The organism is Sphingobacterium tabacisoli (assembly GCF_017908035.1).
In the GTDB taxonomy this organism is placed as follows: domain Bacteria; phylum Bacteroidota; class Bacteroidia; order Sphingobacteriales; family Sphingobacteriaceae; genus Sphingobacterium; species Sphingobacterium tabacisoli.
The window spans coordinates 403700-634385 of sequence record NZ_JAEQMU010000002.1; the positions used below are offsets into that span (position 1 = coordinate 403700).

Below are 230686 nucleotides of genomic sequence, written 5' to 3' on the forward strand. Positions count from 1 at the left end.
TTATAAGTTGTTGTTAGCTCCTGTTGGCGCATTACTATTTGCTGTTTTTTTTGATTGGAAGGGAGTTTTCTTTCAGGTGTCAGTTTTTGAGATGGCGATGCCAAGCTTGGTCGCCTCTAGTATGGTTATTCAGAATTTTGGTCTTAATGCTAAGTTAGCAAATACCATTATTGGCCTGAGCATATTGTTGGGCTTAGCACTAGCTTTTTTATGGCATAGTGTAATTATTACACTTCTGTAACATAAATGTTATATACAATTGGGTCTATAATTTGATTTTACTTTTACCTTTATTAAAACATAAAAGGCAATTAGCTTATAAACCCGTTGTGAGATACATGAAGAGACTTTTTTTTGCGTTATTGATATTGAGCGTCAGTTCTATAAAAGCTCAGGATAAACCATTTAAAAAATACATTCAAGAAATTCAAGGTACTTCTTTGTCCTTTTCTATGGAAGCTATTCCTGGAGGAAAGTTCAGTATGGGAAGTAGCTCTGGTGAAGCGGATGAATCTCCGGTGCATGAAGTGAAATTAGCGCCGTACTGGATGAGTACGTTTGAGGTGACTTGGGATCTTTATGAACCTTTTTTGTACAAAGATTTTGAGCTTTCAAAGCAGAAAGAAGGTGCGGTTCCTGCGTTAGTTGATGCGGTTACGAGACCGACTAAGCCTTATTTAGATATGACGTTTGGAATGGGTAAAGAGGGACATCCTGCTTTAGCTATGACCCATTATAATGCGATTCAGTTTTGTAAGTGGTTATATGTCCGGACGGGCGTGTTTTATCGTCTACCTACCGAGGCCGAGTGGGAGTTTGCTTGCCGTGCTGGCTCAAATGATGCTTACTTCTTTGGAAATCAATCGGATTTATTAGGAGACTACGCTTGGTATGGCGCTAATAGTGATAAGCGGACCCATAAGGTAGGGGGAAAAAAGCCAAATGCATATGGCCTGTACGATATGCTTGGCAATGTGTCTGAATGGACCTATGATCAATATGTGCCTGATTTTTACAGTCAATTTAAAGGTAAAGTCGCGGAAAACCCTGTGGCTGAGCCAACTGAATTATATGCTCATGTCGTGCGTGGTGGTGCTTTTGATAGTGATGCAAAAGCTTTACGTTCATCGGCGAGATCGGCATCCGATCCTGTTTGGAAACAGTTGGATCCTCAGATGCCTAAATCGAACTGGTGGTTTCCGGAAGCCCCTTTCGTAGGTATGCGATTGGTGAGACCTGTAAAAACACCTTCGCATGAAGAGGCCATGGCGTATTATGATAAAGCACCGATAGAAGATTTTTAAACCATATACCAATTATATTATAAGTTATGAGCAGTTTTAATAGGAGAGATTTCTTAAAATCAACTTCGATTATGGCAGGAAGTACAATCATCGCAAGTTCCCCCTTGTCATCCGTTTTTGCCGCAGGCACAGACGTCATCCGTGTTGCCGTTATTGGCTGTGGAGGACGTGGTACAGGGGCAGCTGTAGACGCACTAGAGTCGGGACAGCAGATTAAAATAGTAGCGATGGCTGATGCGTTTAAGGACAACCTAGATTCAGCGTATACTAATCTTCAAAAGAAGTATGCCGATAAGATGGATGTTCCAGATAGTCGCAAATACGTTGGATTTGATGCTTATAAAGCAGCTATCAAGGATGCAGATGTTGTGATTCTGACTACTCCTCCAGGATTTCGCCCGATACATTTTGAGGAAGCAATTAAAGCCGGAAAGCATGTTTTTATGGAAAAACCTGTTGCCGTAGATATTCCTGGTATCCGTAAGGTTCTTGAAGTAGCTGCTGAAGCTAAGCGTAAGAAGTTGAATGTCGTAGTAGGGCTTCAGCGTCGTTATCAGACGAATTATCGGGAAGCTATAAAGCGTATTCAGGATGGTGCTATCGGTGATGTCGTGGCTGGTCAGGTCTATTGGAATAGTGGCGGTGTATGGGTGAGGCCTCGTAAACCAGAGCAGACAGAGATGGAGTATCAGATGCGCAATTGGTATTATTTTAATTGGCTCTGTGGTGATCATATCGTCGAACAGCATGTGCATAATATTGATGTTGCCAACTGGGTGAAAGGAAAATATCCTATTTCTATTGAAGGTACCGGATCACGCGCTCACCGTACGGGTAAGGATTATGGCGAAATCTATGATAATTTTGCGATAGAAATGACTTATGATGATGGTTCTGTAGTCTACAGTCAGTGCCGTCATTTTGAGGGTACGCATAATAGGGTGGAAGAAGCTTTTCAGGCCACAAAAGGTAGAGTCTATCTGTCTGCCGGTAATCAGGCTGTGTTATGGGATGCAAATGGTAAGGAGATTTATCGTCATGATGCAAAAGGTAATCCAAATCCTTATCGCCAAGAGCATGTCGAATTGTTTGCTGCAATCGCGAAAGGAGAGTACAAATTTGATAATGCAGAGTATGGAGCTTATAGTACATTGACTGGTATTATAGGTCGTTTGGCATGTTATACTGGTACAGTAGTGACTTGGGAGAAAGCGATTCAATCGAATGTTTCGATTATGCCTGAACATTACGCTTGGGATGCATTGCCACGTCCTTTGCCGGATGCTAACGGGTTATATCCTGTGGCGGTACCTGGTATTAACACGGCCTTATATATCTAATTATTGAATATGTTTGCTCGTGCTATTCAGCGGATGCTTTTTGGTTCCCCCACCTCTGTAGGGATGTTTCGATGTGGCTTTCTTTTCTGTTTTTTTCTGTTGACTGGTTTTCTTTATGGGCAAGAGTCTCATGTACTATCAGGGAGAGCACAGGGCACTACTTATCAAATTAAGTATTATGGCGAGGAACGGGTTTCGAAGCAAGAAATCGATAGTGTCTTAAAAGTAATAGACCAGTCGATGTCGCTTTACGATGCAAATTCTATTATTTGCCAATTTAATGATCCTAATGTGTCCGAGGTAACTATGGATGATCATATGGCGAAAGTTGTTCAAGCGAGTTGGAAGACCTATCAGGATACTCGTGGTTATTTCGATATTACGGTGTATCCGCTTGTTAAGATATGGGGATTTGGAGCGGATGGTGCGAAGAATGTTCCGAGCCAAGAGGTAATAGATAGTGTACGGCAGATTATCGGGATGAAGAAATTGGAAGTGAAGGGCAATAGGTTAGCCAAACGTGTGCGGAATGTTTCTATCGATTTAAATGGGATTGCGCAGGGATATTCTGTCGATGTATTGGCCAGTCATTTAACAAGTAGGGGAGTTAAAGATTTTTTGGTGGAGTTGGGAGGAGAGATCCGCTCATTTGGATCTAAGCCTGATGGACCTTTTGTGGTGGAGTTGTATAGACCAACACATATTGCTAAAGGAGAAATGCTGCGAGTGAAGTTGAACGATAACGCTATTACCAGTTCGGGAGTTTACGAACAGCAACGCAAAGTGAATGGGAAGATGATATCCCATCATATGAACCCATTGACGGGACAACCTTTGCAGAGCACTATCGTGAGTGCTACCGTAATTGCAAAGACAGCGATGGAAGCAGATGCGCTAGATAATTATTTTATGAGTTTAACTCCGAAGGAAGCTATTCGGTTTGCTAATAAGCGCCAGGACGTGGAGGTGTATATCGTTTGTTTTGAGGATAATACTTTCAAAGAGTTGCAAAGCTCAGGATTTAATAACTATATTTATTAAGTAATCAACGCATAAACCTTTTAATAAAATAATGAAGAGATCTGATTTTATAAAAAACTCAGGACTGCTATTCGGCAGTAGCTTACTGGCTCCAGCTGTGTCTCAGGCTGCTGTAAAGGAAAAGGATACGAAGTTGGGAGACCCTTTCCGACTTGACTATGGCCCGCACCAGGGTATGTTTAGCGCTAGTGCCGGTAAGAATTTTCTGGATGAGATAAAATACATACATGATTTAGGTTTTCGGAGTATTGAGGATAACGGTATGCCTGGGCGAACAGTCGACGAACAAAAGAAAATCGGGGAGCTATTGGCCAAGCTAGGGATGCGTATGGGGGTGTTTGTAGTGCCTAAAGGAGGTAATGGTGCCAATACACTTGCTGCTGGTAAACAGGAGCATATCGATATTTTTCTTAAAGGTTGCCGGGATTCTATTGAAGTTGCAAAGCGGGTGAACGCAAAATGGATTACAGTAGTTCCTGGAGATTATGACCGGCGTCTTCCAATCGGTGTGCAGACTGCCAATGTAATTGAGGGGTTGAAGCGTGGCGCTGAATTGCTGGAACCTCACGGTATTACCATGGTTTTGGAACCGTTAAGTGATACACCTGATCTGTTCCTGCGATTTACAGACCAAGCTTATGAAATATGTAAAGCGGTAGATAGTCCATCGTGTAAGATTTTGTACGATGCTTACCATCAGCAGAAGAATGAAGGTAATCTGATCAATTTTATGAATCAATGTTGGAGTGAGATTGCTTATGTCCAAGTCGGTGATAATCCTGGACGTAAAGAACCAACAACGGGAGAGATCAATTATAAAAACGTATTTAAATGGCTTCATAACAAAGGCTACAAAGGTATAGTGGGAATGGAGCATGGCATGTCCAAAGATGGAAAAGAAGGGGAAGCCGCTTTGGTCAAAGCATATAGAGAAGTCGATAATTTCTAATCAATTTAAACTTATGAATTCAACTACGAGAGTCAAACTATCGTTTATGATGTTCCTTGAATTTTTTATTTGGGGATCTTGGTTTGTTACCTTAGGAACATTCCTTATCAAAAACCTGAGCGCAGGCCAGTTCGAAATTGCGAATGTGTTTTCAACACAATCCCTTGGGGCTATCATTGCTCCATTTATCATCGGAATGATCGCGGATCGTTATTTTAACGCAGAACGTATATTGGGTGTTTTACATCTAGTAGGTGCTATTTTGATGTATCAAATGTATCAAGCAGCTGATGTAACGATATTCTACCCTTATGTATTGTCCTATATGATTTTATATATGCCTACTTTGTCTTTGGTGAATTCAGTTTCCTTTAGGCAGTTGTCTAATCCAGAGAAACAGTTTTCTGGAATTCGGATCTGGGGGACGATTGGTTGGATTGTCGCTGGATTATCAATAAGTTATTTATTTAAGTGGGATGGTGCTGAGGCTTCTGCGCAGGGAGCTTTGAAAAATACATTTTTGATGGCCGGTGTTGCTTCTTTAGTGCTCGGATTGTTTTCTTTTGTTCTGCCTAAAACACCTCCAGTTAAAGTATCTGCGGAGGAAAAGCCTTCATTTGCTTCAATTATCGGACTAGATGCAATTAAGTTGTTGAAAGATAAGAATTTCTTGATTTTCTTTGTCTCCTCAATCTTGATTTGTATCCCTCTTGCTTTCTATTATCAAAATGCGAATCCCTTTTTAGATCAAATCGGTTTGGAAAACCCAACAGGGAAGATGACTATTGGTCAAATCTCGGAGGTAGGATTTCTTTTGCTGTTGCCGTTGTTCTTTACCCGTTTTGGATTCAAAAAAACCATTTTGGTCGGAATGTTAGCGTGGGCGGTTCGCTACTTGCTTTTTGCCTATGGAAATGCCGGAGATCTTTCGTTTATGTTGATTCTAGGTATTGCATTGCACGGTATCTGTTATGATTTCTTTTTTGTTTCAGGACAGATCTATACGGATAGTAAGGCTGGAGAAAAATATAAAAGTGCTGCGCAAGGTTTGATTACCTTGGCTACTTATGGTGTAGGACAGCTAATCGGTTTTTGGGTCGCTGGATATGTTGGCGAAATGTATAAAGACCTACAAGAATCTAATGTTGCCGCATTTTGGCAACAAACCTGGATTATTCCTGCAGGAATCGCATTGGTGGTGATGGTTATTTTTATGCTGCTCTTTAAAGATGAGAAAGTTGGAACAGCAGCTAAAGTTTAGTTAAGTAAAAGAGAGAGTTTGTTAAATAAAAAATATTTAAAATCATGGTAGAAAACAATACATATGATGCAATTGTAATAGGTTCAGGCATAAGTGGGGGTTGGGCTGCAAAGGAATTGACAGAGAAAGGATTGAAGACAATTATGCTGGAACGTGGTCGTAATATCGAACACATCAAAGATTATACCTCGCCCAATAAACATCCTTGGGAGTTTCCGCATGCAGGAGGTAGAACGCAGGAGATGATTGCTGATTACCCCGTGTTAAAGCGTGATTATCCTTTGAATGAGAAGAATCTTGATTATTGGGTTAATGAAAAGGAGAGTCCTTATACCGAAATCAAGCGTTTTGACTGGTATAGAGGTTATCATGTAGGAGGACGTTCATTGATGTGGGGTAGGCAGTCTTACCGTCTTGGCGACTTGGATTTTGAGGCGAATTTGAAGGATGGACATGGTGTAGATTGGCCGATCCGTTATAAGGATATTGCTCCTTGGTATAGTTATGCAGAGAAGTTTGCTGGTATATCTGGAAATCGCGATGGGGTGGCCTCCCTTCCAGATGGTGATTATATGCCCGCGATGCCTTTCAATATTGTGGAGAAAGATTTAGCCGCTCGCCTACAAAAGGAATATGGTGGTAAGCGTCATTTTCTGATGGGACGTACAGCAAATATTACTGTCCCACATGAAGGGCGTGTCAATTGTCAATATCAAAACCAATGTTGGTTGGGATGTAACTTTGGCGCTTATTTTAGTACACAATCGGCTACTTTACCTGCAGCTGTTAAAACCGGGAATCTGACGTTAAGACCTTTTTCTATTGTTACTAAGATCATATACGATAAGGATACAAAAAAAGCTAAAGGGGTCGAAATATTAGATGCTGAAACAAATCAAACGTATGAATACTATGCGAAAATTGTTTTTGTATGTGCTTCTGCAATGAATTCTACTTGGGTATTGATGAACTCTGCGACAGATGTGTGGGAAGGTGGCCTTGGTAGCAGTAGTGGTGAATTGGGACACAATTTGATGGATCATCATTTCCGTTGCGGTGCTGGAGGAAAAGTAGAAGGTTACGAAGATAAATATATTTTTGGAAGACGCCCAACGGGTCTTTACGTACCTCGGTTTGTTAATGTGGATGGAGACAATAAACAGAGGGAATATGTTCGTGGCTTCGGTTATCAAGGCGCGGCTAGCCGCGGACGCTGGTCTGGGGAGATTGCAGAGATGAGTGTAGGAGGGGCATGGAAAGATGCTATCTGCGAGCCTGGAAATTGGTCTGTAGGTTTTGGTGCTTTCGGTGAGATGCTTCCTTATCACGAAAATCATATTAAACTGGATAAGGATAAGAAAGACAAGTGGGGATTACCTGTACTGGCTATTGATGCAGAGATCAAAGACAATGAGATCAAGATGCGGGGAGATATGCAGAATGAGATGAAGGAAATGTTGGAGAGCATTGGTGTGAAAGACGTGAATACTTATGACAATGTATACGGGCTCGGACAAGGGATTCATGAAATGGGAACTGCCCGTATGGGAAGGGATCCAAAGACATCCGTATTGAACGGGAATAATCAAGTGTGGGATGCGCAGAACGTATTTGTTACAGATGGTGCGGCTATGACATCTGCTGGCTGTGTGAATCCATCTTTGACTTATATGGCTTTGACAGCACGTGCAGTAGATTTTGCTGTGAGCGAACTTAAGAAAGGAAATTTATAATATTAATAGGACTCTGTTATGAACAACGAAAGTAGAAGAGATTTTATTAAAAAGGCAGCAATAGCAGCTGCCGGTGTTACTATTGTGCCCCGACATGTGCTTGGTGGACCTGGATTTCGTGCTCCTAGTGATATGTTGCAAGTTGCTTCTATTGGTGTAGGTGGTATGGGAGGTTCGGATGTAAACAAGATTTTTCAAAGTAATAAGGCGAATATTGCCTATCTCTGTGATGTAGATAAGGCAAGAGCGAAGGGATCTGTTGAAAAATTTCCTAATGCTAAGTTTTACACTGATTTCAGGGAAATGTTAGATAAAGAAGCACAGCATATTGATGCGGTATCTATATCTACACCAGATCACAATCATGCTATTCAGGCATTGGCAGCTATGGAATTGGGTAAGCATGTATATGTGCAAAAGCCTTTGGCACACGATGTGTGGGAGGCACGCGCACTAACTCATGCTGCGAAGCGCTATAAAGTAGTGACCCAAATGGGAAATCAAGGTGCTTCTGGAGATGGTGTACGTCAGATGCGGGAATGGATTGATGCAGGGCTGATTGGTGATTTGGTGGAGGTTTATGCTTGGACGGATAGACCAGTATGGCCTCAAGGTATTGCTTGGCCTGCTCAGAAAGCTGCGATACCATCGACTTTGGATTGGGACAAATGGTTAGGTACGGCTCCTTATACGGAATATTTTGATAAACTGGTACCCTTCAATTGGCGAGGCTGGTGGCCTTACGGTACAGGTGCGTTAGGAGACATGGGCTGTCATAACTTAGAAGCTCCCTTTAGCATCTATGGATTGCAATATGTGAAAGATGTGCAGGCCAGTGTAGGCTCTGTGTATGTGGACGAGTTCAAACGCGGATATTTTCCGGAATCTTGTCCTCCATCAAGTTCAGTAACGATGACTTTCCCAAAAACAGCAAAGACAAAAGGTGATGTTAAAGTACATTGGATGGATGGCGGTATACAGCCACCTCGTCCAGATGAATTAGGAGCGAATGAGAAATTTGGTGACGGTGGAAATGGTATTCTTATTATAGGTTCAAAGGGAAAGGTATTAGCAGATACCTATGCTGCAAATCCTCGTTTGCTCCCAACTACTAAGCAGTATAAAAAGGTTGCAGAAAAGTATAAGAGAGTACCGGGTGGCGCTAATGGACATTGGGCGCAGTGGGTGGAAGGTTGCTTGGCAGGCTACGGTAACATGGAAATGTCTTCGCCGTTTGAAATCGCCGGACCTCTAACAGAGGCTCTGTTGATGGCAAACTTAGCCATTCGTGGAGCTGATTTAAAAATTGATAATAAATATCCTGGTCGGAGCCTAAAATTACTTTGGGATAACGATAATATGCGTGTAACAAACTTTGAAGAAGCGAATCAGTTTGTCAAACGCACCTATAGACCAGGTTGGGAAGTAAACTATACATTTTAAATAGATAAAGATGAATAGAAGAGAAGCAATACAACGTGTGGCCATGATTTTGGGTGGTTCCGTAATTGGTGCTAACTTATTTTTGGAAGGTTGTACACGACCTGCGTCTAAAGACGTTGCAGGGTTATTTGAGAAAGATATTATTGAACGATTAGGTGATCTGGCGGATGCTATTTTACCTCCTACAGAAACTCCTGGTGCTAAGGAAGCCGGCGTTGGTAGTTTTATCCCGGTTATGGTAAGAGATTGCTACACGGAAAAACAGCAGAAGGTATTTTTGGAAGGTTTTGCTTCCCTGGATGCAAAAGCGAAAGAAGTAAAAGGTAAGCCTTTTGGTGAGCTTTCTATTGAAGACCGTACGGCAGTAGCCGCAGTACTCGATAAAGAAGCTGGCGAGTTCAATAAGAAACAGGCTGAAGAGCAAAAAGAAATCCGTGAGAAAAATAAAGTGAAACAAAATGAGCTTTATCATTCGGAAGAAAACGATCCTTCACATTGGTTTACGATGTTCAAGCAATTGACGCTTACTGGATTCTTTAATTCAGAATTAGGTTGTACGAAAGCACTTCGTTATGTGAAAGTGCCCGGTCGATATGATGGCGAGTTCCCATACAAAAAGGGGGATAAGGCATTTGCTTAACCGCATAGTATAGGTTAAAAAATCGGGTAGTGTAATTGAAGCGCTACCCGATTTTTTTATTATGTTAGTTGAGGCTAAATCCCTAACTTTAATTCAAAACTATATAAAGCTATCCATGAGTAATCGTAAGCAAATTGATGAAATCGTTGAGAAGAATAATGACAATATGCGTAAGCTTCATGACATCGTCAAACAGACTATGGAGGAGGAAGCGCTTATTGTAGATCGTTTAGTCCATCCACCTAAAGAGATTTTGAGTAGGGGGCAACGTATATCAGATAGGGTAGCACAGTTTGGTGGAAGTTGGCGTTTTATAATTATTTTTATCGTTATTCTACTGGTGTGGATTGCTTTTAATACGCTGGCACTGAAAAGCGAACAGTTTGATCCTTATCCCTTTATTTTGATGAATCTTGTACTTTCTTGTGTTGCCGCTTTGCAAGCACCAATTATTATGATGAGTCAGAATAGGCAAGAAGAAAAGGATCGAATGCGTGGCGAAAACGACTACTTGGTGAATCTAAAAGCTGAACTCGAAATAAGAAGTCTTCATCAAAAAATGGATATTTTGCTTGAAGAACAGATTAAAGGCCTGTATGAAACCCAACAGGAACAGTATAAGTTGATTAGAGAGCTGTACCATAAAATTGAAAAATTAGAGCGCAAACTGCCTGGTTAAGGACTATGATAACTGAACGACTTCGACATTTTAATGCCCTGTTTTGTTTGTTGTGGTTGATCATAACAACCGTAATCTGGACAGTCAGTGACTATCAGCAGCATGATCTGTTTTCGAAAACCATTTCTGTGATGGTACCACTTGGTGCGCTTATCCTATCCACATATATCCTCTGTAATCTGCTATTACCTCAAGCTGTTGGTAAAAATAGAGGATATTGGACGGTGCTTGTATTAGTGAGTATGGCCTTGGTACAAGGTGTTTTATTATACCTCTGTGAAGAACTGCTCTTTTTTTTAGGACAGAGCGGGGTTATCGTATTGGACACTGAACCTCGGGATACCTTTTGGGTTTCTATTATTAATGCAACTCCAATTGCGTTGTTATTGAACTTGGGTTTTGGGGGATTGCGTTTTTTCTATGAACATGCTAAGCTCTCTGAAAAGCACCATGTTTTACAGAAAAGTCTTTTGGAAAGTCAGGTTGCGGCATTACAGGCGCAGATTAATCCACATTTCATGTTTAATGTGTTGAATCATATTCATATATTAATGCAGCGTAATGTTGACAAATCTTCTACTTTGTTATTGAAATATGCTGACATGTTGAGGTATCAGCTTTATGAAGGAAATAAGGATTCGACCTATTTAAAAACTGAGATCGCATTTATAAATAATTTTATTGAGATAGAACAGATCCGTTGGGATAATCGATTGATTATTGATACATGCTGGAATATCGGAGATGCGCAGACCCGTATATCACCACTGTTGTTTTTTACACTATTGGAAAATGCTTTCAAATTTGTCTCGCGTCCGGAGGATGGTAAGGGATTTGTAAAGGTTAAAATGGATCAAGAAGAGGAATGTATTGTTTTTTTTGTGGAGAATTCGGTTTCGGGAAGTAATCTTGTCGATAAGAATGAAGGTAATTCTGGATTGGGTCTGTCAAACCTTCGTAAACGATTGGATCTTTTATATGCAGAGCGGTATAAGTTGGATATTGTGCATACCGCAGAGTGGTATAGTGCTACGTTGTTGATTTATGTGTAGTTTTGGTGATGATGGATTTACTTACTTGCCTCATAGTTGATGATGAGCCTCTAGCAGTGGAGGGGATGCGTTTTTACCTGGAGCAGATTGATGGAGTTACTGTTGTAGGTCATTGTTACTCGGCTCTGGAAGCTCGCAAAAAAATCAAGGAGACTTCTGTTGATTTGATTTTTTTAGATATCAACATGCCTGGTATTTCCGGGTTAGAGCTACTAGAATGTTTGGAAAATCCTCCTATGGCGATTTTAACAACAGCTTATTCAGAGTACGCTTTGGAAGGGTATCGCTTGGATATTGTTGATTATCTGCTCAAACCTATTGCTTTGCCCAGGCTGCTGCGTGCTATAGAGAAAGCTCAGGGCAAGAAATGTCAAATTGGCCCGCCGGAACAGACTATCAATGAGCTATATATCAAACATGAAGATTGTTATGTGCGTGTTGAACCTAAAGAGATCCTTTTTGTAGAGGCTATGCAAAATTATGTTCGGATACATACCACTAAAGGAACTTATGTGTCTCATCAGACTTTAAGTGCTATTAGTGAGAGGTTGGGAAACAAATCCTTCTACCAGATCCATAAATCTTTTCTAGTGAATACGGCATGTATTGATAGTGTCAAAGGTAATCGAGTGGTGGTTTATGGTCAAGAACTGCCATTGTCTAAACATCGAAAAGAAGATTTCTTTAAGAAGATTGTGAATATCTAAATCTTAGAAATGGATGGTTGCCTTTAGCATACTGCTATGATGAGATAGTTCTGGCGTGATGTTGATATGTCTACGCCCCTTAGATGGGTTTAATAAATTTTTTATTTTTGGAGTAAGTAAATAGCTTAATTCTGTTGATAGGATACCAAATCCTGCTCCCGCAACAACATCGCTGAACCAATGTTTATTGTTAATAATACGCAATGCACCAGTTCCAGCAGCGATAAGATACCCTGATGAAGCAATCCATATATTTTCGTCTTTATATTCCTTAAAAAGCATATGTGCACCTAGGAAGGCTGTCGCAGTATGACCGGATGGAAAGGATTTTGAATTAGAACCATCCGGACGTATAACTCCAACGCTACTTTTCAGGCTGTGTACGCTTAATAGTGTTAATAGTGCTGCCGTACTTAAGAACTGCGTGCGCTCGACGATATTATGTTTTGCCTGTAGTCCAGTGAAATCCAAAGCATATACGGCAAGTATTGGTGTGTACTGCATGAAATCATCAATACGGGTGCCTCTGGGGGATATTCTGTTGGCATATGCTTTCGTGTCTCTATCTAGGTGTTGCAGACTAGGAATGACCTGTCGGGCTACACCATAACCAATCAGGCCACCAGCTATTAAAAGAGGTTGATAGCGTGTTGGAGATGTTGCTTTTAGTTGAATAGGATTTACGGAATTTGTGGTGCTATCGGCCTTTAACTGGAATATAAACAGGCAAAACAATAGTATATAGAAGAGTATGAGCTGAATTAATTTGTACATTATCTTTGCTTTTTTTGCAAAGATGTATACCGTTAAGGCTGGTCTAAAAAAAGTTTGACCACTGTATCAGGCGTGTTGATAAGTGGTCAAATATGAAGGATGAACGGAAATAGATTTAACGCTCTATGTCCTTTAAACTGTTCATTTTTTTATATTCTAAGAATCCTTTTATATCTTCAAAGTGCTCACGGACACGTTTGTTTCCAAATTCAAATACTTTGGTTGCTAGTCCATCGAGGAAGTCTCTATCGTGGGATACCAAGATGAGGGTGCCATCAAAATCCTGAAGTGCGTCTTTGATAATATCCTTTGTCTTCATATCCAAATGGTTGGTAGGCTCATCGAGAATCAGTACGTTGACAGGCTCCAAAAGGAGTTTAATCATCGCTAGCCTGGTTTTTTCACCGCCTGATAGGACTTTTACTTTTTTAGTGGTATCATCGCCACTAAACATAAAAGCGCCCAACATATCTTTGATCTTGACACGAACATCACCTATAGCAATCTGATCAATGGTTTCGAATACCGTTAACTCTTCATCAAGTAGAGCTGCTTGGTTTTGTGCAAAATACCCTATTTTGGCGTTATGACCTACTTTTAGGCTTCCTTCAAAGTCTATTTCTCCCATGATAGCTTTGATCATGGTTGATTTTCCTTCCCCATTTTTACCGACGAAAGCAACTTTTTCTCCACGTTCTATTACCATAGCTGCTTTTTCAAATACGACATGATTGCCATACTTTTTAGTGAGCTCTTCTACCATCACAGGATATTGGCCTGAGCGGGGCGACGGTGGAAATTTTAATCGTAAAGCTGACGTATCGACTTCGTCTATCTCGATTATTTCTAGTTTTTCCAACATTTTGACACGAGACTGTACTTGTAAGGTTTTGGAATAAGTCCCTCTAAATCTGTCGATAAATTCTTGGTTGTCCGCTATAAACCTTTGCTGTTCTTCGTATGCTTTTAACTGATGCAAGCGACGATCTTTACGTAGCTCTAGGTAATGACTGTATTTTGCTTTGTAATCGTAGATACGTCCCATTGTTACTTCGATGGTACGGTTGGTGATATTATCTACGAACGCTCTATCGTGGGAGATAACAATGACGGCTTTAGCCGAATTGATTAAAAAATCTTCTAACCATTGGATACTCTCGATATCCATGTGGTTGGTCGGCTCATCGAGAAGGATTAAGTCTGGTTTTTTTAACAAAATTTTGGCTAATTCGATTCGCATGCGCCATCCTCCAGAGAACTCTGAGGTCTGACGTGTAAAATCTGTACGCTCGAAGCCTAATCCTTTGAGTACTTTTTCAACTTCAGCATCGTAATTGGTCTCTTCAATAGAGTAGAACTTTTCACTGAGTTCAGACACACGTTCGATTAGCTTCATGTAATCGTCCGTTTCATAATCGGTACGTACGTTTAGCTGTTCATTCAGTGCTTCTAATTCATCACGCATCTGATAGACTTCTTCAAAGGCTTTTGAGGTCTCCTCGAAGACGGTCATATTGTCCTGTGTTAACAAATGTTGTGGCAAGTAGGCGATGACAGCATCTTTCGGGCCTGATACGTTGCCATTTGTGGGTTTGCCAGCACCGGCAATGATTTTTAATAGAGTGGACTTGCCAGCACCATTCTTGCCCATAAGGGCTATTTTATCATTTTCATTGATAGAAAAAGATACATCGCTAAAAAGAGTTGTCCCTCCAAATGAGACGGAGACATTATTTACGTTGATCACGATACGCCTATGTTAAAATAAGTTGCAAAGATAGTATTTAGAAGTTAGATGTCGGATATCAGATTTAAGATATCCGGTTTGTAATTTAAAATGTTAAAAAACAACTACTGCTCGTATACTAACCCCACATTGTCAACCCAGAGTCGGCTATCCGTATTACCGATGTATGCCCCACCGTTGCTGGATGAGAACTGTACGATAAGGTGTGTGACAGTGTCATCTTTGGTTCCCCAGCCTTCTTCGCGGATGGGCACCATTTTGCCTTTGCTGTTCTTGGTGTAATAAGCTTCTGTATTATTCCTCAGTCTCATATCTGTGGTGTAATAGCTTTGTTTACTGATGTCTCCATAATTGACGGGGATGCGATATTTGTTTTGCCAGCTGTTAACGGTTTTATCCATCAATTTCCAGCCTGTACCTATGCGTTTTGCATATACATTGCCATCTTTGTCTTCCCATCTTTTCTGTAAGAGGATCTGTATTTCTGCTTTATCGGTTCTTTTTGCATCGGATCCATTTCCCATACCGTTGACATATCTAGAAGTACCTCCTGTGACGACTTTGTAGTCAAATTGTAAGGCTTTCGGTTTTTTTGTGAACGGAATACCTGTAATAAGTTTACTCTGTGGGTTTTTGGTACTGGTAATCGGTTCAATCATTTCGCCGAGGAATATGGTGCCGGAGGCGAGCACGTTGATGTTGATAACCCCTAGAACTTTTACACGTTCGATGCGTGTTTCTAAACGGGCAGCCTGTCCATTGCCACGTGCTTCAGGAAATACGGTAACACTACCTTTGGTGATGCCACTAACCGTAGCCAGCACTGATGAGGTGGCCCAAGGGGAGTTTTTATTTTGATAAGGTGTATTGACGGGAAGTGTTTCTTTTGCGTCTGTTATCTCATAAAGGTACTGTGTATTACCACCGATGACAAAGGATTCTTTTACTTCCCGTTTTAACCAATTGTCCATATGGCCTAAGGGGAGTAGTTCTACTTTATCCCGTTGAGCTGCTGCGAATAGGGGAAGCAAACTCGTTATTAAGGTCAGGATTTTAAACTTTGTATTCATTGTGTTTATTGTTAGTGGCCTACTGTATGCCATTAAATTTATTAGTCTTTGATTCCTCTTTTATCGAACATATCGAAGTCCTCTCGTTTCAAATTCATTTTACGATAGGGAACAGCGATGTCGTGGTCGTTCAGATAGAGACGGGGTTTGGGACGAAAGTTTTTACTTATTAAAGATAACTCCGTATTTAGATAGGGAGTCTGTACGTGCGCCATGTTGAGTACGGTATGAAATACGGTACTACTGGAAACGGGTTTTTTACTATTGGTGTTTACCGCTTGTATTGCTTGGCTATGATCAGCGATATAAGCATCCGAAAACCACATGACAAATGGAACTCTTAATTGATAGTATGTTGGAGTCGGTGAGGCGTGTAGAAACTTGTTTCTACCGTCGTCCATCAGGTCTTCACCATGATCTGAGGTATAGAGCAACGCGACCTGTGAATCGGTTTCTGTTAGGGCTTTTATCGTTTGTGCTAAAAAGTAATCCGTATATAAGATGGTATTGTCATAAGCATTGACCAAACGCTCTCGTTCGGATTTACTTACGTTGGTGATCTTGTCAGGAGTGTATTTTCTGAACTGCTCTGGATAGCGCTCCATATATTTGAAATGTGATCCGTAGGTGTGGAGGAGGATGAATAGATCTCCTGCATTTTCCTTAATCTGTTCCTGCATGAGGGCAATTAACTCTGCATCATAATGATTTTGCGTGACACCTGTCTTGCTGTTTGTCGTGCGCAGGGTTTTATAGATATCAGCGCTTTTGGTGAAGTACTCGATAAAAGAAGCGTTTTCGGCTTGATTTGATAAGGAAATGGTGGTGAAACCTGCTTCCTTAAAAGCTTCTATTATACCTTTTCTCTGATATATGCTGTTGTAGTCCTCTATGTTGACATCGGACAGGAGCATAGACACACTCTTATGTGTGGTGTTGGACTGCGTCAATGCATCTTGGAATACAACTAAGTTGTCTTGTTGTTGAAGCTGTGGGTTTGTTTCCCTCTCATAGCCGTACAAGGACCAGTTGTCGGCTCTACCGGTCTCTCCAATAATCAGGACATAGATTTGTCTTTTTGTATTGTCGACCTGCTCTCTTGTGGCTTGGAACTTAAAGTCTTTTGATGTCTTTGGGTAGTGTTTTACTTTGTCCCATTTGTCGAAGGCAAAAACTAGATTGTTTAGCGCGCTAATAGGATATATTTCTTTTTGAAAAACCAGTGTGTCGCTGTTTTTGGGGATACTGGAATAGGAAAGTAAGAATGCAACTATTAAGAATAAACTAGCGGGAACTATTATTTTTCGCCTAAAACTTTGGTTTAAATAGTTTTTCTGTCTCCACTGACGAATGGCTAGAATCAGAGCTGGTATATATAATATCAGGACTAAAGCGATAGAAGGTAATAAGCTTCCGAGTAGTTCGTTGATTTCGGATGTATTGGTGGAAGCCACATTGAGGAACATATCTACTGCAATTACGTCTTCACCATAGAGATAGAATAGTACAATCTGAAACGCATGTAAAAATAGGAGTGGAAAGGCAATTAAAAGACTTGCTCCTGTGTTTTTTACGATTGAAAATAGGACCATATACAATCCCAAGGGGAATGTTATAATAATGAACTTGCCTATACTGTCTATGGGGTGTGTTAACGCAAAATAGAAGCTTGGAGCCATATTGACGAAGATATAGTACCAAAACAGATAGATTGGGTTATTAGTTATTGCTTTCATTAAAATGATTCGTAAATGTTAAAATAGAAGCCGTTCTGTCCTTTGCCGAATCCGTAGTCAAGCCGAACGTTTACTCTATTTTTAAATTCCCACCTATAGCCTAATCCATAAGTCGGTAGTGTATGTGACCAATCCATCTTCTTTAGGGATGAAAATACATTACCAGCACCTCCCCATAGCGCTACACCGTGGCGTCCCGTTATTTTCTGACGAAGCTCAACTTGGCTATTCAGCTGACTCCGGTCGCGGTACTGTCCGATAAAATATCCTCTCATCTGTCTAGCTCCTCCCATTTTTGAAATCATCGTCCAAGGAGCTGCTTCACTGTTAAATTCGCTGTTGAAATCAAAAGCTATAAGTCCGTTGGTCCAGACATTTTGATAGGCCCGTGTGGTGAACTTTATTGTGTTGAAATAATCCTTGCTACCGAACGCGGAAGGAAAAAACGTTTGCTCATATTGAATAAATAAACCTTTGCTCGGGTTGGGTATGAAGTCCCTACTGTCGTAGGATAAGAGAAAACCAGCTCCTACAGCGGTATTATTTGTGCTTTCCTCGGGCTTAAAGCTGATGTCTTCAAAACTTTTACTGCGAATATTCTGCGCGGAGACTATTAATCCAAAGTACGTGTTAGGAAGTATTTTACGTTGGAGGTCAAATTTTAATCCTAATTGATATTCGTCATATTCTGAATATTTATCGGCTGCTCCTGCGTCGTAACCTATACCATAAAATCGGGTTGGCATATACTTGAAGTTCATATCGTAATTGATACGGTACTTGTTCTCTGGAAAGATTGTAGTGTTCTGCACGCCTATGGCAAAAAAACCGTTAGTGGTGATATTAGCGTATATAGCAACATCGGAAGGAGGCAGGCTCAAGTCTTGTTTGTCGATTCGGTAGAGACCTGATGCGATCAGCCCCAATCCCAGTTTGGTATCGACGGAGTAGCTAGGCCCTCCTATAAATGATATATCAAATTTGCTTTGTGTCTTATCTTTTTTTGCTTCCTCAAAATAATTAACGAAGCGTTTGAAGAATGTTCTTTTTATAGGTACACTGTCTTGTGTTGTTTGTGCGCTATCCTGAATTCCACTATCCATATGGACGGTTTCCTGAGCCCATAATGTCGTTGTTGTTATTAGAAGAATAACACATAAAGCCGTCCGTGTAAATATTTTTGTCATCGCTAGATATCTATGATCGAATATGTATGAAACTAAAACCAGGCTTAATCCTGTTGTGTAGATGATGTAATCTATTAAAATAGATGTGTCACATTAAAGACTATCTCAGATTGAGAAACAGTAGTAAGTGGCTTGTTTGAACACAAGGCAAAGATAAAATAATTCTTATTGACCTAAATGGTTACAAAGTCAAAATAAGGTAAAAAGCTTGTAAGAGTGACTATTCTTGGCCAGTATCTTATTAATAGGCTTTAGCTTGATGTTCCGGGCAGTCTATCCGAAGATCTGTGTTAGCTAATCTTTGATTTAGCAATCGGCAAAAATGAAGTGTTCCATTATCCGAAGATTGGTAATAGGAACAGCTGATACACATTCTCTGAACACTTATTATTCCGGATTGATTGAGATGAGTGACGATTTCTAGAAGACTGGATAATAGTGTTTCTTTGCTCGTATCGTTTAATTTATGGATAGGTGTTCTTATTTCTTCTGTAAATAAGGAGGTCTGTCGAGCAATTTCTCTTCCTTTGTCTGTTAGATGGATGGTGTAGCTTCTTGTATCCTGTTCCTCATATTCCTTGACAATAAGTTCTTTTTGTTCTAATGTTTTGACGGTCTCGCTGATCGTGGCCTTGGTCATGTTGAATTCTTCAGCGAGGTAACTTATTTTCCGATTTTCGGCATCGTGATGAAGTAGAAAAATCAAGAGCTGTATTTGAGTAGGCGTCAGAGGAAAATCTTTGCTCTGACGCCATAGTAGCACACGAAAAGACTGGGTTATTCTTTCCAATGAAGCTACAATTTTGCTTTCTATATTGCTGTTCTGTTGTTCCAGATCAAAATCGGATCTGTTCATGGTATATGCTATTTATTTACAGTTTTCCATTTCATAGATAAAAACTCCTTTTTCTTTTATTTCATTTTGCCATTCGGTTCTGACCTGTTCTACATGGCAGAATTGGCACTCGTGGGCTGTCAATGGCTGCCCCTCCTGGTTTTTACTTTTAAGGTAATCTCTTCCATAATTGTAAATTACATCAGCATCAGTTATTGCTGCTGGTACAATAATGTCAAAGTGCATAATCGTACCATCTTTTTTTGTTACGTAGGTATCCCAAACAGCTACTTGCATTTTTATTGATTTTAATAATTGTGTGATTCTATTTTAATACGAAAAAATGCCCCACAAAGATAGTTATCCTATCGAAGTGGGGCAAGCTTTTAACCTTTTACATCTGCAATCGATGCACCAAAGTTGATGTGTAACACATTGCCTTGTGGTGTTACTAAAGCGGGTACGGACTTCACGCCAGCCTTCTCTGCTTCTTCTATCCGTTCTCTGACTTCACCGATATGTACGACTTCTACGTTGTCGATTCCTACAAGGTTGACGATGTCGTGCTCTGCGCTAATGCATACAGGACATCCAGCATGGTAAAAAACTGATTTTGACATGTTCACTAAAATTTTAATCTGTTCCTGAGGCAATATTGCCTTATTCAAAAGTAGTTAGGATTCCTAACTATATCAAGAAACAGCGCTCTATTTGCTACTGGTCTACCCTTGTTTTTTAATTCTGTCCTATCTTGGTTGGGATTTTAGAAGCCGTATTTTACTTTAAGTATATTCTTCTTTGTGTTTACTTTTAAAACCCTTATTCCCTGAAGCTCTGCTGTATCGGTAACATGGGTGCCTCCACATGCGTAATTCAGGTAGTTGCCTATTTTTACAAGTCTAATGCTTGTATCAGCTTTTGGGGTGAAGTGAGAAGTTCTAAAGGAGTCTTTGTAATCGGAAGAGGCTGTTGAGACTATTTTGGAATGAATTGGGAGCTTTTGGGGGATAAGGGTATCTAAGATGCTGTTGATGTCTTCTATAGCAATGTTTTGGACTGTATTTGCTGTGTCAAACTCTATGGCGCTATTACTAGGATAGTGTGAACCTTTTATAGGGGTAAGATTGAGTTTAAGCTCTTCATATATTATCGAGGTGATAAGATGTCCAGCGGTGTGTAGTTGGGAGTTTACCGCTCTCTTGATGGGATCAATTCTAAGGGTAATAATTGCATTGTCTTCTATTTCCTGTCTATCGATGTAGATTTTTAGACTATTGGCGTGAAAAGCCCCTTTGATTATCGAGCTTGTTGTATTCCCAATGGTTATTTCTGCAGTGTCGCTTTCTTGTCCCCCTCCACCCGGAAAATAACAGGATTCCTGAGGTATGATAAAGAATCCATTATCATCCGTGCCATAATCAAGAATCTGTGTTTCGTTTAGAGCAGTCTCAGGACTGTGGTAGTATATCAAGTGCGTTTCCATATTTTGTTTTTTGTATTTGACAGGGGTAAAGGTGCTGCATTTAAAGTAAATAAAATAGAAGGCTCATAACATCTGGTAATTGGTTAACATCTATTTCCGTATAATCTGTAGCTTTTCATGTTTCGAAAAAAAATATCGGATCAATGTAAATAAAAGGTGATTTTTTTGACCATCCTTTCTTCACGGATTTCGGTACGTTTGACAAAGGAGATAGCTAGGTATTGTATCTTTCAACGGATCTGAAAAGTTGGGCATAAAGGAATTAAAGTAGGTTTTTATAGCGAGATACAATTTTTTGTAGAATACAATGGCGGACACTTGTTTTTGATTGTTTTCATGGTGCTTCAATAAATGTGACATGTACTAATATAAAGAATTGGCTGTTGGTGTACAATGAAAGGCTACGGAAGGTAGACAAATAGGAACATTTATCCAGATCATATTTTGTGATTGGACGGCTTTTTTTTATAGGTTTACCGTGTATTCACCGTATAGGACACGGTGAATACACGGTAAGCGGACGGCAGATGACTGTCTCAGGATAGAATAGATACTCAGTATGCTTCTTACTTAAGTAAAATCAGAAGGGAGGTTCCAATACCATTTTTTGAATTCTATAATCTCTGATTTGTTGAAATATCGGGTCCTGTTCTTGCCGATCTTTGCTATCTTAATCTTTCCGGCATCCTGATATCGGCGAAGACTGCTGTCGCTGAAGCCAACGAATTCTTCCACTTCTTTGGCATTTAGGTATATAATCTCTCTTTCTTTTGTATCACGGAGTAGGTTTTCTATTCTAACCAGTTGCTCTGTCAATGTGGATAGGTTTTCTGTTTGTATCGCTAAGGATCTTTTTATAAACAGCTGACAGTTGAAGATGAATTTCAAAATTTTTAACATGACGACGTATGTTGTAGAGTAGCTGCCGAAATCATGCAGAGGCTGACAATAAAGCATAAGTAACCTCTTCCAGTAATCTAGATTAATAATTGGGGATAAGCTTGGTCAGTATGGCAACCTCTTGCGACATCCCCATCATATCACAATAGTTGCGCTATCTTGAGTCAAAAAAATCCTTAGCACATTAGATTATTAGACAAGATGTCGAATTATAATCAATAAAACAATAGCTGTTCCATCGGGTACCTTCAATAGACTTTCAATATCACGGAATGGTTCCGTCAAAGTCCCTTCAATATCTTGTATAGGCTTGTATTCCGATCGGTATGGATAGTATGTTTGTCGCTGTAAGGCCTATATACCGGTATCAAAAATGCCTCACAATGGTTTAATTTTTAAATACAATAAAAAATGGGAACAATCAGAAATGGAGCCAATGGTGGCTTCAAAGGGAAAGCCGGATCGGTGATTGGGAGTAGTTGGAAAAATGTGGACTATATAAAAGGGCTTTATAAAAAACGTACTAAACCTTCGTCGCCCGAACAGCTAGAACAACAGGCACGGTTTAAATTGATAACGAGCTTTCTGAATCCAATCGTACCGATGTTACGGATTGGATTTGGACAGCTACAGGCGGATCGAAATACGCCTGCTAATGTGGCACTAGCCATGAATATCAATAGAGCTGTAGCCGGTTCCTACCCAGACTTTACGCTAGACTATCCTAATATCCGCATTAGTGAGGGCAATTATCTCGGTGGAGGAACCACGGCGGCGAGCGTGACTGGTGGACAATTGACAGTGACCTGGTCGACGCTATTGAATACGATGGCCGACACGCGGCCTGACGATACGGTGTATATATTACTGTATCAGCCAGATATTGAAGAGTTTTTCACTCCAGCACAGCTACCTACACGTCAGGATGGTCAGATAGAGGAAGAACTGCCGGCTCACTTCCTAGGTGGAAAGGGGCATGTCTGGTTGTTTTTCTCAGATCGCAAGGCAAAGAAAGTATCCCGTAGTTCGTATCTGGGCGAACTGGACCTGGTTTAATTTACAATCAAAGGGCGGTGTAGCGCCGCCCTTATAATTTAATCAATTAAAAATTAACGTGATGATTATATATAATGGAGCAAGTAGCTTATTGGATCCTCGGGTTGTTTCTAGGATGAGATTTGGGCATGCGGCGAAATTTTTGGCACCGCTGGCACCACTGATTAAAATAGGTCTGGCTACACGACGAAAGGGGAAGACAGCCATGGGGCGGGCAATGTCGCATGTGCTTTCTGTCGCTATGAACAAAGAATTTCCCAACTTAGAAATCGAACCTGCTAATGTACGGCTCAGCGAGGGAAATCTGCCAAATCCTACGCATATACGTATCGAACGGGAAGAGAATGTCATAAAGGTGTCGTGGGAAAAGACAGCTTTGGGAAGGGAGGTATATGCCGATGATGAAGTGATCATCTGCGCATATGATATCCCGGGGAAAGTTGCTTTTAGAAATACTGAACCAGCAGAGCGCAAGGATGGTTGCAGTAATATCGAGCTGTCGGACGATAAGACGGACGTCTCAGTACATCTCTACCTGATGTGTCATAACCGAGATAAAACGAAGTTTTCGCGGTCTATTTATTTAGGGTATTTATGAGAAAGGTGATATGAAAGTTGAAGTAAAACGTATCCGGCAGGGAAAGAATAGTACCCTGTCGGACATTTATATCGAAGATGATTTTTTTGGCTACGGACTAGAGGATCTGGTAAGAGATGTCAAGATAAAAGGTAAGACGGCAATTCCTGCCGGTACATATCGATTGGGAATCAATAAGCATGGTACCATGAATGAAAGGTATAAAGTGAAATTTCCAGAGATGCATCGTGGGATGATCGAAATTTTAGATATACCTAACTATTCGGCGGTGTATATCCATATCGGTAATTATCACAGCGAGACCAGCGGTTGTCTATTGGTCGGCGAATACTTTAAACGTTATGATGGCGACTATGCAGTATACGACTCTAGCAAGGCTTATATAAGGCTTTATCGGCTTTTGATCGATGCGGTATCAAAAGGGGAAGCAGAGTTGGTTATTGAGTGATAAGGTTATGAGGTTACAAGGTTATAAATTTTAAATAAAATAAAATGAACAAGATAATCAGGAAAATAAACAGCGCTGTACATATTGTGCTAATGGCACCGATCAAACTGCCTGTAAAGGTATTGAACATCGTAAAGTATACGGCGTTGGCATTGGGTGTATTAGAGACGATACTGGATAAAGAGGAAACAAGCGATGATAAGACAAAGAAAAAGGAGGTGGCTGATGAAGAGTCTAAATAATGTCACGGCGGGTACCTTAGGCGGTACTTTTTGTTCGATATATGCTTCGATATCCTTGGGAGAGGCGGGACAGACCATACTTCTTTCTGCTTTGGGATCCATAGTCAGCTATCTGGTTTCTTCCTGGCTGGGACGCAAAAAGAATAAGCAATAAATGAATGGGGAGATGATGTTTAATTGTCATCTCCTCTATACAGACACGCTAGCTCAATATCTGATTATCATTTATAATTAGTTTGACTTATTTATCTTTTTTATTATACCCTAATATATCCATCACCTGTTGTTCGTTCTGCTGATCTGAAAAGACGTCAACTTTGATTTCACCGAGTTCGTTACGGTCAATTAGAATATGTTTTGGATGTGGGATAAGGCAATGGTGAATTCCGCCGAAGCCTCCTATGCTTTCCTGATAGGCACCGGTATTGAAGAAGCCGATGTATAGTGGTTTTTCTTTATTGAATTTTGGAAGATATATGGCGTTAAGATGCTGTTCGGAATTGTAGTAATCTTCGCTGTCGCAGGTGACTCCCCCTAATAGTACACGCTCATAGTTCTCATTCCATCGGTTTAAGGCGAGAAGAATAAAGCGGCTATTGATAGCCCAGGAGTCGGGGAGGGTCGTGATGAAAGATGAGTCGATCATATTCCATCTTTCACGATCGTTCTGTTTCTTTTGATAAGCTACTTTATAAATTGCACCTGCACTTTCGCCTACTGTAAACGAACCGAACTCTGTAAATATTTGAGGTACGGGTATGTCAGCATCGTCACAGGCATTCTTTATCTGGCTGAGAATTTCCTCAACCATATACTCATAATCGTATTCGAATGCCAATGAGTTTTTGATGGGGAAGCCGCCTCCTATATCCAAACTGTCAAGACTGGGACATTCTTTTTTCAATTCAACGTATATCTTTATACACTTCAATAATTCATTCCAATAATAGGAGGTATCACGAATACCTGAATTAATAAAGAAATGAAGCATTTTTAACGCTACACGGTCATTCTTTTTTATCTCATTACGATAATATGTAAGAATATTTTTATAACCAATTCCTAGTCGTGAGGTATAGAATTCAAATTTTGGACTTTCTTCGGAAGCAATCCTTATGCCTACATTGATTTTTTTATCGGTCCTGGCCAATAATAGGTTAAGCTCTTCGTAATTGTCCAGGATTACCGTTACATTGCTTTTACCTGTATCGATCAACCTCGATATGTTATCGAGATATTGTGCATTTTTAAAGCCATTACATAGTATAGAAGTGCTGTCACTTATTTTATTCTCATAGACTAGCTTTTCTATAATGTTTATATCAAAAGCAGATGAAGTTTCGATATGTACGTTGTTCTTGAGGACTTCTTCTAATACAAAACTAAAATGGGAGCTTTTTGTGCAATAGCAATAATGGTATTGGCCCTCGTAGCCTATTCTTTTCATTGCTCTGTGGAACCATTCTTTTGAACGTTGGATATTCTGTGATATCCGGGGTAAATAAGTGAATTTAAGTGGAGTACCATGCTCCTCAACGAGCTTCATAAGGTCTATACCATGGAATAGTAATTGATTTTGCTGGTCTAGATTGAATTCGGGTTGTGGGAATACAAAAGTCTGGTCGATCAGATCAAAATACTTTGTTTTCATTGATGCTATTGGTTTAATTATAGTGAAACAAATATGTCAGTGGGGCTTTCTTGTAATCGACAAGCCTCATTAAACTTGGGAGCAAAAGTAAATTTTAATGAGTATGCTCAACTGATACAGATTCCTTATTATCGGGGATCCAGAATTATTGGATAATCCGTAAGAGTGTTACATATTATGAAGTGGTACTGCCAATACTGCTAAGAATAGGCGCTGGACTAGTGTTTATTATCGGTTTTGTATCATAAAGTAGATTTAAACCAAGACTATGTTTGCACTTTAGGGATCAAAAAGAACCCCAAAGTCGGGGTAAACTCCTATCTAGATGTCGGCGAACTTTCGGTCTTTTCCACTGTCATGGAGACACGTTACAATCTGTGTTGCTTTGAACAGTTCGAACACTCTAAAGATGAAACGGTGTTAACATTTAAACATAATATTTAAACAAATGGAATTTGTAATAAGGAACTGTATAAAATCGGATATTGACAATCTAGTCAAGCTTTGTGAAGAACATGCCGAATATGAAAAAATTCCATATGCTTTAGAAGAGAAAAATATACGGTTATGTCAGGCACTTTTTTCAGATAGCAAGCGTGTGTATTGTCTCGTTGTAGAAAGTGAAGGAACTCTGGTAGGATATGCTACTTATACATTCGATTATTCGACCTGGGACGCAGGGGAGTTTGTAAACCTTGATTGTCTTTATCTTCAACAGGAATATCGAAATCTTGGAATTGGGCAAATATTGTTTGATAAGATCAGATATGCTGGCAAAGAAAAGGGATGTGTTAGTATGCAATGGCATACGCCGAATTTTAATGAAGGCGCAATCAAATTCTATCAACGTAATGGGGCGTTGGGGCGACTAAAGATGAGGTTCTCCCTATTATATTAGCGGTAGCCAGTCAGTTCAGTTGTCCGGGTGGTCGTTCAGCGCTAAACTGGATTAAAAATGTAGTGGTACTCAGGGATAGAATTGCGGCGTGCATATCAATTTTAAGAAAGTATCTCCTGAAGGAAAGAGAGTAACTGTAAAGGATTAATAATAAAACAATATGATTACGTATCAAGTTGAAGAAAGAATAACAGTAGCCGAGTTTAAGAAAATATTGGTGGATTCTACTCTTGGTGAAAGAAGACCTATCAGCGAATCTACTAGGCTAGACGAAATGTTAAAACATGCCAATCTGATCGTTACAGCTAGAGACAATGGCAAACTCGTTGGTATTGCACGTTCGCTTACTGATTTTGTGTACTGCACTTATCTCTCCGACCTTGCTGTCAATATCAGTTATCAGAACCAAGGAATAGGAAGAGAACTGATAAAAATGACAAAGCAGCATTCAATCAAGGCTAAACTAATCTTATTATCGGCACCGAAATCGGTGAACTATTATTCAAAGATAGGCATGAAACAAAGGGAACACTGCTATGTGATGGATGATATAAATGACTTGGTTTAGATAAAACGAGCCAAAGACATCGAGTTCGAAAATCAGATTAGGGGAGTGAATGCTAATGGTCTGGATTAGTGTAAATAACCAAACTGAACCAGTCGGTTAACCCCATTTGATCGTATTTTTATGGCATCATTCACCAAGAGGTTAATTATTAAACATAAAAGGATAATATGAGCAATAATGAAATTTTATTCGAATTAGTTACTAGGGAAGCAAATAGACAACGTGGATGTCTAGAGTTGATTGCTTCAGAGAATTTCGTAAGTGAAGATGTCTTGAAATTGGCTGGATCAATATTGACAAACAAGTATGCTGAGGGCTACCCGAATCGACGCTATTATGGGGGCTGTGAGTTTGTGGATCTGGTCGAAAGCTTGGCAATAGCTCGCGTGAAAAGTCTTTTTGGTGCAGAGTATGCCAATGTTCAACCTCATTCGGGTTCTCAGGCTAATACGGCGGTATTATCCGCTTGTTTGAATCCTGGGGATAAGATTCTTGGCTTTGATCTAACGCATGGAGGGCACCTCACACATGGATCTTCAGTGAATTTTTCAGGTAAATTGTATACACCTACATTTTATGGGGTGGATAAAGACTCTTCAGTATTGGACTATGATAATATAGGACGTATAGCTGAGCAGGAAAAACCAAAAATGATAATAGCTGGAGGTAGTGCTTATTCTAGAAATATAGATTATAAGCGATTTCGAGAGATAGCTGATCGGGTTGGTGCTATTCTGTTGGCAGACATTGCTCATCCAGCCGGCCTAATAGCAAAAGGACTGTTGGACGATCCGATTCCGTATTGTCATATCGTAACTACAACTACCCATAAGACGTTGCGCGGGCCAAGAGGTGGAGTTATACTAATGGGCAAAGACTTTGAAAACCCATTTGGCAAGAAGGACAGTAAGGGGAACCTCAGAATGATGTCGAATATTTTGGATGCTGTTGTATTTCCAGGAATACAAGGGGGACCATTAATGCATATTATTGCTGCAAAGGCTGCTGCGTTTGGAGAAGCACTGACGGAGGGCTTTGGTAGATATACGCAGCAGGTTCAAAAAAACGCTAAAAAGATGGGAGAGGAGTTCATAACCCGTGGATATGATGTAGTATCGGGAGGGACAGATAACCACTTGATATTGATTAATCTTAGGAGTAAAAAGCTTTCTGGTAAAGTCGCTGAGACTATTCTGGACAATGCAGGTATCACCGTAAATAAAAATATGGTGCCGTATGATACATTGCCTACTTCGTTAACATCTGGTATACGTTTGGGAACTCCGGCTATAACGACTAGGGGACTAAAGGAAAAAGAAATAGTGGATATTGTGAGTCTGGTAGACAAGGTATTAACAAATCCAGAAGATACTATTCTTCATAGAAAAATTAAAAATAAGGTAAGTACGATGATGATGGATAGACCTATGTTTGATAGTTTTAATCTTAACTAGATTGCTAATGTACTGTCATAGATTTGATTATAAAAGGCTACCCTACTTAGAGTAGCCTTTTTTCTGGTAGGTACTGATATAATTATTTCATCAATTCCTCCAAAGCCATATCCAGATTGGCTCCTCGCATTCCATGTTTAATAATTCGCCCCGCTGAGTCAATAAGTAACGCGTAAGGGATTCCTTGAATGTTGTAACTTTGGGCAATTTGGCTTTTGAAGCCTTCCCGGGCATTGTACTGATGCCAATCCATATTCTCCTCCTTCATAGCCTTTTTCCAGTCGCTTTCTTTCTCGTCGAGTGAGATGCTTATGATATCAAACCCTTTGTCTTTCCAATGTGACATAGTGTGTACCAGATGGGGAATCTCACCTCGGCAGGGGCCGCACCAAGAGGCCCAGAACTCAAGGAGTATATACTTCTTGCCTTTTGGAAAGACAGAAGTAAGTTGTACTCTGTTACCTTCTCTATCTAAGATGGGGCCGTCTAGAATCTTTGATCCAATAGCTGTCGCTTTGGCTTGGGAAACAGTCTTTAAAAACTCGGTGTAGACAGTTTTATCTTTCCAGTACGGGGTTAGGATATCAACAAGTTCGTCCATCTGTGATTTGCTGAGGTCTTTTTCGCCATAGCCTTCCAACATGTACAAGGCATTATCCAGCGAAACTTTTGCGTTAGGGTTGTTCTTGATGAAAGCCCATTTCTTCTGAAAGATCCTTTCATTGTATGGAGTCATTTCTTTGAGTATGGTGATTCCTTTTTCGGTATTGAATTTTCCTTCCAATGTTGGAACATGATATTCTTTTAAATAGTCTTCATTTAGTTGACCAGTTACCTTCCGATCTGCTGCTATGCTCCGTTCGAGCTGATAGGCTAGATTCTGAGCCTGAGATCCTTCGATAATAGGGTTTACGGCTGGTAGATCAGGTCTATAATAATAAGAAGGAATACTATCAATATGCCCTGATAGGCTGATCTGGCCACCATCGAGATAAAAATTGCTTGCTTTCCATTTGTTCTCTTCCGCTTTTTTATCTGGTGCAAAGATTATTTTGATACGTTCGGCTTCACCGATGCTTCCCTTGATCTGGAATCTGTTATTCTTAATGACTGCTGTCCCTATAGTTGTCTGCCCATTATCCGCTAGTAGTTTTACGATCTGTCCATTGGCTGCCTTTCCTGCGATTTGTCCTTTCAGTAGGAAAGACTGTTGGGCCATGCCCATGGAGACTAGACTACTGAGCATTATTGTAAATAATGTGTTTCTCATTTTTTTATTTATTTATAAACTGTGTATTGTTACTGATAAAAATTGCTGTATTTTACAAAGGGTTTGGAGCTAGTTCCTTATTTCCGGCAAGGGCTACCTGTGGAATGGGAAGTACCAATTGTGATTCGGATTTTATGGTTGATTTAATATCTCCTAATCCTATATTTCCCGCTTTGTAGTATCGAACGAAATCAAACCAATCTTCACCATTCTCTGAGAACAACTCTAAAGTTTTATGTTTAAAGATGAAGGACAAGAGTTGATTGTCGCTCAATGTCGAAGCATAATCGTTGGCATAGCCAGCGCGGGAAGCGATAGATTGTAGACTCTCGCGGGCTGCTACATAGTTTTTGTTGTGTGCAGCGGCCTCTGCATGCACCAGATAGATTTCACCTAGACGAAGTATCATCTGTGTATTGTGTTTCCCGGCTCCGTTTGAAGCATAAGGGTATTTTCCATTGCCTAAAGGGCCTGCAGAATTAGGATTGAACATGAAGTAGAACCTAAAGTCATAGCCCTGACCGGTCGTTAGATCTCCGTCTGTCTCTCCATTGACAAGGTTATCAGCTAAACGTTTGGTGTATTCGCTATAAGTCGTACGGGAAACGAGGTCAGAAACAACTTCTAATGACCCATGCGTATACGTTGAAAATAGTGCCTCTGTCGACTCATAACCATTCTCAAATAACGATTTAAAGGTGTTTTCAAGTTTGTAACCGTAATTGTTCGCTTCCTCAATAACTTCTTTGGCTAATTGCTCCGCTTCAGCCATTTTGCCCATATGGAGCAACACTTTTGCTTTTAATGCTTTCGCGCTGGTCTGTGTAATATAGTAATGATGTGTACTATTTGTTGCAGCATTAGCGATCGCATAATCTAGATCCTCCAGGATAAAGGTATAGCTGTCTTGCACGCTGGCGCGGGTAGCAGTTTCTGTCCCTTCAAATGGCGTATTCCTTAATACAATGCCATAAGGGGAATTTAAATCGAAAAAATAACCGAAATGACGTAAGATCTGAAAATGTGCCAATGAACGATGAAATTTACACTCGGCAATTATTTCCTTAACCCTCTGTTCGGGCATACCTTTGGCATCACCTCGCTCCATCAGTTTAATCAGATTGTTTGCTGTATTAATAGTAAGGTATGTGCCTTGGTATATATTTGATAAAGCTATATTATCAGCTTGTATGCTATTTGTCACAAATTCCTGTCCGCCGGTAAGACCTCCGCCTTTACTAGCGGTAGTTCCAGACAAGATGGACATATAAGGTCTGAAAGTAGAGACATTAAAGGTGCGCCAGCTTTTGTATACACCCCGTAGCACAGACTCAGCAGATTCGCTGTTATAAACGACATTATCACTTTCCATTTTGTAATAAGGCTTGATATCATCAATATCGCCTACCATAGAGCAGGAGGAAAGGCCTAGTATACCTGCTAATAAAATTCCTATATATGTTGTTTTCATGTTTGGGTCTCGTTAAAATGTCGCTTTGATACCAAATGAATAAGTCTTAGACATCGGGTATGCATCATTGTTACTTGTATTAGTGGCGATGTAGGTACCTATAAATTCTGGGTCTAGCCCCGGCCATTTTGTGATGGTCCATAAGTTGGAGGCGGAGGCAAATACAGAGAGTTGACCTATCTTGCAGCTCTCTGTTAGCTTTTGAGGTAATGTATAGCTAAGATTGATGTTTTTGAGCCGTAAGAAGGAAGTCTCGTACACTAAACGGTCCGAAGTTCTGGAATTGGATGCTGGATCATAGTAGGTAATCTTGGCAAAATGGGCCTGTTGATTGCTCGGAGACCACATGTCATTGTACATCTCCTCGTTAAGACTCTCTCCGAGTGATCCGAAAAAACTTGTTCTAAAGTCATCCATTACAGCTCTAGCACCTTTAGAATACTGAAATACGAAAGAGAAATTCAGATTTTTATACTTTATACGGTTATATATACCGCCGAAATATTTTGGCTGTGCGGTAGCTATAACTTCGCGGTCGTCGATATTGATAACACCATCTCCATTGAGATCTTTATACTTGTAGTCACCTATACCTGTTGCCGAATTTTGATAGTATCCTGTCGGTGATGATTGGTTAAGCGCGTCGATTTCTTCTTGATAATCAAATATTTTTTCGACTAGGTAGCCTTTTCTTGTTCCCGCTGGATAGCCCTCTAAATAGCTGTCTACTGAGTATTGGTTGATATTGGCACCATTTAATTTTTCAATCTTATTTTTGTTTCTGGCAATATTGAATCCCAGATTCCAGGTGAAGTCTTGTTTCTTCAGGATGTCATAAGCTAGTTCAAGCTCAAAGCCTTTGTTGCTCATATCAATGATATTGGCGTAATATTGGGTAGTTCCTGCTTCAAGTGGTGCTGGTGCTGGTGCTAACGCCCCAGTAGTATATCGATCATATACATCGACGCTACCGGTAAAACGATTGTTGAAAAATGCAAAATCGAGGCCGGTGTTGTATTCACGAGTTTTCTCCCATTTAACGTCGCGGTTTGGTAGGTTATCATCCAGCACGATGGCAGGGCTGCCGCCCCACAGATCACTAGAGCCCCGTACAAAAAACTGTCGGTACAGAAAATCGCTGATATTAGTAGAACCGGTATTACCCCAGCTCAGACGCAATTTAAGATCATTTACCCAATCTGTAGACATCATAAAGCTTTCTTTGTTAATGCGCCAGCCTAAGGAAAGAGAAGGAAAGTAAGCTCGTTTGTTACCGGGACCAAACTTGGAAGATTCGTCCGTTCGGAAATTCGCTTCGGCGAGATAGCGATCTTGAAATTTATAACTCAAACGGCTATATATGGAATTTAAACCTTGATCTGTCCGGTAATAGGAAAAATAATTGATACGGGCAGCTGATCCTGGGTCGATCAGTATCTCGTTATCCGGAAACTCCTCATAGGAATGCGAATCACCCCAATTTTTAAATCGGTCAAAACCGATACCAGCCATAGCGTATAACTGATGACCATCTTTTTTCCAATCGTAATCTGCTCGGAAGTTTACGCTGGTATTGCTGTTTTTGGATGTATTCGTATTTAGAGAGGCATACAAGGTAGAACCAAATATACTGAAATCATCTGTTGCGTAGGTCGGTGAAAAGATACTGGCTTCGCCGTTATAAGAAGCTATGCTAATATCTCCGTGGAGCTTAAAACCCTCGAAAACTTTGTAAGCAGCATAGGCTGATCCTAAAAACTGATGCATATTATTGTTGCCCTTATTGTGGAGTTGCGCTAAAGGGTTGGATAAAGCCACAGGTGCACCGTACATACTGCTTCCATCTATTGTTGTAAAGTTGCCTTCAGAATCATAAGGTGCAATATCAGGTCTTACCAACCAAGGTTTGGTAACGCCATCTGCAAATATTTGTTGACCATGTTTCATCCTACTATAAGAATACCCTAGTGAGGCACCAGCGGATAAACGATCGGTAATATCACTATCAAATGACAAACGCCCACTATACCGTTGTAGGTTGTTATTGATGTAGAGCCCGTCCTGATCAAATGCATTAAAGTTGAAAGCCATATTGCTATTGTCGGTACCTCCGGTTAGCGTCACATTGGCCTGCGATGTACGTGCATTTTTATTGCGGATAACTTGTGTCCAGTCGGTGTTGCCATTATAGAAAGCATCTGCCTTTAGTCCATCAAATTGGTACTTTAATGGAGTGCCAAACCCATCGTCTTCTGTCGGAAGGATGTTGGCAAAAATTTCCATTCCAGGAACTTGGGTATAGAACGCCACATAGGGGTCGATCTGTCCATTATTAATCGCACCAATTGTGTTGTTTATGATGCGGTTTTGGACTTCCTTAAATTGATCGACAGAAAGTGGTTTGTACATTTTTGTAGGGTTACTGATAGAATGTGTATAGTCGACCGATGCTTTGAAAGGATTGTTTTTTTTGCCTCTGTTTGTCTTGACTATAACCACACCATTGGCTCCCCTTGATCCATAGATCGCTGTAGCAGCGGCATCTTTTAGAATATCTATGCTTTCAATCTCGGATACGGGAATATTTACCAAAGGGTTGATGGTCGGAAAATCTCCTACGCTGCCTTCAATAAAAAAGGGAATACCGTCAATAACGTATAGCGGTTCGTTCGAACTTCCAGATAGGGGGGAAGTGATCCCACGGATATTGAGCTTGGCCGTGGAGCCGGGGGCACCTGAGTTTTGGGTTACCATTACCCCTTTTGCAGCACCACCAAGAATAGATTCAAAGGTAGCACTATTGTTGCTGAAGTCAGCGAGTTTCTCTTGATTGATAGAGGATATGGAGCTGGTAAGGTCTTTTTGTTGCTTGCTACCATAGCCAATGACGACCACCTGCTCCAATTTTTCATCTAACTGTGTGAGGGTCATATTGTAGAGTACAGTAGGCTTTTGAACCTGGACCATCGCTGCCGTGGTCTGATAGCCGACAAAACTGTACGATAACTGGTATACTCCGTAAGGAAGATCGGTAAATGAATAGTGTCCTTGTGCATCGGATATTGTAATACGGTCAAGGTTGTTACCTACAATTTTTACTGTAACACCACTCATGGGAATTTTCGTTTCATATTGATTCACTATTCCCGATAAAGTCCCGGATTGCTGTTGTTTATTTTTGATGATTATATTTTTTTCCTGGACTTGGACCTCTAAGGGTTGTGTACTGAATATTTCTCTAAGGACCTCCCGAAAGTCAGCATTCACTGTATTGATGGTTACCGGTAATGATTCTGTAAGACTCTCGTCTGCATATAGAAAGCGGTATGAGCTCTGCTTTTCCAGCTGTTGAAGAACTGACTTGAGCGGGCTGCGTTCAGCTTTAATCGTAATTTTTTGGGCGTAACTGGCCATTGAGAATGGCATGAAAAAGGTGCTTAGTAGAAGCATCGTAAGATAATATCTTACGTGTTTTAAGAAGTTTATATTCATAAAATTTAGTGTTAGTTATTCTTTTGTATATAGATTGTTTTATTTCGAATGGTGAATTTGACCTTCCCCGTCATCTCCAACAGATTGAGGACCTGTCCGATCTGGTTATGCTTGGAAATGGTTCCGGTAAACTGCTTTTTCTCTAGTTCTCTGTTGTCAAAAACAATATCGACATCGTACCAACGTGCTATTTTCTGCATGATGCTTTCCAATGGTTCGCTATCAAATACAAACAATTCGTCTTTCCAAGAGATTTCGCTAGCTGTTTTAGCTGATAAGATCTTTATATTTTTTCCATCGAATATAGACTGATCTCCAGGAAGAAGTATAGCATTTCCTTTTGAAAAGCTAACTTCTACCTTCCCTTCGAGCAGCGTTGTTAGTGTATGTGTGTCATTTGGATAGGCCTTAATATTGAACTTGGTGCCGAGTACGGTCACCTTCTGTCCTTTGGACTCTACAATAAAAGGTTTGTTTTTGTTCTTGGCTACCTCAAAATATCCTTCTCCAAGCATTTTTATTCGACGTTCGTTGCCTGTGAATTGGGAAGGAAATTCGATGGTTGATTCAGAATTAATAGATACTATGGAACCATCCGATAATACTATTCTATATTGTCCGCCGCGTGGGACAATTAATTTATTAATGCTTGCAATATCATTTGTCGTGGAATCTGTTTCGTATGATATGGTTCCATCACTTAGTTTCTCTATTTTAATGCCTTCATGACGTATGATGTCGCCCGTAGTGAGTTGACTGAGATTTACTGAATCTTTTGACCCAAGAACCAACACTGCACGGTTACCTCCTGGGGTAATTTCAGAGGTCTCGGCAAGTGTGTCTACGGTGTTGTCTCTATAGATGCTGTAATATAGTAATGAAATAGAACATAGCATGATGAAGATACCCGCATAACGAAGGAAGCGTCTTCTACTCCTTTGATGTGGATTTATATTGTTCCATACGGATTCCTTAGCCTGTTCATATTCTTGAACTTGAAGGCGATTGTCATATTCAACAGAAGTATACCAAGACTCTACGGCATCTCTTTCGGATCTGGATGCAGCCCCACTGGTATAGCGTCTCAATAATTTTTTGATCTCGCGTTTTGTCATCATCATTAAATAGGTCTTCAGTTAACAAGACAAGACAAAAGCAGGAAGGGAGTAGAGAAAAAATAAAAAAATACTAAAATGTAGAAAAAAGAACGTAATGGATCTTTTGTTTGAGGATTCTGAGGGCATTTGCAACCTGCTTCTTCACCGTTAATTCGGATAAGGCCATTAACTCTGCAATTTCTTTATGGGATAGCTCCTGATTTCTACTAAGTAGGTAGATCTGTTTCATCTTAAGAGGGAGAGCATCTATTTCATTTTGTATGATGCGTTCCAATTCATTTTTGTGGATAGTGCGGGAGGTAGTTTCTTCGTACAAGTTGTTAAAATATTGGAATAGCTCTTCCCGTTCGCCTTGTTTTTTTGTTTTAATATAAAAATTGATGATACTATTTCGTAGGGATGCAAAGAGAAAATGGACTACTTTACCTTCTATATTGATTTTGGAGCGTTTTTTCCACAGATTCATAAATATATCCTGGGTGAGATCCTGAGCATCTTCCTTGGTATTTACCTTACGTTTGGCCTGAGCGAAAAGAAGATAAAAAAAACGATCGTAAAGATGCTGATAGGCTATTTCATCGCCTAGTTTCACTAGGTCGAAGAGCTGCTCATCACTACAATCGCTATGTTTGATCTGATTCATAAAGGTAAACAAAGGTAAGTATAAAAGATTTCTAATTTGAATCTTAGTCGGGGTGATATCTTAAATATTGGCTCTTTACGTTGTTTTATCCCATTATAATTATTATCCTAGACACGAAATAAATCAGAACCTCCTTTTTTTGCTATAAAGAAAGAAAAAGCTTTCAATGGCACTAGCAGAGTCTCTTAAAGATTTAGAAAATGTTGTGGTAAATACTATGATTGGCTAACTATAAAAACTCTGTATATTTAGATTCTAAATTTTTTGGTGATAAAATATTGTATTGTCTGGAGGCTAATCATATAATAAAAAAATGAATAGTACCCGAATGGTCCGTTTTCTTTGGACCAAAGGGTCAATATTATTGATCCTAATGCGGATAGTATAAATTGATTAAATAATATTTTCCGGAACATGCGTAGAATAGATTGATGTGAAGAGAATAATAGGTGTCGAATATTAACGGTGTTACTTCTTTTTATTGTAACCTAATATATCCAATACCTGATCTTCATTTTGTTGCTCTGAGAAGACGTCGATACACACCTCAACTTGTTCGCTATGGTCAATTAGGAAATGCTTTGGATGTGGAATGAGACAGTCATAGATTCCTTCAAAACCACCTATGCTTTCCTGATAAGCTGTGTAAAAAGGCTCCGGGATCTCCTGATATGAAGTTATCTGTTATTCTTGAGCGTAGTATTCAGGCGATCACCGAAGCTGGTACTCCAATTTAATAAGGTGGATATTTATCTTTAGGAAAGATTGACGAATTCTTTATTTTTAATGCTGTTTTTTTTGTCTTTGTTGAACCACTTGAACTTACCATTGATCACCATATAAGCCAGGAGGCCGGCTACTAGCCCCCAAAAAGCTCCTCCGATATCAAATAGACTAATATTTGCAGCAGAGACTAAAAATGTGATCAGTGCTACTTCTCTGGTCTTTACATCTGCCATGGCACTGGATATACTGCCTGCAATGGTACCTAATAATGCCAAGCCCGCCAACATCGCGATGAAGGAAGAGGGAAATGCCATGAACAGTGCTACAAAGGTCACCCCGAAAATGCCTACCAAGGAATACAGGATGCCACATGTTATGCCGGCAATATATCTTTTTTTTGGATTTTCGTGTGTATCTGTTCCTGTAGCTATTGCTGCTGTAATGGCAGCAATGTTAAATGGAGACGATCCAAAGACAGCAAATACCATAGACCCTAAGCCTGTAACAGTCAGTATCGGATTGGCACTCATGTCCTTGTAACCATCATTTTGGAGGACGAGCATACCGGGCATGTATTGCCCTGTCAATGTGATTATAAAGAGGGGTAAAGCAACACTCAATAAAGCATTGGCCGAGAATACAGGCGCAGTAAATACAGGTTTGGATAGACTCCATTCCAGTGTGCTAAAAGTGATACTATCAGTAATCAGGAGGTAGGAAAGTCCGATGACCAAAACCCCTAATATGGCATATCTTGACGTAAGGCGTTTTAGAAATATAAATGCGACAAACAGAAGACAGACCAATACTGGGTCTACGGATATTTCTTTGAAAGCATTGATCCCGAAAGGGAAGAGGATACCAGCCAATAATCCTGCAGCAATCCCTTGTGGGATTAGTTTGATCACGCGGTCGAACATTCCGGAAAGGCCAAGTATAAGAAAAGCAGCACCTGATACGACATAGGCACCAATGGCTTCGGAATAAGGTACTGTAGCCAGTGCCGTGATAAGGAATGCCGCTCCTGGGGTTGACCATGCGGTAATGATGGGCGTTTTGTAGCGTATGCTCAACCAAAGCCCTGTCAATCCGGTTCCAAGTGATACCGCCCATACCCATGACGAGGTCAATTCGGGACTTAATCCTGCGACTTTTGCTGCCTGAAAAATTAAAATAAAGGTACCTCCATAATTTACGATCACAGAAACGAAACCTGCGATGATGATACTTGGTAGATCACTGGCTTTTAGTTTGTCTTCTTCTCTAGTTTTCATTGATGACACTGGTTTAATGTTGTTAAAGAAATATTGAAAAAGGATCTAGGATATCAGATAAACTATTCTTTTTATATCTATAGACTCTCTTGAACTTTGCGACAAAAGTAAATCTAAATAGATATGCATGGATGGTACAGATTCTTTATTATTGAGGGACCAGATTAATTATTTGATTAGGAGTGAGTGACCTAAATGTTTTCATTATTAGGTGTTTAAAAAAGAAGTACGAGTCGAGCGACTCGTGCCTAATTGGGGAAATCGTTTAAAAAAAAGCAATGATGCCCCAATCTTCTATCTACTTCAACTTCTATTTCAAAAGTAAGGAAGTTTTTATAGTTTATGAATGAACCAGAAGTTGCATATGGAGGCAGTCCACGAATTTTACATGAGCCCATTCGTACAATCTGGTCTAGATGAATAAAATAAACTGCACTACTTTACTCCTCCAATTTACTCCTAGCTTTATGCCCATGATTCAGTTGGTGCTGATGGTTTATAAATATTTATTATGGGTATGAAATACAATTTTGGAGCGGGGCCTGGTAAGTTGGCGAAAGAGGTCTTGGCAGAAGCAGCAGCAGCCGTTCAGAACTTTAACAACACGGGACTTTCTATTTTGGAGATATCGCATAGGAGTGAGCATTTTATAGAGGTGCTTAATGAAACAGAGCAGTTGGCACGTCAATTATTGGCTGTGCCTGATACACATGATATTATTTTTTTGCAAGGTGGAGCGAGTTCTCATTTTGCGATGGTGCCCATGAACCTGTTACCCGATGATGGAACCGCTATCTATTTAGACACAGGGATGTGGTCGAGTAAAGCAATCGCTGAAGCCAAAAAATTCGGGAAGGTATCTGTTATAGCAAGTTCTGTCAATGCGGATTATAGCTTTTATCCTAAGGGATTTACCGTGTCGAAAGATGCTGCATATTACCATTTTACTTCCAATAATACCATATATGGGACAGGGATCTTTGAGACTCCCCAAGTAGATATACCTTTAGTATGTGATATGTCCTCCGATATTTTTAGTAGGGTTATTGATGTGTCTGCCTATAGTCTAATCTATGCTGGAGCGCAAAAGAATACCGGGCCAGCGGGTATGACGCTAGTCATTGTCAAAAAAGGTATCCTGGGAAGAACAGGTCGGGATATACCAATTATTTTTGACTATGGAGTGCATGTGGCTCACAGGTCACTATATAATACACCAGCGGTATACGCCATATATGTAACGATGCTTAATTTACGTTGGTTAGCTGCTAAGGGAGGAGTATCCGTTATCGAACAGGAAAATATACGTAAAGCAGCGCTTTTGTATCAGGAAATTGATGATAATCCTCTTTTTTCCGGAACAGCAAGGAAAGAAGACCGCTCGCGTATGAATGTCACTTTTGTCATGAACGCTAAAGATCTGGAATATGAATTTTCGACTTTCGCATCGCAGAGAGGCATCGTAGGAATAGCTGGACACCGGCATGTAGGTGGATTTAGAGCGTCACTGTATAATGCAGTGGATTTAAAAGCTGTCGAGTTTTTGGTAGAGACTATGCGTGAGTTTACACGGATAAAGCAATATTGATATATATTTAACCCAATTTAAGTTTGCCATGGAAAACAAGAAAATTGAAATGCCCCACCTGAACGAGTTATGTAGAGCGATATTTCAACAGAATAAGGAGAAAGGATTTTGGAATAGAGAGATCAATATAGGAGAATGCCTGATGTTAATTACAGGCGAGCTCGGAGAGGCTTTGGAGGCGGATCGAAAAGGTAGACGCGTTAGGTTTGCTGATTTTGAGGAAACGGTAGAAAAAGCAGGGTACCAGTTGTACGAATTCGCAATGGATCGCCATTATAAAGTGTTATCTCAACTGTTTCTGGATATGGTAAAGGATACTTTAGAAGATGAGATTGCCGATGCTGTCATTCGGTTATTCGATCTCGCAGCAGCACTTGATATTGATCTGGAAAGTCATATCTGGGCAAAATTAATGTATAATAAGGGACGGGCTGAATTACATGGTAAATTGTATTAATCGAAAATTAAAAACACAAGTGATCAGTCAATCGACATACCTGCCAAAATCTCATGAGATAAATCTGTATTGGGCAGTATTCCGTTCGCTGTTATGGTTCCTTATGGGGACATTACCACCGCTGTGGTGTTGATTACTGTAGTAGGATTTTTGATTTCTTTGTCGTTTTCTCCAATATTGGTGTACGCCCAGCAACTGGTGCCCAACAAAATTGGCATGGTATCCGGATTGTTTTATGGGGTAGCTATGGGGATGAGTGGGATAGGGGCTGCAATTCTGGGAAGTTTGGCAGACGTGAAGGGTATAGATTATATACAGAATATAATTAGTCTATTGCCTCTTCTGGGGCTTGTAGTTTTTCTTTTTCCTCGACGAACTAAAGACGGTTTTTATATTGCTTAGCTGTTTGTTTTTTGTAGTCTCCAGGAGTCATTCCATAGTAATTTTTGAATGTTTTAATAAAGTGGCTTTCATCTGCAAACCCACATTGGTAAGCGATACCTGAGTTGGATAGGTCTCCACGATCGAGGAGTTCTTTGCTGAGCTCAATCTTTCGTCTGCGGATGAATCGACTAAGATCTTCGCCAAAATAACGGGGGAAAGTCCGTGAAAGATGGACCGCTGAGATTCCAATTTGCTCCGCCAATTGCTGTAAATCTAACTGGTTAACGTCGTAAGAATCAGCTATGATTTCTTTTAGTCTATTGACCCATTTGGGAGGATGTCCTAATGTAATTTTTTGTGTATCGCGTTGTAATAGTGCAAAAGCCTGTAGCAACATGCCTTCAATCGCCATGGGGGTAACGGCATCTTGTACGTTGAGCTCTTTGTATATATTTTGGAATAGGGATTTAATCTCGGGATGATGTATGTTTATGCTACCCTCTATGATATCGGGGTTTAATTCTTTTTGATAAAACCATTTCTTTTCAATCTCGATATGAAAATAATTGACACCTTCGGAGATGCTTTCATTGTAATGGGGTTCTTGCCAATTGTGATAGAGTAATGTATTACGTGAACATTGTATTTTCTCTTTTTTATTGACCTCCATAAAATTGCCCTTGACGCTGTAAAGGAAGTAAGCATTCTCATGATAATGCCAAGGTACGTGGGAATTAGGGGCAATTACCGCTTCGCTTATAATGAGGTTGTTGAATTTAATCTTTCTTTTGCTCTTTCCGAAATGTTGGCCTAATGTTAATGATTTCATGTTTCTAGCTTTAGGTATTTTGCTTTTCTATATACTGTTGTAACATCTTACGTGTTCTGCGTTTGATGCGATCTACTAAGGTTTTTGGTGCTAACACTTTCACCGATTCTCCAAAACCTAATATTTCGCGTTCCAGTTCGAAATTCAATACCACATCGAGGCGAATTAATACGGTACCATCGGCTTCGGTATTCAGGAGTTGTTGAGATGGGTGTATGGGTTTGGTTGTGACATAGGGCGCATTTTTGGAATCGACCTGTAATATGACACGATGCCCTCTGTCTTTTTCTGATTTTGTGACACCGATAGTGTCTGCATAATAGCGTTCGAAATCTATACCACTGTAGGGGACGTATCCCGATTTTTCCATTTCATTCAGATCTTCTATACGATCTAGCGCTAGTGTAATCAGTGTTTTTCCTTTTTTGGGTTGACAGATGACAAACCACCTGTTTCGGTATTCTTTGAGTAGATAGGGATAATATACGGTTTCTTGTTCGGTTTTTGACTTAAACGATTTATAACTTATGAGTAGTGGGATCTGCTCTCGTATCGCCTTATGTATGGGCGTAATCCAATTCAATCCTTTTAATAGATTGTTGCTCTCCAGTTGTATATGCGAAGCGGATTTGTCGGTCTGCTTGGACAGGCTGTTTTCTAAACGCACAATCATGTCACTCATTTCTTCAAAATAGGAGAAACCATTAAGGTGCTTTAGAATGTCAACAGCATCTTTCATCTTAGATATATCACGGTCAGAGAGAGGCGAATTGCTGATGGAATAGTGGGGGTCGTCGTAGGTGTAGAACTTACGGTTGAGAACGACGATGGGCGCATTATAACCCAGTTTATTACTTCGCATTAATTGTATGTCTCCCTGTACGGTTCTTTTGCTTACTCCACTATGGATACCTTCAAACTCATAAAGTCCGTCAGAAACCCGTTCTATTAAGTCTTCTAGTGTCCATTTGCGGTGGGTCTGCCGAAGACAGCTGTCAATGATTTTGTATCGGATGAGCGCGAGTTTATTCGTTGCCATGTGTGAGGTAAGAAAAATATGTACAGTGTAAATATAGGGTATTTATTTTACTACGCATTCTATTTGCGTAATATCATTTTTTTATTCTTTTGTTGTTTTTATTCTAGTTGATAAACAGGGTTTTAGTTTTTTTTTTGTATTCTTTTTTTTAATACGCATAACCGTTGCGTAGTGATGGGCGCACCTTTGTAATGTCGGTAACGACAATTGTTCTTTGATTAAAAATAGCGTCAAGCTTTAAGATAGGTGCATAATGCACAAAGAAGCCTTTAATATCGTGTAGGCTGCCCTGGTCTCCTGTTTCTGCATAGCAGGATAGTGTTGGTTCAATAGAATACAATATGCTGGCAAAGTATACGGTTTAGAGGAAATGAGTTGCGCGGTGCGTAACTACAGCGTTGTATGTCGCAGGTTCGAATCCTGCTTCCGACTCGTCGGGATAGTTCAGTCTGGTAGAACAACAACTCATCAAACGTGGGTTCGAATCCCACTTCTACGCAAGTAGAATAGCATAGTGGCCGAATGCACAGAATTTAGGAATTCTGCTTTGATTAAGTTTAGACTTTCTTTCAAAAAGTCTTCATTAGAGCTTTTCGTCTTTTGTTCGGTCGTATTTGTTTTTTAGAAAGTCTGAGTCGGTATTACTGATTCTTGCTGGAATAAAAGATGGATAGGACAATCGCAACCATACTCTGCAATTCAGAACAGGCATTTTTGCACCGTGATCATAGGAATATTTTTATAACCTATGGGAATGGAAATAAAATGCTCCTTTTGGATTCCGTTTGGGAGCGATGGACAGAACACGAAAAGCTTGTTAAGTAATTTAAAAACAGCATTAAAAAGAAATATCATGAAAAGAGTAACAGTAAATGTAAATCAGGTAGGTATAGTTGTTAAGCATAACTTGGCAGTGCGTGTGCTGACACAAGGAAAGTATTGGTTAGGTTTTGGCGAAAAATTGGAATGCTATGATCTGTCTAAGCCATTTCATACCGTTCATGACATCGATGTGTTGCTACAGATCGACGGTTTCGCGGCTGTGGTCGAAGTAGTCGATATCGCTGACGACGAATTGGCGCTGGTTTTTGTGAATAATAATTTTAATAAAGTACTTGCGGCGGGGCGGCATGTGTTCTGGAAGGGATTGCAATCCTACCGTATACAGATTGAAAATATTTCAGATATTGCTATTTCGGATACGGTATCACGTCAACTTTTAGAAAAGCAAACATTGGCTTACTATGTGCGTCAATATAAGGTCGAAGTGTGCGAAAAAGGTGTATTGTTTGTCGATGGAGTTTTTGTAAAGCTTCTGGAAGCTGGTACTTACTATTGGTGGAAGAATGCGAGAAGTATTGCTGTGAGTAAGGTAGATGTACGTGTGACTACACTAGAGATTACGGGACAAGAAATTCTGACGAAAGATAAAGCACAGCTAAGAATTAATTTCTCGGTACAATACCGGGTTAATTCGATCGAGCGGGCTTTGGTGGAAAATAAGGATTTTGAAAAACAATTGTATTCGTCGATGCAGTTGGTGTTACGTCGCTATATTGGACAGATGACGTTGGATGAATTAATGGAAAATAAAGTAGAAATTTCCAAATATGTGATTGAAGCTACAGCAGATGAAGCTGATGGTCTGGGGGTACGGTTATTGACGGGGGGGCTTAAGGATATTATCTTGCCAGGTGATGTGCGAGAGATCATGAACCAGGTATTGATTGCAGAGAAGCGGGCACAGGCTAATATTATTATGCGTCGAGAGGAAACAGCTTCTACAAGAAGCTTGTTGAATACCGCCAAGTTAATGGAGGAGAATACGATGTTGTTCAAGTTGAAGGAGATGGAGTATGTGGAGAAGATCGCGGAGAAGATCAACAGTATCTCGGTATCTGGAAATGGGCAGATTGTCGATCAATTAAAACAGTTGTTCGTTAAGTAGGGGCGCTGTAGGAAAAAATAGAAGTAAATTTTAAAGTAACACTTGTATAATTTTAACAGGAAATGGAAAATAAGAGAATCAATGGTAATGATTTACTAGCGATAGGTTATAAAGAGAATCATGCGATGGGGGTAGCACTGAAGATTAATAAGAGGCGATTAGGTTTTACGCGTGAACAGATGTTAGCCAATTTTAAAGCGGTATTAACGGATCCAAACGAATTTTTGACGGACGAAGTATTCAAGCCATTGGCTGAAGTGTTATTACTACAGGATAGTATCATGGACGAATGTATTCCCTTACGTGATGAATCCTTAGCCTATAGGGTGTTTGGAGAAGAACATATTGAGGCAGGAGCAAGAAAACAGATGGATATAGCCATGCGATTGCCTGTTACTGTTACGGGAGCGCTTATGCCGGATGCTCATCAGGGGTATGGCCTACCTATCGGGGGTGTGTTGGCTACTGATAATGCAGTGATACCATATGGAGTAGGGGTAGATATCGGTTGCCGTATGGCTTTATCTGTATTTGATATCCCGGCGACTTATATTGAGGAATATAAAGATAGATTGGAGGAATTGATTATGAAGCACACGCGTTTTGGAGCTGGTAACGGATATCTGAAGCACGAGCGTGTAGATCATAGTGTCTTAGATAGTTCTGTTTTTGAGTCCAATGCTTTTGTTCGGGCCTTGAAAGATAAGGCTTGGACGCAATTAGGTTCTTCGGGCGGGGGGAATCACTTCGTTGAATTTGGGGTAATGGAGTTTGCAGATTCAGATCCAGCTTTAGGGGTAGAAAAAGGGAAATATCTAGCGTTGTTGACACATTCTGGATCGCGTGGATTAGGTGCGACTATCGCAGGACATTATACAAAGCTAGCAAAGCAATTGTGTAAGCTTCCCTATCAGGCAGAGAATCTGGCTTATCTTGATTTGAATTCGGCAGAGGGACAAGAATACTGGTTGGCGATGAACCTGGCAGGAGATTATGCTTCTGCCTGTCACGAGGTAATCCATGATAAGATTAGACTTGCATTGGGAGCTGCTCTCTTGACGAAGATTGAGAACCACCATAATTTTGCCTGGAAAGAACAGTATAATGGAACAGAGGTAATTGTGCACCGTAAAGGGGCAACACCAGCAGGTAAAGGGGTAATGGGAATTATTCCTGGCTCTATGGCTACTCCAGGTTTTTTAGTCCGCGGTAAAGGTGAAGAGGCCGCTGTTAACTCAGCTTCTCATGGTGCCGGACGATTGATGAGCCGTACACAGGCTATTAAGACGTTGTCTGCAGTGGAATTGAAGATGATGCTTGCTGATAATGGGGTGCGTTTGTTGGGAGCGGGAATGGATGAAGCACCAATGGCATACAAAGATATCCATACGGTAATGGCCGCTCAAACTGGATTGGTGGATGTGGTAGCTACTTTTTTACCTAAGATTGTTCGTATGGCAGACGATGGTTCTCGAGAAGATTAGGGTATTCGATTGGCTATATAAAATAAGGGTTGCAACTCGTTGCAACCCTTATCCAGAAAATTGATATAGGTATAAAGTTATTTTATTTAAGCTGTATTTTTACAAATCCCGTTAGTGTTCCACCTTCTTTTACTTCAAACGATTTCGTAGCGGTATTGGTAGCGTAGTTATACTCGTAGTACGCATTTGCTCCTGAAGAAACAGCACCTCTTAATAATACTTTATTATCAACCTCTACCACAGCTAGGGCCGCACCAGGATTGATTCCAGTTGGTATACCTTCAATCTCTTTAAAGGATTTTTTAGTGACATCTACGACGTGGAATTTCCAGATGTCTTTGCTGTTTATATTTCCAGTTGGCCCTCCAGTTAACGGATCTGTATTTAAGACGAGAATTAGCTGGCCGTTTTTAGCATGCACCCCCACAAACTTGCCATCATCTGCTGCTCTGAAATCGGAGAAGCGCAGTGTCCAGTCTTTGTCAATATCGGTTTCGTTGGCTTTTATACGGACTATTTTGGATTTTCCTCCAAGTCCCTGTGCATGCGTTCCCTGGGTTACGATATAAAGGTCCCCATTGGTGTCAAAATCGTACATCGGATTATCGTTGATATAGGCAATACCTCCTGTGTTTTCTATTTTTATGGTTTTTTCGTGTTTGCCCGTAGCTATATCTATGACCGCTATGTAGACGTCAGGAAAATAGTCGTCAAAAAATCCAGCTTGAGTCGTATTCAGTTTGCCATAGGTGATGTTCGCAAATAACTTGCCTCCTTTTATGGCAAGAAACTTTTGGCCTATGGATTTAAATTTGATGCCATTGACATCACTTTCTTTGATGTTTGCATTCACCACTTGAGCAAGGTCTATGGAACCTGTATTTCTCATTTCAGCAGGGCTGAATTTTTGGATATTCAGAGGTTCTGCAGCATCCCAATAAAAACCAGATGTTTCATTTTGTATTACAAAATTTCCCGTTCCATTATATTTAGCGGCTTCGGTTTGGTTTTTGGAAGAAATGAATTTCCCTACAGTAACTTTTCCGTTAGGAGCAATTTCAATTTTTTCGATACCTTGAGCGGCATCACTGCTACGCACCATTTTAAAGATCCAGTTGCCGTAGGGTCTCCAGCCTGCCATACCTTTGACGCCTTGTAGAGTCTTTTCTCCTGTAACATTGGAGATTGTCCCGCTCGGGTATTGATCAAATGCCGATATGTAGCCGCCACCATTGGGTTGGTTGCGATCACTGACCGTCATTACGACGTATTTAGATTGCGATTGTTCTTCAGGGTCGGGATCAGAAGTTTTGTCGCTTTTACAGGCTCCAAAAAATAGAGTCGTTGACAATAGTCCTAATACAAAATTAAAACCGATCTTATTCATGATATTAACTTTTAAATGATTTTATGTAATAATTTATTTTGACATGCACACTTCGTCCAGGTCGCTGTATTTTATAGTAATCGTATAATTTAGCATCCATAAGATTTTTGACTTCGGCACTCAGTGACCATTTTGATGAAGGGAAGACGTAATTGAAGCCGACATTCATTAAACTCTGATCAGGAACTAAGTCTTTTGTGTCGACTTTGGAGCTACCTGTGAGCCCCAAAAAACCATCTGCTTCTTTGTCTTTCGGAATATGGACTAGATAAAACTCACGGATGAAGTTATAATGGATATAAGGTTTGATTGCATCATTTTTTGCAAATACATTTTGGAAATTAGCCTTCAAGCCAATATTGCTAAAAAAATAAGGGGTATTGGTAAGACGAGTACCCTCGATCCATTTATACAATGGTACACCGATGTCAACCATACGGAGATCCTGCCAGGTTGCATTTCCCGTAATTTCAAAATGTTTAAACAATCTATAGGACAGGTCTATATCAAAACCATAGCCTTGTATGCTGTCTAGATTCTTGTACTGTGAGAATGGCGTCTGTATAGGTGTCAAGAGTATCATCCCTTTGGTACGGCGGTAGAAGGTTCCTACTTCTGTCGCAAAGTTTTCTGTAGCGTAGCGATAACCTAAGTTGGCATTAAAACTCCGCTCTGGTTTGAGGTCAAAATTAGGAGCTCTGGTATCATTATCCCCAAACAATTCCTCTTGGAGGGGGAGGCGATTGGTAAGCTCGACAGAAGCTCTTAGGAAGCTCCTATTATTGATCTGATATTTGACTGCATTTCCAAATCCCCAACTCTGATCAGATACTGACTTATACTTATTTAAGTCAGTGTCGTTGCTTAGAAATGCATTGATTCCCTTTGATGTAAAAGAAAAATGTTTAATAAACAGTTGGTTTGTTAGTCTTTTGTTAAACCAATTGGATTCCCAAGATAAACCTAGTATTGATTTTTGATAGGTCGCCTCTTTGCTCAATACATCTATATCAGTTCCCGTGAAGCGGAACCCTAGGGGATCACTTCCCCGACGTGTATTACGATTGAGTATAAAGTTGGTATGAATCTGATGTTGCGGGGTGATATGGAAAGATAGTGCCGTTCTACTAATTATATTTTTATAATCTATGCTCGCTAAAGAAGGGTTTGGACTTTCTCCAACGGAGGTTCCTGGCGTAAATTTTCCATACCAGTCAAAAGTGCCTTTTACGGTGTCGGTTCTGTGGCGATTGGTGCTACTGTAGGAAACAAATTGGTCTAAGTCGATGCGGTTATCCCAAAAGGATTTTTTATAACGGATAGAAGGGACGATCCCTTTGTTGTTGAGTTTGATTGCGCCATAGGGATTCGTCATTAATGCGGGATGCTGGGATTGTCTGTCTATTTGGTAAAGAGCTATGGACAAGCGTAATTCATCAGCCCATTTTTTGTTTTTAATACCAGCATAAGCTTCTGTAAAATAGTGTTTGTAAGCATTATGGAAGAGTTTTACCCGCGCTGGTTTTAGATTTGCATTCTCGTCTACAGTCTCGATATCAACCTGGTAGTCGTTGTCAGAATAATTAACAAAAGCATCTATGCCAGCAAACCAATTGTTCCGAAACTGTTGCTGTCCCGACAGATTGATTAGGTGGGTGTTAAATGAGCCTACCTCATAAGAAGCCTGAAATGTTTTTTTATGATTTTGGTTGGTCACTAGATTGACAGCTCCTCCCAGAGCATCGCCACCTAGATTTATGGGGACCACTCCTTTATAGATTTCGACATGTTCCAATTGATTGATAGGAACATTGTTGATGCCATAGCCACCACCGAGGTATTCTAATGGGATTCCATCACGAAAATATTGCACTGCATTTCCTTGGAAGCCGTTTATAGATACATCCACTTGATTGCCGACTCCGCCACTTTGTCTAATTCGTATGCCCGGTGCCCTGTTCATTATTTCTGCCAGTGAAGTCGGTTGTTCGGCAGCAGCTTTTGTATCTATTACAATACTCCGTATAGGTTCTTCTCTAAGTTTTTGTATTTGTGTTTTTCCGCGAACCTCAACTTGGTCTATTGTATTTTCCTTAGGGTAGAGTATTATTTCTAGGAAGACTTTCTTAGCGTTATCCATATCTAGGGTATCCATATGAGGGACATATCCGATTGCAGATATTCGAATAATCTGTCTTCCTTTTATTGCTTTTGTGCTGTTGAAGGAACCATCCGAACGTGATAGGATAGTCTGATCAGCTATTTTTATAGTCGCCTCCGCAATAGGACGACCGTCCTGTTGTATAACACGACCTTGTATCCTATCATTTGATTGGGCGAAGAGTAAATTTGTTAAGCAGTATGAAAACAGCAAAAAAGCAAAGCTATAACTATAGCGCATATCTTTTCTAGTAATAAATTGAAAACAGTGCAAATATAAGTCTTTATTTAGATTAAATGTAAATAAAGGAATTGTTATTTAGAATATTTCTATTCTAAGAGGTGGGGGGAGAAAATTTGTATGTCTTTGATGGTTTAGGTATTTTAGGAAATAATAGAAGTAAAAGTGTATTACTGTTGGGATCTAATAGGGCGAGTAAGGAGGAATTGTTTTTTTTAAAAACTGTTAATTATGCGGATTGGCTTTTTGTTTTCAAAAATTTTACTGGGTGTTTTACTGACTTTGTTTGTGAGTGGTGCCGTTGCGCGCCCTAAGCTTCCTTATTTGGTGGTATCTGATATGGATGTCGACAAAACGTTTGAGCATCTACAATCTTTTTTATTGGAAAAGGATTATTTTATTCAATCTATAGATAGTCGACAAAGGTTTGTACAGATACGATTTATTTTGAAACCGAAAGCTTGGACAAAGCTGGACCGGCGCTATACCGTCAATTTTTTTGTTCAAGTCAACGACGAAAAGAATAGTAAAATCAGGTTACAGATTAATAGGGAAGTTTTGCAATCAACAGGTAGAGCAAATGACAATTGGAGTTATTATTATAGGGATGAAGGGATGCTTAAAGCGGATGATAAACTCTACGACGAACTGATTATAGAACTCAAGCAGTACTATGATTCACTCTAAATTGAGAATTGTTTTATTCTATACCTTGTGAAAGGTATCTAGCGATGATTGCTAAAAGAATGCCTGCTGTATGTCCCCGGACTGGCATGATCTCCCTCCTTAAAATCAAAAGTTACGTAGTTTACTCCTGTTTGTTCCGTCAGGGTGAATGTAGCTAAGGCGATATAGGCCTGAGCTCCTGTGGATCCCATTTGCTGGGTCAGTACTTCGGAGTGTTCTATTTTCACTTTTATCGTATCTGCTCCTTGTCTTACAAGAGTTAAAGTGACTTTTCCTTGGTATGTTTTATTGATTATGTTTATAGCTTCTGTTGCGGTAAGGGTATTACTGCGATTGGAGTCAAGTCGAATTAAAGTATCAGCATTGTAATCATAGCTCCATATGGGGGAATCATCGACAGGGAGGCTATCCGTATTTGAATAGGACTCATTTTTTTGTTCTGATTTTCGGTCTGAAGTGTTTTGATTAGGATTGTTACAAGCTAAAAATAACATACATGACAGTATGTAAGCTATTTTTGATAAAGCGGGATATTGCATGATTATTTTTTTGATAGTTACTCGTCATTAATAACGAGGTAAGCATGCTTAAAGGTATATAAAAATAAAATGAATTTACTTTTTATAAGGTTTGCGAAAAAGTTGTTACTGCAAAAATAAAAAATTTCGTGTATATTGTTGTGCAGACATTGTGTCGCATAAGGATAGATGTGTGTATGCTTTTAAACCAATCTTTTTATGGGAATGATATTATCCGATGCCGTACTTCTTGATATTTTGAGCTATTCCTCTTCTGAAGCTGTTGCTGTCTACGACAATGATGATCTACGAGTTCGATTTGTTAATAAAAAGATGTTGTCTTATTGGGGAAGGAAGGAGTCTTCTGTAGGACGGGGTTTATACGTTGAAAACGAGGTTGTTATCAGTGCGTCGTTTGTTCGGAAGGCCAAGGAGGTCTGGAGAACAGGATTGCCTTTTATTGGCAGTGATATGCCTATGGAGGTTTATCTAGGTGGGAAAGTGGAAACCTGCTATTTTGATATGGAATTAAGGCCATTCTTGGATACAGCAGGTAATACTTATGCATTGTTGCACTGTGGTACGATAAGTGCCGCGGTGAAAAGGGAAGGGAAGGGCAATGGGGAGATCGAGAAGCGGGTTTTAGAAGATCTTTTCGATACCACGACAGATGTAGCTCGACTGACTCAAGCTAATATTGAGACTATTAGGTCTTTGTTTGCTAACTATGAGGATGAAGTTCAACTGAAAGAAATGGCTAAATCCATTTTGTCGAGAATAATCGTGCGTGAAGAGCAGCTGGATATGGCGTTAAAGGCGGCTAATTTTGGCACTTGGACTTTATATTTTGATAGCAATAGGTTGCATTGGGATGAGATTACACAATCGCTTCTTGGCTTTGAAGGTGTAGAAAGTTTGGATGTGTCTGTCGCTATGGAGGCTGTAGTCCCAAATGATCGAAAGTCTATTGCAGATATTATTGAAAATGCAAAACGTCCGGGCAACGGAGGGGAATATGAGATTTTATTTCGTGTGAATAAGGTGAAAGCTAGCCCTATGCGGTGGATCAACAGTAAGGGGAAAGTGTTCTTTGATCAAAATGGAATTCCTTTGTGGCTGATAGGTGTATCTCGGGATGTGACGGATAGTATGCTCCAACAGGAGCAAATTACAACCTATCATCATATAATTGCTCAGAAGGAAAAAGAACTTCGTATGGTGATTGATGCGGCGGGAATAGGTACATTCAGCATTTCTAAAAACATGGATGAGATTTGGTTCAATGAACATGCCCAAAAGCAATTTGGATTTGAATTGGGATCTTCTTTAGGTTTTAAACAATTTCTGTCCTGCTTTTCGGATAAATACCGTAAACCGTTGCATGAAGCATTTTTTCAACTGGTTTCGAATAATGTACCTATGGATATGCTGTGTGAGATTGAAAATGTGGAAACTAAGGCTGGTATATGGATACGGCTTGTGGCTATACAGTATCTTGATGCAAAACAGACCTATATACAGGGGATTCTGATTGATTTGACACAGGCGAAAGAAGAGATGCAACGTAAGCTGGACTTTATTAGTATTGCTAGTCATGAACTTAAAACTCCGTTGACAACTATTTTAACATTTTTACAGCTCTTGTCGAAACGATACCATCAATTTGAGGAATCAAAGAAAATTGAGATGCTGGGCCAGGCGTTGGATCAGGGAGGGCGTATGAAAAATCTTATTGAGGGCTTTTTGAATGTCTCCAAACTTCAGAACGGACAATTGGAACTGGATAAATCTGTATTTAATTTTTGTGATCTAATGGAAAAGATTAAGGCGATGTATGAGGTTATTCAACCTAATAATAAGCTTTATTTTAATACCTCCAGCTGTTTTCTGGTGAATGCCGATATGCACAAAGTGGAGGGAGTAATTCTTAATTTTATCAATAATGCGATCAAGTATACTCCTGTGGAGAGTTCGGTGTATGTGACCACATTTATTGAAGGAGCACAGTGTGGTATTACTGTAACGGATCAGGGGTTAGGTATACCTATTAAGGACCAACCTTATATATTTGATAAGTTTTATCGAGTGAATCAAAAAGGAGGGGAACGGATTCAGGGTTTTGGGATTGGCTTATATATATCTGCAGAAATCGTCAAACAGCATGGTGGACAAATTGGCCTTAGAAGTACCTACGGCAAAGGTGCTGAATTCTGGTTTTCACTGCCTGTGCACCGCGTAATAGACAAAATATCGTATGATGTGGGAGATGTAAACTAAAATAGAAAAAAAGGGAGCTTCGGTGGTTTTGTGAAGCTCCCTTTTTTTTATTCCAACCGTTTTAGACGGAATAACAACTGCTGAATGGTTTCTTGAGCATCATCTATTATGGATTGGGAGAAGGTTTCTGGAAACAGAGATTCTCTCGTGCTCTCGATATGTGCATAATATTGCTCGATGTGCTTGATATGATCTGTTGGACGCTTGGTTTCTGGTATGATTATATCCAGTGTTCCCTTTAAAGCAAATGTGGTTTCCACCAATCTATCTGTAATATCTATAAGAGAATCAATAGCCTGGTCTAGGGATATATGTGTTTCATAGCTCCCTTTGCCGGTAATCGACCAATGGATTAATTTTAGCGAATTGCGGAATGCAACTAGTTCTGCTAGGAAATTAGCTACTTCTTTGTTGTTTGATTTTGTACTTGCCATTTTTTACGTGTTTTATACTTAATTGAACTAAAAGATTGTGTACGGAGAACAGGCAAAACTATTTTTTGTTTTTTAAAGGAGAACTATCTTTCTATTATGTCTGTTTTTTTTGATAAAAAACCTAGTTATTTAGAATCATTTTAAATATATCTTGCATTTTATTTAGAACTTATCTAAATTAGCGGCGCTATGTCTAAGAAGATGCATAAAATATATGTCCATATTGATAATAATTGCTCCAGCTTTATCGGTGAGGCATTGTATCTGGTCGGAACTTTTAATAATTGGTCCCCTGATCATCTTTATGTCGGTGAGATACCTGAGAAGGGTAAATCTATAACTGTTGTACTCCCTGAAGTAAAAGAAGGAGACTTGGAGTTGAAAATGAGTCGAGGCAGTTGGGAAAGTCTTTCTACTTCGGGAGGAGGAAGATTAGAAGGAGCTCATATGACAACTGTTAGCGCTGATTCGGAGGTGTTTTTGACGATTGAAAGTTGGCGGGATCTCTTCCCAAAGTCTACGGCGAGTAAACAGGTACATGTATTGGCTGAAGATTTTTACTTTCCGAAATTGAACGTTTATAAGAAAGTCTGGATATATCTTCCTCAAAACTATTTAAAGGATGATAGGCACTATCCAGTGATTTATATGCACGACGGACAGCATCTATTTGATGAGGCGACATCAACAGGAAGGGCTGGACCTATAGAGTGGATGGTAGACGAAACAATAGACGGTGCTATTACGCCTTCTATTGTTGTAGCAGTAGCTCACGATCAAGATTATGAAGTGAGGAAGGAGGAGTATATGGTGCATGCGGGGGAGGAGCTATCGACTGCTAAGGGATGGTGGTATCTTGATGACCTCGTCCATCGCCTCAAGCCTTATGTGGATCGGCAGTATAGAACACTTATGGACCCTTTAAACACGGCTTTGGTAGGGAGTTCCTTAGGGGGACTTGTTTCTATCTATGCTGGTCTGAAGTATCCGCAAGTCTTTGGCGTCATAGGTGCTTTTTCACCATCTATATGGATGGATGAGGAGAATCTTTATGCTTATGCCAGTAAGGAGTTGTTTAGTGGAGAGGATAAGTATAGGGGGCAAGAACTGTACTTCTACGTTGGTGGTAGAGAAATAAAACGACGTGTAGGAGCGAATGAGGTTAATATGGGCGAGGATCTAGCACGTTATCACATCTGGTTGGAACAACATTATAAGGGGAAATTAAGTCTGGCTATAAATTCTGAGGGAAAACATGGCGCAATATATTGGCAAAGTGCGTTTCGGAGATTCTATACCCATTGGGAAAATAAAATAAATTCTTTCAAGCATAAAAACATACAATATGAATGTAAGTAAACTAAAACAATTGAATGGCTATCCGTCGAAGACTTTATTGTTGGTCTCTGGTTTATTGCTGGGTAGTATGACTTCTTCGGCTCAGGAGGTGGAGAAATCTTCACGTGCCGGTACAGGTGTCTATGAAGCTGTAATCAGCAAAAAAGATGGACATATCTACGTTACAGGAGCTGGTTCTAGAACCGCACCAGGCGGAGCTATCTATAAAATAAATCCGAGCAGTCTTGCTATCGTAGATAGTATCAGTCTCAAAGATAATCCTCCATTTGGAATTGGCATTAATAATAAAACCCAGACAGCCTATACTACTAATACGCGAACAAATTCGGTCAGTGCGGTCGATTTGAAGACTGGGAAAGTATTGGCAACGATAGTCAATGGAGCGGATAAATCACATACCCGAGAGGTATTGGTTGATGAGGTTAATAATCTGATCTATGTGTCTGATGTGGGGGACCCAAGCAGTATATGGGTTATAGATGGTAAGACCAATAAATACCTTCACTCTATAGAGAATCTTGGAAAGACAGCTACTGGTATGAGTTTCTTAAACGGTACAGATAAAATTTTCTTAACTGTCATCGGAGAGAATGCTATTTATGTAGTGGATACAAAAAGTAAACAAGTCGAAGCTAAGTTTGCTTCAGGCGGAGAAGGTCCAGTAAATATTACAACAGATGGCGAAAGGCTATTTGTTGCGAATCAGAAATCTGGTACTGTAACTGTTTTAGACGGACAGGGAACTCTACTACAGAGTATTCCGACAGGAGCGGGTGCTATTGGTATCGCTTATGATGCGGTTAAACAACGTATCTATTCTGCAAACCGTCAAACGGGAACTACAACAGTCATTGATGCGAAAACATTAGCTGTATTGGGTGATTTTGAAACGGGGTCTCACCCTAATCATGTGAAAGTGGATCCTGTATCGGGAGCAGCTTTCGTGATCAATAAAGCCAAGGGTGGTAAGCCTGTAGAAGGTCAGCCTATAGTGGTTGATACCAATGGAGATACTATTACGAGGTTAAATTAATAATAGGTCTGCTATAATGCCGCAGGAAGCTTTGATAGGTGTCAAAGTTCCCTGCGGCTTGTCTGTTTTATGTAGTGTGAGCTGTAGAATATAATGTACTATAGACATATAATTGAAAGATTTGAGTTTTTTAAAGAATAGTTTTGTTGCCTGGGCCTGTGCGCTAATCATATTGCTTGTATTGATATGGTTTTCTCTTTTTACAGGGGTCAAGGATGTACGTTTTTGGGATTTGTTTGGAGACGGGGATAAATTGGTTTTTTTTGTGGTTAGCCGTATCCCGCGGACCTTAGCGCTGATCCTTGTTGGCTCGGGTGTCAGCATTGCGGGATTTGTCCTACAGCAACTATCCCAGAATAGATTTGTTTCTCCCACGACTTCGGGAGCGTTGGAGGCTGCAAAGATGGGTATATTGACTGCCTTGATTTTTATACCTAACTCTTCGTTGTTTGTACGGATGTTATTTGCATTAGGATTCACCTTTTTGACCTCTTTTCTCTTTATATTTTTTGTACATAAAGTTAAATTGAGAAGTACTGTTTTTATTCCATTGATAGGGTTGATGTTTGGTAGTATTTTGAGCGCTGTATCAACCTTTTTTGCATACAAACACGGAATTGTCCAGAATACACAGGAATGGCTTTTAGGTGATTTTTCATCGGTTATGCAGGGGCAATATGAAGCTGTATTTTTAGTCTTACCGGCAGTAGCGATTATCTATTTGTATGCAGATAAGATAACTATTGCGGGGATGGGCGAGAGTTTTGCCAAGAGTCTAGGCCTATCGTATGAGGCGATCGTTTATCTGGGCTTATTTGTCGTATCCATGGTGGTTAGTTCGTCGGTCGTTACAGTTGGGGCAATTCCTTTTTTGGGGCTCATTGTTCCGAATGTGGTGAGTATGATTGTTGGGGATAATTTTCGGAGGACACTTCCCTTAATTGCGTATGTGGGTGCTGTTTTTTTATTGATTTGTGATTTAATGGGCAGGCTTATCGTTTATCCTTATGAGGTACCTATAGGGATGATTGTTGGTGTTATCGGCAGTGTTGTGTTCTTGGTTTTGATTTTAAAGCGGAAATAGTGGGAGCAAAGTTTAAGTTTTTGATAATAGTGGCGTTGTTGCTCCTGGTCGGAGGATCTTTTATACTTTATGGTGTAGAGCTGACGAATAGTTATTCGATTGAAAAACGCTCTATTCGTTTGTTGAGCATGCTTGTGGTTGGCATTAGTGTGGCTTGTTCGTCGATTATTTTTCAGACTATTACCGCAAATAGAATTTTAACCCCTTCAATTATGGGGTATGAAGCCGTTTTTATTCTTTTTCAGACATTGATCGTTTTTTTGTACGGTGACAAGGCGTTCAAAGTAATCAGCCAACAGGAGAACTTTTTTTATGCTATTCTTTTTATGTTAGGTTTTTCCCTGTTGCTGTATTTTCTGCTATTTGGTAAGAACCGGAGAAGCATGTATTATCTACTGCTTACGGGAATGGTTCTGGGAACGTTGTTTATGACCTTAAGCCAGTTTTTGCATGTGCTGATCGACCCAAACGAATTTTCTATTGTACAGAACTTTATGTTTGTGTCATTTGCTAAGATGAATACCAAACTCTTAAGTGTAGCAGGGATAACGATGCTTGTGGCTTTGATCTATACCGGATGGAATGCAAGATACCTTGATGTAATGGCATTGGGACGGGATCAGGCAATAAGTTTGGGGGTAGACTATGATAAGATGGTTAGGCGTTTTCTATTTGTCATTTCTCTTTTGGTATCTGTTTCTACAGCTTTGGTCGGTCCGATTACGTTTTTAGGGATTTTGGTTACCAATTTGACTTATGAGTTATTCAGGACACGTAAACATCGTTGCATGTTGGTGATATCTAGTTTGGTGGCTTGTCTTACACTGATTCTTGGTCAATTTTTAGTAGAGCATGTTCTACAGTTTTCTACGACAGTCAGTATTATTATAAATTTTATGGGTGGGGTATATTTTATGTATTTATTATGGATAACACGGAAAAGAATAAGTTAGAGTTTGAAACAATAGCTAAATATTATGGCAAAAAAGAGGTGTTGAAAGATGTCTCGGGGAGTATTGCCAATAGGAAAATTACTTCGTTAATTGGACCCAACGGAGCGGGTAAAAGTACATTGTTGTCTATTATCAGTCGATTGATAAAGCAGGATGGTGGGACGGTTAGTTTTCTGGACAAGGAATTGTCCACTTATAAAGGAACAGACCTTGCGAAGAAACTTTCTATACTAAAGCAGTCCAATCATCTGGACTTGAAATTGACCGTGCGAGATCTGGTGTCTTTTGGTCGATTCCCTTATAGTAAGGGGAAATTAAGTGCTTTTGATGAGCAAAAAATCGATGAAGCCATTGCGTTTTCTGATTTAATGAATTTGCAGAATACGTATATCGATGAATTGAGCGGAGGACAGCGACAACGTGCTTTCATTTCGATGATTATTGCTCAAGATACCGATTTTATATTGTTGGATGAGCCTCTTAATAATCTAGATATGAAACACGCAGTACATGTTATGAAGACATTGCGTCGTTTGGTGGATGAACTGGGGAAGACGGTGGTCATTGTGATTCATGAGATCAACTTTGCGGCTCAGTATTCGGATCGGATTGTGGCGCTGAAAGATGGGAATATCTGTTATGATGATGAAACGGCCAAAGTTATCGATCCAGTAGTCCTCAAAGATATATTTGATATAGAGTTTGATATTATTGAGAGAAATGATAAAAAGATTTGTAATTATTTTAATCTATGAAGATGAGTATACGTATGATGGTAGGAAACCTAGGTAAGATAACAATGTGTGGTTTGTTGTTTTTAAGTGCGATTGCCTGTCAATCCAATTCAAGCAACGAGAAATCGGAGGGGGGGGCAGATAGCTTAATCACAGTACATCATAAATATGGCGATATCGCAGTAGCTGTGAAGCCAGAACGGGTCGTGGTATTGGATATCGGTGCATTGGAAACGATGAAAGAGTTGGGCTTGGTTCCAACAGGAGTCCCGAAGAAATTTTTGCCGGATTACCTTTCAGATTATCGTGATAATCCATCTATCACTGATGTAGGGTCCGTTATTGAACCGAATTTTGAGGCCATCTCCGCATTGAAACCAAATTTGATTTTTATATCGACAAGACAGGAACGTTTTTATGAAGAGTTGAGCGAAATAGCCCCGACGGTCTTTGTCGGAACAGATAATAAAAATTACCTATCCTCTTTTGAGGCGAATGTTCAGATGATTGCTTCTATTTTTTCAGAAGCGGCATTAGCAACTATTAAGCTTGACTCCTTGAAACATAGGATCGAGACCGCTCAGGCAAAATTTAAAGATGATCCGAATAAAGCGTTGTTCTTGATTTATAACAACGGTAAATTCAGCGCATTCGGTAAAGGTTCTCGATTTGGTTTTATCCACGATGTATTGGGGATAAAGCCTGTCTTGGATCTAGAAGATGAATCGGTACATGGTCAGCGTGTTTCTAATGAGCTTATTGCTGAGGCTAATCCGGACTATCTATTTATTGTAGACCGAAATGCCGCTGTACTGGGGAAGACAGCTAGTCGGGAAGAGGTGGAAAATAAGCTGATTAAAATGACTAATGCCTATAAGAATAAGAAGATGTTCTACCTGGACCCTAATGTTTGGTTTATTTCAGGTGGAGGCTTAACCTCTATCAATTTGATGGTAGATGATATTGTTCAATTAATTCAATAATAGTATGGAAAAGACAGTTATCGCAAGACATATATTTAAGGTAACAGCTAAAGAGTACATTACGCCACATTATATCCGCGTGCGGTTAAAAGCGGATGAGGATACTGATTTTGGGAAATGTACCTTAGGAGCGAATAATAAGATTTTTATTCCACCAACTGGAACGAAGGAAGTTCAATTTGCTACATTCGATAGTGAACGGGGAGAATGGGTAATGCCCGATGAAAATCTAACACCACTGGTACGTACATATACACATCGTGCATTTGATACGGACACTAACGAGGTGACCATTGATTTTGTCAATCATGGAGACAATGGGCCAGCTTCGGCTTGGGCGAGAAATGCCGTAAAATCTGATCAGTTGGGAATAGCAATGAAAGTGAGAGAGACCAAGCATTATACGGAAGCGGATTGGTATTTCCTAATTGGAGATGCAACTGCAATACCCGTTATCTGTTGTATTTTGGAAAGCCTCCCTGCCGATGCTAAAGGGTATTGTATAGTGGAGGTTCCTAGTGAAGCAGATATTCACCCAGAAGTAAAGCATAAAGGGTTTGAGGTGGAGTGGCTGATTAATGCTCATCCTGAGCAAGGTAGTGCAATTGCAGAACGGGCGAAAGCGGTAGTTTTGCCTACTGAAGGTTCTAGATTTGCTTATGTCGCTTGCGAATACAGCTCTGTACGTTCATTGCGTTCTTATTTTAAAGAAGACCTGGGATGGAGTAATCGCGATTATTACGCATTCTCCTATTGGAAAGCTGGTGTGGCAGAAGACAAGTCTGCCGCTGACCGACAGGAAGAAAAAACGAAGTAATGTTACATAGCCCTCTAACTTTTTAATAGAATGTGGAGGGCTATGTTAACTTGTGTGTATTTAATGGTTTTTTTACACAGTTTTAACAAAAAAGCTTCCTCTTAACACGTACTTAATATTGGGTTAAACTTCTCTTTATATTAAAGTGTCACTTTTGTGGTAATGAAGAGAATCAGACCTATTGGTTTAACCTATTTGGGACTCGTGGTACTGACTGTTGTTTACAGTTGTACGTCCAAAGATCATTCCATAAAGATGAAAGGCTCGGATACCGAGGTTAACCTAGCTGTTAATCTAGCCGAGAAATTCACCGCGATTGATCCTAGTTTTAGTATTGCCATATCAGGCGGTGGATCCGGTTTAGGGATTACATCGTTATTGAATGGGCAGGCTGATATTGCCAATTCCTCACGGCCTCTTTCTGGAGAGGAAATCGAACAGTTTAAAAAGAAGGATATTGCACTGAAAACCGTCGTTTTCGCTGAAGATGCTACGGCCTTTATCGTCCACAAGGATTTACCTTTGGAAGAATTGGATCTAGAAACTCTTGCTAAAATTCTAGATGGTACCATTAAGAACTGGAATGAATTGACACCTGTGAATCTTCCTATTAATATCTATGGGCGTCAAAGCAGTTCGGGGACTTATTCTTTTGTGAAGAAGAAACTGAAGATTGAGTTTTCGGCGGCTGCAAAGGAAATGACTGGTAATGCACAGATTATTGAAGGGGTAAAGGTAGATAAATCTGGTGTTGGTTACATTGGAGCAGGATATGTAGGGGATGAGCCAGAAACGAAGCAAGGTATTCGATTAATTAAGATAAAGGAAACTCCTACAGCTGTTGCTTATTCTCCCAACGATATCGAAGCAATCAATAACAGTCTGTACTTTTTTCAACGTCCGTTATACCAGTTTGTTGTCGCTAGCTCCTGGGAAAAGGTTCGGCCTTTTATCGAATTTGAGCAAAGTGATAAAGGTAAAGAGATCATAAAGGACCATGGTTATTATATTAAGGATTAGTAGAGATATCTCCATAAAGAAATAATTCAGACACAGATGAAGTTTAAAACGCGATTGTCTTTGGATGTAGCATTCAAATATATTTTTAAAATCACAGGACTCCTTGTGTTGGCGGCATTGGGAGGAATATTAGCCATGTTGGTGTACAATTCATTCTCTTTCTTTTTGGATGTGAAGCCACTGGATTTTATTACAGGGTTGGAATGGAACCCGACAGGAAAGACTCCAAAGTATGGTATGCTACCGCTTATTCTCAGTACTACATTGGTCACCTTTGGGGCGATGGTAATCGCTATACCATTGGGGATCGGTACTGCAGCATTTATAGCAGAATATGCTAGTCCTAAATTGAAGAATATCCTGAAACCAGTGATTGAAATGTTGGCTGCGGTTCCCTCTGTAGTAATTGGTTTCCTAGGAATTGTATTGGTCGGTCCCGGGTTGGCAAATGTTGCGAATTTGCCGAATGGCTTGAACGCACTCAATGGAGCTATCTTGCTTGCAGTAATGGCTTTGCCAACTATTATTACGGTTGCGGAAGATGCTATTCATGCTGTCCCTAAGACGTATAAGGAGGCTAGTTATGGTGTCGGAGCTACTAAATGGCAGACCTTATGCCGAGTTGTTATTCCTGCGGCAGCACCGGGTATTATCGCGGCAGTAATGCTAGGAGTAGGGCGTGCTATAGGCGAGACAATGACGGTGTTGATGGCTACGGGAAATGCTTCGTTACTACCTGAGGGAATGTTTGATTCAGTAAAGACGATGACAGCTACGATCGCTATTGAGATGGGGGAAGTACCTTATCAGACCACCCATTATTTTGCACTTTACGCCATTGCTACGGTATTGTTCTTCATGACACTGATAGCGAATTTGGTGGGCGAATTTTTTATTAACCGTTTTAGAAAGTATCATGCAGCGTAGGAAGTTTAATTTTACATCAATCATCGAGTGGGGTACGCTGTTGCTCAGTACGGGATTAGTATGTTTCTTTTTGGTTATTATTCTTTGGGAGATTGTATCTAAAGGTGCGGGATCCTTATCTTGGGAGTTTATAGCGGAGGTGCCGCGTGAAGGAATGACTAAAGGTGGTATCTTAACCCCTATAATTGGTACGGTATTGTTGACGTTGCTTACCGCTTTGTTTTCTATTCCTTTTGGTGTGTGCTGTGCTATCTACTTGAATGAATATGCAGAGGATAACTGGTTGACGCGTATTATACGTGCTGCCATACGTAATTTGTCGGGAGTTCCTTCTATTATATACGGTTTGTTTGGATTAGCTTTATTTGTACAGGCATTACAGTTTGGTACTTCTATGCTATCGGCAGGCTTGACCTTAGGGCTACTTTCCTTACCTTATATTATTACGACTACGGAGGAGGCTTTGATGCGTATTCCGGCTAGTACGCGCGAAGCAGCTCTTGCTGTAGGAGCTACTAAGTTTGAAACTATAAAAGATGTGGTATTGCCATCGGCTATGTCCGGTATTTTGACCGGTGTTGTTCTTACATTGTCCAGGGCGGCGGGAGAAACAGCACCTATTCTATTTACGGGAGCGGCGTTCTATATCAACGGAGTAGGAGGTGCTATTGATAATGAGTTCATGGCTTTGCCTTATCACCTTTATATGCTTTCTACGCAACATCAGTCCATTGAAGAGGTACGTCCTATCGCTTACGGTACGGCTCTAGTATTAATTATTGTTGTCTTCTTGCTGAATCTGACAGCTTTCTATATACGTTACAAATACAGGAAAAATGAAAACTAAATTATCTGCAGAAAATCTAGAGATAAGTTTCGGAACAAAAGAGGTGTTGAAAAAGATTAACGTTTCTTTTAACGAGCATGAAATCACAGCATTAATAGGTCCATCCGGCTGCGGTAAGAGTACTTTATTGCGTAGTTTTAACCGTATGCACGATCTTTCTCCTGATGCCAAAATTACGGGATCACTTAAATTGGAAAATTTAGACCTCTATGATCGCGCTATTCCTGTTACAGAGATAAGAAAACGGATAGGTATGGTTTTCCAGAAAGCGAACCCGTTTCCCAAGAGTATATATGAAAATATCGCTTATGGATTGAAGATTAATAACTTGCCTCATGGTAAGGATGTGATTGAAAAAGCACTGAGGGAAGCCTTTTTATGGGATGAGGTGAAGAATGATCTGAAGATGCCTGCTACACGTCTTTCAGGTGGACAGCAACAACGCTTGTGTATTGCTAGGGCTGTAGCTTTGCGTCCGGAGGTTATCTTAATGGACGAACCCTGCTCTGCGCTGGACCCTGTGAGTACATTGAAGATTGAAGAGCTGATTTCTCATCTGAAGGAAAAATATACTATCGTGATCGTAACACATAATATGCAACAGGCTCAACGGATTGCTGATAAGACCGTCTTTATGTATCTAGGGGAAGTGAAAGAAGAAGGGGAGACCAGTCAGATATTTAATGCACCTAAGAACGAGATGACATTGAATTATATCAATGGTAACTTTGGTTAAATTGTTTGTTTTAATTCTGTTGCTTCCGTATGAAAAGCAACAGAATTAAAGTATTATAGACTGATGCCTCTCTTCCAAGGTATAAAGTCATCCTGTTGTAGTTGTACGGCTTTGGGCACTATCTCTCCGCTAGCGGTCTTGATACATAGTTCAAGGATGTCTTCCCCCATTTCCTGTATTGATTTTTGACCTGAGATAACACCGCCTGTACTAAAGTCTATGATATCTTTCATACGGGTAGCCACTTGGTCATTGGTTGCAATTTTCAACGTCGGACATATAGGGTTTCCTGTAGGGGTTCCTAGTCCTGTGGTAAATAGTATTAATGTGGCTCCAGATGCCGTTTTTCCTGTTGTAGCTTCGACATCATTACCAGGAGTACACACGAGGTTCAGTCCAGTATGAGTTATGGGTTCGGTGTAATCTAGCACATCTACGATCGGGGAGTTACCTCCTTTCTTTGCAGCCCCATTACTTTTCATCGCATCCGTAATCAAGCCATCTTTTATATTTCCAGGGGAAGGATTCATATGGAATCCAGAACCTATTTTCTCTGCGGCCTGTCCATAGCTTTCCATAAGTTTGACAAACTTATCTGCATGTTCTGGATTACGCATTCTATCTAACAGCTGTTGTTCGACACCACAGAGTTCGGGAAATTCGGCCAGTAGGACGGAGCCTCCTAAGCCAACCAATAAATCAGAGGTGTACCCGATAGAAGGGTTTGCGGATATTCCACTAAAACCATCAGATCCACCACACTTGACGCCTAAGACGAGTTTGCTGAGTGGTGCCTCCTGACGCTCTATTTTATTCGCCTCAATGAGCGCATTGAACGTACCAGTCATCGCTTTTTCTAAGAGCATCGTTTCTGTTCCTACTGCCTGTTGCTCAAAATGTAATATGGGTTTGTCTAGCGTAGGATTCCTTTGTTTTAGTTCGTCTAACAATAGCTGCAGCTGTAGGTTTTCACAGCCTAACCCTAATATGGTAGCTCCTGCTACGTTTGGATGATCGATGTATGCTGCTAATAGCTTGCCGAGTATTTGGGCATCTTCGCGGGTTCCTCCACAGCCACCTTCGTGTCTCAGAAATTTGATTCCATCGATATTCTTAAAAAGCCGTCTCTCTGTAGGTCTACTAGGGTTATCTAGGGTAAATTCACTTAATGTCTGACCATTATTGTAGGCGTCTACAAGATGCGCTACGTAATCCTTGTAAGGATTACTGATACTATAGCCTAGATTTTCGAGCATGGCTTCTTTGAGAATATCTAGGTTTCTGTTTTCACAGAATACTGTGGGAATAAACAACCAATAGTTTGCTGTTCCAACTCGGCCATCGGTGCGGTGATAACCTTTGAAAGTCCTGTTTTTGAAACGGGATAAATCAGGTGCTTCCCATTGATGGCGATATCCTTGATAGCTGTACGGACTACTGGCATGAACAGTATTAGATGTATTGATAAGTTGACCGCAATGCATACTTTGGGAGACCGATCCGACGACCTCTCCGTACATATATATAAGTCCTCCTGTTTGTAAGTCTTCTGCTAGGAACTTGTGTTTTGCTGGAATTTTCTCGGTTACGGTATATGTTTTGTCATTTATAGCGATAGATGCTCCTGCTTCTAATTCTTGTAATGCAATAATCACATTGTCTTTTGGATGTAGTTGTAGTGCTTTCATAAACGTTGCATGATTTGATGTATTGATACTGTTTCCAATTGTTGGAGATGCTGTTTTATCGCGGGAGCCCAAGACGGCCAAATCATAAGGTCTGTCCCCCAGATGGTTTTATTGGATAAGAATTCTTCTATTTTGTCAAAATTTAGATTTTTAAACTCATCAGCTAGGCTTTTGTCTTCTAACAGATGTATGTGTGTTTTCATCAGAAAAAGGTAGGCTGCAAATCCGAAGCTTATATATTGAGGAGCTTGCTCTTGAAATGCATACCAGTAGGATAACAGGGGTAGTACCCGGCTTTTTATTTTAGCATGGTAGTTTTGTGCAATACTGTTCCATTGATGTTCTATGAAGGGGTTTTTTAGCCGATCGATAATACTTTCCGAAAAAAGCTTTATATCGTTATGTTGTATGCCTTTTGCTTCAAGAGAAGGTCTGATTTCTTGATGTATAAGTTGGTTAATGAATCGTTCGTAGTTTGAGTCCATAAGGCTGTCTTTCACAAAGCGATGTTGTGCTAGGAGTGCTGCGGCTGCAGTCAAAGTATGTGCGCCATTAAGTATCCTTAGTTTGATCTCTCGCACTGATGCTATGGATGGTAAGATGAAGGTATATGGGGAGGAGCCTATAAAAGAAAGCTCTTGTTGTACATAATTATCTTTACTTTCTATGGCCCAAAGGAAATATGGTTCTGCTGCGATAGCTAATTTATCGGTGTAGGAAGACTCTTCCAGTGTAATTGCTCCAGGTACAATACGGTCAACTAATGTATTGCAGAAATAAACATGGGTATCTAACCATTGGATAAATGCGGTTGGTAAGCTGTGACCTGTAGCTAGTTTTCTTACGATTTGTGCTAGTTTGACCGCATTGTCATCTATTAGCTCTGTGGGGAGTACGATAGCTTTTGATTCGTCTGTAGCTCCCAAGTGCTGAAAACGTGCATAGAGATAGCTTGTCAATTTGCCAGGAAAGCTTTTCGGTGGAAAAGCAAAGAGGTCATCTTCTACATCCACAATTCCTTTCTCGGTCGTGTTAGATATGATGATATTTATTTGTTTGTTTTGGGCATGCTCGAGAATAGTATTCCATGAAGAGTTGGCATCGAGTATGTCATTTAAGCAGGTAATTATTTGTTGCGTTGTTGTTTCTTTATTGTTTTGGATACCAGCAGTACATAGAGTGTAGAGTCCATCTTGTTTTAAAAATGGTTCTATACTTCCTGTTTGAGTCGATTTGATCATTACAATTCCACCATTGAATGTGCCTGACCGATTGGCTTCTTCGATACAAAATGCAGGTAGGGCACGTAGCAGTACGCCTGTGCCAAATAGTAAGACACGAGTAGGTCGTTTAGGAGAGGAAAGGTGCTCCTGATCTACTTGATTGCTGATTTTGGGAAGATTTTCTCTGTTTAAATGCATGGCTTAATGAACTTGATTACCGCTGGATATTAAAGTAATTGTTGCAATTCTATCCTTTTTTTAACAGTTAAAGAAGTAAATTAATCGGTAGCGTTATCGGAACTATATTTGGCCATTTGATTGCAAACCTGAGGAGAATCTTATTTCTTTGAACCTATCGTCTGCATGAAGACGGTATTACTATAACCCTATTTATTATGATGAGAAAAGAACTTTTAACGCGAGTCTTCTCACTTGGATTACTCGCACTTCTTGGGATACTACAGATTAGTCTGGCAATTGCGCAGGACAATGTATCCAGGAAATTCACCGTTATGGACAAGTCCAGTCAGACCGGGCTTGTCGGTGTATCATTAATTAACAAACGTACCAAACAATCTACAGCTACCAATGCTACGGGAGAGGCTAATCTACAAGCTGCCTCGGGGGATCAGATTCAGATCCAGATGGTCGGTTATAAGACCTTGGTGCATATCGTTACATCTGCTCAGGAAGTCCGTGTTGAGCTGGAATCTCAGCAAGAGGCCATATCGGAAGTGGTAGTCACAGCATTGGGTATAAAAAGGGAGACTCGGGGACTCACTTATTCTACGCAACAATTGGCTAGCGATGCGGTAAACAACGTCCGGGATAATAGTGGTAATATTATGACCAATCTGACCGGTAAAGTGGCCGGCGCTACAGTAACTACAGCCTCTACCGGGCCAGGAGGTGCGGCACGGGTCGTGTTACGGGGTAATAAGTCGATTAATGGAAATAATAATGCTTTAGTGGTAGTCGATGGTGTGCCTTATGATAATACGGCCGGCCCTCAGGCGACTGGAACAACACCTAATTATGGTACCAGTGACGGAGCTGCGAATATCAATCCAGACGATATTGAATCCATTAATATTCTAAAAGGACCATCGGCGGCGGCCCTGTATGGGGTAAGGGGAGCGAATGGGGCGATTATTATTACGACAAAGCAAGGACAAGCCGGACGTTATAGTATAGACTATAATGGTAGTGCATCACTAGACCAGGTCAATATGCTGGCTGATTTTCAAAACTCTTACGGACGTGGAAATGGAGGAAAGAAGGGGGTGAATATTGGCGAAAGTTGGGGCGAACAAGGTACTACTTATAAAAATAATGTAAGGGATTTCTATAGAAATGCTGCTACGTTTAATAACAGCATCAGCACTTATGGAGGGACTGAAAAAGTGCAGGGCTATATGTCGTACAGTAATAATAAGATCGGAGGGATATTTCAAGGGAATGACTTGAAACGGAATACTCTGAATCTGCGACTGAATACGGAATTGATTCCAGGTCTTAAGACGGATGTAAAACTTAATTATGTCAATCAGCAGATTGCTAATCGACCTCGATTGGGTGATACAGGGATGCCGATAGAGGCCTATATCATGCCTAGAGATATGGATGACGCAGAATTGAAAGATTTTGAGACAATTGATCCCTCTGATGGTAAACCACTGCGCAAGTATTGGTCGGGTTCTTCTATCTATGATAATCCTTATTGGAGTATAAACCGCACATCTGTCAATGAAGCTCGGGATCGGATTACAGCATTGGGTTCTGTTTCGTATGAACTGACAGACTGGTTGAATGTATTGGGACGTTATTCGTTTGATACATATAAGGATGTGATAGATGGATCATTCTATCATAGTACGGTCTCTTTGGGCGACGTACGTGCTGGAGGTAAATATTATCAAACACATACCCAATATTCGGAACAGAATTTTGATTTCTTGTTGAACGGGAAGCACGAACTGAATGAGGATATTCAATTGAACTATACGGTAGGGACAAGTTTTTTGAAGCGAAAACATAATAGCTTTCAGAATATGGCCAATGGGCTGAGTATCCCGAACCATTTTTCTTTTTTAATGGCCACAACGCCTGAATTTAAGGATATTAAAAACTATGAGCGGCGGCTGAATTCTATTTATGCTAGTGCACAATTGGGTTTTTACAATAATATTTTCTTAGACCTTACTGCACGTAACGACTGGTCGTCTACATTGTCCCCGCCTCATAGTTTCTTTTACCCGTCCGCGGGTCTGTCGGTTGTTTTCCACGAATGGTTGGAACTCCCTGATTGGGTTACTTTTGGAAAAGCTAGAACGTCCTATACGAAAGTTGGAAATGATCCTGACCCTTTACTCTTGGCACAAATATATCAATTTGGCTTGGGTGCTGAAAAGGGATTTGTATTCAGAAGCGCAATCAAATCTATTCCCGACTTAAAACCTGAGGAAACTACCTCCTTTGAGGTCGGATTGGATATGAAATTTTTTAACGATCGGTTGGGATTTGATGCTACTTATTATAAGAGCAATACGGTCAATCAGCTGATGTACATCCCTATGCCTATGGCTAGTGGGTTTAGTAGAGAGTATATCAATGCCGGTGATATCCAAAACAGCGGGTTTGAGATACAATTGACTGCTGTGCCTGTACAAAAGGAGAATTTTAAATGGAATACGGGAATCAACTTTGCGGCCAATACAAGTAAAGTCCTGAAACTACATTCGAAGACGAAGCGCATTGACGTCACAGCTAGTACAAAATATGCTACAGTGGTCGTCAATGAGGGGGGGAAATATGGGGACCTGTATGGACATAAGTGGAAACAGGATCCGGGTACTGGAAAATATGTTGTCGATGCTACGGGCTTGCCAGTTGTAGAAAGTAATCAAAAGTTGGGTAATTTTAACCCTGATGCATTGATTGGTTGGACGAATAGCTTCAATTACAAACGATTTACATTGAATACCCTTATCGATGCACGTATAGGAGGAGAGATTGTATCGGGGACTGCCGCTTATCTAGCTTCTTATGGTGTAGCTGAATTTACAGAGAAGTATAGAGAAGGTGGTTTGATTCTGGATGCCGTACAGGCAGACGGTAGCGCTAATGCAGTGGCTATTACGGCTCAGCAATTATGGCAGAAAGTAGGGCAGAACGGTCGTGATGCCTGGGGCGATTTTTTTGTCTACGACATGACTAATGTCCGTATGCGCGAGCTGGCATTGGCTTACAAATTTGATGTAAGCAAGATTAAGGGATTGCAGGCAGCCCAAGTGTCTCTAACGGCAAGAAATCTGTTTTTCTTCTATCGTGGTAAGTCTAAATTGGATATCCCAGGAATCGGTAAGATCAAAAATCCTATTGACCCTGAAGGGGCGCTGGGATCTGGTAACTATCAAGGCGTGGAAGTTGGTCTTGCGCCAGGGGTGCGTACCTACGGTCTAAATCTTAAACTGACATTTTAATTAAAGAAACCATGAACAGATCAATAATATATAGTTTGGTAATCAGTATGGGATTATTATCTTGTACCAAAGACTTCGAAAAAATAAATACGGACCCTGATAATCTAACAGAGGTGGGGCCACGCGAGCGGCCGTTTATGTTTGCTAAAGCCCAATCATCGGCAGCTATGAATCGCTCATTCTATCAGACGGTACAGAATTTAGGCCCAGATTTGTATGCGCAGTACTTTGCATTGACTACGACCTCATTCCGGACAGACCGTTATGCATTGACACCCGATTGGCAACGTCGTTTCTGGACAGTAGTATATGTGGATACGGCTCCACAGCTAAAATCTATTTTAGATAATGTCGAACCTGATTCAGGTGAGGCTGCATTGGCCAATATTCAATGGGTGTATGCATTTCATAGACTAACGGACCAGTTTGGACCTATACCTTACTTTGATGCGGGAGAACCGAAGGATGTAATTCCTTATGACCCTGTGGATAAAATCTACGATGATTTTTTCAAAAGACTAACTACTGCGGTGGACAATCTGAAGGCGCTTCCTGCTGGAACGAAAGTTTATCAAGGGTATGAGTTGATGTATGGTGGTGATATCAATAATTGGATAGCGTTTGCGAATTCTTTACGTCTTCGTCTAGCTTTACGTATCTCTAAGGTGGATGCCAGTCGAGCTAAAATCGAAGCTGAGGCCGCTGTAGCATCCGGTGTGATGGTAAATAATGGACAGAATGCTTCGCTTTCGAAATCATTGAATGGAAATGATACAAATGGCTTGTCTCAAGTGGCAGCATGGAATGAGTTTGCGATGAGTTCTACTATAGCCTCGTACTTAAAAGGCTATGTAGACCCCCGTATGGATAGGTACTTTCAGCCTAGTGTGATTGGAGGTACATTTAATAGTTTGCGTAATGGGATGCCTGCAGCTGATCTGGGGATAGTACGGAATCAAGCCGGATCTAATTCTAATGTGGGCAGATATTGGGTGGAATATGTAGGAACGAGTTCGGTACTTACACCAAATTTGATTGCGCGTTTTCATATCATGTCTGCTGCGGAGTCTTATTTTCTACGTGCAGAGGGTGCACTGAACGGTTGGAATATGGATGGTACCGCTCAAGCCATGTATGAAGAAGGAGTCAAGTTGAGTATGCAGCAATGGGGGATAAGCGATGCCGGTCAAATACAAGGCTACTTGAGTTCTTCGGTACAGCCCGCTGCGCCTGGTGATTATCACAATTCTCCTGCAGTAGCTACTACTCCGGTGAAATGGGATGCTGATCCGGCGGTGCAACGTGAACAGATTGGAACACAAAAGTGGCTTGCTATCTATCCTGATGGTATGGAAGCTTGGGCGGAGTTTCGGAGATCGGGGTTTCCAAAGATGTATAATCTGTTGAATTCGGAGAACGCAGATCTTCCTGTAGGCACTTTTATCAAAAGAATGCCATATCCTCTGACGGAGGAAACGAATAATTTGGAAGAGCTCACTAAAGGAAGGGCTTTGTTGGGAGGAAAGGACAATGCGGCAACACGTGTATGGTGGGATATTGATTAATAATGTATGCGATTCTATATCTATTTTCTTTTTATGATGGCTTCTACTTCTATGGCGATTGGACAGGATGAGATACCCGAGGTACTGGGGATACCAAAACATTTGGATCGGACAGCGAACTATGTACAGCATAGATTGAAAGAGGTATGTATGCAACATAATGGTTCTAAAGAATCGATCTACGGATATGTGACTTCTCATCTCGGCTTAGATAAGGCGGAGATGGGAAGCTTGGATGTACAGGTGGTAAAGGAGATGGATCTAGGAGATTTTGTACTCCGTTATATTGTATTCCAAACGATGGAAGGGGTCTATGTTCCTGCTCATTTGTATGTGCCAAAAGGAAAAGGTCCTTTTCCTGCGGTATTAAACAGTCATGGTCATTGGCCTAATGGTAAGTCAGGGGAGATTGTACAGCGGACGGCGCAGTTATTGGCCCGGAATGGTTATGTCTGTTTGACGATGGACGCTTGGGGCTCAGGAGAAAGGGGAGCGAACCATGTCCATGAGTATCATGGTGCGAGTTTAGGTTCGTCCTTACTTGATTTGGGGGTTCCCTTGATGGGGATGCAGGTCCTAGAAAATAAAAGGGCAATCGATCTGTTACAATCATTAGAATATGTGGATAGTGGGCGCATTGCTGCGACTGGGGCTAGTGGTGGTGGTAATCAGACGTTTTGGATTTCTACTTTGGATGAACGGATAAAAGCGGCAGTGCCTGTGGTGAGTATTGGTACATTTGAATCCTATATCCTGAACAGCAACTGTGTTTGTGAGCTCTTACCACATGGATTGATGCATTTGGAAACAAGTGATATGCTGGCAGCGGTGGCGCCGAAACCTATTAAGATATTATCCGCATTACGTGATGGTAATGCCGCATTCAATGTGGGTGAAATGTTGCGCACATTTAATAAAGCCCAAACTTTTTATAGTGATATGCATGCCAGGGAGAATCTCGCTTATGAATTGTTTGATGAGAAGCATGATTATACACTACCTATGCGGTTGAGCATGTTAGACTGGTTTGATTCCTGTTTTGACGTGAAGAGAAATAAGGTGGATACCCTGTTTTATCAGATAAGGGATGCAGAGTTGCGTGTTTTAGATGATAATACACTGAAAAACAAGGTGCCTACAACTTCATCTTATGTAAGAAAACGTGCCGAATACCTGTCGAAAGAGTTGCTGTCGGCTAGTCATTTAGATGCAAGGGGGAAAGTAGGGGAGTTGGCTAAAATGCTTCATGTAGAGCGAGATCGTGTTCAGCTTGCAGAATCTATACCTGATCAGGGAAAGTATCATCGCTTGGTTATTAGTACGGCGCAGGGCAAGTTAATACCTCTTGTGATAGAAAGTCCGGCAGAGGTGCCAAATAAGTTGAAAATAGTATTTGGTTCGAAAGGGAATAGGGAGGTCGCACCGGAAAAGATTTCAGGTTGGGTAAAAGCTGGTGAAACGGTGGTGTTGGTTGATCTTTTTGGCTTGGGCGAACGTAGCTCGACGAGTGCCGATCAGATCGATGGGCAGTTGCCTCGTTTTCATACATTGTCCCGATCGTTGTTATGGTTGGGAGAGTCCATGATGTCTATCTGGCTATCCGAGATGGATGTAGTTATCGGATACATTAAAAAGGAGTTTCCGAATGCCGAAATCGAAGTAGTGTGCGACCGGGAGACTGCAGTCTGTGCCTTGATGTATGGAGCGATGTATCCTTCAGCTATGCAATATCTCCTTTCTGATCTGCCTTACAGTTATGTGCCTGATTATGTTGCTGCAGCGGATCGAACAAAAGAGGGAACTAATATGGCGATCCATTTACCAGGTATTATCTCTTGGGGGGATGTGCAGTTGTTGTTGGCTCTTGGAAAAGGTACATTCTATGTTGATGGATTGATCGGTACTTCTGGCCGAAAAGTCTTAAAAAGTGAACAGCTTGATTTTGAGTATAAGGTAAAGCGTCTAAAGGAATTGTTAAATAACGAAAGTGTAATTCACTTTAATTAATGAACTATGGGAACAAATAGAAGATCATTTTTAAAACTCTCTGGATTAGCAGGATTGGGATTGATGGCTCCTGTATTGGAGTCAAGTGCTGCGGTGCAAGATAAGGGCAAGCTCAAGAATATTGTAAAAGAGGCAGAGAAGAAATATAAGCCAATTTTTAATATGTCTGGCTATGCTGCGCCTGCCTTGGATACGGTTAGATTGGCCTTTATAGGTGTTGGAAACAGAGGGTCTGCTGCGGTCGAGCGAATGAGTCGGATAGAAGGGGTACGTATACAGGGCATATGTGATGTACGGGCCGAAAAAGCGAATGCAGCTAAAAAACGTATTCAGTCGGGGGGACACGAAGCACAGTTGTATACTGCTGGTGATACAGCATGGAAAGATATGTGTGCAAGGGAAGATATCGATCTAGTCTATATTGCTACACATTGGCAGACACATGCAGAGATGGCTATTTATGCCATGGAGCATGGAAAACATGTGGCTTTGGAAATACCTGCTGCAACAACAGTAGAGGATTGCTGGCGATTGGTGATGACTTCTGAGCGTACCAAGAAGCATTGTGTTATTTTGGAAAACTGTTGCTATGATTTCTTTGAATTATTAACATTGAACTTAGCAAGACAGGGATTCTTCGGTGATATTGTACATTGTGAAGGGGCCTATATACATGACATCTTGAATAGCTTTTTTGATGAAGAGAAGCGTTATGATTTTTGGCGATTGAAGGAGAATGCGCACCGCAATGGTAATCTCTATCCGACTCATGGGATAGGGCCGGTATGTCAAGTGCTTAATATCAATAGAGGTAATCGGTTGGAGTATCTATCATCGATGTCCTCTGCTGATTTTAGTTTGCGAAATAAGGCGAAGGAAATGGCTGCAAAAGATAAGCGATTTGAAAGCTATCTGGATAAGCCATTCCGGGGCAACATGAACCTGTCAAATATTATGACACATAGTGGTGCTACGATCGCACTGCAACATGATGTGAGCACTCCTCGTCCTTACTCTAGGATCCATATGGTGAGTGGTACGAAAGCATTTGCACAAAAGTATCCACTTCCTGGAAAAATAGCTATAGGGCATGATGACTTTCTAACAGAGGATAAACTAAACGAACTCCGAATGGATCATGAGCCTCAGATTATAAAACATATTGGCGAGCTCGCTAAGGACATCGGTGGACATGGTGGTATGGACTTTATGATGGACTGGAGGCTCATCGATTGTTTAAGAAACGGATTGCCTGTGGATATGGATGTGTATGATGCAGCGTCCTGGAGTGTTATCGGTCCATTGAGTGAATGGTCGGTGGCAAATGGCTCCAAGCCTATAGCAATTCCTGACTTTACCATGGGAAGATGGAAAGAAAACATTGTTCATGATATCAACCTAAAAACCGGGGGCAATACCAAGGTAATTACCTTGTAGTATTGTGTTCATATATCGAATGGATTAAAAATAGGCATGATGCCCAATAAGGCTGTGCCTACTATATTGTATACTCATAAATAATTTTATTGCTAATGAAGATTGAAAGATTTGAAACACGTCAGGATTTAGGAAAACATGCAGGTAAATTGGGCGCAGAATGGATTAAACAAGCTATTGCGGAAAGAGGGGAAGCGAATATAATCTTGGCTACCGGGCAGAGTCAGTTTGAAACAATCGAAACACTGATTGCAACTGCGGGAATTGATTGGTCTAAGGTCCGTATGTTCCATTTGGACGAATATATTGGGATGCCTATTACACATAAAGCAAGTTTTCGTAAATATCTTACTGAGCGCTTTGTAGCAAAAGTAGATCCTCTATTGGAGGTAATCCTTATCAATGGCGAAAACAATCCAGAGGAAGAGTGTGAGCGATTGGAGAAAAAAATAAGTGCCCATCCGATCGATGTTGCTTTCGTTGGAATCGGGGAGAATGGTCACTTGGCGTTTAATGATCCACCTGCAGACTTTGATGTCGAAGATGCTTATCTTATTGTGAATCTGGATCAGCAATGTAGACAACAACAGATGGGTGAGGGCTGGTTTGGAAGTCTTGAAGAGGTGCCTTTACAGGCGATATCGATGTCTATCAAACAGATAATGAAGTCAAAAAAGATTGTATGTGCTGTGCCTGATGAACGAAAGGCGGAAGCAGTTAAAAACTGCCTGACATTACCAATCTCTAACTTGAATCCATCCAGTATACTACAACAACATGAAGATTGTGTGGTGTTTTTAGATCAGGGTTCGTCTTCTAAATTATAAGATCCATATTTATGACCACACAGACATTAGATAAGAAGAGTACCTATATTTCGATTGGAATTATCGGAATGATGTTTTTTATTTTTGGCTTTGTTTCTTGGGTGAATGCGATCCTGATCCCTTACTTTAAGATAGCCTGTGAACTGACCAATTTTCAGTCTTACTTGGTAGCGTTTGCATTTTACATTTCTTATTTGGTGATGTCTATGCCTTCTTCTTATCTATTGAAACGTGTCGGATATAAAAAGGGAATCGTTGTCGGCTTTTGGATTATGGCTTTAGGGGCATTGCTTTTTGTTCCTGCCGCATTTGGTCGTACATACCTTATTTTCCTGTTAGGATTATTTACGTTGGGGGCTGGTTTGGCGGTTTTACAGACTGTTGCTAATCTGTACATCACGCTGATTGGTGACAAGGAGCGAGCTGCCCAGCGTATCAGTATTATGGGGATATGTAATAAAGGAGCCGGTATATTGGCTCCTTTAGTATTCTCCTGGGCTATTTTAAGACCTAGTGATAATGAGCTTTTTAAGGCTATTCCATTGATGGATGATATCTTAAGAGCATCAGTACTTGATGATTTGATCATGCGCGTGGTGGTGCCCTATTCCGTTATGGCAGCTGTTCTATTTTTAATTGGCTTGTTCGTTCGATTTTCTCCGCTTCCCGAGATTGAAAATCCTGAAGGTGCAGAAGCGTCAGCTGGTCGGGATAGTTTATTCCAATTTCCGCATCTTGTACTAGGCGCTATTGCTATTTTTCTGCATGTGGGGACACAGGTAATCGCTATCGATACCATCATTAGTTATGCAGACTCTATGGGGGTGACTTTGTTGGAAGCAAAGTCCTTTCCTTCTTACACGCTTTCTGCTACCATTGTGGGTTACTTTCTTGGAATTCTTTTGATACCTAAGGTTCTGAGTCAAAAGCGTATGTTGCAGATTTGTAGTTTGCTCGGGCTGTTTTTCGCGGTGATGGTCTGCGTGATGAATCAAAACGTAGGCTGGATGGGGTATGATGTCAATGTTTCCATTTGGTTTTTGGTATTTATAGGTCTTCCTAATGCACTTATTTGGGCTGGTATATGGCCTTTGGCACTCGATGGTTTGGGGAAATATGCTAAACAGGGATCGGCACTATTGATCATGGGGCTGTGTGGTAACGCCATCCTTCCGATGATCTACGGAGCTGTAGCGGATAAGGTAAACGAACAGTTAGCTTATTGGGTACTTGTGCCTTGTTTCTTGTATATTGCGTTCTATGCTTTTTATGGACATAAAGTTACTTCTTGGAAAAAAGTTTAATATTTTCTATTTATGCTAACTATTATAAATGCGCAGGTAATCAGCCCCAATAGTATTATTGATAGGGGCTGGGTCTCTATAAAAGACGGCCGTATTGTAGCTATTGGCGATTATAAAACACTGCCTAAAGAGGGACTGCAAGGTGAAATTATAGATGCGCAAGGCTTGTATCTATCCCCGGGTTTTGTTGACATACATGTACATGGGGGAGGTGGTGCTGATTTTATGGATAATGAGTTGGAGGCTTATCTTACCATTGCTGAAACGCATGCTAAGTTTGGGACAACAGCTATGTTTCCTACTACGTTGACGAGTGAGCCCGAATTATTATGGGAGACTTTTAGCGTGTACGAACAGTCTCTCTCTGTGAATCAGTCCGGGGCTAAGTTTTATGGTTTACATCTAGAGGGACCTTATTTTGCCATGAATCAACGGGGAGCACAAGATCCCCGTTTTATTCGGAATCCAGATCCTCTAGAATATCAGTCTATTTTGGATAAATATAGACATCTGATCGCTCGTTGGAGTGCCGCTCCTGAGTTACCTGGTGCTTTGGAATTTGGTGATTATGTAAGTGAAGCTGGAATCGTATTGGCATTGGGACATACCGATGCGGTATACGAAGATATTGTGTGTGGAATTGAACATGGTTATCGTCTCGCTACACACTTGTATTCGGGGATGTCGGGGATGACCCGTAAAAATGCATTTCGATATGCAGGGGCGATCGAGTCCTGTTTATTATTAGAAGATATTGACGTAGAGATTATTGCCGACGGTGTCCATTTACCAGAACCTTTCCTAAAGCTGATCTGTAAGAATAAGAGGAAAGATCAGATTGTCCTTATTACGGATGCGATGCGAGGTGCAGGTACGTCGGATAGAGAGAGCATACTAGGGAGTAAACAGAACGGAACGCCTGTGATAATAGAAGATGGTGTTGCAAAACTTCCAGATTTGACTTCATTTGCGGGGAGTGTCGCTACTGCGGATCGTTTGATTCGGACAATGATCAATGTTGCTGAAATCCCATTGATAGATGCGGTGCAAATGCTTAGTCTCAATCCCTCTCGAATTATGAGAATAGATGATCAGACAGGAAGCATTGAGAAAGGCAAATTGGCCGACCTGATATTGTTTAACGAGCGTATAGAGGTTAAGACAACGATAGTGAATGGAAATATAGTCTACGAAGCTTAATCTGATCGTACGGATTGTCTCTCGATCAGTCTTCCTGGAATCAGTATTTCTCGAGGTTCAAAATCTTTGTTTTTAATATGTCGGATCAATAATTGACAGCTCTGTCGTCCGATCTCGAATGCAGGTTCCTCGATGGTGGTGAGATTGGGCTCAATAACGGTAGAAATAGGATCGTTGGTAAAGCCAATAACGCCAAAGTCCTGTCCGACACGAATGCAGGCTTGGTTGAGGGCTTGTATAGCGCCTACTGCTTTACGGTCATTGACGGCAAAGATTGCGTTTGGTGGTTGAGGGAGGCTTAAAAGAGCCTTTGTATCATCAAACCCATGAGACTGTCCAAAACCGGAAAAGATAACATACTCTTTATGATGAGGAACCTTGGCGTCTGTATGGGCCTGTAGATATCCGCGGAGCCGCTCTTGAGTAAATGAAAGTTCTGAGGGGCCGGCAATGTGGGCTATTCTATCATAGCCTTTTTCGATCAAATAAGTCGTCGCTTGATATGCGCCATCAAAGTCACTTTGTACTACTTTGGAGGCCTGTATGTGTTGGGGAACCCGATCAAAAAACACAATAGGCAAGCCTGAACGCATCATCGTCTCAAAGTGCTCAACAATATGTGAATTAGAAGATATAGAGATCAATAGCCCGTCTAAGCTACTCGTAGCTATATTTTCAATGAGTTTTTTTTCTCGTTCTATATCGTCGTTCGTGACGTATAGGATGATGTTGTATCCCTGATTATAGGCTTCTTCCTGTATGCCGGATATGACAGTCGAAAAATAATAGTTGGTAATGAATGGGATGACGACTCCTATGTTTTTTGTATTACCTGAGGCTAGAGCCGAAGCATTTTTATTGAGTTTGAAGTTCAGTTTTTCGGTAAGTTCTAAGACACGTTTTTTCGTTTCGGGATTGACATCATAGGCATCTCGGAGTGCGCGGGATACCGTGGAAACAGAGATACCCAACATTTTTGCAATATCTTTTATACCAAAACTCTTTTTCATCACCATGCAAGGACTAACTTATAACCCCTAAAAATACACAGAATGTACAGTAAAGTTGACTATGTATTGAAATTTTTGTGTAAAATCTATGGTATCGTCTATTAAATAATGGTGTTGGGATATTTAAGCAAGCCAACTATGTGATAAACGATAGATTCTAGAAAAAAAAGGTAAAAAAATCTAAACGTTTATTCGGTGTAGCTGTTCTATTATCAAACAACATATTAAAAATCATAATAATAGAAAGGAGAAAAACTATGAGCAAATTGACTTGGAAAGGCCGTTGGAATGAATTGAAAGGAAAAGTAAAGCAACAATATGCAGATCTGACAGATGATGATTTGTTGTATGCGGAAGGTAAAGAAGAGGAGCTGTTGGGTAAATTGCAGCAAAAAACCGGAAAAACCAAAGATGAGGTTGAAAACTGGTTGAATGGCTTGTAGTCTATAGGCTTTTATAGAGACTTCAAAAGAGTTCTGTCCTTAGGATAGAGCTCTTTTGTTTTTTGAATGCAGCTGAATGCAGCTGAATGCGGCCTGTTGTGGTGCTGATCTTTAAGTAATCTTAAGATAATGTTTTTAAAATGTTTATACTTTTTTAAAATATGGAATAACGAATCGTAAATCTTTTATTGATTTAAATCTATTTATGGTTTATTTAGTTCCTGTGTTTATCATGAAGTGCTACGTTGTAAAGTACTTCATTTAATTGGTGATTTATGGGGCAAAATAAGCAATTGAAAATCAAAAGAGTTATTTTGAAAATTTATGGGTTTCTATCCGTCTTGTTCGTAACGGATCTTATAGCCTACTTCGGCTTTGAGATTAGTTTACGGGGATATTTTGCAGATATTATTCTTTTTTGGTTTTGGTGTTTTGGAAGCTTTTTGATCGTTGTCATTTTTTGGAAAACACGTTTAGCTAAGTTGTTTTTAATAGGTATGGTGTCTTTTGTCTTACTGAGTATGTTGCCGATGGGGTTGCCATTTTATGCGCTAGCACTCTCTACAACACCTTTCGGCTTAAGGTTGAGTAAGGACCTGAATTCAAGTTATAGAGGACAGATTGTATCCTACAGCGTGATGGTTCCTCCTTGGTTGGAGGTTATGGAAAAAAGGGGAGTAGTAGAAAGACGTGTGCTTCAATGCAAAGACAGGGAATTGCTCGATGATCGATCGGATGTGAAGATCCGTTATGCAAGGGATATATCTTTCGATAGTGAAACGGATACCACTATGACATTGACATTGTTTTATATTGGAATTGAGAAGACTTTTGTCTTTGATAAAAGAACAGGTGCTATACAAGCCAATCTCTATAAAATAGATGACTAATTGGCTGGTAGAAGGGGTAGTGCTAGTTACGGAAGGAAAAATAGAAAAATACTTTCAAAGAGGAGGATGTTAAAATAAAAAATAAATATGTTTCGCCCTTAAGAATAAAGTCGCTACTTTGGTAGGGATCTAAAAATGAAATATACATGAAAGGGTGGTTATATAGTTTCCTGTTAGGGTTTTTATTGAGTGCTTCGTGTGTCTGGGCTCAGACGGATAAAGAAGAGAGTGGAAAGGCTACTGACTCTATTCAGAAGGAAATCATTTCACAGGGTGAAAATACCCTACAGGAGATGCGCAAACAACAGATTGAGGATTCAATACGTAGGAGTTATCTGGAAAAGCAATTGCTATCTTCTAGACGTACAGATGTTTATGAGCAGCGAAAACTAGTAGAAGAACTTACTTTTCTTAAAAGTAGAGATTCTTTATTGATGGCTAAGCGACGCCTGAAGGTTGATTCGTTGAGGGCGGTTAATAAAGGGGCTCCTGTAGTACCTTTCAATGATACACTTTTTACAGTATTTAATGCTATTGGGAGTTACTCCGCTAAAGAACGTGCTAAAGGTACATCAGAAAGAATTCAACAGTTAGAGAACAATTATGAGTTTAAGACAGACTCGTTGATTGTGCAGCAAACTGAAGATAACTGGATTTTGTTATGGAGGGATCAGATTATACTTAGTGTAAATGAACATGATGCGTTGTGGGCTAATAAAAATGCCGGAGAGCTAACGGAATCTTATCGTCAGATTATTGCACAGGCTATTGATCAATATCGGGAAGAACATAGTTTGACCAGATTATTAACTTCTACAGGTATTGCCATTGTGGTTGTGCTTAGTGTAGGATTGATCATTTTTGGTTTGAGTAAATCTGTCAATTTGTTGAATTCCAGATTGCTAAAGTCTAAACGGAAACGTTTTAAAGGGATAACCTTTAAAGGTTACCAGCTGATATCCCCTGCGCAAGAGCTCAAATCTATTTGGTTTGTTACCGGCCTATTGCGTTGGCTGTTAATCCTAACAGTCATTTATCTCGCGTTGCCAATTTTGTTTAATTTGTTCCCTTCAACAAAGGGCTATGCACCGATTCTCATTGGCTATTTTATGTCGCCACTTAAGAAGGTGGGATTAGCAGTAATTGACTATTTTCCCGATCTGGTTACGGTAATTGTTGTTTATTTTATATTTCATTACGCATTAAGAGTGCTTAAATATTTTGCTGAAGAGCTTGCTAAAGGTTCATTGGTGATTAACGGTTTTTATTCGGATTGGGCTTTACCTACCTATCATATTTTACGTGTGCTTCTTATGGCCTTTTTTCTGGTTGTTATTTTTCCGTATTTACCTGGGGCACAGTCCGATATTTTTAAGGGGGTCTCCGTATTTATAGGGGTATTGTTTACCTTTAGTTCTGCTGGAGCCTTAGGTAATATTGTAGCGGGGTTAATGTTGACCTATATGCGATCGTTTGTTGTTGGGGACCGTGTTAAATTTGGAGACGTAACTGGGGATATCGTAGAGAAGTCACTTTTAGTAACCCGTATCCGTACACCTAATAATGAAGTGGTATCAATTCCTAATTCCCAGATAATGGGGAACCATACGATAAACTATAGTGCTGAAGCTGACCAACAGGGATTGATTATCAATACAAAGGTAGCGATGGCCTACGAAGTGCCTTGGCAGACGTTTCATGAGCTTGCAAAAGTAGCCGTAGCACGTACTGAGCTTTTGGAGACAACACCAGAACCGTTTATATTTCAGAGCAGCCTAGACGATTACTATGTCACTTATCAGATCAATGCTTATACCCGGCACCCCCATCGACAGGCTTTTATTTATTCCGAGTTACATAAGCACGTGATGGATGTTTTTCATGAGGCCGGTATAGGAATGGTATCTCCTAAATATCATGCTGTACGGGATGGAGCTATAAAGGATATGCCTGAAAAGTATCGAGGAGTCCCCTTAAGATCATTTCATGTAGACATTAAGGGAACAAAGGAAGGAGAGTAGTCCAATAGGGAAATATTGGGATGTACATAGAGGGGTTTTTGAGGATTTTTTCGTATATTTATAGGTATGTAATTCATATGTTTACAACGCTATAAGAGTGGCGAGATTGTCTTTAAAAGCCCTTATATTTCATGCATTTTAAACTCTTCTATCAATTTACAAAGATTGGTCTATTCACTATTGGAGGTGGCTATGCAGTTATCCCATTAATAGAAAAAGAAATCGTTAGTCAGGGATGGCTTGATCGAACAGAATTTTACGAGTTACTCGCTATTACAGAATCTCTTCCCGGTGTTTTTGCAACCAATATTGCTGCTTTGGTCGGTTATAAAATTTGTGGTGTACGGGGTGGCCTTTTAGCCGCATTAGGAACTATATTAGCACCATTTTTTATTATTATTCTGCTAGCTGTGTTTTTTGGTAAAATACAGGATAACCCCTATGTTGTTAAAATTTTTAAGGCTCTACGGCCGGTGGTTGTCGGACTTATTGCAGCTCCCTGTTATACAGCTTTTAAAGCCAGTAAGATGACTTTTAAAACTTTGCTAATTCCTATAATAGCTTTGGTACTTATGTTTTTCTTTAATCTTTCTCCTATTTGGATTATAGTTCTGGGATGTTTCGGTGGAATTGGTTATCACAAGTTTAAAACCGCTCGGAAAAACTTGTCAAAGGATTAGTTAAATGATATTTTATAAGCTCTTTTGGGTATTTACAAAGATAGGCTTTTTTGGATTCGGTGGAGGTTATGCTATGCTATCCCTGATTCAGGAAGAAGTTGTCGATCGAAATAGTTGGATGACTAAGCAGGAATTTACCGACCTCGTTGCGATTTCGCAGCTTACTCCAGGACCTATTGGTATTAATACAGCAACCTATGCTGGCTACAGTGCTTTGATACATGCAGGATATACCCATCCGATAGCTATGTTGGGAGCTGCGATGACGACCATTGCTTTATGCTTACCTTCTTTTGCCATGATATCAGTGATATCTTATTTCTTCTTGAAATTTAGATCTAATAGGTATTTTTCGTCAGCGATGGATGGTATCCGACCTATCAGTCTTGCGTTAATTGCTTTAGCAGCTCTCTCGCTCACCAATGAAGATAATTTTATTGACTATATGAGTCCTATTCTATTTATTACAGCTATAGTGTGTTCGGTCAAATTTAAAGTTCATCCCATTCTTATACTGTTAGGGGCAGCACTTGTTGGACTTGTTATATATTGATTGGAGTATATTTGTGTTATTTTGGACTATAAACGGCGCGATTTATGTTTTGACTTTCTATATTTAGCTAATTTAGTTTACTCAAAGAAATAGATATATGAGATTTAATACCCAACCTACTCTTGAGAACGATCAAGTTATTCTATTACCGCTACAGGAAGGAGATTTTGAAGATTTGTATAACGTAGCCTCTGATCCAGAAATATGGAGTCAGCACCCTAGCAAAGATCGTTGGAAAAGAGATGTCTTTGAAGTGTTTTTCGAAGGAGCAATGCAGAGTAAAGGAGCTTTCAAGATTATTGATAAAAAAACGGGCGGGGTGGTAGGAAGTACAAGGGTGTATGACTTTGACGAATCTAATAATAGTATCTTTGTTGGTTATACCTTTTACGGTGTGCCCTATTGGGGTACAGGTATTAATAAAGGTGTAAAAAAGCTGATGTTGGATTACCTTTTTCAATTTGTTTCTAAAGTTATCCTGCACGTCGGTTCGGGAAACCTAAGGTCACAAATTGCTGTGGTACGTCTTGGTGCAGAAAAAGTGGATGAGGTGGAAGTCGGATATTATGGTGATGTTCCGAAGATTAACTACGTTTATGAAATCACCAAAAGTAGCTGGAGTAAAAATACGATATAATAGAGCCAATGGAAAAAAAAGAACTTTATCCTTTTCTTAAAGAAATACAGACTAAAGTAGCTCAGAATGATAATCAATTGGATTTAGTAATGGTTTATGATAAGGTTGATGAGGTGATTAAGAACCATGATTTTTATCACCAGACGCCTTACTTTTTATCAGAATGGCTCATTCTAAAAGAGCAGATTTTAAGATCTGACTCCGAGTCATTGGGATATTTCGAGCGATTTTTAGAGAATATAATGTATGAAAGTGCTACAGGGGTATATTCAGCATACGTGGATAATAATCTCTAGAGAAGCTGTTCCAGATAGCGGATTGGCTGATGATGCTAATTTCTTTGGCTATTCGTTTGTGATAAACCTTCGAAAGGAGAATACTCCTGTAAGGCAGGTCGCTAACAGAGCATGTATTACAAACTCAACCTTTCCTACAGGAAGGATATAGCTGGATATGAAAAGCATAACAAGGAAGTAAATTGCGAAATAGGTAAATAGCAGTATTACAAAAGGCTTGATTTGTAGCATAATTTTAAATATTAGCTGTGCATAGAAAATTAATTTCGGGCATTTGAACTATTATTGACTTCTTAACGCAATGCACTAAAACACGTTGTTAAGGAGTCCTTTACTTATAAGAACGCTTTTTTCTTAGAATTGTTTATTTTATGAGCCATAAGCTTGTTTTTTAGGATGTCAGCTTTGTGTTCCCAAGCAACTCTTGGATGAAGTTAGGAAATAGAAAACCAATTTTGAAGGGCTTTACAAAAGCATAATAATTTGATAATCCGTATGATGTTTTCGGCTCTAGTTATTTTTAAATGGTAAAAACGGTTTTGTGATTGTCTCCTAATTTTTTACTTTTGCCTCATCGATCATTAAAGTTGAAAAGAATAAAAATAAAAGTCATGTAATACGTTGTCAATATTCGGAAAGAGAGTTAGTTGTTTGGAAGAGATTTCGACAGCTGCTATTCTTGTGGTTTGATAGATGTATGTTATACTTTGAATTTTATAAAATGGAATCAACAAAATATGGTCGTACCTACCATTTCCCTTTTTCACCGGGGACAAGCAGTGACGATCGTTTTAATCATAATTATTGGGAAGATATACAGTGCTTTTCGGAGTTGTTGTATACCGAAAAGTTGGATGGAGAAAATAATTGCCTCTCCAAACGAGGAGTGTTTGCAAGATCCCATGCGGCTCCAACAATTTCACCTTGGACAGCACAACTACGCGAGCACTGGGCTAGTCTTAAAAACGACTTAGGGGATTTGGAGTTTTTTGGTGAGAATCTATATGCTGTACACTCGATTGAATATACTAAGCTAGAGCATTATTATTATGTGTTTGCCGCACGTATAAAAGATATGTGGCTTTCCTGGGAGGAGGTATGCTTCTATGCCGAGTTGTTCGACTTGCCTATGGTCCCTGTATTGAAAAAGACGAGCGTAAAGGAGTTAAGTACGCATCAGCTTTGGTCAGATGTGGAGAAATTGGCCGCTCAGGTTTCGACGTTTGGGTCTATCGACCCAAAGACAGGAGAAGTATGTACTTCCGAGGGGTTGGTATGTAGAAATGTGAATGCTTATTCTGTGGCTGAGTTTCCGCATCATGTTTTTAAATATGTGAGAAAGGGGCACGTGCAGACGGATGAACATTGGACGAGATCATGGAGAAGAACGCCGCTGATTTGGGAAAGGGGGGATCTGTAATGACTTGGAAATTGACAGAAAGCAAGGAGTGGGAGATTTTAGAAAAGAAATTCTCTTGGGTTGATGATATGCAGTATGTACCTCAGGACCCTTTGCATCATGCTGAAGGAAATGTGGCTGTGCATACGCAGATGGTCATAGATAGTCTGTTGAAAAACGCTGATTTTCAGTATTTAAATGAGCAACAAAAAGAAGTGCTTTGGACATCAGCGTTAATGCATGATATTGAGAAGCGGTCTACGACATTAATTGATGCGGCGGGGCGGGTGAGTTCGCCTAGTCATGCGCGCAAAGGCGCTCAGACTACACGTAAAATTTTGTTTAGAGATGTTGATACGCCATTTAATATCCGGGAGAAAATTGTGTCACTAGTACGTTATCACGGACTTCCTTTATGGCTGATGGATAAACCTGATCCTATGAAAAGTGCTTTGGAAGCCTCTCTACAATTGGATTTGAGCCACTTGAAAATCTTAGCCAAAGCTGATGCTAAAGGCCGAATCTGTCAGGATATGGATGCATTAATGTATGCGTTGGAGATGTTTGAACTGTATACTAAAGAAATCGGTTGTTGGCAATCTGCACCTAGTTTTAAGACTCCTAATGCGCGTTTTACCTACTTTAATGCCTTAGATAGTTATGTGGATTATGTCCCCTTTGATCGTTTTAAATCGGAGGTCATCCTATTGTCAGGGCTACCCGGAATGGGGAAGGATTATTACATTTCGAAGTTGGATAAGGATCTGCCTGTTATCAGTCTGGATGATATACGTAGAAAATATCGCATTGACCCAACGGATAAGAAACGGAACGGTTGGGTAGTACAGGAAGCAAAGGAAATGGCAAAAAAATATCTTCGAGCAGGGCAGGGATTTATATGGAATGCAACCAATATCACCGCATTGATGAGAAAGCAACTTATTGATTTGTTTGTCGATTATCAGGCTTATGTGAAATTGTTTTATATTGAGAAGCCTTATCACATTTGGAGGATGCAGAATAAGAATCGAGCCTATCCTTTGCCCGATATGGTATTGGATAAGATGTTACATAATCTGGAGGTACCCCAACTGACGGAAGCCCATGAGGTTCATTATGAAGTCTATTAAAGGGTATAGAATTATTTTAATAAGAGATTACTCATCCATATATTTTTCACCAAGATTGAATGGAAATTTGCGATAAGAACCAGAGATAGATCTGGTTCTTATTGTATAATAGGAGAGACTCCCAGTGTTTTCTTTTGAGACGCACTGTTTTTGTTCGTGACAACCATTGAGCTATTGCTTTTTGAGTAGCCTGGATAGGCAAAGCTGTGTGCAGGCTGAGGTTAGAGGTTTTTTTTTGTTTAGAATTGTTCTTAATAAAGCGCGCGCCTGCTGTTTAAATACCTACCTTTGTCTTATCTGAAAGCAGTAAGAGCTATGATAAGAAAAAAGAACATACCCGTTAGATCCTTACCTGAGGAGTGTTTCCAAAGGATTGTTGTCGAACGTATTTCCTCAGATTTTTTCGAAAATGATAAAGGATTGAATATTTCACACAGGCATGATTATCATATTTTTGTTTTACAGGAAAAAGGGACTATTCATGCCGAAGTTGATTTTGAAGCTTATGTAAACTCTGAGCCTGGTATAATGTATCAGTCTCCCGGACAAGTACATCGGGCATTGAAGGCCGAGGATGCTAATGTATACATGTTGGCAATATACTCTGATAATATAAATGCGAATTACCTCGCAATGTTACAGTATCTTACTCCCTTAAAGCCGTTGACAATAGATACTACGGATTTATCCGTGCTTAAGCAAGCTTTTGACCTGTGTGTAAATTTTTTCAATCAGAAGAAACATACGCTTTATTTGACGATGTTAAAGGATTCTTGTAATGCAGTGGTGGGGTTAATTATATCTCGATATCTAAGAGAATCTAAGTCTTTAGATTTATTATCGCGTTTTGAAAGGGTAACCAAAGCCTTTTTCTCGTCTTTAGAAGAATATTTTTGGACAATTAAGCGACCTGCTCAATACGCTCAAAAGCTTAACATCTCTATTGCTTATCTCAACGAATGTGTGAAAAATGAAACTGGTTTTTCTGTTAGCTATCATATCCAACAAAGAATCATCTTAGAGGCTAAGCGCCTGCTCTATCACTCTGAAAAGTCAATAAAGGAAATATCTCTAGCGCTCGGGTATGATGATTATGCCTATTTTTCTAGGGTGTTCAAGAAATCTACCGGAGTGACTGCGATTGGATTTCGGAATGGAAACCGCGAATAGTCCTATTATTACTCTTTTTCATCCTTTCTGTGTTTGCCAATTGTAGCGTTCTTTGGTTTTACAAAAAAATATAAGATTATGCCTACAGCACCCAAATGGTTATTTGATACCCTTGATTTGTTTATGTCAAAACTGCCTGGCACAGAGGTGGTCAGAACTGAATATTTATCGCCATCAGTAAAGTTAATTAAGTTGACGGGGCTTTTTGATGAGCTTCACGTTCCAGTAGGAGCATTTTTTGATATTCGTATCAGTGATACGGAAGCCCGCCGATATACTATTTCATCTATTAATCGAGAGAATAGTACACTTGATTTAATTGTTTATTTGCATGGTCAGGGTCCAGGCAGCAAATATATGGATGGTTTGCAGAGGGGGGATGAGATTTATTTAAATAAACCACGAACAGATCAGAAATATCATAATCACTTGGTAGAAAATTTGGTGTTCTTTGGTGATGAGACTTCTTTGGCTCTTGCAATTTCTTTTCTTCCTGTGGTACGGGAACATGGGCAGCAGATTCAATTTATATTTGAACTGGATGAAGAAAATAGAAATGTTCCTCAGGTTTTGGGAATAAATCATAGCCTGGTATTTCCAAAAGGAGAGATATTTAGGGATCCTGAAAGTATAGCCGCTATAGATGTGCTTAAATATGAAACATGGAAATACTTTGTTCTGACAGGAAATGTGAAGTCTGTCCAGGCTTTTAGAAAAGCAGTGAAAATGCATATGCCATCTAAAGTAAAAGCTCACGGTTTTTGGCTTGAAGGAAAAAACGGACTATAATGATCTTTTTAATTTAACGAACGAAAAAAAAACTTATCTTGTTATCAAAAAGGCTACGATGATTATTAGGAAAGCAGATAAGCAAAAGGATTACGATAACGTATGGGATATTTTCAGTCAGGTGATTTCTACAGCTGATACATATGTTTTTGATCCCAATACTACAAAAGATAGTTTGGACAAGCATTGGTTTGCGGACTACATGAATACTTTCGTTGCCGAAGACTCGGAGGGTCGAATGTTAGGCACTTATATTATAAAACCTAACCAAATTGATCTAGGCAATCATATAGCCAATTGTAGCTATATGGTAAACCCGAAATATCATGGACAAGGAACAGGAAAGCGGCTTTGTGAACACTCGATCGATTTTGCCCGTGAGAAAGGATATTTAGGGATACAGTTTAATATGGTGGTAAGCACAAACCTGGGGGCAGTTAGCCTCTGGCAGAAGTTTGGTTTCGAGATTATCGGTACGACACCCAAGGGCTTTCGACATCAAGAGTTGGGCTTAGTGGATACCTATATTATGTTTAAGGATTTGCAAAAAGGATAGTATCTATCGCTTAGTGTTTAGAAAAGCGGAAGCTGTTATCATAGGATTGAACTTTTTCAATGAATCGGAAAATATCATGGATAAGGGTTTGACTATGTAATACACCATAAGGTAGGTTCGCTGTTGTTAGTAGTAGGAGTGCTACCTCAGTCGTAAATGCAGCTGTTACTTTGCCTTCGTTATTTCCGATAAATGTATATTCTTTTGTCTCCTTGTTTTGATTTCTAGCGATAACTTTTGCTCCGAATAAATCTGTTCCGATAGAATAGTTATTGAATGCATTAATGGCTATATTCTGCACTTTTTCGTTTCTGAATATACGTGTAAAACCTAGCTTTCGGAGCAAGGCTGTTAATTTCGTAAACCAGTTGAGGTCAAAACTCATACGAGTTCTTACAATAACATTAGGTAATAGTGTTGACAATACGTGTTGATCCGAAAAATCAAAAGTATAGAAATTTCGAAGACCTGATAAGTCCGTTTTGAGGGGCAAGGTAAAGCTTTTAATTGGAACGTTTCCCACTTTATAGTGATGATCTATGTGGTTAAATGTCCATCTGTATGCTTGTTCACCGTGTTTTTCGCCTAAGCCCAATAGGATGAAAATATCGATGGATCGAGTCAGAGGAAGTTCGTTGTAGGCTTGTTGTGCTAAAAGGTTTGTCAATCCAGGCGCGAGCCCTGCACTTAATATAACGGTAGATTTATGGAATAAGGCTAGGTTTTCCAAAGCCTCTATTTGTTTCAGTGTTTCATATCGTGCCGAAATATCCAAGTATATTATTCTTCGACGGATACATGCTTCTACTAATCGGGTATCATTACTGTCAAGACACACAATGACTAGTTTTACATTATCCAAAATGGACTCATCCTGAAAATGATTTAGGTCAAAGGCCTGGGGGATGACATCATAGGTTAGCTCCTGGGCCTTTTTCCTCGCTTTATCAAAATCCCTTCCGGCAATAATTATTCGATGGGGATATAATGGCGCTAGATAAGAGGCTATTTGACTACCAACGGCTCCATAGCCTCCTATGATAAGTATATTTTGTTCCATTAGTTATTTCCTTAGCGTACAAAATTATGAACCGAATCATTAAAACTTGTTACATCATTTTTACGATTCATTATATCTTAGTGATATATTTGTTTCATTGTTTTAATTTATTATTCGTGTATTGATATGGAAACTAAGGTCGTTGAATGTCCCCAACATGGTGTGCAACCATTTGGTCTACTATGTGTGCATTTAGCAGCTAATAACAACTCCATAGCATTGGGTTTCTATGAGCATGACGAAGGAGACCTAGGACGACCAGATGCTTGGTGTAGTGCTTGTGAGGACCGTTGGCGAACCGCTGAAAGTGAGGAGGAGCAAGAGCAGTGGTTTGTCGACTGTGATTTTAAAATTGTTTGTGCTAATTGTTGGGATAACTCTAAAAAACAAAACATAGGTTAAGTATCCCGTCGAGGTAATGGCAATACTGATCGAAATCCTGATTTTTTGTTGGAATAGGAACGATTAAGAGATTATTGATCGTATGTTGTTTTCGGATATAGTTTTTTGAAAGCATTGTAAACTGCTTGATGGATTACGGTCGCGTGTGTTTCGTCAGGGATATAATCAAACACGATATTCGTGTCCTTGTTGTTTCTAAGGATGTTATATAAGCTTTCGGCTTCCAAATACATTTTGGTGTCTTCTTCTCTGTTAGGAACACCTAAATAAACATTAACTTTCTTTTTTAGATTTTGCTTTAGAAGCTGTTCTGCATTCTTTAGGAGTAGCTGTTCTCCCCACCAAAGGCTAGGGCTAACAATAATATAATCGTTAAATAGGTAGGGACGATTCAGAAGAATTTCTGTAGTCAGAAGTCCAGCCAAAGACTCTCCAATGATTGTGTTTTTAGTCGTAGTCTTGTACGATTGGTTTATATAGGGTTGTAACTCTTCTTGGATAAAGTCTATAAATTTGCCAGAACCACCATAGTGGGGGAAACTTGATTTTTGAAATCCCTCTTTCTCTATAAAGTCGGTGTTCTCCACAGCAAAAGTGAAATCTCTACGCCTTGTATTACCTTCTATGCCAACTACTATTGAACGCGGAAAACGGGCTATCCAAGGTTGGGTGTTGAAATGTACGGTCCCAGCTACATGCAGCCAATCTTCTTCTTTTCCTCCATCCAATACATAAATGACCGGATATTTTACAGTGTCCTGGGCGTTATATTCTTCTGGAAGGTATATGTTCAGCGTCCTTTTTTCATTTAGTATTTTAGATTCTAAAAGTTCAGATTTACCGATGATCAAGGGAGCGCTTTTACTTTGGCAAAGACATAGACTTGTGTAAAGAAGAGTTGTTAAAAGAATAAGTGCTTGTTTGACTGACATAATCTGTATACTGAATAAAATAGATATAGCGCTATATTTGATTGGATAGTCCGATATAGCTTTATTAACACAGGGCCAAATATAATGTAAAAAGAGCAGATAAATTTAAGAAGAGATTCTGTTTTCTATTTTGGAATATGGTTTCCCGTATTGTTAACGAACACGATTCTCTTAAATTTGACAGAAAAGCCATATATGCGAATTACTGCTCAACAACATTTGATTGAAGATATAATAGATGCTATAGCAACCAGTAGCTATGGTATCGGTATCGCTATGAAATGTGATGTCAAATCAAACTTAGACGGTGATAATTCTTATATCGAATTCGTTCCCAAAAAAGGTTGTACTATCGATATAAAGGATTGGTTCTGGTTTGGGTATCACATTCGCTAACGACAGGCCGGAAAAATTCCGATTGTTGATACACATTTGATTTCTGGTGATCGGTTCCTTTGTGGGCTTCAGAAAGTATCTATCCTTAAAAATTGTTTTTAATCTATGGTGTGCTGATATTTGTAGGGTTAAATATTGGTGTGTCAAGGGGGAATTCGCCCCGAAATAAAAAATAATATGATTAAAGGCTTATATGAAACGCATATCCAAGTGCGTAATCTGGACAGAGCAGTTGAGTTCTATACACGTGTTTTGGGATTGAAATTTGCCCATAGAGATGATACTAGACCTATTGTTTTTCTTTGGATAGGAGATAATAAACAACAGATGTTAGGGTTGTGGGAGGTGAAAGAAAATTTGCAGACAAGGCATTTTGCTTTTAATGCCTCTAAAGAAGACATACTGAATTTTTCGAGTACATATCTAAAAGATAGAGGACTGAAGCCTTATAATTTTTTAAAAGATAACTCGGATACGCCCATGGTATTTGCTTGGATGCCTGCTTTGGCTATTTATTTTGATGATGAAGATGGAAATTCACTGGAATTTATTGCTATTCTAGAAGGGGCGGGCAGACCTGAGTTGGGCGTTATTCCTTATGAAGAGTGGTTGGCCTATACTTCCTGAGTCCTTTTTTAATTATTATCTTCTTTGATAATGTATCTTTGTGTATTACATGTTTCCTTAGTTTGTTCATTTAATGGAAAGTATACAGTCAATATTGAGGCACGAGGATAGTAGATTCTTAAATTTTGTTGTTGATAAGAAATATCGTTGGGTTCGACATTTACTGATTATTGGAGCGATTGTCTTAATCCATTTTCTACCGTCCTCTTCACCGGTAGAACAGGATAAAGAAAAGGAAAACTGGATTCTCGTTACTAAGTTAATATCTACTCTTATACTTCTGTCTCTGTTTTATGCAAATCATTATATATTTATTCCTAAGCTGTTATTAAGGAATAGGTTTATAGCTTATGCCGGCAGTATCTTAGCCTTCTGTTCGGTTATATTTTTGATGTTATTGATATTAGAACGATTAGACTTGCCTTTTATTGATAAAGGGGATAACAGTCACTTGGATTGGGGAGATTATGTCGTTCTGATTATCTTACTGATAGTTTTTATTGCAGCAGTCAGTAGCCTTAAGTTATTTAAAATGTGGATTGTCAACCTACTTCGATTTAAGGAGTTAGAAAACAATACACTGCTAGTACAGTTGGAACAGCTTAAGAGTCAGATTAATCCCCATTTTTTGTTCAATACAATAAACAATATCAATTTCCTGATTGATGAGAATCCAAAATTAGCCTCTACCGTATTGTTAAAATTAAGTGATATTCTTCGTAGTCAGCTCTATCTCTCTAAAGGAGAGTCTGTTCCGTTGGCTGATGAAATACAGGTCTTGAAGAACATTCTCTTTATGGAGGAGATACGTCGAGATAGCTTTTTTATTGATTTTAACGTATCGGATGGATTAGCAGACTTTGAGGTTCCGCATTTTTTGTTTATTCCATTTATCGAGAATGTCATTAAGCATGGAGCACATTATGCGATGGAAAATGGTTTTCACGTAGAAATAAAATTTAGGTATGAAAACCAACAGCTGTATTTTACGTGCATGAATAGTAAGAAAAGAAAGTCTAATCCCGAAGATTATGGTGGGTTGGGATTAAATAACATAAGTCAGCGATTAGATATTATTTATCCAGATGCCTATAACCTCCAAGTGGAAGAAAGCGAAGAGGTTTTTAGCGTATTTTTAAGTATTCCGATGGTATAAACGAAATGAGTATAGATAGGCTTAGTATAAAATATATTGTAATAGAAGATGAACCTTTGGCACGTCGGGGCTTGGTTAAGTTGCTCGGGGCGTATGATTATCTAGATTGTATTGGAATGTATAGTAATACAGAAGATGCGAGACTGGTAATGGAACAGCAAAAACTTGATCTCATTTTTTTGGATATTCATCTGTCTGAAGAGAGCGGTTTAGACTTTGCTAAACTGGTATCTCCTCAGGTTCAGATTATTTTTACTACTGCTTACGCAGATTACGCTCTGGCAAGTTATGAACTCAATGCCTTAGACTATTTATTGAAGCCTATTTCTGAAGAACGCCTGAGAAAATCTTTAGATAGAGCGGTGAGCTATTTTCAAAATCGAATGATGGAGAAGAAAGAAACGGGCGAATCTGATCATATCTTTGTTAAAGCTGATCGAAAATTATTTCGTTTAGAACTTCATACCATCCAATATATTGAGGCAATGAAAGATTACGTGATGATTCATACCGTTGACAAACGGCTGATGGTGGCTATGAATATCAAAACGTTTTTCAGTCAGTTGCCCACAAAAGATTTTGTTCGTGTTAATAAATCTTTTGTGGTCAACTTGAATAATATTGAAAGTGTCGACAGTCAATGGGTGACAGTCGCAGGGAAAGAGATTCCTTTAGGGGCGAGCTTTAAAGATGCTTTTTTGGCACGTATTGAAAAGCATACTATCAATCGTTAGCTTTTGTATTTCAGTCATGTAACGCAGTATAGTGTCCACTGTTTGCTCATTCAGCGAAGCTTAGTCGACTATTAAACTTTTGCTACTAGTTGTGTATGCACTGAAATAGCCTAATGCGGTGGGTTTTATATTAGACGGAGGATTGCTAGGTGTGATGTTGCCTCGGTTTGATTGCTGCATCAGGGTATACCAATAGTTGTGCAGATTGTTATCTATACATTGCATTTCTATTGAAAGGTTGTCTCCTGTTTTGATAGCAATATCTTCGTCAAGGAGAATTGAAAGATTAACCTTGTTTCCATCATTAAAATCATCGTTGGCTACAAGCATATCGCCTGTTTGTTTATTGTTTACAAAGGCTATAAATCTATAACTGTTTCTTTGGTCAGCGGGATCTTTATAGAATACCTTAACTTTATATCTTTCCTTATTACCAAAGCTGGTTTTTTCAACCGCTATCGAGTCTAATAGTACTATTTCCGGCATTTTTGAAGTGGCTGTGTACATCTGCTCATCTACACGTACTTCCATCGTGTAGTTGCTGTTGGGACTGCCTATGAACCCTAGAGCTGTGTATATTCCGTTATCACTCTCTCTAAAGAGGTATTCCTGTTGCGCGTCATCCCGTACGACTACCAGTGCCTTACTTACTGGGGTTGAAGTACCAGTAGTTGTTAGGGGAACATTTCTACTCAGACGGATCTCCTGTAAGGAATCCTGGTTGTTGATTTTACCTTCTATAACTAATTTCCCAACAGCATCATTTACTTTGACTTCAATTATTTTTTCGCAGGCTGTAAAGAGTGTTAGTATAGAAAGGGTGATAGCGTAGTACATATGTTTTTTCATGTATATATCTTTATTTGTTCGTGTTATTTTTTATTGTCCTGGGCAAATCAGCCATTGGAGGGAAGTTTAGAATTTGAAATTCCAGGTTACAGATGGAATGGGAGTTCCGAAAATACTAGTCTGTACCGCCTCCGTGGTATTCGGAATATTTTTACTATCTCTAAAGTTTATTTGATATGCATCCTTGTGTCCGTAGACGTTATAAACACCAAAAGTCCAACTTGAAACGAAGCCTTTTTTTGTTTTTCCTTCATAAGTTGCCGCAATGTCAAGTCTATGGGTGTCGGGTTGACGGTATGCATTTCTATCTGAATAGGAATAGACCGTGTTTCCGTCTACAAGATATTTTCCAGTGGGGTAGGTGACCGCTTTTCCCGTTCCGTAGATGAAATTGCTGGAAAAGGTCCAGTGGTCATTGTATTTGTAGATGCCGACAACGGATAGATCATGTGTCCTATCGTGGCTGGAAGGGAAATAGTTCCCATTGTTTATACCTTCAAATCTGCGCTCAGTTTTGGATAGGGTGTAACCAATCCAGCCATTTAGTTTGCCCTGTTTTTTCTTAAAGAAAAACTCTGCTCCGTATGCTCGGCCTTCCCCGTAGAGGAGTTGGGACTCTACATCTTGGTTGACTAATAACTGGGCGGCGTCTTTATAGTCAATTTGGTTTTTCAAATCTTTATAGTAGATTTCGGTAGAGAATTCGTAGGTGTTTTCCCTGAAATTTCGGAAGTACCCTATGGAAAGCTGATCTGCGATTTGAGGTTTGATATTTTCACTGCTCATTACATACAAATCTGTAGGGCTTGAGCTCGTCGAATTGGTCAACAAATGTATGTTTTGTGTATTCCTATTGTAAGAGGCTTTTACGGATTGTTGCGGATTGAACATGTAGCTCATACTAAATCGCGGTTCTAGGTTTAAGTAGTTTTTGATAACTTCTCCCGAATGATATGTTTTGGAACTAACGATGTCGCCTTTGTCATCGTAGCGGGCAAATGTGCCTGGACCTATAAGCAACATGCTACTCAAACGCATCCCATAAACCATGCTCAATTTATTGTTCAAACGCCATTCATCACTCATGTATGTTGCCATTTCATACCCGTAGCGGTGCTCAACTTTTATGGGGTTGAAACTGGAGCTGGCCGTCGTTGAAATTTCGCCGGGAGCGATGTCATGACGCACAGCCTGCAGACCAAATTTTAAAGTGTGGTTGTGAGCAACATAGTACTCAAAGTCTTGTTTTAAATTCAAATCCATTATCCTGGATGTAATTTTGAAACCATCATTACGGTCTAGTCCTTCGATAGTATAGCTGTATTTGCTGTAGATTAGTGATGTATTAGAGAATAGTTTGTTGTTAAAAATATGGTTGAATCTTAGGGTTCCGGTCGCATTTCCCCAATTTGTCCCGAATATATCCTGAAGTCCAAGTACATCTTTTCCAAAATAACCCGACAGAAAAATTGCATTTTTATCATTAAAACGATAGTTGACTTTAGCATTGATGTCATAAAAGTATAGGGTGCTTTTATTGACTGTAGAGTCTGGAGATAATTTTAGGAATAAATCGGCATAGGTGCGGCGTGCTGAAACCATAAACGCTCCTTTGTCTTTGATTAAAGGACCTTCTATTTTAATTCGTGACGCAATAAGACCAATTCCTCCTTGGATACTTGTCTTTTTGTTGTTTCCTTCATTCATTTTTACATCTAATACAGAGGATAATCTCCCGCCATATTCTGCAGGCATTCCTCCTTTATAGATATTGACATCTTTAATCGCATCGGAGTTAAAAGTAGAAAAGAACCCTAAGAGATGGGACGAATTGTATACAGTAGCCTCATCCAATAGAATTAGATTTTGATCAGAGCCACCGCCCCGTACATAGAATCCGGTATTCCCCTCCCCAGAAGTTTTAATTCCGGGCATTAGAGTAATGCTTTTTAATATATCTTGTTCACCCAATACAACAGGAAGTTGGTTGATCTGGGCCATGTTGAGTTTTTCGAACCCCATTTGTGGCGAAGATATGTTTTTGTTGTTCTTACGGTTTGACGAGATGACAACTTCATCAATTAATGTCTGGGATTGTAAGGAAAGATGTAGGGAGACATCTTTCTCTAGCGTAATGGTATCTGTGAGCGTTTTATAACCTATAAAGGAAGCCGTTAAGATATAGCGGCCTTGGGGAGCTGTTATCGAATAGAAGCCATAGGCATTACTTAAGCCATTGGTTTGAGCAATTTCTTTCAACCTGACGGTTGCTCCAATGAGTGTTTCGCCGGAGGAAGCGTCTGTTATTGTCCCTGATATGGTATGTCTTTTTTGAGCATAACACAGTGAAGTAATGAAAATAAGGGATAGCAAAATATAAATCCGTTGCATTTTTTAAATTTTGCAACGAATGTAAGTTTTAATGTGAAGCAGCATCTATTTATTATATGAAACACGGGATAAATTATATTAACCCTTAGTTTTGACCTTTTTTATAACTGTTCGATGCTCTCTGTAAAGAAGTTCTTTTTTCGCTGGTAATGACTCCGTTTATTTTGTATATATATCCACTTTAAGCATATTTTCAAAATACAGTGTGTCAGATTTTGTTTGTAGTTTTATCGAAGTCTGTTTAAGGTCAGGACTGATATTTAAGACTAAGTCGATCGGTTCGTTAGGATGCTGTGTTGTAATTTGATCAAAAAGTCTAAACACTTCGTTTTCCTCAAACTCGAGGTAGGCATTATGTTTTTTTCCATCCTTAAAGAAGGTGAAGTTTATATAGTCAGGTATAGCTAGTGGCTGATACTGCTGTTGTGTGATTTCTTCATTAAAGAATTGGTATCGTTCACCATTAAATAAACGGAACATTAGTTTTGCCTTTGTTTGTCCAAAATCGTTTATAGTAATTCTCCAGTTGTTTTTTTTACGGTATTTGCTTGTCCAAGTCCCGAAAGGAATAGGTCGGTTGTTATGTACTATTTTTCTAAATTGTACATTGTCCTCACAAAGGCAGGTATCATGGAGTACCTGCTGCCGTATCTCATCTGTTACGATGTCATAGTCTTTTAGCTGATCGATACTTAGTTCTTTTGCTTTGAATACTTCAATCTCTCGGGTATCATTAAAACTTGAAATCCACAACACAACATCTCCTCCTGGTGCAATACCTGCAATGAGCTCGTTGTAATTGGACTGTATAATTTGATCCAATTTACCACTCACGTCATGCTTTAGCCCTTGTTTGAAGTACTCGGATATTTTTGACTTATTTAATTTTGTATTTAAGCTGTAGTACTTGTTCTCTAGAAAAGAATACCAGTACAGCTTTAAGCTATCCGGTATTACGATTGGACCTTCGTCAGAAGATTTGAAGGTTGTTTCTCCATTGCCCCATTGATTTGAATACACCTTTTGCGTTTCCAAAAGAGTAACCGGATTACGATCCCCCTTTACACTCATGACAAATCGACTTTCAGAAAGTAGTTGTATAGGGTAGCCCTCAGGCGTTGCTATTCCTTGCTGATAATCGTATTTTTCTGTTTGTTGGTAGACGCGCTCATTACTGTACCTTGCGCGTTCTTCTCTAGAAGTAGCCCACAGTGTGATAGCACATGTTATCATAAAGCATATTGCGGTAATATTGAAGGCCAGGGCTTCTTTATTAAAAACCCAACCCATCAGGAGAAGGACGAGAAATTGAATAGGAATAGCGAGCAGTATCAGTGCTATGACTAACAATTCCTGCGGTACGTAGGAACTGTTGTGAACAATTTGAAACCGTAGAAAAAAGAAGTAAATAAGCAAATTGAATAATCCAACACCAGTGGCAAGGAGAAAGAGTTTGAGATAGTAATTCATTTGTATTGCTGTTTTATTTATCTTTTTTAATTGACGTCTCTAATAATGTCTCCCCCCAGGCGTTTAATTTCCACAGTACTTCTACCAATTTGTCTCCAAGAGGTGTGAGTGAATACTCAACACGAGGTGGAAGTTCGTTGAAGCTTGCTTTTTGTAGGATACCAGCTTGCTCAAGTTCTTTTAGCTGTTGGTTGAGCACACGCCTGTCTACTTTTGTAATTCCTCTTAATATTTCGCTTGGCCTTTTCTCGCCCTCATTTATGCGCCATACAATGGGAACTTTCCATTTTCCACTAATGGCATTGACTGCAAATTCTAACGGACAAATTTTTTCTTCTATTGCTCTTTCCTTTGTTTTCATCAGTTGTTTTATTTTTTTATTGGATGATGAGAGCTCCCGCGATGTTATCGTGGTCGGTTTCACAAAATTGACTTTTTTATCCCATAGGGGCAATAATATGCGGTATTGTGGTTTCCAATTTACTTTTAAAACTTTGTAAAAATAATAAAGAAAAAATGAAAAAATTAGCCGAACAGATTAATACCCTGAATGAAGGTTTAGCAGAGCAACTTCCAGTAGAAATTTTGGAGATATTTGGTAGATCAATTGCAGACTTGCAAGCTCAGAAATATAAAGAGAACAGCATTCTAGTAGGTCAGACATTTCCTGAGTTTCGCTTACCCAATACCAACAATGAAGATATTGCGTTAAAAGACATTTTAAAAAGTGGTAAAGTGATTATTGCTTTCTTTCGTGGCAGTTGGTGCCCTTATTGTAACTTGGAGTTGAAGGCTTTACAGGAGAACCTAAAGGCGATCACCGATAGGAAAGCTACGCTTGTTGCGATTTCACCACAAACTATTGCTCATAATGTGAGTATGAAAACGGACTGTCAGTTGGAGTATGAGTTGTTGACGGATAAGGATAACATATTGGCCAAGGATATAGGAATTAGTTTTGCTCTTCAAGAATATGTTATTCCAACTTACCAGGGGTTAGGAATAGATCTGTCGTTATACAATGGTAATTCAACTAATGAACTACCTATGCCCGCGGTTTTTTTGCTAGATACAGACGGTACTATTTTATATAAATTTGTAGAAGAAAATTATATGCAAAGAGTTGATATTGAAGAATTGATTGGAAACCTATGAGTGAAAGTAAACGAAAAGGAGCAAGAAGTACCAAAGATATTCCTGTAGAAATATTAGAACAGCTTAATCGCGGTGAGATTGAAACGGCCAACCTTGTGGAGTGGTTGGCCGTAGACCAAAGGCTCCTATTAGAGAATTTGTTGATTAGCAACAATCGGACGGTATATCTTGCGCCTATTTTGTCGAAAATCAATGATTTAGAGAAGAAGACGGTCAATACGATTAATGAAGTAATAGGAGTAACGATTTTCAAACAAGTTGTAGCTCATAATGATTATGAGTTCCTTGAGGTATTAGCGAACCATAAGGCCGATTTGATACGTTGTTGGGCTACCTATACGATTGGTCAGGATGAAAAACTCTCTATAGCGGAATCACTAAGTCGAATACAACCTTTTGCAGCAGATCTTCATTTTGGGGTACGAGAGATTTGTTGGATGGCATTAAGAAATAAAATAGCTCAAAACCTGACTGAGAGTATTGATATACTTTCGGAATGGGCTAAGAGTTCTGATGATAATGTAAGGAGATTTGCTACCGAGGCTATTAGACCTCGCGGGGTATGGTGTACACATATTAACGAACTGAAGGAAAAACCGGAGCTGGCACTGCCGATATTAGAACGATTGAAAGCGGATAGCGCAAGGTATGTCCAAGATAGTGTTGGGAATTGGCTGAACGATGCCAGTAAAAGCCAGCCACAGTTTGTTAAGGAATTATGCAAACGATGGGAGAGTGAAAGTACGGGTAAGGAGACTGCGTACATAGTTAAGAAAGCACTAAGAACGATTAATAAATAATCTAGTAGCCTTCTTCTTGATCATCTCCAGGCGAGCTAGAAGGAGGCCACTTTTTATTTAGAAGCTTTTTTAATCAGTTTGAATGCCCATTCGTAGTGACTTGACGTGGCTGAGACGAGATAAGCTCCGAGAGAAGTGGTACCTGTCCATTTGTATTTTTTCTTCTCAAACAATTCTTCGTTTGTATGGCTTTTGATTATTTCTTGAATCTGATTATATGAGTTTATTAATCGTTGTCTTGTATCGCTTAGAGTTGAATGTTGACACTCTTCCCAAATCTTTTTGTTTAGTTCGGGTGTCTCTTTCCAGGAATAGCCTGTTGCAGGCATGGCTGGCTTTTCTCCTTCGCTACCAATTTTGTACCATTCGAGCATCAATAGGTGCCAATGATGTAGGTGACCTAAGACATCGCGTACATTTCTATTCATCGTTCCCAGAGGGAATTCAGCTTTAGGGTCGGGAAGACTATCAATTAGGGACAATAGTTTGTTAAAGCTACTTTGACTCAGCGTGATTAAAGATTCTTTATTGGTGGGTCTTGCCATTATATTTGAGGTGTTTTCGTCATGAAATTATTAAAGTACTCCAGTTAAGCTATTAGGTTAACAGGTTTGATTGTGCTCAGTTGCTGAATTACGCCTCAATTTAAAGAATAATTATTGATTTTTCTGTTAGGTAGATCATATTTGATTCTAACCATTAATCCTATGATCGCAATCTTTAGATCTATTTTTCTCCAAAGATTCTTGTGAGGTGGATGACGACATGCGTAGGTAAGATTAAGTATATTTGCAACATGAGGACTTCAAACTAAGGGGTATGTACAGTGAAAAGGCGTTATCATTGTTGATTGAGCATTTCCAGGAACTGGTTTCTTTGGATAATCTGGCAATTGACAGTATTGTTACTAAAGTTGATCTTATCAAACTTCGCAAGAAGGAGTTTCTTCTTGAAGAGGGACAGGTTTCCCGTCATATGCGATTTATAGTTGAAGGAAGCCTCCATGTTTATCATATTGACGAAAAAGGCAAGGAACACACAACGCAGTTAGGGATTGAAAATTGGTGGATTAATGACTTGTATAGTTATTTAAGCCAACAGCCTTCAAAAATGTTTATTCAGGCCAATGAGGACACAACAGTCCTGCAGATCAGTAAATCCAATTTAGAGCTGTTATATAAAGAAGTACCGGCGCTATCTGAGTTTTGGCGCTTGAAAATGCAAAATGCCTATGTCAACTTACAGGAGCGGACATTCGAACACGCACGCTTTGATGCTTATTCTAAGTACCGAGCTTTCGTTGGCCAGTACCGTAATATAGAACAACGTTTTCCGCAGTATATGATAGCTTCCTATCTAGGCATTACTGTTGAATATTTAAGCTATCTGAGAAAAAAACACCTAACTGACCTTTCTTAAGAAATCTTAAGTTTATTAGGCTTCGAACAGGATAGTTTTGTCGACATAATTTCAAGCATTGAGATATGAAGATAAGACTACTTTTAATAATGATTGCACTAATGACGCTTAAAACTAATGGACAGAAGCTTTCTTATACCCCCGACTTACTGTTAGGTAACCGCTCTTATGCTTACATGCATAATATCAATTATCATTTTAACAGTTATTTAAAAATCAACAATTTGATTTTGTTTGATACAGAGTATGCTCATGATAAAGAGAATATCTTTTTCATCCGAAATACTTTGTCTTATAGCATCTCCAGAAAAATATCCTTTAATGCTGCTGTAGGTGTTAAAAATCCTGGTAAATTTTTTGGATTATTTGCACAATATCGTACGATTGGCTCTGATTATTCGCTATCCTACTCCATGGGTACTACCTATCAGCGTACGTTTACGCTCGAACAGTCGATTGCCTTTGAATATACCCCTAGTATCATAGAACGGTTAGATGGATATTTTCATGTTTTGGCAATCGTCAATTTAGAACCGGGTAATTATCAAAGGGGGGTGCAACAAGTACAATTGGGACTTAAGCAGCAGCGATTAAACTATGGACTTGCTTTGAACTTAGACCAATGGAATAATAATGAAAAACAATTATATAACACGGGAATCTTTATAAAACACAATTTTTAAATATTTAAAGCAATGAATAGGAATATTGACTTAGGAATTTTTATTAGCAGAGTAGCCATTGGATTCACTATGCTAGTCTATGGGGTAAACAAGTTGGTGCATGGAATAGGTTTTATCACGGGTATGTTGCGTGATTTGGGGTTGCCTTCATTTTTGTCTTATGGTGTCTATTTAGGAGAGATCGTAGCACCTGTACTAATTATCATCGGTTTCAGAACGCGGGTGGCAGGGCTTGTTTTTGCACTCAATTGTCTGACTGCTATAGTTCTTGCTCAGCGAGAGAATTTATTTAGAATTAATGATTTTGGGGGGTGGGCTTTAGAGTTACTGGTAATTTATATGTTGATGGGGGTGTGTTACTGGTTTACAGGAGCAGGTAAATATGCCGTTTCAACATCAAATAGATGGGATTAATGACCAAAAGGCTTTATATCCAAACCGGATACTACGTAACAAACGGTTTGGATATAATTTATATTTTTTCACATGCCTGGGAGAAATCCAGAATGAGGTCTTCAATGTTTTCTATGCCGACTGAAATCCGAAGCATTCCTTGATTTATACCGGCGACTTTTTTCTGTTCTGAAGAATGGTGCCCTCCCCACATACTTGCCGGATGTACAATTAAAGATTCCACACCGCCAAGGCTTGCCGCATTGGCAAATATTTTTAAGTTTTTCAGGATTATCTGTGCATGTTTATATTGTTCTTCTTCTGTCATGCCAGCAACTTCAATACATAGCATTCCTGTAAACCCTTTCATTTGTCTTTTTGCCAATTCATGCTGTGGGTGAGAAGGTAGACCTACATAAGCAACCGATTTGATATAGTGGCTTTGTTCCAACCACTCCGCAAGTAGTTGGGCATTCTCATTTACTTGCTTGACCCGCATGGAAAGTGTTTTTAGACCTCGAAGTAATAACCACGAATCGAATGGGCTTAAACTCGCTCCCAAAACTAAAGACCGTCTCCAGGCGTTATGAATAAAATCTTTGGAGCCACAGATTGCACCTGCGGTTAGGTCAGAATGTCCTCCCAAGTATTTGGTCGCGCTATGAACGACCACATCTATTCCAAATTCGGAAGGAGTCTGATTTATTGGAGAGGCAAAAGTATTGTCTACCATCGTTAAAATGCCTTTTTCTTTTCCTATTTTTCCAATGAATGAAAGGTCTGTAATATCTAGATTGGGGTTAGAAGGAGTTTCTATATAGATCAGTTTAGTGTTTGCTCTTATTGCTTTTATAAAAGCATCATTGTCTGTTTGGTTGACATAAGTGACCTGTACACCATAATCTGTTAAGAATTCCTTTAAAAAGAGAGAGGCACCTGAATAGTGCGATTGTTGAGCTACCACATGGTCTCCAGCCTTAACAGTAGCAAGTACAGCTGTGCTTATGGCTGCCATACCTGTGGCTAGAACAAGTGCATCTTCTGTCTTTTCCAATGAAGCTAAAATCGATGCGACTTGGCTATTGGTCGGGTTGCCGTGCCGGTGGTAAAACTCAGGATATTTTGTTTCACTGGCCGCAATAATATATTCATCAAGATTGTCGCTGGCGAGGTATGTTGATGTTTGAAATATAGGAGTTACTACGGCGTTGGTCCGGTTGTACTCTTTTCCCATATGTATACTGTCGGTTTCTAATCTTGACATAGTTGAGGAGATTTAGTTAGGTTCTAATGTACGAATAAATCAACGAACTTGATTTATGAAAAAGATCATTAGCTACCCCTGCTAATACTTTTTCTTTTAAGAATGTTAAGAAGATTGGAAGATATCGCATATTGAAATAGTTATTTTAATGCGCAGTAACATAGCTGTTTACTGTTTTTGTGAGAAAATAGCAGTAAAATCTGTAGCAAGTAACTTCGGTTTGTTCCTCTTTGCGCAACACCCTTATGTATAATTAATCTAAATAAAATATGTTGAGAGTTACAGCGGTAGCGATTATATTTTTAATACACTTATCTTTTTTAGGGATCGCCCAAGACAATGGGAGTATATTAGGTCGGGTTTTAAATAGTTCAAATACGGAGATACCATCTGCTTCGGTTAGCATAAAAGGATTAAAGTATGCTTGCAAAGCAGATCGTAATGGTGACTATAAATTAACAGCTGTTCCGGCAGGTACATATATGTTGGTTGCTTCAGCAATGGGTTATAAGACACAGGAAGTAAAAATTAAGAGTAATGGCACAACTCCCATAACATATGTTTTTATCCTCGAGACTGATCATCGGGAATTAGAACAAATCGATATTTTGGGAAGGTCAGAGACCGATGAGATTAATAGACAGGCCTATAATGTCACCGCTATAGATGCTAAGAAGCTAGCAAACACTACTATGGATATTGGTCAAGCGCTAAATCGTGTTTCTGGTGTGCGTATCCGAGAGAGTGGGGGGATGGGATCTAATATGAATATTTCTTTAAATGGGTTTTCTGGAAACCAGGTTAAAGTTTTTATTGATGGGTTGCCTATGAGTAACTTTGGGTCATCTTTTCAGTTAAATAATATTCCTATCAATTTTGCGGAGCGAGTCGAAGTGTATCGTGGAGTAGTGCCTGTTTGGTTAGGCGGCGATGCTTTGGGAGGAGCAATCAATATTGTAACTAGAACTGATCCTGGAAAATATGTGGATGCTTCTTATTCTTACGGATCTTTTAATACGCACAAAACAAGTGTTAATGCGGGTTTTGTTGGAAAATCAGGATTAACCTTTCAATTAAATGCTTTTCAGAATTATTCTGATAATAATTACTGGGTCGATGTTGATATACTAAATGTAGACAGGGCAGATAGGGAGAAATACCGGACTTATACTTATGACCAGCGGGTAAGACAGTTTCATAATAAGTATCATAATGAAACTTTGGTGGCTAATATTGGTGTCTCTAATAAAAAATATGCTGATCAGCTTTTATTCGGGATTACCCTTGGACAGAATAAGAAAGAGATTCAGAATGGAAACCATATGAAAACGGTATATGGAGGGCGTGAATCGCTAGGAAATATCGTACAACCTAGCTTTAAATATGTGAAGAATAATCTTTTTACAGAAGGGTTGAACGTGAGTATGAGCGGACGCTATAATCTAGGAAAAGAGCGTACACTAGATACAGTCGCTAGAAGGTTCAATTGGGCAGGTGAGTCTGAACCCAAATATCCAGATAATCCCAATCAGAAAGGAGGGGAAGACGAATTGCGCGACTACCGATATAGAAATAATAATTCGGTGTTTTCGGCAAATGTCAACTATACTTTTCATGAAAAACATAGTTTGATCTTAAATCATCAGTTTACTGGCTTCAATCGTAAAGGGTATAACAGCTTACAGCCCGATCTACTGGATAATAATATTCCGAATAAGACCTTTAAAAATATCACAGGTCTAGGTTATGGTTATGCGATTAATACAAAATGGAATGTCAACGTGTTTACAAAGTATTATCATCAGAAAACGGTATCAAATACACTTAACAGTGGGACTATCGTACGTCAGGATACCAGTACAGGGTATGGTGGGTATGGCATTGCGACTACTTATTTCATTATTCCAGATTTACAGCTTAAAACTTCCTTCGAGCGGGCAATACGCTTGCCTGAAAATACGGAGCTTTTTGGTGATTTAGAAAACCAATCTCCTAATCCCAGATTGCGACCCGAAAGCAGTTATAATTTCAATTTTGGTATCAGCTACTTCAAGAAGTTTGGTGACTCCCATCGTATGAGTATTGATGCAAATTATCTTTATAGAGATGCTAGGGATTTTATCAGACCATTTACAGGACAGGAAGATGTCAATGGGAAGCGAAAAATGCAGTATGTGAATCTGCGCAAAGCGGTCAATAATAGTTTTGATATCAATATGCGTTATTATTATAAAAGCCTACTTTCTTTAGGAGGAACAATGACCTATCAAAATCTGCTTAATAATACGAAAGTGGAACCTAGTAAAATTGTCGAAAGTAGCATCTACAAGAATCGTTTGCCTAATATACCGTATACCTATGGCAATTTTGATGCGAATGTCTATTTTCAAGATTTCTTGGATAAAGGCGCGGTTCTCAATGTAGGGTATAACCTATTGTATGTACATGATTTTTTCCTGGATTGGGCTAGTTATGCCACTCCCTCCGCACGGTTTGTGGTGCCCTCACAATTATCACATGACCTTAACTTAGTGTATACGCTAAAATCAGGTAAATACAATATCGCCTTTGAATGTCTGAATTTTACAGATGCAAAACGTTATGACAACTTTGCTTTGCAAAAACCAGGTAGAAGTTTCAATCTTAAACTCCGATACTTTATTAAAAACAATAACATTTAATTATTATAATCATGAAAAAAAGAACGTTACTAAACTCATTATTAATGTTGGGGGTATGCTCAACCGCATTATTCTCCTGTAGCAAGGATAAGAATGATGACAATACACCTGTAGTGGAAAATCCCTCTACGTTTGTATTTGTAGTAAATGCGGATGGCTCTTCAGAAGGAGGAAGTGCAGGATCATATGTTGTAAATGTGGATGACGTCACTAAGGGACAACTGAGTATTATCGGAAATGGGATACCTTCCAATGAGTTTTACTTTAACGTACAGAACAACTATGTATTCGGTCTAACCTACAGCAACGAAGGTCCTATGACGCCTTACGGCTTTAACGAGAAAGGTGAATTGACCCGTTTTGATAGAAAAACAATTAATACCATACGTCCAGGGATATACGGCAACTATGGTAGCAAAAATATTATCATTGGTTCTACCAATAGAGCGCTTACTAATCCTGTAGCTACACTTTTGAACGTTGATGTGGAAGCTAATAGAATCCAAAGTGAGAGTACGTTAAATCTTTCAACGGATATTGCTGGTGCGGGACGCATGATTGCTTGGACAGGCTTATTCCAAGTTGGAGATAAGATTTATGTTCCTTATCAAATTACAGAAGGAGTGGGTAATTGGGGCGGAGAAATTGTTGAACAGAATAAGGCGACAATTGCGATATTCGATTATCCAGGTCTTAAATTGGTAAAGAAGATAGAGGATGACCGTGGTAGTTATATCGGAAACTGGGGAAGTAATCAAGGAATTGGTATAAGTGCTAATGGCGATGCCTATACCTGGTTTACTGCTGGAGAGAAATCAAAAAACAAATCAGGAATTTTACGTATTAAAAAAGGAACAGATGAGTTTGACAAGTCTTACTTCTTTAATGTAGAAGATTTAGGGAAAGGAAAAATCGCACGTGGCAATCACTTGAGTGGTGACAAGTACTTAATGACGATGTATCAGACTGCGGAGACTGGTGGTACTGCAGGTGGTAAGGTCAATCTTGCCATTGTGGACGTTGCCCAAAAAACTTTAATTGAAGTAAAAGGTGCTCCAGATCACGATCAATCTTCATACAATAATAAGGTATATACAGAGAAAAATGGTAAAACGGCCTATTATGTTTTACAAGACCCTGCTGATGGCGAGTTTTATGTATATGTAATTGATGTAGCTACAGCAAAAGCAACTAAAGGTCTGAAATTCGTAGGGATATCTGATGTTAATGCAATTAGCAAGTTAGAAACAGGGGTTAATTAGTGTATAGTTTTAACCGTATAGAAAAAGGCGATCAGAACGAAAGTTTTGATCGCCTTTTTTATACTTTTCATGGACGGTCTTAAGTCGTAGTATGGTCTAAATTAGTTTTTTTCTTTGGATACATTTTAGTAAATACATATACCGTTAACACTGCTAATGGAAATGAAATCAAAGCTGGATTTTCCAATTGATGCAATGCATTCTCAGCTCCAAGTCCATATTTATCCCACATTGTTGGTGATGTTAAGATAATTGCTAATGAGGAAATAATTCCTGTCACTATTGAGGCCGCTATTCCTGTAGAGGAGGTTTTTTTCCAGAACAGTAAGAAAAGAATCGCGGGCAGATTAGCCGAAGCTGCAATAGCAAAAGCCCATCCAACTAAGAACGATACATTGATTCCCTGAAAAGCCATCCCTAAAAGTATTGCAAATACACCGACTATTACAGCTGCTATTTTTCCAACTTTAACCTTTTTGTCATCATCTAAGTTTTTCTTAAGATATACATCGATAAAATCGTGGGCTATAGCTCCGGAAGATGCTACTATAAGCCCCGCTACCGTTCCCAATACAGTTGCAAAGGCAACGGCTGATATAATAGAAAATAAGGCTGCACCAAAAGCTCTAGCAAGAAGAGGGGCTGCCATATTACTGGATTCCACATCCATAACGCCATTTACTCCTGCACCAAGTCCGATAAATAGGGTCAGGATATAGAATCCACCGATAGCGGCTATCGCCAATATTGTTGATTTTCGCGCATCTCTAGGAGTCTTTACCGTGTAGTAGCGGATCAGGATATGAGGTAGAGCCGCGGTTCCTAAAAATAGAGCTAGCATTAGTGATACAAAATCCATTTTACTCCATAGGTTCGCGTCACTCCCGATTTTATATTTTAGACCAGGAAGCATAAACTTAGAACCGGAGGTTACCTCAGGATAATAGATAGAAACCTGTTCATTACCATCTGTTAGTTTTACCTGTAAGAATCGCACGATCTCGCTGTCTTTTATAGTGGATAAGAACTCAAATGGACCGAGTGGGCCTGTTTGGGATAGCTCTTGACCATTTACAATAATCTTGCTTAAGTGGCCTACTTGATAGAACTTCCTATTGTCTTTGGACTCACCGTTGTATAATGTCGTGCCATCAGCTTTTTTGGTAATGGTCAGTGTTTCTTTTAATAAATTGTCCTCATTTTGTGTCCATTCAAACCATCTTTCGATACCATTTTGAGCTAGTTTAACAAAAGTCTTATCACCTATTTGTTGTTGTGTGATAACACTCCAATTTGGAACAGATACGATCTGGTCATTTTTGACTTCAGGTGTCAGCTCCATAAACTTATGGTAGGTATTTTCATTGAATTCCGGCGGAGTGGATAGCCCGTTTTTTAAGATATACACCGTCAATACTGTGGAGAGCACAATGAGTAATCCCCCTTTTAGAAACTGAACATAAGTTGTTGATGCCATACCAGCACTCGCGACAATAGCGATTACAATAGCGCCAACCAAAATTACACCAGCCCAGTGTGGCAATCCTAATAGAGGCATCACAAGGTCTCCGGCACCAACCATCTGGGGGATAAGATAAAAAATGGATATAATTAAAGTACTTATAGATGCTGTCAGAGTAATCGCTCTTGAATTGAATTTAGCATTTAGGGCATCGGTGAATGTGTATTTTCCGAGTCTTTTAAAGGGCTCGGCAATAAGGAATAGAGCAACTATCCAGCCTGCTAAAAAGCCGATTGCATATAAAAAACCATCAAAACCAGCGATAGCAATCATACCACATATCCCTAGGAAAGATGCCGCAGAGAGATAGTCTCCTGCGAAAGCGATACCATTTACCGCCCAATGAATCTGTCCGCCCGCAGCATAGTAAGAGGAAGAAGAACTTTTTTTACGCCCAAAGTAAAATGATAGTCCGAGGACTAGGCCGACGAAAACAAAGAAGAATGCTAGGGCCGTGAAAGAGATATCATATATCATTTGCTGTCTCCTTCCGTTAGATTTTCTGTTTCTTCTGCTTGATCTTCGTACTTAGTACAGTAATAATTATAAATTATGCCTAAGACAACGGCAAAAACGATTAGCCCGATACCGTATGTTAGCGCCAGGTTGAGTCCCCAGAATACCGTTGTGGCTAATAACTCGTATTTGAATACGCCTAAAATTACAAAACCTGCATAGCAGATTAAATAAACAAAAAATAGGCGTACGCCCAATTTGGATTTCTGCTGAGTTACAATCTCTTTTTCTTCAGCACTGTTGTTGACATGCATAAGTTTAAGGCTTACTAAATTTATAATCTGGTTTAAATCTTTATAAAATCGAAAACGACTTCTTTACAATTTTACAAAAAAAAACGGAAAATAATACGTTTATCTCACCGTGCCAAGTAATTTTTAGTTAGACTTATATATTTAGTCGGGTTTCTTCTAGTCACTCATTAGGCAGAGCTTTGGAGGTACTGTAGTTTGAATTCATAATACCGTAGTACCAATTTGTACTACGTTAACAGGTTTTGATATAAATCAGAGAGCAGATTGTTTTACCTCTTGGATTGTCTGATTTACTCGCGGATTTTTTAAATAAGGTAATAAAGTTTTAAACTAGGTTAATATCGTTTACAAATGAGATGTTAGTTTTATTTACTTTTAAGTGCAACTGAAGAAAACCTTAAAGCCTTAGTTTTTATTATATAAGTATATAGCATGACAATTTTTAATCAAATACTGTTGACCGGGTGCGGTGTCCTGGTCTCTTTGCAAACATTTGCTCAACAAAAGAATGTCGCAAACACACTTCCTACAAAGAATACCTATGCTGTTACTGCCACAGATACACATGCCGATATTATTCAAAAGGCAGCGCACATAGTGCCCACCCCAAAACAGTACGAAGCACTACAGAACGAATTTATCGCCTTTATACATATGGGCCCCAATACCTTCACGAAAATGGAATGGGGAAATGGTAAAGAAGATCCGCGTATTTTTGATTTGAAGGAGTTGGATACTGATCAATGGTGTCGCACGATGGAATCTGCTGGGATGAAGAAAGTAATACTGACAGTCAAGCACCACGACGGATTCGTTTTATGGCAAAGTAGATATACAGATCATGGGATCATGTCTACGGGGTTTAGAAATGGGAAAGGTGATATATTGAAGGATCTGTCTGCTTCCTGTCAAAAGTACGGATTGAAATTGGGTATATACCTTTCTCCGGCGGACTTGTTTCAGATCGAAAATGAAAAGGGGCTGTACGGTAATCTAAGCCACTACACGAATCGTACTATCCCTAGACAGGTTGAAGGGAGACCATTTAAGAACAAAACCACCTTTCAGTTTGAGGTAGATGATTATAATGAATATTTCCTGAATCAGCTTTTCGAATTGCTTACAGAATATGGGCCGGTACACGAACTTTGGTTTGATGGGGCACATCCTAAAACAAAAGGCGGGCAAAAGTATAATTATGCGGCCTGGAGGGAGTTGATTAATAAATTAGCGCCCGATGCTGTTATTTTTGGAAAGGAAGATATACGTTGGTGTGGTAATGAATCTGGAGGTACACGTAAAACCGAATGGAATGTGATTCCTTATGATGTGGACCCACATAAGTTGGAAGGGTTTAGGGATCTTACGGATGAAGATTTAGGAAGCAGGGAAAAACTGTATTCAGCCAACTATCTTCATTATCAGCAGGCAGAGACTAATACTTCCATACGTGAAGGTTGGTTTTATCGAGATGATGTGCATCAGAAAGTACGAAGTGCTGACGATGTTTTTGATATTTACGAACGGGCTGTTGGCGGTAACAGTACCTTTCTTTTAAATATTCCGCCAAATCGGGAAGGTCGGTTCTCCGACGAAGATGTACAGGTGCTGACAGAAGTGGGCAAAAGAATCAAAGAGGGGTATACGAACAATCTTCTTCAAAAAGCAACAGCCCCTAAGGAACTCTTGGATAAAGATCAAGCCACCGTATTTACAGTAAAAGATGGTGTAATAGAATTTAAAACAGCACAACCCGTACGCATTAATCGCTTTGTAATACAAGAGGCTGTCCAGCAAAATGGCGAACGCATCGAAAGACATGCTGTTGATATGTGGAAAGACGGATCTTGGACACAGATTGCTGAGGCAACAAATGTGGGGTACAAAAGGATACTACGATTCCCTACTGTAGAGACTAGTCGGTTGAGGTTACGTATACTGGAGAGTAGGGCTATCCCTGTGTTGACGACAGTGGGAGCCTATTTGGTTCCAGTGAGACCTCCTCAGCTAGCGATTCAACGTGATCTGGAGGGTAAGGTCGAAATTAAGCCACACCAACATGAATTCGGATGGAAGCCACATGGTGAAGATGTGCTTGCTAACTTACAATCTGAATACCATATTTATTATACTACAGACGGTTCTGAGCCAACCATTAAATCGCAGTTGTATTCAGGAGTCTTCTTGCCAACTACCAATGGTATCAAGGCTGTAGCTATAGATAGCGATGGGCAAAGGGGAGCTGTTGTAGAGGAGACTTTAGGTATAGCCAAGCGAGAGTGGAAAGTACGGTCGAGTAGTGGATCGCGCGAAAAGTTTTCTGCGGATAAAGCGATTGATGGAAATGAAAATTCGTTCTGGCATTCGCAATCTACAGGTGCAGACCAATTTATCGAAATAGACTTAGGTCGTGCTTATGACGTTTCGGGATTTGCTTATACACCCCAACGCAAAGATGGAGAGGGTATGATGGCCAAGGGGGTGTTAAAAGTAAGTGTTGATGGTGAAAATTGGCAGGACGCTGAAGATTTTGAATTTGGCAATTTAATTAATGATCCTTCGAAAAGAAAGCATTTATTCAGAAATAAGATTAATACACGTTATGTTCGTGTTATATCAACCGAAATCACAGGAGGTGGCAACTCATTGAGTATTGCTGAACTTGATTTTTATAACTAGTCACTAAACTTAATATGCATATTTTGAATACTTTAGTAAAACTAGGAATGGCGGGACTTCTATTGTGGGGACAAAGTGGCGCAATACAGGCTCAAATCATTGCTAAAGGCAGACCATTTTTGGAGATGGCAGATCCGACGGCAGACACACTTTCTGACTGGTCTACTGTAAACGCAGGACTTAACAGTTCTTTTGTCTCGATAGATAAGCGCTATGCGCGGTCTTTAGCGCCTCAGGTGTCCATGCGAAAGAAAATGTTCGTTAAAGGATGGAAGGGTGAGCGTGTCTCTGCACAGCTTCTTTTATGGTCGAAGACAGGGGTAAAAAATGTCTCTTTAGAGATTGGAGATTTCCGTTCGTCAAAACGTTATGAAATTAAAAGTAATGTAGCACAAGCACGCTTTGTGCGCTATGTGATGACTGATGAATATGGCCCTGGTTGTGGCTACCGTAAGCCAAAAGATTTTGCGGCTTCATTGTCACCAGATATGCTGGATGACTTGGATAGCTATGATATCAAAGGTAAAGAAGTGCGCCCGGTGTGGGTTACAGTGGATATCCCTCGAAATAGTGAAAGTGGAATATACAGTACTACAGTCACTGTTAAATCTGGAGAGAAGAAAATAGAGACACTGACATTGGAATTGGAAGTAGTAAATGAATTGTTGCCCGAAGTCAGTCAATGGACATTTCATCTGGATCAATGGCAACATCCATCGGCAGTAGCACGTGTCGAAGGATTGACGATGTGGTCAGATGCACATTTTTCAGCATTGAAGCCTGTGATGAAACGCCTCGCAGATGCAGGACAAAAGGTGATCACAACGACACTTAACAAAGATCCATGGAATGTACAGACGCTAGATCCGTACGCGGATATGATTATCTGGAAGAAGAAAACAGATGGATCTTGGCAGTATGATTACACGGTCTTTGATCGATGGGTTACGCTTATGATGGATCTTGGTGTAAAAAAAATGATCAATTGTTACTCTATTATTCCATGGAATAACATGATTCATTATAAAGATGAAGCCACAGGCAAATTTGTTGATGTGGAGGCGAAGCCTGGGACTGCTGTTTTCGAAGAAATGTGGGCGCCATTTCTTACTGATTTTTCTACTCATCTGAAAGCAAAGGGGTGGCTGTCTATTACTAATATTGCGATGGATGAGCGAGAGGCGGATCAGATGGAAGCAGCCTTCGCCTTGTTGAAGAAGATTGCCCCAGAATTGGGCGTTTCGTATGCGGACAATCAAAAGACGTACAAAAAATTTCCGGATAGTAAAGACATTAGTATTGCTTCGGGGCATCCCTTCTCAAAAGAGGATCTTATCAACCGAAGGGCCATGGGATTGAATAGTACATTTTATGTCTATTGTGGCAATTCTTTTCCTAATCAGTTTACGTTTTCTGATCCTGCCGAGTCGACCTATCTTGCCTGGTATGCTTTAGCGGCAGGTTTTGATGGCGTATTACATTGGGCCTATAATTCCTGGGTTGAAACTCCATTGCAAGATTCCCGATTCCGAACCTGGCCTGCTGGAGATACTTATGTAGTATATCCTCAGAATAGAAGCTCGATACGCTTTGAACGCATGCTGGAAGGTATTCAGGATTATGAAAAAGTACGGGTATTGCGTAAGAAATGGACGGATGCTAAGGAGCAGGATAAGCTGACAAAACTGGACGCTTTGATCCAAAAGTTAGACAATCCGAAACGTACCGAGACATGGAACGAAGATCTTAACCAAGCTAAAGCTTTGTTGAATTAAGTAAACAGATATGCACATAAAACTAGGACAGATTTCCCGTTGTATATTAGGAGGAATTAGCATACTCTTAGGATCCTGCTCTGTATCCAATAGACTGACAGAGCACCCGCAGATCTATATTCAAAAGGAGGGACGTGCGGAAAAAAAGTGGAAATTGATTTGGAAAGATGACTTTAACGAAAGTACATTGGATACGAATAGATGGAGTAGGATACCTGCCGGAACAGCAGATTGGAACAGACATATGAGTACTGATGATAGGTGTTTTGAACTAAAAGACGGACAATTGCATCTTCTTGGAATCAATAATCCTGATACCCTAAGAGATAAACGTCCTTTTATTACGGGAGGCATCTGGAGTAAGGGTAAATTTGCTTTTCAATATGGTCGGATTGAAATCCGCGCCAAACTTGGGAGCGCTCAAGGAGCCTGGCCTGCTATGTGGATGTTGGCAGAGCTGGATAAGTATGGCAAGTATCCCAAAAATGGAGAAATAGATATTATGGAACACCTGAACTTTGATAAGATCATTTATCAGACGACTCATTCTTATTACACGCTGGACCTGGGTGAGAAGACAAAACCACCACATTCTGGAACTGCCGTGATTGATGCAGGAGCCTATAATGTGTATGGCATAAGTTGGTATCCAGATCGTATCGTGTTTCAGCTGAATGGAAAAGACACCTTTACCTATCCCCGTCTCCAGGGCGTTGATTCTTCTCAATGGCCTTATGACCAACCATTTTTTATTTTAATTGATCAGCAGCTTGGAGGTAGTTGGGTGGGCAAGGTCGACCGGAGTCAGTTGCCCGTTGTGATGGAAGTTGATTGGGTAAAAGTATATCAGTAGTAAAGAAACAGGCGTAATCAAGAAGCTGGTCTGCCTGTCGAGTTGCAGTGCATATAGTACTTTTTTGTCATTCTCGTTACTTTTAAAACGTTGGGCAAAAATAAATCATTTGGTAGTTGGATAAAAAACTAAATATAAGGTGTTGATAACGAGGTCTGATTAGATGGTATTGAATCTTTTTTCAATTTTATTCAATTATTAGTGTTTACATCTGTTTTTTATTCGGTGATGTCGGGTTATTTGTTGTTGTTTTATTGAATTTTGATCTTGTTGTTGAGAATTGTGTCAATAGTCTTCAATTTTGCAATAATATTTATTGTCCGGGCCTTGTGGGCTGGAGATGTAAATATCTCTTCTAAATAGATGTTCGATTTGGAAGGGAATTATGAGAAAGACACCATTTTAAACTTAACAGATATCATGAACATCAAAAAAGTGCTTATTGCTAATCGCGGAGAGATTGCCATCCGTATTAGTCGGGCATGCAATGAATTGAGTATTGCAACAGTCGCTATCTTCACCTATGAGGATAGGTATTCCCTACATCGGTACAAGGCTGATGAGGCCTATCAGATTGGAGGGGATGAGGAGCCATTAAAACCTTATCTGGACATAGAGGGGATTGTACGTACAGCCAAATCGTGTGGAGCAGATGCGATCCATCCCGGGTACGGATTTCTTTCTGAAAACCCACAATTTGCCCGACGCTGCGCAGAGGAAGGCATTCTTTTTATAGGGCCTTCCCCTCAGGTTATGGAAATGCTGGGTGATAAAGTACGTTCAAAAGAGGTTGCTTTAGAAGCCAATGTCCCTATTATCGAAAGCAGTCGTGGCGTATTATCAGACATTTCTAGGACACTGTTGGAAGCAGCCCGTATCGGATATCCGGTCATCCTTAAGGCGTCAGCTGGAGGTGGTGGACGTGGTATGCGTATTGTACGCAGTGCTGAAGAACTGGAAACGGCCTTTTTTAGTGCGCAACAGGAAGCTCTTAATGCCTTTGGTGATGGTACGGTCTTTTTGGAGAAATATATCGAGAATCCTCGTCATATTGAAGTTCAGATCGTAGCAGACCGACATGGTAATGTCGTCCATCTTTATGAAAGAGATTGTTCTGTACAGCGTCGCTTCCAAAAAGTTGTCGAGGTAGCACCTGCAAGCAATCTTCTGCAGCAGACTAAAAATCTACTTTACCAATATGCTACTGCTATTGCCCGTTTGGCCGACTATGATAACGTGGGGACAGTAGAGTTTTTGGTCGATAGTGAGGAGCAGATTTATTTTATTGAAGTCAATCCGCGCATACAGGTCGAACATACTATTACTGAAATGATAACAGGGGTAGACCTTATTCGCACACAGCTGTATATTGCTTCTGACTATGCATTATCTGATGCATCATTGACTCTGTCAGATCAAAAAGCAATTAAAACTAACGGGTTTGCAATACAATGTAGGATTACTACAGAAGATCCTGTGGACGACTTTCGCCCAGATTATGGTACCATAGTCACTTATCGTAATGCTGCTGGGTTTGGAGTTAGACTCGACGAGGGGAGCGCTTATCCCGGAATGAAGGTAAGTCCTTTCTTCGACTCGATGTTGGTCAAAGTGAGTACACACGGCAAGAGTTTGGAAGAGGCCGCTTATCGTATGGATAGGGCATTGCGGGAGTTCCGAATTAGAGGTGTAAAAAATAATATCGATTTCTTAGAGAACTTGGTGACGCACCCTGTTTTTTTAGCTGGACAGGTTAACGTTGGATTCTTAGCTTCTAATCCACAACTGTTCAGACCATCTAAACGCTTGGATCGGGGGACGAAACTGCTTTCTTTCTTGGCAGATATTTCGGTCAATGGAAACCCTGATGTAAATAGCGAAAAACCTACGAACTTAGAGAAACCTGTTGTGCCGATATATGATGTAAATTCGACTTTTCCTTATGGATCTAAGGATCGGTTGAACGAACTTGGTGCAGATGGATTATGCCGTTGGCTGAAAGAAGAAAAAGCTATCCAATATACGGATACCACTTTTCGGGATGCACATCAATCGTTATTGGCAACACGGGTACGGAGTTACGATATGCTGAAGGTTGCTGAAGGGTTTGCTAAGGCACATCCGCAGACATTTAGTATGGAAGTGTGGGGCGGAGCGACATTTGATGTTGCGCTACGTTTTCAGCTTGAAGACCCTTGGGAACGTTTGGCAAAACTCAGAAAGGCAATTCCCAATATTCTTTTACAAATGCTGATACGTGGATGCAATGGTGTTGGTTACTCGGCTTATCCTGATAATTTGATTGCTTCATTTGTAGAGAAGAGTTGGGAAACAGGCGTAGATATTTTTCGAGTCTTTGATTCTCTAAACTGGATGGAGAATATAGCGCCCTGTATCGACATGGTGCGAAAGCGGACAGGAGGTATTGCAGAAGGGGCCTTGTGCTATACGGGAGATATATTAAATCCCCAGCGAAGTAAGTATACCTTAAACTATTATCTGCGACTTGCTAAGGATCTTGAAAATGCAGGCGCGCATATGTTGGCGATAAAAGATATGTCGGGATTATTGAAGCCTTACGCCGCTCAGGAATTGATTACGGCGTTAAAGGATACAGTCACTATTCCGATACATCTGCATACACATGATACATCATCTGTGCAGGCAGCGACCTATTTAAAGGCGGTCGAGGCAGGTGTTGATGTCGTAGATTGTGCCTTAGGTGCATTATCGGGACTTACCTCACAGCCTAATTTCAATGCTATGGTAGAGATGATGCGTTTTCAAGATCGTGAACTAACTTACGATGCACAGAGTCTACAAGAGTACAGCGACTATTGGGAATCTGTGCGTAAGTATTATGTCCCTTTTGAGTCTGGTATGAGTGCAGGTTCAGCAGAGGTTTATCAGCATGAGATTCCGGGCGGGCAGTATTCGAATCTGCGGCAGCAGGCAACAGCTTTAGGGTTAGGGGAACGTATTCCTGAGATTAAGAAGGCATATGCTGAAGCTAATATTCTATTTGGCGATATCGTGAAGGTGACACCTAGTTCCAAAGTGGTAGGAGATATGGCACAGTTTATGGTTTCCAATGACCTACAGCCCGAAGATATACTTTCTAAAGGAGAAACGCTTTCATTTCCGGATTCGGTTATTTCTTTTTTTAAAGGAGATATTGGTCAGCCAGAAGGAGGCTTCCCATCCAAAATACAACAGATTGTTTTAAAAGGACAGCCAGCAAGTACAGAAAGGCCTAATAAACATTTGCCACCGTTGGATGTTGAAGGTGATTTTGCGGAATTCCGCTCCATGCACGGTGAGGATCTTTCCATAACGGATTACCTCAGCTACAAGTTTTATCCCAAAGTATTTCTAGATTATTTAGATGCTTATCGAAAATATGGAGATGTATCACTGATATCCACCCCAATTTTTCTGTACGGCATGGAGATAGGACAAGAAACTACCATCGATATCGCTAGAGGGAAAACTTTGTTGGTAAGACTGTTGTCTATTAGTCCCGCGGATGATGATGGAAGAAGGACCGTGTTTTTTAAACTTAATGGACAGACCCGAAATATAGATGTTGTGGATCGTTCTGTTCATACAGAGAAGAAGCTGCATGAAAAATGTGACCTGAGTGATTCGAATCAGGTTGGTTCACCATTGCGGGGTATGTTATCGAAGGTTCATGTTAAAGAAGGTGATATTGTGGCCGAAGACGCTCCATTATTTGTAATAGAAGCAATGAAGATGGAATCAACAGTCTGTGCTGTCTCTGGTGGAAAAGTGAAAAAGGTCACTCTCCAGTCAGGCACTATGGTCGATACCAATGATTTGATTATTCTGATGGAATGATCGTTTAGTGCTCATTAGATTACATTAAGCTTTTAGATGATTGTAGTGTCCGTACCGACAATGGTTTGTACGGACACCTACCAATGATACTACCCCACATTATCCCAGGAAAGGGACTGACCTATAGCGATAGGTTGCTGACAAAAGCTCAGTAGCGAGTCATTATCCAATTTATTGTACAGTAATCGAATATCTCTTTCTGATGCGATATGTACGATTAATAATTGGTCTGCTTCGATATTAATGATTTGGGTATTATGGGGTTTTATTAGATTTAGCATATCCATATTACTTGAATTGTATTTCATCTGATAGGTCGCAATATGAAGTACAGATCCAAATGAAACAGCAACATCTAGTACCCCATCGAGTTCTAGTACTTGTTTAATAAATGCATCAATAGAACGTGCGTCTATCTCCAGCTCAAGAGTAATTAGCTTTACATCTTGAACATCTGTCGAAGACTGGGAGATGTTACAAATGTTGTGGTCTGTTTTGGAAACGTATAGTAAGAGTTTTACTAGGGTTTCATTGTTCGATTTACAGCTGATGTTGAATAGTTTACTGGTCATAGTGCTTTTTTAATAATAAAAAAAGCCTCCCATTGTTATGGGAGGCTTGCTATATAGATTTGTTTTAAAAATATTAAATAGTAATTATTCCTCCCATTTTGGTTAAAATGACGACACAGACAGCGACTACAACGACGTTGAACGAAGAGAAAATAATATTTAGTGCCTGTCTTTTCATGTGCGTCGGCAATCTACAAAAATCAGTTGTAAAGGACAAAAAATAAAATAATTTTATTGTAACCTACCTGTTTGTATCTCCGTAACTAATAGCTTAATTGTTCTGGGATTTAATGGGTTGATGTTTCTATCTTGCAGATAGCTAGTTCCTTGGTGTCCCTCAAATATACCCAGAAATGATTTCCAAAATGCTGTATGATTTGAGGAAATTTTCCAAATCCCCGGGGAAAAGCTATTTCAGAGATTTCATTTGATTCCAGGTTTAAGATATGTTGTTTGCCTTTCCATTGGTCATTTTTGAAAATAGGGGTGAGCAATAAATATTTTTTCGAATTGCTGAATAGACCATTAACTCCCTGCTTCTTACTGTTTATCGCCTGTAGATTGCCACTGTCAAAGAGAATTTTCTCTATGGCCCCATTTCTATTACCCTTTGCGAACGCATAATAATCCATTCCCCATTTATTGACAGAAGTGATTTGCCCACCTGAGCTAAAGACATAGAGCCCATCTTCCTTCCACATTGCTGTGTCTATTTTAGGAGGATAGGTATTGTCTTGATGATGGGCGAATTCTGTTGTTTCGAGTGATGTCCAGCTCTCCCAGTGAGCTTGTTTCTTGATGATATCCACAGCGAGGAAAGCCAGGTATCTAGTATCGTGATTAATGCCATCTCCGTTGAAGCATACGGGCAATACTGAACTATCGCTTATTGGTACTCTCCATGTTAGATTAAATCTTTTGGGAAGTATAGGCGAGTTTCCGATTTGAATGGATTCGAATGCCTGATTTTCATAGGAATATAATAGGAGCTCATTTTGATTTTTAATCCATCCGAAATGTTTATCAATAGAAAATAGCACCGGATGATTTTCAAGACTATAGTGTTTTTCCTTGTAGTCCAGGTGTATTATTTTATAGGTGCTTTCAGATACAAGCAAGAGCTGATAATACATGCTTTCTTCGTTATAGGACAAGAAAACTGCGGTGTTTTCATCTAAAGTCGTTGCGGTTAGAATGGGATTTATCTGCTCAAATTTTTTAACAAGTTCTAATGTCATGGAGTCCTTCTGTTGTATGCATTAATATGTCGATTTTCTCAATGCAGCTATTTTTAAAAGCTAAAATATAAAAAAGCTAGAGCTTATGATTAGCATGTGTTTGATAGCATATGCTTCACCTGCAAGATTTAATACTATCCAAAGGGAATAATTCTAATTGCTTTCTACGGTTACTACTGGGTGAACCAAAACCGGGAAATTAACGGAATTAGCGATAAAACAATATTCGCCCGCTTTTTTATGGAGTTCTATCGCCAACGGTATCATTTGCTCGTTCCTGACCTCGACATTCGGATTTAATAGGACCTCATTAAAGCGGCCTTTTCCATCTTCTTGTTCTAGCATGATGCCTTCAGCTGTATCCCAATATTTCTCCACGATGATACCATTGGCCGAACAAAAATGTAGGTACCACAGCATATGGCAAGAAGATAGCGATGCTACTAACAGATCTTCGGGGTTATGTTTGCTTTTATCCCCGCGAAACGCAGGGTCAGAAGATCCATCTAACACGGGTTTTCCGGAGATAATGATATGATGGCTTCTTTCGTAGTTTTTATAATGATCGGTTCCTGATCCACTGTTCCCTGTCCACTCAACTGTTGACTGATACCTATGCTCTTTCATTGTAATTATCCGTTTTAGAATATTGTTGACGCTAACATAATGCTTTTTAGACGCTTTTTCATAGGCCAGTTGTCTTTTTTTGACAATGTTTGTCGAATAGCATTAAGGTTTAATATTCACCCGGGATCTATTTGTTGGAAAGTGATGATTATCATTCTTATCAAACTGTACGTCCGCTTTTTCTTTTGTCTTTCCTCCGAATGTCCAGCTCAGGTTCAGTTTAAATATCCGAGAGTCTGATCTAGAGTCGAGGTTATAGATCTCGTCCTTTGAAGAGACAATGTTTGCTTTAAAAATACTATTGTAGAATAAGTCTGATGCAGAAATACCGACACTGAGCTTATCACTAATGAATTTTCGGTTTACACCGATATTGACTTCTGCCATAGGTCGATATCTAAAGTTTGAATAAAGACCACCATTCTCATACCAGCCCGTAATCTCCATATTTACTTTGTAGGGGAGTTTAAAACTATTGAAAGAATATAAACCTAGACTTTTACCTTTTTCCTTTAGCTGATTCTCACCCGAAGAGATGTTGTATGCTGTCGTGTATACATATACACTTTGATAGTTTTCCCACCATCTTACACCAGGAATTGGGAAAGACAGTGATGCCGACCATCGATTTTGTGAGTCTGTATTGATATTGGTGTAATAGGATGCAATGGGATCGTCTGTATTTAGACTGTAATAGATCGGATTTTTTAAACGGCTATATTCCACAGCGATATCAATAAACTGAAATAGCTGTTGGTTGAGCTCTATGTTGTTTGAAAACTGCGGTGCCAGATTCGGATTACCCTTTTCTATGGTATAAATATCTAAGTATTTTACCGATGGGTTCAGCTGATCGTAGTCTGGTCTGTCAACACGCCTATTATAGTTTAATGTAACATTGTAGCTCTCGTTAGGTTTGTAACCAATCTCTAGATCGGGAAAGAGAGAAAGGTAGTTCTGATTGACCAAGGATTTTTCTGAAGCCGATTGACCTTTAATAGTTGTCAATTCACCACGTAGTCCCCCGCGCATATGCCACTTTTCCTTATTCATTTCAAATAATCCGTAGGCAGACTGTATCGCTTCTTTGTATTGAAAGTTGTTTTGGTGTAGAGGATCTTCGGACCAAGTCCCGCCTGAATACTGTTCGGATTTTTGAGAGCTGTTAATCTTAGTGTAGTTGCTTTTGAAGCCTGTTTCGAATTTCCAACTCTCGGATAGTTTTTCTGAGTAGTCCACCTTAAAGGTGAATTTGTTGACCTTGATCGGGTAGACACTTCTTTGCTCGGAGGATTCAGGCTTATTCTGTAGCAAAAGGTCCTGTTTTATGATTCGGTTGTCTTTACTTTGCAGATCCAGCACGGTAACTTGAAATGATGATTTTAATAACTTGTCATCATTAAACTTGTGTTGGTATTTTAGGATTCCATCCCAATTATTGATTTTGTTGGATAGAATATTCTCCTGATGTGTCGTCTCCACACTTGAGGGACGAGCTATAGAGGTGGTTGTATTACCCTTTGTAGGATTCCATATATTGTTGTAGGTGAGTTGTACACCGAGCGTATTTTTTCCATCAAAAATTCGATCTACGCCAAATTTGGCTAAATGCCCTTTTGATTTTTCGGGATTCAGTTGTAGTTGGTTGATGTCTACATAATCATTGTTAATTTCAGTTCTTCTAAATACGGTTTCTTTTTCCCAGCTATGATCATAGTCGTAGGCATATAGTGCATTGAAGTTCCATTTTTCAGTGCCATGAGCTAGCGATAAGCTATGGTCTGTCTTAACATATTTGCCATAGCCAATGCCCGAAGAGAAGGTTCCATTGGTCCCTTGTTTTGCATTTTTCTTAAAGGTAAAGTTAATGACCCCGGCATTGCCACTGGCATCCATACTGGCGGGGGGATGGTTCATGATTTCGATACTCTTCAATGTGGTGCCAGGGGTGGCTTTCAATAGGTTCTTTAGCTGGCTGTCTCCCATTTCTACAGGTTCACCATCGATCATAACGACGACACCCGCCTTTCCTTTTATTTTAATATCTCCATCTTTTCCTACGTTGACTCCTGGTAGATTTTTCAACAGATCAAAGGCCGACTGACTTTGTGCCAAAGGGCTATTTTCAACGGTCATTGTTGTTTTACCACCTTTTACTGAAAGCGCTTTTTTCTTGCCCATTACGGTAACGGTCGAAAGAAGTGTCTCCTCAGGAAACATTTTTAACAATAGTTCCTTAGCAACGGTTTCCTTACTCTCGATAGTATAAATAAGCTTTTTGTAATTAATAAAAGACACTTCTATCCGATACGGCGACTTATCCTTACTGTTGAATACAAAACTTCCATTAGCGTCTGAGATGTGCAGTTGTTTTTCGGTAGAGTCGGAATTGTTTATGAGTAAGATAGTTGCACCGGGTAATGCCATGTTGTTTTCATCTACGATTTTACCCTTTATTGCATTTTGTGCAAAAGATTGATTTGCCATCAGTAGGATGAAACAGAGGGTGATGTGAAATTTTATTGTTGTATACATAAAAATATGACCTTATTTAAATTTCCTATTCTCCTATACAAGCCCTAACCTTTCAGATCATCGGCTAATAGTAGGCAACCTTAATTGAAGGACAAAGAAATGCAGACTTCCCTGTCTTTTTAGAATTTAAATGAGCAATGGCCTTATTCTCATGTCGAACTTACTTCGTCATGTTTTTTGTATATTACATAGGCTAGGTTGTATTTTTGCATAACAGAGAGAGGTCAGGTTAATGATTAAGAAAGAGAAATGGCATATGAGGGGGTATCTGGAGGAAAGTATTTTCTTCAGTGCCATATTTATACTGACAATGCTCCCTGATATGATGAGACCTTTTACCAAGGTTGAATTTATCAAGATCTTCGTTTTCTTTACATTGTTGTACGGACAGGCTCTTTTACATCGTTATTTTGTATTTCCTTTATTGATTTCCAAAAAATATGTAGCCTATTCCTGTGGAGCTATTTTATCGACACTTTTTGGTGCAGGATTATTGTTGGCAGTCGACTATTATTGGATAGATCCCACATCTTATCTTTCGGGCGAAGTTACTTTATTGGAAGTTTTTGTCTATTTTATAGTGTTATGCCTTATCAGTACATCTGCGATATTATCCTTATTTCTAATCCGCAAGTATTCAAACGAGGTACGAAAACGAAATGAAGCACAACTTAGGTTGAGCGAGATGAATATTAAGTATTTACATGCGCAGTTGAATCCTCACTTTTTCTTTAATATGTTCAATAATCTCTATGGTGTGAGTCTGACTGAACCATCGAGGACCCCGGAGCTTATCCTGAAGCTTTCCGAACTGATGCGGTATCAATTGGAAAATGCAAACAAGGAGACGGTGACGCTAGAGGAGGAGTTTACCTTTATAAGCAATTACATTGCTATGGAAAAGGAACGGGTCGGTAATCGCTGTGATATCGAATATACGGTCGATGATGAGGGGGGAGTGGCTTCCTATGTCCGTATAGCGCCACTGTTACTCATCACATTAATAGAAAATGCATTTAAACATAGTATTACGACCCAACGGAGGTGGTTCGTGAAAATAGAAGTAAAGCTTAAAAAAGGTATATTAGCCGTAAATGTACAGAATTCGATTCCAGATAAAAATTTAAAGGCTCGTTCTACAGGGATAGGTTTACAGAATATCAGGCAACGGCTGGAGTTACTATATGGGCGTGGTTATACGTTAGAGATCATCCCAGAGGAGCAGATGCATACCACATTATTGGTGTTGAATTTAGAATAATAGAGTCATGGGTAAGGTTCTCAAATGTATTATTATTGACGATGAGGAAGGAGCGCACCTGGTTCTTCGGTATTATATTAAAGATCTGAAGAAGTTACAATTAGAAGCATCTTTTTATAATCCGGTAGAGGCGATGGATTATATGTATCGAAATCCCGTTGATTTGATTTTTTTAGATATCAATATGCCCGGAATGACGGGGTTGCAGATGTTGAAAGCACTGAATAATCCTCCACTTGTCATCTTAACCACGGCCTACACTGAGTATGCGCTCGAGAGTTATGAGTATCGTGTGGTAGACTACTTGGTAAAACCATTTGATACGGCTAGGTTTATGGCAGCTATGGACAATGTCTTTAACCGGTTTAGAAGTATTGCTGGCCTCTCAGAAGTTAAAGATAGCGCACAGGTACCTGAGGTTGCTTCCTTAATTCTAAAAGTAGATGGTGATATTATTAAAGTCTTGTTACGTGATATCGTGCATGTTCAAAGCTGGGGTAATTATGTCAAGGTCTTTACCGATGAAGGTCATTATCTGAGTGCGATTACCACCTCGGAGATAGAGCAGAAGTTGGATAAAAAACTTTTTATTCGTATACACAAATCTCATATTGTTTCGCTAAATAGGATTAGAAAGATCTCTGGTGGACAACTTGAATTAGGCAACGGTACTATTCTCCCAATTGGTAATACCTATAAGCGTGAACTGCTAGAAGCCTTTCAATTATAGTAGCGAACTAGCTTCTTTGTATATAAATGTTTATATTTCTATCCTGAATACTTGATTATGCATTGGAAAAGATATTTTATAATCCTTTTTTGTTGGTTTACTTATAGTAGTGAGGGAATTGCACAGGAAGTTTCGCCTCAAGAGAATTTTGATATTACTACTTTGAGGAATATCGCAAACACACGTACGGATGGAAAAAGTCGTGTATTTCGAACTATTTCGGATGCCAATAATTATGTAAATATTGGCATACCCATTGGTTTGTTTGCTGTTGGAGCAATAAATGGAGACAAAACGATGCGTCAGGATGCCTTATATATAGGTACGAGTACCGCAGTTACTGCTGTTGTTAATTATGGACTGAAACAACTGTTCAAACGAAAGCGACCTTTTCGGAAATATAATAATTTTGTCGCAGTGACCCAGGCTAGTGGTTATTCATTCCCTTCGGGACATACCTCCTCCGCCTTCTCTAATGCAGTCTCGCTATCACAAGCCTATCCTAAGTGGTACGTAATAGGTCCTTCTCTTTTATGGTCTTCTAGTGTAGCATACTCTAGAATGTATCTCGGTGTACATTATCCTTCGGATATAGCTGCAGGAGCTTTGTTAGGTAGTGGAGTGGCAACAGGGATCCATTGGATCCGTAAATAGGTCTAAAAAAAGGTAGGCTTAAAGCCTACCTTTTTTTATTTTTCATGGTCATCTTGGCTTTCGCCCCGCCACCGTAATTATATGTTTTGCTGTTACTTTCTTTTTTCTGGTGAAAAGCTCCACCTTGAGAGTCATCTATTTTATCTTTACTTTTTGGAGTGTTAGATGGGCGATAGATGATTAGTTCATCAGGAAGTGGTACAACTGGAATTCTTTCTCCTAGGGATTGTTCCAGTTTTTTGACTTCTGGGAGTTCTAGATCAGTAGCAAAAGTTATGGCAATGACATCCTCATCATTTCTCTTTGCAACATGTTCCATAAAGATGTCTCCACTCTCAGGGATCTCGAAATGAAAAATAAATGGAATTCCACTCAGATCGATATCTGTGGTCCCTTCATTAGCTACAATAAGGATCCGACATTCTGGAATCTGTTTGAAGTCATTAATGTCGTCAATACCAGCGTCATCATGAAAAAATGGATTCAATACGGTCACTTCTCCTTTTTTTGCATGCAGACTTTGACTCAGTTTTTGTGCTGTCAGTCGGCTATTTACAAAGACAACTACTTTATCAAATACCTCTTCGTCCTGCATCAAAAGATTGAGTAGGTTGATCTTCGTTGTGAAATTGGGAACATGATAAAGCATGAGCTCATGTGTCTCTATTGTTTTCTCCCCGAGTTCATCTATTTCAATCAGCGTAGCCAAAGACATGAAATCGTCAATCATATGGTGGAGCTTGTCATGTTCTACTGTACTGAAAGCTAGATATTGCACCTTGCCACAGCTTTGCGCTAGTTCACGGACCGGAGTAGACATCCCTTGTTTTATGATCTCTTCTGCATCATCAATGATGAAGGTTTGAATGCGGTTTAAGTTGAGCCCTAACTTTAAATATACAGCGCGTGCACGGTTTGGCGTTGCAACAACGATGTCTACACCACGTACTAAATCTATGATTTCATCTTCCATACTACCACTCGCTTTCAGCCCCATGATGTAGAGATCTTTATTGGCGCTAATAGTTTTAAAACGCTCTACGATATCGTTGACTCTTTCTTCATTGGGTGCTAAAACCAATACTTTAGGAGCTTCATCGTGTGTATATTTCAAGCGCATCAATACGCCAAGTATATAAGTGGTCGTCTTGCCAGCCCCTTCAGGTGCAATACCAATAAGACTATGCCCACCGACAATGCGGGATAGGGTTTGTAGCTGAAATTCTTTTGCTGTAAAATAGCCTAGATCATTCATGGATCGATATAGACGTTTACTAAGCTTTAATTTATCTAAGGACACTGCTGATTTGTTAAATGAATATGAAACCACAAAGTTAACTAAAATATATTTGCTAGATGCTTGCTTTATCTATTTCCTGTATTCTGCTAGCGTCATAGTTATTTGTTTCTTGAAATACTAGGCGGTATTAGGATGTATCTTCAAAATTGAACTGGTCAGTGATTGCTTTTATAGGGAGGTCAGTTGTACAGAACTGTCCTTTTATCATTAGTATAACCTGTCGATCTATCAGTCCTTTTGGAGAGTTATTCCGGAAACTCTTTGCTATCTGAGAGAGATGGTTGGATATCTCCCGCATTTTCAGAGTAGTTCAGAATTATATTAAGATAAATCTTTGATTTAGGTACTAAAGGTATTTAATAATACCTTTATCTCCGGTTTTTATTTAAACAACCAGTATTTGTTCGGTGTTTTAGTTTAGCATATTAGCTCAGGATGGAGGCTTTCGAACTTTTTTAATAACAGGCGAAACTGAAGAGCTTCTTAATTTTTTCAAAAGTTGAACGAATGACAATGGACAGCATATTTTTCTTAATTTTGAATTGCTGGCCTGGCCTTATTGATAAATAATCAGGTCTTTCGAAGATCACACAAATCAAAAATATGCAACGTAAATCTGAGTACATACATCTTGAATTTGAAGAGTTTCAGAAAATACAAACGCCTCTAGAACTGCATCAGTTAGCGCAACATTGTTATTTCTATATCCAACAATGGATAGTTGAAAGTAAGTATTGTAGCGAAGCTACTGCACTCATGATTTTTTGGAATACCACACCTTACGAATATGTGCGTTACAGTTGGAAGAGTAAGAAAGGAACCAATGAAGACTTAGATTTGATAAGGACCATTATCAATAATTTTGAGAAGGGTTTTTATCTAAAAACAGATATAGCATACGATCCGTCTGAAAAGATCGATGCCGCGGAGAAAATACCAGAAATTGTATTACAACCCGCTATAGGAGAGGAACCTTATATTTATTTTGATGAAAAAGAAGTGCATAACTGGTTTGGTGATCATTTGAAAAATCAGATTCAACGATGTGATAGTTCCATCGAGCTCTATAATATTGCGGTGTTTTTAAAACACAAGGAATTCGAGATCTACGAAAAGGTAATAGCGCATCCTTATTGTGATAGGGCTATCGCGCTAATGATGTATTGGCGTCTAGAGCATTATTCTACGTTAAGCTTATACGCCGAAGATTGGTTGTCTATTAGACCTTTGTTGGCATCTATTGAGCAAAAGCTGAAGCAACAAGTTTATCCAGAGGTATTCAGCTACGATCCCAATGTAGAGGTCAACCCAATAAAGTGGAATATTCCCGATTACATGTTTATGAAGATTAATTAGCCACTAGGCGTGCCTGTATTTTTCAGGGAGATAGGACTTGTTAGAAAAGTGGTTTTATATACCATACGTCCTTGTTAAAGAGGACGTATGGTCGAAAAGTGGATGCTTTTATCAAAGGAAAAGATACGCTATATCCAATATTTCTGCGGTTTGAAAAAGACCTTTCTGAGGTCTTTAAAATGCTCCATTATCAAATACAGGTTAAGCACAAGTATGATCAAATCAAAATACAAAAAATCCATAGCGTGACTGATGTATACATGGCTAAAGAACATACCTACAGAGATCGGAAGTAAGAATATACTTCCAAAAAGCGATGTTCTTCTAAACAAGAGGAAAATACCGCCAATTAATTGAGCCGCTCCTATCACCCAGATGAAGCCCGTCCGTTCCCATATCAGATAGAAGTCGAGAAAGTTACCTTCTAAGCCAAAATCAATATACTCTTGTGGATCGATCGTTGTTGTCAGTTTTTCATAACCATGAGGGATATATACATAAGCCAGGAAAGCCCGGAATATATAACTGATGCATACAATGATTTTGCGTTGTATATCCATAGTCTATTTGTTGTCGATAATATTGAAACCCATTAAACGCCCGCTGCCTTTCAGACGGAATGCCTCTTTGGTCTCGCCGCTCTGTGGATTATATTGGTAAGCGCCAGCAAAGTTTTCAGTCGTATTGTTAGAAATAAAATAGATATTGCCCTTGTGTAGGAAGGGATTTTGGTAGGAATAAAAGTTGTCTGGCAACATGTTCAATCGAGTAGCTTTCTTGGTATTGACATCGATTTCGGTCCAGTACCATATATCTTTCCGGTAGCCTACACCGTGTTGTCCTCCACCGTAGTAGGAGGTAGGTCTACTTGATATGGTAGTATAGATTTTATTGTTATGGGCAAATATCCTATTGAAATCGGTTGGGTATTGATAGTCCGATATCTTCAGTTCAAAACCTGTATCAAATTTGGTCTCTCCCTTCTTGATGCGTAGTATTTTAGATTCGGGTTTTTGCGTTACCATATCACCAACAGCGACTATATATAGATCTTTGGTCACTTCATCAATGCTCCATAAGACATGGTCTACAAATAGGCCTAAATTGGTGGCATCAGGATGTGTCGCTACGGTCTCTATTTTATTATTTGTGAGATCATATATCGCAATTTCTACCTTCTTTTCGTTAGGGGTGATCTGCCATGCCGAAGTACGCTGTCCGTGTTGTATATCGACAAAAAGCTTATTGTCTATTTTTGCTAATATTAATTGACCTGCCGCTTCATAGCTGCTGCCATCTGAAAGGGAAGTAAGGTCAATTTCACCTGTACGCTGCATCGTACCTGGGTTAAATTTTTGTATTTTCAGCCCCCCAGCTGACAAATCCCAGTAATAGCCCTCCGTGGCACTCACGACTAGAAAGTTAGTTTCGTAGCTATTATTTGGCGTTGCGATAAACCCATTGGCAGCGAATCTACCCGCCTCTAGTTTATATTTTGAGATTCCGATATCTGTGGTATTAGGGCCATCTTTTTTGTATAAAATGTTGTCTACGATACGTCCACCGGCTGAGTACCCCAGTTGATAAAATGGGATAGCCGAAAGGTTAATTTCGCGGGACTTGTTGTCTCCTAAAGCGTATATCCCTCCCGACCACTTTTCGGTACCATTGAATATTACCCATGTCTCGTCTTTAGGAAGATCATTAGGGACCGGATCGGTCTCAGGGGCATCGGTTTTACAGGAAAATAGTAGTAAGGCGGCAAATAGTGCCGTAGCTGTAGATTTGAAAGCGGTCTTTCTCATGATATTAAATTGTTAAAAAATTTGATAAGCAGTTTTTAAGTGGAATGATCTTCCTGGTTTCTGTACGTTGAAGTTGTCATAACTTCTGGTATTGCCCATATTTTGGCATTCAAAGGAGATATTGAATCTGTGGTTAGCAGGGCGATAAGCTATACCTACATCTTGTACCCATTGTCCAAGTCGCCCATCATTTGGTATAATTAGACTGGACTCGACTTGGGTGGCTTCTCCAAATAGGGATGGTTCTTGTATCTTGGGAATATCCGTTAGATAAAAGCGATGAACGTAGTTTAGATTCCACTGTAGGCTCAGCCTGTCTCCTTTTTTCAAAAGGTTGTGCAAATATCCTGTGGTCGCGACATTACCAAATAGGAAGGGAATATTAGGGACTCGTGAGCCTTCATATATTTTGAACTCCTCCATCTCATTAATGCGTCGTATATCTTGGTACGTCGCATTGAAGTTAATGTCCAGGTAATTATTGAAATTGTAGCCAACCTCAAGCTCGAGGCCTTTGATCTCTACTTGATGGAAATTAATGTATCTACTATAGGGAATATCTGGTTGTAGGAATATCGCATGGCGTAAGTTGCGGTAGAAAAGGTTGGATGCGATCATGCCTTTACCGATCTTGTTCGTATAATCATATTGTATGTGGAGGTGTACATTATGACTTTTTTCGGGCTGAAGGTCTAAGTTTTCCTTTATGAGAATGCCGTCACCAAATACCTCGAGTTCATCCGGTAGACGTGTTGCATATTCGTAGGAAAGTTTCATTAAATACTGCGTGCCATTCCATCGTACACCCGATAAATACCCCCATTGGTTTACAGATTTGTTAGCCTGCCATGCAAAGTTGAATTTGTCTGTTGTAAAGCCTGAAGTCCTGCCGCTGTAATGTTTGACCGCAAGTATACTCTCCATTCGTTGGTCAAACCAAAGGGATCGTGTACCTAACGCGACGATATTCTTTTGGTATATCGCAGGTATCGCCAGTACATCGATGCGATGCTCTGGCGATACCGCCCCTAAAGGGTCACTACCTTTTCTTCGTTGCCGATAATATAATTCACCCAACTCAATAAGATGTTTATTATCAAAACGGTAGCTGGCATTTATCCGTGTAGAAATCAGGTCATATCGGAGCCGCTGATTACTACCTCCTTTGTTTATTTCTCCTGTTATCTGCTCAGTCATGATAATATCGCCATTCCAGTCATAGCGCACATGTGCAGTGTCCAGCAGATGGGTTTGAAAATGGCTATAGTTAACCGATGACTGTATGGCTAACTTGTTATCTAGCAGCTCTTTTTTATAGGATAGTACGGTGCTATAGTTCTGTTCTTGGCTTTTTGCCTGACCAAATACCTTCCCCATTTCGCTGTCATTCTGTATATCCTTCCTGAAATCGGAAAATATCAGGGATAGTCTAATGTCATCTGCCCATTTTTTGCCCTGTAATCCTGTGAATAGCTCACCATAGTAGGATGAGGTTGCATCATGAAATCGCTTGACGCGTTTGAAATACTTTTTACCAGTTTCCTTCTCGACAAAAGGAGCATTGATTCTGTAACTATTATCGCTGTAATTGTAGCTCGAATTCAAACCAAGATACATAGATGGGACCGCCTTGCTGTTCGTGAATAGATTTACGGTAGAGCGATGGGTATTAAAAGAAGCCAGTTCGTACGAAACCTCTGCAAAGCCAGAGGTTGGATTTCGGGTTACCAAATTGATAGCACCACCTAGGGCGTCGGAAGAGAGCGATACTGGAGTAGCACCTTTGTAGATTTCAATACGTTCCAGCATGTTTGTTGGGATGGTGCTGATATTGAATCCATGGCCATACAGCTCTATTGGGATTCCATCCTTAAATATCCGAATGGCCTTCCCTTGTAGTCCACCTAAATTGATCTGTACAGCTGATCCCATATTGCCATCGCTTCTTACTTTGACCCCTGCGCTATGATTTAGTATGTTACCAATATCGCCGGTTTTATGATATAGATCTTTCATATCGATGACCTGTACCGAAAATGGCGATGTCTGTAACTTTTCTTCGATAGACTGTCCGCGGATCACCACTTCTTGCAGCTGGTTGAGGGTGTCTTTTTTCAGAATTGTGTTTTCCATAGATCGCTGTGCATGCGAATGGATGGATAGAATCATACACAGATAGATAAAGAAACAGCGCGACATAAGTTTTTTATTTAGATTAGTTTTAAATAGTGTATTTTTGTGCAAATCTATTCGCTATGGTGCTGATGTCTGTTACGAATTTGGATTAAAGATTTATTATAAAAGGTTTATTTATGAGCTATAGGATTGATGCTTCCGATTTTATGCAGACTATGAGTCAACAAAAGGGCTTGGATATGGATATACCGTTATGGACGAGTACCTCTAATCAATCTTTGCATGGTCGGGTAGCGATATATGAAGAGTCCATTAAACAGGACCTTCATATCTATAGTGCAAAGTACCGGTTTCAAGATGATTTGGTGTTAGACTGCCCGGAGGAGAATCCTTTTTTAGAGCTTCATTTTAATCTTTCGCAATCACCACTAGGTTATAAAAACTCTTTTAACCCCTCTCCAGAAGTCGCTCCTATGACAGGTGATATGATCTATGTCACACCTAATGATGGCAGATCGGAAATCTATTTTAAGAAAGATGTAGAATACCTGACTTTCGATATTCATATTCCACTAATTACACTACTCGCGTATAGAGGAGAGAATAGAAGTTTGGATATTTTCTTAGATAAGATTGATCAGGGGCGCAGTGCAGGTTTGACTAATAATAGTATCAAGATGAATCCTAAAATCTGGTTTGCAAGTCAAGAGATAAACAATTGTCGTTATGAGGGATTGATGCGGAATATTTATATGGAGTCCAAGGTGTTGGAGATTCTAGCATTTTGTTTTGAAGAGCCTAAAGGATTTAAGGATGTTAAGCTGTCAAATAGAGATATAGACTGTGTTCGCCATGCTGAAAAGATTATAAGTGATCATATTGACCGCCCCTTTACTATTGAGGTACTAGCCAAGAAAGTAGGAATTAACCAGACGAAATTAAAGATTGGATTCAAAAATCTTTTTGGTACTACGGTATTCGGTTATCTACAAGAGCTCCGAATGAATAGAGCTAAGGAGTATATCCATGAATCCGAATTGTCTATCGATGAGATTAGCCAACAATGTGGGTATATTAATGTATCTAGTTTTAGTGCAGCATTCAAAAAATACTTCGGACACTCGCCTAGTACATTACGAAGGTAGATCTCGATTATTCTATCAATTGCTATTTATTCCTATGAACATGCCATCATAAGGAATGCCGAATCCCTTCCGTAGCTGAGATACTCTTTTTACCAAAAGGGAATCAGCTGTTTAAGGAAGAGCTGTTTACATTTTAAGTCTTCGGATATCCAGATTATTTCAGGAGAAGGAAAGGTAAATTTGCTTATTTTCAAAAAATCATGAAAAATAACTACATTAGTAACTACAGTATAAGTGTACTTGATCTGTAGAACGATAGGTGTATCGGTACAGATAAAACCTTTGATTTTAAAATAATGAAATATTTACTTTCTATTCACGTCCTTTTTATCCTATTGATATCGTGTGCAGCCGCACAAAAAAGGGACAATGCTAGAAAAGATGATGCCCTAACAAAAAGTCTAGAGATTGCCTACGAAAGAAAGGCTATTAAAGGCTTTTCTGTTTCAATAGTAAATGAGAATGGGCCTGTTTACAGTAATGGATTTGGATTTGCAGACCTGGACCAGAATAAACCCTACGACTCAAACTCAATTCAGAATATAGCTTCGATATCAAAGACATTGATAGGCATTGCCCTGCTCAAAGCTCAGGAATTAGGAAAGTTGAATATTAATGACCCTATTAATATATACTTACCTTTCGAAGTAATCAACCCGCAGTATCCTGAAGCTCCAATTTTAATCAAGCATTTAGCATACCATACCTCATCCATTACCGATCCCGATGAAGTTTATGCTAAATCTTATGTTTTAAGCAAAGATGCACACCGTGAAGATGAAGGGGTGTACGATTATTTCAATACATCTGATACCTATATCTCATTACAGGATTTCATTGGGAACTGTCTTAGTGAAAAAGGAAAATGGTATACAAAAAATATGTTTATAAACGCTAGACCAGGAGAAACGCGTGAGTACTCCAATATAGCTGCGGCGCTTTGTGCCTTGGTCATAGAACATGCTGTGGGGGAGGACTATCGTACCTTTACCAAGCAGCACATTTTGATTCCATTAAAGATGGGTAATTCTGGTTGGACATCAACTGATATCGATAGTACAAAACGTTCCAGATTGTTTGTTAATAATGAAAAAATGATAGCGGAATATTCTCTTATCACCTATGCGGATGGTGGATTCATAACATCAAGCAACGATCTTGGATTATTTTTATCTGAGCTAATAAATGGGTATAGAGGAACAGGGAAATTACTGAGTCCAGATAGTTACAAGAAGCTGTTTGAAAAAAAGAGGTTTATAGATAATGGAAAGGTAGAAGATTACGGAGTTTTTATTGAATTTCGAGATGGATTTTTGAAAGTCAAGAATGATATGATTGGTCATAACGGTTCTGATCCGGGAGTGTTTACAGCAATGTACTTTAACCCTACAACCCACGTTGGAAAAATCCTACTTGTTAATACCGATACTGATTTTAGAGAAGATGTATGGCCTGAAATAGAAGAAATATGGAAATCCCTATCAGACTATAAAATAATGCTTTAATAGAGCTATTAAGGAACGGAATTTTTGAATAATTTGTTTGATTTGACTTAATATCTATTCTACCATTCTACTTGTCCATCGTTCACATTACCTTATGGAAGGTTGACTGAAATTGATTGCGTTAACAAGACCTTTTCTGTACTCGGACGTGGAGTCGGTTAGTTTTAAAACTAGTGTGGACAAGAGCAGATTGCTCGGATGCTGCTATGGCTTACAAAAGAATTTCCTAGCGTCTCATTGATGAACGCTAGAAAATAGGTACAGGTTAAACCTCTTTATTGCCAATCCATTTTTCTACCGAAGGAGCCTGGTATTCATGCATCATCGTTAATAAACTGTCGATATCATGATGGACCAGCAACATCTCTCGATATATCGGTTTTAGAAAACCTTTGTTTATCATGTTTTCTAGAAAGGAAAGCAACTCATTGTAGAAACCGTCGATATTTAGTATCGCGATTGGTTTCTTGTGCAGGCCAAGCTGTGCCCAGGTCAGCATTTCAAATAGTTCCTCTAACGTTCCGAAACCTCCAGGAAGAGCTATCACCCCATCAGACAGTTCATTCATCTTCGTCTTTCGCTCATGCATAGTTTCCACTAATATTAGTTCTGTTAGCTCATGATGCGCAATTTCCTTTTTACGTAGAAAATGAGGAAGCACACCTATAGCTCTACCACCATTTTCCATTACTCCGTCTGCGACAGCCCCCATCAAACCTACGATAGCGCCACCGTATACCAGTTCGATATTTCTATTAGCGAGAGATATTCCAAGTCTGTAGGCTTCGGTTCCAAATTGTTGTTCATTTCCTGCGCTGGATCCGCAGAATACTGTTATCCGTTGTATAGGCATATATTTTTTGTTTTATCTGAATCTTTTATTCATGCTCAGAAAAAGAGGTATAGTGAGATGCTTTTAACCGACCTTTATCTGATAGATTCTTGATTCTAAGGGTGATAACCTTGTCCAATATATTTAAATCCCAACTTTTCATAATATCCGATGTGTTCTGCGCTGATATTCATATACTTAAAGCCAATTTTATTCGTGTCCTTTTTTGCCTATTCGCTTGGAATAGCTACGCTATAAGTAATCTAATATCGAACTTATATCCTTCAGCTCGAGAAAATTTTGATGCTTCAGATTATGCTCATGTTGCTCATGCGTCCAGGTGACATGATAAGGAATGTGGGCCGCAAAACCACCAAGTTCCAGAACAGGCAATATATCTGATTTAATCGAATTGCCAAGCATAAGAAAACTCTCTGGAGGACAATCGATATGTTTTAACAGCTTTTTATAGTCAGCCACTTTTTTATCACTCATTATTTCAATGGGATGAAAGTAATCTGACAGACCTGAGTTCTTTAGTTTACGTTCCTGATCCAACAGATCCCCTTTGGTTGCGACTATCAATCTGTACCTACCTTTTAGCTGCTCCAATGTGTTTACTACCCCGGGTAATAATTCAATAGGCTTTTGTAACAGTTCTTGGCCGATATGGATTATCTTCTCGATAAGCTGCATAGAGGCATTTCCCTCAGATACACTATTTGCTGTTTCGATCATACATAACATAAAGCCCTTTATACCATAACCATACAGATGTAGGTTTTTCATTTCTGTTTTAAACAACTCCTGAGATACCGAATGCAGCGGCATAAAATCCTCAAGCAGCATGCAGAATTTTTTTTCCGCATCTTGAAAATACACTTCGTTTACCCAAAGTGTGTCATCTGCATCAAATGCTATTGTCTGTACCTGATTTTTCATTGCTATCCTTTTCTCTGTTATACCAATATCTTGTTTTCGATTTCCTCGTGCATTGATAATAAAGACAATGTATCATCATATTCCGCATTGAATGCAAAAGGCTTCTTGTCCAAAATATATTTATAGATATACCAATCTGTTTTGGGGGTTGGGACATTAAGCAGATCCTCAAAATCAATCCAGTTTAGAGTTCCTTCATTACAGAGCGGAGGGACGACGTAATCTATATCAGCGATATACACATAGTTTACCCAATTATACTTTGTAGGAGAAGACTCCGTCAGAATGCCACAAAAGCGCATCGTATCCACGTTTATTCCTGTCTCTTCAAATGTCTCCCTGATCGCGCCAGCTAGCGGACTTTCAAAGGGATCCACCTTACCTCCCACAGGGGTATAATCATCCTTATTTGGCTCTTTGAGTCTTTTCAATAATAAAAAACTATTTTGATGTCGTAGGACACAAAGTGTAGCCACTCGTTTGATTCCTAAAGGCACTTTATTATTCATTCTCTATTGTTAGATTCTTTTCTCCTGACGATTCATGTTTTTTTTTTGAATCATCAAGAATATTTTTTGTGCTTATATTACAATCTTATCTAGGGTTACTTATCCCAAGATAAGAAGAGAGCTTTGGTAGCCTTTTCAAGAGATAAACTCATTTTAGATTGAGATTCATTTATATACTCTTACCGCCAATAGGCTCTGTCCAAAATTACAGAATTTCAATCAGATTTGCTATTGTTTTAGGTCGGAAGAAGCAGGGACGAAGAGTCATTACAAGTGAAAAGGAAGTCGCTTTTAGCAAATTCAGCTGATCCGTCTGAAAGAAACCTATCAGACTTTTTTGAAGGGGAGTTTGTTTAACCATGGGTCTCGGAATGAAAAATAGCTAGTGAAAATGTAAGTGATTTCTTAAAAAGGAAGCAAATTAATCTTTGTTTGATACTTTTTTCATGGAAAAGTGCTTACTGGATTTAATGTGGATCATCTAACCCCGCTTTGATATCAATGCAATGGTATTCATGGGACCCAAGATTGATCTGGGGATGGGGGGGCAGAATCAAGGAGATCTATCTGCTCTGATGCAACTCAACTTTGGCAATTTTGGTATAGGCTATAGTTATCAGTTCAGCGTGAATGGACATACACTGAATCAAAAGATATCCAATAATACCCACGAAGTCGGCTTTCGCTACCGGCTCGGAGGAATGGGATTATTGTAGGAGTAAAAAGAAGGTGTCTTAAACACCTTCTTTTGTTAAACACTAGTCTATTATTTTAAGTAGGATTGCAATTGCTTAATCAATGCACTGCCATCACTGGGACGCAAGGCATCCCAATTGACAATATCTCCGTTTTTATCCACGATTAAGTAGCGAGGGATACCTGTAAATTTGGGGACTTCCTGGTTGATCCCCTTATGTAAGGCCTCTCCGGTACGCATATTAAGCCCTTTCAAAGGAAAGCCTTTGACCATTTCTTTCCATTTTTCATTTGCTTTTTCATTATCGAGAGAAAGATACAGCGGTGTAAAGCCAATTTTTTCCAGTTCATCGTGGAGTTTGATGCTGTGTTGCAACTCCGCTTTACATGGTCCACACCAAGTCGCCCACAGATCTACGTAATAGAATTTGCCTTTAATTCCCTTCATCAGATCTTTTAAACTGGTGTATTGTGCGGTGTTATCCATAAAAATAACCCCTGGAGTATCTATCAGTAGTTTAGCATGATAATCTTCTACCTGTTTTAGTGCGGGAGTAAGCACAGAAATAATAGGACTGTTTGGAAAACGTTGTTTGAACTCATCAAAGTTTGTCAGCCATACACGTTCATTTTCGTTATTGCTCAATCCCAATACAATGAAGTTAGCCCAGGTATATTCTAAGAGCCGATCCTTTAAAAGAGGTTTCAATTTTTCCAGTTCAGTCAATGCCCAAGGTTTTGAATTTTCCCGTTCATAAGCATTTCCGATAGAGAGCAAGCTGCTATAACGAGACATCAACAGGGTAAAGAACGGCGAACTGGCCCAAGTGTCATCGATATCCTTATACATTGCTTTCCATGCGGTGACGAATTCAGGGTTTACTTTTGAAGTGTTTGGGTCTTCTCCATACACCAAGGAGCGACACGTAAAAAATAAATCTGTAGACCACAATAGACGGTAGTACATTTCGGATTCCGATTTCAGCTTTTTTGTAAAATCAGGATCGATCTGCCCCTTATTGGCTAGGCTTGTGATGGCATGATGGTCTAATTGTTGCATACTGTCCAGTTTGAGCAACCGACCTGCCACGGTAGGTGACACGTCGAGTTCTTCAAATCTTGATCGGGTATTATCTGCTGTAATCTGATTGTATAAATGCTGACCTTGGGCATTGTCACCTTGAATAGATAGGTCTCCATTGGCTAAAAAAGAAACTTCTGCATGTTGTCCGGGGCGGACGATTAACTTGGCTTCTCTATAATCGTTGGAAATACTAATTATAGATAATCCATCTAAAGGTATCTGTTGTGTACGCTTAAAAGATAGGGTATCGAGGTGAAAGTTTCTTTTGTTGCCCTCAAAATAATACCCTTGGATAGGAGCGGTCACGGTAACAAGCGAGTTCTTCGTATTTGGTGCATGTACCGTTAGTTCTAGATATCCTTTTTGACTGAAAGACTTGGAGATGGAACCTATAGCTAAGGCTCCCAATAAGATGTATCTATATGTTTTCATGTTATAATTCTATGGATTTTGGGTGATACCATCAGTGATAGCTGGGTCAGGAATTGATAGAACATATCGTGGATTCCCAGGTTTTAATTCAATAAAAGTACCATCTGCTAATTCATGCTTTGCGGTGAATCCAAAATCAGGGTCGCTATTGAGACGGCGCATATCGAACCAACGTATTCCTTTGAATAATAGTTCCCGTCTCCGTTCTTTATAGATAATATCGAGTACCGTGTTTTTGTCTGTACTTACAATAGGTTGATATGAATCAGTGGCAATCCTGTTTTTACGTAGGAGGTTTAAGGGAACTAATGCTTCTATCACCTGCCCATTTCTTGCAAGGCCTTCTGCTTTGATCAGCTGCATTTCTGGCGTAGATGGCCCAGCACTATATTCATAGCTGCTATATCCCATGTACATATATTTTTTGTCCCATTTCGCATAGGGTTCGCTATTAGAAATGTAACTCGGGACAAGGTTGATGCGACGCAGATCTTTTGGGTCGAATAAGGATTCAGTCTCTTTCGCTATGTATTGGAATGCCATCCCTCTAGTATAACCATAGTATACAATGTTCAGATTTTCAGGTTGTTCATCAGGCCTTATGAAAATATGCCCACTTTTAGGAGTATAGATTGCAGGTCCTTCTTCAGGTTGAAAAACAGTATACTGTGTATTATAATCCACTAGTGTGCTGTTAATCTTTAAAGCTTCTTCCGCTGCTAGCCTAGCTTCTTTGTATTTGTTCATACTGAGGTACGTACGTGCGAGCCAGCCGTAAGCGCCAGCTCTATTGATTTCGAAGTTACTCAAGGAAGTTGTCGGTAGGTCAGAAATGGCGTCTTCAAAACCTTTTAAGATAAAGTCGAAAGTTTCTTTTACAGTTCCGCGGTTAGGCAGTTTTTGGGTGATGTCATTGCTGGTGACCAATGGTATTCCAGGAGAGCTGGTTGCCGTCGTTTCGTTGTATTGTTGGGTATAGAGGTTAGCTAGGTAAAAGTAGCATATCGAGCGACCTACCAATGCTTTGGCTCTTGCAATCTTCTTTCTTTCCTCGGTTGCCCCCGTTGCCTGGTCGATTCCATTCAGGATTGCATTGTACTGGTAGATGGCTGCATACATCATATTCCAATAGGAGTTATAGGTATAATCTTCCGGGGTGGTATATGGTGATGGTAACCAGAAATATAAACGATAGTCAACCTCCTGGATACGGTTATCTTTTACTAACGTTGGATTGTAAAAATCGTCAGCAAGTTGTTCTATTCCATCTGAAAGCAGTTTGGTCATTTTAGCATTGTTCAATATGCGCTCATATTCTTCCACTGTCTGTGGTATCACATAGCCTTTGGGCTTGATGTCCAGGTATTTTTCACAAGATGAAAGTAGTAGTAAACATATTCCACTTAGTATAGATAATATATTCGTTTTCATATTTTTCCTTTGGTAAAATTAAAATTTAACATTTATGCCAAATGCAAATGTTGGTGAAAGAGGAAGCGTACGTGCTCCATTTTGGAAAGCTTCAGGATCTATCCCTTCCTTGTTGCTGCTCCAGGTCCATAGATTTCGGGCTTGTGCATTGAACTGTAAGGCTTTGATATAGTTCTGACCTTTCCAGTTTTCCATTGGAAAATTGTAGGTAAGGATTACCTCTCTAAGTTTGAGATAATCGGCTTTAAATACATTTACGTCGAGCATATTCCTATAATAGGTATATCGGTACCAATGTGCATTATCAATAACTACGTTAGGGATGTGCGTATGGTTCTCATCTCCTGGTTTTTTCCAAGCATCTGCTAACCTTCCGTCTTTAGAATCGATACCGTAGTAAGGAGAAGGCATATTCTGGCGCATGATATGTCCGAGGTAAAAGACAAACATGGCATTCAGTTCAAAGTTTTTGTACTGAAAGTTGTTGGTAAAGGCTCCATTACTTACCGGTCTTCTATTGCCGGAATAGTATGCCATTTCCATATTGCTCGTAAGCCGATCCGGTTCGAGGTTACCTTTCTCATCGAGAATCTGCAATTGCCCTTTGTCTGCTGTCAGACCTCCGTAACGGATACTGTACATGGCTCCATAAGGTTTCCCTATAACGTAGGGGATGCCCGAAGCCATGCTCCGTGGATTAGTGTAAGCGGAAGCTAAAGCAACTTTAGTAATTTTGTTGCGGTTATTGGCAAACATGAAAGTGGTTGTCCAGATAAAATTTTTGTTGCGTATATTCTGTGTGCTGAGCTCAATTTCAAAACCATCATTATTCATACTGGCTGTATTGATCGATGCCGTTGAGAAACCATATGTTGGGTTGATTTCTTCATCACCAAGCAAATCATGACTACGGCGTAGGTAATAGTCAACTTTTCCACTTATACGGTGGGCAAATAGGGCAAAGTCTAAACCAAAATTGGTAATTGCTGTCTTTTCCCATCGTAATGCATTATTCTCCGGATTGTAGATGTTCAGACTTGGGAGTTTTGACCAGTAGTTGACGTCTGCCTGAGCAATCATAAAAGGCCCCGAGTTTTTTGGGATATTGCCATTTGTACCATATGTAGCTCTCAAAGCCAAACGGTTAAACGGAAGGTCTATCATAAAATCTTCTTTGCCTATATTCCAACTCAGACCTGAAGACCACATAGGGCGGTAAAAGTATTTCGGATCAGTACCGAACATATTCGTTTGGTCCAGACGAATACTGCCAGAGTATACATATTTGCCTTTATAAGTGTAAGAGGCATTAGCAAATGCGGAGACAAAACGATCCTCAGTGTAGCCAAATTTGTCGCTGACGGGAACGCTTGGCTTTATTCCTGATATATTTGATAACACAGGAGTTACGTAGTTTAAGTTCTCGTGATCGATCTGTACAAATTGCAAGGTGTTATCATCGTAGCCGTACTTGCTGATTGCGTTTTGAGAGGTCATTACTTTTTGATTCTCTAGTCCCAGTATCCCCGCTATTTCGTGATTACCAAAGGTTTTGTTCAGTTGCATTGTACCGCGTATCACGTGCCCGGTAAAATCGGAGCGGCTTTCATCCAGTCGGCCTGCCTGTGGAAGATTGTATTTTGGCGATTTTAAGGTGCCATCGGGATTTGTTGTAATACTTCCGTCAGGAGCGAGTACTGGCGTTACATAGTCATTGATCAATTTGACTAAGTTCGCCTGATTGCGGTGTGCGTAATTCTTCGTATATGCATTACCTTTTTCCAGCTGATAACTCAGATTGAAATTGATACCGTCGAATAGTTTGTAGTTGAGTTCTGCTTGTAATCTTTGTGCTGCGCGTGTACCGTTTATCTCAGTACGGTGCATTTCTAACAAAGGGTAATAGGCTTCATCCTCTAATCCCCAGGCACGTCGCTCAGCGATGGTGTATACATTACTATCCGATTGTCCTGAAGATCCTGCTTGTCGGTTCATGGCCGCGGGATTGCCCTGTGCATCAAGAAGCATGTCGTAAGGTTTTAAGCGAAATATGCCCAGAGCAGAAATAGGGGAGGTTCTGTCACTTCCGAAATTTAAGTTGGTATTGATACCGAGCTGCAGCCTATTACTTATCTGGAAGGAAGATTTTAAAAATACGGTATGATTTTTCTGGTTGTCTAACTTGTCGAATCCTCGGCTATCTGAGTAGTTGTAAGAACCATAATACTGTATCTTATCAGAGCCTCCGTTAAGCGATAAACTATGGGTTTGAACAAAGGGATTCTGCATTAACAGGTCTTTGATTTGCTGTGTGTTGTCTAAGCCTCTTAATAGGCCTACACGTTGGTCGAATTCCTGCGCTGTAATTCTACCTGTCAAGGAATCAAGAACTAATTGAGCATATTGAGATATTGGTGTACCTTGTCTACGTACGCGTTGTTCAAAGGCTTGTGTTCTAGGAATCAGTTTGCTTTCGATATCAATATCGTCTGCCGACGAAAGACGGTTGAGGTAACCGATATTGGGTTTGGGCTGGAACTGGAAGCTATTGGTGTATTGAAATTCAGTGCCAGAATTTTTTCCTTTTTTTGTTGTGATGACAATGACCCCATTAGCAGCGCGTGCACCCCATATCGAAGATGCTGCTGCATCTTTTAATACCGTTATGCTTTCCACGTCATTCGGATTGATGGACTGTATATCTCCCTCGATAGGAAAGTTGTCTACCACAATCAAGGGACGTTTTGTACCAAATAGCGTCGAAACCCCACGGATTGTCAATGCATCATCCCCTTTGTCACGTCCATTGATCATCATTAGTCCCGGTACCATACCTTCGAGGCGTTCGAGTACATTGGTCTGTAGTTTGTTTTCTATCTTTTTACCTGATACTACATCAAAGGCTCCAGTGGCCCTCTCTTTGGATATGCTCTGATATCCCGTATGGATCAGTACCTCGTCAAGTTCAGCATTGTCACCACTCAAGATAATATCTCCCATATTCTTTTTGATTGTTACCGTAATGCTGTGCATTCCTACATACGATACTTTTAGAAAACTGAGATTTTTCGGGATATTGTCGAGACGGAAGTAACCATTTTGATCAGTTGTTGTACTATATTTGCTATCCACGACCAATATGCCAGCTCCTACGAGGGGCTTACCTTTTTCATCGACTACACGTCCCTGGATAGACTGTTGTAGGCCATCGTCCTTCTTAGTATGAATGACGATAGTCCGGTTCTTGATCTGGTAATGAAAAGGCTGTCCCTGCAGACAGTAATTAAGCACCTGATGAAGGCTAGCTCCCTTCATATCAATGGTAACAGTGGGGGCATCCTGTATATCTTTACTATTATAAAGAATATCAAAATTGCTTTGTTCACTCAGCTTCTCAAAAATCTGTGTTAGTTTTAGATTTTTTCCAGATATACTGACCGTCTGCCCACTGGTGTTAGCTACAACCTGTATGAGAAATATACAGAGCAGCAAGGATACCAATTGCATTTTCATAAGAATGTGTTTTATAGTCGTGTGATCTATACAGGACTGCTTTGAAAATGTAGAAAATGCAGTCTTCTGCCCAAAAGTTGGAAGCATAGCTATCCTGTACAAATGTTTTTTTATACTTTTGTTCATAATAAGGTTTTGAAAATGAATGTTTACATCAAAAATTCCAGTAAGGCCTTGTTTATATATCGGGGGTGCTCCAACACCTCCGATTTTTTATAAAGCCTAGTATTCCATTAAGGGGCTCGTTTCATTTTTTAGTTTGTGTTTGTTATGGTTAGTTTCTTTTTCTGTTGATTTTCCTCCTGTAATACCTTTATTTTTCCTGTCATTTCCAAGATTTCAATCGCTTTCAGTAGATCTTCCTGACGCGATATCCGCCCTCCGAAAGTGAGTTGCGCTACACTAGGGTCTGTAATGATCTCTACATCATACCATCTTGAGAGACGTTTGGCGAGGATCTCCAAGGTTTCATTTTCAAATTTGTAATATCCAGATGTCCAGTCTATAGAAGTTTCCTTTTCTACAGCATCAGTCAGCAACGCTCCAGTTTTATTATCCAAGGTTACCTTTTGACCCGGTTTAAGACGTACGGATGTTTTCTTTCCAAACATGGCTTCAAGGTCTATAGCCCCCTCCAATAGGATGGTGTTAGAAAAAGAATCGTTATCGTAGGCGCATATATTAAACTGGGTACCCAAGACGGTTATTTTTTGACCCTTACTGTGCACAGTAAATGGATTTTTACCACCTTGCTGGTTGAGTTGGGGAATCACTTCAAAATAGGCCTCACCATTAAGCCGAACCATACGGTTCCCACTGGCCAGATCACTGTTGAATAGAAGGCTAGATCCAGCATTTAGATGTACTTTGGTGCCATCCGGCAATATGAATCTATAATGACCAGCGGGAGGGGTAATGATCCTGACCTGTTGTGGTATCAAGCTCTCTAGACTTCGGTAGCATACCTCCCCATCTTTATTTCGCTCAATCAATAGAGCACCAAGGTTTGCTTTTTCTCCAATTGCCATTCCTGTTAGATTCAGACTATCACCAGTAGAAGTGAGGATATAGGCTTTCTCTTTGTCTGATGAAACAATTGAGATCTGTGGAACAGGGGCTTGCTTCAAGTAGCGTATACCGATTGCTATGGATAATAATACAGCAACTGCGGCAGCAACGGAGAGTGGATGTTTATACCATTTGATTGCCTTAAGTTTAGTGTTCACGGATAGTTTTTCCTGAATCGAATTCAGGTTGTTCGTCAATAGGGGAGCATCCAATTCTTCTTGGGGTCCATGCAGCTCATCATACCAGCGTTCTACAAGTTCCTTTTCTGCGGCGGTACACTCGCCGTCCAGATATTTTTTTAAGAGAAGATTACTTAAATTGGTGTTTCGCTTCATAAATTGTTAGTAGAGATACTCCTGTCCCTTTATATAGAAGTCTGTTTTGGAAGAGTGAGGGGGTAGAGTAAAGTTTAAAAAATCAAAACATAATTGTAAATATTTGATTTTCAGTCTATTTATTTTTTTTAAATTTACAAGGTGCGTTAACATCTTAAGAATAGCTAACCAAAAAGAGATACCGTAATCAGAATAAGTAAAAAAAGTATCATTCCTAATCGTATACGCAGTCTTCGGAGTGCTTGTTTGATATGGGCACGTACGGTATCTTTTGAAATACCTAATTTTCCTGCAATCTCTTCGTGGCTGAGATGTTGTTGACGGCTCATTAAGTAGACCATACGCATCTTTTCAGGAAGGCGTTTGACTTCTTCGTCAATCAATTGTTCCAATAGCGTACTTCGTATAGTGTGATCGGTGCCTATATAGTCCTTTTGTAAGAAATAGAGGTAGTTTTGAAATAGTTTTTCAGTCTTACCCTTTCTTTGGATATGGTCGATAATAAGGTAACGTAAAGACTGAAAAAGGTAAGCTTTCAGATTGATGATGTTGGACTTTTCGCGGTTTTCCCAAAGTGCTAAGAAGATATCGTGAATGATATCATTGCAAAGATCTGAATCCGGTATACGTTTGAAGGAGGTCTTGTAAAGCACACTACTGTACTTTTCATAAATAGAATTAAAGGCGGATCTTTCCGAGCGTTTCAGTCCGGATAAAAGCTCATTATCAAAAGCGATCTCCTGCATCTTCAATGGTTAGTGATTAGATTTTTGTAGTAATTTTGGACAAATATACAAGACTTCTTTTTCTAAAAAAACTGTATTTTGGGGAGATCAAAGTTTTAAAGACACTATTATTTCTGTTTCGTACTTTAATAGAACTGTCCTATTGACATAGAGCACCAAAACCTCATCGATAGACCATTGTAGCAAGGAAAGTGTTTGATGCATATTCTAAAAGTTGCGACGTTATGGAGAAGGAAATTAAAACACTGGCAAATGAATAAGATTTAAATTCTTCAAGTGAAATCATTACATTTGAAGCTCAACCTGCTGTATCGATTATTATGGATTAAGGTTAAAAATTGTATAGTTAATACTAAGATTTATTAAAATAAACTGTTTAGTTATTTCAGAAAGTATAAGGTTCCTCCGTTTCTGGGAATGTGAATGGAAATATTTCCGGCAATGCCAGAGTCAAAAAAAATATCAATTCTAGAACATCTATAAATAATACATGCAGAAGACTGTTTTTCTCTTTGCAATTCTATTTCATGTCTTATGTCTTAAGGCACAAGATACATTACTACCAGATTCTACTTCCAAAGACTTTTTATTAACGACTCCCGATAGTATTCAGGATGCCAGCCATTCTTTTATGCGTACAGAGTTGGCCCGACGATCTATAGCACCACTGTTACTGTTTTCAACGGCTGCTGCAACATGGGGGAGACGGGAACAGATTCGGGATATTCGCAACCGATACCTTCCTTCCTTCAAGGCTAGATACGATGATTATCTTCAGTATGCCCCTACAGCTACTGTATATGCATTGAAATTAGCAGGTGTAAAAGGACGGAATAACACAGGCAGAGCGACACTTTCTTATGCTACGAGTTTGGTCATAATGGGTGTTTTGGTCAACTCGATCAAGTACACTGCCCGGGTAGAGCGCCCGGATGGTTCGCAAAAAAACTCCTTTCCTTCTGGACATACTGCTATGGCATTTACTAATGCTGGTTTTCTGGATAAGGAGTATGGTTTGGTAAACCCTGCTTATAGTATAGCTGGCTATGGGTCAGCTGCGCTTACCGGCTTGGGTCGGAATTTAAACAATAGACATTGGTTGCCCGATGTTCTGGCAGGCGCAGGCATAGGTCTTTTGTCTAGCGAGTTGGGCTACTTTTTTATAGATAAATTTTATAAAAACAAGGGCGATAATCTAGGTATCCTATCTCGGATAGAAGGCAATGACAACCCTTCATTCCTGGCGATCAAGCTAGGTACGGCTTTAGCGACAACGAATTTTTTTAAAAACTCGGGACTTGATGATAACAAACAAAAGGGGTTTGAGGGAGGCTTCGAAGGAGCCTATTTCTTCTCAAAAAAATGGGGAGTAGGCGGAGATATCGGTTTTGCGAGTTTTCCGATCAGACCTATTAAAGAAGAATGGCTATCCGAGGACTATCAGACTCAACAGTATAATCTTGAAACACAATCCATGGGGTTTCTTTCTGCTGGCTTGGGGCCATATTACTCTTATGCTTTGTCCGACAGCTTTTTACTTACTTTAAAAGCGACTGCTGGATATACGGCTACTTCAAGCGGCAAGGTATTTCTTAAATATACAGAAGATGATGGAAATGGACAGAAAATATACCAGGAAGAAGAAATAGCCCATTATAAGCCAAAACCAGCTTTTCGCTGGAATACAGGTGCGGCATTTACCTATAAGCTTAACAGAGGGCTTGGAGTTACTGCCTATTCCAATTATAATCAGATCAATCCGAAGATTCGCTATCATTTTGCAAATGGAGTAGAGCTGGATGATGATTTTAATGATGGGAACAATAATTTTTCAGTAAAAGAGCGGGTTCACTATTTTACTTTAGGTTTGCGATTGACTGCTTTTTTTTAACGAATGGGTTCTTCTACATACCGTCCGTTTAGGAAGCAAGTCGACATGTCCCAAAGGTTTTACTTTATAGGTTTAGGTCATACTGGCTATTGAATATTTCTTTATAAAATATGTGATTTTCTTCGGTTGGGACAGTGTATGCTTCTAATCGGTTTACTATTGTAATTCAAAAACTGAAATGTTTCCGTTTATTGGGTAATGTTAATGATTTATTAACATAAAAATAACGTTATCACCAAACTAAGTCAGGTACTTTGTCTCTTAACCTTATGAGTACACATGTTCAACAAAATACCTCCATATATAAGGGTCGCTATTATAGCTGTACTTTGTATAACTATCTCCAGTGGTAATGCCCTTGCACAACGGATTAAAACCCCGCAATTAAAAAGCACACAGAACCCGGATTCGCTGATCGTACAGCTTAAAAAACGTTACAATGAGGCGCTATCAGTACAAGATCGGGAGCAACAGGGACTGTGTCTCCAACAGATGGGGCAGATCTGTTTGGCTCAGGGGCATTACAACCTGGCCTTGGAGTATTTTTTGGATGCAGACAAGATTTTTGCCCAATTGCAGAAACCCAATCTTTTTGCCGCCAATCTGAATGATTTAGGACTCTTTTATTACTACAACAAGCAGAGTGCAATGGCCAACAAATATTACCAGCAGGCTTTCAAAATCTTTGAAAAGACAGACGATAAGCTTGGACTTGCTGAGGTATTGGCTAATATAGGGCATCTCTATGAAAAACAGCAGCAGTACGATTCCGCTTTCAAATACCAATTTCGAGCCCTGCATCATTTTGAGCAGGTAGGTGATGATGTCGGACGGGCCAAAGTGTACGAAAATCTAGGTAGCATTTATGAAGATCTCGCTAAGTATGATTCGGCCTCCTACTATTTTAAGTTATCTCTAGATTACTACACCAAGTCCAATGATCTCAATGGAAGTATCGAAGTAATAAATAATCAAGGGGATATTCTACGAAAAACTGGTCATTATGTAGAGAGTATTGCCGTGAGCAAGCGAGCTTATCAGATGGCAGAACAGCATGGGTACAATTACCAGTTGGCAGCGACAGCAAAGGATCTTGGTAAAACCTATGCGCTCTATGGACAATTGGACAGTGCTTTTCACTATGCCGAGTTGAGCCGAAAGCACACATTGGATATTTATTCGGTAGATGGGATGAAACAATCGTCGCTTTTGCAGGCGCTCTACGATATGGAAAAACAGACCAATGAGATTGAACAGTTACAGGCAGATCGTAAGGTCACCCAGACTATGATTGTCGCCTCACTGATTGTCGTCATACTATTGGTTCTTCTTTTTGTCAACTTTTTAAGTCGACAACGACTAAAGATTAAGGAACAGCAGGTGGAAGCGCATCAGCGCAGAATAGAAAGCGAACTCTTGGAAAGCCGCCTGGCGAATCAAAAATTGGAGCAGGAAAAGTTGCGGGAACAATTGGAGCTGAAGAGTAAGGAACTTTCTACACACACCTTGCATCTGATTCGGAACAACAAGTTTTTAGAAACGTTGCGAGGTTCGTTACAGGCTATGGTCAAGGATGACAAGCGGGATCAGAAACGTCTGATGCAGAAATTAATTCTAGAGATCAACGAAAGTATAGCACAGGAGCAGTACTGGAAGGATTTTATGCAGACATTCGAACAGGTACACCAGACTTTTTTCGATCGTCTAAAAGCTCTGGGAAAAGATTTTACCGCTGCAGATCTTCGTCTGATTGCACTGCTTAAGATCAATCTCAATAATACCGACATCGCTACGATCATGGGAATATCTACAGATAGCCTACGGGTCTCAAGACATCGTCTACGTAAAAAACTGGATATCCCTCAAAGCGATAATCTAGCGACCTATATACAGTCTGTTTAGGGTGTTAATGGTTCGTTGATCTAGGCTTAACATAGAGATAATGGAGATTTGTTTTTGCTTAAGTTGTTGATTTGTAGCTTTTTTTATTTTGTTGTTAACGCTTTGATTATCGTGTGGGTATTGTTGTTGCTTTAATGTAACGCTCAAAAAGAGCTAATCTATTTGGAAGCTTCCATCTTTGTGAGGTCATAAAACAAATAAGAATTGACTAAAGCTATGAATAGAATTTTAAGCATGCTATTTTTCGTTTTTTGCTGCGTACAATTGTCTTACGCAACAAAGATCAAAGGAAAGGTACTGGACCAACAGACAGGTGAGGCCGTGCCGGGAGCAAGTATCACTTTACTCCATAGCGGTAAGACCGCATTGACGGGGTTGGATGGATCCTTCGAGATCAAGGGACTATCTGCAGGAGCGGAAAACATTCGGATCTCTTTTGTCTCTTATGAGACTATTCAAAAAAGTATTCAGGTAGAAAAGGAAGGAACACCCGAGTTTGTATTCTATCTGCAGGGTAGCAATCAGCGGTTGATGGAAGTTACGATCAAAGGGAGCCGTAAAGCGGGAGCTGATGATCCCAGTGCCCGTCGTATGGAACGTAACGCATCTCAGATTATGAATGTGGTTTCTTCTAGAGCTATCGAGATTTCGCCCGACCTTACAGTAGCAAATGTGATGCAACGGGTGTCTGGGGTCTCCATCGAGCGTAGCAGCAATGGAGAAGGGCAGTACGCTCTGATCCGGGGGATGGATAAGCGCTATAACACGACGTTAGTGAATGGAGTGAAGATGCCGAGTCCGGACAATAAGTACCGCTATGTCCCCTTAGATCTATTTCCATCAGATATGTTAGAACGCTTGGAGGTTTATAAATCTTTGACACCCAATATGGAAGCGGATGCCATAGGTGGAGTGGTCAATATGGTCATGAAGACGGCTCCTGCAAAGCGAAAGATCGATGCCAATTTTGCACTGGGGTATAACCAACAGTTTTTTGACCGAGACTTTGGAGGGTTTGATGCCTCTGCTATTAAAGGGAAATCGCCTTATGAACGGAATGGAAAAGACTATAACGCTACACAGTCTGATTTTTCCAAAGGTACATTGGATTATACGTACAAGCATCCTATTCCTGATATGGTGGGGAATATTACTTTTGGAGAGCGCTTTTTGGATCAAAAGCTAGGACTTATCATTGGGGCCAGCTATCAAAATATGCACCGAGGTAGTAATAGCGAGTTTTACAATTCCGCAGTGACGGGTACTGATGCTTTTGCAGTGATTACAAACAAGGTAGACCGGATCTATTCAGAGCAGTTGCAGCGATTGGGCTTGCATGGTAAACTCGACTACCAATTCAACCAGGCCCACAAGATTAGTTTTTATAATATGTTTGTCAATCTGGAAAACCAACAGCTACGCGAGGGCGTGACGACGACCTACAATTCAGAATATAAGCCCCAGCAGGGCAATGCAGAATTGGTGTTTACAACACGTAGCAGATTGACTAAACAGCAGATCTATAACGGGACACTGCAAGGGGACCACAACTTTGTAGATGATCGTTTGAAATTACGCTGGTCTGCGGTGTATTCATCGGCACGTAATGAGGTACCTCAGAATACGCTGATCAGTCTGAATGGCTTGGAGGAAAACTTTGTACAAAGGCGCACTTCCTTAGTAAACACCGCACCGGTCACTTACCGCTGGGAACGAAATACCGATGAGGATTTTGCAGGATACTGGGATTTAGCGTACCGACTGGATAGCGGTGATGGAAAGCTGGAGCTTTCTACAGGAGGGTTGTATCGAGACAAACGTCGGAGCAGCTTTTATAATAACTATACATTATCGCCATCTGCAGCAGATGCACATGGTATATATGGAGTAGATTTTGAACGCTACACAGATTTAAATCTAGTGGTCAGAAATCCAAATGGCGCCGTAAGTAATCCCCTGACATACGATGCCAGTGAAAAATTGGCTGCGGTATATGGTATGTTTAACTATCAGAATGAGCAGTTTCAAGCCATCGGAGGGATACGTATGGAACACACCAACCAGGGATATGATCTCTTGTTTACTGCGGGAGAGAAGTCTCCGACAGGTAAGCAGGTGTATGTGGACTGGTTGCCTAGTTTGACCTTGAAATATCATCTGACGAAGAAATCACAGCTGCACGCGGCATATTATCGTGCATTGAATCGTCCTGGATTTTACGAGGTAGTGCCATCCAAAGTGGTCAATGAAGAGTTTCAGGAAAGAGGAAATCCGGATATCAAGCGCGCCCTAGCCGACAATTTCGATTTACGGTATGAGTTATTCCCCGAAGCATCAGAGCAGCTTATGGTAGGTGTTTTTTATAAAAGTATACAGAATCCTATTGAATATACATTCCAGGCAGATGCTATCCGTGGGCAAGACATCTACTACAGTCCCGGTAATTTTGGGAATGCCAAAAACTATGGATTGGAGGTAGATTTTATAAAGTATTTCAGTCGCTTTGGGGTGAAAGCCAATTATACTTATACGCATTCAGCAATCACTACGCCAAAGACTGCAAGACGTATTAACAGTCAGACGGGAGATATTGAAGCTTACTTTGTAGATCAGAAAAGACCTCTTTATGGACAGTCCGCACATATCGCTAATGTGGCTCTCTTGTTTAAAGATGCCAAGAGTGGAATCGATGCCCAACTGGCTATGGCGTATACAGGGCCGCGGATACATACGGTGTCCCAATTCTTGGACAACGACCTATGGCAAAAAGGATTTGCCAATATGGATGCATCAGCCGAAAAGCAGTTTCGCCATGGATGGGCTGTATTTGCAAAAGCTAATAATCTATTGAATACACCGATGAAGCTATTTATCAAGGGCACAAACCCAGAGAATGATAAGATAGCAGAAGATTTAGTAAGCAATGGGCAGACCCTCATCCGTAAGGATTTATATGGACAGAATTATTTGATTGGCGTACGTTATAAGTTTAATAAATAAGAAATTGTATGAAAAAGAATCTTTCAATCATAATCGCTGTGATAGCCCTGTTTACGGCTTGCGAAAAAGCGAATATCAATGTGGATACTTCGGGACAGGAAGAGTCGGCTATAGGGGAAGTATCTGGTGTGTGGACCAAAGGAAGTGTACATCATATAAAAGGAGATATTATTATTCCGGAGGGAAAATCGTTGACCATTGAAGAAGGCGTGACGGTGATTCTGGATACGCTTAAGAAACCCGAAATCGTAGTATTAGGTGACCTCTATGCATTGGGTACAGCAGAAAGTCCGGTCCTATTTACTATTGAGGAGTCTGCAAGGACAGAACAGAACAAATTTGGAGCCCTTTGGGGTGGAATTCTAGCGGCGCCGACATGTGGGGAGCTGGTACTGGATCACACGATCTTGGAGTATGGTGGAGCGATGACTTCCGATATTTCGACTTCGGTCAAGTTGGGGCTTTACAAGAATAAAGCTGGAGAGGGGTTGCCTGGGCTTTGGTTTTCAAATGTCAATGGAAAGCTGATTGTACAGAACAGTATATTTCGTCATTTTCAGGAAGACTGTACCTATATCGAAGGTGGTAAAATCATTTTTGCAAACAACACCTTCCACACAAATGGGGTAACCGGTGGAGAGGCGATGAACTTTAAGTCTGGCTGTCTTGCAGATGTAGCTTATAATCTGGTGTATAGTGTGAATACGAATGCATTAAAGCTTTCAAATGCTGGGGACCGCACACCACAGGCTTATATCATCGCTTACAACAATACATTGGTCAATACCGGTTGGAGGAGACCTACAGCCAAGGGCGGTTCTGTGTGGCTGGAAGCTTCGGTACGCGCCGATCTATACAATAATATTTTTGCCAATACACGCTTTGGTATTAAGCGGGATCCTAAAAAACTAGAAGATGCGCGTTCTAAAATCAGTCACAACTGGTACTATGGCTACGATCAGGCAACGGTAGATCAATTTCAACCCGGCAAAAATGATGTTGTCGGCGGTACGGAAGAGACGCTAGGGAACAAAGCAGGGGATAATGATCCTAAGTTTGTGAATTATCCATTGAATACGGCGATGACTAATAGTACGTTGGCAAGGGATTGGGATTTTAGATTACAGGGCAACTCGCCAGCGCTAAAAGCAGGGACGACGGATTTCATCCGGCATTTTGCGAAAGGTCTCACACTGGCTAATGGATTGACCTATACGTCTCCTGCACCGGCAAACTATGCGGGTGCTTTGGGAACTAAGAATTAATACGGACTGATCGATAAACTTAATATAATTACACATCAATGAATAATAGATATATATGGACAGCGCTTGTCGGTGCAGTAAGCTTGGGTGCCTGTCAGCAAAAGAATACAACGAATACTGAGGAGATAAAACCCGTGATCATTACCGAAGCTGTACAATATGATAGCGATGACCCCGCAATATGGATCAATCGCGTAGATCCAAGCCAAAGTCTGGTGATTGGTACCGACAAGGATCAGAATGGAGGGTTATATGTTTTTAATCTGGATGGAAAGATTGTAAAGGAGAAAGTCGTACATGGCTTACAGCGTCCTAATAATGTAGATGTTGCTTATGGGCTGGTACTCGGTGGAAAAGCAACTGATATTGCAGTGACGACGGAACGCTTTACGCACAAGCTACGGGTATTCTCCTTACCGGATATGAAGCCTGTCGACAATGGAGGATTGGATATGTTTGTTGGCGAGACAGGTGTAGACCATCGGGATTTGATGGGGATAGCTCTGTATACAAGTCCATCGGGTAAAATCTATGCTATCGTGGGACGTAAGAATGGCCCCAAAGAAGGATACCTGTGGCAGTATGAGCTTACGGATGATGGTAAAGGGCAGGTACAAGCCACCTTTGTTCGTAAGTTTGGAGATTACTCTGGTGAAAAGGAAATTGAGGCCATCGCCGTGGATAATAAACTAGGCTATATTTACTATTCTGATGAGCAGGTCGGTATCAAACAGTACTATGCAGATCCTGAAAAAGGAAATGAACAACTGGCTTTGTTTGCTACAGAAGGATTTGCCGAAGACCATGAAGGTATCTCTATCTATGAAACAACGGACAGTACAGGTTATATCTTGGTTTCAGATCAAGGAGCCAATCGTTTTCAGATTTTTAAAAGAGAAGGCAAACCCGGACAGCCTTTCGTACATGAATATGCTAAGACAGTACCTGTCGCAGCACGTCAGAGTGATGGTTCGGAAGTCGTCAATATACCATTGAACAAGACTTTTCAGCATGGGCTTTTTGTAGCCATGAGCGATGATAAGACATTTCATTTTTATAGATGGGAGGATATTGCCGGTAAAGATTTAGATATCAGAAAGTCGAATTGATTTGAAAAAAAACACACCTTTTAATGGAAAGCAGAGCAGGTTGATAAAGTGTTGATTTGCTGTGCGCTTTAAAGAATTGACTGAGTATAGGTTGATCCTTACTCAGTTAATTTTATTTTAAGTATTTGAGGAGATTCTTCATAAACTATACCTTGCTCAGGTACTACATTTTTCTCACGTTCAATCTCTACGGCCAGTTCTTCCCCCGATGGCATTTCCAGCAGGTATCGGAACTGCTCATCCGGCCCTGTTCAGTAATAAAATAAATACAAGACTTTTACACACAATTTTACTTTCTAGGAGTTATTAATAGAGACAGGTGTCCTGTTAGATTTGTTTAATAAAGCTTTAAAATATAATTATGGCAAATGAAATCAGATTGTACATGTTTCAGACGGGCGTTCTGAAATGTAAGGAAAACAATATCAAAATGAATGCATCGCTCGATCCTTATGAAATTCCGGTTCCCTGGTATTTGATCACGCATCCAAAAGGAAATATTATTATTGATGGAGGTAATGCCGTACAATGTGCTACCGATCCCGTAGGACATTGGGGAGATATCACACAGGTGTATTGGCCGGTTATGAAAGAATCTGAAGGATGCTTGAATACGATTAAAGCGTTAGGCATCGACCCTTCAAGTATTAAATATGTCATCCAGTCTCATTTGCACCTTGATCACACCGGGGCTGTCGGAAATTTCCCCAATGCAACCCATATTGTTCAGCGCAGAGAATACGAGTACGCTTTTACGCCGGACTGGTTTGCTGCAGGTGGTTATATCCGTAAAGATTTTGACAGACCGGGGCTGAAATGGCAATTTTTGGAACTTGACTATAACGATTCTTACGATGTATATGGAGATGGGGTGATCTGTATTATCCCAACGCCAGGGCATTCACCGGGCCATTGTAGTTTTATGATTACACTTCCCGATTCTGGTTCCATCATCTTAGCGGTAGATGCCGCCTATACTACAGATCATTGGGATGAAAAAGCATTGCCCGGATTTTTAGCATCAACTGTTGATTCGGTACGTTCCGTAAAGAAACTGCACGAGTACGCAGACAAGTATGATGCACTTGTGGTTACTGGACATGATCCGGTGAAATGGAGCGAATTCAAAAAAGGTCCTCAAGAGTTTTACCGTTAAAATTCGATTATGATGAAAACAAAAGCAGCAGTCCTTCATCAGGTCGGAGGGCATAAGAGACCATATTCCGATTCAAAACCTTTAAAAATAGAAGAAATAGAAATCGGAAAGCCAGGTAAAGAAGAAGTAGTCGTACAGATCAAAGCAGCAGGACTGTGCCATTCCGATCTATCCGTGATCGATGGGAATCGCCCTCGCCCTATGCCTATGGTTTTGGGGCATGAGGCTGCCGGGATTATTGTCGAGTTGGGGGAAGATGTGAAGGGGTTCGAAGTGGGCGATCACGTCGTTTTTGCCTTCTTGCCCTCGTGTGGCCATTGCGAATACTGTATGTCTGGCAGAGCCGCACTTTGTAATCCCGGAGCAAAGGCAAATAATGAAGGGGTCCTGCTCAATGGCGACATTAAAATAAAGAACCAAAATGGAGAACCTTATCACCATCATCTCGGCGTCTCCGGGTTTGCGGGATATGCTATCGCCTCCATTTATTCGCTGGTGAAAATTGATAAATCCTATCCTTTTGAAATAGCTGCCCTTTTTGGCTGTGCGGTGATGACTGGAGTTGGCGCAGTAGTCCATACAGCTCAGGTTCATGTGGGCGAGTCTGTTTTAGTAGTTGGCCTGGGAGGTGTTGGATTATCGGCTATTCTAGGTGCAAAGGCAGCAGGAGCTTCCAAGATCATTGCAGCAGATGTCAGCCCTTCAAAACTCGATATGGCCAAAGCGTTTGGCGCTACTCATACCCTCAATTCTGGGAAGGAAAGAGCACTGGAGGAGCTGAAGCAGGAGATGACGACAAGCGGTGTCGATAAATCGGTCGAGTTTGCCGGAGCTATGTCTGCTTTGGACTTTGCCTTCAATGCAACCAAAAAAGGAGGAGTCACTGTGACAGGGGCATTACCCCATCCAGATGCCCGTTTGAGTCTGAATCCTTTGACTTTGGTCGGCCAGGAAAAATCTTTGAAAGGCTGTTATCTTGGTAGCTGTGTGCCCTCTATCGATATTCCTAATTTTTTGGAGCTCTACAGAAATGGCAATCTGCCCGTTGATAAATTGATCACACATCGCCTAAAACTAGAAGATATAAACGAAGGTTTTGAACGACTGGCCAGTGGAGAAGCGATCCGGCAAGTTATTATTTTTGATTAAATTCACCCCCAATGAGTACTTACAAAGAATTGTTATTTGATAGATCATTCGTCAATGGAAAGTGGACAAATCAGGGAACGGGAAAATTTGACGTTAAAAATCCGTTTGATTTATCCGTTATCGGGCAGGTTCATGACGAAGATAGAACCTTTGTCGGCAAAGCCATTGACGTGGCTCATGCAGCTTTCAGGTCCTGGAAATCGAAATCAGCCAAAGAGCGGAGCGCGATTCTGCTAAAATGGTTTGACCTTATTCATCAGCACAAAGATGAGTTGGCTCAGATCATGACCCTAGAAAGTGGTAAACCCTTGGCTGAAAGCAAAGGCGAAATAGATTATGGCGCAGCTTATATCCAATGGTTCGCCGAAGAAGCCAAACGGAATTATGGAGATGTCATCCCCGGATTTACAGCGGACAAACGGATTATCACACTCAAAGAACCCGTCGGTGTCGTGGGCGCCATTACACCCTGGAATTTTCCGTTAGCCATGATCACCCGTAAAATTGCCCCGGCTCTTGCTGTAGGCTGTACGGTCGTGGTCCGTCCGAGCGAGGAGACTCCATTTACGGCACTTGCCATAAACTATCTCGCGGATCTGGCTGGGTTTCCTAAAGGGGTGTATAACACCGTAGTGGGGACAGATCCTTCCGAAATGGGAAAAGAGCTTTGTGAGAATAAAAAGGTAGCTAAAATATCCTTTACAGGCTCTACAAAAGTGGGAAAGATCCTGATGTCGCAAAGCGCAAATACACTCAAAAAATTGAGTTTGGAACTCGGAGGAAATGCTCCGCTTATTGTTTTTGATGACGCAGATGTTGATCTGGCAATAAAAGGAGCTTTGGGTGGAAAATTCCGGTTCGGCGGACAGACCTGTGTTTGTGTTAATCGGATTTTGGTGCAGGAAGGAATTCACGATTTGTTTGTCGAAAAATTTACGGCTGCCGTTAAGAAGATGAAACTCGGAAGCGGATTGGACACCGATGTAAACATCGGTCCACTTATCAATCAAAGAGCTATCCGACGGATGGAAGAGATGACAGAAGATGCGATCGCCAAGGGAGGCAAAGTTTTAACAGGGGGGAAGGCCGTAGCACCTCAGTTTTTTGAACCTACTATCATCATTGATGCCAATGAATCTATGGAGTTTGCTCAAAATGAAATCTTTGGGCCTATTGCGCCGATATTCAAATTCAAAACCGAGCAGGATGCCATACGAATGGCCAATGATACGGTTTACGGATTGGCGAGTTACTTTTTTACGAACGATTTAAATCGAAGCTGGCGCGTTCGTGAACAGTTGGAATACGGTATTGTCGGGATTAATGAAGGACTGATTTCCTCCGAAGTTGTTCCTTTTGGAGGAGTCAAAGAATCCGGACAGGGCCGTGAAGGTTCTAAATACGGTTTGGACAGTTATGTAGATATCAAGTACGTCTGTATTGGCGGTGTGCTATAGTTGCTGGATTTCATAGGTGTTATATAGAAAAGGAGGGCTAATAGTCCTCCTTTTATTCTGTTTCGTATTGCTAATTCAAAAGCGCCTGTAGCTTTTCATATAAAGCCTCAGCGCGTAAGCCCCTCGCTATAATTTTTCCCTCTGCATCCACTAGAAAACTATCGGGTACTCCTGAAATACCATAAAGTTTGGCTATAGGTTCATCCCAATATTGTAAACTAGATGCATGATACCAGGACATATTGTCCTGAACAATTGCTTTTTTCCAGGCTGCTTCTGATTTGTCTAGAGAAATGCTCAAAATGTTGAATCCTTTTTGATGAAATGCCTGGTAAGCTTTGACGATGTTCGGATTTTCTTTACGACAAGGTAAACACCAGCTTGCCCAAAAGTCAATGAGAGTATATTTTCCATTGCCAACGACATTCATTAGACTGATGTCATTTCTTGACGTATCTTTAGATGAAAAATTAGGAATAATTACACCTATACTTGTCCGTTTTGCAGTGATTAGCTTACTTTCGATTTCTTTTGCCAGCGTGGTTTTTTGAAGTGATGAAGTTAGTCCTTTCAATAATGGAGAAACAAAGTCGTAATCTATAGCTCCCCCCATAAACTCATTAAGCGTGATAAGAGACAGGAATGAGCTCGGATGTTGTTCAATAAAGTTTTTCTTGACCGCAATCATTGTGTCTATCTGAGATCGATAGGAATCATTTAGTTCCTTCATTTGTGCTTCATAGGTGATGTCACCTTTTGATACGCTCGTTGCTTCATTACGTATAGCTATGATTTTTTGTTGGATTGGTGTTGTTTCGTTATGCAATTTAATCCCCTCTTGTGTAATACGGGTACCTTTTATTGTAGCTTTTGCCAATGAGTCGCTGCCATTGAGATAGACTGCTCCTTGGTCAGCATAGAAGCCTATATTGTCTTTGATTTGACCTTGAACTGCAGCAATAGAATATATTGAAATCCGACTTGGTTCTGCCAGTTTTAACTTAAACGTGAATTTTCCGTTAATGACATTAGTTGTGTCCTGTTTAATTTCTTCTTTTTCAGAGTATAGTAATACCACTGGACCTCGGTTCCACTGTGGGAAATGGCCTTTAATGGTAACGTTTTTATATTGCGCCTTTGCAGTGCATCCTAAGAGCAGAAACAGGGCTATTAGTAAGGGGGTATTTATTAGTTTCATGTTTTTTTTATTAATTAGTTAACTGCTCGCCAGTTGATCGTTTTAATCTTCACCAGTCCATTCCATCTTGCATTATTTATCGCTTGTATCTCTATGGTATTGGGATCATTGTTTATTGTAAATCGTCTCAATGTCCCCTTTGTGTTTTGATTGTAAGTTGCTACGTAAAGTGAGTTCGTAACAAAATCTATTTGCGTATCAAATTTCAAAAGTGTAATAGGGTCATTTCCTATTACAGGGAACTCGTATAGTTTTTCGTTGTTCGGATTGTAATCATACGCATATAATTTGTTGCCTACGGAATAGAAAACGACAGTTCGATGTGAAGAAAACGCGTAGTGATCTGCTTTGTCAAAATCAATTGCAATTGATTTAACGTTATATGCATTGCGTTTGGAAGGAGTTGCACCATTTGCATAGAATTTATAGATGAAGCAATTGTTATATCCATCTTTCATAATGGCGAATGAATTCCCTAGAGTAGATCCTCCGTCTGTATTGCGAGAGTTTTCGCCATAGATTAGCTTTCTTCCACTTACTGTTTGATTCCAGGGGAACGGATCATTTTCTCCATCAGGTAGAATATCCGAAGTAAGATTGAACCCCAGAGATGTAAAGTTCATAAAGCGGTCTTTGGTGCTATCATACCATAGAAGAGAATTTAGATTACTAATACTGTAAAATAAGTAAGGTGCCGATTTTATCAACGTACTAAAATTATCTTTATGGCGATTTACAGGGTTTGCATAGAAATCAGGAGCTCCAAATAGAGAGTTGGCATAGATATTACCGGTACTCGTTAACACAGCCCGGTTGTATGCATTACCTATACCTCCTCCAGCATTGATTATTTGAGGTGCTATGATAATCGGAAACTCATTGTTTTTATTGATATTATCCGTAAGATAGAGTAGTTTGCCAAAGGAGTTTGCAGGGTTACCTGCCATATTTACACGGTTTAAGTAGTATGCACCAGTAAGCGTAGAAACCCACATTTTAATGGTCGCCTCGTTACCTCCCGTATGTTGTGCCAGTAGTGGACCATTTAGCTTTGGCAGACCATTGGATTTTAAAATATCATGGACAACAATAGTGTCTCTTACCATTGATATAAAATCCAGTTCAGCGTTTCCTTCCTGGTCTTCCCCCATTAATAAAAGACCCCGAGAATATGCGGTACCTACAGTCAAATTGGCCTTTTTTGTCCAGGTAACTTTTGTCTGTTTATCTTCTATACGGAGTTGGATAGTATAGTTTTTTGGCGGCAGAGCAATAGGGTAGTTCAACTTTTCCTCCCTACCGGCAGTGTCTATTACGGTGGTGCCATCTTTGATTACCCATATATACTGGAGACGGTCAGAGTCAGTTACTTCTTCCGTCATCGTTACTTTGGGTACTATCTGTAGGGTATCAAAAGATGAGATAGCCGAATAATTGTTGGCTATGTCCGTTATTACCAGCTCATTGATCTTTTGATATTCATAATTGCCCAGATCCTTAGAACATGATAACATAGCTCCTACGGACGATAATGCTATAATATATTTATAAATATTCATTTTGTTTCGTTAAATAATAGTACAAAAACTAGGGCTTAGGGACATATGGAACACCGAGATAAGATGTCCATGGGACATTACCAATAAACATTAGACGACCATCGTCTTCTAGGATAGGGGTACCCATATTAAATTGTTCGACCAAATATTGAGCACAGGTGCTCGCTATTAGCCCGGTAAGGATACTGGGCATAGTCTCCGTACTCGAAAAGTCAGTATAGGTCAGGTCCATCAGCTCACACATAAGGTCTATCTTTTTCTGAGAGAAATCACCCCATTGTCCTGATTCTCGATTGCCGGGTTGTTGGACAGATCCCGGCCATACAGCCGGTTTTACCATGAAGTCATTTACCCGTATAGAATGAAGGCTGGCGTCAAAGCTTCTGACCACATTTCCTGAAGTGTTAGAAGGAAGTGCTTGCCAATGAGGAAATGATAGTTGAAAATATTCATTTGCTACCAGTCGAAGTCCTATGGTCTTTTGTTTCTTTTTGAGATCAGACGTTCGTGTTAGTTTTATAGGTACTAGAGTCGATATGCTATGTGCGGGAATTACCACTTCTGTAGGTAATGGTGCAAAGTCTACGCCTACAGATGCGGTCGTAGAATCTGGATTAATCTCAACCCGAAATGGACGGTCATAATCCTTTGTTGGCCCCGTAATCATTACTTTGATATTAACAGTCAGTTCATTTTGGGGAATTTTTATGAATTCGATTGCTGTATAAGGTTGATAAGGCCATGTACGTTCGTTCCCCCAAGAATCACCATGCTGAACGGCAAAATAAATTCCTTCAACACCATCATAATTCATTATTTCTTTTTCGCAGCTCTGTAATAGACCGGTTATAATTAGAGCCAATGCGCTTAGATACTTTTTCATAACTATTTTGTATAAGTTCATTTTGTGCTTATTGTACGGCTTTTGACCGTAGGGACACTTCACTGTCTGGGAGAGGAACCTGATAGTTTACTAGGCTCATGTTTTTGTCTCCCACGAGAGACGCATTATTGGGTATATTTTGAGCACTGTTCCGTTTATAGAAAAAGAAGATCTGTCCTTCTCCCAGAAACTCTCTTCTGTATTCACTTGTAATCAGATTTTTTAGCTCCTGAGGATTGTTAGGAGTTAGGTTATTGATATTTCTGCTATTACGTACTGCGTTAAGAAATTGGGCCGCCTCTTGAATATTTTCTGAGCACTCGGCCGCAATGAGGTACATTTCGCTCATGCGTATCAATGGTATCATATAGCGTCCTGGTGCATCAGTGTGAAGTTTATACTTTTGATTCGTTACTATTTCTTTTCCAGCAACATTGACTGCTTCCCAGACGCGGCGACGGTGGTCGTTCGCATTGTCATACATCGCATTGATACGCGAAAAATCTGAATTGAGACCATTGACTGAAAGGCGACGGAAATCTTCTAGATTAGCAGAAAATGTCATATCGTACATATTACTCCTCAATATCGTATATAAGGAAAATATAACTTCAGTCGAGAATACGCGGTCTGGCTTGTCTGGACTTACGGCTGCGGATAGCGTGACAAATGGAAAGATGGCTTTTCCATCAATTTTTGCATTTTGTATTACAGAGACTGCATTTTTCAAAGCATTAGCTTTGTCTCCTTTCCACAAATTGGTGCGTGCCAAAAGGGACTGCACTGCAAAATAGTTGAAACGATACTGTCTGAAGAGCTGATCATTTGGGGATGTCGGGCTAGCTGATGTTTTAATTCCTTCTTTGAAAATTGAATCATTTTCTTTGAGCAGTTCGAGAGCCAAATTTAGATCTTCTTCTACTTTTATCATCACCTCTTCTGAAGATAACAGAGGCGATATCTCACTTTTTGAAAATGTGACATACGGTATGCATGTTGTTTTCTTGTTACTTTCAGACCAAATGGGACCAAAGAGTCGTAACATATCAAAATGTAGCATGGCCCGAAGTGCTAGGGCCTCACCTCTTACGATTCCATAGTAGGGATTAGGAAGCTTGCTGGTAGGAGCGTTGCCCGATTTTTCAATGATCACATTAAGATTTGCTATTAATTCGTAGGCTTTTTTCCAAGCATTATCAAAACCACTCTTTGTATTGGCCGTGGTGTAGTTGAATACGGCATAATCGTAAAACACATTCGTGCTAGAGGAGATATAATAGTACTGCCCCATAGCGTCGATATTGGCAGTCGTCATAAAACGACCATATAGATTGTTATTTGCTAGTTCTACATAAACCCCATTTAAGGCTTTAAGATAACCTGAGGCATCCTGAAAGAGAACGTCTTCAGATAGACGGTCGCTAGGTTTGACATCGATCCATTTAGAGCAGGAATTCAGAGTTGTCAAACAAAGTAGTAAAAATAGTATATTCTTGAAATTCATACGTATATTCTTGATCAATGGTTAGCGATTAGAAACGTAAACCTAAGGAAAACGATACCGATCGGGCAAATGGATAATCTAAACCTCTTTCATTTTTTATGGATGAAAACCTAAAAATATCGTTCATATATATTTTTGTATCCATAGATGATACTCCTATTTTTTTTAACCAAGCTTTGTCGATGGTTTCGTAGCCAAAGGAAATAGACTCTCCCGCTAGAATGTTGTCATTTTCTACAAAACGTGAGGAAATCGGAGTATAATCTGTTTGGGATATAGCCCTGAATTTAGCAATGTCACCAGGATTTTTCCATCTGTCGTATAGGGCTCTTTTGTCTTGATTGAGCGCTATATTCTGCATAGTTACATTTTCTACCTTATCATAGAGTGTCTGCATGAATGCTTGACCGCCTAAACGGTATCTCAGAAAAATAGAACCCGTAAATCCTTTATAATAGAAGTTTGTTCCGATGACACCATCGAGTTTGGGATCGCTATTACCTACGACTACCTCGTTGTCATAACTGTGTACAAATGTCTGTTGGTCATCTTTAGTAAGGAATATTTCTCTGCCCGTTGCGGGATCTATGCCTAAAGAACGTACAGCCCATAAGTCGGAAGGACTTGCTCCATCGTAGTACCGGATCAAATTACGACTTTTATTATTTTCATTGAACCTATCCAGTGAGTTGCCGATGTTTTTATATTGTGATTTGAGATGACGCATGTTGATATTAACGCGCCAGTAAAAACCTTCTTTACGAATTATTGAATAATCCGCCAAAAGGGTCATTCCTTTGGTCGATAGGCTACCAATGTTTTTGGCAACTCCAGTTGTTCCTGTGGAGGAAGGGAGCCCAACATATACTAACAAGGGATCAGTATCCTTATTAAAGTAATCGAAATTGAAACGAAGCCTATTTCTGAACAGTTCAATGTCGATACCTATATTCCTATCCAGCGTTTTCTGCCATTTAAGTCCGCTGTTACCAAAGTTATTAAGAATCACACTGGATCCAAACGGATTTCGATTATCATTGTTGTAGCGATACACGCGCATTGAAATGTAGTCATTGAAGTTCTGATTACCTGGATTTCCAATAGATCCCCTAATTTTCAGAAGATTAACCCAATCTAAAGAAGAATGTTGCATGAATGGCTCGTTATGTAAATTCCAAGCAAGACCAGTAGACCAGATTACGGTTGACTGTTTATCGGAACCATACACCGATGAAGCATCCGAACGAAGAGTTGCATCTAAGAGATAACGGTCATCGTAAGTGTAGCCCGTGTTCAGAAATGCACTCGCACTACGTCTCTTGGCCTCTAGATAGGTTGGTTTATCCGCATTCTCAAAACCAAAGCTAAATGTAGGATTGGTAAAATCATCATCGACAAAACCTCTTACCTGATAACCGCTACTCAATGTAGTTGCTTGGTTAAATCGCATTCCTGCGACCATGTTGACCATATGTTTTTGATTTAGCAATTTACCATAGGTAAGGCTGATATCCCCGTCATAGTTGGTTTGTTTTCCGTTCGTTTCGCTATAGCGACCTTGTTTCAGTATGTCGGTACCAGCAAACTCAGAATTGAACGGGGATCTGAAAATCTCATTGCGATCAGAAATTTGATTAATACCCACCCTCGTACGGAATCTAAGATCACTGATAACGCGCCAGTCGAACTCGAAATTATTAGTAAACCCCTGAGAAGCAGTTTTGTCAAGATTATTATTGCTCATGTCATACAGCGGGTTGTATATATTGATGTCCTTAAGAGAGAAGGTGCTGATATCGAGATATTGAAAAGATTCCAAAAGCTGATTGATACCACCCAGTTCATTGTATTTTCTATGGTAAGGATTAGCTCTGGCAAATTTGGAAAATGGCACAGTTTCACGGTTGGCAGTAACATGGTCAATACTCAATGAATTGCTGAAGGAGACATTATCTTTTCTATATATTATTCGTACATTGCCATTGGTCACTGCTCTCGAAGAACCTTTCATCACCCCATCCGTATTGCCATAGTTTAAGGATGCTGAGTAACGCAGATTCTGATCGCCACCCTCTGCAAATAGGTTATGCCTATGATACAAGGCTGTCCGGAGAGGCTCATTTGCCCAATAGGTATTTACACCACGTGCTACCTCTTTCATTCGGTTGAAATACTTAGCTTCATTATCCTCACTTAGGATATTACCGTTAGCGTCCAAGGAACCATAGAAAAAGGAGAGGCGTTCATAGTTGAGTTTCTCTTCTGCGTTCATCAGGTTGTAGTCAGTTAGATCAGCAAAACTTACGGAAGAATTTAAATTATAGGTAAGTCGCAATTGTCCTGGTAACGGTCGTTTAGTCTCCACTACAATGACGCCATTTGCTGCCTTTGAACCATATATGGCTGTAGCCGCAGCATCTTTTAGTATCGTGATGCTCTCGATGCGATCCATGCTGAAATCGCTTATCACAGCAATTGAGGACTCAAATCCATCCAGAATAAAGAGCGGTTGGTTGGGGTTGGTCCCAAATTGCTCTGTGAGTCCGACAACGCTACTTTTGCCTCGTATCTCAATATCAGGAAACCGATTAGGATCAGAACCGAAAAGATTATTGTCAACAATAGCAAACGAAGGATCTAGCGTTTTCAAACTTTGTAAAACATTCTGGTTACCAATCATTTTTAACTCCTTAGCTGTATAAGTTGAAGCGGATCCAGAAAAGCTTTCTTTTTTACGCTGATAAATACCGGTGACTATAGCATCTTTAATACTTTCGACTTCACTCTCTAAGGTAATGTCGACCGTATTACTGTTGTGCAACTCGTATTCCAATGTTTTCATACCAATAAATGAAAATATTAGGATAGGCTGTTTTATATCTTGAGGAATAGTAATACTGTAATTACCTTTTTCGTTGGTAAGAATACTGCTTTTTTGCCCTTTTAGACGGACCGTAACACCATTTAATAGTTTTCCGGTATTGGCTTCAAACACACGTCCAGTTACGGTTCGTAGCTGTTGTGTATTATCGTTTTTAATTGAGTTGCTTATCTGATTTGTAGACCGTCTGACAAATGATATCGTCCTGTCCTCTATTTGGTAGTCGATAGGTTGATTGGTAGTTACGATTTTTAAAAAATCAACTAGAGGCATTTTCTTGACATCAATTGTGACATCCGATGCGGATGACAAAATACTCTTGGTGCTGAAGACAGTATAGCCACTTTGTTGTCGGATGGCATCTAATACCGAACTGAAAGGAATCTTATTCCCTTTTAACGTGATTTGTTGGGAATAGCTAGATGCGCTAGCACAAAGCATTCCCAACAACATAAAGAATAGGGTTATTCTCATCACTCGTAATAAGTAATTTTTATTCATTAATTTTACCGTAGTATTTGGTTTGTATAAAATCTACTGTTAACAATCAGGGGGGTATCATTGAGCCAAATGCTTTAGGGAAAGGATGGCGGTCCTTTCCCTTTTTATTGGCCCTCCCGTATCTTAATTTGTTTTTTAGGTTTTCGTCATGTTCATAAGTTTTAGTTTTTTTGGAAAGGTTAGTTAATATATTGTCAATGTCCTTTTATGGATGTCAAGTTGATGTTTGATGTTGTCTGCATCCAAAAGGCGGAGTATTAAAGAAATATTCTGGTTTCTGAAAGCATCTCCAATGAGTTCACTTTGTGGTATTTTACCTTTATATATAATCTCAATATTATACCATCGTCCTATTTCATTCATGATACTCGAGAAATTCTTGTTGTCAAAACTGAACTTTCCAAGCTTCCATGCGAGTTCTTTGTCTGTATTAATAGATGTCTTGTGCAATTGAGTTCCTGTATTTATAGCTTGCTCGTGAGGTTTTAGCAGCACTGCGTTACCATCATTGTTGCCTACTTTTAACGAACCGCTTGCTAAAGTTGTTCTTATTTCCGTTTCGTAACTATTTATATTGAAGCGTGTACCCAATACCTGAACCTGTTGCTGTCGAGTTTTTACAATGAAAGGCTGCTTTACGTTTAATGTAGTTCCATTGGAACTTTTAAGTTTCTGTTCGTTAACTTCAAAGTAAGCTTCACCATCTAGGTACACCGTTCTAGTTTCCCTTTCAAACTGCCCCGGATAGCGCAGCTTGCTATCAGCATTAAGCCAAACCTTAGATCCATCAGGTAAAGTAATTTGATACTGTCCGCCTTTAGGTGTCGTCAATTCAAATAATTCAGTCTTATCAGTATTGATGTTTTGAACCACATTTAATTGACTTTCATCAGCATAATTGATGCTACCTGTTTGAACAATTATACCTGGTTTTGAATTGTCTAATTCTATTTTCTTACCATTGGCTAGGGTCAGGATTGCTTTGTTCCCTCCTGGTTTGATATCATCTTTAATACTTATCTGTTGCTCCGAATCAATAGAGGAGACGTATAATCTGGTATAAAAGTACCCTCCAAAGCTTAGAATGCATAACACTGCTGCCGATACGAGATAGTACCATAGTCTTTTATAAGAATAGTCAGCGCGAGTTTTTTGTTCTAATTTTTTCCATAACTCTTCTTTGTAATACGGATTGAAGGAGTGGTTTATGGTTGTCTTGTTTTCTTCATAAAACAAGATGCTTTCCACGAGGTCCTCTTCTACCTTAGAACAGTGCCCTTCTTCATAGCGCTTGATAAGTTCATTTACTTGTTTCTGTACATTCATAAAAGAGATTAGTCTTCTAGTTCTTTCTTGTTAAGTACGGTAAAGTAATGACTGGGGTGAGAAAAAAAATAAAGAATTATAAAAAATTAAATAGAAGACTGTTAACGTGTTTTCTGACTATTTTTAGTGCGTTCTTAATCTGACTCTTTACCGTCTCCTTCGAAATGTTTAATTTCTGGGCAATCTCCTCATGACTTAATTCTTCAAATCGACTAGCTTCAAACACTTGCCTCATTTTTTTTGGCATTTCACGTAAAGCCTCTTCCAGATTAGATTGTAGTTCTTTTTCGTAAATCTGTTCCTCGATCAGCAAACCCTGCTCTTTCATTTTATCACCTAAACGTTGGATGTACGTAGCGATAACTTTTTGACGATCTACTTTTTTTAGAATTTGATTTAGGGTGGCTCGATATAGGAAAGAGCTAAGCTTAGTCTTTATCTCTATTTTTGCCCTGTTTTGCCAAAGGGCAGTAAATACATCCTGTAATGTGTCTTGTGCTTCATCCGGATTTATTTGGTGGCGCAGAGCAAAGCGCCATAAGATATCCCAGTAGCGGTGATATATTTCAGCATAAGCAGTGCGACTTTGTTGAGTCTTGATAAGGAAAAAGAGCTCCTCGTCATCAAATTCTGATAATGCTATTTGTTTCATCGATTATATAGTTAGTAACCTCTTATTGTCGATTAACGGCTAACAATTGCGGAGGATTGATATGAACTTTTTAAAGTTCATACGACAACAAATATAATAATGTTTTTGAAATGGAATGACCTATAGACTATGGAGCTTATTTTAAGTCAGAATGGATACCAGAGGTTTCCCTAAAACAGATAACTGATTTTTTGCTATTCTCTACCCATCGAAATCAAAATATTGCGATGTTGCATTTTCTATAGAATCATCATAATCAGAACGTAAAATGCGAAATATATGACAAAGGAGAAGAAATAAACCTCTTATTACAGGTGAATAAGGATTTTATCGGTGATTATGAGAGCAATATACAGACTGTTTTACCATCCATCTTTATTTTCCATTGTCGGTTTTCATCGATTTCGTTTTCCACCGGCCCCCGGTCAAATATTGGCCAATGCACCGTGAATCTTGTTTTCTGAAAGTCCGTTGAAATCTTACAAAGTCTGAAAATTTCCTTAATATCCTGCTTTCCGCTGTTTTTTATCTGTATCATATTATCAATTGTTTTTTGCAAACGACTTAAATTCATCAACATCATGATATCCAAAAAATCTAATTTCGGGATGTGATGAAATCAGTTTACGAATGCGGTCTAGCGTCGCTATCCGCATCTCATTGTCGTCGGCTCTCGCTTCGGCCAATTGATTGATGGGGTGGTCGGAATTATCTAGTTCGTCACGCAGATAATAGGCATCTGCTGCATAAAATATCCAGGAATCGCTGTGTTTTATGGCTACTCCACAATGTCCCAAGGTATGACCAAATAGCGGTATCAAAAGTATCTCTGTACAGAGTGAGGTGTATACCTTCCTCGCTTCAAAACCAAACCATTGGTCATTTGATTTAGGATAGGTCTTGATTACAGGTTCGTGCAGTAGCGGTGTTTTTAGATAGCGGGGATTTCCCGACAGGTAATTTTGATATTCTTCATATCCCATATGTACGGTGGCTTTGGGAAAGTCCGACAAGCCTCCGATGTGGTCATTATCCAGATGGGATATGATACAATCCTGAACATTTTCAGGGTTAAACCCCAAGCCCTTGATTTGTTGAATAGCAGTAAGCTTCTTATCAAAGCGATATCCTACCATCTCGACCAGTTCCTGACCTATTCTTTCATCCGGATAGCAGGTGTCCAATAAGCCGATTCCGGTGTCGACCAGCGCCATGCTGTCGTTCTCTTTTAACAACATACAATGTCCGCTTACATTATCGCTGTATGGGGAGACAATTTTAACACAATTTAAATGATATATTTCTACCATAGTAGTTGATTTTAGGGTGATATCAAGAATACCTCAAATAGGTGTGCCCATTGCCGACATGCCCGCATTTGTGGATATCTTTACAGATCCATACTGTAAAAATAAATGTTTTAATTTAAATATTAGAACAAAAGTTCTAACTCTAGCATTCGGTCTAGATTTGATTATTTTTATTTTGCTTTTAGCGAACGAAGAACTCAAGTTATCTATATCAGTGAGAGATAATGGGCTTTATTTGGATAGAAGGTTATTTAAAGAGACTTTGTTTTCGTATTCTGTTATATTATTTGTCTCCTTTTTCTTTCTCAATAGCCCAGCTATAAGCACGACAGCATATGCAGACATCAGCCATGCTCCAGATGTTTTCTAACATAAAAAAGTAGCCTTGCAAGCCTAAATATTACCGCGTACACCTTTTTGCCCCATGTCTATTCCTTAGATTCCGGTTCAAAGATAGAATTTTTGGCTATATCTTATATAGCCTATAGCTATCTGACCTGATAGTTTAAGAGCTCGATATATGGATCACCTTTTATATCTAGCATTTTGCAGAAAGCAGGTTCTGTTTTGATCCCTTTTCTTTTTAAATCTCTGATTTTCTGGGCGAAATCTGGGCCTTTTGATTGTAAGATTTCGTATTCTTTTATCATATGCCGATAGCCATTTTGATTAGTTGTTATCTCATCTTTGGCGAATAGCTCGATTGCTGTTCCCTCAGTCTCAAAACTACATGTCAGAATCTCATCCCCAGAAAAGATAATTTGAAAGGTTTGGTATTTAGAAAAATGCTTAGTCAAAAGCTCTCGTAATGCATCGAGTTCTGTGGCCTGAAGGATAATATCTATGTCACTTCCTTCTATGTCGATATCTATCGGGATTGTTCCTACGACAATTGGATCATAGTCTTTTACCACATCTAGAATTTGGTGTTCTGTAATTATTCTGTAAGCCTGCTTTTGCTTCTTATTACCTTCTTTTAGATAAGCAGTATCTTTAAAATCGATGTTCATTGCTAGTTTTTTTAACTGATATCCACCACGATTAGTTTCTTAATTAAGGTGATCTGGCCTAGATGATAGTAACTATGTTCAATAACGCCTTCAATATTTCGTAAATATGTCCCGTACTTTTCATCAATAAAGATCCGGTCAAAAGTATCGTCTTCCATACGTTCTACTTTATTAGCGAATCTTTCCGCATTAGCCAAAAACTTAGCGACTAATTCATTCCAACCCTTTTCAGAGGTGATCGGTGGTAGCTCAAAACTATACCTGTCGCTGATTTCGAGCTTACCGTTTTCAAACGCATTCAGTAGTCCATCCAGGTAATAATTTATATGATATGTCAGGGCTGCGATCGTATTTAAATCAGCAATTCGTTGGGTAGCCTGCTGCCAGTTTAAATCTATGATCTGCTCCTTGTAATTTGTATTGGCAATCCAATGTCCGTTTAATAAGACCTCTCTTAGTCGGTTTGCCATAAATAGATTTCTAGTCACCATCTTATTACCGTATTTGATGTTCTTTACTCTTCTTTTCCATAAATGCTCCCAGGCTCGCACAGTACATTGTTTGCCCGTTCTATTTTAGCGATCAGTTCTTCCTCCAATGGTAGTTCAGTTAGGTATTTGCTGGCCTAAAAACTTAAAAACCCTGTTTATTTTAACGCTTTGATTATCTGTTAATTATTGTTGGAAGGGCTTGTGTAGAAATCGTAAGTCGCTTTTGCAATATCCGCTATGATTTTTTCGTTTGTATCCATATTCTCTTTCGAGTCAGTAACAAAAATACTGATTATAAAGTACTCTCCATTGGGTAAAAATACGATACCGATATTGTTCACAGCAGCTGTGATTCCAGTATTTTTATTCGTTCCAGACCAGCCAGTTTTATGGGCTACGATTGTTTCGGTAGGCAATTGACCTCTTATTCTATTTTGACCAGTGGTTGTTTCCTTATTTGTTTTCCAAAAAAAGTCATAACTACTTTTTGAAAGAAGTCCGTTCTTATTCTCATAAAATAACTTAAGCGTCTCACTTGCTGCTTTTGGAGTGGTCCAGTTTTGGAACATATGATCCCAGTTCGACTGCATATCTTCTTCGTTGAATCTGATTTGTATATTATCTATACCACATTTTTTGATATACTCTTCTACTGTTTTAGGTGTTCCAACAAGTCGTATTAAAGCATCACAAGCCATATTATCACTTTGAGACACCGAGTATTGAATAAGCTTTTCTATGGTAAAACTCCCTCCATTAGGATTCTCATCTCTAAGTGGGCTCCAAGAATCTTTTGATGGAAGATCATCTTTACTTATTTCAATTTTCTGATCTAAAGAAAATTTTCCCTTGTCAACTTCCGACAATACTGCTAAGGCGATATGAAATTTAAAAACACTTTGCATAGGAAATCGCCTGTCGCCGTTTACGGATAGGGTATCTTTTCCGTTATTTCCGATTATTGAAACTCCGACCACTGCATTTTTTTCGGAAGCGACCTGCTCAATTTTACTTCGTAACGAATTGATGTCTTTGTGCTGTGTATTGCAACTCGATAAAAAGATTAAAATCAGAGCGGCCAATTGAAATAGTTTATTCATTTTATTGCTTTGTGTTTTTTATTAACAGTTTCTATCACTCTCAGATTCTTGTCATATAGGCCGGTTAGAATACTATTGCCTTTATGATCGACCATGAGCCCACCATATTGTGCCTGCTCATATTTCTCCCCCTGACCTTCTTCAAAGAAGTACGATTCGGCTCCAATCTCCAGCGACCATTTGTCTGGTGTGGTGTAAGCGATCAAAAACTCCCCCTGTGCAAGAGGCACTTGCTCCTGCTGAAAGCGGACGAGGTTGGCTACATTGCCATGACCTAGGCGGACCACACAGTATCCCCGTCTGGCTATACTATCCGTATTGGTTTCTGCAGCCATCTTGTAGCGCAGCCGCATATAATCACCCTGCATCAGCGATCGCGGATCAACAGGTGCCAGCTCTAATAAGATCAATTGTCCGTCCTTAAGGATTTCCTCCTTCTTTACCACGCTAAAGTTGAAATATAGCAGTAGCAACACAAGGTTGACTAAGATAATGATGCCACTATATTTTTTCATAATTCGCACGTTTAGAAATAAAGAGATAAAACAATAGAAATACCAATCCTGAACCAAAAAGCATGATAGATTTGGTGAGGAGCGTATAGTGCAGGTCATAGTAAAATTTTCCTATAAACCACAGCAATGCAATAATGCCCATTACAAACCCTGTTCTGTAGCGGACACTAAAACACAGTAGGATCAACAGTAGACTGCCCACAATACCCGGATATAGGATTGTAGGAGCCACAACTAGGAGCGTCAGTGCGTATGTCGCGAGTCTGGTGATCCTGTCAGACACTCCAAAGTCGGATAATAGCTTTGACGAAAGGTAGAGTATGATCAGTGTACAGACTGCAGACGTAGACCAACTCCATAAAGCTGATAAATGAAAGAAAAATAAATTTTGGCGCAATAGAAGCAGACCGATTATAAAACATAAGAGTAATCCTGTACGGATTGCGTGAAAGGAGAATCCTGTTTTAAAGCTCTTGTGAAGCAATTTAGGTTCTTTTAAAAACATATAGCTCAGTACAATAGCTAACAGTGAAACCTGTATATGCAGAAAGTCATTTTGTCCCGTCGACTGGATATAACTCAATATACTTCCATTTAGAATCAATGTCGATATAAAGCTGATGATATAGCTGGGGTTCAGGTATAGACAGAGCAGGGATAATGCTGCAAGACATAAAGAAACATATTGATTATCAATGTTAAATTCAAAGAGCCCAGAACCCAGCATGATAAAACCGATACTAAAAGTAGCTACACTGATCGTGTCCCATAGGATCTGTTTGAATTTTTTGCCGATGATCATTCCAATTGTAATCGCCAGAATACCAAGTACCGCTAGTGCTACGTGAGATCTGTACAGCCCGATCCCTACCAGAAAGCCCCAAAATGCACTGGAAGAAAGTATGCCACCAAAGATAGACAGTATCTTGATAGCCAGGGTCTGCCTGACCTGATGGACCTCGGCAGATTGCTCCATGTGGAATGCCTCTAAATTTAATTCTGGATCCAGCGACTGTAGGTAACTGGCCGTTTGCTGTATAGTGTTATCTGGCGTCATGACGATTGCTTTTTAGCGAGTTGAATAAGGTTGCGGACGACTAAGGTGACACTGATGATGATAAAAATACCTATCAGCAGCAGCATCCATTCGTCATTTGACATCTCCAAAAGAAAGGTCGATATGATGATGATCAAGCTAAACGGAACTGCCGAGAGATAAAAAGTACTTTTAGTCTGTACGCCATGCCATAAACCGACGAGATAAGTCAATATCACCAATGGGGCAAATACCGAAAAGTATTCTTTCTCAAAGCTAATTATACCGCTTATCATGCCTATGGTAGCAAAGGTCAATGCCGCTAAACCTACCGTATGTATAAAGTAAGCTGGTGCCTGACGCATTTTGGCTAAGACGAAAACAGCTCCATTGCCGAGGTAGAGTATACCGTACATAAGCAATGAGGGCCAGCCCGTGACCTGCTGACAGTAGAGAATCAACGTGGTGTTGAGCAGTATCATGTACAGCAACCACATCGGTGCAAAGTTTGAGAAACATACCCATAAGGTGACGAATATCGTCCAGCCCAGAAAAAAATCATAGGCATTGGCACCGGTCTGGTAGATCTGTCCAAAAACTGCGAATAGCACCCCGACCAGCACAGCACTTCCTGTCAGTATGATCTGCCGGGACTGCGTATTTATCTTAGGTAAAAAAGTCAGCGCTGTGAGCGCGATAACCAAAAGTTCTATTATACCGATCTTAACAAATTTGTGTAGGTCGGCCCAATTGTAAGCAAAGAAGAAAATAATTCCAGCCAATGAAAATCCTATTCCCAGTACGAGGAATAGAAGCGTCAAAAATTTTCTCCAACTGTTCGCATCGGGGTAGACCCGTTCTTTCAGCGCCCTGGTCAGCGTCTCTTGGCTGAGCGAGGTCTGCCTTGCGATACTTTCGATATCCTCGCGTTGTATATTATCCATATTTAAAGATCTTTTCTATAGCTATGCAAAATGGTTTATTGCGCTCTGTAGAGTGTTGCGCTTTTCTTATTCTTATCCAAGAGAAAAATAATGCTATCATTGTCCGAGAATCGTACAAAATAGCGTTCTTCCGAAGGTTTGTCAAAGTTTAGAACATACACTGTGGCATCCTCGTCATCTTCAAAACCTCGTTCATAGTTCACATTCCCTTTCACCACCTTTGAACTATTTTTCTCCTTTTCAATCAGTTCAAACGTGTCGTTGTTATAAGCCGTATCGTTTTTACGAATCGTGTTGTTTTTATAAATAGAAAGCTGGTTCGTTTCATTTTTGTACAGTTCCTGTAATTTAGACACTTCTACTTCTGAAGTCACCTTTTTTTCCGTTTTATACTGGCAGGCTGCCAATAGCGATAATGCTATCATTCCAACGATTATTTTTTTCATGCTGCTCATCCGGTCTGTGATCCGACCTCTATCGTGTGAAAACAAGCCCACATAGGTCAAGAGAATCGTTTATCTTATTGTTCTGTAGCTTAAAGATATGACAGTTTTTATTTTCTATCAACTAAAATAGGGCATACAGGTCGTATTGGTCAATATCTGCAGAAGAGGTGGTTTTCCGGTTGATTTGGTGATTTTTCATTGTGGCCAAATAAATCTTAAAAACTGATCCTATTTCCTTTTATCTGAAATTTGCTACATTTGAACCACATATTTTAGCTAACCGTAGCACTTTATTTCTAATTGTAGAATGATTGCTCAAAGATAATTGTACTGAAAAATGAAAAATGAGTTGGACTGGTGGCACCTATTTCGATTGGGTGACGAGGTTGCTTTCAAACTTTTGTTTGAGCGCTACAGTCCGCTATTGTTCAATTATGGATACAAATTTACGCAGGAAGAGGGGATCATTGAAGATAGTATCCAAGAGTTTTTTTTGAAAATTTGGTACAATAGAAACAGTATCAATGATACAGCTTCTGTCAAAAACTATCTTTATAAAGCCTTTAGGCGTACACTAACAGCACATATTGAGCGATCTAATCGGAAAAGGAATATTCCGGTAGAAAGTTTGCCTTTTGACATTGAGCTACCCCATGATACGAAAATCATGCGTAGAGAGAGGTTGGAGGAGATTAAGGCTCAATTGGAGGAAGCTTTACTGAAAATGACAGCACGTCAGCGTGAAGTAATCCATTTACGTTTTTTCGAAGAATTATCTTACGAGGAGATAGCAGATATCATGGGATTATCTGTAAAGGACCTTTATAAGTTGTTTTATCGGGCTATGGACAGTTTAAGGAAGCATGTGGGAGTATTTAATCTACTAGCAATATTTGCTTTATTGGCCGAGTCGAAATCCTCCTAATTAGGCTTAACTCTCATTCTTTTTAATATATCTCCTTTTGGTGGCAATTCCAACTCCGGAGCTGGGTTCCTAGGTATGCTATTCCGTTCTTCATGAAAAATACCACATTAATTTACAAAAAGATAAAAATAATTTAACAACACTGGGGTAAAATCCCAATTCTCACTGTATATAGATATAAATAGATTATGAAACACGATTTCTTGTTATACAAAGACTTTAAAGCGGTAGACTTTTTCGAAGATGAAGCCTTCACGACCTATTATCTTTCGGGAATGGGGGATGATCTGTCATTTTGGAAATCTTTGGTCGACACTTATCCATATTTAGAACAGGAGATTGACATAGCGATACAATGGATAGAGTTGCTGCAAGACCAACCTCTACATCAAAGTAAGATAGACAATGAAACACGTTGGAACCGTATGCAAGAATCTCTTCCGTCGTATGTACAGGCTCAAGACCGATTATATCGCATTCGTAAGATCCGGAGATGGATAACCCAAGTGGCTGCGATCTTGTTATTGGGCTTCACTATATATGAGGTCGGGCAGCTGGGTACAAAAGTAAACAATACCGGATTTGGAGAGCAGCGAGAGTTGTTTTTGCCAGATGCTTCTGTGGTACAGCTTAATAGTAATTCGCGTTTGAAATATGTTAGAGATTGGAAAACAGATAAGCCCAGAGAGGTATGGTTGGATGGAGAAGCTTTGTTCGAAGTAAAGCATACGGCGATCAAAAATAGATTGCAGCAGGAGGACTATTTTATCGTCCACGTAGGAGATATTTCGTTAACTGTTTTGGGAACAAAATTTAATGTCAAGGATCGTCGGGGACATATTGAAGTCTCTCTCTTTGAAGGTAGCCTTCAGGTTATGGATAAAATGGGGTTAAAGCACATCTTGAAACCAGGGGAAACTTTCATTTATGATAAAGTAGCCGATACAGAGCAGGTGTTGAATAATAAGAATATACAAGAGGCGCTTTCTTGGACACGTGGTGAGATGGTTGTTGAGCATCAGAATTTGGCTGCTATTATCGAAGTTCTTGAGGATAATTATGGCTACAGTGTTGAACTAAAAGATTCCAGCTTATTGGATAAGCGACTTAGAGGAGTTGCGCCACTTACAAAAGCTGATGATATTTTATTTGTAATCAGGCATACCATGCAATTGGACATGGAGGTTGTAGGAAAGAAAATAACGATTAATTCAAAATAACTAACAATTTAACTTTATGAAACCAAGATTATTTACGCTTTTAGTCTTTTTACTCTATCAGGTAGGGGGATATGCTCAGCAAAAAGTAAGTATCGTACGTGCATTGGACGAGGTGACACGTGTATATGGTACTAAGTTTGCCTATGAAGAGGGCTTGTTAAATGGAGTACAGGTGAAGTCTTCCATAGTACCTAAAGACAAAAAGGTGCCGGTAGAATCAGCATTGAAGTCGCTTTTATATCCGAATGGTTTCCTGTTTCTATACGTTCAGGAGAATTACTATACAATTGTCAAAGACAATAAGTCTAATGCTCAAGGAGAGGAAGATGATTATTGGCGTACGATAACAGGCGAGGTCAGAGATAGTAAGGGAAAGCCTTTGGTTGGTGCTACTGTTCTGCCTGATGGATACGCCGTTCGTACGGGGGTTACCACTAGTAGTGATGGTCGTTATACATTGAGACTGCGCGAACCAACAGAAGCTTTAATATTTACCTACATGGGAATGGAGCCGGAGCGACGTGTCATCGCAGGAAATACACGTATTAACGTTTCAATGGGAGATGCCATAAATCAACTTGAAGAAGTTGATGTTGTTTCTACAGGATATCAGAAGATTTCAAAAGAAAGAGCAACGGGTTCATTTAGTCAGATCACCGCAAAGGATTTAAAAGAAACGCCTTCGATAAGCCTTTTAGAACGTATTGAAGGCTTGGCCCCAGGTGTACAGGTTGATTTGAGAACAAATTCGTTGACTATACGAGGTGTTAATACATTTAATACAGGAGGAGATAATTCTAAGCGCCCGTTGATTGTAATTGATGGTTTTCCAGCAATAGATCAGGACTTGGTAAGTGCTAAGAGCCCTTTTGCTAATAATTCTATATTAAGTAGGTTTAATCCTGAGGATATTGAAAGTATCACGGTTTTGAAGGATGCCGCAGCGGCCTCTATTTGGGGAAGTCAAGCAGCCAATGGAGTGATCGTGATCGAAACAAAAAAAGGTAGAATTCAAGCGCCAACTCTGTCTTTCAATTCGAGTTTGAGCGTATCGGCTCCTGCAGACTTGAATAATTTAAGTAGGATGACAAGTCGTGAATATATAGATCTTGAGAAGGAAATGTTCGGTTTGGATTTTTTTACTTCCAATCCAGAGGTTTGGGATCCTAGCTGGCAGAAGTTTAACTCCAACAAACCTTTGAGTGAAGCGATTCAACTGATGTTTAAAAGACAGAATGGAGAAATTACACAAGAACAATTGGACAGCAAGTTAGAACGTTTGTCACAAGTCAATAATACGGCTCAGATTCGAGACAATCTGTTTCAGCATGCTGTTTCTCAGCAGTATAATTTGTCGCTTTCGGGAGGTAATGCAAGGTCTACGTATATGGTCTCAGGAAACTATTCTAATGATATACCGGTCTTTAAATCAAATAATGCCGAGTCATATACCCTAAATTCTTCGCTGACAACAAATTTCTTGGATAATAGGTTGAACTTAACGACAGGACTTAATTATTCTTATACGAAAAATAAGTCTAACCAAGCGGCGATAAATGGAATCGGTAATACTGAACTGGGCTTAAGACCCTATGAACTTCTAAAAGATGATAGTGGTAATCTCGTACGACGTTCATTTGTGTTTACAGAAGGCGTTGCACAAGACCTTTATAATTTAGGTTTGTATGATTGGACTTATAATTCTATACAAGAATTAGGGTATTCCAATTACGTCGGGACAGACAACAGATTAAGATTTAATGCACAGTTAGATGCTAAAGTAAACAGTTGGGCGAGTTTGAGTTTAGGAGGGATGTTGCAGAAGTCGATGTTGGAGACAAATCAGCTGGATGAGTTGAATAGTTATGCAATGCGTCACTTCTTGAATTACGGCACGACCGTTGACTTTGCTAATGGTACATATAAAAGAAATCTTCCTCAAGGTGGAAAGCTAGTGACACGTAATGAAAATTCGACAGCTTACAATTTACGTCTACAAGGGAATATCGATAAATCATGGGATATCGTGACATTGAATGCTGTTGTTGGTGCGGAGATTGGATCACAAACTGGGTTGAACTATGGGCAAACGAGATATGGCTTCAATGAAGATACGTATTCATCGGCGTCATTTAATCCAACGGAACCTTATGAGATTATCATGGATGGATGGGGGACACAGCAGTTGGGATATGACGATGGGTCTGTAGGTAAGCCAAATATTAGGAAGTTATCTTATTACTCAAATGCAGCATTGAGTTTTTTGAATGGAAGATACGTCGTATCTGGTAGTGCACGTTTTGATGACCATACCTTGGTCGGTATATCAAGAGCAAATAGAGCGAAACCTATTTGGTCTGCTGGAGGTAAGTGGAACATAAAATCTGAAAGGTTTTTACAAAGCCAACACTGGTTAAATGCATTGAACGTTCGTGTAACCTATGGTGTAGGAGGGACAGTACCTCAAGGTGGATCCAATGTGGTCGTTATAGAGTTGTCAGGTATGGATAATCAATCCAATGAAGTGCCCGCAAATATCCGAAATCCCCGCAACCCTCGTGTTGGATGGGAAAAAGTATACACACAGAATTATGGGCTTGATTTTATTGTATTGAATAACCGATTAACGGTCAATATGGAGTATTATAAAAAGAATACGAAAGATATTCTTTATCCTTTCCTTTATAACCCAACTTATGGTTGGAGTACGTTAGAGTTTAACAGTGGAACTATGGAGGCCCATGGTTTTGACGTCGGACTAACGGGTACCGTAATTAAAAAGCAAGATTTCTCCTGGTTGTCTACACTGAATTTTGCGTATAATACGAATAAAGTTACTGATACTCGATTGAATGTCACTGATGTAAGTGGTTATATTTCAGGTCAGCTATTGGAAGGACACTCTATGGACTACATGTATGCTTATCGTTGGGCAGGATTGGATGAGGATGGGCAGTCCCTTATTTATAAAGCAAATGGAGATATCATCAAAAGTACAGAAGGTGGACGTAATTTAATAACACTTGATGATCTTGTGTACATGGGGCGTAAGACAGCACCTTATTTTGGTGGCTTTATGAATACCTTAAACTACAAAGGAATCAATTTAGGTGTACGTATCACTTATAACTTGGGCCATGTCGTGCGTAAAGAGTCGTTGGCAAGTTATCCGCAGTATGCTGGTTCGTACTATGGTATTTTGGGTACGCATACAGATATGGTAGATCGTTGGAGAGAGAAAGGTGATGAGGCTTTTACGGATGTACCTGGATTGAAAAACATTAATACCAACTCTTTCAATCGTTATAGAGATTCTGAAAAGATGGTAATTGACGCCGGACACGTCCGTTTACAGCAAATTTCACTAGGTTATAATATTCCAAGCTCTATGTTAGGCAAATTTCCTGTCAAATCTTTAGGCTTTAATGCTTCTGTAAGGAATTTAGGCATCATCTGGAGAGCAAACAAGGAAGGAATTGATCCTAGTTATGTCCGTCAGAATACATACAATAACTTAGCCCCAACAAAGAGTTATTTCTTTACAATAAATGCTACGTTATAACATTAGGTGTAAACAATATAAGATTATAAAAATGAAACTATCATATATCATAATAGCAGGTTTGTTATTGACGATGGGGGCTACTTCATGCAGGAAATATGTCGAAGTCGAGCAATATAATAGACGCGAATTAAAGTATACGACCGACTATCAATATTTATTAAATGATTTCAACTTATTTGGACAGGCATTTAGTATTCCAGTCATTTCGAGCGATGATATCGTTATCACTATGGAAGCACGTCAGAATACAACTGCAGATGATGTTTTTTGGCCCTTTACCTGGGCGGATCAATATTTTGCAGACGGTTTGAAAGATGCTACATGGGATGATTTGTATAAACAGATTTATACAGCAAACACAGTTATAGAGGGGGTGATGAATAGTGAGAATGGATCTGATAAAGAAAAGAAAGCTATTTTTGCAGAAGCTAAGCTGCAACGCGCTTATGCTTATTTTATCTTGGTAAATCTTTATGGAGAGATTTACAACCCCGCTACAGCAGCTTCTTCCATAGGTGTTCCTTTGTTGACGACACCAGATCTGTATGCTTCATTGGATCGTGCTTCGTTAGAAACAGTCTATGGTCAAATTGTGACGGATCTAACAGAGGCGGCTACGGGATTGCCAATAGTAGCGTCTAATAATCGTCATCCAAATGTTGGGACATCACATGCTATGTTAGCGATGGTTTACTTGCAAATGCGCGAGTTTGATAAGGCGTTTGAACAAGCGGACAGGGCTTTATCCTATCATGACCAGTTGTTTGATCTGAGAGAGTTAGCATTAGGCAATGTAACATTACCATTTTTAATTGCTAATCCAGAGACGTTTTTGTCTAAGAAGAATAAGCGTACGTATATGGAGCAGTTAAATCCTAGTACCCTTAGTAAGTTTGCTGAGAATGATTTACGCTTTACAAAATTAATTCAAAACTTACAATTTCAGCAAAATGTTCCTGCTGATGCCAAAGGGTTGGTCAAATGGTATAATGGTGATGGTGTTGAAGTCGGACCTACAGTAGCTGATATGTTGCTCATCAAAGCAGAGGTGTATGCTAGAAATGGTGATGCGCAAAAATCTATGGATCAGGTGAATATATTAAGGAAAAAGCGTTTCCTTGTTGAAGACTATACTGATTTGGTAGCTACTAGTTCTGATAATGCATTAGATTTGGTTATAGAAGAGCGGCAACGGGAGTTTATCGGTACAGGTAAAAGGTGGTTTGATATGCGTCGCTTCAATCTTGATGTTCGTTTGGCCAAGGAATACAGTCGGACATTTAGAAATGTTGAGCATAAGCTGGATGTCAACAGTAATAAGTTTGTGTATCCAGTCGCTGATTATTACTTGAATTTCAATCCAGAAATAGGTCAAAGTCCCAGATAATATAACGTAAATACATAATATGATGAAGAAAATAGTTTTAGCCGTATTCTTATTGATGGGAATTACCCTGCAAGCACAGGAGCAACCCTACAGCTCTGCTGTCTTTCCTTCCCAATCGGGTAAAGTAGGACAGAACTTACGTATACTTTATGATGCCAAAGGAGGAGATTTAGAGTTTAGCGACGAAGTATCTGTTGCTGTTTATCGGTTTCATAATGATATCTGGAAGATGGAACAGTTTGCTATGAAATCCGTAGGCAATAAGCAATGGGAGTACCTGTATCCAGTTTCCGACTCGACGCTTTTTGTTGGTGTGAAGTTCTTTCAAGGAGATCTCTATAGTCCAGAAATTTTAGATAATAACAGTAATAAAGGCTATGGACTGAAGATTTTTGATCGCAAAGGAAAAGCACAGAAAGGCAGTTTTTTAGCTGAGGCTTCGTTTATTGTGCCGACTTTAGCGAGGGGAGCAATTATCAACTATTATGAAGGAGAGCCATCTTTAGATAAAACATATTTGTCGGGGATTATTAGAGAAGAGGAAAAACTATCGGGAAATGCTATTTCATCAAGATATAAATTATACCTAGGTGCTCAACGTCTGCTTTTGACCGATCAGGAATTGGCACCTGTAGCGGAAAAGGTCGTGAATCAGCTATTGTCCGACAGGTCTATATCTGCTGACGATTTGGGCGATTTACAGTTGTTTTTACAACATCAGATTAAGCAAGATAGGTTAGCAGAGCAGGTAGGCAAACGTATTACCGAACAATATCCAAAAAGTGCTACTGCACGTTTTGTTGCTTATAGCAATATCCGAACGTCGAGTAATAATCTAAACGAGGTGGTGGCTTCATATGAGGATTTTTTAAGTCGCTTTCCGATTACGGAGTGGCAAAAAAAGCCGGACAATAAAGGTTTTATTTATTATGCTGTGTACAGGGGCATAGGTACTGGGTATTTTGATACCAAGCAGTTCGATAAATTTCAGGCGCTGTTCAAAGATATTGACTTCCGGACTTCCAACGAGTTGTTGCGATGGAATGTCATGCGGGCTTATATGTTTAATACAGTAGGAAAAGACTCGCTCTATCATATTGCCGAGCCTCTTATTCAAATGCTTATCTCCAAAAAGGGCGATGGTTCTTATAGGAGCGATTTTATGAACAAACAAGCCGCCGATTCTAATATGAACAATCAAATGGATGATCGCTTGTTTACGCATATTTCCCTATTGAATGATTTGGGCCGTTACGATGAAGCGCGCAAATATTTCTTCGAGTTATCGGATAAAGGTAAGTATGGCAATGCCGAATTGAACGATATCAATTTGCATGTACTCGAAAAACTTGATGCAAAGCACGATATTCTCCCTTTATTAGAGATGAGTATCAAAGCTAACGCCGTGACTCCTCGTATGTTTGATACCCTCAAGTCGCTATATATGAAAAGTCATTCAGGGAGTTCAGAAGGTTATGATTTATACCTGACCAGTTTGCAATCTGTTGATCAACGAGCCGAATTAGAAGCCTATGTTAACGAGCATCTTAACATCAATTATCCCATTCCAGATTTTTCTATGGAGAATGCCGATGGAGGCTTTGTAGATCAGGATAATATCAAGGATAAGATCGTGGTTATGGATTTTTGGGCTACCTGGTGTCGTCCGTGTATAATGGCATTCCCAGGGATGCAATTGCTCGTAGACAAATATACCAACGATTCTCAGGTAGCGATCTATATGGTAGGTACGATGCAAACAGGCGATTACCGTACCAAGTCCGTTAATTTTGTGCGAGGAGAGGGATACCGATTTACGTTATTGCACGATGCAGAAAATGAAGTAAATGGGCAGCAAGATAAGCTATTCAAATCTTTAGTCACACCAATATTCAAGGACTCGTCTATTCCACGTAAGATCGTAGTTAAAAATGGCGTTATCCGTTATTCTTCAGGAGGATATTCCGGTAGTCCGAGCAAGCTAATGGATGAGCTTTCACTGGTTATCGAAAAGCTGAAGAGTGAATAGTTTACAGTCGTTTCGCAAACGTATTAATAAGAATTGTTGAGATTATAAATTATAACAGATAGATGAAAAGAACAGGAATACTTCTGGGTATGGTCGGAGTAGCTTTTTCGCTACAGGCACAGATGAATCCAAAGTATAAGTTTGAAGAAGCATTGAAATTGATTCAGGACAATTACGTCGATCGCGTCAATGATGAGCATTTGGTAGATGCAGCTATACGTGCCATGATTGCAGACTTGGATCCGCATTCGCGCTATACCAGTAGAGAAGAAGCAGAGGCTATGCGTGAAGGGATGAGCGGTAGCTTTGCAGGAATTGGCATCCAATTTTTGAAAAGCGGAACGCAGACATTCGTTACGGTAGTTAATCCCGATGGACCCGCTATGAAAGCAGGTGTACGGGTAGGGGATGAGATTCTGGCCATCGACGGCGAATCCATCAATGGAGAGACTTGGGGGAATAAAGAAATTATGCTTAAGCTGCGTGGAGAAAAAGACGTACCTGTAGTTCTTGGTTTACTTTCTCCTGGCACGACTGAGCAAAAAGATATTCGTATCGTACGGGGTAATATTCTAGAACGCTCCGTAAGAGAAGCTTACATGGTCGATAAAGAAATCGGTTATATCGGTCTATCCATTTTCAATCTCTCCACGCGTCAAGAGATTGATGGCGCAATCCAGAAGCTACAGGAGCAGGGGATGAAGAAATTAATTTTGGATTTGCAGAGTAATGGGGGAGGTTATGTGCAATCGGCAATTGGCGTTGTAGACGAATTCCTGCCGAAAGAAAAGATGGTCTTCTATTCTGTACCTAATGAAGGAGGGAAGGATTATTATTACACAGGCGGTTTTGGCCGGTTTTATAAAGGAGAACTTGTCGTATTGATCGATGAATCTACAGCATCATCCAGCGAGATCGTTACTGGAGCCTTACAGGATTGGGATAGAGCTGTAGTCATAGGGCGTCGGAGTTTCGGAAAAGGATTAATGCAACGCCCCGTACCCTTGTCGGATGGATCAGAAATGCAATTGACCGGAGCGAGGTACTATACGCCTTCAGGCCGCTCCATACAAAAACCATATACCAAGGGTAAAGAAGATTACTTTCAGGATTTTAGCCGCCGGATGGAGTCTAAAGAATTGTTGGAAGAGGGACATGTAGAGTTTACTGATTCTTTAAAGTATACCACTTTAGAGACAAAACGTATTGTTTACGGAGGCGGAGGCATTATGCCGGATCGATTTGTACCTATCGATACCAATGTCTACAGTGGCTGGATGGGAACATTGATGAATACTGGTATTGTGGCTAAGGGTGGTTTTGAATTTGTACAGCAGAATCGTGCTGCACTCCTGAAAGCCTATCCCGATTTCGAAAGCTTTAATAAAAAGTTTAAAGTCCCTATAGTGGTACACCAGCAGGTGGTGGCTTATGCAGCTACAAAATCGGTTGTAGTACCAAATGACACCCATGTGGATGCACATCGCGCAATCGATGTCGAGCTGAAGGCACAGATTGCCTCACTGTTGTATACGGGTGGGGATTATATGGCCAGAGTGCGCAACGAAGCCAACCAAAGTTTCATCAGTGCGTTGGAGGTATTGAGAGACACCAAGATGTATAATTCTTTATTGCATAGCGATATTGTTGGAGAGAAAGCAAAAAAATAGATATAATATAAAAGACGAAGGATATGAAATGGACATTGTTATTGGCTAGTGTATTGCCATTCGCTACATTTGCTCAGCAGGATTATACCATTGAGGGGCAACTTGGCAAGTTAGATAAACCCGCAAAGGCCTACTTGAGGTATAAAGTAGAGGGGCGGGAGGTGATTGATTCCGTGTATTTAGACAAAGGGAAATTTTCTTTCAAAGGATCTGTTCCATCTCCATTAGAGGCTGCTATACGTGTGGCTCATGACGATAAACCTGTAGATCCCACAAAGCCGGTGAAATGGGACTTGTTTCCTTTCTTTTTGGAAGGGCAGCATATAAAGATTTCTGCTTCAGATTCTATTCAGAATGCCGTCGTGTCAGGATCACCATTGAATGACGAGAACAAGCGTGTTAATGATATGTTGGCTCCTATTTATGCACAGTATGAAGCTTTAAATAAAGAATATGCGTCCAAATCTCCCGCCGATCAGCAGGATATGAAATATTTGCAATCGTTAGATGATCGCGCTGAGGCAATAAAAAAGCAAACAGAAGATACTAAATTGGAGTATATCAGCAAAAATCCAAAGAGCTACATGTCTTTGATGGCCTTAAGTTCCATTCTAGGGGATGGATTTGATGCTGTAGCGTTGGAGAAGGTTTTCTTGGCATTAGATATCTCGTCTCAAAATACAGAGTTGGGACGTAAAGTTGCAGATCGCATTGCACAGGTGAAAAAGACACAAGAGGGGGTTGAGGCCCCGGATTTCACACAGCCCGACACGGAGGGCAATCCAGTCAGACTTTCGGACTATCGGGGCAAGTATGTACTGATTGATTTTTGGGCATCATGGTGTGCACCCTGTCGTCGTGAAAATCCAAACTTGGTAAAATCATATGCGCAGTTTAAAGACAAGGGATTCGAGATATTAGGTGTGTCTATGGACAAGGCTACTGATAAAGAGAAATGGCTAAAAGCTATAAAGGATGATGGTCTTACCTGGAAGCAAGTCGGTGATCTTAAAGGTTGGGAAAACGAAGCAGGCGTATTGTACGATGTGAAAGCTATCCCCATGAATTTTCTTGTCGATCCCAGTGGAAAGATCATTGCCAAATACCTGAGAGGCGAGGAATTGGATCATAAGCTGAGTGAGATTTTTAATAAGTAGATTTTTTTTACTTGTTTGTTCTTTTAAGCCGTTTGGGTTACCAAACGGCTTTTTGTATTATTCTTATAAAATCTATTTATATATTTGCAACTATGGCAAATAGCAATAGTTTTGCTATCATTAACACCCAAGCTCAAGATCTGAAGTACAAATGGATAGGTATATTCCCAAAGATGAGATAGCAGAAATACTACTTCGCGTTTCTAAAGGAGATGGTATACGTTTGAGGTTTTGATAGATCTTCGTGATCCAGCAACGACAGAATCTGCAGTAGCAAAAGCCTAAGGTGTAAAAGGTATTCCAACCAAGATAATTATTGATCCCTATGGACAGATAAGGTTCAATACATCGGGGTTTTCGGCTGATGAAGAAAAGGCCGTCAGCGAGTTGGCTGCAATGATTGAATATGCTAAGAAAAGTTAATTAGCAATAAATTGATAACTATGGTAAAGGAGGCGCAGTTGATTTAATTGCGCCTCCTTTGTTTCGGCGGAGAGATATAGTTACAATGAAAATATAATACCTCAGAATTTAGAATGAGTTATGTTACCCACAATATTGTTGGATATTAATTGTACTCTATTAAAAAATCTTCCTTAGGCCTTCTAACCTTTTTCATGTTACGAATCCAATCCCTGTTTTCATCCGCATAACCTAGATAAATCAAAGAAACGCTCTTTAGGCCTTTTTCTGATAAACCTAGTACCTCATCAACCAATTTATTGTCAAATCCTTCAGCAGGCGTACTGTCTATTTTCAATTCAGCTGCCTGTGCTAAAGCTAACCCGAGTGCGATATATGTCTGACGGGCAGTATGCGCAAAGTTATCTGTGGGAGATTGGTCCAGATATATTGATTTCAATTTATCTGTATACGATGCAAACCGGCCACGAGGCAGTTCGCGCTCGTCAGTAGTATAGTCATATACTTCATCGATACGTTCAGCGGTATATTTATCCCACGCCGCTAGTATGAGAATGTGCGAGGCATCGCGCATACAATCCGGATTTAAAGCCCCAGAAGAAATTTTATCTTTAAGGTCTTGATTTTCCACCAAGATTAAACTGAAGGGTTGTAATCCGGATGACGTTGGTGCAAGCCGGGCCGCCTCTACAATCTTCTCTATATCTTCCCTACTTACTTTTTTTGAGCGATCGTACGCTTTTACAGCATGTCTCCATCTCAAATCATCTAATAATGCCATTATATTATATTTTAAAATTATTTTTAATCGTAATTGATACCCTAATACCAACCCCTGGGATGTTACATATACCTAGATAACAGGACAAAAATCAGAGCCAATATTGCTGGGCTACCTTGTTTTAACAAGATACTTCTAGAAGAGGTCAGCGAGCCGTAGAGTGCAGCTATAATGACGCAACTTAGAAAAAACACCCCAATGTTGAAAGACCAGATTGGATCTTGGATGAGCAGAGACCAAATTAATCCTGCTGCCAAAAAGCCATTATATAAGCCTTGGTTCGCAGCAAGCTTTTTTGTTGGGATAAAAAGATCATCAGCGAGAGAACCTCCGAAAATCTTTTTACCTGTAGTCTCCCAGGCAAACATCTCTATCCACATGATGTAGATATGCTCCAGCGCGACAATCCCGGTCAATATCAAAGCTATTGTTTCCATTATAGGTTCTGGTTTAGTTATTGTTCGATACGGTTAGTACGACTGCTATATTACCCCGGGTAGCATTTGAGTAAGGGCATACCTGATGGGCTTTATCAACCAATGATTTTGCAACCTCTAAAGATACATTAGGTATATTAGCATGAAGCTGTACAGTAAGAGCAAAACCTCCATTTTCTATCTGTCCAATGCTTACAGAGGCCGTTACAGTCGTTTCCCCGGTCTGTATATTAGCAAGTTTTATAACGCGGTTCAGTGCGCTATCAAAGCATGCCGAATAACCAGCTGCAAATAACATTTCAGGATTACTGTAATCATCGTTAGCTCCACCTAACGACTTAGGCATACGTACTTCAAGGTCTAGTATACCATTTTCGCTTCTTACATGCCCGTTTCTTCCTCCTGTGGCAGTCACAGTTGTTGTGTATAATGTTCTCATGATTTTTTATTTAAGATTCTGTTTACAATTTCTTTTAATGCAAGTATATCTGCCGTTGCAATTTCCATAGAGGAAAGCAACTGTTCACGTATACCACAAGCCTTCTCCTGTATAGATATTCCCAAATCCGTACATGTGATGTTTACGATTCTTTCATCTTTATCACTTCTTATTCGAGATACATAGCCCTTTTGTTCTAGTCTTTTGAGTAGGGGAGTGAGCGTTCCATTATCCAATTGTAATTTTTCTCCAAGTTCTCCTACTGTCTGTTTTCGTTCTTCCCACAGTACCAGCATTACAAGGTATTGTGGATAGGTAAGGTCAAGTTTTTCCAATAATGGACGGTAGTGGTTTACCATTTCCTTTGCAAGTACATATATTGGAAAGCAAACTTGATTTGCCAGTTTCAACTCATCTTTCATGATTATATCTTTATCTAATACAAAGGTATTGTGAAATTATATTTTACACAATATAGTTTTGTAATTCAAATGTTGTTTTTAGAATTGTTTCCGTTGAGTAGATTATTTGTTTTGTAGGAAGATTTCATGGAGGAAGATGATTGTTTGATATAAGAAGTAAGCCAGCCCTAAAAAAGATTGGATAAATTTACTGTTTTAGTTTTCTAAACAAATTAGCGACAAACTAACTATTGTGGACCTGTCTGAGGATGAAAAATGGTTTATACAGCTACAGCAAAGCAATGAAATCGCATTTAGAAATCTTTATGAAAAGTATAGCGTTCGTATCTTAAAGCGTTTCAGTCGTTTACTGAAAGACGAAAAAATAGCAAAACAAATTTTGCAGGATGTGTTCTTGAAAATCAGGGATAGGCATGAAATGCTGGATACTGAAAAGTCTTTTCGTTCTTACCTATTTCAGATCGCTAAAAATAGAGAAATAGTCATTTTTCATAAAGTTATGCTAGATAATGACTTTATGAATCATATAATATATCTTTCCACAGAAGTATGCCGCCATGCAGAACAAGTCGTTCAGTTTAAGAAAAATAATGCTATTTTTGAAAAGGCATTGAAAATCTTCTGAAGAAATGTCTAGAGGTCTTAAAGTTATGCAAGATTGAAGACAAAATCTATGAAGAGACCGTCAATTTACTGGGAACCTCTACTGGACCTGTCAATGAACATATGGTCAAAGTATTTCGTACTGTTCGTCAGTATCTCAATCTATGTTATTAGTTTTTTTACCAGATATCTTACAATTTGCCGAATAATGCAATGTAAATATGCTTAACTGCCAGTTATAATATAGGTAATCTTCTGAAAATCTATTTATATATTTGTGAACACAATAAAGCTGAGCAAATGCTCCTATCACGATTAACATACAAACAAAATTAGGATCTAATATAGCATGGATAGCCGCATCCCTAAAGACGAAATAGCCGAAATATTACTTCGTGTTTCTAATGGAGATGAACAGGCCTATCGTACCATTTTTGAGGCTTATAAAACATCCATCTACTCTACGGTTTTTAACCTGAGTGACGACGAATTTATCGCTGAAGAAGTCCTGCAGGATACCTTTATCCGTCTTTGGAACTACAGAAGCAAACTGGTCGAAGTTGATAATTTCGATGCCTGGATCTATCGCGTAGCAAAGAATGTGTTCCTGACAAAGATTAAACAATTGAGTCCTTCACAAGAGCCTTTGGACCTTATTATACACGATATCTTCGCTACCCCCAAGACATACAATGATGTCGAATACCGGGAGCTGGAGACGGCATTTGAACAAGCAGTACAGAGCCTATCTCCCAAACAAAGGATCACTTATCAGCTGATAAAGATGGAGGGGCTATCGCGCAAAGAGGTTGCAAAGATACTCGAAGTATCTGCCGAGACTGTCAAATGGAACCTTGACGAGTCCGTTAAAAAAATAAGGTCTACGATGACAGAAATGCTGAAAAACCTACCATTAGTCCTCATTTTATTTTATTTGCAAAAAAAATAAACCTTCCTACCCCCCCAAAAGGAAAGGTAACAAAGTCATATTAATAAAGGATTAGATGTTTTTTGAAACGGTCTAATCCCACTTTCTTATAAACCGTATGAATTATAACGATAGCTATATAGATGTATTGATACAGCGATGTCTGGATCGTACAGCGACTGCCGAAGAACGCAAGGTGCTGTTGCGCGTATTGAAATATACAGATAATGCGCAGATCGAGGGCAAGATCGTCGCTGCATTTCAGCAGAAGCAGGTCAAGCTTGAACCTGGCAATACAGTTTGGGCGGCGATCGAAAAACAGATTGCCGAAGAAACTCCGATAAGACCTATCCGTAGATACAACAAGGGATTACAGTTCGTGAAGTATGCCGCTGCTGTATTGTTGTTTTTAACGATTCCATTATATTTTTTTAGGGATGCTTTGCCTCCTGCCGTTACCGAGTTGAAATTGGTACGTGAGGTGAGCGATATTTTTAAAGATCAGACGCCACGAGTTGCTTCGGAAGAATTTGCAGAAGAGATTCAATTGATTCTCTCTCAGGACAGGAAGGTCAATCTATTAGATAGGGACTCCGCGGCACTCACCAATGCGGAGGAATATATCCATATATCCCGTAGTGATAATCAGATTAGCTATACACTTCAGGATAGCGGCACCCATCTTATGTCTAGCGCCGTGGTATATCATACGATCAAAGTGCCTTACGGTAAGCGTTTTTCTGTCCGATTGATCGATGGTACATTGGTGTCGCTCAATTCGGGCACAGAGCTGCGGTATCCTATTAATACCCAGCAGCAAGATATGGATTTGTACTTGACGGGGGAGGCCTACTTTGATGTTGCCAAATCGCAGAACCGAAAATTTAATGTGCATGTCGACGGTGATCGCTTTAAGAAGGAGCACATGGTTCAAGTGTTAGGAACCCAATTTAACATCAGGGCATTCCCGCACGACAGACAAAGCGTGACCACCCTGTACGAAGGGGCGATTCAGGTGTCTGGGCTTACGGCGCTACCTATTCGCTTGCAGCCATCCAAACAGATCACAGTCGATCAGCACTATGCCATAGCTGCAGCCGATTTGGAAATGAATTCAGCTTGGCTGAACAATGTGTTTTATTTCAAGAACACCGCTTTGGATGAAGCTTGCCAAGAGTTGGAAAGATGGTATGGTATAAAGGTGACCTATAACAGAGGCAAAGAAACGAAGAAAATACTCGCTCAAATATCCAGAAATAAGAGTCTAAAAGATGTATTGGATATGTTGGCCCAGACTTATGATATCAAATACGAATTCCGAGGAAAGGAGGTGATCTTGACAGATTGATACTAGCCAAATAAATTAAAACTATGGTTTTAAAGACCAAGAATTTTTAATCCTAAAATATAAAGAACTAACCAGTCTTTTTTTACATTGTTTATGAAGCAATTTTTTAATAATAATAGATATAGATGCTGCCTGTTGTTTTTTTGCAGCATTCTTTTCATGACGAGTGTCTTTGGGCAGCAACCAAAGATAACGATCCAAAAGAAGGGCATCACCCTAGATGAACTTCTGAATGAACTTCGGAAGCAGAGCGGAGTTGATTTTGTCTCCTTAACTTCCAAAATCGATCACTTTAAAAAGATCGATGCAAATTTTAAAGATGAACCACTGTATCAGGTGTTGGACAAGTATTTTAATGTTCGCTCAGGTGTAGTATACGTTTTCAAAAATAACAGTATCATTTTGATGGACGAGCAGAAGGCACAGATGCGTAGAATCAGCGGAGTGGTACACCGCGAAGACACGGATCGGGAGATGGCCGGTGTGTCGCTATCTTTTCCAGATAAAGGAATTAAGGTCAATACCGATGTAAACGGTAGGTTTGTCATCCAAGTGCCCGAATACGCCAAAGAATTGGAGGTTTCTTACCTTGGATTTAAAAAGAAAAAAATGACGTTAAACCTGGCGAATAATTACGTCATTCACTTATCACCCACCTCCGAAGATATAGATGAAGTCGTGGTGACAGGAATATTCAACCGCTCTGCCGAGAGCTTTACCGGAGCCACTACAACTATTAGTGGCGAGGAAATCAAAAAAATCAATACAAATTCAGTGCTCGCTGCAATATCGGCTGTAGACCCCGCATTCCGATTGGTAGCCAACAATCAGTTTGGTGGCGATATCAATCGCCTGCCAGAGGTGCAGATGCGGGGACAGAATTCGTTTCCGAACCTAAGCGGAGAGCTGTCCAACAACCCCAATGAGCCTCTTTTTATATTGGATGGATTTCAGGTCAACCTGCAACGTATCGTCGATCTTGATATGAATCTTATCAAGTCGATTACACTTCTGAAAGATGCTTCGGCTACTGCTATATACGGCTCGAGAGGGGCAAATGGCGTCATGGTCATTACCACTATACCTCCCGCAGCAGGAAAAGTACAGGTCACTTTTACAAATGACTTTAGATTAGCCACACCTGAATTAGGCGTATATAATCTGTTGAACGCCAAGGAAAAGCTCGACTTTGAGAAGCGTGCCGGATTTTATAAGGGAGCCGTCAATATCAATCAGTTGTCTAGAGATTTTCTTTACAATTCGCGCTTCAAAAATGTCTTGGAGGGTGTAGACACCGATTGGTTGAAGATCCCAACACAGATCGGACGCAGCAACCGTTCTTCGCTACGTCTTCAGGGTGGGGATGAGATTTTGCGGTATGGTCTGCAGTTTACAGCGGATCGGCAAGAGGGGGTAATGAAGGGGCAGGACAGGGACAATTACAGCGGACAGGTCGACCTCAGCTATAACGTAGCTAAATTCCGCTTTATGAACTCTTTGCGCGTATTCCAAAATAAGGCAAATGTATCCCCATATGGTAGTTTCAGCGATTATGTCACTGCCAATCCCTATTTCTCGCCTTATGATGCGGATGGTAATATTCCTTTACTATTGGAAAATGTATCCCATCATCCCTGGTATGAGCCCTTTACTACAATAAACCCATTATATAATACCACGTTACATTCCGTAAATAAATCAGAATACTTTGGTGTGACCAATAATTTTTCGGCACGATATGATATTACGCCTGGATTATTTGTAGAGTCTAATTTCAGTATTACCAAACAGAACGATGGCTCCGATCAGTTTTTCTCTGCGCAGGACTCTAGATTTGCTTCGATAGCAGAGCCAAGTCGTCGTGGATCCTATACAGCACGTACTGGAAAGACATTTGGATATGAAACTATGACCACAGCCAACTATAATGTAAAGCATGGTAAAAGCCAGATTTTTTCAATGTTGGGCTTCAATGCCAAAAGCAGCAACAATGAGTTCTATCAGATCGTTGCCGAAGGATTTCCTTACGATCGCCTGGACAACCTCTTGTTTGCCAATCAATACCAGACGAATGGCAGGCCTACTGGCGATGAAAGTACTACGCGTAATATAGGTATCGTGTATTCGGGCAACTACAGCTATGACAATCGGTACCTAATGGATTTGTCCATCCGTAGAGACGGTTCGTCCCAGTTCGGTACAGACCGCCGTTTCGGTACATTCTGGTCCGCAGGCTTGGGATGGAATATACATAACGAACGCATCTTTAAAGATAGTCCAATCGTTAATAAACTTCGGTTAAGAGCCAATTACGGAAGCACAGGATCGCTCAATATTCCAGCATATGGCGCTCAATTTAGGTACAATTTCGGTGTAGGATCTTCCTATTACGACCAGCTCGGCGCAGTCTTGAACAACTTGGGGAATTACAGCCTAAGCTGGCAGAACGTCTATAAGCTTAATGTGGGAATGGACGCATCACTACTGAACGAACGTCTGGATCTCCGTATGGAAGTCTACAGGGATCAGACCAAGAATGCCTTGACTTCGGTCACATTGGCTCCTTCGACAGGTTTCAGTAGTTATTCGGAGAATCTAGGCGAGCTCCAGAATACAGGGATGGAGTTTTCTGCTCGATATGCTATTATCAATCAGAAGTCAAAGGGGATTTTATGGTCTGTCAATGTAAACGGATTCACGAATAATAATATACTTAAGAAATTGTCCAACAAGCTGAAAACAGCTAATGAGGATCTGAATACGGCCAATGAAAAGCAGATTTATCCGAATGTGCTGTTGGAAGAAGGGCAATCCATGAATACCATATTTGCAGTACGCTCATTGGGTATCGACCCAGCTACAGGTACGGAAATGTTTTTGAAAAAAGACGGTACAACTACTTACGATTGGGATATTAAAGATAAGGTGCCAGTTGGAGTACAACAACCCAAATGGAATGGCAACTTCGGTTCCAACGTGATTTACAAAGGATTTGAATTGAATCTGATCTTTAACTACCAGTATGGTGGAAAGTTATACAACTATACCTTGGTGGACCGTGTAGAGAATGTCAATGTAGCAAATAATGTAGACCGCCGGGCCTACGAGCTGGGATGGACCAAACCAGGTGACGTCGCCTTGTTCAAGCGTATCACGTCCACAGCTAATGCCACACAGGCTACGTCTAGGTTTGTTCAGGATGACAATAACCTGAAGTTGACCTCCGCATCATTGGGCTATAATTTTTATGGCAAAGCCTTTCTAAAACGTTGGGGTATAAATTCGCTAGCAATAACGGCATTGACAAATGACCCGATATGGTGGAGTTCTATCCAGCTCGAACGAGGTACGGACAATCCATTCGCACGTAATTATTCACTATCGCTTCGCGCGAGTTTCTAAATAGAAGAGATTATGAAAATATACCTATTTTTAGTAGCACTAATGACGGTTGCCTCTTTCGCCGGATGCAGTAAGTATCTGGATGTGGAGCCAAAGTCATCTGTAGCCGAGGAGCAGATGTTTGCTTCTGAAACAGGCTTTGAACAGGCTTTGGTCGGCGTGTATTCCCAACTGAGCAAGCAGAGTATGTATGGAGACCGCCTCTCCTTGGGGTTTGTGTCCGCTTTAGCGCAGAATTATACCCAGTCCAGTTCAACAGCTCCTTATTACGAGACTCGTTCGTATAATTACAACAGCGATGAGGTCCGAAATATCCTAAATGCCGTATGGAGCAGCTCGTATAATGCTATAGCTGGACTGAACAAGATTATCGAAAAGACAGCATCGAATAGATCGGCGCTTTCTTCCCAAGGCTATAATTTGATTCGTGGAGAAGCTTTGGCTTTACGTGCTTATATTCATTTTGATCTTTTTCGTTTATTTGGCCCCGAGTACCAATCCGGAAAAGGACAGAAAGCTATTCCATACGAGACGATGGTGGATGCCTTTGCCAATATACCGGGCACATCGGAGGAAGTATGCCGATTGGTCTTGAACGATATTACGGAAGCTGCAGATTTGCTCAAATCTGTCGATCCGGTTTTTGAAGAGGGTACAGATATGGATACCCGCCGTATACGCATGAATTATTACGGCGTCAAGGGGTTGGCAGCTCGCGTATATATGTATATGGGAGATAAGCCGGCAGCGGCTAAAGCTGCGCAGGAAGTGGTGGATGGCGCTGAGTTTCCTTTTGTATCCAATACGCGAGTTAGTGCTGCTGCCGGATCAAAAGATAGGTTGTTTATGTCAGAACTCGTCTTTGCCCTTCGGTCTCGGGATATCCTGACTTGGACCCAGAATTATTTCCGGTTTTATATCTCTTCAGGAAGAGGCTTGACCCGTACTTTGGCTAATATAAACACCCTATATGAAAACTCCACTACCGATGTAAGGAAGCTCTACCTCTTTGAACAAGATCAGGGTATATTATTTCCTTCCAAGTTCTGGCAGACCTATACCCCCATCACAGGAGAAGGATTGACATCGTCGTACCGAACGGATCAACTTATTCCATTAATTCGGGTCTCCGAGATGTATTATATCTTGGCAGAAGCCGCCAACTCGCCCCAATCGGGCGTGGTAGAATTGAACAAAGTACGCTTCGCCCGGGCAGTCGGTAAGCTTCCCGAAGACGGATCTGTTACTGCGACACAGCTACAGAATGAGATTCAGAAGGAATACCATAAAGAGTTTTATGCCGAAGGACAGTACTTTTTCTATTTAAAGCGAAGAACCATTACGCGCATGCCTTTCATGACTTCTGACATTCCACTATCCATTTATAAATTACCGGTTCCAGATGTGGAATTGGAGTATAATCCTACTTATAAATAAGAATATGAAAACGAGAAAATATTTTATTTTCGCGGGTCTTCTTTGCGCATTGATGGCCTGTAAAAAGCAAGAAACAATGTTATTCGAAGGTGAAGAACGGGTTTCTTTTTTTATCGGTGAATATGATGTTGATTCTACAAGTTATACGTTCGCTTTTGACCCCGTGACAAAAGAAAGGGATACCCTTTATCTCAAAATGCGGATCCAGGGCAGAAAACACAACCGCCCGAGAACTATAAAGATCCAACCCGGAGTTGGTACCACAGCTGTGTTGGGACAAGACTTTCTCTTGCCAGAGGTGGTGTTACCGGCAGACTCTGTCACGGTTAATTACCCGTTGATACTGATCAATACACCCAAAATGGAAACACAGGCGTTACGGATCGTGGCTGAAGTAGCCGCCTCTGACGACTTCTTACCAGGTGGTACAGGACAGGCGATCGGTGGTACCAAAGCTATAAATTCCTATAAGATATGGGTGTCCAACAAGCCAGAAAGGCCGGTTTACTGGGATGATGTGGAAAGCGACTTTGGACCATTCTCTGCAACACGTATACGTTTTATGATCAGTGTATTAGGTGTTTCTGATTTTTCATATGATACTATAGGTGCCTATGGAACATTTACCTATCCCGTAATTCTACGCAATGCCCTAGTAAAATACGAAGCCGCAAATGGACCTTTGATCGATGAGTTCGGTCAACGTGTAACTTTTTAATTCAACAGACAATGAAAGGAAATAGATTTTTAATATATACTATAGGCTACTTACGAATTGGCCTGATAGCATTACTAATGCAGGGTTGCTCCTCATTTGAACAGGACTTTAGCCGATCACCAATTGGAGATATCAACATTCTGATGGACAAGAGCGAGTACGATGTGGTCCAGTTGGAAAAGTTAAATATTCCGGTTACGATAAATATTCCGCCGGGAAAGACAGGGCGATATGCCTACCGTTGGAAAGCATTGACAAACGATGCTGTTTACATCTTGTCCGACAAGAAAGATTTGGATACGATTATTGATCTGCCACCTCAGCAGTATAATATTCAATATACCGTGACCGATTTGGACAATGGTCTTGAATTTAACAAGCACCTCTTTTTAACTGTCAATGGTGCTTTTTATGAAGGTTGGCTGGTTTCCCATAACCTAGGAGGCAAAGGCAAGCTTGCATTTATACGGGCGGACAATGCGGTATTCCCTGATCCTGTAGGACAGGCAAATAATCTGTCCTTCCCAGAGAACCTTAAAGCCTCATTTTACAACCAAGTAAGTTATCAGGTAAAATATGCATCCATAGCCAGCTTTACAGGCACGGAAATATTCCGCTTTGATCCCAATACATTTAAATTGACAGGCAAGAGTGAGGAAGTCTTTATGTCTCCCAATGGTTATGGTGGGTTAGCTTGGGATGGCGGATTAGGTCGTGTAGATCAGTATTTTATTAATAATGGTGAGGTCCATGTCGGTATGGGAGATTTTTATCCCAATGAAATATTAAAACCGTATACGCCAGGTCTTGGTGGAGATTACAACTTGTTTCCAGCGGTCATTTCTTCATCCCTATATAACACTTTCTTTTACGACAATAAATATAAACGGTTTATGGTTGCACCGGCTTTTGCAAGAGCTCTTGCTGTGGCTACGAACGGATCGAACACTACACTTAATATATTCAATATGTCAAATGTCGGCAAGACTATGATAGCTGCCGAAAAGGGAAGAGTTTCATCAAATAGCAGTGTGTTTTATTGTGTGATGGAAGACAATGACGGAAGGTATGTTATGGGAATAAATAATTTGGATCCAATTCTGTACCAAAAAGTTACAGATAGCCAGTGCCCTGATTTTAGCAAAGCAAAACTATTTACCGCTTCGGGCTTATTCCAACATATGTATTATGCCGTCGATAATAAGATCTACCTATACAACATAGTAGCTAATAGCGCGGAGTTACTTTATAGTTTTCCCAGCTCCCAGTTAATTACAGACATCGAGATAAAACGTAAAACCAGCAGAACGCTTGCCGTATCTACCTGGGATGGCACTTCGGGTAATTTTAACCTTTTCGATATAAGTGATTTAGGTCAATTTGTGGATGGAGCCCCTAAAAAAGTTTTTGGTAATCTTGGCTATATTATCCATACCAGTAATAAATAAATCCATGAAGAAGATCAGTATAACAATGAGTTTAGTAGCGCTGCTATTTGTAGCGCAGGGACAAGAGAAAAAAGTATCTACCATACAAGAGCGCTTGACCGCTTTGAAGGAAATGAAAGATACTAAGTCATTACAATCTACTCTTAAAAAGCTGGAGCGTAGTAAAGAAGAATCGGATAGGGTTTTGGCTTACTGGTATTATTATGGACAGCAAAACGAAGAAAAGACAGCAGCGATTCAGCAATCGGTAGTAAAAGATTTTCCGAACAGCAACCTAGCGATTCAGGAAAAGGTCAAGGTGATTAGTCAGATGAAATCGCTTGCCGAACGTGATATGCAATTTCAAGCCTTATTAAAGGAGTATCCTAATGCATCGATAGGTTTTGAGATGTACAACATGGCCAATGCATATGCCAGTGAAGGGAATGTCGAAAAGATGGTCCAGTATGCGGACTTATATACAGATATGACGTCGGACCGGAACGGGAACCGTCTGAACAAAGCATCGGTATTGTCCAGCTGTGCCCGTTTCCTCAGTAGGAGCAATCCGAAGGCGGCATTGCCATTTCTGGAGGATGGTCTTGCTTATCATCGTATGGATCTCGCTAAACAGGAGGAAGGAGACACCGAACAGATCCGAAAGGAACGTCGTCGTCGTGCTGAGCAAGGCTATTATATCACGCTCAGTAGTTATGCCGATGCTTTAGGGCGAGCAGATAGAGCACCGGAAAGCTTACAGCTGCTAGCGGCGATTAGACAGGAATTGACCAGAAAACAACCTATAGAGCAGACGAATTTGGAGATCATAGATGGAGCTTATTTAAACGCGCTGCTAGCCAATAAAAAATATGGGGAGGCGCTTCCTTATCTCGAAGAGGATTATGTCAAAGGTTCTGCAGGCGTGGTGACCGCTGATCTGCTGCAAAAGGGATACGCCGATAGCAAAGGATCACTAGAGGGATACGAGACCTATAAAGCGGCATTGGATCAAACCAAAATGGCGAATGCAGAAGCCGAAATGATGAAAAAGCTGGTGTCGAAAGATGCACCGGAATTTGAATTAAAAGATGTAGACGGTAATACCGTAAGATTAGCTGATCTGCGTGGGAAAGTGGTGGTTCTCGATTTTTGGGCTACCTGGTGCGGACCATGCAAAGCGTCCTTTCCAGCTATGCAGAAGGCGGTAGATCGATACAAAGAAGACAAGGACGTTCGCTTTTTATTCCTGCACACTTGGGAGAGAGGTGCTGGTGATGCAACTGCAAATGCGAAGAAGTATGTAACGGACAATAAATATAGTTTCGAAGTGTTGATGGATCTGCGGGATCCATCAACGAAGGAGAGCGCAGTGGCACAAGCGTACAAAGTAGACGGCATTCCTACAAAAGTAATCATCGATCCTCAGGGACGTATACGATTTGAAACATCGGGCTTTTCAGGTGAAGACGAGACCGCTGTGAAGGAGCTCTCAGCGATGATTGAGTTCGCGCGGAAGAATTGAATAAATAGAGTCTCTTAGAAATCCTTTAGGAGGCTCTTTTTTTTTAAACTATTCAGCTAGTATTTGCTCTTTCGATTAGGCGAATTTAGGTAATTGCTATTTTTCCTTATATGTTGTCTGTTGATGATATGTTGTTTCGAAAATTGAGCTGATAGCTGAAAATTGGAATTAAAAAAGTAATAGAAAATGACACCATCAGAAATAATACGTATATGAAAATAACAATAATGTTAATCCAGACTGTACTGTTGCTGCCCATCTTTGGATTGGCTCAAAATGGTAAAAATGAGGGCTACATAATTCATGGTCAAATTGACAATATGCCGCGTGGTAAACAGTATGTTTATCTTGCGTCGATAGTGAGAGATCAGGAACTACACACGGATTCCGTCTTAATGAAAAACGGGAAATTTACGTTTAAGGGCAGAGTGGACGAGCCTTGTATGGTAAGTATTTATACAAATGTACCTGACCGTAAATATCCAGCTACGATGGGATTATTTTTAGAGAATGCTAAGATTAACTTGCGTGCAACATGGGACACGTCTGCGCGTGAATACGTAAAAAACTTGATAGTGACGGGCTCAAAGGTACACGAAGAAAATGAGTATCTATTTGATGGTGCTATGAAGCGCTCGGGTAGAGACAAAATTAGGGAAGGATATATCGAAGCCCAAAGGAGAGGTGATACGGCACAGATGAGGGCGTTAACAAAGGCAAATTTAGAAGCGTTAGAAGTCTATACAAACGATATCCAAGATTGGGTAGCGGCAAACCCAAACAGTTTTGTGACGCTTCGATACAGGCAGATGCTTGTTCCTAAAGATGAAGCTGGTCTGGATAGGTTTGAAGCGGAACTGGATAGAATGGAACCTCAGCTGCGCTCGTCTTACTTAGCAAAGACGATCTATGCCGAAATCGACGAACAACGCCGGCGCTTAAAGATAGCTCCAGGGACGATGGCCATTGATTTTGAACAGCCTGATAAAGATGGCAAGCTAGTAAAGCTTTCGGACTACAGGGGCAAGTATGTATTTGTTGATTTTTGGGCAAGTTGGTGCGTACCTTGTCGGGCCGAAAATCCCCATGTCCTAAAGGCCTATAATGATTTCCATCCAAAGGGACTCGAAGTGCTATCTGTTTCTGTCGATGATAAACGAGAAGCTTGGTTAAAAGCTATAGAACAGGACCAGCTGCCATGGACTCAGGTTTCAGATCTGAAAGGTTGGGATAATTCTGCAAGTAAATTGTATTTAATCAAGGCAATACCAGCTAATTTCTTGATCGATCCATCGGGTAAAATAATAGCTTCCGGACTGCGGGGCGACAATCTCCATAAAGAACTGGAGCGTGTATTTGGAAAATTGTAGTAGTCTTTTGAATAGTAGATCCAAGGGAGGGGCGAAGATCTTTTGAACTTCGTCTCCTTCTTAAAATAGCTGCAATAACAGAGTTGCAGGTAATCTTTTTTTGTTACAAGATAAATTTGTAATAAATTAGTTGCCAAATTAATCTTAGATGCAGTTTGGTAAGGAAATAAATAGCGAGTATGACTTGTTGGATCGCCTCCGCAAAGGAGATCACGAGGCTTTTACTAAACTATATGAAAAGTATAGTGTGCTGTTGATCCCTACAATCTTACGACTCTTAAAATCACAAGAGCTTACCGAAGAGCTATTACAGAAATTATTTATCAAAATCTGGGACTCACGCGAGCAGATAGACCCCACCAAGTCTTTTAAAGCTTATGTGTATCGTATTGCACAGAATATGGTATACTATTCTTTTCGGGAAGATAGTAGACAGAAGCGACTTTTAGATTTTGTAATCAATCAGAAGTCCGAAAGCTATAGTCATATCGAAGAAGATCTTATCAATAAAGAAATGGAGGATCTCGTAAAAGCCGCTATAGAAAAGCTGCCTCCAAAAAGAAAAGAAGTTTACTTGCTATTTCGTTACGAAGAAAAAAGTTATAAGGAAATTAGTGACTTACTCCATATTTCCACTTCGACTATCAATGATCACTTGCAAAAGGCCAATAAATTTCTCCGTGAGGAACTTAACAAAAAGGAATTCGTCTGGCTCTTATTTTTATTGCTGAGTCAATAATATCCTGTTTTTTGTCAGCATTGTTCCCTAAGCAAGGCCACTTTCTATATGCGTAAACTTTTTAGCTTTACATTATTTTAAAAAAAAATTAATATAGAGCAGTTAGTTTGTCTCTCTAAGGCATACTATAATACAAAGGGGCGCATATGGAACATAGCAAACATATAGAAAGTTTATTTAAAAAGCATAAGGAAGGATCAGCATCTGTTGAAGAAACCAGAGTACTGCTTGCATTCTTCAAGGATCCACAAAATTCTGACTATTTAAACGCCCTTATCGATCAGGAATTTGAGGAGGATGCTACTGAAATGGCAGAGGAACTTGTTTCGTCTATTGCACGGAGTGTAAAGAGCGTCGTCGATCTCCATATTGAAGGTCACACAACCGAGCGGCCTGTATTATTCCGCTATATCAGGAGCTATAAGTACGGGTGGTGGTCTGCCGCGATTTTAATCTTAGGATTGTTCGGTCTCTACCAATATAATCTATACCCTGTTAAAGTAGGACACCCTATAGCCTTTACAGATACCAAAGATCAGGAAAAGGCGACGCTAACCCTAGGCAATGGGCAACAGATAGAGCTGGATACCGATAAAGATGGGATTATAACGAGAAACGAGGGACTAACGTATGCCGATGGCCAAAATCTTGTACAGCTACATGAGGTGCAGCAAGCCCTATTGTCGACGCCGAGAAAGACGCAATATTCTACGATGCTACCTGATGGCACGCAAGTATGGCTTAATGCCGAGTCATCCTTAAGTTATCCAACTAGTTTTGAAGGTGCTGAACGTATCGTTGAGCTCAAGGGCGAAGGATACTTTGAGGTTGCGCATGATGCTAAGCATCCGTTTATTGTAGTTACAAAAGGACAAAGATTGAAAGTGTTGGGTACCAGTTTCAATCTCAAAGCCTATACTAATGAGCCTGCTGTGGTAACTACGCTAGTCACAGGTCGGGTGCAGCTCTATTCCGACAAAGCTACAGTAGCGCAGATGCTTAGCCCTGGGCAGCAATCCGCTTTTGTCGAAGATAAGTTTTATGTGGGCCATGTCGATACTAAAATATTTTGTGCCTGGAAGTTAGGGGAACTCAGGTTTAGAGCAACTCCGCTCGATGAAGTGTTGCGTGAAATAGAAAGATGGTATGATATCGATATCGATTATTCGACCGTCCCCAAAGGCGTAAAAATCCATGCTTCTATTCGTAAGGATAAAAAACTAGCCATTGTGATAGAAGCATTAGAGAAAATAACAGAATTGAAATTCGATATACAGGGAAGGAGGTTAAAGATTATGCACTAAAGCAGACTGTTTTGTCGAGATTCTTTAAAATAAACCAGAGGTGTGGGGACACCCCTAGTTCATAAGATTCGAGACGTTTTCGAGATTAAGACATGACGAAAAGAAGTAACTAACCTTATTTACAAATTTATGAATTATTCCCTTATGCACAAGAGCAGCAGTGGATTTGCTGTGCCTCGTGCGGCTCTACGGTCAGAGTCACCAAGGCTTATGGCCATGATGAAAAAATGCTTATTGGTGTTTTTTCTATTATCCTTTGCTGCATTTCAAAAAGTCACAGCGCAGAAAGTGACAATATCGCTCAAAAATGTGTCTTTTATTGATGCCTTAGAAGAGGTCAGCAAGCAAACACAATATGATTTTTCTTATAACGATAGGATATTGAAGAATGCAAAACCCGTTACCTTAGCCTTAAAAAATGAGACACTCTCAAATGCTTTGATCAAATTATTCCAGGATCAACCCTTTAACTATGAGATCAAGGAGCGTATAATTATCATTTTTGAAAAATCTAACACACGTCCTGTGGTCAATGCGTTAGGCGGTACGCCCGTAGAAGGACGTGTCACCAATGAGAGTGGATTGCCTCTTAATGATGTAACGATCAGAGTACGAGGTAGTAATTATATCACCAAAACGGATATAACCGGCAAGTTTACTATTCCTGCGGAATTTGCAAACTCGGTGTTGCACATCCATCACTTAGGTTATGCACCGCTTGAGACCGGTGCACAACGGGCTCGCACGGCCATGTTGACTATGGTATCTTCCCAGATCGACGAGGTCATGGTTAATACGGGATACCAGACTGTGGACAAGCGACACCTTACAAGTGCGGTAACCACGCTCAAGATGGACGATATTAAAACTGCTGGTATCAATACGGTCGATAAATTGTTGGAAGGAAGGGTTCCGGGGATGATCTTTATGCAAAATTCTGGACAGGTTGGTGCAGCGCCAAGGCTCAGAATCCGTGGTACATCTACCGTGTTAGGGACTAGGGAGCCGCTATGGGTTTTGGATGGTATCGTCCTTACCGATCCGGTCAATGTCGATCCTCAGCAGATCAATGATCTGGATTTTGTTAACCTCTTGGGTAATGCGATTGGTGGTCTAAACCCCGAGGATATCGAACAGATTGATGTGCTCAAGGATGCTTCGGCAACAGCACTGTATGGAGCAAGAGCAGGCAATGGTGTTATTGTCATTACCACCAAAAAAGGTAAGATTGGAAAACCTACGATATCATATGCAGGCTCTTCTAGTTTTTCTACCCGGCCGCGGTATTCGGATCGTAGTATTTACATGATGAATTCGCAAGAGCGTTTGGATGTATCCAAAGAGATGGTGGACCGCAAGATCCGGTACAATAATATTACTGAATGGGCTGGATATGAAAAAGCATTACAGGATTATTATGCAGGTGCTATCGATTATAGCGAGTTTAAGCGCTTAAGTGATTATTATGGTACCATCAATACGGATTGGTTAGGTTTACTGATGCGGGATTCCTACTCCCAGAATCATAGTGTCAATCTATCTGGAGGAGCTAGTGAAATACGGTACTACGCTTCTTTGGGATATAATGACGAAAATGGTGTTATACAGAAAGAAAGTAATAAGCGCTATTCCTCCGTGTTAAATGTCACAGCCGACTATAAGAAATTTACGGCACAGATATCATTTTCAGGTAACTATTCAAAAAGAAACTATACACCTGCCGATGTTGGTATAATGAATTACGCCTACAATATGAGCCGCACGATGCCGGCCTATCACAGTAACGGTGATTTATTCTTTTACCCCAGATTTAATAGTCCATTATTTTACGACTATAATATCTTAAAGGAAAGGGATAATGCTGGGGATCAGACGAACACAGTCGCAGCCAATATAAAGGCATTAGTCAAGTTCAAAATCATGTCCGGACTGGATATCGAAAGTACCTTTGCCTATGGCGTATCGAATAATAATCAGGAAACTTACTACACTAAAGATTCATTCTATAATTTCAAATTGCGCCGTGACCAGACAGTAAGAAATGATCTTAGCCCTATAGGAGGCGAACTCAAAAGAATCGACACCCGTAATAATAATTACACGGCACGCCTGCAGACCAACTATGTGAAAGGATTTGGTGCAGACAAAAAGCACCTGCTTACGGCATCCGCAGGTCTAGAAGTGCGGTCGACCGAGTACAATGGGTTTAACATTACGCGAAGGGGGTATTTCCCGGAGATGGGCGGATATTTTGATTATATCCCGACGACGTATACCGGGTATTATCAGCAATGGATGTCCGAGAAAGCAGCTTTGGGCTATTACGATAGACAGCTCAGCAACGAGGTCGCCTGGTACGGTACTTCCGGCTATTCGTGGGATGATCGCTATATTATGAATGTGCATATACGTGGTGAGCAATCCAATTTATTTGGACGACGATCCAACAACAGTTTTATGCCTATCTGGGCAGTTTCCGGACGATGGAATATGCACAATGATATAGTAAGGAATGTGGACTGGATTAATGAACTTGCGTTTAAGGGATCATGGGGTTGGCAAGGTAACATGTTACCTGGGCAATCAGCTGATATGGTGATGCGCCAAGCACTCAATACCAACATATATTATAACTCACCCTTTGCAACGATAGCCAATTACCCCAATCCGGATCTACGCTGGGAGCGTACAACTTCGTCCAATGCGGCCTTAGAGTTTGCATTGTTCAACAGCAAATTAAGGGGATCTGTAGGCTATTTTTATAAGCGGACTAGAGATGCTTACTTGGACAAGACAGTATCAGAGATTAATGGCGTAGAGAAATACGTGATCAATAGTGGTACGTTAGAGAATAAAGGAGTAGAAGTATCCTTGAGTATTACCGCTATAGATAAGACGGGCTTGAATTCCGACCGGAGAGGATTTGTATGGCGCTTTGATCCACAGCTCGGTCAGGTATTAAATAAGGTGCTGAATCGCGCTATCAATAATCGAAACAACGTATTGCAGGACAATATTTCGTACAATGACTTTTTGAGCGGCTCGATACAGCTTGCGGGCAAACCGATAAATACATTTTATTCCTACAAGTTTAAAGGACTGAGCCCGGTGGACGGTTCGCCTATATTTTATGGAGCAGAGCCTGAGTTGGCGGATGAATATAGAACCAAGTATTCACAGATGGAGTTGGAGGATGTTTATCTGGAGGTACTTTCAGAATCTGGTCGCAGAGAGCCCTTTATTCAGGGTGGGATTTCCAACTACTTTGGCTGGCGTAATTTCGGGCTGTCATTTAATGTTACCTATTCCCTAGGTAACAAGATACGTATGCTAAAAATTGCTTCGGGTTATGGCTCCACGGTTGCATCACCCCAGCAAAACCTGCGTAAAGAATTTGTCTATAGATGGCGTCAACCAGGAGACGAAGCTTATACCAATATTCCAGGGATACAAACTTCTAATAATAACAACTTGCCTTGGTGGAATGTGTATCCTGCCAGCGCCTACACGTTTGGCGGGTCAGTATATGATATGTATGACAATTCGGACGTGAGACTCGTCAGTGCCGATCATTTAAAATTGCAATCCGCTTCTTTGCGGTACAATGTACAGGAGAAGCTAACAAAAAGACTTGGTCTAGGCTCGGCTTATATCAGTATTACAGGTACCAATCTATTTATGTGGACCAATAAGCAATTGAAGGGACAGGATCCGGCCCAGTCAGGTTCTTCTCCTAATATCAATCTTTCTCTACGACCTGTTTATTCTGGTAGTATTAATCTTTCATTTTAAATCTATAACATCATGAAAAATAGTTATATACTTTTATTTTGTTTGGTGTTTATCACATCTTCCTGTGGTAAGTTTCTCGAAGAGTATTCGCGTGATCTGACTTATGTGGAGACAGCCGAAGATCTCAATAAGTTGATGATTGGAGAGGCATTTATTCCCAGTTTTTCACTTTCGATCAGTAACCAATCAACCATGAGCACCTTAAGCTCAGATGTAGGCGTAGTATTGCCTTGGCTGCATGTGATGGACGATGATAGCGAGTCGTTTTTAGTAGGATCGGTAGATCCGAACGAGGCTACTCCCCAACAGACCCTCGCAGGGTTCCACAACTGGGCACAAGTTCCTGCAGTCAATGTGTTAAATATGTCATGGGAAGACAACTTTTGGAGAAAGGTATACAAGCGTATAGGCGCGCTTAATGCACTCATTTTTCAGGCAGACAATCTTGTACAGAAGTCTCCAGAAGACGTGTTGGTAAGGCATCTACGTGGTGAAGCATTCTTCCTACGGGCGTACTATTATTTTCTACTACAGAATATTTATGGAGCTCCGTACCGTAAGAGTACAGCAAGTCTGGACGAAGGTGTGCCATTGAAGATTTCGGAAAAAGTGGAAGATAAGTATTTTAAGCGGGACAAAAATGATGTGGTGTATGCTCAAATTATTTCAGATTTGAATGAGGCGGCTACGCTTTTGGAAGGCTACAATCCGGATTCAAAAATACGTGTGGGCATCTCAGCTGTAAGGGCTTTGCAGAGTCGGGTTTACCTGTATACAGAGCAGTACGACAAGGTGCTGGAAGCGACTGTAGGCTTTGACAATATGGGCTACACTTTACAGGACCTTAACCAACATGTTGCCGGCACCAATTTTACGTTCAGGGCTTCCTCCGAAACCATATTTACTATGGGACCTAATACGGTTCCAGCTGTTTTTCTTTCCGATTCGGTGGGTCAGTGGAGTGGTAATGATAACCGTGCTTCTTCCTTCAAAGTTGCTGATAATCTGATTGGAACCTATCAGATAGACGATTTGAGACGGCAGGCCTTTTTTAGACAAACGCCCAAAAGTAAATCATGGTTGCCCGGTAAATATCGCACATACACCACCTATGATGATGTGGCTCAGGTTTCTTGTACTTTCTCTTTCCGTTATGCCGAGGTGGTATTAAACCGTGCCGAAGCACTGACCATGACAGGTGAAGATGCGCAGGCAAGAGAGGAACTTCAAAAGTTGCGTGTGAAGCGTGTCCGAAATGCTGGTATCAGTCAATTACCATCCTTCAATGAAGGTTTAATTGATTTTGTTCGTGCCGAGCGCCGTCGCGAGTTGTGTTTTGAGGGACATCGCTGGTTTGATTTACGACGTTACGCGGTGAATACCCAGTATCCGTTGCCCGCTAGCTTTATGATCAAGCATCCTACTTACACCTATGATCCGCAGACAAACACCCATACTCCGGTCGGTAATTATATTCTTAATTCCTTTGGACAGGACGCCGCAAGTTGGCAAGTGCCGATTCCAAATTACGCCATAGAGTTCAACCGCGGATCGTTGACCAACCCTGTTCGTACGGCACGTAGTATACAACCTTTATAATGAAGTGATATGAATAGCAATATAAAATTAGTAATACTGGCATTAGTTTTAGGGCTGGTATCTTGTAGCAAGGAAGAAGTAACTATTCTTCCGGATTACGATAAAAACTGGTTAATAGTCGAGGAGGATCCCAACGATGCTACAACACAGGCTCGGTTTGCTTTTTTCAAGGAAACAGGTGTTCCGATCTATATCAATGATACCATCGGGACGCAAGAACGTATAGATGTTTTTGGCAAAGCGTTCACCCATTATGAAGTCCTGTCCCTGAACTACTCGCTGAGTACGCCCGCGGTTGGAGCTTCTCCATTAGTCATGAATGTTAAATACCTGGATGAGAATAATCTGCCTGCCGCTCTTGCTTTTTTAAAATCAGAAGTTATCCCCTTGGTCCCCGCAACAGTGCACATACCCAGTGTTTTACTGGTCGAATCCTTCTGGAGTAACGCATTTGGTAATTATGCCTTTAAGGGATTTAATACCGTTTTGATCGGCGAGGTTTCAAAGATTGCTACGATGGATTCCGCTACCAAAGCAAAATATAAAGGGGCTATTTTACGATCCATCTTCACAAATGCCGTATTGGCTGAGAAATACGAAGCTACGCTGGAGAAATTTTATAATGTTAGTCGCAGATTTGTTCCTACACGGGACGCTTATAATATATATATACCTCAACTTCCAACTTTTGTGGCAGGTCTGCCAGCAGGTGTTACCGCTACTCCGCAAGCTATAGGATTTCTAGGTGCAGACGGGCGTAATTCCTATTATACGCCTATGTCAACCTGGATGGACGTCTCACTTTATTTGGATGCGATATTTGGCAGTACCCCCGAGCAATTCTCTGCGCAGTATGGTTCTTACGAGGCTATAATGCGGAAACATGATTACATCAAGCAAATATTAACAGATTTAGGTGTCAATTTATAGTAAAAACAATTACTCAGGTATAGCACTTATATGCTATACCTTTAATACCCAATCATGAAAAAATCAATAATTTTAGTAGCGATGTTGGCATCCTTGTCGACATTGTCCGCGCAGAATGCGCTTGTAAGTGGGAAATTCCATAAACTTCTTCCAAATATGCGGCCTTCGGAGCGAGTCTTTATTTCTAAGCCGGAAGATGGTGATTTACTAGTTCTTGCTGAACCTTTGATCGATAAGGATAGTAAGCTTTTTAACACCGAGCTTGCACCTGCTGATCAAAACGGAATCCGATATGTTGGGATCTTTGAAGAACAATATCCGGTTTACATGCGGAAAGGCGAGGAGTTGACTATAGATGCCTCAGAAGGACGTGTCGTGTATTCGGGAAAATTGAGTAAGGAGAATAAGGTCTTCGCCGATTGGTACAAATTGATAGCACCTATCAGGGACTATGGGTATAGCAAAGGAGGATATAGATTGCCCCCAGCTCGATTTGCAGCCTTGATAGATTCACTAGCAGGACCTGTGGATGATTTCGTGAAAAATGTCCGTACGGGTAACAGTGCTTTTGATATGGAGGTGAAGTATCTATTACCTTATAGCTATAAATTTGATTTATTAATGCCCTTTGCCTCAGGTTTTGGCTTTAGTACTAAAGCAGCATTTCCGCAATACTTCCACAACTGGTTTAAAAACGAAAGATTTTCTGATGCTCAATTATGGGCATTGCCTTTCGCCTATAACTATATGCAATTTTTTGGCTTTGCGAAACACATTATTTACAATGCGGAGCAAGGAATGGCTGGAGAGCTACTAGTCTCCGAGATAAGTGACAAAGATTTAAAAGCCAATTATATTTTGAGTGCCGCTGAAAAGGGTGCCGTACAAGATATCATATCTTTTCTACAAAAGAATCGTTCATTTATGACGACTGATCAGCAGAAGGCTAAGCTGGAAATTCTAGAGGCAAGGGCGAAAGCACGCGTTCCGGGAGGCGACTGGATCGATTTTGCTTACCCGGACATGGATGGTAAAGTGAGGAAACTATCCGACCACCTTGGAAAAGTTGTGCTGATAGACGTATGGGCTACCTGGTGTAAACCATGTCTAGCAGAGCAACCTGCTTTGGAGAAATTAGAAAAAGATTTTGAAGGCAAAGACGTCGTGTTCATTAGCCTTTCTATTGATACCGATAAAGCAAAGTGGCAAGAGATGGTGAAAAGTAAGAATTTGGGTGGTTTACATCTATTTTCAAACAACCAAGGTCCAATTGTACAAGACTACCAATTGATCGGCGTACCACGTTTTATCTTATTTGATAAAAACGGAAAGACGGTAAACTTCGATGCGCCGAGACCTTCCGATCCGAAATTGAAAGAATTAATTGCTTCTAAGCTATAATCACGAATTAATATGAAGAAAATCGTAATCTTATTTTTTTTGACTGTTACTACATTACACGGTCAGTTGCTTTTGGCACAAGGAATTAATTTTGAGCCCCTAAGTTTGGATCAAGCTATTTCTAAAGCAAGTAATCCAGCAGAGCCTAAATTGATACTGGTAGACTGTTACACTACTTGGTGTATACCCTGTGTAGAGATGGCGCAAATGGAGTTTCCAAAGCAGGTTGCAGGCGATTATTTCAATCCCAAATTTGTATCCGTAAAGTTTGATATGGAAAAGGGAGAAGGTAAAGAAATAGGTAAAAAATACAATGTGACGGCTTATCCCACCTTTTTGATATTGAATGCGCAGGGGCAGGAGATCAATAGAGTGGTAGGTAAAGCGACTGCTGAAGAATTTATTAAGAAAGTTGAAACTGCGTTAGATCCGAAAAACTCGCTTCCAGGACTGAAAGCTGCTTACGAAGAAAAGAAGAGTATGGCCACAGCTATGCCTTATGCGTTAGCTTTATATCAGAATGCGCAAGATCCCTCTCCCGTATTAGATGAAGTGTATAACGTAGCTCAGGACTTTGAGCGCTTCAGTAATGCTTATCTTGAGCTAGCTCTAGGGACTGTGAAATTTGGTAGTCCATTTTTCAGAAAGCTTATGATGGATAAGGATAAGATGGATCACGCCATGGGTACAGAGGTGATCAACAAAATTCTCTTTGACAAAGTGCGTAAGGATATGTACCAGATTGCGAGCGGAACCGGAGCGCGATACAATATTTATTATACGCCTGCTGAAGTAGAAGAGGTCGCCTATACAATTGGTCTGCTAAAATTACCAAAAGATAGGCCAGAAAGTCACATGTGTAGGGTCGCATTATATGTTGTTAATAATGATATAGATGGTATGGTTGATTACTACCGACGTTATATGTGGAACTTGCCGTCCAATGATCCATTTAAAAATATTTTGGATGGCATTCTTATGAGGCAAGCTGCCAATGCTACTGAAGCCCAAAAAGTAGCTATTAAAGAATATTTTGGATTTGTTGCTGCCGCCCTGGAAAAGGAAGCCAAGCAATACATCAAATTAACTGAAAACTTAAAATAATATAATATGCGCATTACTTCACTTCGAAATATAACTAGCTAGAATTGGAAGTAATGCGCCGTTTTAATAATTCAAAATGAAGTTTAAAAATAAGACAGTTTTTGCGATAAGTCGTATAGTACTTGTGGTAGTCAGTTTCTTTCAGTTTTTTTTTCTGGAAGCCCAGGAGTTTAACGATGACGTCGCTTTTTTGAGAGCAGTCGAAAAAGCAGCCGACTCCTTGGTCGTACGGACAAAAACCATTTCTATGGAGAAAGCACAGCAGGTGTTAAATTCGCATTCGGTACGGATAGATTTAAATTTGCCAAAGCCATCTAGAAAGATGCTTACTTCGCGGGAATTATTTGAACGGGCAAAGTCCTCAACTGTCATTGTTGCGACCGCTTACCTTTGTCCGCGTTGTTCCAATACACACATCAGCACATCCTCTGGATACGTTGTCGACGCGAAGGGAATTGTTGTCACCAATTACCATGTAGTTGCAAGCTATGCATTTATGACAGATGGCAATAAACCCGTAGGATTTATGGTCCGAGCATCCAATGGTCGCATGTATGCAGTGAAATCTATACTGACAGCTTCTAAACGCGATGATTTAGCTATTTTAGAACTGGAAACTGGGGGAGGGGATACATTCACTGCTCTTCCTTTAGCAGAAAAGGCTCAAGTCGGTGATCAGGTATATGTAATGGGACACCCCAAAGGGATGCATTATTTCTTCTCGCAGGGGTATGTCAATCATAAGTATATTGATGAAGCGGGGGCCCCAAATGACAGTTTCAAAAGAAACGTGATGGCAATCTCGGCCGATTATGCAACGGGTTCTAGTGGTGGCCCTGTTATGGATCAGTATGGTAATATTGTAGGAACAGTATCCAACACCCGCACTCTTATGCATAGCGACATGAATCCCAGTGTCCAGATGGTTATCAAGAATACGATACCGGTAGAGTCACTGCGACAGTTGATTGTTAATCCAGAGAAATAAGAAGTTATAGCCGTAAAGAATCCATCATTGTATGATGAATGTCCGCTACAGTTTTTTAAGATCAGTAGCGGATTTTTTGCATTTAATTTAAAACGGAGATCTCGCTAAAAAGATGTATTTTGCATTTACACGAGAGACTTAAATATATGGATGTAAGTATTACGGCTTTGGCCGCCGTGAAGCATGGTTTTAAAACTTTTGAGATTGAAGCGCTAAAAATAGTCGAACGGCAGGATGTGTTTGATGCGAAAGAAAAAGCTTTACATCTGCTTCAGCATGATCTTTACCAGGTTCGAGCCTGTGGCGTGTTTGTTTTAGGATTTATTGCATGCAAAGATGCCACAGTGCTATCTGTATTGAGAGACACTGCTCGATCCGACCAAAGTTGGCAGGTACAGGAAATTGTTGCAAAAGCATTTGATCAGTATTGTAAGGATATCGGCTACGAGAAGGCCCTACCTAAAATCGAGTTCTGGCTTCAGGATGAACATCCCAATGTCTGCAGGGCGGTGACAGAAGGATTACGTATCTGGACCTCACGCCCATATTTTAGGACCAATCCAAAAGTTGCCATACAATTGATAAGTCAACATAAAGCGAGCGACAGTGAGTACCTCCGTAAATCTGTAGGCAATGCATTGCGTGATATAAGTAAAAGGTATATGCAACTCATTGATAGGGAGGTGTCTGGGTGGAATTTGAAAGATACACGAATTGCATTTACGCACAAGTATGTGCTCGCAAAGCATTGACCATTACAAGAGCATATAGATACTACACCGTATTCTTCATATTGAGTGTAGTTCTCCAAAAAACGCTCGGTAACTGCCACATCGGCAAACTGTGTATCACCAGTATACTGCAACACTTCTGGGTCGTCATTCAATTCATACATAGCTGCACCGTCTTCTTTTCTGAACGGACGAAGCATTAATCGTTCTGTTTTAAGCTCGAGCCTAGATAGTACAATAGCTTTTATACACTCCTCCCGTATATTCCATAGCTCATCGAGGGAGTAGGGGATTTTATTTTCTTCAATCCAATTGTCCATAAAATCCCTGTGGTACTTGACCTTAAAGTCGGTATTCTGATCGGGTTGGATTTCGAGCTCTTGAATTATGTCCAGTTCAAATTTGGTCTCATTAATGCCAATACCCGTACAGTCTAAAATATAATTATAAGCCCGAAGGTAATTATGAGGCTCCGGAATGTACTGAAGCTTATATTTTTTAAGAATGTCTTTTATGGCTGGTGTATTCTTAGCATTCATAGCGAATATACCAAGCATCAATTGAAGTTCTGTGTTGCCGTTTTCATCTGCTAGACGTTTCAATAACGCGTGCTTAGTACTGCAGGTGCCGCACTGCTCATCGAAAACGCATAGTACATTATCTTTATCAATATTACGCCTATAATCTAGTTTGGAAACCCATTCTGCTGCTTTTCTAAAGGAGGTGAAACCCTTATCAATTGCTACTTTAGAAATAGGGCCTGATGATTCCGAGATTTCAAAGTCCAAGGGTTTAAAGAATAATCTTCTTGAAAAGAAATTAGTACGGCTGTTGTCTAGAATAGGATTTCCTGACTTCCTGTTCGTATAATAATCGAGGGCTCGAACCATGTAACGAGGATGAAAGTTTGCTCCAAAATTTTCCTCTTCCCGACATACATCAAATATTTCTAGTGCAGTTTTTGTATTATTGAAAAAGCCTTCACGATATAGGGTGAAAATAAAATCCCGCAAAGTCTGTTCGTCTTCTAATTCAAGACTAGTAGGTAATTCAACATGTTTTTCTTCTTCAACGAACACTATGGGTCTGCTTAAAGCGGGGATGGGATTTTGGATATCAATTAGAAACCTGTCTTTTTTCTTTTCTGCTTTTTCTTTAGTCACTATCATTTGATAGTCATCCACCGGCATATTTGGAGGTGTGATATCGTCAATGGGTACGCGAAACACCTTCATCAAGTGACAACTATCTTCGCTGTCGATCAGTGTCGTTTTTAGTGGGTTTTCTGCATCACGGATAAAGAAATCATGCTTGCCCAGCATAAAGGAAATCTCATATGCGGATAGGCCACGTTTTTTTCTGAGCTGTTCTAAAAGCAGAATCTTTTCAGACGAAAAAGCAGGAAATGTAATAGTGTATTTAGATTTCTTATTGGCCATTTTTTCAGGCATAATCCCAAAAGTAATACTAATTGATTAACGAAGTCAGTTCATGCAGGTAATACTGACTATTTTTCTACAGAGGATATAAACTTCTTTCCGATGCTCTTAGCTGCTTTATGAATAGATTTCTCCTGTTCATTCTCCATAAGTTGCAATACTTCGTTTCTATAGTTCATCTCATCCAATAGGGAGATTATTGTTAACTTTTCTTGCTTTGTTTGTTACGAATAATTTTCAAGTTAGATATTCTATTAAGCCGAATTTGTATTTCGAATCTAAAATTAGTGTTTCGAGGCAAAAAGGAGGCAGCGACCAATTTTACTCAGCCGAACACAGCAGGCTCGAAAACGAAGTTGATGAAAGTAGAAAAGGTAGTTACACAGCGCGTAACGACGAGTCTAGTTCTCACGAAAGCACTACCACATTTAATTATTCACTAGCAAGAGGTAACCATTTATGGCATTCTAATGCAGCCTTTAATATCGCGTCAACAAATGACTCGTATTATTCATTAGTTGCTGAAGGATTTCCTTTTGACCGCCTAGATAACCTGTTATTTGCTGCGCAGTATCAGGCAAATGGGAGGCCTACAGGGGATGAGAGTACCATTCGAAGGATAGGCTATCTATATAGTGGTAACTATAGTTATGATAATCGTTTTCTCGCAGATCTATCCATCAAACGGGACGGTTCTTCACAGTTTGGTTCGGATAAGCGCTTTGGTACATTTTGGTCAGCTGGTTTAGGATGGAATTTACATAACGAAAGATTTCTTAAAAACATTGAAGATATAAATCGCTTTAAGTTACGTTCAAGCTATGGAACCACTGGGTCATTAAATATCCCTGCGTATAGCTCACTAACCCGTTATATTTATAGTGTCAGTAGTACCTATTTTAATGAATTAGGAGCAGATCTTAATAACCTCGGAAATAGAATGCTCACCTGGCAGCAAGTTTATAAATTTAATATAGGAGCAGATATAGAATTGTTTAACCATAGACTTGATTTGCGGTTGGATTGGTATCGTTCTATTACACGAGATGCTGTCACTCAACTCACATTGGCTCCTTCCACAGGGTTTTCTCAGTTTGCGGAAAACTTAGGTAAGGTTGAGAATGTGGGGTTTGAATACAACATCAGGTATAAACTTATTGATGACAGAAAGCGGGGTAATATGTGGTCTGTTTTTGTAAATGGAGCAACTAATAAAGATCGACTGTTAGCTCTTGCTAATAGGTTGAAGGCCACAAATGAAACTTTAGATAAAAATAATGAGAGGCAGGTTGTTCCTAATATTCTTCTCCATGAAGGAATGTCGCAGCATGCTATATATGTTGTTCCTTCTGTAGGCGTAGATCCTACGACAGGCTCAGAAATTTTTAGAACGAAGGATGGTCAGGAATCGTTTACGTGGGACGCTTCGGATAAAATAGCTTATGGTATAGCACGCCCTACGTGGAATGGAAATTTCGGTTCCAATTTATTGTATAGAGGGATAGAAATCGGTGTAATATTAAACTATCAATTTGGTGGCCAGTTGTACAACCAAACGTTAGTAAATAACGTACAGGATGTAAATCCACGGTACAATGTTGATCGAAGAGCCTATGATCTGGGGTGGGTACATCCTGGCGATCTGAGCCAATTTACCAGAATAGGACTTAATACTACTCCTACGCGAGCAACTTCCAGATTTGTCCAAGACAATAATCTCTTAACATTAAGCACACTATCCATAGGCTATAATTTCTATAAATCACCTTTCGTAAAGAGATTAGGTATGCGTAGTTTCCAACTTTCTGCTGTCACTAATGATCTGTTTCAGTGGAGTTCAATTGATATTGAACGGGGTACATCCAATCCTTTTTACAGGTCTTTTGCACTTTCATTACGATTAGGTTTATAAATAATAAATGAATATGAAAACAACAATCTATATTATTTTATTAAAGATTGCGTTGCTGTTGAGCTTTGCGAGTTGCAATAATTATTTGGATGTAGCACCTAAATCAACACTTCGTGAAGATGAAATTTTTAGTTCTCAAACTGGATTTGAACAAGCTTTAGCAGCGGTATATGCCAATTTAGCTTCTAAAGCGTTATATGGTGATAACTTGACTATGGGCTTTGTTTCAGCTCTTGGGCAAAACTATAATACAACCAGTTCTAATAATCCCTTGTATGGTATGGCTCAGTATAATTATACTTCGGATATATACCGCAATATTTCAATCGATATCTGGCGTTCGGCTTACAAAGTTATTGCCGCTTTAAATAACATTATTCTACATACAGAAACGAATAAAGCAGTGCTTAATGACAATGTTTATAATCGAGTACGTGGTGAAGCGTTAGCGCTAAGAGCTTTTATACATTTTGATTTAGTTCGTTTGTTCGGAAAGTCGATGATATTAGGGGCAGATGAAGCATCTATTCCGTACCGTATCACATTTGATCAATTTGGTCGAAGTCCACATACGACAAGAGAAGTGCTGGAAAAGGCACTAGCTGATTTAAAGGAAGGTCAAAACTTACTAAAAGTTTCTGATCCTGTTCTGCAGAATTCGGTCAATCGGCAGATCAAGATGAATTATTATGCGACTAAGGCTTTAGAAGCTAGGATATTGCTTTATGCGGGGCGCAATACAGATGCTTATAGCGTTGCCAAACAACTTGTCGAATCGGGAATATACCCACTGCTGCCAGCATCAGAACTTACCAAAGCAGATAATCAGAAAAATAGGCTATTAAAAGGAGAGCTTATTTTCACATTACGGAATAAGAATCTAAATGATTGGGTCAATCAGTACTTCAGGTTTTCAGGAAATTCCGTTTTTAGTCTTACACGTAGCACTGCTGATATAAATAGCATATATGAAAGTAATCCGACAGACAAGCGGCTTTCTAACTGGTTTCAAGATGATCAAAGCAGTAAATTTCCTTCCAAATATTGGCAGACCTACTCCCAGATTTCAGGCTCTAATGATTCTACCCGGTTAGACCAGATGGTTCCTGCAATTCGGATATCGGAAATCCGACTTATTCTGGCGGAGACTGCTCCCGATCCTTTAGAAGGCTTGGCTCAACTAGCCGCGATTCGCGCTGCGAGGGATGTCAGTGGTGCTTTACAAATTACAAATGTGACGCGTAGCTATCTTATGGCTGAGATTCAAAAGGAATATGAAAAGGATCTTTACGGAGAAGGTCAACTTTTTTTCTTTCATAAGCGGCTTAACTCAAAAAACATAAAATTCTATAGCCAGACAGTAAATCCAACATTGTATACCTTACCTATTCCCGATAGCGAATTGGAGTATAACCCCACTTATTAATTAATAAACGGAAGATTATGAAATACATATTAGTAACAATTTCTGTATTAGCCATTCTATTTTCCTGTCAAAAGGATACACTATCCACTTATCAAGGAAAAGAAGCTATCGCTCTATATGTTGGCGAATATGAGGCTGATAGTACTGTTTTTTCCTTTGTTTTTTCAGAAAGTTTAACAGGTAGAGATACTTTTTTTTTAAAACTGAGATTGCAAGGCGCTCCCAAATCTGTAGACCGAAAAGTGCAGTTGGAAGCCCTTAACCAAAGTACGGCTATCGAAAATACAGATTTTGTATTGCCTGAGGTCGTGTTGAAAGCAGATAGTTCTTTTCTGTTATATCCCGTAATATTGCTAAATACAGAGAGAATTGAACGGCAGCAACTAACATTGCTTGTTGCTGTCAAAGAAAATGAATTTTTTAGTAGAGCGGCATTGGGGCTATCATTCGGTCAGGTAAATAATACGATGGATAAAAGTTTAGGCACTTATAAGATTCATATTAACAACTTTTATACCGAGCCGCATTATTGGGTTGACTTTCAGTATTATGGTGACGTGGGTGAGTACTCTAGAGTTAAGTTTCAGTTTATGCAGAAAGTTTATGAGATTAAAGATCTTTCAAAGCTGTCCAGAGGAGATCTTTATAATATGGGTTTACGTCTCCGTAAAGCCTTAGCCGATTACGAAGCAGAACATGGCTTTCTTATCGATGAAAATAATAACCGTGTGGAGTTTTAAAAAGGCCGTATAATGATAAGAAATATAATAAAGTATAATCTACTATTGATAACGATTTTGATGATAGTAGGGTGCAATAAAAGTTTTGATCAACAGTTTAGCAGAGATGATGTATCTTATTTTTCCATTACCTATCCAATGGACACAACAATAAATATCATACGTCTAGACACATTAAAAATAGGGCCTACCTTTACGGGGCTTAAGTCCTCTGTCAATTATTCTTATGAATGGACTGTTTTCGAAAACTCTTCTAGCAGTACACCGAGGGTAATTTCCCGAGATTCAAATTTGCAAATTAAGGTTGATCAGTTACCTGGAAAGTATTATCTAACGTTCAGCGTGAAAGATGAATCTACTGGTGTTAAAGATGTAAAGCTGTACAATCTAAATGTAAACGGAAATTTTTATGAGGGCTGGTTCATTGCCAATAATAAAGCAGGAAAGGGGCAACTTTCATTTATCAGGGATGATGGAGACTTAATGTTTAATACACTGGAGACCATAAATGAAAAATCCTACCCAGAGAAAGCATTACAGTCCATAGTTTCAGTTGAATCTTCCTCGGTCCAGTATGCGAATGTTTTTTATTTTACCAATAAAGGTGTTTCGGTATTTGATGCCAACACTTTGTATGAAAAAGTTTCTCAAAATGCTTTTTTTACCCAACTGTCGGGCGTACAAGGTAAATCCAATTATGTTGTTTGTCACTTTAATTATGATCAGTTAATGGTCGTTAATAAAGAATTAAGGGCTAATATTGGACCTATAATGTCATCCGATTTCCTCACCACTTTTTCAGAAAGAATAGAAGGCGATTATGAGATGTTTCCCTTTGCTTTCCAAAATGTCGGTGGAATGTCTACACATTACTACGATAACAAAAATAAGCGATTTGTAACTATTGGATTTGGACAGCGTGAGCTAGGTTATCCTTCTACAACTACGACAGGAAGTACGCCTTTCAAGCTTTCCAATATAGGGACCACTTTCATGTTTGCAGATTACAACAGTTCGACCCGGCAAGTAGTAATTACTAGCGATACTAATAAAAAATATATTTACACCATAAACTTTAGTGGGGATAATATATCCAGAATAGATGCATACCCTATTCAAGGAATTGCAAGTTTGAATAATATTATGGCTTTTGCTGCTTCTTCTGAGTCCCTGATCGGTTTTATAGCCGATGGAAATAAGATTTACCGTGTAGAAGCAGGTACCGGTGCTGCAAAAGAAATTTATGCTTTCCCCGAAGGAACAGAGATTGCGGATTTACAAATGTACAAAAGGCCAAATAAATCAATTGGTGCCGGAACTTTATAAAGCCTTTTCATTTATTAGCTTTAAGACAATAGATTCTAGCGTTTGGATTTGATTTAGGGATTAACACAGTCCCTCTAAGTTATTATAAGTAATGTATTATTAATTTTTGTTAATGAACGTTATGAAGCGGTTGTACAATTTTCTACAGTTGTTAGAGGGAGAGGTTATACCTAAGTCCAATCGGAAATTAGCTTTCAATGAGGAGATAATTGTAATAACGCGGAATGTATCAGAACGTATTCAAGATATTTGTCAGTACATTACGGACAATTATGATAAACTCGCGATTTCTGAAATATGTTCTAAGGAAATCCTATTTATAATTTTCAACTATGTATCTATACACTTGTTGCATAAAGTGCATTCCTTTAGTTCTGCTGTGAGGTATGGTACTTGGAATTCCGATATATACGTAGGGCTTATTTTGATGATTGCTGTGCAGAAATTGATTTTTGAAAGGGTTGGGAGAAATGCGAAAAAAAAATGGTAATCAATTGTTTGTGATTTTTATGCAGGGTTTGTTGGCGTGATTTTGAGTCTTGGAAACGTTTTTTTTTATTCTTGATTATTGTTAATTTGCCAATGGTTCTATTGATTGGCTATTCCTTACAGGATGTAATTAAAATTAGATACTGAAGACCCTAATAAATTATGAGAAAATATTTACTGATTTTTCTATTTTTCCAGCACCTCGCTTTGCATGTTTCTGCTCAAGATGAATCTGTCTTGCTGAATGAATTGGATAAAGAGCTTAAAATAAGTCCAACCTATATACAGGAAAAAGAGAGGCGTATTGAAAATATAAAATTACGTTTCTCTGAAAAAAATCTATCTACCCTACAAGTATATACGATCAATAAAGCAATCTTTGAGGAATTTAGGACACTACAAATTGATTCTGCTATAAATTATGTAGAAGAGAATGCAAAACTGGCTAAATTATTAGGCCTGGATTATGTGAATGAATGTAGACTTCTACTTTCTAATCTTTATACCATATCTGGTCGATATATTGAATCTAACGAATTATTGGACCTGATGTATCATTCAAATTTAGCAGAATGGTTAAAGTCGGGTTATTACGAGGCAAAGAAAAAGTTATATTCGGCTTACACTGCTCAACATCCCAGCAATCCCGTATATCAAAAATGGAGCGAAGAATATAGGGATTCTTTATTGGGTACTTTAGATACTTCGTCTAATCAATATAAGACGGTGCTAGCAGAAAAGCTAAGACTTCAGGGTAAAACTTCTATCGCCAAACATATTCTATTATCCGTTATAAAAAATGTGAAAGTTAATACACACGAATATGCTATTATTACTTCCGCAATTGGGAACCTATATAAAGATGAAGCAAATCTGGATAAACAAAAGCATTATTTCTGTTTATCGGCTATTGCTGATATTAAAAATGCAATTAGAGAAAATACCTCGCTGCAGTCATTGGCTATAGCGTTGTTTGAAACTAAGGATATAGATAGGTCTTATCGCTATAGCAAGCAATCCATGGAGGATGCAATTTATTGTAATGCTCCTCTCAGGACGCTTGAGATTTCTAGACTTTATCCCATTATTGATTCTGCCTATCAGGAAAAGTCGGAAATCCAATGGAGACAACTGTTTACTTATTTAATATTGATCAGTATGCTTTCTGTCGGACTTTTTTTTGCCGTATTTTATATTATCCGGCAGATGAATAGAATAGCAAAAAGTAAAATGGAATTGCACCATGCAAATTCTTTATTAAAAGAACTAAATGAAACATTACAGATCGCTAATTCGGAAGTACAGACCGTAAATGAAAAATTAGCTGAATCTAATCGTATTAAGGAAGAATATATCGGTAATTTTTTAGACCTATGCTCATCTTACATCATTAAGCTTGAAGATTATAGAAAAAATCTGCATAAAAAGGCTACTAACGGAAAGACGGATGAACTACTTAAGCTTTTGAAATCATCAAGTATCGCCGAACAGGAATTAAAGCAATTGTACAAAAATTTTGATAAAGTATTTGTTCATTTATATCCTGATTTTGTTGATGAATTTAATAAATTATTACTAAAAGAAGAGCAATTTGTATTGAAGCCTGGTGAGGTGCTTAATACCGAACTTCGAATATTCGCACTCATTCGGTTGGGAATACAAGATAGTTCGCGCATTGCAAATTTTTTAAGATATTCTGCTAGTACGGTATATAATTATAGAACAAAAGTTAGAAACAAAGCCGGTGTACCAAGGGAAACTTTTGAATCCATGGTAATGACTATTGGGAATATCGTGTAAATCTTGAAGTTTGTTCTTACTCATTGGATTGGTTTTTAATGAAACTAACAGATACTGCAGCAAATAACATGGTAATTCCTGCTATAACGAGTGCGAAAATGGCTTGCCCATCAAATACATGAGCAATGATCCAACCGCCCAAAAAGCCGTTTAGTATCTGAGGTATGGTAATGAAAAAATTAAATAATCCAATATAAACGCCCATTTTATAGGGAGGTATGGTTGCCGATAGCATGGCGTAGGGAAGGGATAAGATACTTCCCCATGCTAAACCAACGCCTATCATAGGAAGGATAAGTAAATTTGGATCTTGAATGAAGTATACGGATAATAGTCCGATACCGCCCGCTATTAAACAGGTAGCATGTGTCCATTTAATACTTGTTTTTTTGACAATGCTAGGTAAGAATAATGCAAAAATAGCAGCAACGGCATTGTACACGCCAAATAGAATTCCAGTCCAATTGCCTGCATTAGCGTAGCTTACAGAGCTAGTATCATGTGGCATCACTTTGTAGACATGTTGAGCTATTGCCGGCGTAAAAAATACCCACATAGAAAATAATGCAAACCAAGAGAAAAATTGAACAATGCCTAATTCTTTCATGGTTTGAGGCATTTTTAAAAAATCGAAGAATATACTGCTGAGTCCTCGGTTTTCATGTGCAATAGGCTCACTATTATACTTTAATAACTCTTCTGGCGTGTATTCTTTGGTGCTGAATACGGTCCATAAAATCGTTATTACTAATATAAAGGCTCCAAAATAAAATGAATAAACTACGTTGTCAGGTACTACGCCTGGAGAAGCGGTTTTAGAAAAGCCTACATATTCTGCTAATAGAAATGGGAGAAATGATCCAAT

The 230686-nt window shown here is 39.9% G+C and carries 192 protein-coding genes (2 of these 192 cut by a window edge); 119 read left to right on the forward strand and 73 right to left on the reverse strand.

The annotated features are described in order from the left end of the window. The 12 genes from JKG64_RS12670 to JKG64_RS12725 form a co-directional block, all read left to right on the forward strand. Positions 1-241: the 3' portion of an AEC family transporter gene (locus JKG64_RS12670; RefSeq protein ID WP_210354682.1), read on the forward strand. The gene continues 674 nt to the left of window position 1, outside the view; 241 of the gene's 915 nt are visible here — the last part of the coding sequence; its start codon lies off the left edge, out of view; its stop codon occupies positions 239-241. 97 nt (positions 242-338) lie between these two features. After that, a complete protein-coding gene (locus JKG64_RS12675) occupies positions 339-1304 on the forward strand; it encodes a formylglycine-generating enzyme family protein (RefSeq protein WP_210354683.1) in 966 nt (321 codons plus the stop codon). Between the two features lie 71 nt (positions 1305-1375). After that, entirely contained in the window at positions 1376-2644 is a 1269-nt protein-coding gene (locus JKG64_RS12680) for a Gfo/Idh/MocA family protein (RefSeq protein ID WP_246512589.1), read from the forward strand. A 9-nt stretch (positions 2645-2653) separates the two neighbouring features. Then, entirely contained in the window at positions 2654-3685 is a 1032-nt protein-coding gene (locus JKG64_RS12685) for an FAD:protein FMN transferase (protein WP_246512606.1), read from the forward strand. A 31-nt stretch (positions 3686-3716) separates the two neighbouring features. After that, positions 3717-4634: a hydroxypyruvate isomerase family protein gene (locus JKG64_RS12690; protein WP_210354686.1), complete on the forward strand. Its 918-nt coding sequence runs from the start codon at positions 3717-3719 to the stop codon at positions 4632-4634. 13 nt (positions 4635-4647) lie between these two features. Next, positions 4648-5895 carry a nucleoside permease gene (locus JKG64_RS12695; protein WP_210354687.1) on the forward strand — a complete coding sequence of 416 codons (1248 nt, stop codon included), beginning with the start codon at positions 4648-4650 and terminating at the stop codon, positions 5893-5895. A 44-nt stretch (positions 5896-5939) separates the two neighbouring features. Next, entirely contained in the window at positions 5940-7628 is a 1689-nt protein-coding gene (locus JKG64_RS12700; protein ID WP_210354688.1) for a GMC oxidoreductase, read from the forward strand. 18 nt (positions 7629-7646) lie between these two features. After that, on the forward strand, positions 7647-9071 hold the full coding sequence (locus JKG64_RS12705) for a Gfo/Idh/MocA family protein (RefSeq protein ID WP_210354689.1): 1425 nt from the start codon (positions 7647-7649) through the stop codon (positions 9069-9071). Between the two features lie 10 nt (positions 9072-9081). Next, positions 9082-9711, forward strand: a complete 630-nt coding sequence (locus JKG64_RS12710) for a gluconate 2-dehydrogenase subunit 3 family protein (RefSeq protein ID WP_210354690.1) — start codon at positions 9082-9084, stop codon at positions 9709-9711. A 115-nt stretch (positions 9712-9826) separates the two neighbouring features. Then, positions 9827-10390 (forward strand): DUF1003 domain-containing protein, encoded by a 564-nt coding sequence (locus JKG64_RS12715; RefSeq protein WP_210354691.1) that lies wholly within the window; start codon positions 9827-9829, stop codon positions 10388-10390. A 5-nt stretch (positions 10391-10395) separates the two neighbouring features. Beyond that, a complete protein-coding gene (locus JKG64_RS12720; RefSeq protein ID WP_210354692.1) occupies positions 10396-11442 on the forward strand; it encodes a sensor histidine kinase in 1047 nt (348 codons plus the stop codon). 8 nt (positions 11443-11450) lie between these two features. Then, a complete protein-coding gene (locus JKG64_RS12725) occupies positions 11451-12149 on the forward strand; it encodes a LytR/AlgR family response regulator transcription factor (RefSeq protein ID WP_210354693.1) in 699 nt (232 codons plus the stop codon). A gap of 3 nt (positions 12150-12152) precedes the next feature. Here JKG64_RS12725 and JKG64_RS12730 read toward each other — a convergent pair whose 3' ends face one another. From JKG64_RS12730 to JKG64_RS12775, 10 genes are all read right to left on the reverse strand, one after another. Then, positions 12153-12923, reverse strand: coding sequence for a phosphatase PAP2 family protein (locus JKG64_RS12730; RefSeq protein ID WP_210354694.1), 771 nt, complete (start codon positions 12921-12923; stop codon positions 12153-12155). Positions 12924-13038: 115 nt separating this feature from the next. Further along, complete coding sequence (locus JKG64_RS12735) at positions 13039-14670, reverse strand: ABC-F family ATP-binding cassette domain-containing protein (protein ID WP_210354695.1); 1632 nt, start codon at positions 14668-14670, stop codon at positions 13039-13041. 104 nt (positions 14671-14774) lie between these two features. Then, on the reverse strand, positions 14775-15740 hold the full coding sequence (locus tag JKG64_RS12740; protein ID WP_210354696.1) for a PCMD domain-containing protein: 966 nt from the start codon (positions 15738-15740) through the stop codon (positions 14775-14777). A gap of 41 nt (positions 15741-15781) precedes the next feature. Next, positions 15782-17476 carry a lipid A phosphoethanolamine transferase gene (locus JKG64_RS12745; RefSeq protein WP_210354697.1) on the reverse strand — a complete coding sequence of 565 codons (1695 nt, stop codon included), beginning with the start codon at positions 17474-17476 and terminating at the stop codon, positions 15782-15784. Continuing rightward, positions 17476-18663, reverse strand: a complete 1188-nt coding sequence (locus tag JKG64_RS12750) for a BamA/TamA family outer membrane protein (RefSeq protein WP_210354698.1) — start codon at positions 18661-18663, stop codon at positions 17476-17478. The genes JKG64_RS12745 and JKG64_RS12750 overlap by 1 nt, the downstream gene beginning before the upstream one ends. 241 nt (positions 18664-18904) lie before the next feature. Beyond that, positions 18905-19519, reverse strand: a complete 615-nt coding sequence (locus tag JKG64_RS12755) for a MarR family winged helix-turn-helix transcriptional regulator (protein ID WP_210354699.1) — start codon at positions 19517-19519, stop codon at positions 18905-18907. 12 nt (positions 19520-19531) lie between these two features. Continuing rightward, positions 19532-19795 carry a DUF2024 family protein gene (locus JKG64_RS12760; protein ID WP_210354700.1) on the reverse strand — a complete coding sequence of 88 codons (264 nt, stop codon included), beginning with the start codon at positions 19793-19795 and terminating at the stop codon, positions 19532-19534. 89 nt (positions 19796-19884) lie between these two features. Continuing rightward, positions 19885-20118, reverse strand: coding sequence for a thioredoxin family protein (locus JKG64_RS12765; protein WP_210354701.1), 234 nt, complete (start codon positions 20116-20118; stop codon positions 19885-19887). 143 nt (positions 20119-20261) lie between these two features. Beyond that, a complete protein-coding gene (locus tag JKG64_RS12770) occupies positions 20262-20981 on the reverse strand; it encodes an alanyl-tRNA editing protein (protein WP_210354702.1) in 720 nt (239 codons plus the stop codon). A gap of 570 nt (positions 20982-21551) precedes the next feature. Continuing rightward, positions 21552-21881, reverse strand: a complete 330-nt coding sequence (locus tag JKG64_RS12775) for a helix-turn-helix transcriptional regulator (protein WP_210354703.1) — start codon at positions 21879-21881, stop codon at positions 21552-21554. 411 nt (positions 21882-22292) lie between these two features. Between JKG64_RS12775 and JKG64_RS12780 the strand changes: the two genes are divergently transcribed. The 5 genes from JKG64_RS12780 (at position 22293) to JKG64_RS12800 (ending at position 24379) form a co-directional block, all read left to right on the forward strand. Beyond that, positions 22293-22937 carry a DUF6266 family protein gene (locus JKG64_RS12780; protein WP_210354704.1) on the forward strand — a complete coding sequence of 215 codons (645 nt, stop codon included), beginning with the start codon at positions 22293-22295 and terminating at the stop codon, positions 22935-22937. A gap of 61 nt (positions 22938-22998) precedes the next feature. After that, positions 22999-23535 (forward strand): DUF6266 family protein, encoded by a 537-nt coding sequence (locus JKG64_RS12785; RefSeq protein WP_210354705.1) that lies wholly within the window; start codon positions 22999-23001, stop codon positions 23533-23535. 10 nt (positions 23536-23545) lie between these two features. Beyond that, a complete protein-coding gene (locus JKG64_RS12790; protein ID WP_210354706.1) occupies positions 23546-23983 on the forward strand; it encodes a DUF5675 family protein in 438 nt (145 codons plus the stop codon). A gap of 44 nt (positions 23984-24027) precedes the next feature. Further along, the gene (locus JKG64_RS12795; protein WP_210354707.1) at positions 24028-24225 is read left to right on the forward strand and encodes a hypothetical protein; all 198 of its coding nucleotides are present in this window, start codon (positions 24028-24030) and stop codon (positions 24223-24225) included. Next, positions 24209-24379, forward strand: a complete 171-nt coding sequence (locus tag JKG64_RS12800; RefSeq protein WP_210354708.1) for a hypothetical protein — start codon at positions 24209-24211, stop codon at positions 24377-24379. Before JKG64_RS12795 ends, JKG64_RS12800 begins: the two co-directional genes overlap by 17 nt. Positions 24380-24466: 87 nt before the next feature. On the opposite strand, the gene JKG64_RS12805 is transcribed toward JKG64_RS12800, so the two are convergent. Beyond that, complete coding sequence (locus tag JKG64_RS12805; RefSeq protein WP_210354709.1) at positions 24467-25876, reverse strand: type III PLP-dependent enzyme domain-containing protein; 1410 nt, start codon at positions 25874-25876, stop codon at positions 24467-24469. Positions 25877-26324: 448 nt separating this feature from the next. Here JKG64_RS12805 and JKG64_RS12810 point away from each other — a divergent pair, with 448 nt between their 5' ends. The 3 genes from JKG64_RS12810 to JKG64_RS12820 all read left to right on the forward strand — a co-directional run bounded on the left by JKG64_RS12810 (position 26325) and on the right by JKG64_RS12820 (position 28796). Beyond that, a complete protein-coding gene (locus JKG64_RS12810; protein ID WP_210354710.1) occupies positions 26325-26774 on the forward strand; it encodes a GNAT family N-acetyltransferase in 450 nt (149 codons plus the stop codon). A 160-nt stretch (positions 26775-26934) separates the two neighbouring features. Continuing rightward, positions 26935-27342 (forward strand): GNAT family N-acetyltransferase, encoded by a 408-nt coding sequence (locus JKG64_RS12815; protein ID WP_210354711.1) that lies wholly within the window; start codon positions 26935-26937, stop codon positions 27340-27342. A 167-nt stretch (positions 27343-27509) separates the two neighbouring features. Next, entirely contained in the window at positions 27510-28796 is a 1287-nt protein-coding gene (locus JKG64_RS12820) for a serine hydroxymethyltransferase (RefSeq protein ID WP_210354712.1), read from the forward strand. An 82-nt stretch (positions 28797-28878) separates the two neighbouring features. Here the strand turns inward: JKG64_RS12820 and JKG64_RS12825 are convergent, their stop codons facing one another. The 6 genes from JKG64_RS12825 to JKG64_RS12850 all read right to left on the reverse strand — a co-directional run bounded on the left by JKG64_RS12825 (position 28879) and on the right by JKG64_RS12850 (position 38790). Beyond that, a complete protein-coding gene (locus JKG64_RS12825) occupies positions 28879-30066 on the reverse strand; it encodes a thioredoxin-like domain-containing protein (RefSeq protein WP_210354713.1) in 1188 nt (395 codons plus the stop codon). Positions 30067-30118: 52 nt separating this feature from the next. Further along, a complete protein-coding gene (locus JKG64_RS12830; protein ID WP_210354714.1) occupies positions 30119-31537 on the reverse strand; it encodes a RagB/SusD family nutrient uptake outer membrane protein in 1419 nt (472 codons plus the stop codon). A gap of 12 nt (positions 31538-31549) precedes the next feature. Continuing rightward, the gene (locus JKG64_RS12835) at positions 31550-35029 is read right to left on the reverse strand and encodes a SusC/RagA family TonB-linked outer membrane protein (protein WP_210354715.1); all 3480 of its coding nucleotides are present in this window, start codon (positions 35027-35029) and stop codon (positions 31550-31552) included. Between the two features lie 11 nt (positions 35030-35040). After that, a complete protein-coding gene (locus JKG64_RS12840; RefSeq protein ID WP_210354716.1) occupies positions 35041-36150 on the reverse strand; it encodes a FecR family protein in 1110 nt (369 codons plus the stop codon). Positions 36151-36217: 67 nt separating this feature from the next. Further along, a complete protein-coding gene (locus JKG64_RS12845; RefSeq protein ID WP_210354717.1) occupies positions 36218-36790 on the reverse strand; it encodes an RNA polymerase sigma factor in 573 nt (190 codons plus the stop codon). A gap of 755 nt (positions 36791-37545) precedes the next feature. After that, entirely contained in the window at positions 37546-38790 is a 1245-nt protein-coding gene (locus tag JKG64_RS12850; RefSeq protein WP_210354718.1) for a benzoate/H(+) symporter BenE family transporter, read from the reverse strand. Positions 38791-39307: 517 nt separating this feature from the next. On the opposite strand from JKG64_RS12850, the gene serC reads away from it, so the two are divergent. From serC to JKG64_RS12865, 3 genes are all read left to right on the forward strand, one after another. Then, a complete protein-coding gene (gene serC, locus JKG64_RS12855; RefSeq protein ID WP_210354719.1) occupies positions 39308-40378 on the forward strand; it encodes a 3-phosphoserine/phosphohydroxythreonine transaminase in 1071 nt (356 codons plus the stop codon). 28 nt (positions 40379-40406) lie between these two features. Next, positions 40407-40835 (forward strand): nucleoside triphosphate pyrophosphohydrolase family protein, encoded by a 429-nt coding sequence (locus JKG64_RS12860; protein ID WP_210354720.1) that lies wholly within the window; start codon positions 40407-40409, stop codon positions 40833-40835. A 93-nt stretch (positions 40836-40928) separates the two neighbouring features. Continuing rightward, a complete protein-coding gene (locus JKG64_RS12865; protein WP_210354721.1) occupies positions 40929-41237 on the forward strand; it encodes an MFS transporter in 309 nt (102 codons plus the stop codon). Here the strand turns inward: JKG64_RS12865 and JKG64_RS12870 are convergent. Beyond that, positions 41212-42048 carry a helix-turn-helix domain-containing protein gene (locus JKG64_RS12870; protein ID WP_210354722.1) on the reverse strand — a complete coding sequence of 279 codons (837 nt, stop codon included), beginning with the start codon at positions 42046-42048 and terminating at the stop codon, positions 41212-41214. The two genes, JKG64_RS12865 and JKG64_RS12870, sit on opposite strands and share 26 nt — an antisense overlap. A 10-nt stretch (positions 42049-42058) precedes the next feature. Further along, a complete protein-coding gene (locus JKG64_RS12875) occupies positions 42059-43087 on the reverse strand; it encodes a helix-turn-helix transcriptional regulator (RefSeq protein ID WP_210354723.1) in 1029 nt (342 codons plus the stop codon). Positions 43088-43940: 853 nt separating this feature from the next. On the opposite strand from JKG64_RS12875, the gene JKG64_RS12880 reads away from it, so the two are divergent. Together JKG64_RS12880 and JKG64_RS12885 are read left to right on the forward strand one after the other, a co-directional pair. Next, complete coding sequence (locus tag JKG64_RS12880; protein WP_210354724.1) at positions 43941-45035, forward strand: slipin family protein; 1095 nt, start codon at positions 43941-43943, stop codon at positions 45033-45035. Positions 45036-45097: 62 nt separating this feature from the next. Then, entirely contained in the window at positions 45098-46519 is a 1422-nt protein-coding gene (locus JKG64_RS12885) for an RtcB family protein (protein WP_210354725.1), read from the forward strand. 82 nt (positions 46520-46601) lie between these two features. Here JKG64_RS12885 and JKG64_RS12890 read toward each other — a convergent pair whose 3' ends face one another. Continuing rightward, entirely contained in the window at positions 46602-47906 is a 1305-nt protein-coding gene (locus JKG64_RS12890) for a hypothetical protein (RefSeq protein WP_210354726.1), read from the reverse strand. A 4-nt stretch (positions 47907-47910) separates the two neighbouring features. Beyond that, entirely contained in the window at positions 47911-50307 is a 2397-nt protein-coding gene (locus JKG64_RS12895) for a TonB-dependent receptor (RefSeq protein WP_210354727.1), read from the reverse strand. A 231-nt stretch (positions 50308-50538) separates the two neighbouring features. Between JKG64_RS12895 and JKG64_RS12900 the strand changes: the two genes are divergently transcribed. Further along, positions 50539-50994: a hypothetical protein gene (locus JKG64_RS12900; RefSeq protein ID WP_021070606.1), complete on the forward strand. Its 456-nt coding sequence runs from the start codon at positions 50539-50541 to the stop codon at positions 50992-50994. 38 nt (positions 50995-51032) lie between these two features. Here JKG64_RS12900 and JKG64_RS12905 read toward each other — a convergent pair whose 3' ends face one another. Then, positions 51033-51488: a hypothetical protein gene (locus tag JKG64_RS12905; RefSeq protein ID WP_210354728.1), complete on the reverse strand. Its 456-nt coding sequence runs from the start codon at positions 51486-51488 to the stop codon at positions 51033-51035. A 243-nt stretch (positions 51489-51731) separates the two neighbouring features. Between JKG64_RS12905 and JKG64_RS12910 the strand changes: the two genes are divergently transcribed. Next, positions 51732-53789 carry a sensor histidine kinase gene (locus JKG64_RS12910; RefSeq protein ID WP_210354729.1) on the forward strand — a complete coding sequence of 686 codons (2058 nt, stop codon included), beginning with the start codon at positions 51732-51734 and terminating at the stop codon, positions 53787-53789. Positions 53790-53836: 47 nt separating this feature from the next. On the opposite strand, the gene JKG64_RS12915 is transcribed toward JKG64_RS12910, so the two are convergent. Continuing rightward, positions 53837-54223, reverse strand: a complete 387-nt coding sequence (locus JKG64_RS12915) for a DUF5856 family protein (protein ID WP_210354730.1) — start codon at positions 54221-54223, stop codon at positions 53837-53839. A 189-nt stretch (positions 54224-54412) separates the two neighbouring features. On the opposite strand from JKG64_RS12915, the gene JKG64_RS12920 reads away from it, so the two are divergent. The 11 genes from JKG64_RS12920 to pstB all read left to right on the forward strand — a co-directional run bounded on the left by JKG64_RS12920 (position 54413) and on the right by pstB (position 64716). Continuing rightward, positions 54413-55582 carry an alpha/beta hydrolase gene (locus JKG64_RS12920; protein WP_210354731.1) on the forward strand — a complete coding sequence of 390 codons (1170 nt, stop codon included), beginning with the start codon at positions 54413-54415 and terminating at the stop codon, positions 55580-55582. Continuing rightward, positions 55569-56615 (forward strand): YncE family protein, encoded by a 1047-nt coding sequence (locus tag JKG64_RS12925; protein WP_246512590.1) that lies wholly within the window; start codon positions 55569-55571, stop codon positions 56613-56615. Before JKG64_RS12920 ends, JKG64_RS12925 begins: the two co-directional genes overlap by 14 nt. Positions 56616-56736: 121 nt before the next feature. Beyond that, on the forward strand, positions 56737-57699 hold the full coding sequence (locus JKG64_RS12930; protein ID WP_210354732.1) for an ABC transporter permease: 963 nt from the start codon (positions 56737-56739) through the stop codon (positions 57697-57699). Further along, positions 57699-58652, forward strand: a complete 954-nt coding sequence (locus JKG64_RS12935; protein WP_021070599.1) for an iron chelate uptake ABC transporter family permease subunit — start codon at positions 57699-57701, stop codon at positions 58650-58652. The genes JKG64_RS12930 and JKG64_RS12935 overlap by 1 nt, the downstream gene beginning before the upstream one ends. Further along, positions 58625-59407 (forward strand): iron ABC transporter ATP-binding protein, encoded by a 783-nt coding sequence (locus tag JKG64_RS12940; protein WP_210354733.1) that lies wholly within the window; start codon positions 58625-58627, stop codon positions 59405-59407. Before JKG64_RS12935 ends, JKG64_RS12940 begins: the two co-directional genes overlap by 28 nt. Further along, a complete protein-coding gene (locus JKG64_RS12945) occupies positions 59404-60369 on the forward strand; it encodes a siderophore ABC transporter substrate-binding protein (protein WP_246512591.1) in 966 nt (321 codons plus the stop codon). The genes JKG64_RS12940 and JKG64_RS12945 overlap by 4 nt, the downstream gene beginning before the upstream one ends. A 4-nt stretch (positions 60370-60373) precedes the next feature. Beyond that, entirely contained in the window at positions 60374-61186 is an 813-nt protein-coding gene (locus JKG64_RS12950) for a siderophore-interacting protein (RefSeq protein ID WP_210354734.1), read from the forward strand. Positions 61187-61348: 162 nt separating this feature from the next. Next, positions 61349-62206: a substrate-binding domain-containing protein gene (locus JKG64_RS12955; RefSeq protein WP_210354735.1), complete on the forward strand. Its 858-nt coding sequence runs from the start codon at positions 61349-61351 to the stop codon at positions 62204-62206. 36 nt (positions 62207-62242) lie between these two features. Continuing rightward, the gene (pstC, locus tag JKG64_RS12960) at positions 62243-63133 is read left to right on the forward strand and encodes a phosphate ABC transporter permease subunit PstC (RefSeq protein ID WP_021070594.1); all 891 of its coding nucleotides are present in this window, start codon (positions 62243-62245) and stop codon (positions 63131-63133) included. Further along, positions 63123-63980, forward strand: coding sequence for a phosphate ABC transporter permease PstA (gene pstA / locus JKG64_RS12965; protein ID WP_021070593.1), 858 nt, complete (start codon positions 63123-63125; stop codon positions 63978-63980). Before pstC ends, pstA begins: the two co-directional genes overlap by 11 nt. Then, a complete protein-coding gene (gene pstB, locus JKG64_RS12970) occupies positions 63970-64716 on the forward strand; it encodes a phosphate ABC transporter ATP-binding protein PstB (protein WP_021070592.1) in 747 nt (248 codons plus the stop codon). Before pstA ends, pstB begins: the two co-directional genes overlap by 11 nt. 53 nt (positions 64717-64769) lie before the next feature. On the opposite strand, the gene JKG64_RS12975 is transcribed toward pstB, so the two are convergent. Then, positions 64770-66404, reverse strand: coding sequence for a UxaA family hydrolase (locus tag JKG64_RS12975; protein WP_210354736.1), 1635 nt, complete (start codon positions 66402-66404; stop codon positions 64770-64772). Further along, entirely contained in the window at positions 66401-67825 is a 1425-nt protein-coding gene (locus JKG64_RS12980) for a tagaturonate reductase (RefSeq protein WP_210354737.1), read from the reverse strand. Before JKG64_RS12980 ends, JKG64_RS12975 begins: the two co-directional genes overlap by 4 nt. A gap of 197 nt (positions 67826-68022) precedes the next feature. On the opposite strand from JKG64_RS12980, the gene JKG64_RS12985 reads away from it, so the two are divergent. The 7 genes from JKG64_RS12985 (at position 68023) to nagA (ending at position 79449) form a co-directional block, all read left to right on the forward strand. Then, the gene (locus JKG64_RS12985; protein WP_210354738.1) at positions 68023-71109 is read left to right on the forward strand and encodes a SusC/RagA family TonB-linked outer membrane protein; all 3087 of its coding nucleotides are present in this window, start codon (positions 68023-68025) and stop codon (positions 71107-71109) included. Positions 71110-71120: 11 nt separating this feature from the next. Further along, the gene (locus tag JKG64_RS12990; RefSeq protein ID WP_210354739.1) at positions 71121-72674 is read left to right on the forward strand and encodes a SusD/RagB family nutrient-binding outer membrane lipoprotein; all 1554 of its coding nucleotides are present in this window, start codon (positions 71121-71123) and stop codon (positions 72672-72674) included. A gap of 6 nt (positions 72675-72680) precedes the next feature. Then, complete coding sequence (locus tag JKG64_RS12995) at positions 72681-74681, forward strand: alpha/beta hydrolase family protein (protein WP_210354740.1); 2001 nt, start codon at positions 72681-72683, stop codon at positions 74679-74681. Positions 74682-74687: 6 nt separating this feature from the next. Next, positions 74688-76118: a Gfo/Idh/MocA family protein gene (locus JKG64_RS13000; protein WP_210354741.1), complete on the forward strand. Its 1431-nt coding sequence runs from the start codon at positions 74688-74690 to the stop codon at positions 76116-76118. A 95-nt stretch (positions 76119-76213) separates the two neighbouring features. Continuing rightward, complete coding sequence (locus JKG64_RS13005) at positions 76214-76945, forward strand: glucosamine-6-phosphate deaminase (protein WP_021070585.1); 732 nt, start codon at positions 76214-76216, stop codon at positions 76943-76945. Between the two features lie 11 nt (positions 76946-76956). Continuing rightward, positions 76957-78249: a sugar MFS transporter gene (locus tag JKG64_RS13010; RefSeq protein ID WP_210354742.1), complete on the forward strand. Its 1293-nt coding sequence runs from the start codon at positions 76957-76959 to the stop codon at positions 78247-78249. 12 nt (positions 78250-78261) lie between these two features. Continuing rightward, positions 78262-79449, forward strand: coding sequence for an N-acetylglucosamine-6-phosphate deacetylase (nagA, locus tag JKG64_RS13015; RefSeq protein ID WP_210354743.1), 1188 nt, complete (start codon positions 78262-78264; stop codon positions 79447-79449). Here nagA and JKG64_RS13020 read toward each other — a convergent pair. Further along, a complete protein-coding gene (locus tag JKG64_RS13020) occupies positions 79446-80459 on the reverse strand; it encodes a LacI family DNA-binding transcriptional regulator (protein WP_210354744.1) in 1014 nt (337 codons plus the stop codon). The two genes, nagA and JKG64_RS13020, sit on opposite strands and share 4 nt — an antisense overlap. Before the next feature lie 257 nt (positions 80460-80716). On the opposite strand from JKG64_RS13020, the gene JKG64_RS13025 reads away from it, so the two are divergent. The 12 genes from JKG64_RS13025 (at position 80717) to JKG64_RS13080 (ending at position 91023) form a co-directional block, all read left to right on the forward strand. Further along, on the forward strand, positions 80717-80902 hold the full coding sequence (locus JKG64_RS13025) for a CsbD family protein (protein WP_133584474.1): 186 nt from the start codon (positions 80717-80719) through the stop codon (positions 80900-80902). A gap of 275 nt (positions 80903-81177) precedes the next feature. Next, a complete protein-coding gene (locus JKG64_RS13030) occupies positions 81178-81792 on the forward strand; it encodes a hypothetical protein (protein WP_246512592.1) in 615 nt (204 codons plus the stop codon). A 146-nt stretch (positions 81793-81938) separates the two neighbouring features. Beyond that, a complete protein-coding gene (locus JKG64_RS13035) occupies positions 81939-83813 on the forward strand; it encodes a mechanosensitive ion channel family protein (RefSeq protein WP_210354745.1) in 1875 nt (624 codons plus the stop codon). A 131-nt stretch (positions 83814-83944) separates the two neighbouring features. After that, on the forward strand, positions 83945-84493 hold the full coding sequence (locus JKG64_RS13040) for a chromate transporter (protein WP_210354746.1): 549 nt from the start codon (positions 83945-83947) through the stop codon (positions 84491-84493). A 4-nt stretch (positions 84494-84497) separates the two neighbouring features. Beyond that, the gene (locus JKG64_RS13045) at positions 84498-85046 is read left to right on the forward strand and encodes a chromate transporter (protein WP_210354747.1); all 549 of its coding nucleotides are present in this window, start codon (positions 84498-84500) and stop codon (positions 85044-85046) included. Between the two features lie 97 nt (positions 85047-85143). Beyond that, the gene (locus JKG64_RS13050; protein ID WP_210354748.1) at positions 85144-85683 is read left to right on the forward strand and encodes a GNAT family N-acetyltransferase; all 540 of its coding nucleotides are present in this window, start codon (positions 85144-85146) and stop codon (positions 85681-85683) included. 8 nt (positions 85684-85691) lie between these two features. Further along, entirely contained in the window at positions 85692-85979 is a 288-nt protein-coding gene (locus tag JKG64_RS13055) for a hypothetical protein (protein WP_021070574.1), read from the forward strand. 721 nt (positions 85980-86700) lie between these two features. Continuing rightward, the gene (locus JKG64_RS13060) at positions 86701-87399 is read left to right on the forward strand and encodes an RNA ligase family protein (protein ID WP_210354749.1); all 699 of its coding nucleotides are present in this window, start codon (positions 86701-86703) and stop codon (positions 87397-87399) included. Next, entirely contained in the window at positions 87357-88508 is a 1152-nt protein-coding gene (locus JKG64_RS13065) for an AAA family ATPase (protein ID WP_246512593.1), read from the forward strand. Before JKG64_RS13060 ends, JKG64_RS13065 begins: the two co-directional genes overlap by 43 nt. A 315-nt stretch (positions 88509-88823) precedes the next feature. After that, positions 88824-89678 (forward strand): helix-turn-helix domain-containing protein, encoded by an 855-nt coding sequence (locus JKG64_RS13070; protein WP_210354750.1) that lies wholly within the window; start codon positions 88824-88826, stop codon positions 89676-89678. A 78-nt stretch (positions 89679-89756) separates the two neighbouring features. Further along, positions 89757-90467, forward strand: coding sequence for an FAD-binding oxidoreductase (locus tag JKG64_RS13075; protein WP_210354751.1), 711 nt, complete (start codon positions 89757-89759; stop codon positions 90465-90467). A 58-nt stretch (positions 90468-90525) separates the two neighbouring features. Further along, a complete protein-coding gene (locus tag JKG64_RS13080; protein WP_210354752.1) occupies positions 90526-91023 on the forward strand; it encodes a GNAT family N-acetyltransferase in 498 nt (165 codons plus the stop codon). 10 nt (positions 91024-91033) lie between these two features. Here JKG64_RS13080 and JKG64_RS13085 read toward each other — a convergent pair whose 3' ends face one another. Next, positions 91034-92083, reverse strand: a complete 1050-nt coding sequence (locus JKG64_RS13085; RefSeq protein WP_210354753.1) for a saccharopine dehydrogenase NADP-binding domain-containing protein — start codon at positions 92081-92083, stop codon at positions 91034-91036. 126 nt (positions 92084-92209) lie between these two features. Between JKG64_RS13085 and JKG64_RS13090 the strand changes: the two genes are divergently transcribed. Beyond that, complete coding sequence (locus JKG64_RS13090) at positions 92210-92485, forward strand: hypothetical protein (protein WP_210354754.1); 276 nt, start codon at positions 92210-92212, stop codon at positions 92483-92485. A gap of 71 nt (positions 92486-92556) precedes the next feature. Here the strand turns inward: JKG64_RS13090 and JKG64_RS13095 are convergent, their stop codons facing one another. Next, positions 92557-93336 carry an alpha/beta hydrolase gene (locus JKG64_RS13095; protein WP_246512594.1) on the reverse strand — a complete coding sequence of 260 codons (780 nt, stop codon included), beginning with the start codon at positions 93334-93336 and terminating at the stop codon, positions 92557-92559. Between the two features lie 276 nt (positions 93337-93612). Here JKG64_RS13095 and JKG64_RS13100 point away from each other — a divergent pair, with 276 nt between their 5' ends. The 4 genes from JKG64_RS13100 (at position 93613) to JKG64_RS13115 (ending at position 96330) form a co-directional block, all read left to right on the forward strand. Beyond that, positions 93613-93813 (forward strand): hypothetical protein, encoded by a 201-nt coding sequence (locus JKG64_RS13100; RefSeq protein WP_210354756.1) that lies wholly within the window; start codon positions 93613-93615, stop codon positions 93811-93813. A gap of 177 nt (positions 93814-93990) precedes the next feature. Further along, positions 93991-94440, forward strand: coding sequence for a VOC family protein (locus JKG64_RS13105; protein ID WP_210354757.1), 450 nt, complete (start codon positions 93991-93993; stop codon positions 94438-94440). 73 nt (positions 94441-94513) lie between these two features. After that, positions 94514-95596 carry a sensor histidine kinase gene (locus JKG64_RS13110; protein ID WP_210354758.1) on the forward strand — a complete coding sequence of 361 codons (1083 nt, stop codon included), beginning with the start codon at positions 94514-94516 and terminating at the stop codon, positions 95594-95596. Positions 95597-95601: 5 nt separating this feature from the next. Beyond that, positions 95602-96330, forward strand: coding sequence for a LytR/AlgR family response regulator transcription factor (locus JKG64_RS13115; RefSeq protein WP_210354759.1), 729 nt, complete (start codon positions 95602-95604; stop codon positions 96328-96330). Positions 96331-96390: 60 nt separating this feature from the next. Here JKG64_RS13115 and JKG64_RS13120 read toward each other — a convergent pair whose 3' ends face one another. The 4 genes from JKG64_RS13120 to JKG64_RS13135 all read right to left on the reverse strand — a co-directional run bounded on the left by JKG64_RS13120 (position 96391) and on the right by JKG64_RS13135 (position 101401). Continuing rightward, entirely contained in the window at positions 96391-97179 is a 789-nt protein-coding gene (locus JKG64_RS13120) for a DUF4249 domain-containing protein (RefSeq protein WP_210354760.1), read from the reverse strand. Between the two features lie 66 nt (positions 97180-97245). Then, positions 97246-99570 carry a TonB-dependent receptor gene (locus JKG64_RS13125; RefSeq protein WP_210354761.1) on the reverse strand — a complete coding sequence of 775 codons (2325 nt, stop codon included), beginning with the start codon at positions 99568-99570 and terminating at the stop codon, positions 97246-97248. A gap of 159 nt (positions 99571-99729) precedes the next feature. After that, on the reverse strand, positions 99730-101040 hold the full coding sequence (locus tag JKG64_RS13130; RefSeq protein ID WP_210354762.1) for a DUF2931 family protein: 1311 nt from the start codon (positions 101038-101040) through the stop codon (positions 99730-99732). A gap of 13 nt (positions 101041-101053) precedes the next feature. Beyond that, the gene (locus JKG64_RS13135) at positions 101054-101401 is read right to left on the reverse strand and encodes a winged helix-turn-helix transcriptional regulator (RefSeq protein WP_210354763.1); all 348 of its coding nucleotides are present in this window, start codon (positions 101399-101401) and stop codon (positions 101054-101056) included. A 155-nt stretch (positions 101402-101556) separates the two neighbouring features. On the opposite strand from JKG64_RS13135, the gene JKG64_RS13140 reads away from it, so the two are divergent. Continuing rightward, positions 101557-102195 (forward strand): peroxiredoxin-like family protein, encoded by a 639-nt coding sequence (locus JKG64_RS13140; protein ID WP_210354764.1) that lies wholly within the window; start codon positions 101557-101559, stop codon positions 102193-102195. After that, on the forward strand, positions 102192-102995 hold the full coding sequence (locus JKG64_RS13145) for a DNA alkylation repair protein (RefSeq protein WP_210354765.1): 804 nt from the start codon (positions 102192-102194) through the stop codon (positions 102993-102995). The genes JKG64_RS13140 and JKG64_RS13145 overlap by 4 nt, the downstream gene beginning before the upstream one ends. Before the next feature lie 53 nt (positions 102996-103048). Here the strand turns inward: JKG64_RS13145 and JKG64_RS13150 are convergent, their stop codons facing one another. After that, complete coding sequence (locus tag JKG64_RS13150) at positions 103049-103540, reverse strand: ClbS/DfsB family four-helix bundle protein (RefSeq protein ID WP_210354766.1); 492 nt, start codon at positions 103538-103540, stop codon at positions 103049-103051. Between the two features lie 274 nt (positions 103541-103814). On the opposite strand from JKG64_RS13150, the gene JKG64_RS13155 reads away from it, so the two are divergent. From JKG64_RS13155 to JKG64_RS13165, 3 genes are all read left to right on the forward strand, one after another. Beyond that, positions 103815-104414, forward strand: coding sequence for a Crp/Fnr family transcriptional regulator (locus JKG64_RS13155; protein ID WP_210354767.1), 600 nt, complete (start codon positions 103815-103817; stop codon positions 104412-104414). Between the two features lie 65 nt (positions 104415-104479). After that, complete coding sequence (locus JKG64_RS13160; protein WP_210354768.1) at positions 104480-105097, forward strand: hypothetical protein; 618 nt, start codon at positions 104480-104482, stop codon at positions 105095-105097. 12 nt (positions 105098-105109) lie between these two features. Then, positions 105110-105511 carry a DoxX family protein gene (locus JKG64_RS13165; protein ID WP_210354769.1) on the forward strand — a complete coding sequence of 134 codons (402 nt, stop codon included), beginning with the start codon at positions 105110-105112 and terminating at the stop codon, positions 105509-105511. Between the two features lie 58 nt (positions 105512-105569). Here JKG64_RS13165 and JKG64_RS13170 read toward each other — a convergent pair whose 3' ends face one another. Further along, a complete protein-coding gene (locus JKG64_RS13170; RefSeq protein ID WP_210354770.1) occupies positions 105570-106754 on the reverse strand; it encodes a trans-sulfuration enzyme family protein in 1185 nt (394 codons plus the stop codon). Between the two features lie 269 nt (positions 106755-107023). On the opposite strand from JKG64_RS13170, the gene JKG64_RS13175 reads away from it, so the two are divergent. Next, entirely contained in the window at positions 107024-109435 is a 2412-nt protein-coding gene (locus JKG64_RS13175) for a TonB-dependent receptor (RefSeq protein ID WP_210354771.1), read from the forward strand. Positions 109436-109446: 11 nt separating this feature from the next. Beyond that, the gene (locus JKG64_RS13180) at positions 109447-110697 is read left to right on the forward strand and encodes a DUF4374 domain-containing protein (protein WP_210354772.1); all 1251 of its coding nucleotides are present in this window, start codon (positions 109447-109449) and stop codon (positions 110695-110697) included. Positions 110698-110776: 79 nt separating this feature from the next. Here JKG64_RS13180 and JKG64_RS13185 read toward each other — a convergent pair whose 3' ends face one another. Together JKG64_RS13185 and JKG64_RS13190 are read right to left on the reverse strand one after the other, a co-directional pair. After that, positions 110777-112696: a solute symporter family protein gene (locus tag JKG64_RS13185; protein ID WP_210354773.1), complete on the reverse strand. Its 1920-nt coding sequence runs from the start codon at positions 112694-112696 to the stop codon at positions 110777-110779. Continuing rightward, complete coding sequence (locus tag JKG64_RS13190; RefSeq protein ID WP_210354774.1) at positions 112693-112989, reverse strand: DUF485 domain-containing protein; 297 nt, start codon at positions 112987-112989, stop codon at positions 112693-112695. The genes JKG64_RS13185 and JKG64_RS13190 overlap by 4 nt, the downstream gene beginning before the upstream one ends. Before the next feature lie 432 nt (positions 112990-113421). On the opposite strand from JKG64_RS13190, the gene JKG64_RS13195 reads away from it, so the two are divergent. The 4 genes from JKG64_RS13195 to JKG64_RS13210 all read left to right on the forward strand — a co-directional run bounded on the left by JKG64_RS13195 (position 113422) and on the right by JKG64_RS13210 (position 122154). Then, positions 113422-115668, forward strand: a complete 2247-nt coding sequence (locus tag JKG64_RS13195; protein ID WP_210354775.1) for an alpha-L-fucosidase — start codon at positions 113422-113424, stop codon at positions 115666-115668. Positions 115669-115691: 23 nt separating this feature from the next. Further along, entirely contained in the window at positions 115692-117443 is a 1752-nt protein-coding gene (locus JKG64_RS13200; protein WP_246512595.1) for a DUF4091 domain-containing protein, read from the forward strand. 10 nt (positions 117444-117453) lie between these two features. Beyond that, positions 117454-118296 (forward strand): glycoside hydrolase family 16 protein, encoded by an 843-nt coding sequence (locus JKG64_RS13205; protein WP_210354777.1) that lies wholly within the window; start codon positions 117454-117456, stop codon positions 118294-118296. A gap of 363 nt (positions 118297-118659) precedes the next feature. Further along, positions 118660-122154 carry a pyruvate carboxylase gene (locus JKG64_RS13210; protein WP_246512596.1) on the forward strand — a complete coding sequence of 1165 codons (3495 nt, stop codon included), beginning with the start codon at positions 118660-118662 and terminating at the stop codon, positions 122152-122154. Positions 122155-122243: 89 nt separating this feature from the next. Here the strand turns inward: JKG64_RS13210 and JKG64_RS13215 are convergent, their stop codons facing one another. From JKG64_RS13215 to JKG64_RS13230, 4 genes are all read right to left on the reverse strand, one after another. Further along, on the reverse strand, positions 122244-122726 hold the full coding sequence (locus JKG64_RS13215) for a hypothetical protein (protein WP_210354778.1): 483 nt from the start codon (positions 122724-122726) through the stop codon (positions 122244-122246). A gap of 287 nt (positions 122727-123013) precedes the next feature. Next, the gene (locus tag JKG64_RS13220; protein WP_210354779.1) at positions 123014-123964 is read right to left on the reverse strand and encodes a hypothetical protein; all 951 of its coding nucleotides are present in this window, start codon (positions 123962-123964) and stop codon (positions 123014-123016) included. 153 nt (positions 123965-124117) lie between these two features. After that, positions 124118-124591 carry an OsmC family protein gene (locus JKG64_RS13225; RefSeq protein WP_210354780.1) on the reverse strand — a complete coding sequence of 158 codons (474 nt, stop codon included), beginning with the start codon at positions 124589-124591 and terminating at the stop codon, positions 124118-124120. 102 nt (positions 124592-124693) lie between these two features. Further along, entirely contained in the window at positions 124694-127126 is a 2433-nt protein-coding gene (locus JKG64_RS13230) for an outer membrane beta-barrel family protein (protein WP_210354781.1), read from the reverse strand. Between the two features lie 232 nt (positions 127127-127358). Between JKG64_RS13230 and JKG64_RS13235 the strand changes: the two genes are divergently transcribed. The 3 genes from JKG64_RS13235 to JKG64_RS13245 are packed head-to-tail and all read left to right on the forward strand — an operon-like array spanning position 127359 to position 129771. Continuing rightward, on the forward strand, positions 127359-128387 hold the full coding sequence (locus JKG64_RS13235; RefSeq protein ID WP_210354782.1) for a sensor histidine kinase: 1029 nt from the start codon (positions 127359-127361) through the stop codon (positions 128385-128387). Between the two features lie 7 nt (positions 128388-128394). After that, on the forward strand, positions 128395-129117 hold the full coding sequence (locus tag JKG64_RS13240; protein ID WP_210354783.1) for a LytR/AlgR family response regulator transcription factor: 723 nt from the start codon (positions 128395-128397) through the stop codon (positions 129115-129117). A gap of 57 nt (positions 129118-129174) precedes the next feature. Beyond that, on the forward strand, positions 129175-129771 hold the full coding sequence (locus JKG64_RS13245; RefSeq protein ID WP_210354784.1) for a phosphatase PAP2 family protein: 597 nt from the start codon (positions 129175-129177) through the stop codon (positions 129769-129771). Positions 129772-129796: 25 nt separating this feature from the next. Here the strand turns inward: JKG64_RS13245 and JKG64_RS13250 are convergent, their stop codons facing one another. After that, positions 129797-131071, reverse strand: coding sequence for a DEAD/DEAH box helicase (locus JKG64_RS13250; RefSeq protein ID WP_210354785.1), 1275 nt, complete (start codon positions 131069-131071; stop codon positions 129797-129799). Between the two features lie 603 nt (positions 131072-131674). Between JKG64_RS13250 and JKG64_RS13255 the strand changes: the two genes are divergently transcribed. Continuing rightward, a complete protein-coding gene (locus JKG64_RS13255) occupies positions 131675-132427 on the forward strand; it encodes a DUF4274 domain-containing protein (RefSeq protein ID WP_210354786.1) in 753 nt (250 codons plus the stop codon). A gap of 128 nt (positions 132428-132555) precedes the next feature. On the opposite strand, the gene JKG64_RS13260 is transcribed toward JKG64_RS13255, so the two are convergent. The 3 genes from JKG64_RS13260 to JKG64_RS13270 are packed head-to-tail and all read right to left on the reverse strand — an operon-like array spanning position 132556 to position 136365. Next, positions 132556-132987 (reverse strand): DoxX family membrane protein, encoded by a 432-nt coding sequence (locus JKG64_RS13260; protein ID WP_210354787.1) that lies wholly within the window; start codon positions 132985-132987, stop codon positions 132556-132558. 3 nt (positions 132988-132990) lie between these two features. Beyond that, positions 132991-134232 carry a hypothetical protein gene (locus tag JKG64_RS13265; RefSeq protein WP_210354788.1) on the reverse strand — a complete coding sequence of 414 codons (1242 nt, stop codon included), beginning with the start codon at positions 134230-134232 and terminating at the stop codon, positions 132991-132993. Positions 134233-134244: 12 nt separating this feature from the next. Further along, a complete protein-coding gene (locus JKG64_RS13270; RefSeq protein ID WP_210354789.1) occupies positions 134245-136365 on the reverse strand; it encodes a TonB-dependent receptor plug domain-containing protein in 2121 nt (706 codons plus the stop codon). Positions 136366-136544: 179 nt separating this feature from the next. Here JKG64_RS13270 and JKG64_RS13275 point away from each other — a divergent pair, with 179 nt between their 5' ends. Together JKG64_RS13275 and JKG64_RS13280 are read left to right on the forward strand one after the other, a co-directional pair. Then, entirely contained in the window at positions 136545-137513 is a 969-nt protein-coding gene (locus JKG64_RS13275) for a helix-turn-helix domain-containing protein (RefSeq protein WP_210354790.1), read from the forward strand. A 296-nt stretch (positions 137514-137809) separates the two neighbouring features. After that, entirely contained in the window at positions 137810-139018 is a 1209-nt protein-coding gene (locus JKG64_RS13280; protein WP_210354791.1) for a serine hydrolase domain-containing protein, read from the forward strand. 265 nt (positions 139019-139283) lie between these two features. On the opposite strand, the gene JKG64_RS13285 is transcribed toward JKG64_RS13280, so the two are convergent. From JKG64_RS13285 to JKG64_RS13295, 3 genes are all read right to left on the reverse strand, one after another. Continuing rightward, positions 139284-139871 (reverse strand): LOG family protein, encoded by a 588-nt coding sequence (locus JKG64_RS13285; protein ID WP_246512597.1) that lies wholly within the window; start codon positions 139869-139871, stop codon positions 139284-139286. 231 nt (positions 139872-140102) lie between these two features. Beyond that, on the reverse strand, positions 140103-140792 hold the full coding sequence (locus JKG64_RS13290; protein ID WP_210354792.1) for an HAD family hydrolase: 690 nt from the start codon (positions 140790-140792) through the stop codon (positions 140103-140105). A gap of 17 nt (positions 140793-140809) precedes the next feature. Continuing rightward, complete coding sequence (locus JKG64_RS13295) at positions 140810-141301, reverse strand: NUDIX hydrolase (RefSeq protein ID WP_210354793.1); 492 nt, start codon at positions 141299-141301, stop codon at positions 140810-140812. A gap of 497 nt (positions 141302-141798) precedes the next feature. Between JKG64_RS13295 and JKG64_RS13300 the strand changes: the two genes are divergently transcribed. Further along, positions 141799-142017 carry a type IX secretion system membrane protein PorP/SprF gene (locus tag JKG64_RS13300; RefSeq protein ID WP_317195847.1) on the forward strand — a complete coding sequence of 73 codons (219 nt, stop codon included), beginning with the start codon at positions 141799-141801 and terminating at the stop codon, positions 142015-142017. Positions 142018-142067: 50 nt separating this feature from the next. On the opposite strand, the gene JKG64_RS13305 is transcribed toward JKG64_RS13300, so the two are convergent. The 5 genes from JKG64_RS13305 to JKG64_RS13325 all read right to left on the reverse strand — a co-directional run bounded on the left by JKG64_RS13305 (position 142068) and on the right by JKG64_RS13325 (position 150606). Next, positions 142068-143513, reverse strand: a complete 1446-nt coding sequence (locus JKG64_RS13305) for a TlpA family protein disulfide reductase (RefSeq protein ID WP_210354795.1) — start codon at positions 143511-143513, stop codon at positions 142068-142070. A 9-nt stretch (positions 143514-143522) separates the two neighbouring features. Beyond that, on the reverse strand, positions 143523-144944 hold the full coding sequence (locus JKG64_RS13310) for a RagB/SusD family nutrient uptake outer membrane protein (protein ID WP_210354796.1): 1422 nt from the start codon (positions 144942-144944) through the stop codon (positions 143523-143525). An 18-nt stretch (positions 144945-144962) separates the two neighbouring features. Beyond that, positions 144963-148583, reverse strand: a complete 3621-nt coding sequence (locus JKG64_RS13315) for a SusC/RagA family TonB-linked outer membrane protein (RefSeq protein ID WP_210354797.1) — start codon at positions 148581-148583, stop codon at positions 144963-144965. A gap of 128 nt (positions 148584-148711) precedes the next feature. Beyond that, complete coding sequence (locus tag JKG64_RS13320; protein WP_210354798.1) at positions 148712-149860, reverse strand: FecR family protein; 1149 nt, start codon at positions 149858-149860, stop codon at positions 148712-148714. 164 nt (positions 149861-150024) lie between these two features. After that, positions 150025-150606, reverse strand: a complete 582-nt coding sequence (locus JKG64_RS13325) for an RNA polymerase sigma factor (protein ID WP_210354799.1) — start codon at positions 150604-150606, stop codon at positions 150025-150027. A 490-nt stretch (positions 150607-151096) separates the two neighbouring features. On the opposite strand from JKG64_RS13325, the gene JKG64_RS13330 reads away from it, so the two are divergent. From JKG64_RS13330 to JKG64_RS13365, 8 genes are all read left to right on the forward strand, one after another. Next, positions 151097-152497 (forward strand): phosphatase PAP2 family protein, encoded by a 1401-nt coding sequence (locus JKG64_RS13330; RefSeq protein ID WP_210354800.1) that lies wholly within the window; start codon positions 151097-151099, stop codon positions 152495-152497. 279 nt (positions 152498-152776) lie between these two features. Continuing rightward, positions 152777-154399: a tetratricopeptide repeat protein gene (locus tag JKG64_RS13335; protein ID WP_210354801.1), complete on the forward strand. Its 1623-nt coding sequence runs from the start codon at positions 152777-152779 to the stop codon at positions 154397-154399. Positions 154400-154615: 216 nt separating this feature from the next. After that, positions 154616-157399, forward strand: a complete 2784-nt coding sequence (locus tag JKG64_RS13340) for a TonB-dependent receptor (protein WP_210354802.1) — start codon at positions 154616-154618, stop codon at positions 157397-157399. A gap of 8 nt (positions 157400-157407) precedes the next feature. After that, a complete protein-coding gene (locus JKG64_RS13345; RefSeq protein ID WP_210354803.1) occupies positions 157408-158664 on the forward strand; it encodes a right-handed parallel beta-helix repeat-containing protein in 1257 nt (418 codons plus the stop codon). Between the two features lie 38 nt (positions 158665-158702). Then, positions 158703-159773 (forward strand): phytase, encoded by a 1071-nt coding sequence (locus tag JKG64_RS13350; protein WP_210354804.1) that lies wholly within the window; start codon positions 158703-158705, stop codon positions 159771-159773. 361 nt (positions 159774-160134) lie between these two features. Next, positions 160135-160929 (forward strand): AttM family quorum-quenching N-acyl homoserine lactonase, encoded by a 795-nt coding sequence (attM, locus tag JKG64_RS13355; protein ID WP_210354805.1) that lies wholly within the window; start codon positions 160135-160137, stop codon positions 160927-160929. A gap of 9 nt (positions 160930-160938) precedes the next feature. Further along, positions 160939-162078: a zinc-dependent alcohol dehydrogenase family protein gene (locus JKG64_RS13360; RefSeq protein ID WP_210354806.1), complete on the forward strand. Its 1140-nt coding sequence runs from the start codon at positions 160939-160941 to the stop codon at positions 162076-162078. Between the two features lie 11 nt (positions 162079-162089). Then, positions 162090-163535: an NAD-dependent succinate-semialdehyde dehydrogenase gene (locus JKG64_RS13365; RefSeq protein ID WP_210354807.1), complete on the forward strand. Its 1446-nt coding sequence runs from the start codon at positions 162090-162092 to the stop codon at positions 163533-163535. Between the two features lie 70 nt (positions 163536-163605). On the opposite strand, the gene JKG64_RS13370 is transcribed toward JKG64_RS13365, so the two are convergent. The 16 genes from JKG64_RS13370 to JKG64_RS13445 all read right to left on the reverse strand — a co-directional run bounded on the left by JKG64_RS13370 (position 163606) and on the right by JKG64_RS13445 (position 180891). Next, on the reverse strand, positions 163606-164733 hold the full coding sequence (locus tag JKG64_RS13370) for a TlpA disulfide reductase family protein (RefSeq protein WP_210354808.1): 1128 nt from the start codon (positions 164731-164733) through the stop codon (positions 163606-163608). A 14-nt stretch (positions 164734-164747) separates the two neighbouring features. Further along, positions 164748-166292 carry a PKD-like family lipoprotein gene (locus JKG64_RS13375; RefSeq protein WP_210354809.1) on the reverse strand — a complete coding sequence of 515 codons (1545 nt, stop codon included), beginning with the start codon at positions 166290-166292 and terminating at the stop codon, positions 164748-164750. Positions 166293-166320: 28 nt separating this feature from the next. Next, positions 166321-167175, reverse strand: a complete 855-nt coding sequence (locus JKG64_RS13380; RefSeq protein WP_210354810.1) for a DUF4843 domain-containing protein — start codon at positions 167173-167175, stop codon at positions 166321-166323. Between the two features lie 28 nt (positions 167176-167203). After that, entirely contained in the window at positions 167204-168679 is a 1476-nt protein-coding gene (locus JKG64_RS13385; protein WP_210354811.1) for a RagB/SusD family nutrient uptake outer membrane protein, read from the reverse strand. A 28-nt stretch (positions 168680-168707) separates the two neighbouring features. Further along, a complete protein-coding gene (locus JKG64_RS13390; RefSeq protein ID WP_246512598.1) occupies positions 168708-172061 on the reverse strand; it encodes a SusC/RagA family TonB-linked outer membrane protein in 3354 nt (1117 codons plus the stop codon). A 183-nt stretch (positions 172062-172244) separates the two neighbouring features. Then, a complete protein-coding gene (locus JKG64_RS13395) occupies positions 172245-173387 on the reverse strand; it encodes a FecR family protein (RefSeq protein WP_210354812.1) in 1143 nt (380 codons plus the stop codon). 76 nt (positions 173388-173463) lie between these two features. Next, positions 173464-174039: an RNA polymerase sigma factor gene (locus JKG64_RS13400; RefSeq protein ID WP_210354813.1), complete on the reverse strand. Its 576-nt coding sequence runs from the start codon at positions 174037-174039 to the stop codon at positions 173464-173466. A 337-nt stretch (positions 174040-174376) separates the two neighbouring features. Beyond that, positions 174377-174577, reverse strand: a complete 201-nt coding sequence (locus JKG64_RS13405; RefSeq protein ID WP_210354814.1) for a hypothetical protein — start codon at positions 174575-174577, stop codon at positions 174377-174379. A gap of 4 nt (positions 174578-174581) precedes the next feature. Continuing rightward, on the reverse strand, positions 174582-175349 hold the full coding sequence (locus JKG64_RS13410) for an MBL fold metallo-hydrolase (RefSeq protein WP_210354815.1): 768 nt from the start codon (positions 175347-175349) through the stop codon (positions 174582-174584). Positions 175350-175837: 488 nt separating this feature from the next. Beyond that, positions 175838-176359 carry a DUF4269 domain-containing protein gene (locus JKG64_RS13415; RefSeq protein ID WP_210354816.1) on the reverse strand — a complete coding sequence of 174 codons (522 nt, stop codon included), beginning with the start codon at positions 176357-176359 and terminating at the stop codon, positions 175838-175840. A gap of 11 nt (positions 176360-176370) precedes the next feature. After that, entirely contained in the window at positions 176371-176829 is a 459-nt protein-coding gene (locus JKG64_RS13420; protein ID WP_246512599.1) for a DinB family protein, read from the reverse strand. 200 nt (positions 176830-177029) lie between these two features. Then, positions 177030-177950, reverse strand: a complete 921-nt coding sequence (gene bla, locus JKG64_RS13425; protein WP_210354817.1) for a class A beta-lactamase, subclass A2 — start codon at positions 177948-177950, stop codon at positions 177030-177032. Continuing rightward, positions 177947-178465 (reverse strand): GDYXXLXY domain-containing protein, encoded by a 519-nt coding sequence (locus JKG64_RS13430; RefSeq protein ID WP_210354818.1) that lies wholly within the window; start codon positions 178463-178465, stop codon positions 177947-177949. Before JKG64_RS13430 ends, bla begins: the two co-directional genes overlap by 4 nt. After that, a complete protein-coding gene (locus tag JKG64_RS13435) occupies positions 178452-179522 on the reverse strand; it encodes a DUF4401 domain-containing protein (protein WP_210354819.1) in 1071 nt (356 codons plus the stop codon). The genes JKG64_RS13430 and JKG64_RS13435 overlap by 14 nt, the downstream gene beginning before the upstream one ends. Further along, positions 179519-180445 (reverse strand): DUF2157 domain-containing protein, encoded by a 927-nt coding sequence (locus tag JKG64_RS13440; RefSeq protein WP_210354820.1) that lies wholly within the window; start codon positions 180443-180445, stop codon positions 179519-179521. Before JKG64_RS13440 ends, JKG64_RS13435 begins: the two co-directional genes overlap by 4 nt. A 35-nt stretch (positions 180446-180480) precedes the next feature. Beyond that, the gene (locus JKG64_RS13445) at positions 180481-180891 is read right to left on the reverse strand and encodes a hypothetical protein (protein ID WP_210354821.1); all 411 of its coding nucleotides are present in this window, start codon (positions 180889-180891) and stop codon (positions 180481-180483) included. 337 nt (positions 180892-181228) lie between these two features. On the opposite strand from JKG64_RS13445, the gene JKG64_RS13450 reads away from it, so the two are divergent. The 7 genes from JKG64_RS13450 to JKG64_RS13480 all read left to right on the forward strand — a co-directional run bounded on the left by JKG64_RS13450 (position 181229) and on the right by JKG64_RS13480 (position 192844). After that, the gene (locus tag JKG64_RS13450; protein WP_210354822.1) at positions 181229-181816 is read left to right on the forward strand and encodes an RNA polymerase sigma factor; all 588 of its coding nucleotides are present in this window, start codon (positions 181229-181231) and stop codon (positions 181814-181816) included. Positions 181817-182004: 188 nt separating this feature from the next. Next, on the forward strand, positions 182005-183036 hold the full coding sequence (locus tag JKG64_RS13455; RefSeq protein WP_210354823.1) for a FecR family protein: 1032 nt from the start codon (positions 182005-182007) through the stop codon (positions 183034-183036). A gap of 16 nt (positions 183037-183052) precedes the next feature. Then, positions 183053-186598, forward strand: coding sequence for a SusC/RagA family TonB-linked outer membrane protein (locus JKG64_RS13460; RefSeq protein WP_210354824.1), 3546 nt, complete (start codon positions 183053-183055; stop codon positions 186596-186598). A gap of 31 nt (positions 186599-186629) precedes the next feature. Continuing rightward, the gene (locus JKG64_RS13465; protein WP_210354825.1) at positions 186630-187988 is read left to right on the forward strand and encodes a RagB/SusD family nutrient uptake outer membrane protein; all 1359 of its coding nucleotides are present in this window, start codon (positions 186630-186632) and stop codon (positions 187986-187988) included. A 19-nt stretch (positions 187989-188007) separates the two neighbouring features. Continuing rightward, the gene (locus tag JKG64_RS13470) at positions 188008-190017 is read left to right on the forward strand and encodes a TlpA family protein disulfide reductase (protein ID WP_210354826.1); all 2010 of its coding nucleotides are present in this window, start codon (positions 188008-188010) and stop codon (positions 190015-190017) included. A gap of 62 nt (positions 190018-190079) precedes the next feature. Beyond that, positions 190080-191687, forward strand: a complete 1608-nt coding sequence (locus JKG64_RS13475) for a S41 family peptidase (RefSeq protein WP_210354827.1) — start codon at positions 190080-190082, stop codon at positions 191685-191687. A 23-nt stretch (positions 191688-191710) separates the two neighbouring features. After that, positions 191711-192844 carry a TlpA disulfide reductase family protein gene (locus tag JKG64_RS13480; protein WP_210354828.1) on the forward strand — a complete coding sequence of 378 codons (1134 nt, stop codon included), beginning with the start codon at positions 191711-191713 and terminating at the stop codon, positions 192842-192844. Positions 192845-193412: 568 nt separating this feature from the next. On the opposite strand, the gene JKG64_RS13485 is transcribed toward JKG64_RS13480, so the two are convergent. The 4 genes from JKG64_RS13485 to JKG64_RS13500 all read right to left on the reverse strand — a co-directional run bounded on the left by JKG64_RS13485 (position 193413) and on the right by JKG64_RS13500 (position 195346). Further along, positions 193413-194048, reverse strand: coding sequence for a nitroreductase family protein (locus tag JKG64_RS13485; RefSeq protein WP_210354829.1), 636 nt, complete (start codon positions 194046-194048; stop codon positions 193413-193415). Positions 194049-194110: 62 nt separating this feature from the next. Next, positions 194111-194485, reverse strand: coding sequence for a DUF1304 domain-containing protein (locus JKG64_RS13490; protein WP_210354830.1), 375 nt, complete (start codon positions 194483-194485; stop codon positions 194111-194113). 13 nt (positions 194486-194498) lie between these two features. Next, positions 194499-194924, reverse strand: a complete 426-nt coding sequence (locus JKG64_RS13495; protein ID WP_210354831.1) for an organic hydroperoxide resistance protein — start codon at positions 194922-194924, stop codon at positions 194499-194501. Next, positions 194921-195346 (reverse strand): MarR family winged helix-turn-helix transcriptional regulator, encoded by a 426-nt coding sequence (locus tag JKG64_RS13500; RefSeq protein WP_021070500.1) that lies wholly within the window; start codon positions 195344-195346, stop codon positions 194921-194923. Before JKG64_RS13500 ends, JKG64_RS13495 begins: the two co-directional genes overlap by 4 nt. Positions 195347-195578: 232 nt before the next feature. Between JKG64_RS13500 and JKG64_RS13505 the strand changes: the two genes are divergently transcribed. The 24 genes from JKG64_RS13505 to JKG64_RS13620 all read left to right on the forward strand — a co-directional run bounded on the left by JKG64_RS13505 (position 195579) and on the right by JKG64_RS13620 (position 229821). Beyond that, positions 195579-195971: an RNA polymerase sigma factor gene (locus JKG64_RS13505; protein ID WP_210354832.1), complete on the forward strand. Its 393-nt coding sequence runs from the start codon at positions 195579-195581 to the stop codon at positions 195969-195971. 327 nt (positions 195972-196298) lie between these two features. Further along, complete coding sequence (locus tag JKG64_RS13510) at positions 196299-196898, forward strand: RNA polymerase sigma factor (protein ID WP_210354833.1); 600 nt, start codon at positions 196299-196301, stop codon at positions 196896-196898. A gap of 97 nt (positions 196899-196995) precedes the next feature. Then, entirely contained in the window at positions 196996-198225 is a 1230-nt protein-coding gene (locus JKG64_RS13515) for a FecR family protein (protein WP_210354834.1), read from the forward strand. A gap of 159 nt (positions 198226-198384) precedes the next feature. Beyond that, entirely contained in the window at positions 198385-201627 is a 3243-nt protein-coding gene (locus tag JKG64_RS13520) for a SusC/RagA family TonB-linked outer membrane protein (RefSeq protein ID WP_210354835.1), read from the forward strand. Between the two features lie 12 nt (positions 201628-201639). Next, positions 201640-203064, forward strand: coding sequence for a RagB/SusD family nutrient uptake outer membrane protein (locus JKG64_RS13525; RefSeq protein ID WP_210354836.1), 1425 nt, complete (start codon positions 201640-201642; stop codon positions 203062-203064). Between the two features lie 4 nt (positions 203065-203068). Beyond that, a complete protein-coding gene (locus tag JKG64_RS13530; RefSeq protein WP_210354837.1) occupies positions 203069-203782 on the forward strand; it encodes a DUF4843 domain-containing protein in 714 nt (237 codons plus the stop codon). Between the two features lie 11 nt (positions 203783-203793). Further along, positions 203794-205230 (forward strand): PKD-like family lipoprotein, encoded by a 1437-nt coding sequence (locus JKG64_RS13535; RefSeq protein WP_210354838.1) that lies wholly within the window; start codon positions 203794-203796, stop codon positions 205228-205230. Positions 205231-205234: 4 nt separating this feature from the next. Beyond that, positions 205235-206731 (forward strand): TlpA family protein disulfide reductase, encoded by a 1497-nt coding sequence (locus JKG64_RS13540; RefSeq protein ID WP_210354839.1) that lies wholly within the window; start codon positions 205235-205237, stop codon positions 206729-206731. A 212-nt stretch (positions 206732-206943) separates the two neighbouring features. Beyond that, complete coding sequence (locus tag JKG64_RS13545) at positions 206944-208101, forward strand: TlpA disulfide reductase family protein (protein ID WP_210354840.1); 1158 nt, start codon at positions 206944-206946, stop codon at positions 208099-208101. A gap of 148 nt (positions 208102-208249) precedes the next feature. After that, positions 208250-208840 (forward strand): RNA polymerase sigma factor, encoded by a 591-nt coding sequence (locus JKG64_RS13550; RefSeq protein ID WP_210354841.1) that lies wholly within the window; start codon positions 208250-208252, stop codon positions 208838-208840. Between the two features lie 146 nt (positions 208841-208986). Beyond that, positions 208987-210144: a FecR family protein gene (locus tag JKG64_RS13555; RefSeq protein WP_210354842.1), complete on the forward strand. Its 1158-nt coding sequence runs from the start codon at positions 208987-208989 to the stop codon at positions 210142-210144. A 129-nt stretch (positions 210145-210273) separates the two neighbouring features. Further along, positions 210274-213936 (forward strand): SusC/RagA family TonB-linked outer membrane protein, encoded by a 3663-nt coding sequence (locus JKG64_RS13560; protein WP_210354843.1) that lies wholly within the window; start codon positions 210274-210276, stop codon positions 213934-213936. A gap of 12 nt (positions 213937-213948) precedes the next feature. After that, complete coding sequence (locus JKG64_RS13565) at positions 213949-215535, forward strand: RagB/SusD family nutrient uptake outer membrane protein (protein WP_210354844.1); 1587 nt, start codon at positions 213949-213951, stop codon at positions 215533-215535. Positions 215536-215544: 9 nt separating this feature from the next. Beyond that, on the forward strand, positions 215545-216465 hold the full coding sequence (locus JKG64_RS13570; protein WP_210354845.1) for a hypothetical protein: 921 nt from the start codon (positions 215545-215547) through the stop codon (positions 216463-216465). Positions 216466-216519: 54 nt separating this feature from the next. After that, positions 216520-217866, forward strand: coding sequence for a TlpA family protein disulfide reductase (locus JKG64_RS13575; RefSeq protein WP_210354846.1), 1347 nt, complete (start codon positions 216520-216522; stop codon positions 217864-217866). Between the two features lie 12 nt (positions 217867-217878). Beyond that, the gene (locus tag JKG64_RS13580) at positions 217879-218970 is read left to right on the forward strand and encodes a thioredoxin family protein (RefSeq protein WP_210354847.1); all 1092 of its coding nucleotides are present in this window, start codon (positions 217879-217881) and stop codon (positions 218968-218970) included. Positions 218971-219046: 76 nt separating this feature from the next. Beyond that, positions 219047-219958, forward strand: coding sequence for a S1 family peptidase (locus JKG64_RS13585; protein WP_210354848.1), 912 nt, complete (start codon positions 219047-219049; stop codon positions 219956-219958). Between the two features lie 146 nt (positions 219959-220104). Continuing rightward, the gene (locus JKG64_RS13590; RefSeq protein WP_210354849.1) at positions 220105-220710 is read left to right on the forward strand and encodes a HEAT repeat domain-containing protein; all 606 of its coding nucleotides are present in this window, start codon (positions 220105-220107) and stop codon (positions 220708-220710) included. A gap of 1683 nt (positions 220711-222393) precedes the next feature. Next, the gene (locus JKG64_RS13595) at positions 222394-224040 is read left to right on the forward strand and encodes a SusC/RagA family TonB-linked outer membrane protein (RefSeq protein ID WP_210354850.1); all 1647 of its coding nucleotides are present in this window, start codon (positions 222394-222396) and stop codon (positions 224038-224040) included. 13 nt (positions 224041-224053) lie between these two features. Beyond that, positions 224054-225466 (forward strand): RagB/SusD family nutrient uptake outer membrane protein, encoded by a 1413-nt coding sequence (locus JKG64_RS13600; RefSeq protein WP_210354851.1) that lies wholly within the window; start codon positions 224054-224056, stop codon positions 225464-225466. 17 nt (positions 225467-225483) lie between these two features. Continuing rightward, positions 225484-226206, forward strand: coding sequence for a DUF4843 domain-containing protein (locus JKG64_RS13605; RefSeq protein WP_210354852.1), 723 nt, complete (start codon positions 225484-225486; stop codon positions 226204-226206). Positions 226207-226218: 12 nt separating this feature from the next. Next, entirely contained in the window at positions 226219-227532 is a 1314-nt protein-coding gene (locus JKG64_RS13610; protein ID WP_210354853.1) for a PKD-like family lipoprotein, read from the forward strand. A gap of 112 nt (positions 227533-227644) precedes the next feature. Continuing rightward, positions 227645-228022 (forward strand): hypothetical protein, encoded by a 378-nt coding sequence (locus JKG64_RS13615; protein WP_210354854.1) that lies wholly within the window; start codon positions 227645-227647, stop codon positions 228020-228022. Between the two features lie 161 nt (positions 228023-228183). Continuing rightward, on the forward strand, positions 228184-229821 hold the full coding sequence (locus JKG64_RS13620; RefSeq protein WP_210354855.1) for a DUF6377 domain-containing protein: 1638 nt from the start codon (positions 228184-228186) through the stop codon (positions 229819-229821). Between the two features lie 16 nt (positions 229822-229837). Here the strand turns inward: JKG64_RS13620 and JKG64_RS13625 are convergent, their stop codons facing one another. Then, positions 229838-230686, reverse strand: the 3' portion of a protein-coding gene (locus JKG64_RS13625) for an MFS transporter (RefSeq protein ID WP_210354856.1). Its footprint extends 489 nt past the window's final position; the window shows 849 of its 1338 coding nt (coding positions 490-1338); its start codon lies off the right edge, out of view; its stop codon occupies positions 229838-229840.

Coding starts and splice junctions, on each gene's coding strand:
- JKG64_RS13260 (WP_210354787.1), bottom strand. CDS start 132,987: ATGGATATACAACGCAAAATCATTGTATGCATCAGTTATATATTCCGG.
- JKG64_RS12835 (WP_210354715.1), bottom strand. CDS start 35,029: ATGAATATAAACTTCTTAAAACACGTAAGATATTATCTTACGATGCTT.
- JKG64_RS13190 (WP_210354774.1), bottom strand. CDS start 112,989: ATGCATGTCAACAACAGTGCTGAAGAAAAAGAGATTGTAACTCAGCAG.
- JKG64_RS13585 (WP_210354848.1), top strand. CDS start 219,047: ATGAAGTTTAAAAATAAGACAGTTTTTGCGATAAGTCGTATAGTACTT.
- JKG64_RS13525 (WP_210354836.1), top strand. CDS start 201,640: ATGAAAATATACCTATTTTTAGTAGCACTAATGACGGTTGCCTCTTTC.
- JKG64_RS12740 (WP_210354696.1), bottom strand. CDS start 15,740: ATGAATACAAAGTTTAAAATCCTGACCTTAATAACGAGTTTGCTTCCC.
- JKG64_RS13170 (WP_210354770.1), bottom strand. CDS start 106,754: ATGTCAAGATTAGAAACCGACAGTATACATATGGGAAAAGAGTACAAC.
- JKG64_RS12870 (WP_210354722.1), bottom strand. CDS start 42,048: ATGAAATCATTAACATTAGGCCAACATTTCGGAAAGAGCAAAAGAAAG.
- JKG64_RS13045 (WP_210354747.1), top strand. CDS start 84,498: ATGATATTTTATAAGCTCTTTTGGGTATTTACAAAGATAGGCTTTTTT.
- JKG64_RS12980 (WP_210354737.1), bottom strand. CDS start 67,825: ATGCATTTAAACAGAGAAAATCTTCCCAAAATCAGCAATCAAGTAGAT.
- JKG64_RS12840 (WP_210354716.1), bottom strand. CDS start 36,150: ATGATGATGACAAAACGCGAGATCAAAAAATTATTGAGACGCTATACC.
- JKG64_RS13375 (WP_210354809.1), bottom strand. CDS start 166,292: ATGAATATTTATAAATATATTATAGCATTATCGTCCGTAGGAGCTATG.
- JKG64_RS13575 (WP_210354846.1), top strand. CDS start 216,520: ATGAAAAAATCAATAATTTTAGTAGCGATGTTGGCATCCTTGTCGACA.
- JKG64_RS12810 (WP_210354710.1), top strand. CDS start 26,325: ATGGAATTTGTAATAAGGAACTGTATAAAATCGGATATTGACAATCTA.
- JKG64_RS13535 (WP_210354838.1), top strand. CDS start 203,794: ATGAAAGGAAATAGATTTTTAATATATACTATAGGCTACTTACGAATT.
- JKG64_RS13140 (WP_210354764.1), top strand. CDS start 101,557: ATGAAAAAATTAGCCGAACAGATTAATACCCTGAATGAAGGTTTAGCA.
- JKG64_RS13225 (WP_210354780.1), bottom strand. CDS start 124,591: ATGAAAGAGCATAGGTATCAGTCAACAGTTGAGTGGACAGGGAACAGT.
- JKG64_RS13435 (WP_210354819.1), bottom strand. CDS start 179,522: ATGACGCCAGATAACACTATACAGCAAACGGCCAGTTACCTACAGTCG.
- JKG64_RS12925 (WP_246512590.1), top strand. CDS start 55,569: ATGAATGTAAGTAAACTAAAACAATTGAATGGCTATCCGTCGAAGACT.
- JKG64_RS12725 (WP_210354693.1), top strand. CDS start 11,451: ATGATGGATTTACTTACTTGCCTCATAGTTGATGATGAGCCTCTAGCA.
- JKG64_RS13455 (WP_210354823.1), top strand. CDS start 182,005: ATGAAACACGATTTCTTGTTATACAAAGACTTTAAAGCGGTAGACTTT.
- JKG64_RS13450 (WP_210354822.1), top strand. CDS start 181,229: ATGAAAAATGAGTTGGACTGGTGGCACCTATTTCGATTGGGTGACGAG.
- JKG64_RS13215 (WP_210354778.1), bottom strand. CDS start 122,726: ATGACCAGTAAACTATTCAACATCAGCTGTAAATCGAACAATGAAACC.
- JKG64_RS13305 (WP_210354795.1), bottom strand. CDS start 143,513: ATGAAAACATATAGATACATCTTATTGGGAGCCTTAGCTATAGGTTCC.
- JKG64_RS12875 (WP_210354723.1), bottom strand. CDS start 43,087: ATGGCAACGAATAAACTCGCGCTCATCCGATACAAAATCATTGACAGC.
- JKG64_RS13340 (WP_210354802.1), top strand. CDS start 154,616: ATGAATAGAATTTTAAGCATGCTATTTTTCGTTTTTTGCTGCGTACAA.
- JKG64_RS13060 (WP_210354749.1), top strand. CDS start 86,701: ATGGAATCAACAAAATATGGTCGTACCTACCATTTCCCTTTTTCACCG.
- JKG64_RS13470 (WP_210354826.1), top strand. CDS start 188,008: ATGATGAAGAAAATAGTTTTAGCCGTATTCTTATTGATGGGAATTACC.
- JKG64_RS13025 (WP_133584474.1), top strand. CDS start 80,717: ATGAGCAAATTGACTTGGAAAGGCCGTTGGAATGAATTGAAAGGAAAA.
- JKG64_RS12990 (WP_210354739.1), top strand. CDS start 71,121: ATGAACAGATCAATAATATATAGTTTGGTAATCAGTATGGGATTATTA.
- JKG64_RS13620 (WP_210354855.1), top strand. CDS start 228,184: ATGAGAAAATATTTACTGATTTTTCTATTTTTCCAGCACCTCGCTTTG.
- JKG64_RS13395 (WP_210354812.1), bottom strand. CDS start 173,387: ATGAATGTACAGAAACAAGTAAATGAACTTATCAAGCGCTATGAAGAA.
- JKG64_RS13105 (WP_210354757.1), top strand. CDS start 93,991: ATGATTAAAGGCTTATATGAAACGCATATCCAAGTGCGTAATCTGGAC.
- JKG64_RS13415 (WP_210354816.1), bottom strand. CDS start 176,359: ATGAACATCGATTTTAAAGATACTGCTTATCTAAAAGAAGGTAATAAG.
- JKG64_RS12825 (WP_210354713.1), bottom strand. CDS start 30,066: ATGAGAAACACATTATTTACAATAATGCTCAGTAGTCTAGTCTCCATG.
- JKG64_RS12720 (WP_210354692.1), top strand. CDS start 10,396: ATGATAACTGAACGACTTCGACATTTTAATGCCCTGTTTTGTTTGTTG.
- JKG64_RS13330 (WP_210354800.1), top strand. CDS start 151,097: ATGCAGAAGACTGTTTTTCTCTTTGCAATTCTATTTCATGTCTTATGT.
- JKG64_RS13235 (WP_210354782.1), top strand. CDS start 127,359: ATGATTAAGAAAGAGAAATGGCATATGAGGGGGTATCTGGAGGAAAGT.
- JKG64_RS13100 (WP_210354756.1), top strand. CDS start 93,613: ATGCGAATTACTGCTCAACAACATTTGATTGAAGATATAATAGATGCT.
- JKG64_RS13420 (WP_246512599.1), bottom strand. CDS start 176,829: ATGGCAAACCGACTAAGAGAGGTCTTATTAAACGGACATTGGATTGCC.
- JKG64_RS13145 (WP_210354765.1), top strand. CDS start 102,192: ATGAGTGAAAGTAAACGAAAAGGAGCAAGAAGTACCAAAGATATTCCT.
- JKG64_RS13400 (WP_210354813.1), bottom strand. CDS start 174,039: ATGAAACAAATAGCATTATCAGAATTTGATGACGAGGAGCTCTTTTTC.
- JKG64_RS12680 (WP_246512589.1), top strand. CDS start 1,376: ATGGCAGGAAGTACAATCATCGCAAGTTCCCCCTTGTCATCCGTTTTT.
- JKG64_RS12800 (WP_210354708.1), top strand. CDS start 24,209: ATGAAGAGTCTAAATAATGTCACGGCGGGTACCTTAGGCGGTACTTTT.
- JKG64_RS13520 (WP_210354835.1), top strand. CDS start 198,385: ATGACGAGTGTCTTTGGGCAGCAACCAAAGATAACGATCCAAAAGAAG.
- JKG64_RS13515 (WP_210354834.1), top strand. CDS start 196,996: ATGAATTATAACGATAGCTATATAGATGTATTGATACAGCGATGTCTG.
- JKG64_RS13335 (WP_210354801.1), top strand. CDS start 152,777: ATGTTCAACAAAATACCTCCATATATAAGGGTCGCTATTATAGCTGTA.
- JKG64_RS13125 (WP_210354761.1), bottom strand. CDS start 99,570: ATGCAACGGATTTATATTTTGCTATCCCTTATTTTCATTACTTCACTG.
- JKG64_RS12700 (WP_210354688.1), top strand. CDS start 5,940: ATGGTAGAAAACAATACATATGATGCAATTGTAATAGGTTCAGGCATA.
- JKG64_RS13370 (WP_210354808.1), bottom strand. CDS start 164,733: ATGAAACTAATAAATACCCCCTTACTAATAGCCCTGTTTCTGCTCTTA.
- JKG64_RS13245 (WP_210354784.1), top strand. CDS start 129,175: ATGCATTGGAAAAGATATTTTATAATCCTTTTTTGTTGGTTTACTTAT.
- JKG64_RS13120 (WP_210354760.1), bottom strand. CDS start 97,179: ATGAAAAAACATATGTACTACGCTATCACCCTTTCTATACTAACACTC.
- JKG64_RS13610 (WP_210354853.1), top strand. CDS start 226,219: ATGATAAGAAATATAATAAAGTATAATCTACTATTGATAACGATTTTG.
- JKG64_RS13405 (WP_210354814.1), bottom strand. CDS start 174,577: ATGATACAGATAAAAAACAGCGGAAAGCAGGATATTAAGGAAATTTTC.
- JKG64_RS13165 (WP_210354769.1), top strand. CDS start 105,110: ATGAATAGGAATATTGACTTAGGAATTTTTATTAGCAGAGTAGCCATT.
- JKG64_RS12880 (WP_210354724.1), top strand. CDS start 43,941: ATGAAAAGAGTAACAGTAAATGTAAATCAGGTAGGTATAGTTGTTAAG.
- JKG64_RS12775 (WP_210354703.1), bottom strand. CDS start 21,881: ATGTTAAAAATTTTGAAATTCATCTTCAACTGTCAGCTGTTTATAAAA.
- JKG64_RS12905 (WP_210354728.1), bottom strand. CDS start 51,488: ATGTTATTTTTAGCTTGTAACAATCCTAATCAAAACACTTCAGACCGA.
- JKG64_RS13460 (WP_210354824.1), top strand. CDS start 183,053: ATGAAACCAAGATTATTTACGCTTTTAGTCTTTTTACTCTATCAGGTA.
- JKG64_RS12695 (WP_210354687.1), top strand. CDS start 4,648: ATGAATTCAACTACGAGAGTCAAACTATCGTTTATGATGTTCCTTGAA.
- JKG64_RS13055 (WP_021070574.1), top strand. CDS start 85,692: ATGGAAAAAAAAGAACTTTATCCTTTTCTTAAAGAAATACAGACTAAA.
- JKG64_RS12815 (WP_210354711.1), top strand. CDS start 26,935: ATGATTACGTATCAAGTTGAAGAAAGAATAACAGTAGCCGAGTTTAAG.
- JKG64_RS12690 (WP_210354686.1), top strand. CDS start 3,717: ATGAAGAGATCTGATTTTATAAAAAACTCAGGACTGCTATTCGGCAGT.
- JKG64_RS13490 (WP_210354830.1), bottom strand. CDS start 194,485: ATGGAAACAATAGCTTTGATATTGACCGGGATTGTCGCGCTGGAGCAT.
- JKG64_RS13050 (WP_210354748.1), top strand. CDS start 85,144: ATGAGATTTAATACCCAACCTACTCTTGAGAACGATCAAGTTATTCTA.
- pstA (WP_021070593.1), top strand. CDS start 63,123: ATGCAGCGTAGGAAGTTTAATTTTACATCAATCATCGAGTGGGGTACG.
- JKG64_RS13550 (WP_210354841.1), top strand. CDS start 208,250: ATGCAGTTTGGTAAGGAAATAAATAGCGAGTATGACTTGTTGGATCGC.
- JKG64_RS13410 (WP_210354815.1), bottom strand. CDS start 175,349: ATGGTAGAAATATATCATTTAAATTGTGTTAAAATTGTCTCCCCATAC.
- JKG64_RS13075 (WP_210354751.1), top strand. CDS start 89,757: ATGCCTACAGCACCCAAATGGTTATTTGATACCCTTGATTTGTTTATG.
- JKG64_RS13565 (WP_210354844.1), top strand. CDS start 213,949: ATGAAAAATAGTTATATACTTTTATTTTGTTTGGTGTTTATCACATCT.
- serC (WP_210354719.1), top strand. CDS start 39,308: ATGAAATACAATTTTGGAGCGGGGCCTGGTAAGTTGGCGAAAGAGGTC.
- JKG64_RS13115 (WP_210354759.1), top strand. CDS start 95,602: ATGAGTATAGATAGGCTTAGTATAAAATATATTGTAATAGAAGATGAA.
- JKG64_RS13540 (WP_210354839.1), top strand. CDS start 205,235: ATGAAGAAGATCAGTATAACAATGAGTTTAGTAGCGCTGCTATTTGTA.
- JKG64_RS13320 (WP_210354798.1), bottom strand. CDS start 149,860: ATGAAGCGAAACACCAATTTAAGTAATCTTCTCTTAAAAAAATATCTG.
- JKG64_RS12820 (WP_210354712.1), top strand. CDS start 27,510: ATGAGCAATAATGAAATTTTATTCGAATTAGTTACTAGGGAAGCAAAT.
- JKG64_RS13555 (WP_210354842.1), top strand. CDS start 208,987: ATGGAACATAGCAAACATATAGAAAGTTTATTTAAAAAGCATAAGGAA.
- JKG64_RS13295 (WP_210354793.1), bottom strand. CDS start 141,301: ATGAATAATAAAGTGCCTTTAGGAATCAAACGAGTGGCTACACTTTGT.
- JKG64_RS13275 (WP_210354790.1), top strand. CDS start 136,545: ATGAGCTATAGGATTGATGCTTCCGATTTTATGCAGACTATGAGTCAA.
- JKG64_RS12685 (WP_246512606.1), top strand. CDS start 2,654: ATGTTTGCTCGTGCTATTCAGCGGATGCTTTTTGGTTCCCCCACCTCT.
- JKG64_RS12985 (WP_210354738.1), top strand. CDS start 68,023: ATGATGAGAAAAGAACTTTTAACGCGAGTCTTCTCACTTGGATTACTC.
- JKG64_RS12900 (WP_021070606.1), top strand. CDS start 50,539: ATGCGGATTGGCTTTTTGTTTTCAAAAATTTTACTGGGTGTTTTACTG.
- JKG64_RS13185 (WP_210354773.1), bottom strand. CDS start 112,696: ATGATATATGATATCTCTTTCACGGCCCTAGCATTCTTCTTTGTTTTC.
- JKG64_RS13570 (WP_210354845.1), top strand. CDS start 215,545: ATGAATAGCAATATAAAATTAGTAATACTGGCATTAGTTTTAGGGCTG.
- JKG64_RS13090 (WP_210354754.1), top strand. CDS start 92,210: ATGGAAACTAAGGTCGTTGAATGTCCCCAACATGGTGTGCAACCATTT.
- JKG64_RS12845 (WP_210354717.1), bottom strand. CDS start 36,790: ATGAATCAGATCAAACATAGCGATTGTAGTGATGAGCAGCTCTTCGAC.
- attM (WP_210354805.1), top strand. CDS start 160,135: ATGGCAAATGAAATCAGATTGTACATGTTTCAGACGGGCGTTCTGAAA.
- JKG64_RS12760 (WP_210354700.1), bottom strand. CDS start 19,795: ATGCAAGTAGCTGTTTGGGATACCTACGTAACAAAAAAAGATGGTACG.
- JKG64_RS13480 (WP_210354828.1), top strand. CDS start 191,711: ATGAAATGGACATTGTTATTGGCTAGTGTATTGCCATTCGCTACATTT.
- JKG64_RS13365 (WP_210354807.1), top strand. CDS start 162,090: ATGAGTACTTACAAAGAATTGTTATTTGATAGATCATTCGTCAATGGA.
- JKG64_RS13080 (WP_210354752.1), top strand. CDS start 90,526: ATGATTATTAGGAAAGCAGATAAGCAAAAGGATTACGATAACGTATGG.
- JKG64_RS13380 (WP_210354810.1), bottom strand. CDS start 167,175: ATGAAAAAGTATCTAAGCGCATTGGCTCTAATTATAACCGGTCTATTA.
- JKG64_RS12945 (WP_246512591.1), top strand. CDS start 59,404: ATGAAGATGAGTATACGTATGATGGTAGGAAACCTAGGTAAGATAACA.
- JKG64_RS13230 (WP_210354781.1), bottom strand. CDS start 127,126: ATGTATACAACAATAAAATTTCACATCACCCTCTGTTTCATCCTACTG.
- JKG64_RS13325 (WP_210354799.1), bottom strand. CDS start 150,606: ATGCAGGAGATCGCTTTTGATAATGAGCTTTTATCCGGACTGAAACGC.
- JKG64_RS12715 (WP_210354691.1), top strand. CDS start 9,827: ATGAGTAATCGTAAGCAAATTGATGAAATCGTTGAGAAGAATAATGAC.
- JKG64_RS13205 (WP_210354777.1), top strand. CDS start 117,454: ATGCACATAAAACTAGGACAGATTTCCCGTTGTATATTAGGAGGAATT.
- JKG64_RS13180 (WP_210354772.1), top strand. CDS start 109,447: ATGAAAAAAAGAACGTTACTAAACTCATTATTAATGTTGGGGGTATGC.
- JKG64_RS12770 (WP_210354702.1), bottom strand. CDS start 20,981: ATGGAAACGCACTTGATATACTACCACAGTCCTGAGACTGCTCTAAAC.
- JKG64_RS13270 (WP_210354789.1), bottom strand. CDS start 136,365: ATGGAAAACACAATTCTGAAAAAAGACACCCTCAACCAGCTGCAAGAA.
- JKG64_RS13085 (WP_210354753.1), bottom strand. CDS start 92,083: ATGGAACAAAATATACTTATCATAGGAGGCTATGGAGCCGTTGGTAGT.
- JKG64_RS13000 (WP_210354741.1), top strand. CDS start 74,688: ATGGGAACAAATAGAAGATCATTTTTAAAACTCTCTGGATTAGCAGGA.
- JKG64_RS12675 (WP_210354683.1), top strand. CDS start 339: ATGAAGAGACTTTTTTTTGCGTTATTGATATTGAGCGTCAGTTCTATA.
- bla (WP_210354817.1), bottom strand. CDS start 177,950: ATGAATAAACTATTTCAATTGGCCGCTCTGATTTTAATCTTTTTATCG.
- JKG64_RS12805 (WP_210354709.1), bottom strand. CDS start 25,876: ATGAAAACAAAGTATTTTGATCTGATCGACCAGACTTTTGTATTCCCA.
- JKG64_RS13130 (WP_210354762.1), bottom strand. CDS start 101,040: ATGAATTACTATCTCAAACTCTTTCTCCTTGCCACTGGTGTTGGATTA.
- JKG64_RS12745 (WP_210354697.1), bottom strand. CDS start 17,476: ATGAAAGCAATAACTAATAACCCAATCTATCTGTTTTGGTACTATATC.
- JKG64_RS13020 (WP_210354744.1), bottom strand. CDS start 80,459: ATGAAAAAGAGTTTTGGTATAAAAGATATTGCAAAAATGTTGGGTATC.
- JKG64_RS13615 (WP_210354854.1), top strand. CDS start 227,645: ATGAACGTTATGAAGCGGTTGTACAATTTTCTACAGTTGTTAGAGGGA.
- JKG64_RS13500 (WP_021070500.1), bottom strand. CDS start 195,346: ATGAAAGATGAGTTGAAACTGGCAAATCAAGTTTGCTTTCCAATATAT.
- JKG64_RS13285 (WP_246512597.1), bottom strand. CDS start 139,871: ATGCCTATACAACGGATAACAGTATTCTGCGGATCCAGCGCAGGAAAT.
- JKG64_RS13390 (WP_246512598.1), bottom strand. CDS start 172,061: ATGAATAAAAATTACTTATTACGAGTGATGAGAATAACCCTATTCTTT.
- JKG64_RS12920 (WP_210354731.1), top strand. CDS start 54,413: ATGTCTAAGAAGATGCATAAAATATATGTCCATATTGATAATAATTGC.
- JKG64_RS12785 (WP_210354705.1), top strand. CDS start 22,999: ATGATTATATATAATGGAGCAAGTAGCTTATTGGATCCTCGGGTTGTT.
- JKG64_RS12705 (WP_210354689.1), top strand. CDS start 7,647: ATGAACAACGAAAGTAGAAGAGATTTTATTAAAAAGGCAGCAATAGCA.
- JKG64_RS12885 (WP_210354725.1), top strand. CDS start 45,098: ATGGAAAATAAGAGAATCAATGGTAATGATTTACTAGCGATAGGTTAT.
- JKG64_RS13155 (WP_210354767.1), top strand. CDS start 103,815: ATGTACAGTGAAAAGGCGTTATCATTGTTGATTGAGCATTTCCAGGAA.
- JKG64_RS13600 (WP_210354851.1), top strand. CDS start 224,054: ATGAAAACAACAATCTATATTATTTTATTAAAGATTGCGTTGCTGTTG.
- JKG64_RS12865 (WP_210354721.1), top strand. CDS start 40,929: ATGGTTCCTTATGGGGACATTACCACCGCTGTGGTGTTGATTACTGTA.
- JKG64_RS12940 (WP_210354733.1), top strand. CDS start 58,625: ATGGATAACACGGAAAAGAATAAGTTAGAGTTTGAAACAATAGCTAAA.
- JKG64_RS13210 (WP_246512596.1), top strand. CDS start 118,660: ATGTTCGATTTGGAAGGGAATTATGAGAAAGACACCATTTTAAACTTA.
- JKG64_RS13010 (WP_210354742.1), top strand. CDS start 76,957: ATGACCACACAGACATTAGATAAGAAGAGTACCTATATTTCGATTGGA.
- JKG64_RS12975 (WP_210354736.1), bottom strand. CDS start 66,404: ATGAAAGCACTACAACTACATCCAAAAGACAATGTGATTATTGCATTA.
- JKG64_RS12955 (WP_210354735.1), top strand. CDS start 61,349: ATGAAGAGAATCAGACCTATTGGTTTAACCTATTTGGGACTCGTGGTA.
- JKG64_RS13310 (WP_210354796.1), bottom strand. CDS start 144,944: ATGAAAACGAATATATTATCTATACTAAGTGGAATATGTTTACTACTA.
- JKG64_RS13030 (WP_246512592.1), top strand. CDS start 81,178: ATGGGGCAAAATAAGCAATTGAAAATCAAAAGAGTTATTTTGAAAATT.
- JKG64_RS13150 (WP_210354766.1), bottom strand. CDS start 103,540: ATGGCAAGACCCACCAATAAAGAATCTTTAATCACGCTGAGTCAAAGT.
- JKG64_RS12890 (WP_210354726.1), bottom strand. CDS start 47,906: ATGAATAAGATCGGTTTTAATTTTGTATTAGGACTATTGTCAACGACT.
- JKG64_RS13265 (WP_210354788.1), bottom strand. CDS start 134,232: ATGAGAAAGACCGCTTTCAAATCTACAGCTACGGCACTATTTGCCGCC.
- JKG64_RS12710 (WP_210354690.1), top strand. CDS start 9,082: ATGAATAGAAGAGAAGCAATACAACGTGTGGCCATGATTTTGGGTGGT.
- JKG64_RS13035 (WP_210354745.1), top strand. CDS start 81,939: ATGAAAGGGTGGTTATATAGTTTCCTGTTAGGGTTTTTATTGAGTGCT.
- JKG64_RS13530 (WP_210354837.1), top strand. CDS start 203,069: ATGAAAACGAGAAAATATTTTATTTTCGCGGGTCTTCTTTGCGCATTG.
- JKG64_RS13315 (WP_210354797.1), bottom strand. CDS start 148,583: ATGAACAAAAGTATAAAAAAACATTTGTACAGGATAGCTATGCTTCCA.
- JKG64_RS12780 (WP_210354704.1), top strand. CDS start 22,293: ATGGGAACAATCAGAAATGGAGCCAATGGTGGCTTCAAAGGGAAAGCC.
- JKG64_RS13135 (WP_210354763.1), bottom strand. CDS start 101,401: ATGAAAACAAAGGAAAGAGCAATAGAAGAAAAAATTTGTCCGTTAGAA.
- JKG64_RS13220 (WP_210354779.1), bottom strand. CDS start 123,964: ATGACATTAGAACTTGTTAAAAAATTTGAGCAGATAAATCCCATTCTA.
- JKG64_RS13545 (WP_210354840.1), top strand. CDS start 206,944: ATGAAAATAACAATAATGTTAATCCAGACTGTACTGTTGCTGCCCATC.
- JKG64_RS13280 (WP_210354791.1), top strand. CDS start 137,810: ATGAAATATTTACTTTCTATTCACGTCCTTTTTATCCTATTGATATCG.
- JKG64_RS13195 (WP_210354775.1), top strand. CDS start 113,422: ATGACAATTTTTAATCAAATACTGTTGACCGGGTGCGGTGTCCTGGTC.
- JKG64_RS12950 (WP_210354734.1), top strand. CDS start 60,374: ATGGAAAAGACAGTTATCGCAAGACATATATTTAAGGTAACAGCTAAA.
- JKG64_RS13110 (WP_210354758.1), top strand. CDS start 94,514: ATGGAAAGTATACAGTCAATATTGAGGCACGAGGATAGTAGATTCTTA.
- JKG64_RS13350 (WP_210354804.1), top strand. CDS start 158,703: ATGAATAATAGATATATATGGACAGCGCTTGTCGGTGCAGTAAGCTTG.
- JKG64_RS12850 (WP_210354718.1), bottom strand. CDS start 38,790: ATGAAAACTAGAGAAGAAGACAAACTAAAAGCCAGTGATCTACCAAGT.
- JKG64_RS13495 (WP_210354831.1), bottom strand. CDS start 194,924: ATGAGAACATTATACACAACAACTGTGACTGCCACAGGAGGAAGAAAC.
- JKG64_RS13005 (WP_021070585.1), top strand. CDS start 76,214: ATGAAGATTGAAAGATTTGAAACACGTCAGGATTTAGGAAAACATGCA.
- JKG64_RS13465 (WP_210354825.1), top strand. CDS start 186,630: ATGAAACTATCATATATCATAATAGCAGGTTTGTTATTGACGATGGGG.
- JKG64_RS12730 (WP_210354694.1), bottom strand. CDS start 12,923: ATGTACAAATTAATTCAGCTCATACTCTTCTATATACTATTGTTTTGC.
- JKG64_RS13580 (WP_210354847.1), top strand. CDS start 217,879: ATGAAGAAAATCGTAATCTTATTTTTTTTGACTGTTACTACATTACAC.
- JKG64_RS12995 (WP_210354740.1), top strand. CDS start 72,681: ATGCGATTCTATATCTATTTTCTTTTTATGATGGCTTCTACTTCTATG.
- JKG64_RS13070 (WP_210354750.1), top strand. CDS start 88,824: ATGATAAGAAAAAAGAACATACCCGTTAGATCCTTACCTGAGGAGTGT.
- JKG64_RS13040 (WP_210354746.1), top strand. CDS start 83,945: ATGCATTTTAAACTCTTCTATCAATTTACAAAGATTGGTCTATTCACT.
- JKG64_RS13160 (WP_210354768.1), top strand. CDS start 104,480: ATGAAGATAAGACTACTTTTAATAATGATTGCACTAATGACGCTTAAA.
- JKG64_RS13385 (WP_210354811.1), bottom strand. CDS start 168,679: ATGAATTTCAAGAATATACTATTTTTACTACTTTGTTTGACAACTCTG.
- JKG64_RS13445 (WP_210354821.1), bottom strand. CDS start 180,891: ATGAAAAAAATAATCGTTGGAATGATAGCATTATCGCTATTGGCAGCC.
- JKG64_RS12895 (WP_210354727.1), bottom strand. CDS start 50,307: ATGCGCTATAGTTATAGCTTTGCTTTTTTGCTGTTTTCATACTGCTTA.
- JKG64_RS13240 (WP_210354783.1), top strand. CDS start 128,395: ATGGGTAAGGTTCTCAAATGTATTATTATTGACGATGAGGAAGGAGCG.
- JKG64_RS13360 (WP_210354806.1), top strand. CDS start 160,939: ATGATGAAAACAAAAGCAGCAGTCCTTCATCAGGTCGGAGGGCATAAG.
- JKG64_RS13065 (WP_246512593.1), top strand. CDS start 87,357: ATGGAGAAGAACGCCGCTGATTTGGGAAAGGGGGGATCTGTAATGACT.
- JKG64_RS13440 (WP_210354820.1), bottom strand. CDS start 180,445: ATGGATAATATACAACGCGAGGATATCGAAAGTATCGCAAGGCAGACC.
- pstC (WP_021070594.1), top strand. CDS start 62,243: ATGAAGTTTAAAACGCGATTGTCTTTGGATGTAGCATTCAAATATATT.
- JKG64_RS12910 (WP_210354729.1), top strand. CDS start 51,732: ATGGGAATGATATTATCCGATGCCGTACTTCTTGATATTTTGAGCTAT.
- JKG64_RS13475 (WP_210354827.1), top strand. CDS start 190,080: ATGAAAAGAACAGGAATACTTCTGGGTATGGTCGGAGTAGCTTTTTCG.
- JKG64_RS12795 (WP_210354707.1), top strand. CDS start 24,028: ATGAACAAGATAATCAGGAAAATAAACAGCGCTGTACATATTGTGCTA.
- JKG64_RS13290 (WP_210354792.1), bottom strand. CDS start 140,792: ATGAAAAATCAGGTACAGACAATAGCATTTGATGCAGATGACACACTT.
- JKG64_RS12755 (WP_210354699.1), bottom strand. CDS start 19,519: ATGAACAGATCCGATTTTGATCTGGAACAACAGAACAGCAATATAGAA.
- JKG64_RS13175 (WP_210354771.1), top strand. CDS start 107,024: ATGTTGAGAGTTACAGCGGTAGCGATTATATTTTTAATACACTTATCT.
- JKG64_RS13255 (WP_210354786.1), top strand. CDS start 131,675: ATGCAACGTAAATCTGAGTACATACATCTTGAATTTGAAGAGTTTCAG.
- JKG64_RS12790 (WP_210354706.1), top strand. CDS start 23,546: ATGAAAGTTGAAGTAAAACGTATCCGGCAGGGAAAGAATAGTACCCTG.
- JKG64_RS12860 (WP_210354720.1), top strand. CDS start 40,407: ATGGAAAACAAGAAAATTGAAATGCCCCACCTGAACGAGTTATGTAGA.
- JKG64_RS13485 (WP_210354829.1), bottom strand. CDS start 194,048: ATGGCATTATTAGATGATTTGAGATGGAGACATGCTGTAAAAGCGTAC.
- JKG64_RS12915 (WP_210354730.1), bottom strand. CDS start 54,223: ATGGCAAGTACAAAATCAAACAACAAAGAAGTAGCTAATTTCCTAGCA.
- JKG64_RS13510 (WP_210354833.1), top strand. CDS start 196,299: ATGGATAGCCGCATCCCTAAAGACGAAATAGCCGAAATATTACTTCGT.
- JKG64_RS13430 (WP_210354818.1), bottom strand. CDS start 178,465: ATGAAAAAATATAGTGGCATCATTATCTTAGTCAACCTTGTGTTGCTA.
- JKG64_RS13560 (WP_210354843.1), top strand. CDS start 210,274: ATGAATTATTCCCTTATGCACAAGAGCAGCAGTGGATTTGCTGTGCCT.
- JKG64_RS12830 (WP_210354714.1), bottom strand. CDS start 31,537: ATGAAAACAACATATATAGGAATTTTATTAGCAGGTATACTAGGCCTT.
- nagA (WP_210354743.1), top strand. CDS start 78,262: ATGCTAACTATTATAAATGCGCAGGTAATCAGCCCCAATAGTATTATT.
- pstB (WP_021070592.1), top strand. CDS start 63,970: ATGAAAACTAAATTATCTGCAGAAAATCTAGAGATAAGTTTCGGAACA.
- JKG64_RS12765 (WP_210354701.1), bottom strand. CDS start 20,118: ATGTCAAAATCAGTTTTTTACCATGCTGGATGTCCTGTATGCATTAGC.
- JKG64_RS13345 (WP_210354803.1), top strand. CDS start 157,408: ATGAAAAAGAATCTTTCAATCATAATCGCTGTGATAGCCCTGTTTACG.
- JKG64_RS13605 (WP_210354852.1), top strand. CDS start 225,484: ATGAAATACATATTAGTAACAATTTCTGTATTAGCCATTCTATTTTCC.
- JKG64_RS12750 (WP_210354698.1), bottom strand. CDS start 18,663: ATGACAAAAATATTTACACGGACGGCTTTATGTGTTATTCTTCTAATA.
- JKG64_RS13590 (WP_210354849.1), top strand. CDS start 220,105: ATGGATGTAAGTATTACGGCTTTGGCCGCCGTGAAGCATGGTTTTAAA.